General features: G+C 67.0%; 230 protein-coding genes, 5 tRNA genes and 1 pseudogene (2 of these 236 running past the window's edge). 129 read left to right on the top strand and 107 right to left on the bottom strand.

The annotated features are described in order from the left end of the window. The 7 genes from AACL56_RS24745 to AACL56_RS24715 form a co-directional block, all read left to right on the top strand. Positions 1–3,013: the 3' portion of a hypothetical protein gene (locus AACL56_RS24745; protein WP_339092438.1), read on the top strand. It extends 821 nt beyond the left edge of the window; the window shows 3,013 of its 3,834 coding nt (coding positions 822–3,834); its start codon lies off the left edge, out of view; its stop codon occupies positions 3,011–3,013. Positions 3,014–3,092: 79 nt separating this feature from the next. After that, positions 3,093–3,596 (top strand): peptidoglycan-associated lipoprotein Pal, encoded by a 504-nt coding sequence (gene pal, locus AACL56_RS24740; protein ID WP_339092437.1) that lies wholly within the window; start codon positions 3,093–3,095, stop codon positions 3,594–3,596. Positions 3,597–3,703: 107 nt separating this feature from the next. Next, a complete protein-coding gene (locus AACL56_RS24735; RefSeq protein ID WP_339092436.1) occupies positions 3,704–6,883 on the top strand; it encodes a glutamate ligase domain-containing protein in 3,180 nt (1,059 codons plus the stop codon). Then, positions 6,880–7,200 carry a hypothetical protein gene (locus AACL56_RS24730; RefSeq protein ID WP_339092435.1) on the top strand — a complete coding sequence of 107 codons (321 nt, stop codon included), beginning with the start codon at positions 6,880–6,882 and terminating at the stop codon, positions 7,198–7,200. Before AACL56_RS24735 ends, AACL56_RS24730 begins: the two co-directional genes overlap by 4 nt. Positions 7,201–7,275: 75 nt before the next feature. Continuing rightward, positions 7,276–9,093 (top strand): peptidase domain-containing ABC transporter, encoded by a 1,818-nt coding sequence (locus AACL56_RS24725; protein ID WP_339092434.1) that lies wholly within the window; start codon positions 7,276–7,278, stop codon positions 9,091–9,093. Between the two features lie 36 nt (positions 9,094–9,129). After that, a complete protein-coding gene (locus tag AACL56_RS24720) occupies positions 9,130–10,446 on the top strand; it encodes an HlyD family type I secretion periplasmic adaptor subunit (protein ID WP_339092433.1) in 1,317 nt (438 codons plus the stop codon). Further along, a complete protein-coding gene (locus tag AACL56_RS24715) occupies positions 10,443–12,044 on the top strand; it encodes a TolC family protein (RefSeq protein WP_339092432.1) in 1,602 nt (533 codons plus the stop codon). The genes AACL56_RS24720 and AACL56_RS24715 overlap by 4 nt, the downstream gene beginning before the upstream one ends. Positions 12,045–12,297: 253 nt before the next feature. Here the strand turns inward: AACL56_RS24715 and AACL56_RS24710 are convergent, their stop codons facing one another. The 17 genes and pseudogenes from AACL56_RS24710 to AACL56_RS24630 form a co-directional block, all read right to left on the bottom strand. Next, on the bottom strand, positions 12,298–13,722 hold the full coding sequence (locus AACL56_RS24710; RefSeq protein ID WP_339092431.1) for a sigma 54-interacting transcriptional regulator: 1,425 nt from the start codon (positions 13,720–13,722) through the stop codon (positions 12,298–12,300). A gap of 16 nt (positions 13,723–13,738) precedes the next feature. Further along, complete coding sequence (locus AACL56_RS24705) at positions 13,739–15,802, bottom strand: TadG family pilus assembly protein (RefSeq protein ID WP_339092430.1); 2,064 nt, start codon at positions 15,800–15,802, stop codon at positions 13,739–13,741. A gap of 14 nt (positions 15,803–15,816) precedes the next feature. Further along, the gene (locus tag AACL56_RS24700) at positions 15,817–16,281 is read right to left on the bottom strand and encodes a TadE/TadG family type IV pilus assembly protein (RefSeq protein ID WP_339092429.1); all 465 of its coding nucleotides are present in this window, start codon (positions 16,279–16,281) and stop codon (positions 15,817–15,819) included. After that, positions 16,278–16,751, bottom strand: a complete 474-nt coding sequence (locus tag AACL56_RS24695) for a TadE/TadG family type IV pilus assembly protein (RefSeq protein WP_339092428.1) — start codon at positions 16,749–16,751, stop codon at positions 16,278–16,280. The genes AACL56_RS24700 and AACL56_RS24695 overlap by 4 nt, the downstream gene beginning before the upstream one ends. A gap of 31 nt (positions 16,752–16,782) precedes the next feature. Next, positions 16,783–17,253 (bottom strand): DUF3613 domain-containing protein, encoded by a 471-nt coding sequence (locus AACL56_RS24690; RefSeq protein WP_339092427.1) that lies wholly within the window; start codon positions 17,251–17,253, stop codon positions 16,783–16,785. Further along, entirely contained in the window at positions 17,250–18,188 is a 939-nt protein-coding gene (locus AACL56_RS24685; RefSeq protein ID WP_339092426.1) for a hypothetical protein, read from the bottom strand. The genes AACL56_RS24690 and AACL56_RS24685 overlap by 4 nt, the downstream gene beginning before the upstream one ends. Then, positions 18,185–19,150 carry a type II secretion system F family protein gene (locus tag AACL56_RS24680; protein ID WP_339092425.1) on the bottom strand — a complete coding sequence of 322 codons (966 nt, stop codon included), beginning with the start codon at positions 19,148–19,150 and terminating at the stop codon, positions 18,185–18,187. Before AACL56_RS24680 ends, AACL56_RS24685 begins: the two co-directional genes overlap by 4 nt. Then, positions 19,147–20,145 (bottom strand): type II secretion system F family protein, encoded by a 999-nt coding sequence (locus tag AACL56_RS24675; protein ID WP_339092424.1) that lies wholly within the window; start codon positions 20,143–20,145, stop codon positions 19,147–19,149. The genes AACL56_RS24680 and AACL56_RS24675 overlap by 4 nt, the downstream gene beginning before the upstream one ends. Continuing rightward, on the bottom strand, positions 20,138–21,454 hold the full coding sequence (locus AACL56_RS24670) for a CpaF family protein (RefSeq protein ID WP_339092423.1): 1,317 nt from the start codon (positions 21,452–21,454) through the stop codon (positions 20,138–20,140). The genes AACL56_RS24675 and AACL56_RS24670 overlap by 8 nt, the downstream gene beginning before the upstream one ends. Before the next feature lie 4 nt (positions 21,455–21,458). Continuing rightward, positions 21,459–22,742: an AAA family ATPase gene (locus AACL56_RS24665; protein WP_339092422.1), complete on the bottom strand. Its 1,284-nt coding sequence runs from the start codon at positions 22,740–22,742 to the stop codon at positions 21,459–21,461. 17 nt (positions 22,743–22,759) lie between these two features. Then, complete coding sequence (locus AACL56_RS24660) at positions 22,760–24,151, bottom strand: type II and III secretion system protein family protein (RefSeq protein ID WP_339092421.1); 1,392 nt, start codon at positions 24,149–24,151, stop codon at positions 22,760–22,762. A gap of 40 nt (positions 24,152–24,191) precedes the next feature. After that, positions 24,192–25,202: a Flp pilus assembly protein CpaB gene (gene cpaB / locus AACL56_RS24655; protein ID WP_339092420.1), complete on the bottom strand. Its 1,011-nt coding sequence runs from the start codon at positions 25,200–25,202 to the stop codon at positions 24,192–24,194. Positions 25,203–25,282: 80 nt separating this feature from the next. Next, a complete protein-coding gene (locus tag AACL56_RS24650) occupies positions 25,283–25,765 on the bottom strand; it encodes an A24 family peptidase (protein WP_339092419.1) in 483 nt (160 codons plus the stop codon). Positions 25,766–25,797: 32 nt separating this feature from the next. Then, positions 25,798–25,983, bottom strand: coding sequence for a Flp family type IVb pilin (locus AACL56_RS24645; protein WP_339092418.1), 186 nt, complete (start codon positions 25,981–25,983; stop codon positions 25,798–25,800). 413 nt (positions 25,984–26,396) lie between these two features. Then, on the bottom strand, positions 26,397–27,884 hold the full coding sequence (locus tag AACL56_RS34350) for a L,D-transpeptidase family protein (protein WP_425337077.1): 1,488 nt from the start codon (positions 27,882–27,884) through the stop codon (positions 26,397–26,399). Next, positions 27,851–28,129, bottom strand: coding sequence for a L,D-transpeptidase Cds6 family protein (locus tag AACL56_RS24635; RefSeq protein ID WP_339092941.1), 279 nt, complete (start codon positions 28,127–28,129; stop codon positions 27,851–27,853). Before AACL56_RS24635 ends, AACL56_RS34350 begins: the two co-directional genes overlap by 34 nt. Before the next feature lie 436 nt (positions 28,130–28,565). Next, positions 28,566–28,823: pseudogene (locus AACL56_RS24630) on the bottom strand (tetratricopeptide repeat protein); the annotation flags it as partial. A 303-nt stretch (positions 28,824–29,126) separates the two neighbouring features. On the opposite strand from AACL56_RS24630, the gene AACL56_RS24625 reads away from it, so the two are divergent. From AACL56_RS24625 to AACL56_RS24580, 10 genes are all read left to right on the top strand, one after another. Next, a complete protein-coding gene (locus tag AACL56_RS24625; RefSeq protein WP_339092417.1) occupies positions 29,127–30,089 on the top strand; it encodes a LysR family transcriptional regulator in 963 nt (320 codons plus the stop codon). Between the two features lie 138 nt (positions 30,090–30,227). Beyond that, positions 30,228–30,740, top strand: coding sequence for a hydroxyquinol 1,2-dioxygenase (locus AACL56_RS24620; RefSeq protein WP_339092416.1), 513 nt, complete (start codon positions 30,228–30,230; stop codon positions 30,738–30,740). A gap of 142 nt (positions 30,741–30,882) precedes the next feature. Then, positions 30,883–31,890 (top strand): hydroxyquinol 1,2-dioxygenase, encoded by a 1,008-nt coding sequence (locus AACL56_RS24615; RefSeq protein WP_339092415.1) that lies wholly within the window; start codon positions 30,883–30,885, stop codon positions 31,888–31,890. Between the two features lie 128 nt (positions 31,891–32,018). After that, a complete protein-coding gene (locus AACL56_RS24610; RefSeq protein WP_339092940.1) occupies positions 32,019–33,482 on the top strand; it encodes an aldehyde dehydrogenase family protein in 1,464 nt (487 codons plus the stop codon). A gap of 44 nt (positions 33,483–33,526) precedes the next feature. Further along, positions 33,527–34,780: an ABC transporter substrate-binding protein gene (locus AACL56_RS24605; protein ID WP_339092414.1), complete on the top strand. Its 1,254-nt coding sequence runs from the start codon at positions 33,527–33,529 to the stop codon at positions 34,778–34,780. 9 nt (positions 34,781–34,789) lie between these two features. Next, positions 34,790–35,509 carry an ABC transporter ATP-binding protein gene (locus AACL56_RS24600; protein ID WP_339092413.1) on the top strand — a complete coding sequence of 240 codons (720 nt, stop codon included), beginning with the start codon at positions 34,790–34,792 and terminating at the stop codon, positions 35,507–35,509. Positions 35,510–35,675: 166 nt separating this feature from the next. After that, the gene (locus AACL56_RS24595) at positions 35,676–36,398 is read left to right on the top strand and encodes an ABC transporter ATP-binding protein (protein ID WP_339092412.1); all 723 of its coding nucleotides are present in this window, start codon (positions 35,676–35,678) and stop codon (positions 36,396–36,398) included. After that, the gene (locus tag AACL56_RS24590; protein WP_339092411.1) at positions 36,391–37,260 is read left to right on the top strand and encodes a branched-chain amino acid ABC transporter permease; all 870 of its coding nucleotides are present in this window, start codon (positions 36,391–36,393) and stop codon (positions 37,258–37,260) included. Before AACL56_RS24595 ends, AACL56_RS24590 begins: the two co-directional genes overlap by 8 nt. A gap of 5 nt (positions 37,261–37,265) precedes the next feature. After that, complete coding sequence (locus tag AACL56_RS24585) at positions 37,266–38,348, top strand: branched-chain amino acid ABC transporter permease (protein WP_339092410.1); 1,083 nt, start codon at positions 37,266–37,268, stop codon at positions 38,346–38,348. Positions 38,349–38,483: 135 nt separating this feature from the next. Then, positions 38,484–39,494 carry a Bug family tripartite tricarboxylate transporter substrate binding protein gene (locus AACL56_RS24580; protein ID WP_339092409.1) on the top strand — a complete coding sequence of 337 codons (1,011 nt, stop codon included), beginning with the start codon at positions 38,484–38,486 and terminating at the stop codon, positions 39,492–39,494. Positions 39,495–39,792: 298 nt separating this feature from the next. Here the strand turns inward: AACL56_RS24580 and AACL56_RS24575 are convergent, their stop codons facing one another. Then, positions 39,793–40,590, bottom strand: coding sequence for an IclR family transcriptional regulator domain-containing protein (locus AACL56_RS24575; protein WP_339092408.1), 798 nt, complete (start codon positions 40,588–40,590; stop codon positions 39,793–39,795). Between the two features lie 144 nt (positions 40,591–40,734). Here AACL56_RS24575 and AACL56_RS24570 point away from each other — a divergent pair, with 144 nt between their 5' ends. The 7 genes from AACL56_RS24570 (at position 40,735) to AACL56_RS24540 (ending at position 46,682) form a co-directional block, all read left to right on the top strand. Further along, a complete protein-coding gene (locus AACL56_RS24570) occupies positions 40,735–41,436 on the top strand; it encodes a 3-oxoacid CoA-transferase subunit A (RefSeq protein ID WP_339092407.1) in 702 nt (233 codons plus the stop codon). Then, positions 41,433–42,089: a 3-oxoacid CoA-transferase subunit B gene (locus AACL56_RS24565; protein ID WP_339092405.1), complete on the top strand. Its 657-nt coding sequence runs from the start codon at positions 41,433–41,435 to the stop codon at positions 42,087–42,089. Before AACL56_RS24570 ends, AACL56_RS24565 begins: the two co-directional genes overlap by 4 nt. A gap of 31 nt (positions 42,090–42,120) precedes the next feature. After that, the gene (gene pcaF, locus AACL56_RS24560; protein ID WP_339092404.1) at positions 42,121–43,326 is read left to right on the top strand and encodes a 3-oxoadipyl-CoA thiolase; all 1,206 of its coding nucleotides are present in this window, start codon (positions 42,121–42,123) and stop codon (positions 43,324–43,326) included. A gap of 10 nt (positions 43,327–43,336) precedes the next feature. Next, a complete protein-coding gene (locus AACL56_RS24555) occupies positions 43,337–44,353 on the top strand; it encodes a Bug family tripartite tricarboxylate transporter substrate binding protein (protein ID WP_425337043.1) in 1,017 nt (338 codons plus the stop codon). A gap of 90 nt (positions 44,354–44,443) precedes the next feature. Next, on the top strand, positions 44,444–45,445 hold the full coding sequence (locus AACL56_RS24550; RefSeq protein WP_339092403.1) for a Bug family tripartite tricarboxylate transporter substrate binding protein: 1,002 nt from the start codon (positions 44,444–44,446) through the stop codon (positions 45,443–45,445). 58 nt (positions 45,446–45,503) lie between these two features. Then, the gene (locus AACL56_RS24545) at positions 45,504–46,235 is read left to right on the top strand and encodes a hypothetical protein (protein WP_339092402.1); all 732 of its coding nucleotides are present in this window, start codon (positions 45,504–45,506) and stop codon (positions 46,233–46,235) included. Between the two features lie 81 nt (positions 46,236–46,316). Then, positions 46,317–46,682 (top strand): immunity protein Imm33 domain-containing protein, encoded by a 366-nt coding sequence (locus AACL56_RS24540; RefSeq protein WP_339092401.1) that lies wholly within the window; start codon positions 46,317–46,319, stop codon positions 46,680–46,682. 5 nt (positions 46,683–46,687) lie between these two features. On the opposite strand, the gene AACL56_RS24535 is transcribed toward AACL56_RS24540, so the two are convergent. The 4 genes from AACL56_RS24535 to AACL56_RS24520 form a co-directional block, all read right to left on the bottom strand. Continuing rightward, complete coding sequence (locus AACL56_RS24535) at positions 46,688–47,113, bottom strand: ribbon-helix-helix domain-containing protein (protein ID WP_339092400.1); 426 nt, start codon at positions 47,111–47,113, stop codon at positions 46,688–46,690. Between the two features lie 62 nt (positions 47,114–47,175). After that, positions 47,176–47,754, bottom strand: a complete 579-nt coding sequence (locus AACL56_RS24530) for a DJ-1/PfpI family protein (protein WP_339092399.1) — start codon at positions 47,752–47,754, stop codon at positions 47,176–47,178. 118 nt (positions 47,755–47,872) lie between these two features. Next, positions 47,873–48,331, bottom strand: coding sequence for a hypothetical protein (locus AACL56_RS24525; RefSeq protein WP_339092398.1), 459 nt, complete (start codon positions 48,329–48,331; stop codon positions 47,873–47,875). A gap of 2 nt (positions 48,332–48,333) precedes the next feature. Further along, positions 48,334–48,774, bottom strand: coding sequence for a JAB domain-containing protein (locus AACL56_RS24520; protein WP_339092396.1), 441 nt, complete (start codon positions 48,772–48,774; stop codon positions 48,334–48,336). 267 nt (positions 48,775–49,041) lie between these two features. On the opposite strand from AACL56_RS24520, the gene AACL56_RS24515 reads away from it, so the two are divergent. After that, a complete protein-coding gene (locus AACL56_RS24515; RefSeq protein ID WP_339092395.1) occupies positions 49,042–49,458 on the top strand; it encodes a hypothetical protein in 417 nt (138 codons plus the stop codon). A gap of 85 nt (positions 49,459–49,543) precedes the next feature. After that, positions 49,544–50,272 carry a class I SAM-dependent methyltransferase gene (locus AACL56_RS24510; RefSeq protein ID WP_339092394.1) on the top strand — a complete coding sequence of 243 codons (729 nt, stop codon included), beginning with the start codon at positions 49,544–49,546 and terminating at the stop codon, positions 50,270–50,272. Positions 50,273–50,316: 44 nt separating this feature from the next. Here the strand turns inward: AACL56_RS24510 and AACL56_RS24505 are convergent, their stop codons facing one another. The 11 genes from AACL56_RS24505 to rtcR form a co-directional block, all read right to left on the bottom strand. Then, entirely contained in the window at positions 50,317–50,547 is a 231-nt protein-coding gene (locus AACL56_RS24505) for a hypothetical protein (protein WP_339092393.1), read from the bottom strand. A gap of 132 nt (positions 50,548–50,679) precedes the next feature. After that, positions 50,680–50,949 (bottom strand): hypothetical protein, encoded by a 270-nt coding sequence (locus AACL56_RS24500; RefSeq protein ID WP_339092392.1) that lies wholly within the window; start codon positions 50,947–50,949, stop codon positions 50,680–50,682. A gap of 230 nt (positions 50,950–51,179) precedes the next feature. Continuing rightward, entirely contained in the window at positions 51,180–51,383 is a 204-nt protein-coding gene (locus AACL56_RS24495) for a hypothetical protein (protein ID WP_339092391.1), read from the bottom strand. A 412-nt stretch (positions 51,384–51,795) separates the two neighbouring features. Beyond that, positions 51,796–52,770, bottom strand: coding sequence for an ornithine cyclodeaminase family protein (locus AACL56_RS24490; RefSeq protein ID WP_339092390.1), 975 nt, complete (start codon positions 52,768–52,770; stop codon positions 51,796–51,798). Positions 52,771–52,798: 28 nt separating this feature from the next. Further along, entirely contained in the window at positions 52,799–53,659 is an 861-nt protein-coding gene (locus AACL56_RS24485; RefSeq protein WP_339092389.1) for an alpha/beta hydrolase, read from the bottom strand. Further along, entirely contained in the window at positions 53,656–54,240 is a 585-nt protein-coding gene (locus AACL56_RS24480) for an exonuclease (protein ID WP_339092938.1), read from the bottom strand. The genes AACL56_RS24485 and AACL56_RS24480 overlap by 4 nt, the downstream gene beginning before the upstream one ends. A gap of 56 nt (positions 54,241–54,296) precedes the next feature. Next, a complete protein-coding gene (locus tag AACL56_RS24475) occupies positions 54,297–55,586 on the bottom strand; it encodes an SMI1/KNR4 family protein (protein WP_339092388.1) in 1,290 nt (429 codons plus the stop codon). A gap of 24 nt (positions 55,587–55,610) precedes the next feature. Beyond that, positions 55,611–55,940, bottom strand: a complete 330-nt coding sequence (locus tag AACL56_RS24470; protein ID WP_339092387.1) for a low molecular weight protein tyrosine phosphatase family protein — start codon at positions 55,938–55,940, stop codon at positions 55,611–55,613. A 3-nt stretch (positions 55,941–55,943) separates the two neighbouring features. Continuing rightward, on the bottom strand, positions 55,944–56,471 hold the full coding sequence (locus tag AACL56_RS24465; RefSeq protein ID WP_339092386.1) for a 2'-5' RNA ligase family protein: 528 nt from the start codon (positions 56,469–56,471) through the stop codon (positions 55,944–55,946). A 23-nt stretch (positions 56,472–56,494) separates the two neighbouring features. Continuing rightward, positions 56,495–57,097, bottom strand: a complete 603-nt coding sequence (locus tag AACL56_RS24460) for a hypothetical protein (RefSeq protein ID WP_339092385.1) — start codon at positions 57,095–57,097, stop codon at positions 56,495–56,497. A 47-nt stretch (positions 57,098–57,144) separates the two neighbouring features. Further along, entirely contained in the window at positions 57,145–58,749 is a 1,605-nt protein-coding gene (gene rtcR, locus AACL56_RS24455; RefSeq protein ID WP_339092384.1) for an RNA repair transcriptional activator RtcR, read from the bottom strand. Positions 58,750–58,965: 216 nt separating this feature from the next. On the opposite strand from rtcR, the gene AACL56_RS24450 reads away from it, so the two are divergent. The 9 genes from AACL56_RS24450 to rtcA all read left to right on the top strand — a co-directional run bounded on the left by AACL56_RS24450 (position 58,966) and on the right by rtcA (position 69,241). Beyond that, positions 58,966–60,555, top strand: coding sequence for a vWA domain-containing protein (locus AACL56_RS24450; RefSeq protein ID WP_339092383.1), 1,590 nt, complete (start codon positions 58,966–58,968; stop codon positions 60,553–60,555). 785 nt (positions 60,556–61,340) lie between these two features. Continuing rightward, positions 61,341–61,844 carry a hypothetical protein gene (locus AACL56_RS24445; protein ID WP_339092382.1) on the top strand — a complete coding sequence of 168 codons (504 nt, stop codon included), beginning with the start codon at positions 61,341–61,343 and terminating at the stop codon, positions 61,842–61,844. A gap of 47 nt (positions 61,845–61,891) precedes the next feature. Next, a complete protein-coding gene (locus AACL56_RS24440; RefSeq protein WP_339092381.1) occupies positions 61,892–63,109 on the top strand; it encodes an RtcB family protein in 1,218 nt (405 codons plus the stop codon). A 2-nt stretch (positions 63,110–63,111) separates the two neighbouring features. After that, positions 63,112–63,399, top strand: coding sequence for a hypothetical protein (locus AACL56_RS24435; RefSeq protein ID WP_339092380.1), 288 nt, complete (start codon positions 63,112–63,114; stop codon positions 63,397–63,399). Between the two features lie 57 nt (positions 63,400–63,456). Beyond that, positions 63,457–64,098, top strand: coding sequence for a zinc-ribbon domain containing protein (locus tag AACL56_RS24430; RefSeq protein ID WP_339092379.1), 642 nt, complete (start codon positions 63,457–63,459; stop codon positions 64,096–64,098). Between the two features lie 11 nt (positions 64,099–64,109). Further along, positions 64,110–65,072, top strand: a complete 963-nt coding sequence (locus AACL56_RS24425) for a ribonuclease Z (protein ID WP_339092377.1) — start codon at positions 64,110–64,112, stop codon at positions 65,070–65,072. A 23-nt stretch (positions 65,073–65,095) separates the two neighbouring features. Next, on the top strand, positions 65,096–65,959 hold the full coding sequence (locus AACL56_RS24420; RefSeq protein ID WP_339092376.1) for a nucleotidyltransferase domain-containing protein: 864 nt from the start codon (positions 65,096–65,098) through the stop codon (positions 65,957–65,959). A gap of 118 nt (positions 65,960–66,077) precedes the next feature. Further along, positions 66,078–68,153, top strand: a complete 2,076-nt coding sequence (locus AACL56_RS24415) for a TerD family protein (RefSeq protein ID WP_339092375.1) — start codon at positions 66,078–66,080, stop codon at positions 68,151–68,153. 32 nt (positions 68,154–68,185) lie between these two features. Next, positions 68,186–69,241: an RNA 3'-terminal phosphate cyclase gene (rtcA, locus tag AACL56_RS24410; RefSeq protein ID WP_339092374.1), complete on the top strand. Its 1,056-nt coding sequence runs from the start codon at positions 68,186–68,188 to the stop codon at positions 69,239–69,241. 30 nt (positions 69,242–69,271) lie between these two features. On the opposite strand, the gene AACL56_RS24405 is transcribed toward rtcA, so the two are convergent. Then, positions 69,272–69,721, bottom strand: a complete 450-nt coding sequence (locus AACL56_RS24405) for a MarR family winged helix-turn-helix transcriptional regulator (protein ID WP_339092373.1) — start codon at positions 69,719–69,721, stop codon at positions 69,272–69,274. Positions 69,722–69,954: 233 nt separating this feature from the next. On the opposite strand from AACL56_RS24405, the gene AACL56_RS24400 reads away from it, so the two are divergent. The 6 genes from AACL56_RS24400 (at position 69,955) to AACL56_RS24375 (ending at position 76,129) form a co-directional block, all read left to right on the top strand. Further along, complete coding sequence (locus tag AACL56_RS24400) at positions 69,955–70,791, top strand: tripartite tricarboxylate transporter substrate binding protein (protein ID WP_339092372.1); 837 nt, start codon at positions 69,955–69,957, stop codon at positions 70,789–70,791. 8 nt (positions 70,792–70,799) lie between these two features. Further along, positions 70,800–71,771 (top strand): amidohydrolase family protein, encoded by a 972-nt coding sequence (locus AACL56_RS24395; protein ID WP_339092371.1) that lies wholly within the window; start codon positions 70,800–70,802, stop codon positions 71,769–71,771. Positions 71,772–71,904: 133 nt separating this feature from the next. Continuing rightward, complete coding sequence (locus AACL56_RS24390; RefSeq protein WP_339092370.1) at positions 71,905–73,116, top strand: 3-hydroxybenzoate 6-monooxygenase; 1,212 nt, start codon at positions 71,905–71,907, stop codon at positions 73,114–73,116. 2 nt (positions 73,117–73,118) lie between these two features. Beyond that, the gene (locus tag AACL56_RS24385) at positions 73,119–74,516 is read left to right on the top strand and encodes an MFS transporter (RefSeq protein ID WP_339092937.1); all 1,398 of its coding nucleotides are present in this window, start codon (positions 73,119–73,121) and stop codon (positions 74,514–74,516) included. Beyond that, positions 74,513–74,914 carry a DoxX family protein gene (locus tag AACL56_RS24380; protein ID WP_339092369.1) on the top strand — a complete coding sequence of 134 codons (402 nt, stop codon included), beginning with the start codon at positions 74,513–74,515 and terminating at the stop codon, positions 74,912–74,914. The genes AACL56_RS24385 and AACL56_RS24380 overlap by 4 nt, the downstream gene beginning before the upstream one ends. 150 nt (positions 74,915–75,064) lie before the next feature. After that, positions 75,065–76,129 carry a maleylacetate reductase gene (locus AACL56_RS24375; protein ID WP_339092368.1) on the top strand — a complete coding sequence of 355 codons (1,065 nt, stop codon included), beginning with the start codon at positions 75,065–75,067 and terminating at the stop codon, positions 76,127–76,129. A 43-nt stretch (positions 76,130–76,172) separates the two neighbouring features. Here the strand turns inward: AACL56_RS24375 and AACL56_RS24370 are convergent, their stop codons facing one another. Then, on the bottom strand, positions 76,173–76,559 hold the full coding sequence (locus AACL56_RS24370; RefSeq protein WP_339092367.1) for a helicase SNF2: 387 nt from the start codon (positions 76,557–76,559) through the stop codon (positions 76,173–76,175). Positions 76,560–76,672: 113 nt separating this feature from the next. After that, complete coding sequence (locus tag AACL56_RS24365) at positions 76,673–78,346, bottom strand: adenylate/guanylate cyclase domain-containing protein (protein WP_339092366.1); 1,674 nt, start codon at positions 78,344–78,346, stop codon at positions 76,673–76,675. 67 nt (positions 78,347–78,413) lie between these two features. On the opposite strand from AACL56_RS24365, the gene AACL56_RS24360 reads away from it, so the two are divergent. Next, positions 78,414–79,142, top strand: coding sequence for a Crp/Fnr family transcriptional regulator (locus AACL56_RS24360; RefSeq protein WP_339092365.1), 729 nt, complete (start codon positions 78,414–78,416; stop codon positions 79,140–79,142). Between the two features lie 20 nt (positions 79,143–79,162). On the opposite strand, the gene AACL56_RS24355 is transcribed toward AACL56_RS24360, so the two are convergent. Next, the gene (locus AACL56_RS24355; RefSeq protein ID WP_339092364.1) at positions 79,163–79,636 is read right to left on the bottom strand and encodes a DoxX family protein; all 474 of its coding nucleotides are present in this window, start codon (positions 79,634–79,636) and stop codon (positions 79,163–79,165) included. A 525-nt stretch (positions 79,637–80,161) separates the two neighbouring features. Next, positions 80,162–81,082: a LysR family transcriptional regulator gene (locus AACL56_RS24350; protein WP_339092363.1), complete on the bottom strand. Its 921-nt coding sequence runs from the start codon at positions 81,080–81,082 to the stop codon at positions 80,162–80,164. A gap of 174 nt (positions 81,083–81,256) precedes the next feature. On the opposite strand from AACL56_RS24350, the gene AACL56_RS24345 reads away from it, so the two are divergent. After that, entirely contained in the window at positions 81,257–82,108 is an 852-nt protein-coding gene (locus tag AACL56_RS24345) for an intradiol ring-cleavage dioxygenase (protein WP_339092362.1), read from the top strand. A gap of 96 nt (positions 82,109–82,204) precedes the next feature. Then, positions 82,205–82,963 (top strand): sulfite exporter TauE/SafE family protein, encoded by a 759-nt coding sequence (locus AACL56_RS24340; protein ID WP_339092361.1) that lies wholly within the window; start codon positions 82,205–82,207, stop codon positions 82,961–82,963. A 102-nt stretch (positions 82,964–83,065) separates the two neighbouring features. Here the strand turns inward: AACL56_RS24340 and AACL56_RS24335 are convergent, their stop codons facing one another. From AACL56_RS24335 to AACL56_RS24315, 5 genes are all read right to left on the bottom strand, one after another. Continuing rightward, the gene (locus tag AACL56_RS24335) at positions 83,066–83,425 is read right to left on the bottom strand and encodes a DUF1428 domain-containing protein (RefSeq protein ID WP_339092360.1); all 360 of its coding nucleotides are present in this window, start codon (positions 83,423–83,425) and stop codon (positions 83,066–83,068) included. Positions 83,426–83,492: 67 nt separating this feature from the next. Next, positions 83,493–84,953, bottom strand: coding sequence for a DHA2 family efflux MFS transporter permease subunit (locus AACL56_RS24330; RefSeq protein WP_339092359.1), 1,461 nt, complete (start codon positions 84,951–84,953; stop codon positions 83,493–83,495). Between the two features lie 5 nt (positions 84,954–84,958). After that, entirely contained in the window at positions 84,959–85,378 is a 420-nt protein-coding gene (locus tag AACL56_RS24325) for a VOC family protein (RefSeq protein WP_339092358.1), read from the bottom strand. Between the two features lie 13 nt (positions 85,379–85,391). After that, positions 85,392–85,919 (bottom strand): SRPBCC family protein, encoded by a 528-nt coding sequence (locus AACL56_RS24320; protein ID WP_339092357.1) that lies wholly within the window; start codon positions 85,917–85,919, stop codon positions 85,392–85,394. Positions 85,920–85,956: 37 nt separating this feature from the next. Continuing rightward, a complete protein-coding gene (locus tag AACL56_RS24315; protein WP_339092356.1) occupies positions 85,957–86,394 on the bottom strand; it encodes a VOC family protein in 438 nt (145 codons plus the stop codon). A gap of 132 nt (positions 86,395–86,526) precedes the next feature. On the opposite strand from AACL56_RS24315, the gene AACL56_RS24310 reads away from it, so the two are divergent. Next, positions 86,527–87,183, top strand: a complete 657-nt coding sequence (locus AACL56_RS24310; protein ID WP_339092355.1) for a TetR/AcrR family transcriptional regulator — start codon at positions 86,527–86,529, stop codon at positions 87,181–87,183. Positions 87,184–87,186: 3 nt separating this feature from the next. On the opposite strand, the gene AACL56_RS24305 is transcribed toward AACL56_RS24310, so the two are convergent. From AACL56_RS24305 to AACL56_RS24260, 10 genes are all read right to left on the bottom strand, one after another. After that, positions 87,187–87,654, bottom strand: a complete 468-nt coding sequence (locus AACL56_RS24305) for a MarR family winged helix-turn-helix transcriptional regulator (RefSeq protein ID WP_339092354.1) — start codon at positions 87,652–87,654, stop codon at positions 87,187–87,189. Between the two features lie 36 nt (positions 87,655–87,690). After that, positions 87,691–89,436, bottom strand: coding sequence for an acyl-CoA dehydrogenase family protein (locus AACL56_RS24300; protein WP_339092353.1), 1,746 nt, complete (start codon positions 89,434–89,436; stop codon positions 87,691–87,693). 20 nt (positions 89,437–89,456) lie between these two features. Then, positions 89,457–91,193, bottom strand: coding sequence for a tannase/feruloyl esterase family alpha/beta hydrolase (locus AACL56_RS24295; protein WP_339092352.1), 1,737 nt, complete (start codon positions 91,191–91,193; stop codon positions 89,457–89,459). Positions 91,194–91,230: 37 nt separating this feature from the next. Continuing rightward, complete coding sequence (locus AACL56_RS24290; protein WP_339092351.1) at positions 91,231–91,974, bottom strand: ABC transporter ATP-binding protein; 744 nt, start codon at positions 91,972–91,974, stop codon at positions 91,231–91,233. A 1-nt stretch (position 91,975) separates the two neighbouring features. After that, a complete protein-coding gene (locus tag AACL56_RS24285) occupies positions 91,976–93,784 on the bottom strand; it encodes an ABC transporter permease subunit (RefSeq protein ID WP_339092350.1) in 1,809 nt (602 codons plus the stop codon). Positions 93,785–93,945: 161 nt separating this feature from the next. Further along, positions 93,946–94,986, bottom strand: coding sequence for a branched-chain amino acid ABC transporter permease (locus AACL56_RS24280; protein ID WP_339092349.1), 1,041 nt, complete (start codon positions 94,984–94,986; stop codon positions 93,946–93,948). Between the two features lie 28 nt (positions 94,987–95,014). Continuing rightward, entirely contained in the window at positions 95,015–96,151 is a 1,137-nt protein-coding gene (locus tag AACL56_RS24275) for an ABC transporter substrate-binding protein (protein WP_339092348.1), read from the bottom strand. Between the two features lie 44 nt (positions 96,152–96,195). Further along, the gene (locus tag AACL56_RS24270; RefSeq protein ID WP_339092347.1) at positions 96,196–96,960 is read right to left on the bottom strand and encodes an SDR family NAD(P)-dependent oxidoreductase; all 765 of its coding nucleotides are present in this window, start codon (positions 96,958–96,960) and stop codon (positions 96,196–96,198) included. Between the two features lie 21 nt (positions 96,961–96,981). Beyond that, positions 96,982–98,853, bottom strand: coding sequence for a feruloyl-CoA synthase (locus tag AACL56_RS24265; protein ID WP_339092346.1), 1,872 nt, complete (start codon positions 98,851–98,853; stop codon positions 96,982–96,984). Further along, complete coding sequence (locus tag AACL56_RS24260; RefSeq protein ID WP_339092345.1) at positions 98,850–99,623, bottom strand: crotonase/enoyl-CoA hydratase family protein; 774 nt, start codon at positions 99,621–99,623, stop codon at positions 98,850–98,852. Before AACL56_RS24260 ends, AACL56_RS24265 begins: the two co-directional genes overlap by 4 nt. 104 nt (positions 99,624–99,727) lie before the next feature. On the opposite strand from AACL56_RS24260, the gene AACL56_RS24255 reads away from it, so the two are divergent. After that, positions 99,728–100,636 (top strand): amidohydrolase family protein, encoded by a 909-nt coding sequence (locus AACL56_RS24255; protein WP_339092344.1) that lies wholly within the window; start codon positions 99,728–99,730, stop codon positions 100,634–100,636. On the opposite strand, the gene AACL56_RS24250 is transcribed toward AACL56_RS24255, so the two are convergent. Next, complete coding sequence (locus AACL56_RS24250; RefSeq protein WP_339092343.1) at positions 100,625–101,524, bottom strand: MurR/RpiR family transcriptional regulator; 900 nt, start codon at positions 101,522–101,524, stop codon at positions 100,625–100,627. The genes AACL56_RS24255 and AACL56_RS24250 overlap by 12 nt on opposite strands. 123 nt (positions 101,525–101,647) lie before the next feature. On the opposite strand from AACL56_RS24250, the gene AACL56_RS24245 reads away from it, so the two are divergent. Further along, positions 101,648–102,643 (top strand): Bug family tripartite tricarboxylate transporter substrate binding protein, encoded by a 996-nt coding sequence (locus tag AACL56_RS24245; RefSeq protein ID WP_339092342.1) that lies wholly within the window; start codon positions 101,648–101,650, stop codon positions 102,641–102,643. Positions 102,644–102,647: 4 nt separating this feature from the next. After that, positions 102,648–103,601 (top strand): succinylglutamate desuccinylase/aspartoacylase domain-containing protein, encoded by a 954-nt coding sequence (locus tag AACL56_RS24240; protein ID WP_339092341.1) that lies wholly within the window; start codon positions 102,648–102,650, stop codon positions 103,599–103,601. 19 nt (positions 103,602–103,620) lie between these two features. Here the strand turns inward: AACL56_RS24240 and kefC are convergent, their stop codons facing one another. Together kefC and AACL56_RS24230 are read right to left on the bottom strand one after the other, a co-directional pair. Then, on the bottom strand, positions 103,621–105,513 hold the full coding sequence (kefC, locus tag AACL56_RS24235) for a glutathione-regulated potassium-efflux system protein KefC (protein ID WP_339092340.1): 1,893 nt from the start codon (positions 105,511–105,513) through the stop codon (positions 103,621–103,623). Positions 105,514–105,515: 2 nt separating this feature from the next. Beyond that, complete coding sequence (locus AACL56_RS24230) at positions 105,516–106,241, bottom strand: NAD(P)H-dependent oxidoreductase (protein ID WP_339092339.1); 726 nt, start codon at positions 106,239–106,241, stop codon at positions 105,516–105,518. 93 nt (positions 106,242–106,334) lie between these two features. Between AACL56_RS24230 and AACL56_RS24225 the strand changes: the two genes are divergently transcribed. After that, positions 106,335–106,955 (top strand): ParA family protein, encoded by a 621-nt coding sequence (locus AACL56_RS24225; protein ID WP_339092338.1) that lies wholly within the window; start codon positions 106,335–106,337, stop codon positions 106,953–106,955. 78 nt (positions 106,956–107,033) lie between these two features. Beyond that, a complete protein-coding gene (locus AACL56_RS24220; protein ID WP_339092337.1) occupies positions 107,034–107,504 on the top strand; it encodes a MaoC family dehydratase in 471 nt (156 codons plus the stop codon). Positions 107,505–107,542: 38 nt separating this feature from the next. On the opposite strand, the gene AACL56_RS24215 is transcribed toward AACL56_RS24220, so the two are convergent. The 3 genes from AACL56_RS24215 to AACL56_RS24205 form a co-directional block, all read right to left on the bottom strand. Continuing rightward, positions 107,543–107,836, bottom strand: coding sequence for a DUF4148 domain-containing protein (locus tag AACL56_RS24215; protein WP_339092336.1), 294 nt, complete (start codon positions 107,834–107,836; stop codon positions 107,543–107,545). A gap of 138 nt (positions 107,837–107,974) precedes the next feature. Then, entirely contained in the window at positions 107,975–108,436 is a 462-nt protein-coding gene (gene trmL / locus AACL56_RS24210) for a tRNA (uridine(34)/cytosine(34)/5-carboxymethylaminomethyluridine(34)-2'-O)-methyltransferase TrmL (protein WP_339092335.1), read from the bottom strand. 31 nt (positions 108,437–108,467) lie between these two features. Further along, positions 108,468–109,202, bottom strand: coding sequence for a ComF family protein (locus AACL56_RS24205; protein WP_339092334.1), 735 nt, complete (start codon positions 109,200–109,202; stop codon positions 108,468–108,470). Between the two features lie 22 nt (positions 109,203–109,224). On the opposite strand from AACL56_RS24205, the gene AACL56_RS24200 reads away from it, so the two are divergent. The 8 genes from AACL56_RS24200 (at position 109,225) to AACL56_RS24165 (ending at position 115,733) form a co-directional block, all read left to right on the top strand. Next, positions 109,225–110,139, top strand: coding sequence for a methyltransferase domain-containing protein (locus AACL56_RS24200; RefSeq protein WP_339092333.1), 915 nt, complete (start codon positions 109,225–109,227; stop codon positions 110,137–110,139). 224 nt (positions 110,140–110,363) lie between these two features. Next, positions 110,364–110,840: a DUF2244 domain-containing protein gene (locus AACL56_RS24195; protein WP_339092332.1), complete on the top strand. Its 477-nt coding sequence runs from the start codon at positions 110,364–110,366 to the stop codon at positions 110,838–110,840. A 62-nt stretch (positions 110,841–110,902) separates the two neighbouring features. Next, positions 110,903–112,081, top strand: a complete 1,179-nt coding sequence (gene coxB, locus AACL56_RS24190; RefSeq protein ID WP_339092331.1) for a cytochrome c oxidase subunit II — start codon at positions 110,903–110,905, stop codon at positions 112,079–112,081. 43 nt (positions 112,082–112,124) lie between these two features. After that, positions 112,125–113,765 (top strand): cytochrome c oxidase subunit I, encoded by a 1,641-nt coding sequence (gene ctaD / locus AACL56_RS24185; RefSeq protein ID WP_339092330.1) that lies wholly within the window; start codon positions 112,125–112,127, stop codon positions 113,763–113,765. Between the two features lie 23 nt (positions 113,766–113,788). Next, positions 113,789–113,902 (top strand): cytochrome oxidase small assembly protein, encoded by a 114-nt coding sequence (locus AACL56_RS24180; protein WP_019656111.1) that lies wholly within the window; start codon positions 113,789–113,791, stop codon positions 113,900–113,902. A gap of 33 nt (positions 113,903–113,935) precedes the next feature. Continuing rightward, complete coding sequence (locus AACL56_RS24175; RefSeq protein WP_339092328.1) at positions 113,936–114,562, top strand: cytochrome c oxidase assembly protein; 627 nt, start codon at positions 113,936–113,938, stop codon at positions 114,560–114,562. Next, entirely contained in the window at positions 114,559–114,771 is a 213-nt protein-coding gene (locus tag AACL56_RS24170) for a DUF2970 domain-containing protein (protein WP_339092327.1), read from the top strand. The genes AACL56_RS24175 and AACL56_RS24170 overlap by 4 nt, the downstream gene beginning before the upstream one ends. A gap of 80 nt (positions 114,772–114,851) precedes the next feature. Next, positions 114,852–115,733, top strand: a complete 882-nt coding sequence (locus AACL56_RS24165) for a cytochrome c oxidase subunit 3 (protein ID WP_339092326.1) — start codon at positions 114,852–114,854, stop codon at positions 115,731–115,733. Between the two features lie 74 nt (positions 115,734–115,807). Here AACL56_RS24165 and AACL56_RS24160 read toward each other — a convergent pair whose 3' ends face one another. After that, the gene (locus tag AACL56_RS24160; protein ID WP_339092325.1) at positions 115,808–116,038 is read right to left on the bottom strand and encodes a twin transmembrane helix small protein; all 231 of its coding nucleotides are present in this window, start codon (positions 116,036–116,038) and stop codon (positions 115,808–115,810) included. Positions 116,039–116,065: 27 nt separating this feature from the next. On the opposite strand from AACL56_RS24160, the gene AACL56_RS24155 reads away from it, so the two are divergent. From AACL56_RS24155 to AACL56_RS24130, 6 genes are read left to right on the top strand one after another with little or no spacing between them, the layout of a single operon-like run. Further along, positions 116,066–116,926 (top strand): SURF1 family protein, encoded by an 861-nt coding sequence (locus AACL56_RS24155; protein ID WP_339092324.1) that lies wholly within the window; start codon positions 116,066–116,068, stop codon positions 116,924–116,926. Continuing rightward, the gene (locus tag AACL56_RS24150; protein ID WP_339092323.1) at positions 116,913–117,593 is read left to right on the top strand and encodes a hypothetical protein; all 681 of its coding nucleotides are present in this window, start codon (positions 116,913–116,915) and stop codon (positions 117,591–117,593) included. The genes AACL56_RS24155 and AACL56_RS24150 overlap by 14 nt, the downstream gene beginning before the upstream one ends. Before the next feature lie 10 nt (positions 117,594–117,603). After that, on the top strand, positions 117,604–118,830 hold the full coding sequence (locus AACL56_RS24145) for a COX15/CtaA family protein (protein ID WP_339092322.1): 1,227 nt from the start codon (positions 117,604–117,606) through the stop codon (positions 118,828–118,830). Positions 118,831–118,859: 29 nt separating this feature from the next. Continuing rightward, positions 118,860–119,765 carry a heme o synthase gene (cyoE, locus tag AACL56_RS24140; RefSeq protein WP_339092321.1) on the top strand — a complete coding sequence of 302 codons (906 nt, stop codon included), beginning with the start codon at positions 118,860–118,862 and terminating at the stop codon, positions 119,763–119,765. A 10-nt stretch (positions 119,766–119,775) separates the two neighbouring features. Continuing rightward, positions 119,776–120,387, top strand: coding sequence for an SCO family protein (locus tag AACL56_RS24135; protein WP_339092320.1), 612 nt, complete (start codon positions 119,776–119,778; stop codon positions 120,385–120,387). Positions 120,388–120,401: 14 nt separating this feature from the next. Next, positions 120,402–121,238, top strand: a complete 837-nt coding sequence (locus AACL56_RS24130) for a DNA alkylation repair protein (RefSeq protein ID WP_339092936.1) — start codon at positions 120,402–120,404, stop codon at positions 121,236–121,238. Between the two features lie 46 nt (positions 121,239–121,284). Here the strand turns inward: AACL56_RS24130 and rpoH are convergent, their stop codons facing one another. Together rpoH and AACL56_RS24120 are read right to left on the bottom strand one after the other, a co-directional pair. Then, the gene (rpoH, locus tag AACL56_RS24125; protein WP_339092319.1) at positions 121,285–122,226 is read right to left on the bottom strand and encodes an RNA polymerase sigma factor RpoH; all 942 of its coding nucleotides are present in this window, start codon (positions 122,224–122,226) and stop codon (positions 121,285–121,287) included. Positions 122,227–122,324: 98 nt separating this feature from the next. Continuing rightward, a complete protein-coding gene (locus AACL56_RS24120; protein WP_339092318.1) occupies positions 122,325–122,789 on the bottom strand; it encodes a DUF962 domain-containing protein in 465 nt (154 codons plus the stop codon). 185 nt (positions 122,790–122,974) lie between these two features. On the opposite strand from AACL56_RS24120, the gene AACL56_RS24115 reads away from it, so the two are divergent. From AACL56_RS24115 to AACL56_RS24105, 3 genes are all read left to right on the top strand, one after another. Further along, positions 122,975–123,691 carry a response regulator transcription factor gene (locus AACL56_RS24115; protein ID WP_425337076.1) on the top strand — a complete coding sequence of 239 codons (717 nt, stop codon included), beginning with the start codon at positions 122,975–122,977 and terminating at the stop codon, positions 123,689–123,691. An 8-nt stretch (positions 123,692–123,699) separates the two neighbouring features. Then, positions 123,700–125,493 carry an ATP-binding response regulator gene (locus AACL56_RS24110; protein WP_339092317.1) on the top strand — a complete coding sequence of 598 codons (1,794 nt, stop codon included), beginning with the start codon at positions 123,700–123,702 and terminating at the stop codon, positions 125,491–125,493. A gap of 477 nt (positions 125,494–125,970) precedes the next feature. Further along, positions 125,971–126,708, top strand: coding sequence for a hypothetical protein (locus AACL56_RS24105; RefSeq protein WP_339092316.1), 738 nt, complete (start codon positions 125,971–125,973; stop codon positions 126,706–126,708). A 158-nt stretch (positions 126,709–126,866) separates the two neighbouring features. Here the strand turns inward: AACL56_RS24105 and ftsY are convergent, their stop codons facing one another. Beyond that, a complete protein-coding gene (gene ftsY, locus AACL56_RS24100) occupies positions 126,867–128,129 on the bottom strand; it encodes a signal recognition particle-docking protein FtsY (protein WP_339092315.1) in 1,263 nt (420 codons plus the stop codon). A 130-nt stretch (positions 128,130–128,259) separates the two neighbouring features. On the opposite strand from ftsY, the gene AACL56_RS24095 reads away from it, so the two are divergent. Together AACL56_RS24095 and AACL56_RS24090 are read left to right on the top strand one after the other, a co-directional pair. Further along, the gene (locus AACL56_RS24095) at positions 128,260–129,708 is read left to right on the top strand and encodes a M16 family metallopeptidase (protein ID WP_425337042.1); all 1,449 of its coding nucleotides are present in this window, start codon (positions 128,260–128,262) and stop codon (positions 129,706–129,708) included. A gap of 14 nt (positions 129,709–129,722) precedes the next feature. Continuing rightward, positions 129,723–131,105, top strand: a complete 1,383-nt coding sequence (locus AACL56_RS24090; RefSeq protein WP_339092314.1) for a M16 family metallopeptidase — start codon at positions 129,723–129,725, stop codon at positions 131,103–131,105. A 16-nt stretch (positions 131,106–131,121) separates the two neighbouring features. Here AACL56_RS24090 and AACL56_RS24085 read toward each other — a convergent pair whose 3' ends face one another. Further along, positions 131,122–132,033: a LysR family transcriptional regulator ArgP gene (locus AACL56_RS24085; RefSeq protein ID WP_339092313.1), complete on the bottom strand. Its 912-nt coding sequence runs from the start codon at positions 132,031–132,033 to the stop codon at positions 131,122–131,124. A gap of 75 nt (positions 132,034–132,108) precedes the next feature. On the opposite strand from AACL56_RS24085, the gene AACL56_RS24080 reads away from it, so the two are divergent. From AACL56_RS24080 to pcp, 7 genes are all read left to right on the top strand, one after another. Then, positions 132,109–132,753, top strand: a complete 645-nt coding sequence (locus tag AACL56_RS24080) for a LysE/ArgO family amino acid transporter (RefSeq protein ID WP_339092312.1) — start codon at positions 132,109–132,111, stop codon at positions 132,751–132,753. 34 nt (positions 132,754–132,787) lie between these two features. Further along, positions 132,788–133,441 (top strand): RsmD family RNA methyltransferase, encoded by a 654-nt coding sequence (locus tag AACL56_RS24075; RefSeq protein ID WP_339092311.1) that lies wholly within the window; start codon positions 132,788–132,790, stop codon positions 133,439–133,441. Positions 133,442–133,484: 43 nt separating this feature from the next. Beyond that, complete coding sequence (gene coaD / locus AACL56_RS24070; RefSeq protein WP_339092310.1) at positions 133,485–133,988, top strand: pantetheine-phosphate adenylyltransferase; 504 nt, start codon at positions 133,485–133,487, stop codon at positions 133,986–133,988. 147 nt (positions 133,989–134,135) lie between these two features. Next, on the top strand, positions 134,136–134,783 hold the full coding sequence (pxpB, locus tag AACL56_RS24065) for a 5-oxoprolinase subunit PxpB (protein WP_339092309.1): 648 nt from the start codon (positions 134,136–134,138) through the stop codon (positions 134,781–134,783). Continuing rightward, positions 134,780–135,778, top strand: a complete 999-nt coding sequence (locus AACL56_RS24060) for a biotin-dependent carboxyltransferase family protein (RefSeq protein WP_339092308.1) — start codon at positions 134,780–134,782, stop codon at positions 135,776–135,778. Before pxpB ends, AACL56_RS24060 begins: the two co-directional genes overlap by 4 nt. A gap of 35 nt (positions 135,779–135,813) precedes the next feature. Then, positions 135,814–136,554, top strand: a complete 741-nt coding sequence (gene pxpA / locus AACL56_RS24055) for a 5-oxoprolinase subunit PxpA (RefSeq protein WP_339092307.1) — start codon at positions 135,814–135,816, stop codon at positions 136,552–136,554. A gap of 40 nt (positions 136,555–136,594) precedes the next feature. Continuing rightward, entirely contained in the window at positions 136,595–137,263 is a 669-nt protein-coding gene (gene pcp, locus AACL56_RS24050; protein ID WP_339092306.1) for a pyroglutamyl-peptidase I, read from the top strand. Positions 137,264–137,284: 21 nt separating this feature from the next. On the opposite strand, the gene AACL56_RS24045 is transcribed toward pcp, so the two are convergent. Beyond that, the gene (locus AACL56_RS24045) at positions 137,285–137,995 is read right to left on the bottom strand and encodes an alpha/beta fold hydrolase (RefSeq protein WP_339092305.1); all 711 of its coding nucleotides are present in this window, start codon (positions 137,993–137,995) and stop codon (positions 137,285–137,287) included. 181 nt (positions 137,996–138,176) lie between these two features. Between AACL56_RS24045 and AACL56_RS24040 the strand changes: the two genes are divergently transcribed. Together AACL56_RS24040 and AACL56_RS24035 are read left to right on the top strand one after the other, a co-directional pair. After that, a complete protein-coding gene (locus tag AACL56_RS24040; protein WP_339092304.1) occupies positions 138,177–138,818 on the top strand; it encodes a Yip1 family protein in 642 nt (213 codons plus the stop codon). A 31-nt stretch (positions 138,819–138,849) separates the two neighbouring features. Further along, complete coding sequence (locus AACL56_RS24035) at positions 138,850–139,542, top strand: histidine phosphatase family protein (protein ID WP_339092303.1); 693 nt, start codon at positions 138,850–138,852, stop codon at positions 139,540–139,542. A gap of 13 nt (positions 139,543–139,555) precedes the next feature. Here AACL56_RS24035 and AACL56_RS24030 read toward each other — a convergent pair whose 3' ends face one another. The 3 genes from AACL56_RS24030 to AACL56_RS24020 form a co-directional block, all read right to left on the bottom strand. After that, complete coding sequence (locus AACL56_RS24030) at positions 139,556–141,151, bottom strand: N-acyl-D-amino-acid deacylase family protein (protein ID WP_339092302.1); 1,596 nt, start codon at positions 141,149–141,151, stop codon at positions 139,556–139,558. Positions 141,152–141,285: 134 nt separating this feature from the next. Further along, positions 141,286–142,656, bottom strand: a complete 1,371-nt coding sequence (locus AACL56_RS24025; protein WP_339092301.1) for a tetratricopeptide repeat protein — start codon at positions 142,654–142,656, stop codon at positions 141,286–141,288. Positions 142,657–142,984: 328 nt separating this feature from the next. Continuing rightward, positions 142,985–143,383 carry a tautomerase family protein gene (locus AACL56_RS24020; protein ID WP_339092300.1) on the bottom strand — a complete coding sequence of 133 codons (399 nt, stop codon included), beginning with the start codon at positions 143,381–143,383 and terminating at the stop codon, positions 142,985–142,987. Positions 143,384–143,494: 111 nt separating this feature from the next. Between AACL56_RS24020 and AACL56_RS24015 the strand changes: the two genes are divergently transcribed. Continuing rightward, positions 143,495–144,358, top strand: coding sequence for a LysR substrate-binding domain-containing protein (locus AACL56_RS24015; protein WP_339092299.1), 864 nt, complete (start codon positions 143,495–143,497; stop codon positions 144,356–144,358). Between the two features lie 51 nt (positions 144,359–144,409). After that, complete coding sequence (locus AACL56_RS24010; RefSeq protein WP_339092298.1) at positions 144,410–145,036, top strand: YitT family protein; 627 nt, start codon at positions 144,410–144,412, stop codon at positions 145,034–145,036. Positions 145,037–145,103: 67 nt separating this feature from the next. Here the strand turns inward: AACL56_RS24010 and AACL56_RS24005 are convergent, their stop codons facing one another. From AACL56_RS24005 to AACL56_RS23975, 7 genes are all read right to left on the bottom strand, one after another. Continuing rightward, the gene (locus tag AACL56_RS24005) at positions 145,104–146,516 is read right to left on the bottom strand and encodes an amidase (protein WP_339092297.1); all 1,413 of its coding nucleotides are present in this window, start codon (positions 146,514–146,516) and stop codon (positions 145,104–145,106) included. A 153-nt stretch (positions 146,517–146,669) separates the two neighbouring features. Continuing rightward, positions 146,670–148,157 carry an ABC transporter substrate-binding protein gene (locus AACL56_RS24000; RefSeq protein ID WP_339092296.1) on the bottom strand — a complete coding sequence of 496 codons (1,488 nt, stop codon included), beginning with the start codon at positions 148,155–148,157 and terminating at the stop codon, positions 146,670–146,672. 219 nt (positions 148,158–148,376) lie between these two features. After that, positions 148,377–149,870 (bottom strand): ABC transporter substrate-binding protein, encoded by a 1,494-nt coding sequence (locus AACL56_RS23995; protein WP_339092295.1) that lies wholly within the window; start codon positions 149,868–149,870, stop codon positions 148,377–148,379. Between the two features lie 119 nt (positions 149,871–149,989). After that, positions 149,990–150,820, bottom strand: a complete 831-nt coding sequence (locus AACL56_RS23990) for an ATP-binding cassette domain-containing protein (protein ID WP_339092294.1) — start codon at positions 150,818–150,820, stop codon at positions 149,990–149,992. Beyond that, positions 150,817–151,806: an ABC transporter ATP-binding protein gene (locus AACL56_RS23985; RefSeq protein WP_339092293.1), complete on the bottom strand. Its 990-nt coding sequence runs from the start codon at positions 151,804–151,806 to the stop codon at positions 150,817–150,819. The genes AACL56_RS23990 and AACL56_RS23985 overlap by 4 nt, the downstream gene beginning before the upstream one ends. A gap of 19 nt (positions 151,807–151,825) precedes the next feature. Next, on the bottom strand, positions 151,826–152,701 hold the full coding sequence (locus AACL56_RS23980) for an ABC transporter permease (protein ID WP_339092292.1): 876 nt from the start codon (positions 152,699–152,701) through the stop codon (positions 151,826–151,828). Next, positions 152,698–153,648, bottom strand: a complete 951-nt coding sequence (locus AACL56_RS23975) for an ABC transporter permease (protein ID WP_339092291.1) — start codon at positions 153,646–153,648, stop codon at positions 152,698–152,700. Before AACL56_RS23975 ends, AACL56_RS23980 begins: the two co-directional genes overlap by 4 nt. A gap of 104 nt (positions 153,649–153,752) precedes the next feature. On the opposite strand from AACL56_RS23975, the gene AACL56_RS23970 reads away from it, so the two are divergent. Next, entirely contained in the window at positions 153,753–154,016 is a 264-nt protein-coding gene (locus AACL56_RS23970; protein ID WP_339092290.1) for a YfhL family 4Fe-4S dicluster ferredoxin, read from the top strand. Between the two features lie 33 nt (positions 154,017–154,049). Here the strand turns inward: AACL56_RS23970 and AACL56_RS23965 are convergent, their stop codons facing one another. From AACL56_RS23965 to AACL56_RS23930, 8 genes are all read right to left on the bottom strand, one after another. Continuing rightward, positions 154,050–154,382, bottom strand: a complete 333-nt coding sequence (locus AACL56_RS23965; protein WP_339092289.1) for a hypothetical protein — start codon at positions 154,380–154,382, stop codon at positions 154,050–154,052. A 207-nt stretch (positions 154,383–154,589) separates the two neighbouring features. Then, positions 154,590–155,222 (bottom strand): aminoacyl-tRNA hydrolase, encoded by a 633-nt coding sequence (gene pth, locus AACL56_RS23960; protein ID WP_339092287.1) that lies wholly within the window; start codon positions 155,220–155,222, stop codon positions 154,590–154,592. 79 nt (positions 155,223–155,301) lie between these two features. Beyond that, positions 155,302–155,982, bottom strand: a complete 681-nt coding sequence (locus AACL56_RS23955; RefSeq protein WP_339092286.1) for a 50S ribosomal protein L25/general stress protein Ctc — start codon at positions 155,980–155,982, stop codon at positions 155,302–155,304. 90 nt (positions 155,983–156,072) lie between these two features. Beyond that, positions 156,073–157,047, bottom strand: coding sequence for a ribose-phosphate pyrophosphokinase (locus AACL56_RS23950; RefSeq protein WP_339092285.1), 975 nt, complete (start codon positions 157,045–157,047; stop codon positions 156,073–156,075). Positions 157,048–157,188: 141 nt separating this feature from the next. Continuing rightward, positions 157,189–157,265: transfer RNA gene (locus tag AACL56_RS23945), tRNA-Gln, on the bottom strand. 70 nt (positions 157,266–157,335) lie between these two features. Next, positions 157,336–158,232: a 4-(cytidine 5'-diphospho)-2-C-methyl-D-erythritol kinase gene (gene ispE, locus AACL56_RS23940; RefSeq protein WP_339092284.1), complete on the bottom strand. Its 897-nt coding sequence runs from the start codon at positions 158,230–158,232 to the stop codon at positions 157,336–157,338. Then, on the bottom strand, positions 158,229–158,606 hold the full coding sequence (locus tag AACL56_RS23935; protein WP_339092283.1) for a lipoprotein insertase outer membrane protein LolB: 378 nt from the start codon (positions 158,604–158,606) through the stop codon (positions 158,229–158,231). Before AACL56_RS23935 ends, ispE begins: the two co-directional genes overlap by 4 nt. Before the next feature lie 136 nt (positions 158,607–158,742). Beyond that, complete coding sequence (locus tag AACL56_RS23930; RefSeq protein ID WP_339092282.1) at positions 158,743–160,596, bottom strand: tetratricopeptide repeat protein; 1,854 nt, start codon at positions 160,594–160,596, stop codon at positions 158,743–158,745. 82 nt (positions 160,597–160,678) lie between these two features. On the opposite strand from AACL56_RS23930, the gene mutM reads away from it, so the two are divergent. The 3 genes from mutM (at position 160,679) to mutY (ending at position 164,621) form a co-directional block, all read left to right on the top strand. Next, a complete protein-coding gene (gene mutM / locus AACL56_RS23925) occupies positions 160,679–161,491 on the top strand; it encodes a bifunctional DNA-formamidopyrimidine glycosylase/DNA-(apurinic or apyrimidinic site) lyase (protein WP_339092933.1) in 813 nt (270 codons plus the stop codon). Positions 161,492–161,590: 99 nt separating this feature from the next. Continuing rightward, positions 161,591–163,552 (top strand): dynamin family protein, encoded by a 1,962-nt coding sequence (locus tag AACL56_RS23920; protein ID WP_339092281.1) that lies wholly within the window; start codon positions 161,591–161,593, stop codon positions 163,550–163,552. 34 nt (positions 163,553–163,586) lie between these two features. After that, on the top strand, positions 163,587–164,621 hold the full coding sequence (mutY, locus tag AACL56_RS23915) for an A/G-specific adenine glycosylase (protein ID WP_339092932.1): 1,035 nt from the start codon (positions 163,587–163,589) through the stop codon (positions 164,619–164,621). Between the two features lie 40 nt (positions 164,622–164,661). Here mutY and rapZ read toward each other — a convergent pair whose 3' ends face one another. The 3 genes from rapZ to AACL56_RS23900 all read right to left on the bottom strand — a co-directional run bounded on the left by rapZ (position 164,662) and on the right by AACL56_RS23900 (position 168,291). Next, positions 164,662–165,540: an RNase adapter RapZ gene (rapZ, locus tag AACL56_RS23910; protein WP_339092280.1), complete on the bottom strand. Its 879-nt coding sequence runs from the start codon at positions 165,538–165,540 to the stop codon at positions 164,662–164,664. Further along, positions 165,537–167,216, bottom strand: a complete 1,680-nt coding sequence (gene recN, locus AACL56_RS23905) for a DNA repair protein RecN (protein ID WP_339092279.1) — start codon at positions 167,214–167,216, stop codon at positions 165,537–165,539. Before recN ends, rapZ begins: the two co-directional genes overlap by 4 nt. 163 nt (positions 167,217–167,379) lie before the next feature. Continuing rightward, positions 167,380–168,291 (bottom strand): NAD kinase, encoded by a 912-nt coding sequence (locus AACL56_RS23900; protein ID WP_339092278.1) that lies wholly within the window; start codon positions 168,289–168,291, stop codon positions 167,380–167,382. A gap of 31 nt (positions 168,292–168,322) precedes the next feature. Between AACL56_RS23900 and hrcA the strand changes: the two genes are divergently transcribed. From hrcA to greB, 5 genes are all read left to right on the top strand, one after another. Continuing rightward, entirely contained in the window at positions 168,323–169,330 is a 1,008-nt protein-coding gene (hrcA, locus tag AACL56_RS23895; RefSeq protein ID WP_339092277.1) for a heat-inducible transcriptional repressor HrcA, read from the top strand. 33 nt (positions 169,331–169,363) lie between these two features. Continuing rightward, positions 169,364–169,440: transfer RNA gene (locus AACL56_RS23890), tRNA-Ile, on the top strand. A gap of 80 nt (positions 169,441–169,520) precedes the next feature. Next, positions 169,521–169,597 (top strand) — tRNA-Arg (locus AACL56_RS23885). Positions 169,598–169,711: 114 nt separating this feature from the next. Further along, positions 169,712–169,788 (top strand) — tRNA-Arg (locus AACL56_RS23880). Positions 169,789–169,844: 56 nt separating this feature from the next. Next, complete coding sequence (greB, locus tag AACL56_RS23875) at positions 169,845–170,423, top strand: transcription elongation factor GreB (protein ID WP_339092276.1); 579 nt, start codon at positions 169,845–169,847, stop codon at positions 170,421–170,423. A gap of 10 nt (positions 170,424–170,433) precedes the next feature. Here greB and AACL56_RS23870 read toward each other — a convergent pair whose 3' ends face one another. The 4 genes from AACL56_RS23870 to AACL56_RS23855 all read right to left on the bottom strand — a co-directional run bounded on the left by AACL56_RS23870 (position 170,434) and on the right by AACL56_RS23855 (position 174,591). Then, complete coding sequence (locus AACL56_RS23870; RefSeq protein ID WP_339092275.1) at positions 170,434–172,689, bottom strand: RelA/SpoT family protein; 2,256 nt, start codon at positions 172,687–172,689, stop codon at positions 170,434–170,436. A gap of 93 nt (positions 172,690–172,782) precedes the next feature. Further along, positions 172,783–172,986, bottom strand: a complete 204-nt coding sequence (gene rpoZ / locus AACL56_RS23865) for a DNA-directed RNA polymerase subunit omega (RefSeq protein WP_007835875.1) — start codon at positions 172,984–172,986, stop codon at positions 172,783–172,785. A 49-nt stretch (positions 172,987–173,035) separates the two neighbouring features. Further along, positions 173,036–173,656 (bottom strand): guanylate kinase, encoded by a 621-nt coding sequence (gene gmk, locus AACL56_RS23860; protein WP_339092274.1) that lies wholly within the window; start codon positions 173,654–173,656, stop codon positions 173,036–173,038. An 11-nt stretch (positions 173,657–173,667) separates the two neighbouring features. Beyond that, a complete protein-coding gene (locus AACL56_RS23855) occupies positions 173,668–174,591 on the bottom strand; it encodes a YicC/YloC family endoribonuclease (RefSeq protein ID WP_339092273.1) in 924 nt (307 codons plus the stop codon). Positions 174,592–174,682: 91 nt separating this feature from the next. Between AACL56_RS23855 and AACL56_RS23850 the strand changes: the two genes are divergently transcribed. The 7 genes from AACL56_RS23850 (at position 174,683) to AACL56_RS23820 (ending at position 180,835) form a co-directional block, all read left to right on the top strand. Beyond that, positions 174,683–175,690, top strand: coding sequence for a serine/threonine-protein kinase (locus AACL56_RS23850; RefSeq protein ID WP_339092272.1), 1,008 nt, complete (start codon positions 174,683–174,685; stop codon positions 175,688–175,690). A gap of 4 nt (positions 175,691–175,694) precedes the next feature. Then, positions 175,695–176,600 (top strand): PP2C family protein-serine/threonine phosphatase, encoded by a 906-nt coding sequence (locus AACL56_RS23845; RefSeq protein ID WP_339092271.1) that lies wholly within the window; start codon positions 175,695–175,697, stop codon positions 176,598–176,600. Positions 176,601–176,757: 157 nt separating this feature from the next. After that, positions 176,758–177,489, top strand: a complete 732-nt coding sequence (rph, locus tag AACL56_RS23840; RefSeq protein WP_339092270.1) for a ribonuclease PH — start codon at positions 176,758–176,760, stop codon at positions 177,487–177,489. 49 nt (positions 177,490–177,538) lie between these two features. After that, positions 177,539–178,138: an RdgB/HAM1 family non-canonical purine NTP pyrophosphatase gene (rdgB, locus tag AACL56_RS23835; RefSeq protein WP_339092269.1), complete on the top strand. Its 600-nt coding sequence runs from the start codon at positions 177,539–177,541 to the stop codon at positions 178,136–178,138. 2 nt (positions 178,139–178,140) lie between these two features. Then, positions 178,141–179,403 carry a radical SAM family heme chaperone HemW gene (hemW, locus tag AACL56_RS23830; protein WP_339092268.1) on the top strand — a complete coding sequence of 421 codons (1,263 nt, stop codon included), beginning with the start codon at positions 178,141–178,143 and terminating at the stop codon, positions 179,401–179,403. A gap of 42 nt (positions 179,404–179,445) precedes the next feature. Further along, positions 179,446–179,533: transfer RNA gene (locus AACL56_RS23825), tRNA-Ser, on the top strand. A 159-nt stretch (positions 179,534–179,692) separates the two neighbouring features. Then, entirely contained in the window at positions 179,693–180,835 is a 1,143-nt protein-coding gene (locus AACL56_RS23820; RefSeq protein WP_339092267.1) for a tyrosine-type recombinase/integrase, read from the top strand. Between the two features lie 7 nt (positions 180,836–180,842). Here the strand turns inward: AACL56_RS23820 and AACL56_RS23815 are convergent, their stop codons facing one another. The 8 genes from AACL56_RS23815 to AACL56_RS23780 all read right to left on the bottom strand — a co-directional run bounded on the left by AACL56_RS23815 (position 180,843) and on the right by AACL56_RS23780 (position 185,324). Further along, complete coding sequence (locus AACL56_RS23815) at positions 180,843–182,963, bottom strand: P-loop ATPase, Sll1717 family (RefSeq protein WP_339092266.1); 2,121 nt, start codon at positions 182,961–182,963, stop codon at positions 180,843–180,845. A gap of 231 nt (positions 182,964–183,194) precedes the next feature. Next, positions 183,195–183,455, bottom strand: coding sequence for a hypothetical protein (locus AACL56_RS23810; RefSeq protein ID WP_339092265.1), 261 nt, complete (start codon positions 183,453–183,455; stop codon positions 183,195–183,197). A gap of 64 nt (positions 183,456–183,519) precedes the next feature. Further along, entirely contained in the window at positions 183,520–184,158 is a 639-nt protein-coding gene (locus AACL56_RS23805) for an HD domain-containing protein (protein WP_339092264.1), read from the bottom strand. After that, complete coding sequence (locus AACL56_RS23800; protein WP_339092262.1) at positions 184,155–184,352, bottom strand: hypothetical protein; 198 nt, start codon at positions 184,350–184,352, stop codon at positions 184,155–184,157. Before AACL56_RS23800 ends, AACL56_RS23805 begins: the two co-directional genes overlap by 4 nt. A gap of 22 nt (positions 184,353–184,374) precedes the next feature. Beyond that, positions 184,375–184,716 carry a hypothetical protein gene (locus AACL56_RS23795; protein WP_339092260.1) on the bottom strand — a complete coding sequence of 114 codons (342 nt, stop codon included), beginning with the start codon at positions 184,714–184,716 and terminating at the stop codon, positions 184,375–184,377. Further along, positions 184,713–184,883 carry a hypothetical protein gene (locus tag AACL56_RS23790; protein ID WP_339092259.1) on the bottom strand — a complete coding sequence of 57 codons (171 nt, stop codon included), beginning with the start codon at positions 184,881–184,883 and terminating at the stop codon, positions 184,713–184,715. The genes AACL56_RS23795 and AACL56_RS23790 overlap by 4 nt, the downstream gene beginning before the upstream one ends. Then, positions 184,880–185,002: a hypothetical protein gene (locus AACL56_RS23785; RefSeq protein WP_339092258.1), complete on the bottom strand. Its 123-nt coding sequence runs from the start codon at positions 185,000–185,002 to the stop codon at positions 184,880–184,882. Before AACL56_RS23785 ends, AACL56_RS23790 begins: the two co-directional genes overlap by 4 nt. A gap of 49 nt (positions 185,003–185,051) precedes the next feature. Beyond that, the gene (locus tag AACL56_RS23780) at positions 185,052–185,324 is read right to left on the bottom strand and encodes a hypothetical protein (RefSeq protein WP_339092256.1); all 273 of its coding nucleotides are present in this window, start codon (positions 185,322–185,324) and stop codon (positions 185,052–185,054) included. Positions 185,325–185,392: 68 nt separating this feature from the next. Here AACL56_RS23780 and AACL56_RS23775 point away from each other — a divergent pair, with 68 nt between their 5' ends. Continuing rightward, the gene (locus AACL56_RS23775) at positions 185,393–185,701 is read left to right on the top strand and encodes a hypothetical protein (protein ID WP_339092255.1); all 309 of its coding nucleotides are present in this window, start codon (positions 185,393–185,395) and stop codon (positions 185,699–185,701) included. 62 nt (positions 185,702–185,763) lie between these two features. Here the strand turns inward: AACL56_RS23775 and AACL56_RS23770 are convergent, their stop codons facing one another. The 5 genes from AACL56_RS23770 to AACL56_RS23750 form a co-directional block, all read right to left on the bottom strand. Continuing rightward, positions 185,764–185,958: a hypothetical protein gene (locus AACL56_RS23770; RefSeq protein WP_339092254.1), complete on the bottom strand. Its 195-nt coding sequence runs from the start codon at positions 185,956–185,958 to the stop codon at positions 185,764–185,766. Then, positions 185,955–186,305: a hypothetical protein gene (locus AACL56_RS23765; protein ID WP_339092253.1), complete on the bottom strand. Its 351-nt coding sequence runs from the start codon at positions 186,303–186,305 to the stop codon at positions 185,955–185,957. Before AACL56_RS23765 ends, AACL56_RS23770 begins: the two co-directional genes overlap by 4 nt. A gap of 3 nt (positions 186,306–186,308) precedes the next feature. Then, on the bottom strand, positions 186,309–186,563 hold the full coding sequence (locus AACL56_RS23760) for a hypothetical protein (protein WP_339092252.1): 255 nt from the start codon (positions 186,561–186,563) through the stop codon (positions 186,309–186,311). 171 nt (positions 186,564–186,734) lie between these two features. Further along, complete coding sequence (locus tag AACL56_RS23755; RefSeq protein ID WP_339092251.1) at positions 186,735–187,439, bottom strand: HNH endonuclease signature motif containing protein; 705 nt, start codon at positions 187,437–187,439, stop codon at positions 186,735–186,737. 19 nt (positions 187,440–187,458) lie between these two features. Then, entirely contained in the window at positions 187,459–188,178 is a 720-nt protein-coding gene (locus AACL56_RS23750) for an XRE family transcriptional regulator (protein WP_339092250.1), read from the bottom strand. Between the two features lie 82 nt (positions 188,179–188,260). On the opposite strand from AACL56_RS23750, the gene AACL56_RS23745 reads away from it, so the two are divergent. Next, complete coding sequence (locus AACL56_RS23745) at positions 188,261–188,500, top strand: helix-turn-helix transcriptional regulator (RefSeq protein WP_339092249.1); 240 nt, start codon at positions 188,261–188,263, stop codon at positions 188,498–188,500. Positions 188,501–188,523: 23 nt separating this feature from the next. Here AACL56_RS23745 and AACL56_RS23740 read toward each other — a convergent pair whose 3' ends face one another. Beyond that, the gene (locus tag AACL56_RS23740) at positions 188,524–188,817 is read right to left on the bottom strand and encodes a hypothetical protein (protein ID WP_339092248.1); all 294 of its coding nucleotides are present in this window, start codon (positions 188,815–188,817) and stop codon (positions 188,524–188,526) included. Between AACL56_RS23740 and AACL56_RS23735 the strand changes: the two genes are divergently transcribed. The 8 genes from AACL56_RS23735 (at position 188,816) to AACL56_RS23700 (ending at position 196,188) form a co-directional block, all read left to right on the top strand. Then, positions 188,816–189,346, top strand: a complete 531-nt coding sequence (locus AACL56_RS23735; RefSeq protein ID WP_339092247.1) for a phage regulatory CII family protein — start codon at positions 188,816–188,818, stop codon at positions 189,344–189,346. The two genes, AACL56_RS23740 and AACL56_RS23735, sit on opposite strands and share 2 nt — an antisense overlap. Positions 189,347–189,386: 40 nt before the next feature. Further along, on the top strand, positions 189,387–190,304 hold the full coding sequence (locus AACL56_RS23730) for a helix-turn-helix domain-containing protein (protein WP_339092245.1): 918 nt from the start codon (positions 189,387–189,389) through the stop codon (positions 190,302–190,304). Continuing rightward, positions 190,295–191,080: a hypothetical protein gene (locus AACL56_RS23725; protein ID WP_425337041.1), complete on the top strand. Its 786-nt coding sequence runs from the start codon at positions 190,295–190,297 to the stop codon at positions 191,078–191,080. Before AACL56_RS23730 ends, AACL56_RS23725 begins: the two co-directional genes overlap by 10 nt. Before the next feature lie 417 nt (positions 191,081–191,497). Continuing rightward, on the top strand, positions 191,498–192,061 hold the full coding sequence (locus AACL56_RS23720; protein WP_339092243.1) for a hypothetical protein: 564 nt from the start codon (positions 191,498–191,500) through the stop codon (positions 192,059–192,061). Further along, positions 192,061–194,136, top strand: coding sequence for a phage terminase large subunit family protein (locus AACL56_RS23715; RefSeq protein WP_339092242.1), 2,076 nt, complete (start codon positions 192,061–192,063; stop codon positions 194,134–194,136). Before AACL56_RS23720 ends, AACL56_RS23715 begins: the two co-directional genes overlap by 1 nt. Before the next feature lie 4 nt (positions 194,137–194,140). After that, on the top strand, positions 194,141–194,452 hold the full coding sequence (locus tag AACL56_RS23710) for a helix-turn-helix domain-containing protein (protein WP_339092241.1): 312 nt from the start codon (positions 194,141–194,143) through the stop codon (positions 194,450–194,452). A 77-nt stretch (positions 194,453–194,529) separates the two neighbouring features. After that, positions 194,530–194,751, top strand: a complete 222-nt coding sequence (locus AACL56_RS23705; RefSeq protein ID WP_339092240.1) for a phage head-tail joining protein — start codon at positions 194,530–194,532, stop codon at positions 194,749–194,751. Between the two features lie 3 nt (positions 194,752–194,754). Further along, positions 194,755–196,188, top strand: a complete 1,434-nt coding sequence (locus AACL56_RS23700) for a phage portal protein (protein WP_339092239.1) — start codon at positions 194,755–194,757, stop codon at positions 196,186–196,188. A gap of 5 nt (positions 196,189–196,193) precedes the next feature. On the opposite strand, the gene AACL56_RS23695 is transcribed toward AACL56_RS23700, so the two are convergent. After that, the gene (locus AACL56_RS23695) at positions 196,194–197,084 is read right to left on the bottom strand and encodes a hypothetical protein (protein ID WP_339092238.1); all 891 of its coding nucleotides are present in this window, start codon (positions 197,082–197,084) and stop codon (positions 196,194–196,196) included. Positions 197,085–197,108: 24 nt separating this feature from the next. Beyond that, positions 197,109–197,732, bottom strand: coding sequence for an ADP-ribosyltransferase (locus AACL56_RS23690; RefSeq protein WP_339092237.1), 624 nt, complete (start codon positions 197,730–197,732; stop codon positions 197,109–197,111). A gap of 127 nt (positions 197,733–197,859) precedes the next feature. Between AACL56_RS23690 and AACL56_RS23685 the strand changes: the two genes are divergently transcribed. From AACL56_RS23685 to AACL56_RS23575, 23 genes are all read left to right on the top strand, one after another. Continuing rightward, entirely contained in the window at positions 197,860–199,974 is a 2,115-nt protein-coding gene (locus AACL56_RS23685) for a prohead protease/major capsid protein fusion protein (RefSeq protein ID WP_339092236.1), read from the top strand. 65 nt (positions 199,975–200,039) lie between these two features. Then, positions 200,040–200,384, top strand: a complete 345-nt coding sequence (locus AACL56_RS23680; RefSeq protein WP_339092235.1) for a DUF2190 family protein — start codon at positions 200,040–200,042, stop codon at positions 200,382–200,384. A gap of 19 nt (positions 200,385–200,403) precedes the next feature. Then, complete coding sequence (locus AACL56_RS23675) at positions 200,404–200,706, top strand: head-tail joining protein (RefSeq protein ID WP_339092234.1); 303 nt, start codon at positions 200,404–200,406, stop codon at positions 200,704–200,706. A gap of 2 nt (positions 200,707–200,708) precedes the next feature. Beyond that, entirely contained in the window at positions 200,709–201,122 is a 414-nt protein-coding gene (locus AACL56_RS23670) for a hypothetical protein (protein ID WP_339092233.1), read from the top strand. A gap of 38 nt (positions 201,123–201,160) precedes the next feature. Beyond that, on the top strand, positions 201,161–201,919 hold the full coding sequence (locus AACL56_RS23665) for a hypothetical protein (RefSeq protein WP_339092232.1): 759 nt from the start codon (positions 201,161–201,163) through the stop codon (positions 201,917–201,919). Between the two features lie 101 nt (positions 201,920–202,020). Beyond that, positions 202,021–204,735 carry a phage tail tape measure protein gene (locus AACL56_RS23660; protein ID WP_339092231.1) on the top strand — a complete coding sequence of 905 codons (2,715 nt, stop codon included), beginning with the start codon at positions 202,021–202,023 and terminating at the stop codon, positions 204,733–204,735. After that, positions 204,732–205,133 carry a hypothetical protein gene (locus AACL56_RS23655; RefSeq protein ID WP_339091612.1) on the top strand — a complete coding sequence of 134 codons (402 nt, stop codon included), beginning with the start codon at positions 204,732–204,734 and terminating at the stop codon, positions 205,131–205,133. Before AACL56_RS23660 ends, AACL56_RS23655 begins: the two co-directional genes overlap by 4 nt. 1,582 nt (positions 205,134–206,715) lie before the next feature. Continuing rightward, a complete protein-coding gene (locus AACL56_RS23650; RefSeq protein ID WP_339091611.1) occupies positions 206,716–208,725 on the top strand; it encodes a hypothetical protein in 2,010 nt (669 codons plus the stop codon). Between the two features lie 28 nt (positions 208,726–208,753). Next, positions 208,754–209,968 carry a hypothetical protein gene (locus AACL56_RS23645; protein WP_339092230.1) on the top strand — a complete coding sequence of 405 codons (1,215 nt, stop codon included), beginning with the start codon at positions 208,754–208,756 and terminating at the stop codon, positions 209,966–209,968. Positions 209,969–209,971: 3 nt separating this feature from the next. Continuing rightward, positions 209,972–211,339, top strand: a complete 1,368-nt coding sequence (locus AACL56_RS23640; protein WP_339092229.1) for an SPRY domain-containing protein — start codon at positions 209,972–209,974, stop codon at positions 211,337–211,339. Continuing rightward, positions 211,336–211,740, top strand: a complete 405-nt coding sequence (locus tag AACL56_RS23635; protein WP_339092228.1) for a hypothetical protein — start codon at positions 211,336–211,338, stop codon at positions 211,738–211,740. Before AACL56_RS23640 ends, AACL56_RS23635 begins: the two co-directional genes overlap by 4 nt. 49 nt (positions 211,741–211,789) lie before the next feature. Then, positions 211,790–213,628, top strand: a complete 1,839-nt coding sequence (locus tag AACL56_RS23630; RefSeq protein WP_339092227.1) for a hypothetical protein — start codon at positions 211,790–211,792, stop codon at positions 213,626–213,628. Position 213,629: 1 nt separating this feature from the next. Beyond that, complete coding sequence (locus tag AACL56_RS23625) at positions 213,630–213,854, top strand: hypothetical protein (RefSeq protein ID WP_339092226.1); 225 nt, start codon at positions 213,630–213,632, stop codon at positions 213,852–213,854. Between the two features lie 36 nt (positions 213,855–213,890). Further along, positions 213,891–214,253, top strand: coding sequence for a hypothetical protein (locus tag AACL56_RS23620; protein ID WP_339092225.1), 363 nt, complete (start codon positions 213,891–213,893; stop codon positions 214,251–214,253). After that, positions 214,243–214,659: a hypothetical protein gene (locus tag AACL56_RS23615; RefSeq protein WP_339092224.1), complete on the top strand. Its 417-nt coding sequence runs from the start codon at positions 214,243–214,245 to the stop codon at positions 214,657–214,659. The genes AACL56_RS23620 and AACL56_RS23615 overlap by 11 nt, the downstream gene beginning before the upstream one ends. Further along, entirely contained in the window at positions 214,656–215,240 is a 585-nt protein-coding gene (locus AACL56_RS23610) for a glycoside hydrolase family 19 protein (RefSeq protein WP_339092223.1), read from the top strand. The genes AACL56_RS23615 and AACL56_RS23610 overlap by 4 nt, the downstream gene beginning before the upstream one ends. Next, positions 215,237–215,590, top strand: coding sequence for a hypothetical protein (locus AACL56_RS23605; RefSeq protein WP_339092222.1), 354 nt, complete (start codon positions 215,237–215,239; stop codon positions 215,588–215,590). The genes AACL56_RS23610 and AACL56_RS23605 overlap by 4 nt, the downstream gene beginning before the upstream one ends. Further along, a complete protein-coding gene (locus AACL56_RS23600; protein WP_339092221.1) occupies positions 215,587–215,874 on the top strand; it encodes a hypothetical protein in 288 nt (95 codons plus the stop codon). The genes AACL56_RS23605 and AACL56_RS23600 overlap by 4 nt, the downstream gene beginning before the upstream one ends. 271 nt (positions 215,875–216,145) lie before the next feature. Continuing rightward, entirely contained in the window at positions 216,146–217,159 is a 1,014-nt protein-coding gene (locus AACL56_RS23595; RefSeq protein ID WP_339092220.1) for a hypothetical protein, read from the top strand. Between the two features lie 10 nt (positions 217,160–217,169). Then, positions 217,170–217,505, top strand: a complete 336-nt coding sequence (locus AACL56_RS23590; protein WP_339092219.1) for a hypothetical protein — start codon at positions 217,170–217,172, stop codon at positions 217,503–217,505. Further along, on the top strand, positions 217,505–218,368 hold the full coding sequence (locus tag AACL56_RS23585; protein ID WP_339092218.1) for a hypothetical protein: 864 nt from the start codon (positions 217,505–217,507) through the stop codon (positions 218,366–218,368). The genes AACL56_RS23590 and AACL56_RS23585 overlap by 1 nt, the downstream gene beginning before the upstream one ends. Before the next feature lie 182 nt (positions 218,369–218,550). Further along, the gene (locus tag AACL56_RS23580) at positions 218,551–219,663 is read left to right on the top strand and encodes a hypothetical protein (RefSeq protein WP_339092217.1); all 1,113 of its coding nucleotides are present in this window, start codon (positions 218,551–218,553) and stop codon (positions 219,661–219,663) included. A gap of 729 nt (positions 219,664–220,392) precedes the next feature. Continuing rightward, positions 220,393–220,752 (top strand): FlxA-like family protein, encoded by a 360-nt coding sequence (locus AACL56_RS23575; RefSeq protein ID WP_339092216.1) that lies wholly within the window; start codon positions 220,393–220,395, stop codon positions 220,750–220,752. A 29-nt stretch (positions 220,753–220,781) separates the two neighbouring features. Here AACL56_RS23575 and AACL56_RS23570 read toward each other — a convergent pair whose 3' ends face one another. Beyond that, positions 220,782–221,316: the 3' portion of a MarR family winged helix-turn-helix transcriptional regulator gene (locus tag AACL56_RS23570; protein WP_339092215.1), read on the bottom strand. 17 nt of this gene lie beyond the right edge of the window; only the last 535 of its 552 coding nucleotides appear in the window; the start codon falls outside the window, past its right edge — the gene reads right to left on this strand; the stop codon is at positions 220,782–220,784.

Here is a 221,316-nt window from a genome sequence, read left to right as displayed (position 1 = left end):
CGCAGACGCGGATGCCGACGCAGACCACCTCCTCGATCCGGGCGACGGCCTCGTCGGCCATGTCATCGGCGACGCCAGCGACGCGCTCGGCCTCGGCGGCGTCCTCACGCCGGTCAACCAGGTGGTGGACGGCGTCACCGACGTGCTCGACGACGTGCTCGCTCCGCTGCTCGGCGACGAATTCAACGCCAACAACCCCAACCAGTTCGACCCGGTCGACACCGCCGTCGAGAACGTCACGCACCAGCTCGGCGGCGCGCTGAGCCCCGCGCTCGACCCGCTGCTGGGCGCCGGCGCCACCGCGGCGATCCTGGACTCGCTGGCCCACCAGGTCGACTACCTGACGGACGCGCTCGACAACGGCCTGACCAACCTGATCGGTGACCACGGCATCGTCAGCGGCCTGACCGACGCCCTCGGCCTCGGCGCCGTCACCGACCAGCTGGTGGGCGACGACGGCCTGCTGGGCAGCCTGCTCGGCAACCTGCTGGCCGAAGACGGTCTCGTGGGCGGCCTGCTCGGTGAAGACGGCATCGTCGGTGGCCTGCTGGCCGAGGACGGCGCGCTGGGCGGCCTGCTGGGCAACGTGCTCGGCGACGAAGGCATCGTCGGCGGCCTGCTGGGCGACGACGGCGCACTGGGCGGCCTGCTCGGCGGCGCGCTGGGCGAAGGCGGCCTGCTGGGTGGCCTGCTCGGCGACGACAGCGCCCTGGGCGGTGTGCTGGGTGACGACGGCCTGGTGGGCGGCCTGCTCGGCGGCGACGGCGCCCTCTCGGGCCTGCTCGGCAGCGGCGGCCTCACCGGCGAACTGCTGGGCCACGGCGGCCTGGTCGACAGCCTGCTCGGCCAGGACGGCGCGATCTCCGGGATCATTGCCGGCAGCCCGCTGGGCGGCCTGCTCGGCGGCGACGACGGCCTGCTGGGTGGTGCGGTCGGTGGCCTTCTCGGCGACGAAGGCGTGGTCGGCGGCCTGCTGGGCGACGACGGCATCGTGGGTGGCCTGCTCGGCGGCGATGGCCTCCTCGGCGGCGTGCTGGGTGGCGACGGCCTGCTGGGCGGTGTGCTCGGCGACGACGGCCTGCTCGGCGATGACGGCATCGTCGGAGGCGTGCTCGGCAACGATGGCCTGCTGGGCGGCGTGCTCGGCGACGACGGCCTGGTCGGCGGCCTGCTGGGCAGCGACGGCATTGCCGGTGGCCTGCTGGGCGACAACGGCCTGCTCGGCGGCCTTCTGGGCGGCGACGGCCCGCTGGGCAGCGTGATCGGCGGCGACGGCCTCGGCGGCGGCCTGCTCGGACCGGATGGCCTGGTGGGTGGCCTGCTGGGCAACGAAGGCCCGGTCGGCGGCCTGCTGGGCGACGACGGCCTGCTGGGCGGCGTGCTCGGCGGCGTCCTCGGCGGCATCGGCGGTGGGGGCACCCCGGGCACCGGCGCGGCACTGCTCGACCCGGTCGACAACATCGCCGGCAACCTGGTCGACGGCCTGAACCAGGGCGTGCTGGGCGGCCTGGGCGTGGGCAACGTGCTCGGCCCGGTCGTGGGCCTGGTCGACAGCGCCACCGACACGGTCGACGGCCTGCTCGGCCCGGTGCTCGGCACCAGCTTCACAGAGAACAATCCCAACGTGCTCGACCCGGTCGACGGCGTGGTGGGCCAGGTGACGGGCGCCGCGAGCGGTCTGCTGAGCCCGCTGACCGACCAGCTGCTGGGCAACGGCACCACGAACGCACTGCTGAACGGCGTGGCGCAACAGGTCGACTACCTGACCGACGGCGTTGCCAACCTGGTGGCCGGTGACGGCCTGCTGGGCGGCGTCCTCGGCGGCGACGGTGGCCTGCTCGGTGGTGTGTTGGGCGACGACGGCCTGCTGGGCGGCGTGCTCGGCGGCGACGGTGGCCTGCTCGGTGGCGTGCTGGGCGACGACGGCCTGCTGGGCGGCGTGCTCGGCGGTGACGGTGGCCTGCTCGGTGGCGTGCTGGGCGACGACGGCGTGCTGGGCGGCGTGCTCGGCGGCGACGGCGGCCTGCTCGGCGGTGTGCTGGGTGACGACGGCCTGCTGGGCGGTGTGCTCGGCGGCGACGGTGGCCTGCTCGGCGGTGTGCTGGGCGACGACGGCCTGTTGGGCGGCGTCCTCGGTGGCCTGACCGGCGGCAACGCGGGCGGCCTGCTCGATGGCGTGCTGGGCGACGACGGTCTGTTGGGCGGCGTCCTCGGTGGCCTGACCGGCGGCGGCGCCGGCGGCCTGCTCGACGGTGTCATCGGCGACCACGGCCTGCTGGGCGGCGTCCTCGGCGGCGTGACCGGCGGCGGCACTGGCGGCCTGCTCGACGGTGTCATCGGCGACGACGGCCTGCTGGGCGGTGTCCTCGGTGGCGTGACCGGCGGCGGCGCTGGCGGCTTGCTCGACGGCGTCATCGGCGACCACGGCCTGCTGGGCGGCGTCCTCGGCGGCGTGACCGGCGGCGACGCAGGCGGCTTGCTCGATGGCGTGCTGGGCGACGACGGCCTGCTGGGTGGCGTCCTTGGTGGCGTGACCGGTGGCGGCGCTGGCGGCTTGCTCGACGGCGTCATCGGCGACCACGGCCTGCTGGGCGGTGTCCTCGGCGGCGTGACCGGCGGCGGCGCAGGTGGCCTGCTCGACGGCGTGCTCGGCAACGACGGTCTCGTCGGCAGCCTGCTTGGCCATGACGGCCTCGTGGGCAGCCTGCTCGGCGGCCTGTCCGGCAGCAGCAGCCCGGTGGCCAACATCCTCGAGCCGGTCACCAGCGTGGTGAGCGGCGCCGCGGACGCGGTCAGCCCGGTCGTGTCCAGCGTGCTCGCACCGGTCACCGACATCCTGGCGGGTGCCTCGGGTTCTTCCTCGCCGGTCGGCGACGTGCTGGGCGGCGTCACGCATGCCGTCACGCCGCTGGTGACCGACGTGGTGACCCCGATCACCAGCCTGGTCGAGCACAGCCCGGTCGGCGGTGCGCTGGCACCCGTGACCAACATCCTGCACGGCCTGCTGGGTTGATCCGGAACAACGAAGGAGGGGCGAGGGAGTCGCAGCTCAGGGACAGGCCACCACCGGCCTGTCCCTCGAAAGGATCGATATGAACAAGAAATTCCAGACACTGACCATCGTCGCCCTCGGCGCAGCCCTCGTGGGCTGCGCGGCCCCCAAGACGGGCCGCGACGACGCGACTTACTACTACTCGAACAAGGCCGTGACCGCGGTGCCGAAGGTGGAACCGGCGCCGGCACCGCCGGTGCAGAACGGGCCGGTCGGCGTGCCGAAGATCGTCTACTTCGACTTCGACAAATACAACATCCGCCCGCAGGACCGCCAGATCGTGGAGGCGCATGCCAGCTACATGCGCAACCGGTCGTCGAGCCGCGTGGTGATCGAGGGCAACACCGACCAGCGCGGTGGGCGCGAATACAACCTCGCGCTCGGGCAGCGCCGTGCCGAGTCGGTGCAGCGCGCGCTCACGCAGCTGGGCGTGCCGGCCGAGCGCATCGAGGCCATCAGCTGGGGCACGGAAAAACCCGCGTCCCTCGAGCTCACCGAGGAGGGCTATCAGCTCAATCGCCGGGCCGAATTCAGCTACCGCTGAACCGGACCCCGCGATGATCTCGAAGCCAGTCTCCGGTCCGTGCACACGTCGTCCAGGCCAGGGCCGATGACGGGCGCACCCGGTCTCCCGCACCCGATCGGGGCCGAATGATGTCCTTCAAAGACCAGCTTCACGCCTGCCACGAACGCCTGGCGTCGGTGTGCGCTGCGCTGCCGGCGCCGTACCCGGCGTTCACGCTGTTCTTCTCGGTCAGCGACGGCTCGCAGCGCGCACATGTCGTGCACGCGCGCGCCGCCGGGTTCGAGGCCGCCTGGCGCGAAGGCGCGGGGCAGGTCGAGCAGTGGGTGCACGACCGCGGCATCGTCTCGCCGTGGCTGCGCATCGACTGGGTCGAGGGCGCGAGCCCGATGGACTGGGCGCAGTTCAATACCCAGCTCACCGCCGTCAAGCGCAACTACTTCCGCCTGGGCCTGGCCTTCGACCAGGACTTCGCGCTCGCATTCACGGAGCAGGAACTCAACGCCAACGCGATGCTGTGCGGCGACTCGACCATTCCGCACTCGGTGGTCAATCCGCGCAACTTCGAGGTCTACGGCCAGGCGCGCTTCCGGCAGCTGCCGCCGCTCGACATGCCGGCGGACCGGCCCGTGTACCTGCTGGCCACGGTGGGCGTGTTCTGCCAGCCCGACGGCGTGGTGCACAAGCTCGTGGGCACGGGGCTCGACGCTGGGCGCCGGCAGCTGCCCGCGCTCAACCCGCAGTCGGTGCACGACCTCGTGCGCAGCGGCTCGTCGTACCTGGCGCGCCAGGTGCAGAGCGACGGCCTCTTCGTGTACGGCTATTTCCCGTGCTTCGACCGCCGCATCCCGACCTACGACGCGATGCGCCATGCGAGCGCGCTCTACGCCATGCTCGAGGCCTGGGAGCTCACGCGCGACGAGACGCTGCGCTTCGCCATCGACCGCGCGCTCGACCACCTCGCCGGCGCGCTGATCCGCGACTACACGCTGGCCGACGGGCGCGCGGTGGCGTTCCTTGTGGACACCGGCGGCGAGATCAGGCTCGGCGGCAATGCGGCCTGCGTGCGCACGCTGGTGAAGTACTGCGAGCTGATGGACACGCGCCACTGGCTGCCGCTGCTCGAGAAGCTCGCACTGGGCATCGTGTCGCTGCAGGACCCCGCCAGCGGCCGCTTCAACCATGTGCTGCATGCCGCGGACCTCACCGTCAAGCAGGCTTCGCGCACCATCTACTACGACGGCGAAGCGGCCTTCTCCCTCATGCGCCTGTACGGTCTCGTGCGCGACCCGCAATGGCTGGCCGCGGTCGAGAAGGCCTTCGACCATTTCATCGCCAGCCAGCACTGGCAGGCGCACGACCACTGGCTCAGCTGCTGCGTCAACGAGCTCACGCACTGGAGCCCGCAGGAGAAGTACTTCCGCTTCGGCCTGCAGAACGTGGCGGGCTATCTCGACTTCGTGCTCGACCGGAAGACCACCTTCCCGACGCTGCTCGAGCTGATGCTGGCGGCGCAGCAGATGCTCCAGCGGCTCGAAGGCATGCCTGCGATGCGGCACCTGCTCGACGAGCTCGACACCGAGAAGTTCTACCGCGCGCTCGACTACCGCGCGCACTACCTGCTCAACGGCTTCTTCTGGCCCGAGATGGCGATGTACTTCCGCCGGCCGTCGAGCGTCGCCGGTTCGTTCTTCGTGCGCCATCACTCGTTCCGCGTGCGCATCGACGACGTCGAGCAGTACGTGTCCGGCTTTGCCGCCTACCACCGCTTCCTGCTTGAGCGCCGCGCGGCCCCGGGCCTGGCCGCCGGCGGCGTGGCCGGCGTCAACAGCGGCGGCACTGCCGGCAGCGGTGCGGGGCGCGACGACGGCGCCGCATGGACCGCCAGCGAGATGGCGCGTGTCACCGGCGGCGAATGGGTGGTGCGGCCGGACGACGGCTGGCGCGCCACCGGCGTGGCGCAGCGCTCTTACATGCGCAAGGGCCGCGTGGTTTTCGACCACCAGGCGCGGCCGTCGAAGACGCCGCTGGCGGCGGTCACGCTCAAGGGCGTGCTGCAGCCGGCCGCCGCGGTGCTGTGCACCGACCCCAAGCCGCACCTCGACAAGCGCGTGCCCGTGCTCAAGGTCTCGAACGTGCTGCAGGCCGTGCTCGAACTGGGCGACCACGCGCGTGCCGAGTTCACGGGCCATGTGTGCGGCGTGCTTGGCAGCGGTGCGACCGCAGGCGCGGGTGCAGGCGCAGGTGCCGGTGGCGCCACGGCGGCGGGCGGCGGCGCTTCGAGCGCGACCGTGGCCGCCATGCTGGCCGGCGCGCTCACCGTGTGGGGCGAAGTCGCGCAGCCGGAAGGCAGCGTGAGCCTGCCGTCGGGCATCGCCTGGAACATGACCTGCATGCCGCGCCACGCGGCCTACTGGGTGCTCGAGATGGGCACCTCGCAGATGCCTGCTTCGGCGCAGCTCGTGCGTCCCTCGCTGCTGGTGGTGACCGGCCTGTCGGCCGCATCGCAGAAGCACCGCGGGCCTTCGGAGGCCGCGGCACGCATGGACAGCCGCATCTTCCAGGCCATGGCCGCGGGCGACAGCGTGGTGCTCAACCGCGACATGCCCGAGTTCGCGATATTTGCCGAAGCCGCGATGGCGCAGCAGCTGCAGGTGCTGAGCTACGGCGAGCACCGCGATGCCGACGTGCGCCTGCTGGCCTTCGACCACGGCGAAGTGCAGGCGCTGGTGGCGGGCGAGCCCTTCCAGCTGCGGCTCAATGCGCCGGGGCGCCACATGGGCGCGAGTGCCGTGGCGGCGCTGGCGGCGCTGCAGGCGCTGCGCCTGCCGCTGGGCGCGGCGGTCGAGCCCTTCGCGCACTTCGAGCCGCCGGGCGGGCGCGGTGCGCTGCACACCATCCACATCGGCGGCGGCAGCTTCAAGCTGATCGACGAGACCTACGACGCCAACCCGAGCTCGATGCGCGCCGCGCTGGAGCTGCTGTCGCAGGCGCCCTGCGAGCCTTCGCGGCGCGTGGCGATCCTCGGCGACATGCAGGAGCTCGGCCCCGCCGCGCAGCGCCATCACCTCGACCTCGAGGCCGGCCTGCTCGCCTCCCAACCCGATCGCGTGCTGCTGTGCGGTCCGATGATGCGCGCGCTGCACGCCCGCATCCGCACCAAGGTCCGCTCGCACTGGTTCGTCGATGTGTCGGACCTGTCGACCGCGCTCGGCAGCCTGCTGCAGCCCGGCGATTGGGTTCTTGCCAAGAGTTCGGCCGGTGTCGGCCTGTCCCGGCTCGCCCGGGTTTTGAAAGCACTTCCATGAGAACGAACGTCACGATGCCGATGCCCTTCGACTGCGAGGCGGCCGCTTGCACGCGCCAGCCCGCAAGGCGCTGGTGGCTGGGCTGGATGCAGCTGCTGTGTGCATGGGTGCTGTGCATGCTGTTGTGCGCCAACATCGCATTGGTGCTCGCACAGGGTTTGCCCGAGGGGGCACGCGATCAAACCAGGGAGAAGGTGTCAGGGAAGCCGGTCGGTTGCGCGGTCACGGGAAGCCCCGCGCAACACGGACCGGTGCAAGTGGAACGGGCCGGTCCGATGAAGGAGTCCATGACGTCCTGCCGAGTGATCGGCGGATGAATTTTTGCCTTGTAACAACACGGTAACAGTTGATAATGAGGCAGGCGTCATTGCCCGACGGATCGGCCCTTTTCCATGATCAAGTTCCTCTTGCCCAGCCAGTTGGTCGCCGACACGCCCGAAGAGCCCGGAGCCAGCCCGTACGCGGGTGCGCTGAACGAGGCGTTTCGTGCGGCCTACCCGCTCGTGAAGAGCGCGGCGTGGCGTTCGTTGCCCATCAGCCTGTTCGGGCTGCTGCCGTCGATCTTCCTGCTGCAGGTGTATGACCGCGTGCTGTCGCGCAGCGGCTTCTCCACGCTGGCCGCACTGGTGAGCGGCATCCTGTTCTTCCTGTGCCTCGAGTTCTGGCTGCGCACGCGCCGCTCGCGCCTGCTGCGCAATGCCGGCGCGATCATCGACCACGGCGTGTCGGGCGCCTTGCTCAACTCGATGCTCTCGCGTCCGCTGCGCGCCCTCGAGTCGCGCCCCGCGTCGTCGTGGCAGATGTACTTCCGCGACGTGGGCTCGGTGCGAGGCACCGTCACCGGCGGCCTCGCTCAATCGATCTTCGACCTGCCGATGGCCATCTTCGCGCTCATCGTGATCGGCATCGTCGCGCTGCCGGTGCTGCCCGTGGTGGCGCTGTTCCTGGCCATCATGTCGTTCCTGGCCTGGTGGTGGGCCGACGAAGTGCGTTCCGGCCGCGTGGAGGAAGTGCAGCGCGGGCGCGGCCTCGACCGCATGACCTCGGAGATCTGCCACGCACGCGAGACGCTCAAGACGCAGGCCAACGACGGCCCCACCATCGAGATGTGGCGCCAGACCTACAACGCCTGGCTCACCGAGAGCTTCACCAAGAACGGCCAGATCGAGACCACGCGCGACGGCACCACCGTGCTGCTGACGGTGTTCTCGGTGGTGGTGGTCAGCGTGGGCGCCATCTCCGTCATGGAGCAATGGATGACGGTGGGCGGCCTCGTGGCTTCGAACATGCTGGCGCTCAAGGCGCTGCAGCCGGTGGCCGGGCTGGTGTCGAACTGGCGCGCGCTCGCCACCGCGAAGGAGGCCGCCGGGCGGCTCGAGAACGTGCTGCGCGAGCCGGTCGAGAAGCCGCCCACGGGCATGACGCTGCCGCAGCCGCTCGGCCGCATCACCTTCAACGACGTCAGCTTCGGCTTCACCGACAGCGCGCAGCAGCCGGTGCTGGAAAACGTCGACCTCGACATCGGCCCCGGCGGCCTGCACGTGATCGTCGGGCGCAACGGCGCCGGCAAGTCCACGCTCGTGAAGCTGCTGTCGGGCCTGTACACGCCCACGCGCGGGATCATCAGCATCGGCGAGTACGACCTGTCGCAGTTCGGCCGCGAAGAACTCTCGCGCTGGATCAGCTACCTCTCGCAGGAGGTCTACTGGTTCGGCGGCTCCCTGATCGACGTGATGCGCCGCGGCGCGCCGGGCCAGAGCGACGAGCAGATCGTGGCCGCCTGCAAGCTCTCGGGCGCGCACGACTTCATCTCGCGGCTGCCCGACGGCTACCGCACCATGATCGGCGAAGGCGGCACCGGCGTGTCGGTGGGCGAGCGCCGCAAGCTCGCACTGGCCATGAGCTTCCTGCGCAAGCCCTCGGTGCTGGTGCTCGACGAGCCCAGCAACGACCTCGACTTCCAGAGCGAGCGCAACCTGCTCGCCACGCTGCTCGCCGTGGCCAAGGTGCGCACCGTCGTGGTGGTCACGCATTCGCTGCGCATCGTCTCCGCCGCCAGCGTGGTCTACCACGTCACCGGCCAGGGCAACGTGGAGCAGGGCACGGCCGCGGTGATGGTGCCGAAGCTGTTCGGCGTGAAGAAGCCGCTGGTGGCCGTGGGCGACCAGGACGACGGCGCCGCAGCCGCGGCTTCGCGCTCGATCGCGTGACGCCGCTTGTCAATGAAGAGTGACGGAGGACGAGACTTGAAATCAGACCTGCCGCAGATCCTCCAGGAAGAAAACGAGAGGCGCGCAGCCCGGAACTCGCCGCAGGGGCGGCGGCGGCAGTGGATCATCGGCGGCGCGGTGGCCGTGCTCGCGCTGATCGGCCTCGGCTTTCCGATGGAGACCGTCGTCGTCGCGCCGGGCCGCGTGATTCCCTCCGACCGCGTCAAGTCGATCCAGCATCTGGAAGGCGGCATCGTCAGCAACGTCCTCGTGAAGGAAGGCGAGAAGGTCAAGCAGGGCCAGTCGCTGGTCGAGATCGACCTCGGCGGCAGCGGCCTCAACCTCGAGGAACTCACCGCCCGCTACGCCGCCACGCAGGCCACCCGCGTGCGCCTCGTCGCCGAAAGCCGTGGCCAGCCGCTCAGGCGCGAAGCGTTCGCTGCCGACATCGACGAGGCCGTGTTCGAGGGCGAGACCGGTGCCTACCAGGCGCGCGCGCTCGAGCAGCGCGGCGTGATGGCCGGCGCGGTGTCGGGCCTGGAGCAGGCGCGCAGCAAGAAGCTCGAGCAGGAAGCCAAGGTCAAGGGCCTGGGCGACCGCCTCGCGCTGATGCAGAAGGAGCTCGAGATCTCCGAACAGCTGCTCAGCGAGAAACTGGTGGGCCAGGTCGAGGTGCTCGAGAAGCGCCGCCAGGCCGAGGGCGTGCGCAGCGAACTCGCGGTGGCGCGCCAGGGCGTCGTCTCGGCCAATGCGTCCATCACCGAGGCGCAGGCCAAGATGGCCGAGGCCGAAGGGCGCTTCCGCCGCCGCGCATCGGACGAGCTGGCCACCGTCGAGCGCCAGTTCGCGAGCCTGAGCGAAGACCTCGCGCGCGCACGCACGCAGCGCTCGCGCACGGTGGTGAAGGCGCCGGCGGACGGCATCGTCAAGGGCCTGCGCAACTCCAGCCCCGGCTGGGTGGTGAAGCCCGGCGAGGCCATCCTCGAAGTGGTGCCGGACGAGGACGAGATCATGGTCGAGGCGCGGCTCAACCCGAACGACCGCGGCTTCATCGAGGTGGGCCAGGACGCTCGCGTGAAGATCACGGCCTACGACTACCTGCGCTACGGCGCGGTCGACGGCAAGGTGCGGCTGGTGGCCGCCGACGCCGACCGGGATCCCGCCATCTCGAGCGGCGCCCCGTATTACCGCCTGCTCATCAGCATGTCGCAGTCGCATGTGGGCCGCACCGAGAACCGCATCACCGCCGGCATGGAGTCGGAGGTGGACCTGCGCGTGGGCACCGATCCGTTCATCTGGTACATCCTGCGGCCGGTGCTCAAGCTGCGGCGCGAAGCCTTCCGCGAACCATGAAGCAACGCACCTCGATCGACCGGCGCCGCATGGGCCCCGGCGTGGTCTGCGCAGCACTGTGCGCGAGCTTCGCGCTGGCGCCAACCGCTTTCGCGCAATCCCGAACGGACGCGCAGGACGCTTCGCCGGCCCAGCAGGCTTCGCAGGAAGCGTCCGGCCCGTTGACGCTCGCGCGCCGGCTGACCCCGCTGTCGCTGGGCACGGCCAGCTACACCGCGCAGGTCAAGCAGTCGCTCATCGTGCTGTCGCAGGACTACCCCGAGGTGCAGACCGCGCAGGCCGCGGCCAGCACCAGCAGCTTTGGCGTCGACGCCGCCCGGCAGGCGCGCTACCCGCGTTTCAAGATCGGCACCTCCTCGGGCAACTACAACAGCGGCGAGAAGGGCGCGAGGACGCAGAGCTACACCGTGCTCACCGCCGAGGCACGCATGAGCCTGCTCGACGGCGGCGCGCTCGACGCCGCGCAGCGCGCCGCCGAGGCCGCCAACCAGGCCGATGACGAAGCCGTGGTCACGACCTCGCAGAAGGTCGTGCTGGACGCGCTCACCGCCTACCTCCAGGTGCAGCGCTTCGACCTGAAGAAGCAGATCGCGCACAGGGCCACCGAGGTGGTCGCCGAACTCTCGAAGGCCGAGGCGCGCCGCGTGGCGCTGGGCGTGACCGGCGACAACGACCTGAACATGGCCGCCTCGCGCCGCGCGCTGGTGGCCGCGCGCGAGTCCGACTTCGCCGCGCAGCGCGACGAAGCCATTGCCAAGTTCCGCAACTACTTCAAGTTCACGCCCAACGCCGAGTCGCTGCCCGTGCTCGCGGCGCCGCCGCAGTGGCGCATCTCCTCGCAGGACGAGGCGCTGCGCCGTGCCGAGGCGCGCAGCACCGAGATCGCCGAGGCGCAGGGCCGCATCGAGCGCGCCCGCGCACTGGCCGACCAGCAGGACGCGAGCCTCTACCCGACGCTGGACGCCGTGGTCGTGAAGAGCAAGGACCCGCGCGGCGTCTCGCCGCAGGACCCCACGCGCGCCGCGCTCGAGCTCAACTGGAACTTCGGCAACGGTTTCGACCGGCAGCTGAGGCTGAAGTCCGCGCTGGCCGAAGTCGCCAACCAGGAGGCCAAGCTCGAAGGCGTGAAGCTCAACCTGTTCGAGCTCACCTCGGCCTCGTGGTCGCGCACCGTTGCCGGCCGCGAGCGCGAGCGGCAGCTCATGGAGGCCGTTAGCACCGCGGGCCAGGCCTTCCGCGGCCGCCGCCGCCTCATGGAGTTCGGCCGCGAGACCCTGCCCAAGGTGCTCGACGCCCAGCTCGACTACTACACCCTGCTGTTCGACTACATCGACGGCGTCTTCGACCTGCGCATCTCCGAGCTGCGGCTGGCCCGCACCACCGGCGAACTGCGCATCGACCCCGCCGGCACCAACGCCTGGATCGACCGCCTCTTCGGCGCCCCCAGCCGCCAGGTCCTCACCGAGGACGGCCTCCTCGCCGCGCTCTGCATCTCCAGCAACACCGCATGCGCCAGCGAACCCGTGACCGAGCGCAGCCTCGGTCCCGCCGGTTCCGCCCCCGCACTGCGCAGGACCCCCCGTCTCTCACCACCCTGACGCGCGCGTCCAGGCCAAGCGGAGCAAGCCACTTCGTGACCACCGCGGCCCGGCTTTGCCGGGCCTCAGGTGTTGCCCCCGGTAGGGGGAAGGAGAAGCGGACACGAAGTGCCGCGCATCCTGGGGGCGAGCCGTGAACACCGAGGAACCGGCTTTGCCGGGCCTCAGGTGTTGCCTCCGGTAGGGGGAAGGAGAAGCGGACACGAAGTGCCGCGCATCCTGGGGGCGAGCCAGGTACTGCCTGGGGGCGAGCCTATTGTTCTTCGGGAATGCCAGGCTCGCCGTCGAGGATCTGGTACTTGCGCATCTTTTCCCAAAGCACCTTGCGGCTGATGCCCAGGTGCTGCGCGGTGTCCTGGCGCTTCCAGTCGTTGATCTCGAGCGCCGCGATGATGCGGTTGCGCTCGCCGCTGTTCCAGCCCTTGCGGTCGCCGCTGCCGTCGAGCGACGCGCCACCGCTGCCGTTCATGCCGCCGCCAGCGCCCGAGGGCGAAGGCGTCGGCGTGCCGCGTGTGAGTGCGATGGCGCGCTGGATCAGGTTCTGGTCCCAGCAGTGCAGCTGCCGAGCGATCACTCCGACGCGCTCCGCGAGGTTGCGCAGCTGCCGCACGTTGCCGGGGAAGTAGGTCTCGGCCACCGCGTCGCTCAGCCAGTGCGGCGTTTCGCCGAGCACCTCGAGCTCGTCGCCGAGCACGTTGGTCAGCAGCGCCTTGAAGATCGCGATCTTGTCGACTTCGCCGCGCTCCTCGAGGCTCGGGATGTGCAGCTCGATCACCGCGAGCCGGTAGAACAGGTCGGCGCGGAAGTCCCCGCTTGCCACCATCTCGCGCAGGTTGCGGTTGGTGGCCGCCACCAGGCGGAAGTCGACGCGGATCGGCGACGTCGCGCCCAGCCGCGTCACCGCGCTGTCCTCGAGCACGCGCAGCAGCTTCACCTGCTGGTAGCGCGGCAGGTCGCCGATCTCGTCGAGGAACAGCGTGCCGCCGGTGGCCTGCTCGAAGTAGCCGCGGTGCGCGTGCACCGCGCCGGTGAACGAGCCCTTGGTGTGGCCGAAGAACAGCGACTCGAAGAGCCCGTCGGGAATCGCGCCGCAGTTCACCGCCACGAACGCGCCCTTGCCGTAGTGCTGGTGCCCGAGGTGCAGCTGCTGCGCGATGCGCTCCTTGCCCACGCCGGTCTCGCCGCGCACCAGCACGCTGTGGTCGCAATCGGCGAAGGCATTCACTTCGGCCAGCAGCGCCTTCATCGCGTCGGAGTGCGCCACCAGCACGTCGGGCGCCTGCGGCGCCACTTCGCGCGCGCGCAGTTGCCGCACCAGCTTCGCGACCATCGTGCGCAGCTCGGCGCAGGTGAAGTCGTAGGGCAGCACATGCAGGTACTCGGGCGGGTAGGTGCGCGAGTCGCGCTCGCGCGAGCCTGCCGCCACCCAGATCACCGGCATGCCTTGCAGCCGCTCGGTGGCCTGCGCCAGCCCGCCGCCGTCGATCACCGTGACACTGATCACCGCCACCGAGGGCCGCGTCGCCACCCCGCGCTCCGGCTCCGGCGTGGCCAGTCCGTCGGCCCGGATCACCTCCACGTCGAAGCTCGCCATGCACCGCGCGATGCGGTCGAGGATGTCGGCTTTGCCTTCCCAGACAAAGAGGTCGAGTTCGTCGAAGTTGGCGGGAGAGCTCATGTCGGAAGAACGGATTTCAGTAGACCAGCTCGGCGCCACGGTTGCATGAAAGGCGGGCGCCGATCTCCGCTTTCGCGAGATCGATGCCCAGCAGGTCGAGCAATGCGTTGACCGTCGGATCGAGCAGCGGGCCCAGCGCGTTGTTGATCATCGTCTGCAGCGTGCTCAGCAGATTGCTGATGAGGGAGAGGGTGCCGTTGAGAAGCCCGCCGAGGATGCCGCTGCTGTCGCTCGAATACGGCCGGATCTGGATGCCGCCGAGCGTGCTTCCCAGGCTCTTGACGATCGAGGATGCGCTGATCGCCTTGAACGAGGGGTCCGGCCCGACGCCGTCATAGGGCGCCGCATCGATCTCGGGGAGGTTCGCCGCCGAGGGCGAGATGTAGGTCAGCGCCGTGCCGCTCACGCTGCCGCCGATGTCCGAATTGACGACAAGGCCCAATCCCGAGATCACCGTTTTCTTGGCGTTGGCGATGTTCTCCACGAACGTTCCGCTCGCCGTCTTCCATTTCTTCGGACTGCAGATGAGCGAGAGAACACAGCTGTCGAACTTGGCCTCGCGGTAGCCGATTTCGACGATCCTCACCGGTGCGGCGGTCGCGGGCTGCGAGGACGAGAAGATGTTCGAGACGGTGCCTACATTGAGGCGCGCCACGCTGGTGTTGGCCAGTACGTTCAGCGACTTGCTGTCCGCGGCGTTGCACGCGTGGCCGGTCACGAGCGCCGAACCGTTGCCCGAACTGATGCCGATATCGATGGGGGCAGGAAGCGCCTCGGCGTAGATGACCTGCGTGACCTGGCAGGCGGGGAAGATGCCGCCGCACGCCACCGTTGCGACCAGGTCGGAAAGGATGGTTCCGAGATTCAGCGTCAGAACGCTGTTGAGGAAGTTGATGATGGGCGAGAGCGCGGCCGTCACCGTGGACAGCACGTTCGACAGCACGCCCGTGATCTTGCTGAGGTCCACCGACAGCAGCACGCGCACCTGCGCCGTGCGCACGTAGATCCTGTTGGGGTCGCCGACGCCGAGGCTGGCGTTGATGAGCGCCGGGTTGCCCACGGCGGAGACCTGCGGCGGCTCGACCACGCGAACCTTCGTGGTGATGTTCGCGATGCCGGGCACGGTGACCGGCACGTCCGCGGCCAGGCCGTTCTTTCCGTTCGCGACCTGGATCATGCCCTGCACGAGCTGGAACAACTGGAGCTCGGTGCTCAACCCGGCCGCGTCCGTGCCGCTGGCCACGCCAAGGAGGTCGGCGAGCTTGAGCGTGAAGGGCGCGGCTTGCACCGACACCAGCAAGCTCTTGAGCGCCTGGACAGAGGCCGTCGCGGTGGCACCGCTGCGCTCCATCACCGTGATCATGGCCTGCAGCAGCACGCCGGCATCGACATTGGTTGCCAGCACCTGGTCGTAGTTCGCCGCGCTGATGTTCAGGTCGAGCTTGAGCTGGTCTAGGAAGCTGAGCAGCTTGACGTTCGTGTCGAGCAACCCCTGCCAACCGGCCGCGGTGACGGTCAGCGAACCGCCGAGCAGGCCGCCGAGGAGTGCGTTGAGCAAGTCCGACTGTTTGCTGTCGACGGTCAGCAGCGTACTGCGGATGCTCAGCGAGGCCAGCGGCTGCCTTTGCGCCGCCAGGGCCTGCACGGTGAGCGTGAATGGCTGGCCGCCCGAGATGCTCGGCAGCAGCAGCGCCGGCGTGCGCGACAGCTGCACGCGCACCGCGTTGAAGAACTGGCCGGTATCGGGCGCGCCGAAATGCTGGGGACCCTCGCGCTTGTCCGGATCCCAGTTGCCGCACTCGACATCCGCAGCGGCCAGCGGCGGCAGCAGCGGCGGCATGTTCTGCACCGCGTTCGTCACCGCGGCACTCTTGGCGTCGGTGCAACTGAACGGCTGCAGCGATTGCGCCCCCGACAGCGCCGCCAGGTCGGCCGTCTTCTGGAGTTCGCGCTTCACGAGCATCAGGTAGCCGATCTGCGTCCCGAGCAGCGTGATGACGATGAGGCTGAGTGCGATCGCGGTGGTGACCAGCACCGAGCCGCGCGACCGGCGCGAAGACATCCGGCAGGAGACGTTCATGGCGATGACTCTCCTCATGATCGAATCGCGATGGTCGAACGGCTCAGCAACCGGTCGGGCATCCATTGACTGGTGTCGAGCAGCGGCATGGTCGGCAGCAGGCGATTGGCGCTGTACGGATAGCTCACGGTGACGACGAAGCTGGCGCCGGTGCCGGCTCCGCTCGCGGCCGCGGTGACATCGACGTTGGAAACGATCCAGCTTCGCCTGGTGGCGACGCTGGTGTTGGCGGAGACCGGCACGACCAACGACTGGGCCAGCGAATCGTAGACAGCGTCTTTCACGCGCGGGTCGCCGGTGACCGGTGCGGTGATGAGACCGGCCGCGCGCGCGCCTTCTTCCGCCGCACGGGTCACCGTCTGCTGCGTGTAGAGCACGGCGCCGAAGGTGGCCAGCGCGTACACCACGCTGAACAGGATCACGAAGACGAGCGCGAACTCGACCGCTGCCACGCCGCGCTGGCGATGCGCGGCGCTCATGGTGCCCTCCCGTCGAGCAGCATGCTCGCCTGGCCGACGATCTCGTCCGGCATGGCGAAATCCGGCAATGGTGGCAGGAGGCCGCGCATGTTGGTCGCCGTGATGGTCACGACCATCTGGCATCGCGCGTCCCATTCCGGACCGCAAGCCGGGGTGTTGCACACATTGCCGGCGACGCGGCAGACCGTGGCCTGAGCACTGCGTGTCACCGTGACCGGCAGCCAGCTCACGCTCTGCTCCGCGACGGTCCTGGCCCGGTCCTGCCTTGCCTGCAGTGTCGGCTGATAACGCAATGCCGCCCGCGCGCCTTCCTCGGCCGCGTTCTGCATGCCCATCCGGAACGCGAACAGCAGCCCATAGCAGATGATCCCGTACAGCACGCCGAAGAAGATGAGGAACACCAGGGCGAACTCGATGGCATACGCGCCGCGCTGGCGGCGCGCCGTGGCGCGAGTGGGGGGTGTCCTCATGGCGATGCCGTGGGCGGATGGGCGCGGGGCCTTATCTGGGGGCGGCTGAACTGCTGCCCGATCCGCTGCCCGAGCCGCCGGAGGTCTTCACGGTCGAATTCATGCGCTCGGGAATCGGAAACTCGAAGCTCTTCAGGTAGCGCTCGTAGCTGCGGTTCGCCACGTTGCCGGCGATGGGGCGCGGCGTGGGCGAGGCGATCTCGCCGCTGCGCTGCCATGCGAGCAGGTCCTGCGTCGCGTCGCCCACCTGCACGCGCTCGTACTCGTACAGCACCTCCGGCTCGCCGGCCATCGCTTCTTCGTTCTGTGCCGGCGCGGCAACGGGAGCGGGCACGGCCACGGACGCCTGCGGCTGTGCCTGTGCGCTCGCAGGCGCAGGCGCGGCCGGCCTGGCAGCTGCAGGTTCCTGCGCCAGCGCGGCCGTGGCGAAGGCCATCGACAGGACCGACAGCCCGACGGTGGAAGACAGTGCTGCAAGGCGGACGACGTTGGGTTTCTTCATGGGGTACCTCGAGAGCTCGCGCTCGGTGACAGCGACAACGCGGGGTCCGCGACGGACGGATTCAGCTGGCTGGCGGTGCGGACGCCGCCGGTGCCGGCCCAGCGCGATGCCTTGAGCATCAGGGGCGGCGGCGGTGTGCCCGCATCGCCGCGTGGAGCGCTCACCGCGCTGCCGACGTTCAGCGGCGCCTCGCGCCCGGCGCGCAGCTGCATCGCGGCCTCGCGGACCGCGGCACGCGTGGCCGGGGACATGCGGTTGGTTTCCATCAGCCGGTCCGCCTGTTCGCGCTGGCCGGTGGCCTCCAGGTACAGCGCGAGGTTGGTCTGTGCCTGCGTGCTGTCGGGGCGCAGCTGCAGCGCCTGCATGAGCGGCAACCGGGCCTCCTCGACCTGGCCCGCGCGCAGGCTGGCGTAGCCCAGGTCGCTCAGCAGCAGGGCGTCCGTCGGGGCCTGGCGCTGCGCCTGCCGAAGCAACTGCGCGGCTTCCGCGTAGCTGCCGCGCGCGCCGGCAAGCAGGCCGAGCCCGCGATAGCCGGCCCCTTCGAGCGGCGTTCCCATCAGCCGCTTGTAGGCCTCCGCGCTGGCCGCGGCCTGGTCGGTCTGGCGCAGTGCGTCGGCACGCATGCGCGTGGATTCCGGCGACACGCCCCAGCGCTGCTCCAGCGCATCGATGTGCGCGAGCGATGCGAACCACAGGCCTTCCTTCTGCATCTGTTCGACGAGCTTGAGGTAGGTGGCCCTGGTGTCGACGGTGGCGCCGGCCCTGGTTTCGGCGGCGGATTCGGCGGCCGCGCGCTGCTGGGCGTCGGCGCTGGCGGCGTACTGGTCCTTGAGCGCGCCGCAGGCGGTGAGCGCCATGGCCGCGGCCGCGGTCGCGGCCATGGCCAGCAGGCGTGCGGCGCGGTGCGCACGCACCGGTGACTCGATGGTTTTCATTTGCCGATGGCCCCCAGTGAACGGAATATCGCGATGAACCCAGGCCCCGCGGTGACGATGACCAGCGCCGGCAGCAGCGTGGTCACCATGACGCCGGTCATCTTCACGGTGATCTTCCCGATGCGTCCCTTCAGCTCCGAGCGGCGGCTTTCGCGCAACCGGTCGCTGAAGACGCGAAGCGGTTCCTGCACCGCACCGCCGTGCCGGTCGACCTGCACCAGCAGCGAGACCAGGCCGCGCATGTCTTCGCTCCTGTGCAGCGTGGCGAGGCGATGCAGCGAATGTTCGCGGGTGCGGCCGCGGCTGTACTGGTTGTTGGCCAGCGTCAGCTCGTAGCCGAGCACGTGCAGAACGTGCGAGAAGTCGGTCGCCATGATCTGAAGGCTCTGGTCGAGGCTCAGGCCCACGCCTTGCAGCAGCCGCAACAGGTCGATGAACAGCGGCAGCTCCTGCGCGGCGCGTTCGCGCCTGCGCGCGGCGAGCCGGCCGAGCAGCCACTTGGGTCCCATGAAGCCGATCGCGAAAGAGGCCGCCAGCACGGTCACGACGGTACGTTGCGCATGCCCGTCGCTCCACACCACGTAGACCACAAAGGGCAGCAGCACCGCGAGCAGCACGCGGGTGACCAGGAACACCAGCTGCGTGCGCTTCGAGGGCAGGCCGCACTGGTCGATGAGGTTGCGATCCTCGTCCGCCACCAGCGCGCGGCCGAGCCTGGAGTCGAGCCAGTGGAACGGCAGCTCGACGTCGGACGGCACCGGTGCGTCGGCGTCCGTGGCGGGCGCCGCGGCCGGCGCGAGGTCCGCCGGCACTGCACCGGCCTGCCGGATGGCGCGGCCGATGACCTGCCCGCTGCGCGTGCGGCGCAGCTCGCCGGCAATGAGCGCGCCTGCGCCGGCCAGCAGGCCCAGGGCGAGCAGCGCGAGGCTGATGACGGCGAGTCGATCGGGTGTGAGCGTCATGCGAGCCTCGCCAGTCGGTAGAGCAGCGCCGCGCCCGTCAGCTGCAGCGCGACCGCCGAAAAGATCAGCATGCGGCCGGTGCCGTCATTCCACATGCTCATGAAGTAGCCGGGGTTGGTGAGGATGAGGAACGCGCTCACGCCCACCGGCAGCAGGCCGAGGATCCAGGCCGACAGGCGCGTCTCGGCCGACATGGCCACCAGTTCCTGCTCGGCCTGCTCGCGGTCGCGCATGAAGTTGCCCACGCGCTCGAGCAGCAGGTCGGCGCGGCCGCCGTAGCGCACGCCCAGGCCCAGGATGGACGCCAGCAGGAACATCTCTTCGACGCGCACGCTGGTGGCCGTCTGGTGCAGCGCGCGGTCGAGGTCCATGCCCGCGCGCACCAGCGCGGCGGAGCGCTCGAGGTGGCCGCGCAGGGGCGCCTGCGTCGTCGCGATGGCCAGCTGGAAGGCCGCCTGCGTCGAATTGCCGATGGTGATGAGCCGCACCATCGCGTCGATGTAGGAGGGCAACTGGGTCACCAGCTTGCGGCGGAACTTCTGCAGCCGCAGCCAGACGGTGAAGCTTGCGGCGAGCGCCAGCACGAACAGGGTGCCCAAGGCGGCCCAGATGCCGCCGAACACGCCGGCCAGCAGGCACAGCGCGAGGCCCACGGCCAGCACCAGTGCGGCGATGCGCGGATCGATCACGCCCACGAGCCAGTCCGGCAGCGCGCGCTCGAGCAGGTTCACCGGCCTGGCAGGCGCAGCGGCGGCGGATTCGGCGTCGAGCCAGGGGTCGGTCAGCCCTGCGGTCAGGCCCTCGTTCGGCAGGTCGCGCAGCGGCATCGGCACCGGTGTCGACATCACGGCGGCCGTGGCCAGGATCTGCTGGTTCAGGTGCCGCTCGGTCGCCTGGCGCGCCTGGCGCCGCCTGGCCCATTGCCACAGCAGCAGTCCGCCGGCCGCCAGCAGCAGCGCGACGCAGCCGATGCCGAGCAGCACGCCTTCACGCACGGCTGTCTCCGTGCTGTGCGCGCGCCATCGACTGGCGGAAACGCGTGATCTTGGGCGAGTGCGGCGCAATGCCCAGCGACACCCAGCGGTCGCGTTCCTCGCCGTCCGGCGCGGTCACCGGCTCGTAGCGGTAGAGCTCCTGCATGGCCACCACGTTGTCGTTGACGCCGGTGACTTCGCTCAGCGAGATGATGCGGCGCTGCCCGTTCGACAGGCGCCCGATCTGCACGATGAAATCGATGGCATTGGCGATCTGGCGGCGCAGGCTCACTTCGCTGCCCTGGTAGCCCGCGAAGCCCGCGAGCATCTCCAGCCGGTAGAGGCATTCGCGCGGCGAGCTGGCGTGGATCGTCCCCATCGAGCCTTCGTGGCCGGTGTTCATGGCCTGCATCATCTCGATGACTTCGGCGCCGCGCACCTCGCCCACGATGATGCGGTCGGGCCGCATGCGCAGGCTGTTGCGCAGCAGGTCGCGGATCGACACCACGCCCTGGCCGTCGAAGCCGCCCGGTCGGCTCTCGAGACGCACCACGTGGCTGGTGCCGAGCGACAGCTCCGCCGTGTCCTCGATGGTGATGACGCGTTCGCGCGCCGGAATGAAGCTCGCGAGCGCGTTCAGCAGCGAGGTCTTGCCGGAGCTCGTGCCACCGCTCACCAGCACGTTGCAGCGCGCGCGCACCGCGATCTCCAGCAGCTGCGCCATGCCCGCGTCGAAGGTGCCGAGCTTGACCAGGTCGGCCGGCGTGAGCGGCTCCTTGCGGAACTTGCGGATCGACACCGAGAGGCCGTCGATCGCGAGCGGCTCGATGATCACGTTGATGCGGCCGCCGTCCGGCAGGCGCGCATCGACCATCGGATTCGATTCGTCCAGGCGCCGGCCCAGCGGCGCGAGGATGCGGCGAACGATGCGCATCACGTGCTCGGAGTCGGCGAAACGCACCGTCTCGCGCTCGAGCACGCCGTGGCGCGACACGTACACGTTCTGGTAGCCGTTGATCAGGATGTCCTCGACGGCCGGGTCGTTCAGCAGGTCTTCCAGCGGCCCGAAGCCCGCGAGCTCCTTGGTCAGCGCGTCGGAGATGAGCTGCATCTCGCGGTCGTTGATCGGCACGCGGCGAAGGCGCACGAAGCTGTCGACCTCGAGCTCCACGAACTGCTGGATCGATGCGCGCGACCAGCGGCCGAACTCCGCGCCCAGCTCCTCGATGCGGCTCAGGAGGTGGTCGTGCGTCCAGCTCTTGATGTCCTGGAACTGCTGCGAGTTGATGAACGCCTGGTCGTCGTCGGCGAATTCGATATCGGTGGACATGGGCTCAACCTTCGTGTGAACTCTTCCAGAGGCCGGTCACTTGCGACATGAGCGCAACCCAGCGTGGATCCTTGGCCGGTGGCTGGCCCGTGGCTGACATGTATTCCTGGCGCACGCTGCGGGCGAGGCCCGAGACGGCCTGCGCGTACGGATCGCTGCGCGCGGTGCGCACCAGCATCTCGCCGCGGCTGGCCGCCGACAGCAGCTGCGCGCTGCGTGCGGGCAGCACGTGGCGCAGCGGCAGTTCGAGCCGCTCGGCGATGTCCTTGGCGGATAGGCCGACGTGGCTGTCGAACTTGTTCACCACGAGCGACAGGCGTTCGGTCTCGACGCCGCGCGTGCGCAGTTCCTTGAGCATGTTGGCCGTCGAGACGATGCCGCCGATGCTCTGGTCGCAGACCACCCAGCCCTGCTGGGCCTCGCGCACCGTCTGCGCGATGAAGTCGATGGTCGAGAAGCCTCCGAGGTCGGCGATCTGGAAGTCGAAGAAATCGCCCAGTCGCTTGATGAGCGCGACGGAGTCCGCATGCGAGATCTCGCGCACCTGCGCGAGGCTTGCGGGCAGCGGCAGCACCGCCACGCCGCTGGTGTGATGCGCGAGCGCGGTGTGCAGCAGCGTCTGGTCGAGGCGGCGCAGGTTGCGCACGCCGTCCACGAAGCTGAAGCCGCTCTGCGTGTCGAGATACAGCAGGCCGTCGCGCGCCGGCAGGCCCAGGTCGAGCAGCGCCACGCCATGGCGCGGCGTGCGGCCCGGCGGACGTGCCGGCGTCTGCGCGAGCTGGTCGTTGAGCGAGAGCGCCAGGCTGGTGGCCAGCGTGGTCACGCCGAGGCCGGCGCGCGCGCCGAGCAGCGCGAGCGTGGTGCCGCGCGTGCCGCCCTGCATGCTGCTGCGCCGCTCCAGCAGCGTGCGCAGCGTGGTCACGGCTTCGGCGGGCGAGGCGGCCATGTCGACGAAGTCGTCCACGCCCGCGCGCAACGCGGCGAGCATGGCGGCCGGCTCGGCCGACACGCCGGCCGCGAGCACGGGCAGCGTCGGCCAGTCGCGCTTCAGGCGCTGGTGCAGCTCGGCGGCAGCGGCGCACTGGCTGGACGAGAAGTCGATGAACACCGCCACCGGCCCGAGCAGGGCGATGCGTTCGTCGATGGACTTCGTGTCCGGCGCCAGCACGACGACCGAGCCGAGTGCGCCGAGCGCATCGGTCAGCCACGTGATGTGGCTGCCGTTGCTCGACGCGAAGAGGTAGGTCTCGCTGCCGGTTTCGGGAATGCGGTCGCGTGGAGCGTTCATCAGGCCTGCCTGCGATCTCAGCGCGAGAAGCCGGGGACGGGCGTGTCGACGTAGCCGCCCAGGAAGTGGGCGCGCCACACGGCGCCGTCGCGCTGCTCGGAACTGGTGCCGGGAAGGTAGGGCGCGAGGTCGGTGCCGCGCGCGATGGGCTTCACCAGGTGCGGAGTGACGAGGATCGCCAGCTCCTTTTCCTTCATCTGGTAGTTGTTCTTCTTGAAGAAGGTGCCCAGGATCGGCAGGTCGCCGAGCACCGGCACCTTGTCGGCGTTCGATGTGGTGGTGCGGCTCACGAGGCCGCCGATGATGAAGCTCTCGCCGTCGCCCAGCTCCACTGTGGTGTCGGCACGGCGCGTGGTGATCGCGGGCACCGCGACGCCGTTGATGCTCAGCGAGTTGGTGTAGTCGAGGTCGCTGGCCTCGGGTGCGACCTTGAGCACGATGCGCTCGTTCGACAGCACCGTGGGCGTCAGCGTCAGGCCGATGCCGAAGGGCTTGTATTCGATGCTGGTCGTGCCCAGGCCCTGCGGCACCGGAATGGGCAGTTCGCCGCCGGCCAGGAAGCTGGCGCTCTGGCCCGACAGCGCCACCAGCGTGGGCTCGGCCAGCACGCGCGCCATGCCGTTGCCTTCGAGGAAGCCGACGTTCAGGCCGATGCCGGCCTTGCCGAAGTTGAACAGCAGACTGAAGGCCTGTGCGAGCGGGTTGTTGTATTCGCCGCCGATGCTGCCGTCCGAAGCGAAGGTCGTCGACTGGAGCGACGAGGGCGAGAACACGCCGAAGCTGAAGCCGTTCGAATTGGCGCGCGTGCTGAAGAGATTGAGGCCGGCCTGCTTGAGCACGCTGCGGTTGAACTCCACCACCTTCACCTCGACCTGCACGGTGCTGCTGCGCACGTTGACGCTGGAGCGATCGATCAGCTCGGCCTTGTCCGGCGTGCCGGCCAGCGCGGTGTCGCGCGCCTGCTGGTGCGCGGTCATGCTGTCCATCGAGCCGGCGAGCAGGCCGGTGCGGCGGCGCACTTCGACGATGTACGTCGTCGCGGCGGCATTGCCCTTTTCCCAGACCATGAGCGAGGTGCGCCCGGCGGCCTTGCCGGTCACGATCAGCCGCGCTGCCGGCGAGTTCTGCGTCTTGCGCGTGATGGTGACGGCGGCCACGGCCTCGTCGCCGATGGCCATGCGGTCGATGCCCTTGTCGATCACCAGTTCCTGCTGCGTGCCGGCAGTCAGCACCAGCGGGCGCTGCACCAGCGGGCGCGCCGCCGGCGCATCCGCTGCGGCCGTGGCCAGCGGCCACACGGCCTGCGTCGTTGCGCACAGGGCGATCAGGGACGGGCGCAGCAGCCGCAATGCGAACCTGCTGGAGCTGCGAGCGGCGCGGGTCGACTGCTCGCGAGGCGTGTGGTGCATGTGTCTTTTTCCTGGGTGACAGAGACGCCTGGCTGCGCGCTCAGTAGTTCACGGTTTCGCTGCGTTCGCCGCGAATGACTTCGACCTGGAGGCCGCTCCTTGCAGGGCCCGCCGAGCCGGCGGCGCGCGGCGCGCTCACCGCACGGACCTCGGTGGCGGGCGGGCGCACGCCGGGGCCCTTGCCGCCGGTGACGAGGTCGGCGGCGGTCAGGCCGGCCTGCGCGCGGTCGAGGCCTTCGAGCGGCGCGCGGCGCGCTTCGCCGGGCCTGGCCTGCACGGGCAGCAGCGCGGTCGGCAGGTCGGCGAACAGCTTGGGATCGGGTTCGGACATGTCGCTCGGGTTGCGCAGCGCGAGCAGCAGCCGGCCGCTGGTGTCGGCGATGGTCAGGCGGTTCACGTCGTCGACCGGCACGGCGAGCACGGCGGTGCGCGCGGCTTCCGCGCGCTGGGCCTGCTGCTGTTGCTGCACGGCCTTGTCGGTCGACCTGGACGGCAGGCCATCGACCGAGGCGCTGCCGAAAGCCAGCACGCGCTTGCGCGAGAGCAGCAGGCGGGCCTGGCTGCGATCGATGTCCTTGCCGTCGGACTTGAGCATCACGAAGACATCGACGAAGTCGCCCGGCTGGATCTTGTTGCCGACGCCCATGACTTCGTCGGCCTTGACCGCCACGGCGCGCTCGCCTTCGCCGATGCGCAGCGCCAGGCCGGACACCAGCTGGTTCTCCATCACCGGGGTGCCCTCGGCGAGGTCGAGCACCGGCACGCGGCCTGCAGCGACGGTCGCGTCCTGGAAGGCGCCGGCGGGGTTGATCGTGAGGCGCTCCACGCGCAGCGCGTCGGCGGGAATCGCCACGCCTGCGGGCAGCGGCTTTGCGGCCACCACGACGGGGTGCGTCGCGGCCTCGGGCGCCCTGGCGGGCGCGTCCGTCGGGGCAGCGGCGGTCGCAGGCGGGGCCTTGGGAGCCTGCCGGCCCAGCATCCAGGCATATCCGCCGAGTGCGATGGCCAGGAGCACCAGGATGGCTGCGAGGACTTTGGTGAGATTGATCATGGTCGGCGGGCGGAGGTGGGAGGGCGGGCGATCATGGAAGGGCGGAATGAATGGCCTGCTGCGGCAGAGGCAGACGGCTGCTAGCTCTGTCGCCCCCAGAACATCCAGGCCACCGTGGCCAGCGCGAGATAGGCCGCGTAGGGAATGAAGCGGGCCCGGCCGGATGGTGTTGCGCCGGTGATTGGCGCGGGCGACGCCGACAGGAAGATCGCGAGCCGCGGAGCGAGGGGCCAGCGCCGCAGCGCGAGGCAGGCCAGGGCATGGAGTCCAGCCAGCAGGCTGGCGGCGATCCAGATGGAAGCCAGGGGAGAAAGTCCGGTCCAGAGTCCGAGCGCACCCGCGAATTTCACGTCGCCTGCTCCCATGAGACCGAGAACGTAGAACAGCAGCAGGAAGCCGAAGCCGATGCCTGCTCCGAGGAATGCGGAAGTCCAGCCGACTTCGAACGGCTGGACCCCGAAGGCGAGTGCTGCCAGGGCCACAGCGGCTCCGGCGAGCACAAGCCAGTTGGGAACGCGGCGTTGTCGGAAGTCATGGACGGTGACGAAAAGCAGCCAGAGCAAGCAAGCCGATGTCATTGCTTGCAGTCGATGCTTTACGACTTGTCGATCACCAGCTTGGTATTGATTGTTTCGAAGACGTCCTTGAGCTTCGCACCCAAGCCGTCAGTGCCCGACAACACCGAAACGATCGCAATGGAAATAAGGCCCGCAATAATTCCGTATTCAATTGCGGTTGCACCTTCTTCATCGCGCCAAAAACGAGCAATAGAGCTGAGCATGATTTCCCCTTTCGAGAAGTGTTAACAAAAGCTGACGATGGGAATGTTATACAGCGTAACTCTGTGTATCAACAAGAGAAACTACCGAGTGGGTGCCTTCGACCGTGCTAGCCGGGAGGGATAAGCAGGATGGTTGCCAGCCTGCCGGCAGCTGGTCCTGTCGAGTACCAGGACAGCTGCGCGATTCGTTCAGGACGATTTTTTCCCTCTGTGAGCGGCGTGTCACCTCCCATGAAGATGGGAGGGCGCGTTACGTCACACGGAACGTGCGGGAACGGGGTGTTACGGGCGAAAACCGGTTACACGTTACGTAGCACGGGGCCACAAACGATCAGATGTAACACCGAAGAAAGCGCAGATGCGTGAGCAAAAAGTCACGACTTTGCGGGTGTGCCCCGGTCAGGCACAGGGGTTCAGCCGAGGATTTCCTCGTGGAAGAGCTTCCACTCGCTGCCCTGGCGCAGCCAGTACTGGCGCCGTGAGCGCCCGCTCTTCTCCCCTTCGAATACCTCGCCGAAGGTAACCACCATGGTGTCGTCGCTGTCGCGCCAGTGCAGGTAGGACAGGTCCTTGAACTGCACGCGCTTGCCCTGGGCGTATTTGATTTCGTCCTCGACGGCCGAAATACCGTCGGTGGATTTCTTGCTGACGCGCTGGAAATCGGGCAAATAGAATTTCTTCAATTGCAATTCATTTCCAGCCGCCCGCATATCTTTCCAGCCATTGATGGCCGAGGAAAACGTTTGCGCTTCCTTATCTGCCTGCGGCTGGGTAATCCATTGCAGGCTGCGCGCGGTCACCACCGGGGTGGCGCCGATCTGCACCTTGCGCAAAAGCTGCTTCAGGTCGGGGTTGGCCATGACCACGCAGCCGTCGCTCGCCAGCGGCGCCCGCGCAAACTGCTGCGGCGGCGTGCCGTGCAGCCAGATGCCGCCGCCGGTGCGGCCGCGCCGCACGTCGTACGGGTTGGGGTAATTGATGGGCAGGGCGCCCGCGCCGTAGAAGTCCTTCAGCGACTTCGGGTCGAGGCTGCTGGTGATGTAGTACACGCCCAGCGGGGTGCGCGCGTCGCCTTCGGTGAGCTTGTCGGTGCCCGATTTGCCGACGGAGATGTAGTAGTCGGCTGCGAGCTTCAGGCCCTTGTCGCTGTTCTCGAAGAGGTACAGCCGCGAACGCGAGGCATCGACGGCAATGGCATAGCGGCTGCGCGTGGAAAGCGCGAGGAACTGCGAGGGCACGGCATTGGCCGGGGGCCGGTCGCGCAGTGCCTGCAGGCGGCGCTTCGACTCCTCGTGCAGCTCGGCCATGGCCGGATTGCCGCGCATCTTCGCGATGCTGGCGGTGTCGGGCAGGGCGTTGGTGGGCGGCACCTGCGCCGCGAGCAGGTCGCCGTAGACGAGCTGCGCGAGCTGGAAGTTCGGATGGTCGCGCACGAGGTCGCGCGCCTTGGCCAGCGCGGGGCGGGTCTGGCCGCGCCCGAACATCTCGTACACCGCGATGAGGCGGGCCTCGGCGTTGCTGGCTTCCTGGATCGGCGCGCCGGCGCGGCGCGCGGGCCTGGCTGCGGCGGTCTTCGCCTCGGGTGCCGCGCCTTTGCGGCCCCTGGCTTGCGTCTGGGGCTTGCCCTGGCGCGCGGGCGCAGCGCTGGCGTGGCTTGCGGAGGGCTTGCCGGCGAGCGGCCTGGCCTTGGCAGCATTCCCGTTCTTCGCGGGGGCGGCCGGCTTGTGGCCGGTGTTCGATGCGCGCGCGGCGCCCGGGACGGCGGCAAGCACCAGTGCCGATGCGGTCACCAGCGCTGCGAGCAGCGGTGCGCTGCACGGACGGAACGGGGGAGTCTGGAGCCGGACGGGCCGGACGATGTCTGCCACTAGCCGCCGACGCTTTCCTTGCGAATGTGCCATTGGGTGCCGGAGCGCTGCATTTCCAGCGTCTTGCGGCTCGATATGTTGAGGTTGTCGGCGCGGTAGATCTGGCGGAATTTCGCGGTGGCGGAATCGCCGTCCACCTTGATCGCCAGGTTCTCGATGTTCACGCTGATGCTGCTCTTGCCGACGATGCGCGCACGGCGGTCCTGCTCCCAGCTCTTGCGGCTCTGGCCGCCGCCGGGGTTGAAGTCGTTGCCGTAGGCCGCGAGATAGCGGTCCATGTCCTGGCTGGCCCAGGCCGCAGCCCAGGCGCGCACGGCGGATTCGATCTCGGCATTGGACGCGGTGCTGCTCGCTGCAGGGGCAGAGGCCGGTGCGGGAGCCGGCGAGGGCGCAGGCGGAGCGGCCTCGGGGGCCTTCGGTGCCGCGGCCACCGGCGCAGGCGCCGCCGCGACCTTCGCGGGTGCAGGCGCAGGTGCCGCTGGCGGGGCTGCGGGCACGGGGCGGCGCGGGCGCCTTGGCCACGGGAGCCGGTGCTGGTGCAGGCGCACTCGCAGCCGCGACCAGCGTCGCCGGCTTGCCGCCCTGCGGCGTGGGGTTGAAGAGCGTGCGGATCACGGCCAGCTTGGGCTGCACGGCGGTGTTGCCCTGGTCGAGCTGCAGCGCCTTGCTGTAGGCCTGGCTGGCCAGCCGTGCATACACGTCGCCGAGGTTTTCCTGGGCGGTGGCGTAGCTGGGGTTGGTGCGGATCGCGCTCTCGAGCGCGGTGCGCGCCTTGTCGAACTGGTTCTGGCTCGCGTAGATCACCGCGAGGTTGTTGTACGGCTCGGGCAGCTCGGGAGCGTCCTGCGTGAGCTGCGTGAAGGCCGCGATGGCCTCGTTGCGCTTGCCGGTGTCGAGCTGGATCACGCCCTTCAGGAAGCGCATCTGCGGGTCGCGCGGCTTGTCCTTCAGGAAAGCGTCGGCCTTGGTCATCGCCTCGTCGAGCTTGCCGGCCTGCATGAGCTTGTCGACTTCCTCGTGCTCGAGGGCCGCCAGGGCAGGGAGCGCCACGCCGCAGGCCGCAGCGGCCAGGAACAGGGCTCGCACGGTGGGGGAAAGGCTGAAACGGGCGCGCGGCCAGGGGCTCTTGGGCATTGCGGACAAGACCTCGTAGGGGGTGGGAGATGCGGCAGGCATTGTAAGTGGGGCAGTTAACCTTCAGACACAGGGATGACAGTGTTTCGGCGTGCCCGCAACGCGCACCCGCAAGGCTCGCGTGCGCAGTACAGTGCCGCCGTGGATCGACTCCAAAGCATTGAAACTTTCGTTCGTGTGGCGCAGACCCAGAGCTTCGCGGAAGCCGCGCGGCAGTTGCGCGTGGCCAACTCGGTGGTGACCACGCGGGTCAAGCAGCTCGAGGAGTTCCTGGGGGCGCCGCTGTTCCATCGCAGCACGCGCGTGGTGCGCCTGAGCGACATGGGCCAGGCCTTCCTGCGCGACTGCACCGAACTGGTCGGCCGCGCCAACGACATCGTCGACCAGATGCGCGACGCGCGCGGAACGCCCTCGGGCACGCTGCGGGTGCATGCGCTCACGGGCATGGTGCTGGGCCGTTTCGCCTCGCTGCTGCGCGAGTTCCAGACCACCTACCCCGACATCCACCTGGAGCTGATCGTGAGCGATGCGGTGGCCGATCCGGTGAAGGCCGGCGTCGACTGCGCGCTGCAGATCTTCCCGGCGGCCTCGCAGGAGCTGGTGTCGCGCCACCTTTTCCCGGTGCGGCGCGTGCTGTGCGCCACCCCGGCCTACCTCGAGGCGCACGGTGCGCCCGCCTCGCCGCGCGAGCTGCACCGCCACAAGCTGGGCCTGTACTCGGGCTATCCCACGCGGGACCGCTGGACCTTCCACCACCAGGGCGAGCAGATCACCATCTACCTGGCTGCCACACTGCTGACCAACAGCGTGCACCTGCTGCGCGAATACGCACTGGAGCACGCAGGCATCGTCTGCCTGCCCACGCTGGTGGCCGGCGATGCCATCGCGCGCGGCGAACTGTGCGTGGTGCTGCCGGATCACCAGCTGTCGTCGTTCTCGCTGAGCGCGGTGTATGCGGGCACCTCGCGCAATGCGCTCAAGCTGCGGCTTTTCATCGAGCACATCGCCACGCGCTTCACGCGCGTGCCGCCCTGGGACGCCACGTTGATCGAGCGCGGAATGATCCCTGCGGAACTCATCGAGTTCAGCCGCTCCTCCGGCTAGGCGGTCGCGGCCCGAACAGGGGTAAACCCGGCCGATTGTTCGGAACCTCCGAATAATCCTCTTCCAAACTGGTCCCTACCGGCTGCGGCGCCCGGCTCCTAGAGTTCGCTCATTCGAGAACGCAAGGAGACACGCCACATGACAGCCGCCGCCTACCAGACCCGCTTCGGGTCGCTGAAGCACTTCGAGAAGGGCCACGTCGAGCCGATCGACGACGACGTGCGCCACTACGCTTTCTCCAACTGCTTCGAGATCGCCAGCATCAGCAAGCCCTACGAGAAGGTTGTGTTCGGCCAGAACCAGATCTATGTGCTCGAGACGCTGCGCGCCGAAGGCACCTCGCCCTGGTTCACCTGCGCGCACGACGAGTTCGCGCTGGTGATGGACGGCGATGTCGAAGTGCACCTCGTGCAACTCGATGCCGCGCAGACGGTGGCCGACAAGGAGAAGAACGGCGCCGTGCTCGTGAAGGGCGAACCCAATGGCAGGAAGATGGGCTGGATGAAGCTCTCGCGCGGCCACCAGGGGCTGCTGCCCAAGAACACCGCCTACCAGTTCCGCACCGCCGGCGCGCCCGGTGTGATCGTCCTTCAAAGCTGCAAGGGCGATCTCTCGGTCGAGAAGTGGGCCGACATCTGCCAGGCCCATTGACTCGCCCCCAGGCTTCGCGCACTTCGTGTCGCTTCGCCCACCCCCTACCGGGGGCAACACCAGCGGCCCGGCAAAGCCGGTTCCGCGGTGTTCCACGAAAGACACGGCACTTGAACATTCAAGACCAGATGAGGACAGCACCATGAACGCCCCCGCAGAACTCGCCCGCGTGATCGCGTCGCAGCCCGACGCGACGCTCGGCTACAAGGACTTTTCGCTCGGCAGCTTCCGCTTTCGCCGCGACGAATACTTCGTGCACATCGGCTGGAAGACCCGCGACGGCCGGCCCATGAGCCACACGATGGACGCGGGCAGCTACCTGCGTGCGCTGATGCGCGACGTGGCCTGGGGCTTCTTCTACGGCTGGGTCAACTTCGACGACGTGTTCGGCACGGTCAACCACTACGAGTCGGTCGACCTGTATGCCGGCAGCTTCAACGGCACGATGAAGGAAGCGGGCATCGACCTGCTCGAGAACTTCCCGACGGCGCAGATCCGCGCCACCTTCGAAGCCATGCTCGACGACTGGACCAACGAGAGCTTCGACCCCTTCGCCGCGCCGCAGGAAACCGGCTCGCCCTACGGCCGCAAGAACGGCAGCAACACCGCCAAGATCACGAGGGCGCGCGAACTCGCCAAGCGCTGCGTGGGCCTGAAGGGCGACCTCGACCTGCGCAGCGACGCACGCGGCGCACCGGTGAACCGCGCCTTCGCCGACGTGCCGCAGGCCGAGCCCGAGCTGCACCCCGAGCCGGGCTTCGAGAACGAGGTGCACGCCTTCAATCTCTTCGGCTTCCTGAGCCGCTCGCAGGTCACGTGGAACCCGAGCTTCACCTCGGTGGTGAAGCACAGCTACATGTGCCCGACGACCGAGGAGCACATCCTGCCGATCATCCACGGCAACGACCGCGTGGAGTGGTTCTTCCAGATGACCGACGAGATCCACTGGGACTGCGGCGACAAAAACACCGGCAAGCCCATGGCCCGCGTGATCATGAAGGCCGGTGACATGGCCGCCATGCCTGCGTACTGCCGCCACCAGGGCTTCAGCCCCAAGCGCTCGATGCTGCTGGTGTGGGAGAACGGCTCGCCGAGCCTGGTGTACGAGATCCAGAAGGGCGAGTCGCCCGAGATCCCGGTGCAGTTCTGAACTGACTTTCTCCCTCCCTGCTGGGGAGGGCCGGGGTGGGGCTCTCCAGCCTGCGCCCTCCTTGAAGATGCCCCACCCCAACCCTCCCGCAAAGGGGAGGGAGAGGAACGCCCATGCCTGCTCCATCCATCCGCCACCAGCTCTTCATCGACGGCCGCTTTGTCGACGCCGAGTCCGGCGAGACCCTCGCCACGCTCAACCCGCACGACAACACGCCCATCGTCGACGTCGCGCTCGCCGGCAAGGCCGACGTCGACAAGGCCGTGGCCGCGGCAAAGCGCGCGTTTCCGAAATGGAGCCGCATGGCCGCCGCCGACAGGGGCCGCATCCTGCTGAAGCTGGCCGACCTGATCGAAGCCAACGCAGAAGAGCTTGCGCGCCTCGAGTCGCTCGACACCGGCCACCCGATCCGCGACTCGCGCCGGCTCGACGTGCCGCGCACCGCAGGGTGTTTCCGCTATTTCGGCGGCATGGCGGACAAGTTCCAGGGCGAGACCATCCCGGTGGAGGAAGGCTTTCTCAACTACACGCTGCGCGAGCCTGTCGGCATCGTCGGCCAGGTGGTGCCGTGGAACTTCCCGCTGATGTTCACCAGCTGGAAGATGGCGCCTGCGCTGGCGGCCGGCAACTGCATCGTGATGAAGCCGGCCGAGATCACGCCGCTGTCATCGCTGCGCATCGCCGAGCTGATGGCCGAGGCGGGCCTGCCGCCCGGCGTGGTCAACATGCTTCCGGGACTGGGCAGCGTGGCCGGGCAGTACATCGCGGAGCATCCGGAGATCGCCAAGATCGCGTTCACTGGCAGCACCGCCACCGGCCGGCGCATCGTGCAGGCCAGCGCGGGCAACCTGAAGAAGGTGCAGCTCGAGCTCGGCGGCAAGGGACCCAACATCGTCTTCGAGGACGCCAACCTGCAGGCAGCAGTCAACGGCAGCGCCTGGGCCATCTTCCACAACCAGGGGCAGGCCTGCATCGCGGGCTCGCGGCTCATGCTGCACGAGAAGATCGCCGATGCGTTTCTCGAGCAATTCATTCCGCTCGCGAAGTCGATTCGCCTGGGCAACCCGCTCGACGAGAACACCGAGATGGGCCCGCTCACCAGCGCGCAGCACCGCGAGCGCGTGCTGCGCTATGTCGAGGTTGCGCAAGGCGAGGGCGGCGAACTGCTCGCGGGCGGCAAGTCGCCCGGCGGCGATCTCGCCAAGGGCTGCTATGTCGAGCCCACCGTGATGCGCGCGAAGTCGTACAAGGACCGCGTCGCGCAGGAAGAAGTGTTCGGCCCCTTCGTCACCGTGCTCACTTTCAAGAGCGACGAAGAGGCGATGCAGATCGCCAACGGCACCGACTACGGCTTGGGCAGCGGCCTCTGGACCCGCGACCTTCAACGCGCCCACAAGGTCGCGCGCGACCTGCACGCCGGCATGGTGTGGATCAACAGCTACAAGCGCGTGAACCCCGGCTCGCCCTTCGGCGGCGTCGGCCAGAGCGGCTACGGCCGCGAGATGGGGTTCGACGCGATGCGCGAATACACGCAGGTCAAGAGCGTGTGGGTGAACGTCGACGCGCAGATACCGCCGCACTTCGCGCGCTGACCCCGGACCGGGCGGCTTCCAGAACACAAGAGACGGAGACAACCATGTCATTCAATCGCAGGCAATTCACGCAGGCCACCGCCGCACTCGTGGCCTCGGGCGCGGCACCGCTGGTGTTCGCGGCCGACACGCTGAAGATCGGCTACGTGTCGCCGCAGACCGGCCCGCTCGCGCCTTTCGGCGAGGCCGACAAGTGGGTCATCGAGCAGATGAAGACGGCCTTCAAGGACGGCATCGCCGTCGGCGGCAAGAAGTACGCGGTGCAGATCGTGCTGAAGGACAGCCAGTCGAATCCCAACCGCGCGGGCGAGGTGGCGAACGACCTGATCCTGAAGGACAAGGTCGCGCTGGTGCTCACGGCAGGCACGCCCGAGACCGCGAACCCCGTGAGCGACGCCTGCGAGCTCAACGAGGTGCCCTGCATTTCCAGCGTGGTGCCGTGGCAGCCGTGGTTCTTCGGCCGCAAGGGCGATCCGGCCAAGGGCTTCAACTGGACGTACCACATGTTCTGGGGGCTCGAGGACGTCATCGCCAACTACACCAACGGCTGGAAGACGCTCGCCACCAACAAGAAGGTCGGCGGCCTGTTTCCGAACGATGGCGACGGCAACGCTTGGGGCGACAAGGAGCTGGGTTTCCCGAAGCCGCTCGCGGCGATGGGCTTCACGCTCACCGACCCGGGCCGCTTCCAGAACGGCACGCAGGACTTCAGCGCGCAGATCGCGGCTTTCAAGAGCGCGGGCGTGGAGATCGTCACCGGCGTCGTGATTCCGCCCGACGCCAAGACCTTTCTCACGCAGGCGCGGCAGCAGGGCTTCAGGCCGAAGGTCATCACGTTGGGCAAGGCGCTGCTGTTCCCCGGTGCCATCGAGGCGCTCGGCGACCTGGGCGAGGGTCTGTCGACCGAGGTGTGGTGGAGCCCGTCGCATCCGTTCACCTCGAGCCTCACGCAGCAGAGCGCGAAGGCGCTGGCCGATGCCTACGAAGCCGGTGCGAAGAAGCAGTGGACGCAACCGATCGGCTTTGCGCATGCGCTGTTCGAGGTGGCGGCGAATGCGCTGGGCCGTGCCAGGTCGCTGAAGGCTTCGGACGTTCGCGACGCCGTGGCGTCGACGTCGATCAATTCCGTGGTCGGCCCGGTGAAGTGGGGCGGGCAGGGTCCGTTCAAGAACGTCAGCAAGACGCCGCTGGTGCTCGGCCAATGGGGCAAGGGCCAGAAGTACAAGGTGGAGCTGACCATCGTGAACAACGAGGCGGCGACGAACATTCCCACCGGCGGCACGCTGCGGTTGCTCTGAGGACGCGCGATGGCACTGCTGGCACTGCATGGCGTGAGCAAGTCGTACGGCGCGCTCAAGGTCACGGACGGCATCACGCTGTCGGTGAGCGAGGGCGAGACGCTGGGCATCCTCGGGCCGAACGGCGCGGGCAAGACGACGCTGTTCAACCTGATTTCGGGCGATGCGCGCGCCGATGCGGGGCGCGTCGAGTACGCAGGCCGCGACGTGACGCGACTCAAGCCGCACCAGCGCTGCCACGCGGGCATCGGCCGCAGCTACCAGGTGCCGCAGCCGTTCGGCAACATGAGCGTGTTCGAGAACCTCGTGACCGCCGCGTGCTTCGGCGGGCAGCAGGCCGAGCGCGAGGCCTGGAACACGGCCCATGAGGTTCTGGCGCAGACGGGCCTGATGGCGCACGCCAACAAGCCGGCGGGCGGGCTGACCCTGCTCGACCGCAAGCGGCTGGAGCTGGCGCGCGCGCTGGCCACGCGGCCGCGGCTGCTGCTGCTCGACGAGATCGCGGGCGGGCTCACGGAGCCCGAGGCCGCGGTGCTGGTCGGCGAGCTCCAGCGCATCAAGGCGCGCGGCGTGACGATGATCTGGATCGAACACGTGGTGCATGCGCTGCTGTCGCTGGCGGACCGGCTGTTCGTCATCAACTTCGGGCAGAAGCTCGCCGAGGGCGCGCCGCGCGCGGTGATGAACGACTCCGAGGTGCGGCGCGTGTACATGGGGATGGAAGCATGAGCGCGTTCGCCCGTCTTCGGACTTGTTCCCTCTCCCGCTTGCGGGAGAGGGTCAGGGTGAGGGCCGCTGCGTTCGAGTCGTCGCGCGCCTTGCAACTGTCGCCGGCCCTCACCCCAACCCTCTCCCGCACGCGGGAGAGGGGGCAGGAGCAAGGGGAGCAAAGACCATGACAGCTCTGCTCACGACCCACGGCCTTCAGGCCTTCTACGGCGACGCCCAGGCCCTCTTCGGCATCGACTTCTCCCTTTCCGCCGGCGAAATCGTCGCCATCATCGGCGCCAACGGCGCGGGCAAGTCGACCTTTCTCAAGAGCCTCACGGGGCTGGTGCGTGCGCCGCTCGACGCGATCCGCTTCAAGGGCGAGCCCATCGGCGGGCTGCCGCCGGGCAACATCGTGCGCCGTGGCCTTGCCATGGTCCCCGAAGGCCGCAGGCTGTTCCCCAGCCTCAGCGTGGAAGAGAACCTGCTCATGGGCGCCACACCGGCGCGCAAGGGGCCGTGGAACCTGCAGCGGCTGTACGCGCTGTTCCCCATCCTCGCGGAGAAGCGCCGCCAGCCGGGCACGTCGCTGTCGGGCGGGCAGCAGCAGATGGTCGCGCTCGGCCGCGCGCTCATGGGCAACCCCGAGGTGCTGCTGTGCGACGAGCTCTCGCTGGGCCTCGCGCCCATCGTGATCCGCGAGATCTACGCGGCCATGCCGGCCATCACCGGCGAGGGCATGACGGTGGTCATCGTCGAGCAGGATGTGACGATAGCGCGGCAGGTGTCGCAGCGCATCTACTGCTTCCAGGAAGGCCGCGTGTCGCTCGAGGGCCGTTCGGGCGAGCTCACGCGCGAACAGGTCTCGCAGGCCTACTTCGGCATCGGCACGGAGGCGGCCCATGCTTGAGACCCTCGTGCAAGGCGTGCTGCTCGGCGGCCTCTACACGCTGTTCGCGCTCGGCCAGTCGCTGATGTTCGGCGTGATGCGGCTCACCAACACGGCGCAGGGCGACTTCATCATCCTCGGCGCGTTCGCGGTGGTCGCGGGGGTGTCGGTGCTGGGCAATGCGCCATGGGCGGTGGCGCTGGTTGCGCTCGCGGTGCTGCCGGTGGCCTTCGGCTTCGGCTGGCTGCTGCAGCGCCACGTGCTCAACGGCACGCTCGGCAAGGACCCGCTGCCGTCGCTGGTCGTCACCTTCGGCCTGTCGATCGTGATCCAGAACCTGCTGCTCGAAACGTTCTCGGCCGATCCGCGCGCCATCGAGACCGGCGGCCTCGCCACCCGCGGCATCGCGCTGGGCGAAGGCTTCTCGGTCGGCGTGCTGCCGCTGGTGGTGCTGGCGATCGCGCTGGCAGCCACCGGGGCGCTGCAGTGGCTGTTTGCGCGCACCGCGCTCGGTCGCTCGTTCCGCGCGGTCTCCGACGACCGCGAGATCGCCGAGCTCATGGGGCTCGACGCGAAGAAGGTCTACGCCTTCGCGACCGCGCTGGCCTTCGTGCTGATCGCGGTGGCCGGCACGCTGCAGGGCATGCGCACGACGGTGTCTCCCTCGGACGGCCCGCTGCTGCTGCTGTTCGCCTTCGAGGCCGTGATCATCGGCGGCATGGGCTCGTTCTGGGGCACGCTGGCCGGCGCCATGATCCTCGGCATCGCGCAGCAGGTGGGCTTCCGGCTCGACCCGGGCTGGGGCATCTGGTTCGGGCACATCGTGTTCCTCGCGGTGCTCGTGTTCCGGCCGCAGGGCCTGTTTCCGAAGACGCGGGGATGACGCGCATGAACACCGCATTGAAATCCGCGCCGGCCCTGGGCCTCGTTGGTTCCGGCAACGCGCCGCTTGCAGCGCCCTTCGAGGTCGAGCGCGCCACCGCCGCGAGCCGCGCCGCGCTGTGCATCGGCGTGGCCCTGGTGCTGGTCGCCGCCAGCCTGCCCTTCTGGGGCGAGTCGAGCTGGATGCGCGAGTTCGTCGAGATCGCCTGCTACTTCATCTTCGCGATGATGTGGAACCTGCTCGCGGGCTACGGCGGCATGGTGAGCATCGGGCAGCAGGCCTTCTTCGGCTTCGGCGGCTACGCGATGCTGATGCTCGGCAACTTCGCGGGCGTCAACCCGTTCGTGGCGATCCCGCTGGGGGCGCTCGCCGCAGGGCTGGTCGCGATCCCGGTGTCGTTCGTGGCCTTCAGGCTCTCTGGCGGCTACTTCGCCATAGGCACGTGGGTCATCGCCGAGGTGTTCCGGCTGAGCTTCGCCAACATGTCGGCGGTGGGCGGCGGCTCGGGCACCACGCTCACTGCGCTGCGCGGCATCGACAAGGCCACGCGCGAGAGCACCACCTACTGGATGGCGCTGGCCTGCGTGGTGGCTGCCGTCGCGCTGGTGTACCTGTTCCTGCGCAGCAAGCGCGGCCTGGCGCTGCTGGCCATCCGCGACAACGAAGTGGCCGCCGAGTCGCAGGGCATTCCGGTCGCGCGCATGAAGCTGGCGGTCTACGTGGTCGCGGCCTTCGGTGCGGGCCTCGCGGGCGCGCTGTACTTCGTGGGCAACCTGCGCATCAGTCCCGACGCGGCCTTCAGCGTCAACTGGACGGCCTTCGCCATCTTCATGGTGGTGATCGGCGGCATCGGCCGCATCGAGGGGCCGCTGGTGGGCGCGCTCATCTTCTGGGCGCTCAACAGGTTCCTGAGCGACTACGGCACCTGGTACCTGATGGGGCTCGGGTTGCTGGCGATCGTCGTCACGCTGTTCTTCAAGCAGGGGCTGTGGGGCTTCGCGCAGCAGCGCTGGGGCTGGTCGTTGTTTCCCACGCAGCGCAAGCTGTTGCATGCGGCCACCAGACCGCCGTCGATGGACGGCCGTTGACGTTGAAAGCCATGCGCAAATGACCTTTCGGACTTGCGCAAGAGTGGCTCATCATGTAACGTGTTGTAAGTGCGGCGTCAGCTCGCGTTCAGCCATCGCCCCGCATTTCCCGGTCTTTCACTCTCTGGAGTCAACTTGACGATCACCAAACGCCGCTTGCTCGAAGGCGGCGCAGCAGCCGTTGCCGCTTCTGTCCTCGCGAAGGCTTCGTGGGCCCAACGTACCGCTCCCGCAGCAAGCGAAGCCGCCTGGCCGACCAAGCCCGTGCGCATCCTCGTGGGCTTTCCGGCGGGCGCCTCGCCCGACCTCGCGACCCGCGCGATCGCCGAACCGCTGTCGAAGATCCTGCGCCAGCCGGTGGTGGTCGAGAACAAGCCCGGCGCCAGCGGCAACACCGTGGCCGACCTGGTGGCCAAGGCCACCGACGACCACACGATCGGTGCGCTGATCAACGGCAACCTCACCATCGCCAAGCTGCTCAACCCCGCGCTGCCCTTCGATCCCGAGAAGGACTTCGCGCCCGTCGGCCTCATCGGCACCGCGCCGCTGGTGTTCGCGGTGTCGGGCAACGCCACCGGCAAGACCTCGGCCGACCAGCTGCTGTGGGTGCGCAACCTCGGGAGCGGCGGAAAGTACGGCACGCCGGGCGTGGGCACGGTGGGCCATCTGGGCATGGAACTCATCAAGAGCCGCGCGGCCATCACCGCGCAGCACAAGCCCTACACGGGCAACCCGCAGGTCATCGCGGGCCTGCTAGCCAACGAGATCCAGCTGGCACTGCTGCCACCGGGCCTTGCGCTGCCGCACATCAAGTCGGGGAAGATCAAGGCCATCGGCGTGACCTCGCCCGAGCGCAGCCCGTTGGCCGGCGAACTGCCCACCATCCGCGACGCCGACGTGCGCGGCGCCGACCTCGAGATCTGGACCGCGCTGGCCGCGCCCGCCGGCATGAAGCCCGCGGCCATCGCCAGGCTCAATGCCGCGCTGGTGGAAGTGATCAGCACGCCCGATGTCGCGCAGGCTCTGCTCAAGACCGGCTGGCAGGCGCAGCCCGGTTCGCCCGACACGCTGGCCAAGCGCATGCGCGCTGACACCACGCGCCTGGGCGGCGTGATCATCATGAAGGGCATCCACTCCGAAGGGTAGGCTCGCCCCCAGGCTTCGCGCACTTCGTGTCGCTTCTCCTTCCCCCTACCGGGGGAAAGACCTGCGGCCCGGTGTTTCTTGGCTCGCCCCCAGGCTTCGCGCACTTCGTGTCGCTTCTCCTTCCCCCCTACCGGGGGCAACACCGGAGGCCCGGCAGAGCCGGTTCCTCGGTGTTTCTGGACTTGCCCCCAGGCTTCGCGGCAGTTCGTGTCCGCTTCTCCTTCCCCTTCTCCCTAACGGGGGCAACACCGGAGGCCCGGCAAAGCCGGGTCCGCGGTGCTCCTGGCCAGGGCTGGGCCTAGAGCAGCTGCGACACCCGCTGCGCCGCGCTCACCAGTGCGGGCAGCATGGTCTCCTGCATCACCTTCGCGCTGGTGCGGTTGGCCTGGCCGCTGATGTTGAGCGCGGCCACCATGCGGCCCTGCTTGTTGACGATGGGCGCGGCCACGGAGATGAGGCCTTCTTCGAGTTCCTGGTTCACCAGGCACCACTGCTGCTTGCGCGCCTGCGCGACCTTGGCCATGAGGGCGTCGACGTCGGTCACGGTGTGCTTGGTCATGGCCTCGATGTTCGAGGCCTCGAGCCGCGCGCGCACTTCGTCGTCGTCGAGGTCGGCCAGCAGCAGCCGGCCCAGCGAGGTGCAATACGCCGGCAGGCGAGAGCCCACGCCCAGGCTCATGCGCATGATCTTCTGAGTGGGCACGCGCAGCACGTAGACGATGTCGGTCGCGTCCAGCACGGCGGCCGAGCATGACTCCTGCACCTGCTGCACCAGCGCCTCCATCACCGGCTCGGCACGGTTCCAGATGGGCATGGACGAGAGGTACGCAAAGCCCAGGTCGAGGATGCGCGGCGTGAGCGTGAAGAGCTTGCCGTCGGTCACCACGTAACCCAGCGTCTGCAGCGTGAGCAGGATGCGGCGCGCGCCGGCGCGCGTGAGCCCGCTGCCGGCGGCCACCTCGCTGAGCGTCTGGTGCGGCGCGTTGGCGCTGAACGAACGGATCACCTGCAGGCCGCGCGCGAACGACTGCACGTAGCTGTCGCCGGGCGCGGGGGAAGGGGTGGATGTATCGGGTTGTGCCGAGTGGGTTGCCATGGTGAGCGATCCTCTTTAGAATTCATTATACGAACAAATGTTCTTTAGACGAACAATTTGGCGATTCGCAGAATCGGTCGGATCGCAGGTCGGGTTGTTCTTCTTCCGCGGCTTCCTTTTCCCTCTCACCCGGAGACAAGCTTCATGATCAACAAGATCGCGCGCTCGGTCGCGGATGCACTTTCAGGCATCCAGGACGGCGCCACGGTTCTCATCGGCGGCTTCGGCACCGCCGGCATTCCCAACGAACTCATCGACGGCCTCGTCGAGCAGGGCGCCAAGGACCTCACCGTCGTCAACAACAACGCAGGCAACGGCGAGACCGGCCTCGCGGCGCTGCTGAAGGCGGGCCGTGTGCGCAAGATCATCTGCAGCTTTCCGCGCCAGGCCGACAGCCAGGTGTTCGACGGGCTCTACCGCAGCGGCAAGCTCGAGCTCGAACTGGTGCCGCAGGGCAACCTCGCCGAGCGCATCCGCGCCGCCGGCGCCGGCATCGGCGCCTTCTTCTGCCCCACGGGCTACGGCACGCAGCTGGCCGGCAACCGCGAAACGCGCGAGATCGACGGCAAGCAGTACGTGCTGGAGTACCCCATCCACGGCGACGTGGCGCTCATCAAGGCCGAGCGCGGCGACCGCTGGGGCAACCTGGTCTACCGCAAGGCCGCGCGCAACTTCGGCCCGGTGATGGCCATGGCCGCGAAGAAGACGGTGGCCACCGTGCACGACATCGCCGAGCTCGGCACCCTCGACCCCGAGACCATCGTGACCCCGGGCATCTTCGTGCACCAGGTGGTGCGCATCGAACGCGTCGCCACGCAGGCCGGCGGTTTCAAGAAGGCAGCATGACCATGAGCACCACCTACACACGTCGCACCAAGGACCAGCTCGCCGCCCGCGTCGCGCAGGACATCTTCGACGGCGCCGTCGTCAACCTCGGCATCGGCCAGCCCACGCTGGTGGCCAACCACCTACCCAAGGGTCGCGAGGTGATCCTGCAGAGCGAGAACGGCATCCTCGGCATGGGTCCTGCGCCCGAGGCCGGTGAGGAAGACTACGACCTCATCAACGCCGGCAAGCAGCCCGTCACGCTGCTGCCGGGCGGCTCGTTCTTCCACCACTCCGACAGCTTCGCGATGATGCGCGGCGGCCACCTCGACATCTGCGTGCTCGGCGCGTTCCAGGTGTCGGCCACCGGCGACCTCGCCAACTGGCACACCGGCGAGAAGGACGCCATTCCCGCCGTCGGCGGTGCCATGGACCTCGCCATCGGCGCCAAGCAGACCTGGGTCATGATGGACCTGCTGACCAAGCAGGGCGTGAGCAAGCTGGTGAAGGAATGCACGTACCCGCTGACCGGCATCGCCTGCGTCAAGCGCGTGTACTCCGACCTCGCCACCATCGAATGCACGCCGCAGGGCCTGAAGCTCGTCGACCTGGTCGACGGCCTGAGCCGCGAAGAACTCGAGAAGCTGGTCGGCCTGCCGATCGCTGCTGCCTGACCCCGTTCCATCGAACCGAGAGACACCACACATGACCAACCAAGCCTTCATCTGCGACGCCGTTCGCACCCCCTTCGGCCGCTACGGCGGCTCGCTCAGCAGCGTGCGCACCGACGACCTGGGTGCCGTGCCGCTGCGCGCGCTGATGGAACGCAACAAGAACGTCGACTGGCAGGCCGTGAGCGACGTGCTCTACGGCTGCGCCAACCAGGCCGGCGAAGACAACCGCAACGTGGCGCGCATGTCCGCGCTGCTGGCCGGCCTGCCGATCGAGTTGGGCGGCGCCACCATCAACCGCCTGTGCGGCTCGGGCCTGGACGCCGTGGGCACCGCCGCACGCGCCATCCGTGCCGGTGAAGCCGGCCTCATGATCGCCGGCGGCGTCGAGAGCATGAGCCGCGCGCCTTTCGTCATGCCCAAGGCGGAGAGCGCCTTCAGCCGCAACAACGCGGTGTACGACACCACCATCGGCTGGCGCTTCGTCAACAAGCTGATGAAGGCGCAGTACGGCGTCGACTCCATGCCCGAGACGGCAGAGAACGTGGCCACCGACTACAAGATCGAGCGCGAGGCGCAGGACCTGATGGCCCTCAACTCGCAACTGCGCGCCGTGGCCTCGCAGAAGTCGGGCTTCTTCGACACCGAGATCGTGCCCGTGACCGTGCCGCAGAAGAAGGGCGACGCGATCATCGTCAACAAGGATGAGCATCCGCGCGAAACCAGCCTCGAATCGCTCGCCAGGCTCAAGGGCGTGGTGCGTCCCGACGGCACCGTCACCGCCGGCAATGCCAGCGGCGTGAACGACGGCGCCTGCGCGCTGCTGCTGGCCGACGAAGCCAGCGCCGCGAAGCACGGCCTCACGCCGCGCGCCCGCGTCGTCGGCATGGCCACCGCCGGCGTCGCGCCGCGCGTGATGGGCATCGGCCCCGCACCGGCCACGCAGAAGGTGCTCGCGCTCACCGGCCTGAAGCTCGACCAGATCGACGTCATCGAGCTGAACGAAGCCTTCGCCGCCCAAGGCCTCGCCGTGCTGCGCATGCTGGGCCTGAAGGACGACGACGCCCGCGTGAACATCAACGGCGGCGCCATTGCGCTGGGCCATCCGCTGGGTGCCAGCGGTGCGCGCCTGGCCACCACCGCCGTCAACCAACTGCACAAGGGCGGCGGCCGCTATGCGCTGTGCACCATGTGCATCGGCGTGGGCCAGGGCATCGCGGTGATCCTGGAACGCGTCTGACACGCAGGTCATGACTTCCACCTCGCGCCGAGTCGTTGCTCCTTCAACCACCCGGCGCGAGATGCTGCTGGGCCTGCTGTCCGCAGCGGCCCTGCCGGCCTTTGCGCAGGTGCCGCAAGGGGATGCCTCCAGACCCATCCGTATCGTCGTTCCCTTCGCTCCCGGCGGCGGCAACGACGTCTTCGCGCGCCAGATGGCCAAGGGCCTCGGCGAGCTTCGCAAGCAGGCCGTCGTCGTCGACAACAAGCCCGGTGCCGGCGGCAACCTGGGCACCGGCGAAGTGGTGCGCACCCCCGCCGACGGCAGCACCTTGCTGCTGGGCCACACCGGCACCGTGTCGATCAACCCTGCGCTCTACAAGGGCCTGAAGTTCGATCCCCGCAAGGACCTCGCGCCCGTGGCCATGTTCGCGTCGTCGGCGCTGGTGCTGGTGGTGCCCGCGGGTTCGAAGGTCCGGACCATCGCCGATCTGGTGAGCGAGGCCAGGTCACGCCCCGGCGCCATCGACTACGCATCGAGCGGAAGCGGCACCGGCGGCCACCTGAGCGGCGAGTTCTTCGCCGAGCGCACCGGCACCAGGCTCACGCACATTCCCTACAAGGGCACCAATCCCGCGCTGACCGACCTTGCCGGAGGCCAGGTGCAGATGATGTTCAGCGTCATTCCGCCCGCGCTCGCCCTGGTGAAAGGCGGCCGGCTGCGCGCCATTGCCGTCACCAGCGCGAAGCGCCTGCCTTCACTGCCCGACGTGCCGACCGTGATGGAGTCGGGCCTGCCCGCGCTCGCCGATTTCGAGAGCACGCTCACCTACGGCATCCTCGCGCCGCGCGGCACGCCCGCTGCGTTCGTCAACGAGCTCGCGGCGCAGATGCTGAAGGTGGCGGGCGAGAAGGAATTCCAGTCGCGCCTGGACGTCGAGGGCGCCGTGCCCCTGCTGGGCGGGCCGGCCGAATATGCCGCACTCATTTCGCGGGAGAGCGCGAAGTGGGCGGCGATCGTGAAGAGTTCCGGCGCGGTGGTGGAGTAGCCGCGACATCCGCCGAAGAGGTGCCAGAGAGCACGTCGCGCGGACCGGGAGAGTTCGAGAACCCAAGAACCGAAAGAAGAGGATCAGAGGATGAACAAGACGAAAGCAACGCGCCGCGGCGTCGGCCTGGCCGCGCTCGCACTGGCCACCGCCGCGCTGGTGCCCGCCACCGCATCGGCACAGGCGCAGGCCTTCCCGACCAAGCCCGTGCGCATCATCACGCCGTTCCCCGTGGGCGGCGGCCCCGACGGCGTGGCGCGCCTCGTGGCCGACAAGCTCTCGCGCGCCTGGGGCCAGCCCGTGGTGGTCGAGAACCGTCCGGGCGGCAACGGCTTCATCGCCATCGACGCCTTCAAGCGCGGCGCCAGGGACGGCCACGACATCATCGTGCTCGACAACGTGCACCTGGCCGCCTATCCCGCGCTGTTCAAGAAGCTGCCCTACGACACGGCCAAGGACTTCGACGCGCTGCTGCCGCTCTTCAAGACCTACTTCTTCTTCACCGTCGCGACCAACAGCAAGTACAAGACGGTGGGCGACCTGATCGCCGACGCCAAGGCCAACCCCGGCAAGCTCGACTACGGTTCGTGGTCGGTCGGCAACCCGGTGCACCTGGGCTCCGAGCTCTTCGAGTCGGCCACCGGCACGCAGATGGAGCACGTGATCTACAAGGAAACCACGCAGCTCTACACCTCGGTGGCCACCGGCGAACTCGCCTTTGCACTGGGCAGCAGCGCCACGGCCGGCCCGCTGCAGCGCGCGAACAAGCTGCGCTTCCTCGCCGCGGCCGCACCGCAGCGCGTGGCGGCGTTCCCCGACGTGCCCACCGTGTCCGAATCGGGTGGCCCGAAGGGCTTCGAGGTCATCGGCTGGAACGCCATCGCCGTGCCCAAGGGCCTGCCCGCATCGGTCACCGACAAGATCAAGCGCGACATCGAGAAGGGCCTTTCCGAGCCCGACGTGCTGGAGAAGTTCAAGAGCTTCGGCTACGAGCCGTTCCCCACCACCCGCCCGCAGTTCGACCAGTTCGTGGCGAGCGAGACCGCGCGGTTCACCGATGTGATCCGCAAGGCGAACGTGTCGCTGGATTGATGGCGGGGCGATCGAGAGACGGCGCGTTGCAGGGCGCGCTGCACGGCGCGTTGTTCGAATGAACCTCAACGCACTGGCCCGCAAGGCGGCGAAGGGCCCGGCGCCCCCAGCCTATGGCGGATCGATGAACGTCGAGGACATGATCCGCTTCGTCCGGGTCCATGGCGCAGCGGGCGCCGACGAGATCGATCGTCTCTGCGCGCAGCATGGATGGTTGGCCAATGGGCTGTTGCCAGACGGCACGCGCGTCGCGCCGTTTGCTTCGTGGGCGCGGGCCTGCGCGGCTTTCGGGCGTCGTGGCGTCAGCGGGCTGCGTCCACTGTTGGTCGACCCGGAGCTGTCGGGCTTCGCCATCGCCGTCCTGCAAGAAGAGAAGACGCTCGAGAGCGTTCAGGCACTCCTCGGCTTCTGCGCATCTGCTGCCTGGCAATCATCCGATGCGATGCATCCGGATTGGCGGGCCCTCTCGGCGCTGAACTTGCTGCTGAGCTTCGATGACGGCGTAAAGGTCGAGCAGTCAGTGATGGACGACTTGCTGTGCATCGTCGTCGCTGCCTTCGACGCTGCGCCCCAGCCTTTTCTGAGCAGCCTTTGCCTCTGGACGGCTCGCGGTGCGCCGACCGCCAAGGCGCTGGCATGGCTGCAGGCGCTCGAAGTGACCGGCGCCGATGTCGATGCCGCGCGAACCGCCGCCATCAAATCCGTCAGGCGCCGCCTGGCGCCGGACTACAGGGCGCCGGACGCAAAGGCCGCGCGGCAGATCCGGCGCGCGCGGGCGGCAGACGTCTAGCACCGCGGCCTTGCCAGGCGCGAGCACACAAGGCAGATTCGGTACCCGGGAGGGTGCCTTTTTCGTCGGCACGCGTGCGCCATGTGGCCATTCAACAGGAAGAAAACCGAAGAAAAGAAGAGCGAACCGTGGGAGGACAAGTTCGCCGCGCTCGCTCCGCTGGTGCTCGCGTCCGACCAGGTCATGGGACCGCAGCGCCTGCCCGTGTGCTTCGCCTACCGGGTGAAGCCGAACAACCCGTACGACTCCGGCTGGATCTTCTCCAGCGGCAAGGAGAGCCAGCAGCATCTCGACGACAACCCTCCGAAGATCTGCCCGCTGAACTCGTTCCTGAAGATGGACCCGACGCTGGCCGAGATCACCGGGCATGCCGTCGGGTCGGCATGGGAGCGCGACGGCGCCGGCGCATCGTGGAAGGAAGTGCCCGGCTTCAGGCCGCCGCGCTGACGCACTCAGGCGTGCCGGCGAGCCGCCACGTGCAGCGTGCGAACCTGGGCCTGCGCCTTGGCGGACTGCTGCGCAGGGGATGCGCCCCAGCCCTGCGGCAACGCGTGCAGCACGGCCTTGGCATCGAGCGAGCGGATCGCCACCGAGGTGTCCGCCGGAATGCGTCCCTGCGCCAGCATCGCCTCGTAGCGCAGCGCGCTCACGCGCAGGAACGACGCGAAGTTGCCGACCTCGCCGCGCGCGGCCACCAGCTCGTCGTAGAGCCGCTCGATCAGCTGCACCACGACCATGCCGTCGCGCTGCGCGATTTCCTCGAGCACCTGCCAGAACAGGTTCTCGAGCCGGATGCTGGTGACCACGCCGTGCAGCCGCACGGAGCGCGTGCGCGCGTCGTAGCTCTGCGGGTCGGCGCTGATGAAGACTTCGCACATGGGCCGTCTCCTTTCGGGTTGGGTGGCGGGCGACGCCTGCACTGTAGCGCCGCCCAATCGCATCAGTGTTCGATGCGCGTGCCCAGCACCGCCAGGAACTGCGAGAGCCACGCCGGGTGCGCGGGCCAGGCGGGCGCGGTGACCAGGTTGCGGTCGGTCACGGCCTGGTCCACGGGAATGCCCATGTACTCGGCGCCGGCGAGTTCCACCTCGACCTGGCAGGCCGGGTACGCCGAAACTTTGCGGCCCTTGAGCAGGCCCGTTGCGGCGAGCAGCTGCGCGCCGTGGCACACGGACGCCACCGGCTTGTCGGTGGCCAGGAAGTGCTTCGCGATCTCGACCACGCGGCCGTGCATGCGCAGGTACTCGGGCGCGCGGCCGCCGGGAATGACGAGTGCGTCGTAGGCCTCGGGCTTCACGTCGGCGAAGTTGGCGTTCAGCGTGAAGCGGTGGCCCGGCTTCTCGCTGTAGGTCTGCGCGCCCTCGAAGTCGTGGATGGCGGTGTGCACCCAGTCGCCGGCCTTCTTGTCTGGCGCCACCGCGTGCACCGTGTGGCCGACGGCCAGCAGCGTCTGGAAGGGCACCATGGTTTCGTAGTCTTCGGCGTAGTCGCCGCAGAGCATGAGGATCTTGCGAGCCATCTGTCTTGTCTCCTTCGAACGAGGTTGGAATCCGGTGCACGGCGGTGCGTGCGGCCGTCGCCGGATTATTCGAAGGAGCGGGGCGCAGCGGGTAGCAGCCGGCTGCTACCTGCGGGCGTCAGACCAGCGTGGCGCTCGTGCCGCGCGCCACTGTGGGGCCGATGCCGGCGTAGAAGAAGCCCAGGTCGTCCTCGGGGCCGTTCACTGCGCGCCCGCGCACCTTGCCCATCACGCAGACGCCCACCTGCGCGTCGCCCTGGCCGATGACGAGCACGAAGGGGTTGTCTTCGTCGCCACGCAGGTAGCGCCCGCCGAACTCGCGGCGCGCCACCTCGAACACATAGGCGGAGGCGAGAAAGTGCAGGTCGTCCGGCAGAGGGGCCTGCTGCTTGAAGAAGTCGTCGAGCACGCGGTCGACCAGGGCCAGCGAGGCCTCGGTGTAGTCCAGCTTGTGGCCGTCGATGGGCGCGCCGGGCTGGGAGAACGCATGGACGAAGTCGTTGGCCTGCGAGGCCATGCCTTCTTCGAGCGTGGCCGGCATGGCGGGCTTCTTTTTCAGGAAGTCGAACAGTCCCATGATTACCTGAACCTCCCGTCTTCCTGAAAGCTGCTGTAGGCGTCGTCGCCGATGATGATGAAGTCCTGCAGCGGCATGCCATGGATGACACCAAGCTCATGCAGCCGCATGGCGATGCCGATGTCTGCTTGCGAAGGCTTGCACGTGCCGGAAGGGTGGTTGTGCACCACGATCAGGGAGCTTGCCCGCGCGAGTATCGCGTTGCGGTAGAGCTCCACGGGTTCCATCAGCGTTGCCTTGGCGGAACCGATGGAGGCCACTTCATACGACAGGATCTCGAGCTGCGGGTTCAGGTGCAGAACGACGACCTTTTCCTTCGTTTCGTTATGCATGTCCTTGAAGAGCGCGTAGACCTGCTCGGGGCTTTCCACCGGCCTGTTGAGAAGGTCGTCGTCCACGCGCTTGCGCGTGAACGTGACCTTGAGTTCCTTGAGATAAGCCATTGCATTTCCTCCATCGGGCGATGCCCGTCGTTTGGTTGTGCGCGGCATTGTCCGGCACCGTGCGCCGGGCAGCGAGCGACGCGATGGCTGCCGGGGCGCATTCGGGAAATCCGTACCAGAAGACCGCGCAACGCGTCGCCGCCCCGAATGACAACCCCGCCGCCGCCCGGGGCCGTCACGGATCTGCCTTTTGCGGGCAATAGCCTTGGGCAGGGTTTTCCCGTATCCCCGGGCCGCCCCGTTCAAAACAACTCGCAGAGAAACACCATGAAGACCACCCAACTCGCCCTCGTTGCCGCATTCGCCGTGATGGCCGTCGCATCCGCCAGCGCCCAGCAGCGCACGCGCGAAGCCGTCGAAGCCGAAGCCGTCGCCGCCGCCCACGCGCCGAACCAGAACGTCACGCGCGGCTCGCGCGGTGCCGATCCGTTCACGTCGACCGCCGATCCGGAAGCCATGTACAAGCAGGCCGTGGACACGGCCCATGCGCCGAACCAGAACGTGACCCGCGGCTCGCGCGGTGCCGATCCGTTCACCTCGCAGCGCGACCCCGCGCAGGTCTACCGCGAAGCCATGGCCACGGCCGCGGCCCCCGACCAGAACGTGACCAGCGGCTCGCGCGTGAACAGCAAGGTCATCTCGACGATGCAGAACCCGGTTCTGCAATCCGCACAAGGCAAGTAAGCGACCGACGCACGGTGCCGGCCTGCTGGCCGGTGCCCGGTGCTGTCGAAATAATGGAGTCTTCCGATCCGCAGAGGACTCCGCCATGGCCCAGAACATCTACGACACGCCAGCCTTCTTCGAGGGCTACCAGCAGTTGCCGCGCTCGTTGCACGGCCTCGACGGCGCGCCCGAATGGCCCGCGCTCCGCGCGATGGTGCCGCCGCTGCAGGGGTTGCGCGTGGTCGACCTGGGCTGCGGCCTCGGATGGTTCTGCCGATGGGCGCGCCTGCAGGGTGCGCAATCCGTGCTGGGACTGGATGTGTCCCGGCGCATGCTCGCGAAGGCCGAGGCGTTCGGCGCCGACATCGGCATCTCCTACGAGCGCGCCGACCTCGACACGCTGGTGCTGCCGCCGCAGTCGTTCGACTTCGCCTACAGCTCGCTCGCCTTCCACTACATCGAGGACCTCTCGCGGCTGCTGGCCTCGGTGCACGGCGCACTGGTGCCGGGCGGGCGCCTGGTGTTTTCCATCGAGCATCCGGTCTTCATGGCGCCGCGCGAACCGGGCTGGCACGTCGATGCGCAGGGGCGCAAGTCCTGGCCGCTCGACAGCTACCAGATGGAGGGCCCGCGCACCACGAACTGGCTGGCCGAAGGCGTCGTCAAGCAGCACCGCACCATGGGGACCTTGTTGAACACGCTCCTGAGGACGGGCTTTCGCATCGAGCACGTGCAGGAGTGGGGGCCGAGCGACGAGCAGATCGCCGCATTGCCGGCGCTGGCCGAAGAGCGGGAGCGACCGATGATGCTGCTGGTTGCGGCCGACCGGTAGCCGAGCGCCCGAGCGAGCCGCTCAGGGCTCGTCAGGCTCAGGACTCAGGCGTAGGCCTTGGCGGAGCGGCTTTGAAGCATGGCCAGCATGCGGGCCTCTTCGGCATCGCGCAGGCTCTTGGCGGCGCGGCTGGCCGAGTACGACACGTAGAGCGTATCGATCGCCTTGCTCCAGCACTGGGCCGTCTGGTAGATGCTGTCGGCGGTGCCCGGCTGTGCCGGCACGGTGTACCCCGCCTTGCGCAGGATGTTGGCTTTGTGTTCGGTGTTGAGCATGGCGGGCCTCCGTCGGTGGTGCAACTCCACGGTATCTGTGGTGTTCAAGTCACGCTATTGGCCACAAGACGTATCTCCTTGTAGGCCAAACGCTTTCAACGTTGCATCCACAGCGGCGGAACTGCCACTTTTTCACGCGCAGACGCGTGCGGACAGGCGCTGCAGCATGGCGGTCTGGCGCACGTCCTCGGCGTCGCGAAGGCTCTTGGCGGCGCGGGCCGCGGCATAGGCGACGTACAGCGTCTCGATGGCCTTGGCCCAGTCGTGGGCCTTCTGCGAAATGCCTTCCGGCTTCACCGGGAAGCCCGTGACCGCATGGGTCGACAGGTCGTCGTCCGGACGGGGCGGCACGTCGAAGCCCACCTTGCTGAGGATGTTGGCTTTCTGGAGGATGGTGAGCATCGCTGTTCTCTCTCAATCTCTTGCGGTTCGTCGCACCGGCATGTTCGAGGCTGCCGGCGCGCGGCGCCATGCGCCGGATGACGTATGCGCCTCTTCGGACGGCTGCCGCGGAACCTCCGCGGCTCGCTTGTAGATCGGCATGGGGGACATGGCCGGCGATTGGGGCTTACCCTGAAGCCGCGGCAATCAGGGTATGCGGCAACGATGACAGCCAATGGTCAGTCGGGCGCTCAGGCCTGGGCGCCGCGCATCGCCGAAGCGCGCCGTGCCTCTTCGGCCTCCCGGAGGCTTCGGGCCGCGCGGGCCGTCACGTAGTCGGCGTAGAGGGCGTCGATCACCGGGAGCATGTCGTGCGTATCCAGGCTCGCCGGGATCGTGGGCAGGTCGTATCCGGCCTTGCGAAGGATGTCGGCTTTGTGGACAGTGCTGAGCATGCGGAGTGCCTCCGGTTTGGACGAAGGGGACGATAGCGATGGCCCGCCCGACCCGCCATCCGCTGCATGGCGTGCCGGCTTGTAGGCGGAAGCCGATGCGGGCGTTCGCGCTGCAGCAACCCTGGGTCGGACTAGTTCGTAAGTACTAGGGCGTGTTCCCACTATTTCTGGCGTCGCGAAGGCCTGTCACGGCGGGCCGATCAAGGCGCGCGACGCCGCATGTGCGTATGCCCATGCAAGGAGCGCAACGCCGAGTGGCCCGCCGTGACAGGCCTTCCCTTCGGGTTGGCCGGCAAAGCGGCCGTCTGCGGCGTTGCCCGCGCTTGCAAGGCATCAGCCTTGCTGCGCACGCGCGCCTTGCAGCCAGCCCCTTTGCCGGCCAACGCGACGCAAGAAATAGTGTGAACACGCCCTAGATCGCGTCCTGCCACACCAGCGTGGCGGCCGTGAGGTCTTCGATCGCGCTGCCCACGGCCTTGAAGACGGTGCGCTGCGCCTCGTCCGAGCGGCCTGCGCACTCGCCGCGGCACAGCGCCGCCAGCGTGCCCCGCACCTCGTGCGCCTTCAAGGTGCCGGCGGCCATCGCGTCGAGCAGGTCGCCCGACTTCTGGAGTGCCTCGTCGGTGTCGACGAAAGTGCCTGCGCCCGCGAAGCACTGCACGTCGGCCTCGCGCATGGCCGGCGTGAAGCTGCCGATCAGGTCGAGGTGGGAGCCCGGCGCCAGCCACTCGCCGCGCACCAGCGGCGCGGTGGCCAGCGTGGCGCAGCTCACGATGTCGGCCTGCCGCACGGCGGCCTGCAGGTCGGTGACGGCGTGCGCGTTCCAGCCTTCGGCGCGCCATTGCGCGGCCAGCGCCTCGGCGCCTTCGGGGCGGTGGTTCCACACCCGCACCTCGTCGATGGGCCGCACGCTGGCATGGGCGGCCGGCAGCATGCGCGCGATGCGTCCGGTGCCCAGCACCAGCAGCCGCCGTGCATCGGCGCGAGCCAGGAACGAGGCGCCCAGCGCCGAGGCCGCTGCCGTTCGGCGCGCGGTGATCTCGTTGCCGTCCATCATCGCCAGCGGCACGCCTGTGCGCGCGTCGTACAGCACGTAGGTCGCGTGCAGGCCGGGCAGGCCGCGCGCGCTGTTGCCCGGGAAGATGTTGATGGTCTTGATGCCCAGGAAGCCCGCGTCGCTCCACGCCGGCATGATCAGCACGGTGCCCTTGTCGCTGCTGCTGCCGCTGCTGCCGGCGCTGTCGGCCGTGCTGCCTGGCGCGGTCTCGACGGCGTGCACATGGCGCGGCGGCACCTGGGCGCCCGCCGCGAAGGCGGCGCGCAATGCCGGCACCAGCCGCTCGAAGGCCAGGGGCTTGCGTGTGGCGGCTTCGTCGAAGTGCTTCATGGTGGAATCGTGTGGATGGCGGCCGTCGTCACTGCTGCAGCGGATGCTGCGCGGCCTCGAAGAATTCGGTGAGTGCCTTGCGGTAGGCGTGGCCGAAGCGCAGCGCCGTCATCGGCTCGAGGTGGCCGGCACCCGGCACCTCGACCAGCCGCCGGGGCTCGCGCGCATCGGCCATCAGGCGCTTCGAATGCGCGAGCGGAATCACCTGATCGGCCGTGCCGTGGATGAACAGCAGCGGAATGGGCGACACGGCCGCCACGTACTTCGACGCCGCGTAGTCGTCGCTCACCAGCAGCCCTGCGCCCCGGAGCTTGTCGTTTGCGATGGCCGAGTACGAATAGAACGTCGATTCGATGGCCGCGGCCTTCACGCCCGCCCGGTTGCCCGCGCCCACCACCGCGATCGCATTGGTGCCGCCCAGGCTCTGGCCGAAGACGAAGAGCCGCGTGGGGTCGACGTCGCTGCGCGAGCGCACATGGTTCAGCGCCGCGTTGGAATCCTCGAACACGCCCTTGGGTTCGGGCTTGCCTTCCGACTGGCCGTAGCCGCGGTAGTCGAACACGAACACGTTGTAGTCCTGCTTCGGCAGCCAGGCCACGAAGCGCCAGTGCGCGCTCATGTTCTGCGCGTTGCCGTGGAAGTGCACCACCGTGCCCTTGGCTTCCTTCGGATCGGCGCGGCTCTCCGCGGGCAGGAACCAGCCGCTCAGGCGCGTGCCGTCGGCGCTCTCGAACTGGACGTTCTCGTAGCGCAGGCCCAGCACGTCAGGCGTTTCGTAGCGCACGCTGTCGGGGTAATAGAACATCGACTGCACGCACCCCGCGAGCATCAGCGGCAGCGTGCACAGCACGAGCCTGCCGCACCTTCGGACAACGTTGCCCAGCGTCATGGCTTCTCGCGCCGTGCGGCCGCGCGGTTCTCCGCCAGCATGTTGCAGAAGAGTGCGCCCTGCTCGATGGCGTCGTCCAGCGCCACGTGCGTGTGCGGCAGCTTGTCGAACCAGCGGCGCGGCATCGCGCGCTTGGTGCTGTCGCGGTAGTCGAGCCCGAGCATCGCCATGGCGAACGTCTTCACGTCGAGCGCCGAATGGCTGAATGGGCTTTCGCCCGCGAAGCGCATCAGGTACCAGTAGACGAACAGGAAGTCGAAGCCCGCCGGATACGCCACGAACACCGGCCGCGCAGGCAGGCCCTTGAGCCAGCCCACGTAGTTCTTCATGGCATGCGCCGGGTCCTGCAGGTCGGTGCGGCAGGCAGCCCAGGCCTCGGGCTGCGTTTTCCACCACGCGGCGGTATCGGGGTGGGCCTCGGCGCCGGGCAGCGTGTGCAGGTTGGCGCTGAACGTGGACAGGAGTTGCTTGTCGGCCGTGTAGGCGGCCGAGCCGAAGCTGAGCATCGAATGCGGGCCGGGGATAGGGCCGTCGGATTCGACGTCGGTACTGATGTAGATCTCTGACATGGGCTGATTCATTTCCTTGCTGGCTGCGGCTTTCTGCATGCCGCCTGGTTCGTGTTCGGCCTGTCTTTTCAGTTGGATGCCGCAGCGGCCCAGCGCTTCCACCATGGCTGCTTTGCCGGCGCATCGGTTTCGGGCGGACGTCCGGGCAGGAACGCCGCGCAGGCCTTCGCGCGATCTCTCTGGCGTTCGACGGTGGCTGCGGTCGCCCATTCGGACGGCTCGCCTTCGAGTTGGTCGAGTGCCCATTGCAGCTCGGCTTCCGCGGCACTCGGCAGGGGCTCGGCTGCCATCGCGCCCTGGACGGCAGACAGCAGCTGCTGCGGGCTGCCCTTGTCGAACCCGAATGCCAGAGCGGCGATGTACGTGTAAAGCGCAGCCTTCATGCCTGCGTCGTCAGGCACAGGCTTTTGCCCTGTCGACGACAGGTGCATGGCCAGGTCGTGCTTGATGCCAAGCATGCTGTCCACCATCTCGTGGCATTCACCCGGCAGCTCGAACCGCTGTTGCAGCAGCCCAGCCCACAGCATTTCATCCAGCCGGTCCTGCAGCACGAACTGCTTGTCGAAGCCGATGGCCGTCGCGTAGGCCTCGAGGTTGGGGTAGAGCGCCTGCGCGCAGAAGATCGCGAAGGCCGCAGCCTTGGGGTTGGAAAGCTTCGACAACCTCGACGAGAAGATTTCGGCCAACCGACTGCCCGCGTGCGACGCTTCGACCTGCTGCGTGTACTGCGCGATCCATTGCAGGTACCAGTCGTTGAAGCCCATGCGGCTTCCGTCCTTGTTCAGCAAGGGCTGGATGCCGCCGTAGTCGGCGCGCAGGTCTCGCCAGACGGTGCCAGCCAGCGGCCCGGTGACCACGAGCCAGTTGCGCAGTGCGCAGCCTTCGTGAGAGATGGGGATGGCACCGTCGGTAATGCCGGTTGCGTAGTACTGAACCTCCAGTTTCTTCTCCCACTCCTCGTTCATTCGATCTTCTTCTTCGAGGGTCGTTGCTTCCGTGGGATCCGGTTGCTGGGCCCAGAAGTCGTCGGGAAGGTTCCACGTGTCGCGCAACGGGAATGGTTTCGACAGGTCCCCGACGAGCGAATAGCCGTCTTCCCAGCGGCCGACATCGCGCATGTTGTCTTGCATGCCGAGCGGAAACACGCCATACGCCGGGCCGGCGCCTCCGTTGCCGAGTTCGGTGATGAACCTGCGGTATTCGTCGGGAAAGCGGCACCCGTGCTTCTCCTCCATCCGCGCGACCTCTTCCTCCGGAACGGGAGGGTTCAGGTCGTACCCGTGTGATCTGGCTGCGAAGCAGGCGCAGTCCAGGTCGAGCCGCTTGAGCGTTTGAAGGCGAGGCAGGATGTCGGTCACGACGGGTTCGTTCCTTTCTGCAGATCACTCGATGCCAAGAATCGATGGCACCGACCGTTCGAGTTCCTCGATCAGCGCGGGGTCCATGTACTTGTAGTCATCCGGAATGTCGAGCACGTGGATCGGTTTGTGCGCCAGCATGCGCGTGAACTCCGCCACCAGCCGCGACTTGTGTTTTTCCTCCATCACGAGGATCACGTCGGCCCATTCGATGTCGTCGACGGAGACCTTGTGCCGCGCGTTCGGGCTGGTGCCCGCGGAGCGGGCCGAGACCAGGGGATGCCGCCGCCAGAGCTGCTCTGCGGTCGGGCTGCGCCATTGGTTGCGGCTGCAGATGAAGAGAACGTTGCGCATGGGTCAGGTGGCAGCAGGAGGCAGCGGAAAGGCATGCATGTCATGCCAGCGGCCGGACGAGTTTTCGATCAGGGCGACTTCGGTGCATGTTGCGTTCACGGCGCCCGACATGGCGAGGCGCGCGTGCAGTTCGCCGGCCGCCTGCTCCGTATGATGTGCATCGCCATGTGCGACGCTGAGGTGCGGAACGACGCCTTCGTGCTCGCCGCCGTAAGGCAGGAATCCGGGGAAGGCTTCCACCAGTGCCAGGGTCATGCCGATGAACGGCGAGGCCGGTTCCGGCGCGAGGTACGCGGTCTCGGGGAAGCGTCCGACCGAGCTCAAGAGGAAGTCGAAGGAGGGCGTGCGTTGCAGCACGCGCTGCGCGCGTTCGAGCACTTCGCGCGTGACCAGCGCCGGGTCCATGAACGGCACCAGCACGGTGATGTGCGCCGGGACACCGAGCGCCGCGTTGGCGTCGTAGCGCCGACGCAGGTCGCGCGCGATTCCTTCGGCAGTCGGGACTTTCACGACGAACGCGGAGATGGCCATCGGGCGGAGGATAGCTCGCAGGTCTATGGCGCGGCGATGGCCTTGGCGTCCTTCGCCGCGATCCAGCCGTGCAGCACGCGGCCCTGCGTGTTCACGAAGTCGACCTCGAGCAAGCCTGCCTTCTCGGACACGACGCCCAGCACGTCGCCGCGCACGACGTAGGCGCGCCCCGCGTCGCCGGGCGACTTCTGCAGCGCCGTCCTGTCGGCGGACACGCTGACCAGCCGGATCCAGCCGGCCTTGTGCGTGAGGTCGAGGTCCAGGCCGTTGTCGATCAGCGGCGGCAGCACGTTTCCGCAGCCCGGCAGTTGATGTCCGCCCGGCAGGGCGAGGCTCACGGTACGGCTGTCGGCGCCGGCGGACAGCCGTCCCTCGATGGACGGTGCCGGGCCTTCGACGATCGTGCGGACCACGGCCGCGCTCTGCGAGCTGGCGCGGCCCGCGATCCTGAAGCTGCAGCTGCCCTGCTGCGCGAAGCTGCCGCTGACGGCACCACCGCCATCGACCGCCAGCATCAGGCCTTCGTACAGGCCGGGCCGCAGCACGCCAGCCTGCGCACCCGTGGCGACCAGCAGCACCACGGCTGCTGTGCACAAGGCGCCCGTCATTCCACGCTTGTTCTTCATCTCCTCGCTCCTCCTCGGCAATCCCGGTTGTCTGGCCGTCGAATCTATCAGCGGACGATGTCGTTCCATTCGAGTCCGTGCTTGCCCAGGTACTTGCGCAGCCTGTCCGCATCGTTCACCACGCTGCGCTGCGCGCGCGAAGCCTGAAACAGCTGGCGGCCCGCGTCGGAGAGTGTGCGCGACTGCCGGCACACGCGTACCACCGCCTCGAGCTGCAGCCTGTCGAACAGGTCGAGCGATGCGGCACGTTCCTCGCCGAGCAGCGCGTCGAGGTCGATGTCGCCGGGTGCGGCAGGCATTGCGCCTGCGTGCTTCCACAGCCACCGCAGCCGTGCGATCTCCGCCTCCACCAGCGCCACCGGAATGCGTCCGCCATCGGCCAGCGTGGCCAGCCGCGTCACGCTGGCCGACAGGTCGCGGAAGTTGCCGCTCCACGGCGCCTCCGCGCTCTGCGCGAACCGGAGGTAGGCCGCGCGCGCTTCGGCGTTGAAGCGCACCACGCGATGGTTCTCCGCGGCATGGATGGCCAGCAGATGGTCGACGTTGGGCTCGATGTCCTCGGGCCGTTGCGCCAGGCCGGGCAGGTCGTAGGTCCAGAGGTTGATGCGCGCGAACAGGTCTTCGCGGAAGCGCCCCTGCGCCACGTCGCTGCGCAGGTCGCGGTTGGTGCCTGCGATCAGCTGGAAGTCGCTCTCCACTTCCTTGTCGGCGCCCACGGGGAAGAAGCGCTTCTCCTCGATGGCCTTCAGCAGCATCGCCTGCTCGTCGAGACCGAGTTCGCCGATCTCGTCGAGGAAGAGGGCGCCCTGGTGCGCCGTGCGCAGCAAGCCCGCGCGATCGGCCGCTGCGCCGGTGAACGCGCCCTTCCGGTGGCCGAAGAGCGTGGAGGCGGCACCGTCGCCGCGCAGCGTGGCGCAGTTCACTTCCACGAACGGCCCCGTCATCTGGTGGCGCGCCTGCTTCAGCTCGAACATGCGCCGCGCCAGGAACGACTTGCCCGCGCCCGTCGGACCCACCAGCAGGATGGGCGCGCGCGAGCGCACGGCCACGCGCTCGATCTCGTCGATGAGCGCATTGAAGCGCGCATTGCGCGTGGCGATGCCGCTCTTGAGGAACGCGACCGCGTCGCGCTGCTCCGCGTCGAAGCGCCGGGCGATCACGTCGTAGCGCGACAGGTCGAGGTCGATCAGCGTGCACTTGCCGGCCTCGCCTTCGCGCTGCTTCCGGGGCGGCGATGTCTGCGCCAGCACGCCGGGCACCACGCGCGATTCCGACAGCAGGAACATGCAGATCTGCGCGACGTGCGTGCCGGTGGTGATGTGCGTCCAGTACTGCTCGTGCTCGGTGTCGAAGGTGTAGGCGCGCGCCCAGTCGTACAGCCGCGTGTAGACCTCGCCGAAATCCCAGGGGTCGGCGAGGTCGAGCGGCACGAGGTTGACGGTGGTTTCGGGCGACACGGTGGCGATGTCGGCCTTGACCACCTCGGCCAGCGCCTTGTGCCGCAGCGTGTAGAGCAGCTCCATGCGCGAAACGACCATGTCCTCGTGCTGCGCGAGCGAGACCGTGGGGCGCCACTTGTTCCAGCGGCCCGCGCCCTGGCCGGCGTCGAGCTGCGTGCCGAGGAAGCCGATGACGACGATGGGTTTCTTCATTTTCTGGATAAAAGACTATCCAAAATTATAAGAACTGCCGGATATTTTTTCGGTTGACTGAGGCTTGCGGATGGTGGATCGACAAAAAGTCGAGCGAAATCAACGACTTGAGTGGTTCTTCGGCCAAAACCGGCCCGATCTGGCACACCCGTTGCAATAAAGATTGCAACCCAAGAAAACAAGACGAACAAAAAGAACCGAACAAGGAGAAGTCATATGGCCAACCTTCAACTCTTCCAGACCACGCGCGGTGCCCTGCAACCCGCGGCCGACGTGCGCAACAAAGCCGGTGGCGCTGCCTATGCACTGTCGCCCAAGCACCAGCTGGCGCAGCTCGCAGCCACCGGTTGTCTGAACAACACCTTCTATGCGCAGGCCCAGGACCAGCTCGACGCCGTGCTGGCCCTGGCCCGCGAAGTCGATCCGCTGTTCGTCGCCAGGACGGCCGTGTACGCACGCCGCGCCGGCCACATGAAGGACATGCCGGCGCTGCTGGCGGCCACGCTGGCGATGCGCGACGTGTCGCTGCTCGCCAAGGTGTTTCCCCGCGTGGTCGACAACGGCAAGATGCTGCGCAACTTCGTGCAGATGCTGCGTTCCGGCGCGGTGGGCCGCAAGTCGCTCGGTACGCGTCCGAAGAAGCTCGTGCAGCAATGGCTGCTCGAGGCGACCGAGGCGCAGCTGCTGAATGCCGCCGTGGGCAGCACGCCCTCGCTGGCCGACGTGGTGAAGATGGTTCACCCGAAGCCCGCCGAAGCCTGGCGCGCCGCGTGGTTCGCATGGCTGATCGATCGGCCGTATGCGCTGGAGGCGCTGCCTCCGGTGACGCAGGCTTTCGAACGCTTCAAGCGCGATCGCGCCGAGCGCCGCGCCGGTCCGCCCCAGGCAAGCGAGGCCACGGATGTGCCCGACGTGCCGTTCCAGATGCTGACAGCGCTGGAGCTGGACACGCAAGCCTGGGCGCAGATCGCGCAGCGCGGTTCGTGGCAGATGGTGCGTCAGAACCTGAACACCTTTGCGCGCCACGGCGTGTTCGAACTGCCCGGCCTCGCGGAGGCGGTGGCCGCCAAGCTGCGTGACCCGCAGTCGGTGGCCAAGGCCCGGGTGCTGCCGTACCAGCTGATGGCTGCTTTCACTGCGGCCGGCGCCGAGGTGCCGCACGTGGTGAAGGAAGCGCTGCAGGACGCGATGGAGCTCGCGCTGGCCAACGTGCCTCGGTTCGAGGGCCGCGTGGTGGTGTGCCCCGACGTGTCGGGCTCGATGAGCTCGCCCGTCACCGGCCACCGAGGCTCGGCGACCACCGCGGTGCGCTGCATCGACGTGGCCGCGCTGGTGGCTGCCGCCGTGCTTCGCCGCAATGCGGACGCCCGTGTGCTGCCCTTCGAGACGAAGGTGGTGCCGCTGCAACTGAATCCGCGTGATTCGGTGATGACCAACGCGGCCAGGCTGGCCGCGGTGGGCGGTGGCGGTACGTCATGCAGCGCGCCGCTGGCGCTCCTGAACAAGGAGCAGGCGCATGCCGAGCTGGTGGTGCTGGTGTCGGACAACGAATCGTGGGCCGATCGCGCACGGGGCCGCGGCACCGCGACCATGCAGGAATGGGCGGCGTTCAAGAAGCGCAACCCGGCGGCGCGGCTGGTGTGCATCGACATCCAGCCTTATGCGACCACCCAGGCGCAGGAGCAGGACGATGTGCTGAACATCGGCGGCTTCAGCGACGAAGTGTTCAAGCTGCTGGCGGTGTATGCCGCAGGTGGCCTGGGCGCGGACCACTGGGTGGGTGTGATCGAGGAAACCTCGGTCTGAAGAGAAAGGCAAAGAGAGGGCGCCATGGGTTTCGGCCCACGGCACCCGATCCGAAGAATGAGCGTCGTCGTTCGGCGAATGCAGGTGTGACTACATCACCAAACCAAGTCACACCGACCGTTTGTCGCCGGACGGGGATGAAGGTTGTTGTGCGAATGCCGGCAGGACTACATGGATGACCGGGGGTTCGAATCCCCAGCCTCTGCGGCTCGGTCGATGTCCTGCCACTCTTGTCGCACTGTTTTTTGCAGCGAATGCTGACGGAACTACAGACTCTTAATCTCGTGGTCGCGGGTTCGAATCCCGCCGGTCGAAAAGCCGTAGCTCAGTGGTAGAGCACGACGTTTCGTCGATTCTTGTCGCTGCTTTTTTTGTTTCGAGATGAATGCAGGCTGGTCTACAGGTAGAGCGTCATGGTCTTGGCCATGAAGGTCCCGGGTCCGAACCCCGGTCTGCTTCGGCAGGTAGCTCAGTCAACGACCTGTCGTTACTCGTCACCTCATTTTTGTTTTCGGGCACGCAGGCACAGAAGGGAGCGCCACTGCCAAAAATGTTGATGTTGCCGGCAGTCCGGGTAGCACCGGATGCGGCGGGCAAGTCGGTCGGCGAGCAAGGTTGAGGATGCAGGTGCTGGCTCCGATGACGGGTCTGTCACTGGCGCGCGTTTCCAATCGCCGACTGGGCCGCTGGATTGAAACACCACGGTCGCCGTATTGATGCGGGTTCGAATCCCGCCGTGTCCACCAGTCATGAAATCGACGCTGTCGTCGAAGAGCGGAAAGAAGATGACCGAAGAAGAAGTTTGCAACGAAGACCTGATCGGCTACGACCTGCATCGTGCGGGATGGGCCTCGCTGAGCTTTCGCGTCGGCAAGGAACGGCCGAGCTTTGCCGTGTCCTACCTGCACGACTCGCTGGGCGACCTGGCACGCATGGGCTTGTCGTTGCACCAGGGCGCGATGGCGGCCGAGGTGGTGTTCATGGACGAGCCCGGCGAGGTGATCCTGGCGGTGAGCGCGGGCAACGGTGCCACGGACGTGTTGCAGTTCGAACTGCGCGAATACCGCGACTGGGCGAGTTGGGGAATGGTGTCCGTGGATGACCACCGGGTGGTGGCACGCGGCGAGATCGCGCGCACGGAGCTGGTCCGCAACGTTCATGCGATCCTGGGGCGCATCCATCTCGAGGTGGGCGTGGCGCGATACCGCGAGCTGTGGGTCGAGCACGATTTCCCGCTGCAGGACTACGAACGGCTGTCGGTCTCGCTCCACAAGCGGGCGATGATCTGAAGAAGAAACAACGAGTCGATACAAAGCGACAGACAGAGAGAGAAAAGATGAACTACAAACTGCATGAAGTGGCCAACGGCGTTCCCGTGAAGATGTGGACGAACGGCGTGCCCGTGGAAGACGAAGCGCAGGCGCAGCTCGAGAACGCCGCGCGCCTGCCCATCGTGTTCAAGCACATCGCGGCCATGCCCGACGTGCACTACGGCATCGGCGCGACCGTGGGTTCGGTGATCCCGACCTTCAAGGCCATCATCCCCGCCGCGGTGGGCGTGGACATCGGTTGCGGAATGATGGCGTGCAAGACCACGCTGAACGCCCGCGACCTGCCCGACAACCTGGGCCCGCTGCGCTCGGCGATCGAGAAGGCGGTGCCGCACGGCTCCAACCCCAAGCGCATGGGCCGTGACAAGGGTTCGTGGGAAACGCCGCCGAACGAGACCGACGTGGCCTGGGGTGCGCTGAAGGACGAGTTCGACGCGATCTGCGAAGACTACCCGCGCCTGAAGAACACCAACAACCACAAACACCTGGGAACGCTGGGTACGGGCAATCACTTCATCGAGGTGTGCCTGGACGAGGCGGGTGCGGTGTGGTTCATGCTGCACTCGGGTTCGCGCGGCGTGGGCAATGCCATCGGCACGCACTTCATCGAACTGGCGAAGAAGGACGCCGAGCTGCACCAGCGCAACCTGCCCGACCAGGACCTGGCGTACTTCGATGAAGGCGCCCGGTACTTCGGCGACTACGTGCGCGCGGTGGGATGGGCGCAGAAGTTCGCTCGAGCGAATCGCGAGGTGATGATGCAGCGCGTGGTCGCAGCCGCGCGCAAGGTGATCGCCAAGCCTTTCGAGGCGCACGTGGAAGCGGTGAACTGCCACCACAACTACGTGAGCCGCGAAAAACACTTCGGCGAGGACGTGCTCGTGACCCGCAAGGGCGCGGTGAGCGCAAAAGCCGGAGAGCTCGGGATCATCCCGGGCAGCATGGGCGCCAAGAGCTACATCGTGCGCGGAAAGGGCAACCCCGAGAGCTTCATGAGCTGCAGCCACGGCGCCGGTCGGAAGATGAGCCGCACCAAGGCGAAGAAGCTCTTCACGATCGCCGACCAGATCGCCGCGACCGAAGGCGTGGAATGCCGCAAGGATGTCGACGTGATCGACGAGATTCCGATGGCCTACAAGGACATCGATGCGGTGATGGAAGCGCAGAAGGACCTGGTGGAGGTGGTCTACACGCTCAAGCAGGTCGTTTGCGTGAAGGGGTGAGCATGGGCGTGGACTACCGCGTCAAGGCCGCGTTGCCATCGCGTGCGGTGGCGGAAGGCTTCTGCAGGAAGGCTGCCATCGGCTGCCACCTGCAGGTGGACGGCGAGCGTGCGGATTTCTATCCCGCGCCGCCGTCCGCGCCAACCGAATGGCCGCACGCCTCGGTGAGCATCGCGGCCGATGGCTTCGTTGTCTGCCTGCTGGCGAACAGCGATCTTGCGCGGCAGGTGCTGGGCTGCATCGTCCAGCTCGCCGCCGGCGAAGGCGTGGTGACAGTGGAAGAGCTGTAGAAGGGCGTCGGCACATCGACCGGCCTTCGCAGCACCGTATGGCGAAGGTTGGAAGAAATGAAAAGCAACAAGCAACGCCGTGCCGAAATCAAGGCGCGGCGCCTCGACCGTGCTGCCGCATCGGCCGCACGCCTCCGGTCGCCGGATGTCCGCCGGCCGCAGCCCGATGTCGCGTTTGCGCTCGGCTGCGAGCCTGCGGATCGATCCGTCCTCGATCGGTACAACAACACCTATGGCGTGCTGCCTGCTTTCTATGCAGCGCGCCCCTTCACTTGCCGCGACTGCGGCGCCGAGGAAGTGTGGACGGCCAGGCAGCAGAAGTGGTGGTACGAGGTGGTGCACGGCCATATCGACAGCCGCGCCGTGCGATGCCTGGCTTGCCGCCGCGCACGACGCGAACGTCTGCGGAATGCGGCGCCGGGTGCGAACCTGCTTCGCGAGCGGACGGATCGCCTGCGTGCCCTGGGTTCGGCAAAGCCGACCGCGCGAGCCGTCGCCGAAGTGGAGGCCGCGCTCGAGGGCAAGTGGTGGAGCCTGCGTGTCGTGGCGATCCAGACCCTGGCGCGATGGGGCGGCGAAGCGAACATCGCAAAGCTCCATGAGCTGATGGCGGCGCGTCCGGAAGGCGGTCGCCGATACTTCGGTTGGGAGCGCGTCGCCGCCGACGCCGCAAGAAGCGCATTGATGCGCCGGGAGTGATCGAAGCAATGATGAAGCTGACTTTTCTGGGGACCTCGTCCGGCACCCCGACGCGCCACCGCAATGTCTCCGGACTTGCGGTGCAGACCGTGCCTAGCGCCGACTGGTTCCTGGTCGACTGCGGCGAAGGCACGCAGCACCGCCTGCTGCAGACCCCGCTCTCGCTGCACGACATGGCTGCGGTCTGCATCACGCACGTGCATGGCGACCATTGCTACGGCTTGCCGGGCCTGCTCGCGAGCGCGGGCATGGGCAAGCGGACGAAGCCGCTGACGCTCATCGCGCCGCTGCCCGTGTGGGAGTGGTTCGAAACCACGCGCCGGTTGACCGATCTGCACCTGCCGTACGAGGTCACGCATGTGGATGTCGACACCCAGGCGCTGGTGTACGACGCGCCCGGCGTTCGCATCGAGCGCCATGTGTTGCGGCACCGCGTGCCGAGCCATGCCTACCGGGTGCAGGTCGAGACGCGGCGCACACGGCTGAAGGCCGATGCGCTGCGGTCCGTCGGCCTGCCGCCGGGCCCGGCATGGCGCGCACTGCAGACCGGCGAGGACGTGCCTTTCAACGGCGCGGTGCTGCGCAGTGCCGACTACGCGGAAACGCAGGTCGACACCGCGAGCGCCGTTCTGGGCGGCGACAACGCAGAGCCCGCAATGCTTCGCGACGCATGCCGGGGGGCGCAGTTGCTGGTGCACGAGGCCACCTACACGCAGGACGTGCTCGACAAGGTCGGCCCCGGGCCGATGCACAGTTCCGCGCGCCTGCTGGCGGAGTTCGCGCAGGCCGTCGACGTGCCAAACCTGATCCTCACGCATTTCAGCGCGCGCCACCAGAACGAGGAAGGCATGTCCGCACTGATGGCCGAGACGCAGGCGCACTACCGTGGCCATGCGTTCCTTGCGAACGACCTGGATGTCTACGAACTCGGCAGTGACGGCAGGGTGGCCGTGACCCGGGCCGACCGAACCTGACCGACAAGACGGGAGAAGAACCCATGAGCAACGAAGAAGAATTCCTGCGCTCCGCCCATCCGATCGAGCCCGCCATGCGTGCGCAGATCATGGACGGCCTGCGCGACATCGAGGCGAAGCACGACGTCACCGTGCTGTTCGCCTGCGAATCCGGCAGCCGCGGCTGGGGCTTCGCGTCGCCCGACAGCGACTACGACGTGCGCTTCATCTACGTGAATCGCCTGCCGTGGTACCTCACGGTGCAGCCGCGCCGCGACGTGATCGAGCTGCCGATCAGCGGCGACCTCGACATCAACGGCTGGGACCTGCGCAAGGCGCTGGGCCTGATGCGCGAGTCGAACCCGACGCTGCTCGAATGGCTGCGCTCGCCCATCGTGTACCGCGAGGACGCGCAGGCGATGCCGCGCTTTCGCGCGCTGTCGGAGGCGGTGTTCTCCAATGCGCGCGGCTGGCACCACTACGCCTCGATGGCGAAGAAGAACTTCCGCGAGCACCTGCAGGCCGATGAGGTGCGCTACAAGAAATACCTTTACGTGCTGCGTCCGCTGCTGGCCGCGCGCTGGATCCGCACGCAGACCGGCGTGCCGCCGATGCGCTTCGCCGACCTGGCGCAGCGCACGCTCGACCCGGTGCGCGATGCTGCGCTCATCGCGGAGATCAACGCGCTGCTCGAGGTGAAGATGCGCGCCGGCGAAGCCGCGACCAGCCCGCGCTGGCCCGGCATCCACGCGTTCATCGAGTCCGAACTGGCGGCCAACGCGGCCGAGCCGGTGACGCCGCTGCCTTCGTCCGACGGCGCCGGCCTGGACGCGTTCCTGTGCGAGACGGTGCTGCGAATGGACAACGGCGCGGCGGGTGTTGCTCGCGCCGCGGTGGGGGCCGTATGATGTTCGAGAGCGGCTATGTGGGTCCTTCCTTCTCTCACATCTGGAAACTAGGGTCTGCGCTTTCCGCTCCTTTTCATGGGCACCGGGCTTTTGCGCGGGCCTGCCGAGGTGACGCACGATGAACAGCCGGCTGTATCTGCGTCGCCGCTGGCGCGTGGTGGCCCAGCCGTCAAACGGCGCCCTGCCGCCCGCCTACCTCGCGACGCTTCACCAGGAGCTCGGCGCGATGGGCTGCACGCTGTCGCCGACGCTCGACGCCTGCCTGAGCACCTGGAACGCCGAGCCCTTCGTCGAGTTCCATCGCACGCTGCTGCGCGACGTGCGTGCGCTGAAGGGCGCGCACCGCGAATGGAAGCCGCTGTACCCCAACTTCCCCGACCAGGTGGCAAGTGCGAGCGCGACCACGCTCTTCCTGAACGCGGTCCGCCACTATGCGAGCTTCGGCCGCCAGCGGCCCGAAGAGGGCGCGTTGCCACGTGCCGCCCTGGCGGAGGCGGAGCGCCGAGCCGGCCTGCGCGAGATCGAACTGGGCACGCAGGAAGACTTCGAGCGGGTCTTCACGCAACTGGCGGGCGCGCGCAGTTCACTGTCGGCACAGGATCGGGAAGACCTGGCGTGGTTCGTGCGCTTCTACCGCGGCAAGGTGCATGCGTGGATGCCCGAGCGCTTCATCTCGAAGGAGAACCTGGCCGTGCTCGGCGGCATGCTGCTGCAGGTGGAGGACCCGGGCGCGCAAGCGTTCCTTGAGACGCACCTGCAGACCGCGACCGACGTGCTGCGGCTGGCCGTGGCACTGGGCGACGGCGACGTGTCGCTGGCCGCGCCTGCGAAGTTCCCGCGCATGAAGCGCCCGTTGCGTCGCTGGCTCCTGGCGATGATGGACCGCAGCGCCAGCGTCGCCGAAGACATGGCGCGCCGGCCCGAGGTGTTCAAGCGCCTGGGCGAGGTGCTGCATCCCGGCGAGTACGCGAAGCGCTTTCCGGCCGTGGCGGCCGCGTTCGACGGTGTACGCAACGGCGTTCGGCCGCAGGGCTTCAACCATCACGTCGAGCGGCAGCTGGAAGCGCGCGCCATCGACGACGCATTGGCCCTGCTGCCGACGCGCCCGGGCGAGTTCGCGCGTCGCCTCGACCACGTGCTGCGCATCGCGCCCGAGCCGGATGCCGTGCTGGCGCGCTTTCGCGAGGTGGCGGACACGGCCTCCACCGCAGTGCTGCTGCAGGCGATGGTGCATTTCCGGCGCCGTGGCGAGCACGCCCTGCGCAGCTTCTTCCCCAAGGGAGAGACTGCCAAGGTCTTCGCCATCAAGGACACGCGCGCGCCTTTGCAGGAGGGCATTGCCGAGGCCGCCGCGCTCGCCTGCGAGACCGCATTGCTGTCGCGCTTCGCCGGGTTGCCGCCGCTGGGTCGCTGCCATGTCGACCCCGCGCTGCGCAAGTACCTCGTGCCTTTCTCGCAGCGCTCGGCGTCGAAGGCGTTGCGCACGCTGGTGCGCGGCAGCCGTCTGCCGATGCCGGACGCGAACATCGTGCGCCTCTTCCTCTGGTGGAAGAACGGACGCGCGCGCACCGACATCGACCTGTCGGCCGCGCTCTTCAACGCGCAGTACAAGTACATCGACGTGTTGGCCTACTACAACCTGAAGGGCTATGGCGGCGTGCACAGCGGGGACGTCGTCGATGCGCCGCAGGGCGCCGCCGAGTTCATCGACCTCGACGTGGCGCTGCTGCGCGAGAAGGGCGTGCGCTACGTGGTGAGCTCGATCAACAGCTTCACCTCGCAGGCCTTCTGCGACCTGCCCGAGTGCTTTGCGGGATGGATGTCGCGCGAGGCCGCAGGTTCGGGCGAGATCTTCGAGCCCGCCACGGTGATCGACCGGGTCGACGTGGCGGCCGACACCACGATCTGCCTGCCCGCGATCTTCGACCTCGACGCGCGCGAGGTGATCTGGGCGGACGTTGCGTTGAAGCAGTACCCGCTCTGGAACAACGTGCAGAGCAATCTTGCGGGCGTGTCGCTGATGCTGCGTTCGCTGGTGGAAATGTCCAGGCCGGACCTGCACACGCTGTTCACGCTGCACGCAACGGCGCGGGGGACCGTGGTCGAGGAGGCCGGGGAGGCCGACACCGTGTTCGGCGTGCACGAGGGGATCACGCCTTTCGACATGGACCGCATTCGCGCCGACTTCATGTAGCTGGCGCATGCATTGAATAGAAGAAAAAGATGATGAAGACAGAACGGAAGACGATCGAACTCGACGGTTCGCAAGGCGAGGGCGGCGGCCAGATCCTGCGGACCAGCCTTGCGCTGTCGATGGTCACCGGCCAGCCGATGGCCATTGAAAAGATCCGCGCGGGCCGCGCCAAGCCGGGCCTGATGCGCCAGCATCTTGCGTGCGTGAATGCCGCGGCGGAGATCAGCGGCGCGGAAGTCGGTGGTGCGGAGCTCGGTTCGCAGTCGCTGCGCTTTGCGCCCGGCACCGTGCGCGCGGGCGACTACCGCTTCGCGATCGCCAGCGCGGGCAGCTGCATGCTGGTGCTGCAGACCGTGCTGCCGCCCTTGCTGCTGGCCGGCACCGCCAGCCGCGTGCATCTGAGCGGCGGCACGCACAACCCGATGGCGCCGCCGTTTCACTTTCTGGAGCGCGCCTTCGCGCCGCTGGTGCGCCGCCTGGGCGCGGACCTTCAGCTGACGCTGCGCCGATGCGGCTTCTACCCGGCGGGCGGCGGCGAGGTCGAAGCGGAGATCGTGCCTGCGGCCGGCGTGCTGCAGCCTTTCGACCTGATGGCGCGCGGCGATGCGCAGACGGGCTATGCCGAGTGCCTCGCGCCCGGCCTGCCGCGCCATGTGTCGACGCGCGAGCTCGACACGCTCGGCGGTGCGATGGGGTGGTCCGGCGAGCAGCTGCGCCATGGCAACGCACGCCAGAACGAAGGCCCCGGCAACGCATTGCTGGCCACGCTGGCTTACGACCACGTCACCGAGGTGTTCACCGCCTTCGGCGAGAAGTCGCTGAGCGCGGAGCAGGTGGCGCACGGCCTGGTGAAGGAACTGCGCGCGTTCCAGAAGAGCGAGGCTGCGGTCGGCCCGCACCTGGCGGACCAGCTGGCGCTGCTGCTCGCACTGGCCGCATGGCAGGGACAGAAGGCCTGTGCCTTCACCTGCAGCGAAGTGACGGAACACACGCGCACCAACTGCGCGGTGATCGAGCGCTTTCTGCCGGTGCGCTTCACGATCGCCGAGAGCCGACAGGCCTGCACGGTGCGGGTTTCGCCCGACTGAGCGGGCCGGCGCTGGCGAGACCTCGCCCGCTCAGGCGAGCGGCGTCGCGTTGGCGTACAGGCGCAGCAGCATCGCGCGCAGCGTCTTCACCTCCGCAGCGCTGAAGTCCGAGGTCGCCACGGCCTCGTAGTGCTGGGCGAGCGGGATCAGCTCCAGCGTCAGCGCCAGGCCGCGTTCGGTGAGCGCGATGCGCACCGCGCGCTTGTCGGTGTCGCACTTCTCGCGCGCCACCAGCTCATGTGCCGCCAGCCGGTCGACGATGCGCGACAGCGCCGACAGGTCGGTCGACGCGTGCGTGGCGAGTTCCGACAGGGTCTGCTTCGGCGTGTGCTGGAGCGATGCGCACACGCGCCACTCGCTCAGGGCGAGTCCGTACGGTTTCAGCGCCTTCGCAAAGGCGTTGCCCATGCGCGCGCCGGCGCGCGCCAGAAGGAAGGGAATGGCCTTCTCGAGGTCGTGATCTTGGGGCAGGGTTTTCATCTAGACATGCTTGAACAATCAAGTATATAGTCCGCCGCAATTGCTTGAATAATCAAGCAAATACGGAGACGAGCATGACCCTGGAGCCTTCCCGCAGAACGGTTGTTTCACACGCGCTTGCATTCGCGTTCATGTGCGGCGTGCCATTGGCGCAAGCCCAGGGCCCTGTCGCCAGGTGGCCGCAGCAGGCCGTGCGCTTCGTGGTGCCTTTTCCCGCTGGATCAGCGCCCGACGTGCTGATCCGTCATGTGGGCGCCAAGCTGGGCGAGAAGTGGGGCCAGGGCGTGATCGTCGACAACAAGCCCGGCGGCAGCGGCGTGATCGGCATGAACGCGATCCTGTCCGCGCCCACCGACGGCTACACCTTCGGCTTCGTGCAGGGCTCGGCGATCTCGGTGGCGCCCAGCACCATCAAGGGCGTGAGCTACGACTTCAACCGCGACTTCGTTCCGGTGACGCTCGCGGCCGTCGCGCCTTTCATGCTCGCGGTTCCGGCCAGTTCGCCCTACAAGACCCTGGCCGATTTCATCGCCGCCGCGCGCGCCAAGCCGCAGGGCGTCGAGGTCGCCGACAACGGCCGCGGCACCGCGCCTCACCTGGCTTCCGCGCTGCTGGGCCTGCAGTCGGGCGCGCAGTTCCTCGAAGTGCACTACCCCGGCGGCGCGCAGGCCATGCAGGCGACGCTGGGCGGACAGACGCAGATGATGGTCGAAACCTACAACGTGGTTGCGGGCAATGTGCAGGGCGGGCGCATGCGCGTGCTCGCGAGCATGGGCGATCGCGTCGAGGCCGGACTCGAATCCTTCCCGCTCGCGAGCAAGACCGTGCCCGGCGCGGTGGCACACGGCTGGTTCGCAGTCATCGCGAAGAAGGGTGTCGACCCGCTGGTGCTCGCGAAGCTCAACAAGGACATGAACGAAGCGCTGCTGCTGCCCGACGTGGTGGCGAAGTCGCGCGAACTCGGCACCTATCCGCGGCCGGGAACCCCTGAACAGCTGGCGCGCTACATCGCCGACGACCGCAAGACTTGGCAGGACGTGCTGGACAAGCTCAACATCAAACCGGAGTGATTTTTCCCATGAAGAACAAGATTGCGCTCGAAGAGCATTTCGCGATCGACCTCACGATCGCCGACTCGCAGGTGTACGCCCGCCCCGAAGTGTGGCAAGGCCTGAAGAGCAACCTGCTCGACTTCGAGCAGCAGCGCCTCGAGAAGATGGACGAGTGGGGCACGGAGCTGTCGATCCTGTCGCTCAATTCGCCCGCGGTGCAGGGCATCCCCGATGCGAAGCGGGCCATCGAGGTGGCGCGGCGGGCCAACGACGTGCTGGCCGAGCAGATCCGGCGCCACCCCGCGCGCTTCGGCGGTTTCGCGGCGTTGCCCATGCAGGACCCCGAGGCGGCCGCGCGCGAACTGGAGCGCTGCGTGCAGCAGCTGGGCTTCCACGGCTTCCTGGTCAACGGCTTCTCGCAGGTGGGCGACGAGAACACCGTCGTGTACTACGACGACGCGCGCTTCAACGATTTCTGGACGGCCGCGGCCACGTTGAAGAAACCCTTCTACATGCACCCGCGCGACCCGCTGCTGGGCCGCGAGCCGATCTACGAAGGCGCGCACTGGCTCACCGGACCGACCTGGGCTTTCGCGATGGAAACGGCGATCCATGCGCTGCGCCTGATGTCCAGCGGCATGTTCGACCGTCACCCCGCGTTGCAGATGATCCTCGGCCACTTCGGCGAAGGCATTCCGTTCAACATCTGGCGCGTGGACCACATCCTGCGCAAGGGCCGCCGCGGCATGCCTTGCGACAGGGAGATCGGCGACTACCTGCGCAGCAACGTGCACATCACCACCAGCGGCAACTTCCGCACGCCCACGCTGCTGTCGACCATGCTCGAGGTGGGATCGGACCGCATCATGTATTCGGTGGACTACCCGTTCGAGAAGCACGAGGACGCCGCGCGCTGGTTCGACGCCTGCGAGATCAGCGAGAACGACCGGCAGAAGATCGGCCGCGACAACGCCCGCAGGCTGTTCGGATTGGCATGAGCTCACCTCCAGTCTTCGCGCACTTCGTGTCGCTACGCCAACCCCCTTTCAGGGGGCAACACCAACGGCCCGGCGAAGCCGGTTCCGTGGTGTTCCTGGAAGGAACTCCCGCGCAGAGCCTTGAGGAAGATCGATGAACAAATCAATAGACACCCGCCCCGTGCTGGTGGCCGGCGGCGGCATCGGCGGCCTCGCCGCCGCGCTGGCCCTGGTGCGCGAGGGCTACCGCGTGAAGGTGATCGAGCAGGCCGGCCAGATCGGCGAGATCGGCGCGGGCATCCAGCTGAGCCCGAACGCTTTCGCGGCCTGCGACGCGCTGGGCGTGGGCGAGCATCTGCGGGCCAAGGCGGTCTACACCGAGGAGATGGTGATGTTCGACGCCATCGACGCGAAGCGCGTGGCGGGCATCTCGCTGTCCGAGCGGTTCCGCGAACGCTTCGGCAACCCCTATGCGGTCATCCACCGCGCCGACATCCACGGCGCGCTGCTCGAAGGCGTGAAGCAGACGACCGACGGCATCGAGTTCCTCACGTCGACCAAGGTGGTGCACATCGAGCAGGACGAGCACGGAGTGACGCTCATCGACGCGCAGGGCGGCCGGCACGAAGGCCAGGCGGTGATCGGCTGCGACGGCGTGCGCTCCGCGGTGCGCCAGCAGTACGTGGGCGACAGCATCCGCGTGTCGGGGCACGTGGTGTTCCGCGCGGTGGTCGACACGGCGGACTTTCCCCAGGCGCTGCGCTTCACCGCGCCATGCATCTGGGTGGGACCCAACTGCCACCTGGTGCACTACCCGCTGAAGGGCGGCGACAAGTTCAACATCGCCGTCACCTTCCACAGCGACCAGCCCGAGGAATGGGGTTCGATGGAGGGCGATCCGGCCGAGGTGCAGCGCTACTTTCGCCCGACCTGCGAGCAGGTGCAGCAGCTGCTGCGAATCCCGAAGGCGTGGAAGCGCTATTCCACGGCCGACCGCAACCCCATCGAGCAATGGACTTTCGGCCGTGCCACGCTGCTGGGCGACGCGGCGCACCCGATGGTGCAGTACCTCGCGCAGGGCGCCTGCACGGCCTGCGAGGACGCGGTAACGCTGGGCTTCGCGCTGCGGCGCGAAGGTGGCGACTGGCCGCGCGCGCTGGCGCTGTACGAACGCTCCCGGGTGGCGCGCACGGCACGCGTGGTGCTGTCGGCGCGCGAGATGGGCCGCATCTACCACGCAAAGGGCGTCGAGCGGCTGGTGCGCAACAGCATGTGGACCGGCAGGCCGCAGGAGCGCTTCTACGACGCACTCGAATGGCTCTACGGCTGGACGGCCGCGAACTGCCTCGACGAGGTCGCCGCATGAGGATGACGCCGCAATCGCTGGAGGCTGCCGGCGGCGGCGCCTCCGCATCGGCCGACGCCATCGACATACCCGCGCTGATCGACAGCCAGCCCGTCAGCGCGTTCCAGAAATGGATCCTGCTGCTGGTCGGCTGCGCGGTGGTGATGGACGGCTTCGACGTCCAGGCCATGGGCTTCGTCGCGCCCGCCATCGTGCAGGCTTGGGGCATCGAGAAAGGCGCGCTCGGACCGGTGTTCGGCGCGGGGCTGTTCGGGATGCTGGTCGGCTCGCTGGTGCTCAGCATCTGCGCCGACCGCATCGGCCGGCGGCCGGTGCTGCTGGGGGCCACGGTGTTCTTCGCGCTGTGCATGCTCGCCACGGCCTTCGCGCACACGCTCGACCAGTTGCTGGCACTGCGCTTCATCACCGGCATCGGGCTGGGCGGCATCATGGCCAACGCCAGCGCGCTGGCCAGCGAGTACAGCCCGCAGCGCCGTCGGGTCACGCTGATGATGTGGGTGTCGTGCGGCTTCACTGGCGGCGCAGTGCTGGGCGGCCTGATCTCGGCCGTGCTCATTCCCTGGGGTGGGTGGCAGGCGGTGTTCATCTTCGGCGGCGTGGTGCCGCTGGCGATCGCCGCGCTCATGGCGCGCCACATGCCGGAGTCGATGCAGTTCCTGGTGCTTCGCGGCCGCAGGCTCGACCGCGTGGAGCAGTGGCTCGGCCGCATCGCGCCCGGGGTGCGTGCCGGCCCCGACACGCGCTACGTGGTGCACGAGGCGAAGCAGGACGGCGCGCCGGTGGTCGAGCTGTTCCGCGCGGGGCGCGGGCCGGCCACGCTGCTGTTGTGGGGCATCAACTTCATGAACCTGCTGAACCTGTTCTTTCTTGCGAACTGGCTCCCCACCATCGCGGCCGAGTCCGGCTACAGCGGGCGCACCGCCGTGCTGGTGGGCACGCTGCTGCAGGTGGGCGGCGTGATCGGCACCGTGGCCATGGGCCCGCTGATCGACCGCGTCGGCTTCTACCGCGTGCTGGTACCGGTCTTCGCCGTGGCCGTGGCGGCCATCGCGGTCATCGGGCAGCCGGCGCTGCCGCTGGCCCTGCTGCTCGCGGTGGTCATGGTGAGCGGCTTCTGCGTGGTGGGCGCGCAGCCGGCGCTCATCGCGCTGGCATCGAGCGTTTACCCGACCACGGTGCGCGCCACCGGCATGGGCTGGAGCCTGGGCATCGGCCGCGCCGGCTCCATCGTGGGACCGGTGCTGGCGGGCTGGCTCATCGGACTGCACTGGACGAACAGTGCGCTGTTCATCGCGGCGGCCGTGCCGGCGCTGCTGTCGTGCGCCATGGTGCTGTGCATGGGGCGCCTCAAATTCACCGGCGCCACGGCGGCGCCTTCACATCCTGGAGACGAGCAATGACGACGAACGAATCGCGCGGCTGGACCATCGCTGCGCGCGCATTGATGGCGGTGATCTTCCTGGTGGCCGGCGTGCGCAAGCTCATGACCTACGGCGCCACGCTCGGCTACTTCGCCAAGCTGGGCATTCCGCTGCCGGACGTGGTGCTGCCGCTGACCATCGCCCTCGAGGTGGGCGGCGGGCTGCTGCTGGTCGCCGGCTGGCGCGTGCGGTGGGTGGCATCGGCGCTGGCGATCTTCACGCTCGCCACGGCTTTCACCGCGCATGCGTTCTGGTCCGCCGACGCGGCGCAGTTCGCCGGGCAGCTCAACAACTTCCTGAAGAACGTGGCGATGGTCGGCGGCTTCCTGCTGCTGATCGCCCACGCGGCGGCCAGCGAGCGCAAGGCTGGGCCCTGAGCGGAAAACTGCTTTCCGTTCCTGTCGTTGAAGCGTGCGCGCGCCGGCCGGACACTCACCGGCCGTGCCACCGGCCGCCCGCGGAAGTATGGTGGATGCCCGGCATCGGCCGCTCTTCATGAACACCCGGAAAAGACAGACAGGAACGCCATGACCTCCACACCCTCGTTCGTCTACAACAGCGTGCCCCAGCGGGTGGTGTTCGGCGCCGGTTCGCTGCAGCACCTGGCGCGCGAGATCGACACGCTCGGCGCGCGCCGCGCGCTGGTGCTCTCCACGCCCGAGCAGCGCCCGCAGGCCGAGCGCGTGGCCGACATGCTCGGCGCCCATGCCGCGGGCGTGTTCGACCGCGCCGTGATGCACGTCCCCATCGAGACCGCACGCGAAGCGCGCGAGGTGGCCCGCCGCCTGGGCGCCGATTGCGCGGTGGCCATCGGCGGCGGCTCGACCACCGGGCTGGGCAAGGCGATCGCACTCGACTCGGGCCTGCCGATCCTGGCCATTCCCACCACCTACGCGGGCTCCGAGATGACGCCGATCTACGGCATCACCGAAGCCGGCATGAAGAAGACGGGGAAGGATTTCAAGGTGCTGCCGCGCACGGTGATTTACGACCCGGAGCTGTCGCTGAGCCTGCCCGTGGGCATGAGCGTGACCAGCGGCATCAACGCCATCGCGCATGCGGCCGAAGGACTCTACGCGGTCGATTCGAACCCGGTCATGGACCTGATGGCGCAGGAAGGCATTGCCGCGCTGGGCCGCGCGCTGCCGGCGCTTCGCACGGCGCCGCGGGACCTGGGCGCGCGCAGCGATGCGCTCTACGGGGCATGGTTGTGCGGCACGGTGCTCGGCAGCGTCGGCATGGCGCTGCACCACAAGCTGTGCCACACGCTCGGCGGCAGCTTCAACCTGCCGCACGCCGAGACCCACACCATCGTGCTGCCGCATGCGCTCGCCTACAACGCCGAAGCGGCGCCGCAGGCCATGGCGCGCATCGCGAAGGCGTTGGGTGGAAGCAGCGCCGCGCAAACGGTGTTCGACCTCGCACGCGACAACGGCGCGCCGGTGGCGTTGCGCGACATCGGCATGAAAGAGTCCGACCTGGACCTGGCCTGCGCGCACGCGCTCACGAACCAGTATCCCAATCCGCGCCCGCTGGAGCGGGACGCGATCCGCGCCCTGTTGCAGAACGCGTGGGAAGGCACGCGGCCCTGAACCCGGAAGGCTGCAGCGGGGCCGCGCGCGCTGCCTGCCGCGATTACAGCGGTAGTGCGTCGCCCCTGGCCGCGGCGCGGGCTGCGGCGCGCACAGTCGCGCGGTCGATCGTGCTGGCCAGCACCGGGGCGGTGCCGGACGCAGCGCCTTCGGCGTAGGGGTTGTCGCTGTGCGCGGCCGCAACGGCTTCGGCACGGACCGCGGCGCGGCTGACCGACGAAGCGATCACCGCAGCGGGGCCGGCGCCGGCGCCCTCGGCATAGGGGTTGTCGCTGTGCGCGGCAGCCACGGCTGCGGCGCGCACATCGTTGCGGCTGGCGGACGAGGCGACCGGATGCACGCCGTCGTAGGTTTCGGCGCGTGCTGCGCCTGCGGCGCCCAGCATGGCGAATGCGAGGGCGGAAAGAGCGATGCGTTGCGTGGAGTTCATGGTGCGAGTCCCTTCGGTTGTCTGTGTGGGCGGCGGACATTCGTCGTTGCCACGCAGGCAGTGTGAAACTTCACCGTGCGGCGCGCTGTGCGTTTGCGCACCGCTTTTGCCGATCAGCGCGGCGCTGCGGCGTGCGGCACGTGGAGCACCGCAAGAGGTTCGGAGCGGCCGCGCACCGCGAGCGTCTCGGGCGCGCCCATCGTGTCCGCCACGCCGGCCTGTTCCGCTGCGAAGAGCGAGACCACGAGGCGCGATGCCGCGGTCTTCGAGTGATCCTGCAGTCGGCTTGCCGTGTTCACCACCTCGCCGATGGCCGTGAAGGTGGTGGTCTCCAGGTAGCCCACTTCGCCCACCGCCGCGCGCCCCGCGTGCAGGCCCATGCCGAACTCCAGCCGCTGGCCGAACTGCGCCTCGAAGCCTTCGCTCCAGGCATCCATGCGCTGGCCGATGAGCGTGGTCGCGCGCAGGGCCTGCCTGCACGCGGTGGGCAGGTCGCCCTCGAGCCCGAAGATGGCCATCACACTGTCGCCGATGAACTGGTTGGGCACGCCGCCGCTCTCTCGCACGGCCGCGCCCACGGTGGCGAAATAGCGGTCGAGCACGTAGGCCAGGTCGAACGGCCACTGCCGCTCCGACAGGCCCGACCAGCGCCGCAGGTCGACGAAGAGGATCGCCACGTCGCGCTCGCGCCCGAAGCTGCCGACCGGCGCGGGCCGGCCTTCGTTGGGCAGCGGCGCGAACAGCGGCGTGACCTCGATGTCGCCATGCGGGCGCAGCTGGCACGCCAGGCGCACGTCGGCCGGCGCGCGCACCCGCTCCAGCGTGCGCTGCTCGTCGCGGCCCGGCTCGCCGATGTGCCCGGCCGCGCCGGCCACGCGCACGCGGCAGGTCGAGCAGCGCGCGCGTCCGCCGCAGATGGACACATGGTCGATGCCGTGGGAGCGGCTGGCCTCCAGCACGCTCCAGCCGCGCGGCACCTGCACCGTGCGGCCGGGGTAGCGCAGCGTGACCGACGGCTCGCGCGACCAGCGCGCCATGCTGCCGCGGGCCCAGCGCGCCGCCAGCAGCGCGGCCAGTGCGAGCCCGTAGGCCCACTTGATGCCGCTTTCGGCCGCGCCCAGCGCCTTGCCCTGCTCGGCCGTGGGCAGCGTGACGGGCGGCACGCCGTTCCACTGGAACTCGCGCCCCATCGACACGAACCCCATTGCCGCCGCCAGCGGCAGCACCACCGCGACGGCCAGCAGCAGGTGCGAGAACCGCCGGTACGCCGGCTGCGCGCGCAGCGCGAAGTGCAGGCCGAGGCAGCCATGGGTCCACGCGGCCAGCATCATCAGCAGCTGCGCGCCCGCGCCCCGCCAGTCCCACAGCCCCCAGACCACGCGCACGTACGAGCCCTCGATGCCGTAGGCCAGGTAGGCGCCGCGCATGGCGGCGAGGTGGGCGGCCAGCAGCAGCGGCAGCGCGAAGCCCAGCAGCACGCGCAGGGCCTCCAGCGGTGGCATGCGCAGGGTGCGGCGCTCCCACAGCGCGACCACCGCCAGCGCGAGGTGCGTGACGGCCGCGCCATACAGCAGCACCGTGCCCGGCAGGCTGTGCCAGAACTTCTGCACCCCGCGCAGCACCGTCTCGGCAAGGGCGAACGAGTAGATGCCCAGCGCATGGTTCAGCAGGTGGAAGCTGATGTACGCCATCAGCACCAGCCCGCTGGTCCAGCGCAGGTTGCGCCGGGTCGGCGTTCTCAGCGGAAAAAGCGAGGCCGGAGCCGGGCGGGGGGAACGTCTGTCCATGAACGGGTTCGAAGCGGCACCCGAGCATAATCCGCGCGCTCATACCCCTTGACCATCGATCCCCGGCATGGCCAGCCCTGAAACCACTTCCCGTTCCAGCCTCGCGCTGCGCCAGATCGCGCTGCTCGAAGGCCTCTCCGACCAGCGCCTGGCATTGCTGGCGCAGCAGTGCCTGTGGCACAGCGTGGAGGCCGGCAAGCCGCTGCTGCTGCGTGCCGAGCAGCAGGGCGAGGTGTTCCTGCTGGTGTCCGGCCGCGTGCGGGTGACGACCTACTCAGCCAACGGCCGGCAGGTGACCTTCCGCGATTCGGAGGCCGGCGAGCATTTCGGAGACATCGCGGCCATCGACGGCGGGCCGCGTTCCGCCGATGTGGTCACCCTGGCGCCGAGCGTGGTGGCCAGCCTGGACCGCGCGGCCTTCATCGCGCTGCTGCGCGACGAGCCCGTCGTGGCAGAACGGGTGATGCAGCGGCTGGCGGGGCTGGTGCGCCAGCTGTCGGAGCGCGTGATCGACCTGAGCACCCTCGGCGTGCAGAACCGGCTGCATGCCGAACTGCTGCGCCTGGCCCGCGCGGCAGGCGCCCATGACGGTGACGACAACCAGTCCCGGCTCGATCCCGCCCCCCGGCACGCCGCGCTGGCCAGCCAGATCAGCACCAACCGCGAGCAGGTGACCCGCGAACTCAACGTGCTGGTGCGCAGCGGCGTGCTGCGCAAGGACGACAAGGCCCTGGTCGTGACCGACCTGGCCCGGCTGGCATCGATGGTCTCGCAGGTGCGGGGTGACGCCGGCTGAGCCGGAAGGCCTTCGGTATCTCAGTTCCAGCGGCCCTTGAGGCCCCCCACGCTGAAGCGCCCCGCGCCCAGCAGCACCACCGTCAGCGCGCCGAACAGGTACAGGCCCTGCAGTTCCAGCGCCCAGCCGCCTTGCTTGGTCAGCGCGAACATGTCGGCCATGTGTACCAGGCCGAAGGCCACCAGCATGTTGATGACCACCACGGCGGCCGCGGCGCGGGTGAAGACGCCCGCGATCATCAGCAGCGGCGCGACGATCTCGCCCACGTACACCAGATAGGCCAGTCCGCCCGGCAGGCCGGCCTTGGCCAGCATGCCGCCGATGAAGCCCACCCCGGCCGACAGCTTGAAGATGCCGTGCAGCAGCACCAGGAAACCGATCGTCACGCGCAGCAGCAGCTTGCCGGCATCGTCCGTGCCGGCTGGGGAAACGGTGGACAGCGGCGCTTCGATCGGCGCACGCGTGGTGTTGGCGGCTACGGCCTGGGTGTTCATGGCAGATCCTTGGAAATCGGAGGGTCCGCCGCGGAATGCGGCGGTTGCGGTTCCAGTGTGCGGGGCTGCGGACATACGGAATGTGCGTTTACGCACATGTTTCGAGCATTCGCTGCCGTGCCGTCTTCCCGTGGAACACCGCGGAACCGGCTTTGCGGGGCCTTAGGTGTTGCCCCCGGTAGGGGGAAGGCGAAGCGGACACGAAGTGCCGCGCAGCCTGGGGGCGAGCCAGGAACACCGCGGAACCGGCTTTGCCGGGCCGCAGGTGTTGCCCCCGGTAGGGGGAAGGAGAAGCGGACACGAAGTGCCGCGCAGCCTGGGGGCGAGCCAGGAACACCGCGGAACCGGCTTTGCCGGGCCGCAGGTGTTGCCCCCCGGTAGGGGGAAGGAGAAGCGGACACGAAGTGCCGCGCAGCTTGGGGGCGAGCCAAGAACACCAAGGAACCGGCTTTGCCGGGCCTTAGGTGTTGCCCCCGGTAGGGGGAAGGCGAAGCGACACGAAGTGCGCGCAGCCTGGGGGCGAGCCTAGAACCTTCCGGTCCACTTGCGCTCGTAGTCCATCTTGTGGAAATGCGCCGCCATGAAGTCGATGAAGCTGCGCACCTTCGCCGACAGGTGCTTGCGGCTCGGATATGCCAGGTTGATGGTCAGGTGCGGCAGGTCCCAGTCGTCCAGCGTGGGCACCAGCCGGCCGGCGACGATGTCGTCGTAGACGATGTAGGTCGGCTGCACCAGGATGCCCATGCCGTCGAGGGCGGCGGCGCGCAGCACCTGGCCGTCGTTCGACTCCAGCAGCCCGGTGACCGACACCGTCCGCGTCTCGTCGCCGCGGCGAAAGCGCAGCTCGTTCGGGTTGTTCGCGTGGGTGTAGATCAGCAGCTTGTGCTGCGCCAGGTCGTCCAGCGTCTTCGGCAAGCCGTGCTGCGCGAAATAGCGCGGCGAGGCCGCAAGAATGCGCCGCGTCTCGCCGAGCCGACGGATGGTGACGTTCGAATCGGGCTCGTACTCGCGCGTGCGGATCGCCACGTCGATGTTGTTGTCGATCAGGTCGAAGTAGCGATTGGCCGCCTCCACATGCACCTTCACGCCCGGATAGCGCTGGGTGTACTCGCGCAGCAGCGGCGCGATGTGGTGGATCGAGAACGACAGCGAAGCCGTCACGCGCAGCGTGCCGGTCGGGTTCAGCGCGGTGGCGTTCACCGTCGATTCGGCGTCCGACAGGTCGGCCAGGATGGTGCGCGCGCGGCCGCAGAACTCGCGGCCGGTGTCGGTCAGGTACAGGCGGCGCGTGTTGCGCTCGACCAGCCGCGCGCCCAGCCGGGCTTCGAGCGCGCTCAGGTGGCGGCTCGCCGCGGCGTTCGACAGGCCCAGCGCCTCGGCCGCGCGGCTCAGGCTGCCGGCATCGGCGATCTGCACGAGCAGTGCGATTTCGGTCCAGCGGTCCATGGGCGTGCGTCTCCGGGAGCTTGTCTTTTGTCGGGCCGGGCGATTTTGGCGCAGCAAGGGGTGCGACCGTTCCGCTGGGCGGAAAAATCATTTGCGTCCCCGGTGCTTTCATGGGAACGGCGCGCGGCCTACAGTGCCCCGTTCGCCCGACAGAGACAACACGGAGACGCCACGATGCGCAACCTCAACCAGGACAACATCACGCAGGCCGTGCTTGCACGCTTCGCAGACACGCCCGATCCGCGGCTGCGCGAGATCATGACCAGCCTCGTGCAGCACCTGCACGCCTTCGCGCGCGAGGTGAAGCTCACGGAAGAAGAGTGGTTCCAGGGCATCCAGTACCTCACGGCCACCGGCCAGAAGTGCGACGACAAGCGCCAGGAGTTCATCCTGCTGTCGGACGTGCTGGGCCTGTCGATGCTGACCATCGCGATGAACAACGACAAGCCCGCGGGCTGCACCGAGGCCACGGTGTTCGGCCCGTTCTACTTCGAGGGCGCCCCCGAGTACGAGCAGGGTGCCGACGTGGCCAACGGCGCTGCTGGCGCGCCCTGCGATGTGCATGCCACGGTGCATGGCCTCGGCGGCGAGCCGGTGGCCGGCGCGGTGGTCGATGTGTGGCAGGCCGACGAAGGCGGCCACTACGACGTGCAGCACGAGGGACTGGACCACTCCGAGAACCGCGGCCGGCTGCGCACCGCTGCCGACGGCTCGCTGCATTTCCGCAGCGTGCTGGCCGAGGCCTATCCGATCCCGGTCGACGGGCCGGTGGGCGACCTGCTGCGCGCCACCCGGCGCCACCCGTGGCGGCCTGCCCACCTGCACTTCAAGATCGAGGCGCCGGGCTACGAGCCGCTCATCACCCATGTGTTCCGTGAAGGCGACCAGTGGCTCGACTCCGACGCGGTGTTCGCCGTGCGCCAGTCGCTGGTGGCGCCGTGGACGCAGCAGGCCGACGGCCGCTGGCGGCTGGACTTCGACTTCGTGCTGAACCCGCTGGCGCAGCCCGCCGCTCTCGCCGCCTGAGCGGCGCGTCCTGCCTGCCCGGCAGGCTCCGCCTCATCCTGCTACGCTCGCCCAGCCTGCCGTCCGGCGGGCTTTTTTCTGCGCTGGCGTCTTCCCATGGCCTTTCCTCTCATCACCGACCCGTACTTCTACGCGGTCGCCATTCCCGCCGTGCTGCTGCTCGGCATCAGCAAGAGCGGCTTCGGCGCCGGCTTCGGTTCGCTCGCGGTGCCTCTGATGGCGCTGGCCGTCACCGTGCCGCAGGCCGCCGCCATCCTGATGCCGCTGCTGCTGCTGATGGACCTGCTGGGACTGGCCGCGTTCCGGCGCGACTTCGACCGTTCGCTGCTCAAGTTCCTGATTCCGTTCGGCCTGCTGGGCACGGTGGTCGGCACGCTGCTGTTCCGCGTGCTGTCGGCGCACACGGTGGCGGGCATCGTGGGCGTGTTCACCCTGCTGTTCCTGGCGCAGCGCGTGCTGTTCCCGCCCAAGCCGAACGACCCGCTGCCCTCGCGCGGCGTGGGCGCGGTGCTGACCACCGTGTCCGGCTTCACCAGCTTCATCGCGCACGCGGGCGGCCCGCCGATCAACGCCTACGTGATTCCGCTGCGGCTCAAGCCGGTGATCTTCACCGCCACCATGGCCTACTTCTTTTTCGTGGTGAACCTGAGCAAGTGGATTCCGTACGCCTGGCTCGGCCTGCTCGACTTCCGAACCCTGTCCACCTCGCTCGTGCTGATGCCGATCGCGCCGCTGGGCGTGTGGGTCGGCATCCGCATCGCTCGGCGCATCGACGCGACGTGGTTCTATCGCTTCGTGTACCTCGGGATGCTGCTCACGGGCCTGAAGCTCGTCTATGACGGGTTCATCGGCTAACCCCCAGCCTTCGCGCACTTCGTGTCGCTGCGCCAACCCCCTTGCAGGGGGCAACACCAGCGGCCCGGCAAAGCCGGTTCCGCGGTGTTTCCGGGGAAAAAATCAGAGCTCGACGAGGCCCTTGAAGCCGCCAAAGATCATCCGCTTCGCATCGAAGGGCATGGTCTTGGGGTCCATGGCCGCGATGCGCGGGTCGGCCATGACCTTCGCGTTCACGGTGTCGCGGTGCTTGCGCGACTTGTAGGTGATCCACGAGAACGCCACCGTCTCGTCGGGCTTCTGCTTCACGCTCTGCGGGAACGAGGTGAGCTTGCCGGGCTTCACGTCGTCGGCGATGCACTCCACGTATTCGAGCGCGCCGTATTCCATCCAGACCTTGCCGGCCTTGCGCGCCAGCTTGCGATAGGCCTCCACGTTGGCGGTGGGGATGGCGACGATGAAGCCGTCTACATAACGAGCCATGGTGCTTCTCCTGAACAAAGAGTGGAAACGTTGAAGAAAGAAAACCGGCGGCTGCATGGCGCGAGGTTCACGATGCCGCCGTTTCACGGGGTGCCGCTTCGTCGTTGTTCTGTATCTGCCCCGGCATGGCGGAGCGAAGCAGCAGGGCCCCGATGAGACCCGCCGCCGCCGCGAACACGGCGCCGACGAGAAACGCAAGGTTGTAGCCGCCGGTGAGCGCCAGCGGCAGCTGCGCGCCGGCGGCTTCCATCGACGCGGTGCGCGCGGCGGCTGCGCTGGCCAGCACGGCCAGGCCGAGCGCGCCGCCCATCATGAAGGCGGTGTTGACCACCCCCGAGGCCAGGCCCGAGTCGGCGGGGCTCACCTCGCTCATGGCCGCCAGCAGCACCGGGTTGAAGGCCATGCCCGCGCCCAGGCCCAGCAGCATCATGCCGGGCAGCACGTCGATCACGAAGCTTCCGTCGACCGGCGCCCGCGCGAACAGCGCCAACCCGATGGCCGCGAGCCAGAGCCCGGCCGCCAGCGGCTTGCGGATGCCGAAGCGCATCACGATCTTCGCGGACAGCCCGAGCGAGAACACCGCCATGATGATGTTGGCCGGAAGGAAGGCCAGGCCGATCTGCATCGGCGTGTAGTTCAGCACCAGCTGCATGTACAGCGCCGAGATGAAGAACCATGCGAACATGGCCGCGGCCCACAGCACGCCCACCACGTTGGCCACCGACACGCTGCGCAGCCTGAACAGGCCCAGCGGCATGAGCGGATGCTGCACGCGCGATTCGATGGCGATGAACGCCGCCAGCAGCACCACGGCCGCGCCGAGCAGGCCGAGCGTCTGCGCGGAGGTCCAGCCGGCCTCGTTGCCGTTGACCACGCCGTACACCGCCAGCATCAGCGACAGCGTCACGGTGACGGCACCGGCCACGTCCAGCTTCTCGCCGTGCGCATGGCCGCGTGCCGCGGGCAGCAGCGCCACGCACAGCGCGTACACGGCCACGCCGATCGGCAGGTTCACCAGGAAGATCCAGTGCCAGCTCAGCGTGCTCGTGAGCAAGCCGCCCAGCAGCACGCCGATGCTGCCGCCGCCGGCGCACACGAAGCCGTACACGCCCATGGCCTTGGCCCGGTCGGCCGGCTCGGTGAACAGGTTCATGATGAGCGAGAGCGACACGGCAGACACCACCGCGCCGCCCAGGCCCTGCACCGCGCGCGCGGCCACCAGCAGGCCCTGCGAGGTCGAGACCCCGCAGGCCAGCGAGGCCAGCGTGAACAGCACCAGGCCCGCGAGGAACACGCGGCGGTGGCCGTACAGGTCGCCCAGCCGCCCGCCCAGCAGCAGGAAGCCGCCGAAAGTGAGCATGTAGGCGTTGACCACCCACACCAGCGAGGTCTCGGTGAAGCCGAGGTCGGTGCGGATCGAAGGCAGCGCCACGTTCACGATGGTGGTGTCGAGCACGATCATCAGGACGCCCAGGCACAGCACCATCAAGGCGAGCCAGCGCTTGCGGTTGTCGAGTGTGCCGGTCATGCGCGTCACACCAGGGGCTTGCCGCCGTTGATCAGCCACGGCGTGCCGAAGCGGTCGGTCACCATGCCGAAGCCCTCGACCCAGAAGGTCTTCGCGAAGGGCATGGAGACGGTGCCGCCCTCGGCGAAGGCATCGAACACGCGCCGGCCCTCGGCCACGGTGTCCAGCGTGAGCGCGACGCCGAATCCCTTCATGCCTTCGTAGGCCTGGCCGAGCATGCTGTCGGAGGCCATGAGCATGCCGTCGCCGTAGGCCAGCGAGGCATGCATGATGCGGTTCCTGGCCTCGGGCGGGAACTGCTCGCTGCCGGGCGCTTCGCCGACGGTCATCATCATCTGCATGGTGCCGCCGAGCGTCTTCTCGTAGAAGCGCATGGCCTCGGCGGCGTTGCCGTCGAACGTGAGATAGGCGTGGATGGGAGACATGAGGTTTCCTCGGTTACTTTTCGGTTGCCGCCTTCAGATTGGCCAGGCCTGCTTCGAAGTCCTTGCCGATCATCCGGTCCATGTTGAAGAAGATGCCCATGAGCCTGGCCACGTAGGGGCTCGGGCCGTGCATGGCCCAGGTGACCTGCGTGGCGCCGCCCTGGGGCTGCAGCGTGAACTCGGCCATGTTGTGGCCTTCGAAGGGCTCGATGAAGTCGAGTTGTATCGCAACCTTCGACGAGGGCGCCGACTCGACGATTTCCATGCGTCCCGCGCCCGCCTGGCCGTTGCCCTGCCAAGCGTAGGTCGCGCCCTTGCCGCTGGCCGAGCCGCCGAAGCTGCGCTTCATGCCGGGGTCGAGCTTCTCGTAGGGCGACCATGCGCCCCAGCGGTGGAAGTCGTCGATCAGCGGAAAGATCTTCTCGGCCGGCGCCTCGATGCGCGCGGTGCGTTCCACGCGGAAGGTATCGGGGCGGGTGGCTGCGAAGACGAGCAGCACGGCGATCGCGAGGACGACGACGAGGGCGATTTTCCTGAGCATGGCGGGACCCTGTGGAGCGATGAGGGATCGGAGGGAATCAGCTGGCCAGGTGCACCACCAGCAGCCAGCTCACGCCGAAGCGGTCGTTCAGCATGCCGAAGCTCGAGGTGAAGAAGGTCTTCATCAGCGGCTGCATCACCTGGCCACCGTCGGCCAGCGCGTCGAACCACTGACGCGCCTCGGCGTCGGTGCTGGCGGTGAGCGCGAGCATCACGCCCTTGAATTCGGGCTGGCCCGAGCAGCGGCCGTCGGAGGCCATCAGTTCGGTCTCGCCGATGCGGACCACCGCGTGCATCACCTTGTCGGGGCTGGGCATCGCACCGCCGCAGCTGGCGTCTGCGTTGTCGGAGGGCTCCGGTGCCGGCGCCTCGGAGTACCGCATCAGCTGGACCACTTCGGCGCCGAGCGCCTTCTTGTAGAAGCCGAGCGCTTCGTCGCAGCGGCCTTCGAACGAGAGGTAAGACTGGACTTTCATGTCGATTCCTTTGGATTCGAGGATGTCTGGTGCAACCCCCCGGTGTCCTGGGCCGCAAACCATCGGATTACTTTGTGTACACCGTCCACAAAGAATAGCAGGGATAATGGACAGTGTCCACATGGAATTGCAATGAAGCTCAACAACGTTCCCGAAAGCCTGCCGCCCGCCCGCAGCACCTACCGCCACGGCGACCTGCGCCGGGCGTTGCTGGACGCGGGTGTGGAACTGGCGCGCGACGGCGGTCCGGACGCCGTGGTTCTGCGCGAGGCCACGCGTCGCGCGGGCGTGGTGCCCAACGCGGCCTATCGCCACTTCGGCAGCCGGCAGGAACTGCTGCTGGCCGTCCGCGAGGCGGCGCTGGCCGCCGCGGCGGGTGCGATGGAAAAGGAACTGGCCGTGCTGCCCTGCGACCAGCCGCCCGCCGACTTCGCGCGCGCGCAGGTGCGCGCCATCGGCACGGCCTACCTGCGGTTCGCGCAGGCCGAGCCGGGCCTGTTCCGCACGGCGTTCGTGATTTCCGACGAGGGCCGCGGCGAGCTCGGCCCGGGCAAGGGCGGCGCGTCCAGCGGGCTCGACCCGTTCGAGCTGCTGGGCAAGGCGATCGACCGGCTGGTGGACGCCGGCGTGCTCGACGCGGCGCGGCGTCCCGATGCCGAATACCTCGCGTGGTCGGCGGTGCACGGGCTGGCGCTGCTCATCATCGACGGCCCGCTGCGCGGCACCGATGCCGCGGCGATTCACTCCCTGGGCCAGCGCCTCATCGACATGGTCGAGCGGGGCCTCTGAAGGCTACAGGTAGATCTTCTGCAGGAGCTTGATCAGCGTCTCGCGCTCGCGGGCGCTGAGCCGGGCGCTCGCATCCGACTCGAGCTGCACCACCGCCTGCTCGGCCTCTCGGATCAGCGATTCGCCATCGGGCGTGAGGTGCAGGCCCACGGCACGGCCGTCGTGCGGATGCGGCCGGCGCTCGATGAGTCCGCGGCTGTCGAGCGTGGCCACCAGGCTCACCAGGTTCGGCGGCAGGATGTCCAGCGTGTTGCACAGCTGCCGCGACGTGGCGCCCGGGTTGTGCGCCAGCAGCGATAGCACCGAGAAGTCGATCTGCTTGAGGCCGTAGGGCGCCATGCGTTCCGCGAACAGGTCGCTGACGATCAGCCACGCGCGGCGCGCGTTGTAGCCCACCAGCGCTTCGAGCATGCGCGCGTCGAGCCGGTCCGGCTGAACCTTGGCGGGAGCAGTTTTCGCGGAGGAGGGCATGGCGTGAGCGTAACCCGCGGCAGGCGGCGCCAGTGGCTACTTCGCCACACCGGCGGGTGCCGCCGCATGGGTCAGCGCCACGGTCTCGCAGGCCTTCTTGACGATGCCCAGACGCATTTCGAATTCGGGCAGCACCCAGCGCCGGAAGGCTGCGGCCGCGCGGGCCCTGGCTGCATCCTGCGGCGCGGCGGTCTCGATGCGCGCCCAGGCCCAGGCCATCAGCGTGAGCATGGTCACGCGCAGGTAGTCGTCAGCCACCTCATACGGCAGCACCGGGTTGGCATGCGCCGCCATGGCGACCGTGGTGCCCAGGTAGCGCAACTGCGCGAGGCGGCGCTGCACGTCGGCATCGGCATCGCGCGACGCATCGAGCGTGTCGCGCAGCTCAAGCAGCACCGCCGACATGCCCGCGCCGCCATCGGGCAGCACCTTGCGCACCAGCAGGTCGATGGCCTGGATCTCGTTGGTGCCCTCGTAGATCATCGTCACGCGCGCGTCGCGCACCACCTGCTCGATGCCCCACTCGCGCACGTAGCCATGGCCGCCGAACACCTGCAGGCATTCGCTCGCGCCGTGGAAGGCCTGGTGCGTGCACGCAGCCTTGAGCACGGGCGTGACGAACGAGCACCAGCGCTGCGCGCGTTCGCGCGCCTTCGGATCGGCGTCGTGCGCGGCCACGTCGAGCATGAGCGCGCTGCGGTAGGCGATGGTGCGCGCGCCTTCGATCCAGGCGCGCTGTGTGTCGAGGATTCGGCGAACCGCCGGATGCTCCGCGATCAGGTCGGCGCTCTCGCTGCCTCGGCTCGCGGGCACGGGGCCCGGTGCGCGCATCTGCCGGCGTTCCGCGGCATAGGCGTCGGCCTTCTGCCACGCGGCGTCGAGCAGGCCGATGCCCTGCAGCGCCACGTGCAGGCGCGCCGAGTTCATCATCACGAACATCGCGGCCAGCCCGCGGCCGGGCTCGCCGACCAGCCAGCCGGTGGCGTCGTCGAAGCGCATCGTGCAGGTGGGGCTGCCGTGCAGGCCCATCTTTTCCTCGATGCGTTCGCAGTGCACCGCGTTGCGCTCGCCGCCGGGCAGCAGCTTGGGCACCAGCGCCAGCGACAGGCCCTTGGAGCCGGCCGGCGCATCGGGCAGGCGGCACAGCACCAGGTGCACGATGTTCGGCGTCAGGTCGTGCTCGCCGCCGGAGATGAAGATCTTGCCGCCGTTCACCCGCAGGCTGCCATCGGGCTGCGGCACCGCGCGCGTGCGAACTTGCCCGAGGTCGCTGCCGGCGTGCGCCTCGGTGAGGCACATGGTCGCGAGCCATTCGCCGGTGGCGATCTTCGACAGGTAGCGCTGCTTCAGCTCGTCGCTGCCGTGGTGCTTGAGACAGGCATAGGCGCCGTGCAGCAGGCCTGGCGCCATCGTGAGGCCGTGGTTGGCGGCGGACAGCCATTCGTAGAGCACGGCCTCGAGCACCGCGGGCAGGCCCTGGCCGCCGTCCTCGGTGGCGGCGGACAGCGCGGGCCAGCCGCCATCGACGAAGGCCCGGTAGGCCTCGCGAAAGCCCGGCGGCGAGACGACCTCGCCGCTGTCGAATCGGCACCCGACCTCGTCGCCGCCGCGGTTGAGGGGCGCGACCACCTCGCCGACGAAGCGCGCCGCTTCCTCCAGCACCTGCGACTGCAGTGTCTCGTCGACCTCCGCGAAGGGGGCGAGCGCGCCCAGGCGCGCCGGTGCATCGAGCACGGCGTTCAGCAGGAAGCGGATGTCGTCGGGGCGGGGCTGATAGTCCATCAGGGGCTCGGGTTCGGAATTCAGGGGGCCTTGCACGCGAAGCTGCTCGCGCGCTCGGTGTCGCCGCCGGTGTAGGTGGCGACCTGGGGATAGGGGCACAGCGGGCGCGTGCGTTGCGCGGACCAGCCGGGCGGCACTTCGGCATTGGGCACCGGCGTGCCCGCACCGCGGGCGCTCGCCGTGACCGACGCGGGCGCCTTGCCCTGTTCGACCCAGTCGACCAGCGCCCCCAGCATGTCGAACTGGTCGGTGGCCGGGCCGCCCGAACAGTGGTTCATGCCGGGCACCGGGAAGTAGCGCGCGAACGAGGAGGCATCGCCGCCATTGGCGGCCTGCACGCGCTCGTACCAGGCGGCGGTGTCGTCCGACGAGAACACCGGGTCGCTGGTGCCGTGATAGACGATCATGCGGCCGCCCCTGTCGCGCAGAGCGCCGAGGTTGGCGGCATCGGGCGGCGTCATGAACGACAGCGCCGATTCGCGGAACACGCCCTCGGTGGCCGCGATGCGCGGCGCGTCGCGGTCCATGTCGAAGCCCAGCGCGAAGGGCAGGCCCTGCGGCCGGTCGGCCAGCGGCGGCGTGCTGAAGATGAAGGCCACGGCACCGGCGTCGCGTGTGGGCGGGCTGGCGAACTTCCATTCGCGCCAGTTGGCGCCGCTCACGCCCGCGTCGAACGGGAAGCTGCTGTAGACCGGCTGGCCCGCACCGTTGCGCGCGCCATTGAACACATTCGCCAGCGCGGTCTTCTGCGCGGCGGTCAGGCACATGCCGTCGCGTGCATTCGTTGCGCCGGCGGCGCAGGTGGGCACCGCGGCCTGGAGGTCGAACGCCGCGCGGCAGGCCTGCAGGTTCGACACGATGCCGTCGGCCAGGCCGTCGAGCGCGTCGCAGCGCTGCAGCACCTTGTCGGCCACCAGCTTCATCTCGGCCGGGGTGAAGGCGCTCTGCAGCTCGGGCTGGCCCGCGGCGTTCTTCGCCGTGGCGACTGCTGCGTACTGCTGCGCGCCGTAGAGCTGCGCGACGGCCGCCTTCGGCAGGTTGAAGCCGGGGTCGCCCGCGAGGATGCCGTCGTACTGGCCGGCCGAGCGCACGGCGGCCACCATCGCGTGGCGTCCGCCATTGGAGCAGCCGCCGAAGTACGAGCGGTCGGGGCCGCGGCCGTAGGCCTTGGCGATGAGGTTCTTCGCCATCGGCGTGAGCTGCGCGACGGCGTTGTAGCCGTAGTCGAGCCGCGCCTGCGGATCGAGCCCGAAGCGCGGCCCCATCGCGCCCGCATGGCCGGCGTCGGAACTGATGACGGCAAAGCCCATCTGCAGCGCGCTGCTGCGCGGGCCGCCGCCTCCGATGCCGCCGAGCGCCGGCAGCACCACGCCGTCAAGCCCGCCGTTGGCCTGGTAGAAGAAGCGGCCGTTCCACGCCACGGGCAGGCGCATCTCGAAACCGATGGCGTAGCGCTGGCCGTCGACGGGGCTGGTGCGTTCGTTCATCCGGCCCTGCACCAGGCAGTGCGCCGGCGCGGCCATCGGGACGCCACTCACGGTGACAGTGCCGGCCGGCACGTCGGTGACCGAGGTGTAGATGGTGCCCGGCAACGCGGCGCGCGCGGCCAGGTCGGTGCAGGCCTGCAGCGTGCCGGGGCGCGCGGCGGCCAGCGGTGCGTGCGGCGCTGGGGCACGGCTGGCACACGCCGTGAGCAATGCGACGACGCCAAGCGCGGTCGCGCACAGGCCAAGGGGAAGGTGGCGCTGCAGTGTCATGTCGTCTCCTTGCCGCGAACGCTGCGGCGTCTTGGTGTCAGGCCGCCTTCTTGGCTGCGCCCAGATAGGTGTCGATCACGCGCGAATCCACGGCCAGCTGCTTCGCCTCGCCCTCCAGGCTCACGCTGCCCATCTCGAGCACGTAGCCGCTGTCGGCCACCTCGAGCGCGGCACGCGCGTTCTGCTCCACCAGCAGGATGGTCACGCCGGTGGCGCGCAGCGCGTCGACGGTGCGGAAGATCTCCTGCACCACCAACGGCGCCAGCCCCAGGCTGGGCTCGTCGAGCATCAGCAGCGTGGGGCGCGACATCAGCGCGCGGCCCACCGCCAGCATCTGCCGCTCGCCGCCCGAGAGCGTGCCGGCCAGCTGCGCGCGGCGCTCTTTCAGGCGCGGGAACAGGGTGTAGACCTCGTCGATGCGATCGCGCCACTGCCTGTTTCGCAGCCGCACCTGGCGGAACCCGCCGAGCACCAGGTTGTCTTCCACCGGCATGGTGGCGAACAGCTCGCGCTTCTCGGGCACCAGCGCGATGCCGAGCATCACGCGCTCTTCCAGCGTCATCGCCGAGATGGGCTGGCCCTTGAACTCGATGACGCCCCTGGCGGGCAGCACGCCCATCAGCGCGTTGAGCAGCGTGGACTTGCCCGCGCCGTTCGGGCCGATCACGGTGACCACGCTGCCCTGGCCGGCCTGCAGGTCGATGCCGTGCAGCACCTCGGCGCGGCCATAGCCGGCGTGCAGGTCGCGGATGCGCAGTAAAGGCGTGTGGGTGTTCGTCATCTCAGTGCTCCGTGCCCAGGTATGCCGCGCGCACCTTGTCGCTGTTCTGCACTTCGGCGGGCGTGCCCTCCATCAGGTGCGTGCCGAACTCCATCACCACGATGTGGTCGCAGATGTCCATCACCAGTCCCATGTCGTGCTCGACCAGCAGGATGCTCATGCCCTCGTCACACAGCTGCTTCAGCACCTTGCCCAGCGCTTCCTTCTCCTTGTGGCGCAGGCCGGCGGCAGGTTCGTCCAGCAGCAGCAATGCCGGGTCGGCGCACAGGGCGCGCGCGATTTCCAGCAGGCGCTGCTGGCCCATGGCCAAGTTGCCCGCGAGCTCGTGCAGGTGCTCGCCCATGCCCACGCGCTGCAGCTGGCGCTCGGCCTCGCGGAACAGCGCGCGCTCCTCGGCGCGGTCGATGCGCAGCATGGCCGCGATGGCGCCCTTGTGCCCGCGCAGGTGCGCGCCCAGCGCCACGTTCTCCAGCACCGTCATGTCGGCCACCATCTTCACGTGCTGGAAGGTGCGCGACACGCCGCGCTGCGCGATCTGCCGCGCGCCCAGCCCGCCGATGGGCTCGCCGCGGAAGCGCACCGCGCCGCTGGTGAGGCCGAGCACGCCCGTCACCAGGTTGAAGGTGGTGGACTTGCCCGCGCCGTTCGGGCCGATCAGGCCGACGATCTGGCCGGCGCGCGTCTGGAAGCTGATGTCGTTCACCGCCACCAGCCCGCCGAAGGTCTTGCGGATGGCCTGCACGTCGAGCACCACCTCGCCCGCGGCGGGCCTGGCGCGCGCCGGCAGGTCGCTCGCACCGTGCCAGTCGACGGCGCGGCGCGGGCGCGGCAGCCGGCGGTCGATGAAGGCCCAGAGGCCGTCGGGCAGGTACTTCAGCACCAGCACGATCATGATGCCGAACACGATCAGCTCGTAGCTGCCGGCCGTGCCGATGAGCCTGGGCAGCAGCACCTGCAGCTGGTCTTCGAGCAGCTTGACGATGCCCGCGCCGGCGATGGCGCCCCATACGTGCGCGGCGCCGCCGAGCACGGCCATGAAGAGGTACTCGATGCCCATCTTCAGCCCGAAGGGCGAGGGGTTCACGGTGCGCTGGAAGTGCGCGAACAGCCAGCCCGAGATGGAGGCCAGCATGGCCGCGAGCACGAAGATGCCGATCTTGAAGCGCAGCGTGTTCACGCCCATGGCCTCGGCCATCTGCGAGCCGCCGGCCAGCGAGCGGATGGCGCGACCGCTGCGCGAGTCGAGCAGGCGGATCACCGCGAACGCGGCAAGAATCGCGAACAGCCAGACCACGCCGTAGAACAGCCGCTGTTGTCCGAACTCGAAGCCGAACAGCGACAGCCCCTTCACGCCCAGGATGCCGTCGTACTTGCCCAGCGCGTCGAGGTTGCCCATGAGGTAGTACAGCGACAGCGCCCAGGCGATGGTGGCCAGCGGCAGGTAGTGGCCCGACATGCGCAGCGTGATGGCGCCGATGATCGCCGCGCTCAGGCCGGTGAGCGCCAGGCCGATGAACAGCGTGACCCAGGGCGACAGGCCGGTGTTCACCGTGAGGTAGGCGGTGGTGTACGCGCCGATGCCCACGAACGCGGCCTGCCCGAAGGAGGTGAGGCCGCCCACGCCGGTGAGCAGCACCAGGCCCAGCACCGGCAGCGTGTAGATGCCGATGTAGTTGAGCTGGATGATCCAGAAGTCGGGCAGCGGCAGGAAGGGCAGCACGACGAGCGCCAGGATCAGCGCGAGCGGGCCCCAGGTGCGCAGGGCGCTCCTGTCGGGCGCCGGTGCCGAAGGATTCAGGAGTGCTTCCATTTCAGATGCCCGTCGCGGTGCAGGTTGCACGCAGTTCGCCAGCGCGGCACGGCCTGGACGGAGAACACCGCGGAACCGGCTTTGCCGGGCCGCAGGTGTTGCCCCCGGCGAGGGGGGTGGCGAAGCGACACGAAGTGCGCGGAGCCTGGGGGAGTCTCATTTCAATGCTCCTCGTCCGAATGCCCGCTCTTGAGCGAACGCCACAGCAGCACCGGCAGGATGATGGTGAACACGATCACTTCCTTGAACGAGCTGGCCCAGAAGGAACCGAAGGCCTCGATCACGCCGACCGCCAGCGCGCCCAGCAGGGCGCCCGGGTAGCTCGCGAGGCCGCCGATGACGCCGGCCACGAAGCCTTTCAGGCCGATGAGAAAACCGGAGTCGTAGAAGATGGTGGTGGTCGGCCCGATCAGCAGGCCCGACAGCGCGCCGATGAGCGCGGCCATGGCGAAGGTGAGCTGCCCGGCGGCCTGCGTGGAGATGCCCATGAGCCGCGCGCCCAGCCGGTTCACCGCCGTGGCGCGCAGCGCCTTGCCGTACAGGCTGCGCTCGAAGAACAGGTACAGCAGCACGATCAACGCCGCCGACATCGCGAAGATGATGAGCGCCTGCCCGCTCACGTTGAGCGGGCCGAGCGCCATGCGTTCGTCCCAGAAAGGCGGATTGCGAAAGCCCTCCGCGCCGAAGAACAGCAGGCCCAGGCCCGTCATCGCGAAATGCACGCCGACCGACACGATCAGCAGCACCAGCGAGCTCGCGCCCGCCAGCGACTGGTAGGCCACGCGGTACACCAGCGGCCCGAAGGCCGTGACGATCAGCACCGTGAGCAGCGCCTGCACGCCGATCGGCAGGCTGCGCGGTCCGGCCCAGGCCGACACCGCGCAGATGACGGCCGGCAGCACGAAGGTGCGCAGTGCCGCCTTCAGGCCGCGGGCCGCGCTGCCGCTGTGGCGCCAGGTGGTGACCAGGTCCATCAGCGCGGCAACGCCGGCCAGGATGAGCAGCAGCCACACCGTGCCCGGCGTCTTGCCGGTCTGGAAGATCGCCAGCGTCAGCGCGCCGTACGCCACGAATTCGCCCTGCGGGATGAAGATGACGCGGGTCACCGTGAAGACGAGCACGATGCCCATGCCCAGCAGGGCATAGATCGCGCCGTTGGTGAGGCCGTCCAGCGTCAGGATGCTGGCGATCGAGAAATCCATGGCGTGAGGCGCTTGCTGTGCAAAGGGTTTACTGCTCGACCTTGAAGGCGCCGTTCACCACCTTGAGCATCACGCCGGTCTCGGTCGTGTAGCCCCAATGGTCCTGCGCCGTCCAGTTCAGCACGCCGTGCGCGAGGACGGTGCGGCCCATGCCTTCGAGCGCGTCGCGCAGCGCGGCGCGGAACTCCGGCGTGCCGGGCTTGGCCTTCTTCAGCGCGACGGGCACGGCCTTCTCGAGCACCGTGAGCGCGTCGGCCGCGTGGCCGGCGAACTGGTTGCGCGAGCCCGGACCGTAGGCCTTCTCGTAGCCCTGCACGAAGGCCACGGCGGCGGCCTTCGAGGGATGGCTGTCGGGCAGCTGCTCGGCCACGGTTGCCGGGCCCGACACCACGAAGGTGCCTTCGGCATCCTTGCCGGCGGTGCGCATCAGGTCCTGCGTGGCCGCGGCGTGCGTCTGGTAGACCTTGCCCTTGTAGCCGCGCTCCATCACCGCTTTCTGCGGCATGCCGGCGCCGCTGCCCGAGGCCACGATCAGGATCGCGTCGGGGTTGGCCGAGGTGAGCTTGAGCACCTGGCCCGTCACGCTGGTGTCGGCGCGCGCGAAGCGCTCGGTGGCCACGATCTTGATGCCGTTCTTCGCGGCCTCGGCGGTCAGCGCCTTGAGCCACAGCTCGCCGTAGGCATCGGTGTAGCCGAGGAAGCCGACCGTCTTCACGTTCTGCTTCTTCATGTGCGCGACCACCGCGTAGGCCATCACGTCGTTCGACTGTGGCAGGCGGAAGAACCACTTGTCCTTGCCCGGTGGCAGGCCGGCCGGCGCGGTCGACAGCTGCGGCGTGCCGGCCTCGGCCGTCACGTCGGCCATGGGAATGGCGACCGGCGTGGCGCTGGAGCCGATGATGACGTCGGCCTTGTCTTCCGTCACCAGGCGCTGCGCGTCCTTCACGCCGGTGGTGGGGTCGGTGGCGTCGTCGAGCACCACCACCTTGAGCGTCTCGCCCGCGATGGCTTTCGGCCAGATCGCGATGCCGTTCTTCACCGGGATGCCCAGGCCCGAGGCCGGGCCGGTGAGCGGCTGCACCACGCCGATGGTGATGTCGGCATGGGCGAAGCCCATGCTCATGAGCGCCAGCACGGCGGCGAGGGTGGTCTTCCGGAAGGTCATCGATGTCTCCTGATAGGTCTGCGAAGCGGGAGGGGGCAAAGGGTTCAGCGCGGCGCCATGCGCAGCGCGCCGTCGAGGCGAATGACTTCGCCGTTGAGGTGGCCGTTGGTGACGATGTGGCAGGCCAGCTCGGCGAACTCCGACGGCTTGCCCAGGCGCGGCGGGAACGGAATGGACGCGGCCAGCGAGTGCTGCACCGGCTCGGGCAGCTCCAGCAGCAGCGGCGTGGCGAAGAGGCCGGGTGCCACGGTGCACACGCGGATGGCATGCTGCGCCAGGTCGCGCGCCATCGGAAGCGTCATGCCCACCAGGCCGCCCTTGGAGGCGCTGTAGGCCTGCTGGCCCACCTGGCCGTCGAAGGCCGCGACCGAGGCGGTGAAGAGCATCACGCCCTTCTCGCCGTTGTCCAGCGCGGCGAGCTTCGCGCAGCGTGCCGCGAACAGGCGCGCCATGTTGTAGCCGCCGATCAGGTTGATGTTGACCACGCGCACGAAGTCCTCGAGCGGCGCGGGGTTGCCGTCCTTGCCGACGATGCGCTTGGCGCTGCCGATGCCGGCCACGTTCATCAGGATGCGTGCGGGGCCGTGCGCGGCCTCGGCCTTGTCGAGCGCGGCGTTCACGCTGTCGGTGTCGGTGATGTCGCAGACGCAGGCGATGCCGCCGATCTCGGCGGCCACTTTTTCGGCCAGTTCGGCGTTGCGGTCGAGCACGGCGACCTTGGCGCCCAGGCGCGCGAGCTCTCGTGCGGTGGCTTCGCCCAGGCCCGATGCGCCGCCGGTGACGAGCGCGGCTTGTCCTTCGATCTTCATCTGTCCTGTCTCCTGGAGTGCTTAACGTGGCTTGAGGGTGAAGGGCAGCGTGCCGGCGTGCATCGCATCGGCCAGCGCGGCGCGGTGCTTGAGCACGGCGCGCTGGTTGATGGAACCCTTGTCGGTCACCTCGCCCTTGTCGATGGACGGCGGCTCGGCCATCAGGTGCAGCCGCGCGATGCGGTTGGCGCTGCCGGTGGCGGCCGCGGCCAGCGTGTCGATCACCTGCTGGAAGTGGGCCTGCACGGGTGCGCTCTCGAGCACCTGCTGCATGGAGGCGTTAGCGTCGAGGCCGGCGAGCTGGCGCACCTTCTGCGTCGGGAAGATCAGCGCGCCGACTTCCTTCAGGTTGATGCCGGTGAGCACCGCGTCCTGCACATACGGCGCACCGGCCGCGATGATCTTCGCGCGCAGCGGGCCCACGCTCACGAAGGTGCCGGTGGCGAGCTTGAAGTCTTCGGCGATGCGGCCGTCGAAGCGCAGGCCGCGGTGGATGTTGTCGCCGTCAATCCACTGCACTGCGTCGCCGGTGGAGAAGAAGCCCTCGTCGTCGAAGGCCTCGGCCGTGGCCTCGGGCGCGCGCCAGTAGCCGGGCGTGATGTTGGGGCCGCGGTAGCGCACCTCGGTCTTGCCGTCGACGTCGATCAGTTTCAGTTCGATGCCGGGCGCGGGCAGGCCCACGTCGCCCGACTTCACGTCGGGGCCGGTGACGTACAGCGCGAACGGGCCCGACTCGGTCATGCCCAGACCCGTGCCCATGACGATGCGCTCGCCCACCTCCGACTCCTGCGTGCGGTGCAGGCTGTCCCACACCGGCTGCGAGAGCGCTGCGCCCGAGTAGAAGAACATCTTCACGCGCGACAGCAGGTTGCGCCGCAGCACCGCGTCGGTTTCCATCGCCTGCGCGATGGCCTCGAAGCCTGTGGGCACGTTGAAGTAGATGGTGGGTGCGATCTCGCGCAGGTTGCGCAGCGTCTCGGCCATGCCGGCGGGCGTGGGCTTGCCGTCGTCCACGTAGAGCGTGCCGCCGTTGTCCAGCACGATGCCCACGTTGTGGTTGCCGCCGAAGGTGTGGTTCCACGGCAGCCAGTCGACCAGCACGGGCGGCTCGTCGCCCAGCGCGGGAATCGACTGGCGCAGCTGCTGCTGGTTGGCGCACCACATGCGGTGCGTGTTGATGACCGCCTTGGGCATCTTGGTGGAGCCCGAGGTGAACAGGAACTTGGTGATGGTGTCGGGGCCTGTCGCGCGCATCGCGGCGTCGATGGCGGGCGTGGCGGGTGTCGAGGCCAGCGCGTCGAAGGAGGTGACGGCGCGGCCTTCGAGCGTGCCTTCGGCGATGACGACCTCGGTGTCCGCAGGAACGACCGCGGCGATGGCGCGGCCGTAGCGCGCGGCGTCGCTTGCGAACACCAGGCCGGGCGTGAGCGTGTCCAGCACGTGGCGCAGCTTCTCGAAGTCCTGGCTCACGAGCGAGTAGGGCGGCGACACGGGGCAGTAGGGCACGCCGGCGTAGAGGCAGCCGAGTGCCAGCAGCGCGTGCTCGATGCCGTTCTCGCTGAGGATCGCGACCGGGCGGTCCGCGCTCAGGCCGCGATCGAGCAGGGCCTGCCCGATGTTGCGTGCTTCTTCCAGCGCCTGCGCGTAGCTCACGCGCAGCCAGTCGCCGGTGCTGCCGTCGGCCAGCCGTTCGCGGCGCGCGATGAAGGTGCGCTCGGGTGCCCGTTCGGCCCACCAGGCGAGGCGGTCGGTCATCCGCTCGCGATACGGCTCGAGCTGCGTCTCGGCGCTGAGGTACTGCGTGCCCGGTTCGCCGTCGCGCAGCACGGCGCGCGTGACGCCGAAAGCCAGCGGGCGATAGCGAACGGCGGGAGCGGCGCGGTCGGCGTTCATCCCTTGCTCACCTTGGCGCCGCGGCCTTCGAGGAAGTCGCGCACGCGCTGCTTGGCTTCGGGCGCGGCCTGCACGATGCCGGACATCAGGGCTTCGGTGAAGAAGCCGTGATCGGCCGACTGCTCGGCGATGCGCGGCAGCGCGTGCATGAGCGCGTAGTTGGTCAGCGGCGCGTTGGTGGCGATGCGCCTGGCGAGCTCCAGGGCCTTGTCGAAGGCGGTGCCTTCGTCGACGAGGTACTGCGCGAAGTTGGCGCGCTCGCCTTCCTCTGCGTTGTAGACGCGGCCGGTCATCATCATGTCGGTCATGCGCGCCACGCCGATCAGCTTGGGAATGCGCACAGAGCCGCCGCCGCCCACGAAGATGCCGCGCGAGCCTTCGGGCAGTGCGTAGAAGGTGCTCCGGTCGGCCACGCGGATGTGGCAGGCGCTGGCCAGTTCGAGCCCGCCGCCGACCACTGCGCCGTGCAATGCGGCGACAACCGGCACCGGGCCGTGCTGGATCAGGTCGAGCGCCGCATGCCACATGCGCGAATGCTGCAGGCCCTGGCCGGCATCGCGCTCCTTCAGCTCGCTCAGGTCGAGCCCGGCGCAGAAGTGCGGGCCTTCGCCGTCGAGCACTGCGGCACGCACTGTGGAGGGCAGTTGCTCGAAGGTGTCGCGCAGCGCCAGGATCAGGCCGTCGGACAGTGCGTTGCGCTTGCTGCCGCGCGCGAGGCGGACGATGGCGACTTCGTCGCGGATCTCGATGTGAAGGTCTGGATGGGTCATGGTGATGTCCGGGGTTGCATCGAATTATGGTTATGGGAAATAATCAATTCAAGGCATTCGAGGCCCGCCGAACCTAGGGACTTACCCGCACCGGAGACAACGACATGGACCACCAGAACCTGATCGCGATCGACATCCACACCCACGCCGAAGTGAGCTGCTGGAACCCGTTCGACAACTACGGAGAGGAATACGACCGCGCCGCCGACAAGTACTTCGGCTCGAGCGGGCGCCCCACCATCGCCGAGAGCGTGGCGTACTACCGTGAAAGAAAGATCGGGCTGGTGATGTTCATGGTCGACGCGGAGTCGAACATGGGGCGGCGCCGCATCCCGAACGAGGAGATCGCGGAGCACGCGCAGAAGAACAGCGACATGATGATCGCCTTCGCGAGCATCGATCCGCACAAGGGAAAGATGGGCGCGCGCGAGGCGCGTCGGCTCATCGAGGAATACGGCGTGAAGGGCTTCAAGTTCCATCCCACCGTGCAGGGCTACCACCCCTACGACCGGATGGCCTGGCCCATCTACGAGGTGATCGCCGAATACGGCCTGCCGGCGATCTTCCACACCGGCCACAGCGGCATCGGCTCGGGCATGCGCTGCGGCGGCGGCCTGCGCCTGGAATACAGCAACCCGATGCACCTGGACGACGTGGCCATCGACTTCCCCGACATGCAGATCGTCATGGCCCACCCCAGCTTTCCCTGGCAGGACGAGGCGCTGAGCGTGGCCACGCACAAACCCAACGTGTGGATCGACCTCTCAGGCTGGAGCCCGAAGTACTTTCCGAAGCAGCTCGTGCAGTACGCCAACACGCTGCTGAAGGACCGCATCCTGTTCGGCAGCGACTATCCGCTGATCACGCCCGACCGCTGGATGCGCGACTTCGAGGTGGCGGGCTTCAAGCCCGAGGTGATGCCCGGCATCCTGAAGGGCAACGCGGTGCGCCTGCTGCGGCTGGACGCGCCTTCACCTGCACCGGCGTCTGCACCCGCGCCCTCAGCCGGCTGACGACGCCTTGCGCGAACGGCGCCCGGCCTGCGCGGCCGCGTCGTTCCAGTGCTGTTCCCACAGCGCGTCGCCGCGTTCGAGCGCGGCGCCCAGCTCCCGCTTGCGCCTCTGCACGACGGCGGTGACCAGCGCGTTGCACAGCGAGAACGCCGCCGTGTACGAGTCGAAGGGCGACGCGCTGGAGGTGCGCGCGAGCATCACATGGTCGGCCGCGCCCGCCGCCGGCACCGAGGGGCCGTCGGTGATGACGATCACGTGCCCGCCCTTCTCGCGGAAGTACTTCGCCGCGCGCGCGATGGCCAGCGAATGGCGCCGGAAGGTGACGGCGAGCAGCACGTCCTGCGCGTCGATCCACAGCAACTGGTCTTCCAGCGGCAAGGGCCCCGAGGTGGCCAGCGGCCGCACGTCGGGCAGGCACATGTTCAGGTGCAGCGCGAGGTGGCTGGCCAGCGCCGCGCCGTGCCGCTGGCCGAGCACGTGCACGCGCGCCTTGCGCTGCGTGAGCAGGCGAACCGCGGATTCGAACGCGGCCACATCGAGCGACGCGAAGGTCGATGCCAGGTTGTGCTGGTCGTGCAGCAGCGCGTTGGCCAGGCAGGTGCGCGCGGAGGTGTCGTCGCCGATCACGGCGTCCGCGCGCGTGGCGGGCGACTGCAGCCGTGCGGTGACCTCGGAGCGCGCCTCCATTTGCGCCTCGGCATAGCTCGGGTAGCCCAGCTTGGCGAGCAGGCGCACCACGGTGGAGGCGCTGGTGCCCACCTTCTTTGCAAGGCTCGTTGCAGATTCGAGCAATCCCTGCGGGTAGCGCGTCTGCAGTTCCTCGATGAGCAGCTGCTCGCTTCGGGTGAGCTTGCGGTCGTATCCCGAGATGCGTTGGTTCAGGTTCATGGTCACGGGCATTCTGCATGCGCGGCAGCGTTTCCCCCAATTTTGCAATGAGCATTGCAAAAATATGATTGACTTGCAACAATGCGCGCAATTTCAATCGATCCCATCGCACGAGGACGCTTCATGAACCCCACCATCACCGCTCCCGCACTGCGCCGCCGCACGATGCTCGGCGCCGGCCTTGCCGCCATGCTGCCGCTGGCGGCACGTGCCGAGGCCTGGCCCGTGCGGCCCGTCACGCTCGTGGTGCCGTTCCCGGCGGGCGGTTCGGTGGACCTGATCGCGCGTCTCTATGCCGATCCGCTGGCCAAGGCGCTGGGCACGCCGGTGGTCATCGACAATCGCGCGGGCGCGGGCGGCTCCATCGCCAGCGCGCAGGTGGCGCGCGCCAAGCCAGACGGCTACACGCTGGTGGTGTCCTCGCAGAGTTCGCACCTGGCCAACCCGCTCACGCAGTCCAACCCGGGCTACGACCCGATCCAGGACTTCGCCTCCATCAGCCAGCTGGCGCGCTCCATCAACGTGCTGCTGGTGAACCCGGCGGTGCCCGCGAAGACCTTCAAGGAATTCGTCGCGCTGGTGAAGTCGCGTCCCGGCGAGCTCAACTTCTGCAGTGCCGGGCCGGGCAGCATGGGCCAGCTCAACGTGGAGTTGATGAAGTCGCAGTTGCAGCTCGATGCCACGCACGTGCCCTACCGCGGCGGCGGACCGCTGGTGACGGCGCTCATCTCCAACGAGGTGCAGTTCGGTCTCGACAATCTCGCGCCCTTCCTGCCGCACATCCAGTCGGGCAAGCTGCGCGCGCTGGCGGTCGCGTCGCCCACGCGCGTGGCGGCGCTGCCCGACGTTCCGACCTTCGCCGAGCTGGGCTACTCGGTGCTCAACACCACGTCGTGGATCGGCCTGGCCGCGCCCGCGAAGACGCCGCCCGAGGTCGTTGCCGCGCTGCACAAGGCGGTGCGCTCGGTGGCCGACCAGCCGGCCATGGCACAGGCGCTGCTTTCGCGCGGCGCGCTCACGCCCGAGGTGCAGTCGCCGGCGCAGTTCACGGCCATGATGGCCGAGCGCCTGGTGGTGTACGGCGAAATGGTCAAGCGTGCCGGCATCCGTGGCGAGTGAGCCGATGAGCGACACCGCTTCCTTCGTCCCCGACACCGCGCCGCTGGAGGTGCTGCCGCGCGACATCTCGGGCTACCGCAAGGGCAACACCGGCATCGACTACGTGCATCGCTTCGCATCGGGCCGGCCCGGGCCGCACGTGCTGGTGAACGCGCTCACGCACGGCAACGAGATCTGCGGCATGGTCGCGGCCACGCACCTGCTGGACCATGGCGTGCGCCCGAAGATCGGCACGCTCACCGTGAGCTTCGCAAACGTCGAGGCCTACGAGGCCTTCGACATCGGGCGGCCTTACGAGAACCGCCAGCTCGTGCACAACCTCAACCGCATCTGGTCGACCGCCATGCTCGACGGCCCGGGGCAAAGCCCCGAGCTGCGCCGCGCGCGCGAGCTGCGGCCGGTGCTGGACGCGGCCGACCATGTGCTGGACATCCATTCGACGCGTGCGCCAGTGCAGCCCTTCTGGGTGTATCCGGAGTTCGATCGCAATGCCGCGCTGGCCTCGGCCGTCGGCCATCCGCTGGTGCACCTGGCGATGCCCGCGGGCGGCGCGCCGGGCACGGGCGTGACGGCCTACGGACGCCATGGCGAACCCGGCGCGGGCGGTGGCGCGGTGGTGGTGGAGTGCGGACAGCACTTCAGCCAGTCCGCCGCCGACCTGGCCACCGACGTGACCTTGCGCTTTCTGGCTCACCTGGGCCTGGTCGACGCGGTGCCGGGCGCGCCGGCACCGGCGCCCGCGCGGCGCTTCCGCCTGCTCGGGGTGCACATGGTGAAGACCGAGGGCTTCGCCTTCGTGCGCCCCGTGGTCGGGTTCGAGACCTTTCGCAAAGGCGAGCTGATCGCACTCGACGCGGGAGAGGAAATCCGCGCGCCCTGCGACGACTGCACCATCTTCATGCCCACGCGCGCGGCGGTGGTCGGCCGCGAGGGCGTGTACCTCACGGTCGCCATCTAGGCGCGGCGCGGGCCCGGGGTCAGGGCCGCTCGGGCGCCTGTTCCACCTGGCCGGACTGTCCGGTGCGCTCGGCCTGTTCCTCGTCTTCCAGCCGGTCCCAGTCGCGCCCCGAGCGGCGCTGGCGCTCCTCGCGCTCGCGCGCGATCTGCTCCTCGAACTGCTGGCGGCCTTCCTTGTTGGCCGCGATCAGCTTGGCGCGGTCCTTGTAGTGCGGATAGATCTCGTCGGTGAGCTTCAGGTTGCGCAGGCGAAAGCGCATGGCCGATTCGCGCGCCTCGTGCGCGGGCCAGTTCAGCGCCTCGAGCACCGAGCGCGCGCTGCGCAGCGACGATTCGAACACCTCGCGCTCGACCTCGGTCACGCCCCGGTCGCGCAGCTGGAACAGGTGCGTCACGTTGCGCGCCCGCGCGATGATGCGCGCCTGCGGAAAGTTCTCCTTCACGAGGTCGACGATGTCCAGCGACTGCTCGATGTCGTCCACCGCCACCACGATCGCCTTGGCCGTGCCGGCCCCCGCGGTGCGCAGCAGGTCGAGCCGCGTGGCGTCGCCGTAGAACACCCGGAAGCCGAACTGGCGCAGGCCCTCGACCGTGTCGGCATCGTGGTCGAGCACGGTCACGCGCAGGCCCTGCGACATCAGCATGCGGCCGACGATCTGTCCATAGCGGCCGAAGCCGCAGATGAGCACCTTGGCGTCCTGCTGCTCGGAGATTTCCTCGAGCTGCGGGCCGGTGTGCCGGCTGTAGCGCGGCAGCACGAACTTGTCGAGCAGCACCAGCAGCAGCGGCGACAGCAGCATCGACAGCGCCACGCCGCCGATCAGCAGCGAGGTGATCTCCGGTGGCAGCACGTCGGGGCCCGCGGCCTGGAACACCACGAACGCGAACTCGCCGCCCTGCGCCAGCAGCAGCGTGAACACGGGGCGCTCCTGGTAGGCGATGCCCATGGCCTTGGCCAGCGCGTAGATCACCACCAGCTTGACGGCCATGAAGCCGATCACCAGCGCAGCCATGATCCACGGGCTTGCGATGAGCACGCCGAAGTTGATCGACATGCCCACGGCAATGAAGAACAGGCCCAGCAGCAGGCCCTTGAAGGGCTCGATGTCGGTCTCGAGCTCGCGCCGGTACTCGCTCTCGGCCAGCAGCACGCCGGCCAGGAAGGCGCCCAGCGCCATCGACAGGCCCACCAGCTGCATCAGCGCGGCGATGGCCACCACCAGCAGCAGCGCGGCGGCGGTGAAGATCTCGGGCGTGTCGCTGCGCGCGATCCAGCGCAGGATGGGGCGCAGCAGCAGCCGGCCGCCCAGGATGATGCCGCCGATCACGCCGATGATCTTCGCCGCCTCCAGCGCGCGTTCCATCCCGGTGATGGCCTGCTCGGCGGCGGTGGCGCCCGCCAGCAGCGGCAGCAGCGCCAGGATCGGGATCGCGGCCACGTCCTGGAACAGCAGGATCGAGAAGCCGGCCTGGCCGCTGGGCGTCTTCAGCAGGTTGCGCTCGCCGAACACCTGCAGCGCGATGGCCGTGGACGACAGCGCCAGGCCCAGCGCGGCCACCAGCGACACGCGCCACTCGGCGCCGACGGCGCAACCGACGGCGAACAGCACGGCAGCACAACTCAGGACCTGCGCCGCGCCCCAGCCGAAGATCGGCCGGCGCAGGTTCCACAGCCGCTTGGGTTCGAGTTCGAGGCCCACGAGGAACAGCATCAGCACCACGCCGAACTCGGCGAAGTGCAGCACGTCCTCCACGCTGGACACGAGGCCCAGGCCCCAGGGGCCGATGGCGATGCCGGCCACGAGGTAGCCGATGATGGAGCCGAGGCCCAGGGCCTTCGACAGCGGCACCACCAGCACGGCGGCGCTCAGGTAGATCAGGCTGTTGGTCAGCCAGGCGGGTGCGTGCTCCATGCTCAGGCCACCTTGTCCGCGGTGGCGACCGACAGGCCGCGCGTCATGGCGGCGTGGAAGGCCTTGCCCACCGTCTTGCCGATGTCGTCGGGGTCCGCCGGCCGGTCGCTCTCGGGCACCGGGCAGGCCACGCAGGCTTCGATCTCGTCCATCTCGGGCCAGTCGGGGTAGCTGCCCAGGCGCTGGGCGAAGGTCTCGACGTGAGAGGCCACGTCGGCCTCGGAGGCGCTGCGCGCGCCGTGGAAGATCAGCGGTGGCAGGAAGCGCATGCCGCACAGCGCGGCGGTCTGCTCGTAGGGCGGCAGGAAGGCGTCAAAGAAGTAGCGGTGGTAGCCCTGCGGGTGGTAGCTCGATTCGGGGCTCCCGGTGGTCGCGGCGAGCCAGAGGTCCTTGCCCTGCAGCGCGGTGCCGCCGGGCCCGTAGGCCCAGCCGTAGGCGAGCACGTCGTCGAGCCAGAGTTTCTGCAGCGCGGGCATCGAATACCACTGGATCGGGTGCACCAGCACCACCAGGCTGGCCCGGCGCAGCCTTTCCTGCTCGGCCTCGACATCGATGGCGAAGTCGGGATAGCTGCCGTAGAGGTCGTTCACGTCGACGCCCGGCACGCCGCGCGCCGCGGCCAGCATCCGGCGGTTCACTCGGGAATCCCGCCAGTGCGGGTGCGCGGCGAGCACATAGACGCCGCGCCCCTCGACAACGGGAAATTCCGGGGATGTTGTTGTAGTCATCCCTTGAACATAGCGCAGTCGCGGCGGGTTTGCCCGGCAAAAGCGGGCCACCCACTACCATGGAGCCCGTTCCTGTTCTGGAGGAGATCGCTCATGCCGGTGGTTCTGGTCGCCAACCCGAAGGGTGGCGTTGGCAAATCGACGATCGCGACCAACGTCGCAGGCTACTTTGCGAGCCGCGGACACGCCGTCATGCTGGGCGACGTGGACCGCCAGCAGTCCTCGCGGCTCTGGCTGGGCCTTCGCCCGCCGCAGGCGCACCCCATCGCCACCTGGGAGGCCACGGGAGACAGCACCGTGGTGCGGCCGCCGCGCGGCACCACGCACGCGGTGCTCGACACGCCCGCCGGCCTGCACGGCTGGCGCTTCAAGGAGGTGCTGGCCCTGGCCGACCGCGTGATCGTGCCGCTGCAGCCGAGCATCTTCGACATCTACGCCACGCGCGACTTTCTCGACCGGCTGCTGGAAAACCGCCGTGCCGAGAAGACGAAGGTCGGGCTGGTCGGCATGCGGGTGAACGCACGCACGCTGGCGGCCGACCGGTTGCACGAGTTCATCGCGGGCCTCGGCGTGCCGGTGATCGGCGAATTGCGCGACACGCAGAACTACGTGCAGCTTGCCGCGCGCGGGCTCACGCTGTTCGACATCGCGCCGGGCCGCGTGCAGCGCGACCTGGAACAGTGGCAGCCGATCCGCGAATGGCTTGATGCCTGAGCGTCCGGCGCGCTCCCGGTTTTCCCTGAGCCCGGTTGTCGCGAGCCCGACAGCCGGCCCGACATCCCAGACGCCAGAATGCCCCGCATGACGAAAAAGACATTCCAGACCCTTCAGGATCTCGCCGACTGCGTCGGCCAGGAAGTCGCGGTGAGCGACTGGATCGCCATCACGCAGGCGCAGGTCAACCAGTTCGCCGAGGCGACGGGCGACCACCAGTGGATCCACGTCGATGTCGAGCGGGCCAAGGCCGGCCCCTTCGGCGCGCCGATCGCGCACGGCTTCCTGACGCTGTCGCTGCTGCCGCGCTTCTTCGAGGAATCGATCGAGGTGACGGAGTCGCGCATGGGCGTGAACTACGGCCTGAACCGGGTTCGCTTCATGTCGCCGGTGCCGGTAGGCCAGCGCCTGCGCGCCCGCATGAAGCTGCTGAGTTCGGAGCCGATCGCCAACGACGGCTTCCAGATGACCTGGGAAGTCACCATCGAACTCGAAGGCGCCGCCAAGCCGGCCTGCGTGGCCGAGTCGGTGGCACGCCGCTACCGCTGAGGCGGCGGCGCCCGCCTTCCTTCCTCCGCTTTCCCTTGCTACATCCGCCGGTCGGTCACCTCGCCGTAGGTGGCTGCGCCTTGACGGCTGATCGCCCGTGCGCTCGCGCGCACCGCATCGCGGTCGATGTTGCCGCTGGTCGGCCGTGCCACGCCGGTGCCGCCGTTGGAAATACGGTAGGGCTGCGCGGCCTGCGCCTGGACTTCGGCACGCGACAGCGTCGACTGGAAAGGCGCGGGCGGCAGCGGGTTCTGCTCGCCCTGGAAGGCGTGGGCGCCGCCGGCGAAGGCGAGCGTGGCGAAGGCTGCGAAGGCAATCGACCTGGTGTTCATGGCAAGGCTCCTTGAGATTGATGCGTCGGATGGACCGGGATGCCAGGCCGCTTGCAGCCTGCATGTTGTTCATACGGCGCGCCCCGCCGTTCGGATGCGGTCTTGCGGCGTCGGTGCGGATGACTTTGTGTCGAGGTGTCAGCTGAAGCCGTTCTGGCGCCAGGCCTCGAACACCGTGACGGCGACCGCGTTCGACAGGTTCAGGCTGCGCTGGCCTTCTCGCATCGGCAACCGCAGTCGCTGTGCTTCGGCGAAGCTGTCCCGGATCGCGGGCGGCAGGCCGCTGGTCTCCGAGCCGAACACCAGCCAGTCGCCTGGCTGGAAACGCACGTCGTGCACGGCGCGCGTGCCGCGCGTGGTCAATGCGAACATGCGCTCGGCCGCGGGCTGCTCGGCGGCAACGAGCGCTGGCCAGTCGGCATGGCGCTTGACCTCGGCGTATTCGTGGTAATCGAGCCCGGCGCGGCGAAGCAGGCGGTCGTCCATCGAAAAGCCCAGCGGCTCGACCAGGTGCAGCGTGCAGCCGGTGTTGGCCGCGAGGCGGATCACGTTGCCGGTGTTCGGCGGAATCTCGGGGTGGACCAGGACGATATGGAACATGCCCCGATTGTCGGCGGGCTGCGCGCGCGATTCAGCGCGGCGGCTCGGTGCGGGCCAGCACCACCGCCGTGATATGGGCCGCGCCCGCCAGCCTCAGCACGTCGGCCGCCGTGAAAAGCGAGGCACCGCTGGTCATGACGTCGTCGACCAGCACCACGCGACGGCCGCGCACGGCATCCGCACGCAGCGGTTCCAGCGCGAAGGCGCCCCGCAGGTTGCGCAGCCGCTCGGCGCGCGAAAGACCGCTCTGGGCGGGCGTGTCGCGGGTGCGCAGCAGCAGTGCCGGGTCGGTCCTTGCCGGTGCGAGCCGGCGCGCGATCTCATGGGCCTGGTTGAAGCCGCGCTCGCGCAGCCGTCCGGGCGCCAGCGGCATCGGCAGCACGATGTCGCACTGCTCCAGCGCCGGTTCGACCCAGGGCGTGCTGCGCAGCAGCGTCGCGAGCGGACCGGCCCAGCCGGCGTCACCGCGAAACTTGAAGCCGGCGATGCAGTCGGCCCACGGCCAGGCGTAGGGGAAGGCGGCGAAGCAGGCATCCAGCGGCGGCGGGTGCTTCACGCATTCGCCGCAGCGCTCCACGCCGTCCGGCACCGGCACCGCACAGCCGCCGCAGCGCGAGGCGGGCGGCGCAAAGCGCGCCACGCAGGCATCGCAGACCCGGCGCGACGGCCAGGCGCGGCAGACGGCGCACTGGCTGGGCAACCCGGCGAGCAGGGAAGTGAAGGGCTTGGAAGTTGATAAAGGCCACAGGGCCCGATGGCTCGGCATGTCTCAATATACTCACGGCCCCATGGCCACCGACCCCACAAGACGACCGCCGACCATCGATGCCACGGCGGCCGACCGCTGGCGCCGGCTCGCGCCTGACGACGGGTCGCCCTGGCTGCACGAGGAGATCGGTCGCCGCATGGAAGACCGGCTGCAATGGATCAAGGCGCAGCCCCGCACCTGGGCAGACTGGGCGCCGTTGCGCGGCGGCCTCGAGGCGCACGAACTTGTCGCCCGTCGCTACAAGGATGCCGCGGCCTTCGTGATCGAGCCTGAAGCCGCGCTCGCGGAAGCCACCGGCCAGGCCTTGAGCGCGCCGTGGTGGAGCGCGCGCCGCTGGCAGGGCGGCAAGGCGCGCTTCGACGCCCCGCCCGAAGATGGTGTCGACCTGCTCTGGGCCAACATGTCGTTGCACATGGCGGCCGATCCCGAAGCGTTGATCTCGCACTGGCACAAGCTGGTGGCGACCGACGGCTTCCTGATGTTCTCCTGCCTCGGCCCCGACACCGTGCGCGAGCTGCGCGCGCTCCATGCCCGCATGGGGTGGCCTGCCGCAGGGCACGAGTTCACCGACATGCACGACTGGGGCGACATGCTGGTGCATGCCGGCTTCGCCGAGCCCGTGATGGACATGGAGCGCATCGTGCTGACCTGGGCGACGCCCGAGGCGGCACTCGCCGAACTCCGCACGCTGGGGCGCAACCTGAATCCGGCGCGCTTCGCGGCGTTGCGCGGCAGGGGCTGGCACCGGTCGCTGAAGAAGGCGCTGCCCGAACTCGCGCCGGCCGAAGAGGGCGGTGGGCGCATCGCGTTGACCTTCGAGGTGATCTACGGCCATGCCTTCAAGCCGACGCCGCGCGTGTCGCTGGCGGCCGAAAGCGCGGTCTCGCTGCGCGAGATGCGCTCGATGCTGCAACGGGGTCGTCCGGGCGCCTGAGCACGTTCGATTCGCCGGATGAAAACGCCTGACGCACAGCGCGTTTTCTGCCTACTAGTAGTGACCCGTAGGGGTCCCACAGGGCACTCGGCCGCTGGTATCTACCCGCTACAATCCGCCGTTGCGTGAAACTCGCGGGTATGTTCCCGCGATCGAGGGGTGTCCAATCCTGTTTGTACGAGGGGTTTGGCGACCGTCGACGTACCGATTTGCTGAACTCGCCCGTGTCGAATTCCGTGTTTCGATTTGCCACTGTTTCAGGCCAGAACATCCACTGGTTCCTGAAGCGGAACTGCTCGGTGACGCCGAGCCAGCTGGGCTGGCTCTACGCCTCGCTGTGCGTGGTATCGCTCGGCACCGGCACCCTGTTCTGGCTTCACGGTGCGCCGCTGGTCCTGCCTTTTGCCTGGCTCGAACTGGCCGCTGTCGGATTCGCTTTCATGGTCTACGCGCGGCACGCGACCGATGGCGAAAGGATCGCGTTGCAGGAGGGGCGCCTTGTCGTCGAGCTCGAGAACGGCGGGCACTACGAGCGCACTGAATTTCTTCCGCACCAGGTGCGGATCGAACCGCAGGCCGGCGATCGCTCGCTGATCGAGGTCTCGGGGCAGGGTCGATCGGTCAGGGTGGGGCGCTATGTACGCCCGGAGTTGCGTGCCGCCCTGGCGCGCGAGATTCGCATGGCGTTACGCGGCGCCTGAGGGGGCTCGCGCAGTGCTGCACGGTGTTGGGTTTGTCGAAAAATTGAAGAAACGTGAACACGATGAAGAGCATTTGGCGCAATAAGTACAGGCCGGCGAATCTGTTGCTGGCGGCCGGCGCGGCTTTCAGCAGCGCGGCGCACGCAGTCAACGATCTGCCCGGCGGCCCTTCGGTGCGCCAGCTGAATCTTCCGGTCGGTGTGACCAAGATCGCGCAGGAGCAGCATCTGCTCCACACGATCATGATGATCCTGTGCACGGTCATCTTCGTCGCCGTGTTCGCGGTCATGTTCTATTCGATCTGGAAGCACCGCAAGTCGGTGGGCCACAAGGCCGCCAACTTCCATGAATCGGTGGTGGTTGAGGTCATCTGGACCATCGTGCCCTTCCTCATCGTGATCCTCATGGCGCTGCCCGCGACCAAGGTGCTCGTGGCCCAGAAGGACACCACCAATGCCGACCTCACCATCAAGACCACGGGCTACCAGTGGAAGTGGGGCTACGACTACCTCAACGGCGAAGGCGAGGGCCTGGCCTTCATCTCCACGCTCGACAGCTCGCAGCGCGCCATGTCCGACGCCGGCGCCAAGGGCGCGGTGCCCGACGACTACCTGCTCAAGGTCGACAACCCGCTGGTCGTGCCGGTGCAGAAGAAGATCCGCATCATCACCACCGCGAACGACGTGATCCACGCCTTCGCCGTGCCGCAGCTGGGCCTCAAGCAGGATGCCATTCCCGGCTTCGTGCGCGACACCTGGTTCCGTGCCGAGACGGTGGGCGACTACTACGGCCAGTGCCAGGAACTGTGCGGCAAGGAACACGCCTACATGCCGATCCACGTGAAGGTGCTCTCGGCCGCCGACTACACGACCTGGGTGGCCGCCAAGCGCAAGGAAGCCGCCGCCAAGCTCGACGACCCGAGCAAGGTCTGGACGCTGCCCGACATGCTGGTTCGCGGCGAGAAGGTCTACGCCGCCAACTGCGCCGCCTGCCACCAGGCCAACGGCAAGGGCGCCGGCCCGATCAAGGCGCTCGACGGCGATCCGAAGGTGCTCGACGCCGATCACAAGGTCCAGTTGATGGTGCTGCTCAACGGCCAGAACAACGGCGCGATGCCGTCGTGGAAGCAACTGAGCGATACCGATCTCGCGGCGGTGGCCACGTACACCAAGAACAGCTGGTCCAACAAGACCGGCCAACTGGTGCAGCCGGCCGAGGTGCTGGCCCTGCGCGGCAAGTGATCGGGCAGCGCCCCGCGACGAAGAAATTGCAAGGAACAACGACATGAGCGCAGTCCTCGACCCCCACGGTCACGCAGCCCACGGCGACCACGCACACGACGAGCATCACGACCACCACGCGCCCACCGGCTGGCGCCGCTGGGTGTTCGCCACCAACCACAAGGACATCGGCACGCTCTACCTGCTGTTCAGCTTCACGATGCTGATGGTGGGCGGCGTGCTTGCGCTGCTGATCCGCGCCGAGCTGTTCCAGCCCGGCCTGCAGCTGGTGAATCCCGAACTGTTCAACCAGTTCACGACCATGCACGGCCTCATCATGGTGTTCGGCGCCATCATGCCGGCCTTCGTGGGCTTCGCGAACTGGATGATCCCGCTGCAGGTGGGCGCGTCCGACATGGCCTTCGCGCGCATGAACAACTTCAGCTTCTGGCTGCTGATTCCCGCGGCGCTGATGCTGGTGGGTTCGTTCTTCATGCCCGGCGGCGCACCCGCTGCCGGCTGGACGCTGTACGCGCCGCTCACGCTGCAGATGGGTCCCTCGATGGACGCCGGCATCTTCGCGATGCACATCATGGGCGCCTCGTCGATCATGGGCTCGATCAACATCATCGTCACCATCCTCAACATGCGCGCCCCCGGCATGACGCTGATGAAGATGCCGATGTTCTGCTGGACCTGGCTCATCACCGCCTACCTGCTGATCGCCGTGATGCCCGTGCTCGCAGGCGCCATCACGATGACGCTGACCGACCGCCACTTCGGCACCAGCTTCTTCAATCCCGCCGGCGGCGGCGACCCGGTGATGTACCAGCACATCTTCTGGTTCTTCGGCCACCCCGAGGTCTACATCATGATCCTGCCGGCCTTCGGCATCATCAGCCAGGTGGTGCCGGCGTTCGCCCGCAAGCGCCTGTTCGGCTACGCCTCGATGGTGTACGCCACCTCGTCGATCGCCATCCTGTCGTTCATCGTGTGGGCGCACCACATGTTCACGACCGGCATGCCGCTGACGGGCCAGCTGTTCTTCATGTACGCCACGATGCTGATCGCGGTGCCCACTGCGGTGAAGATCTTCAACTGGATCGCCACCATGTGGCAGGGCTCGATGACCTTCGAGACACCCATGCTGTTTGCGGTCGGATTCATCTTCGTGTTCACGATGGGCGGCTTCACGGGCCTGATCCTGGCCGTCGCACCGATCGACACGCAGCTGCAGGACACCTATTACGTGGTGGCGCATTTCCACTACGTGCTGGTGGCCGGCTCGCTGTTCGCGATGTTCTCGGGCTTCTATTACTGGGTGCCCAAGTGGACCGGCGTCATGTACAACGAGACGCGCGGCAAGGTGCACTTCTGGTGGTCGCTGATCTCGTTCAACGTGACCTTCTTCCCGATGCACTTCCTGGGCCTGGCCGGCATGCCGCGCCGCTATGCCGACTACCCGATGCAGTTCGCCGACTTCAATGCCGTCGCGTCGGTCGGTGCGTTCTTCTTCGGCTTCGCCCAGCTCTACTTCTTCCTGTTCGTCGTGCTGCCCACCATGCGCGGCAAGGGCGAGAAGGCTGTGCAGAAGCCGTGGGAAGGCGCCGAGGGCCTCGAGTGGGAAGTGCCGTCGCCGGCTCCGTTCCATACCTTCGAGAACCCGCCCAAGCTCGACGCGACCGCCACCAAGGTGATCGGTTGAACGTCTTCGCCGGCTGACGCTCGATGACCCCCGAACAGAAAAGGAACAACCGCCGCATGGGGCTCACGCTGGCCTCGATCGCGGTGGTGTTCTTCATCGGCTTCATCGTCCGCATGGTCTGGTTCAGCGGCCGCTGAACCGCCACCCTCGCAACGAACGGGAGCAGCAGCATGAGCCTCGGTCAACGCATCCGGCGCGCCAATGTCCGCATGGTCGGCAAGCTGGCCGTCGTGGCCTGCGGCATGTTCGCCTTCGGCTATGCACTGGTGCCGATGTACCGCGCGATCTGCGAGATGACCGGCATCAACATCCTCGCGCTCTCCGAGCTCGAGGTGCCCGGCGGTGCGAGCGGAGGCAAGAATGTGCGCGTGCCCGACAACACGCAGGTCGACATGACCCGCACCATCACCGTCGAGTTCGACTCCAACGTGCGTGGCGGCCTGTGGGACTTCAAGCCGGCGGAGCGGACCATCCAGGTGCACCCGGGCCAGCTCAACACGGTGATGTACGAGTTCCAGAACGTGCAGAACCGCCGCATGGCTGCACAGGCCATCCCGAGCTACGCGCCGCAGCAGGCCGCGCCGTACTTCAACAAGCTCGAGTGCTTCTGCTTCAACCAGTACACCCTCGATCCGGGCGAGAAGAAGCAGTGGCCGGTCGCGTTCGTGATCGATCCCAAGATTTCCAAGGACGTGAAGACCATCACGCTCTCGTACACCTTCTTCGAGGTGGGGGGCAAGACACCCGCGGCACCCGTGGCCGCCGTTTCGGGCACTGCCGATGAGCCGCGCTCGTGAACGGTTCGCCGAACCGGCCGAAGGCTTCGCTGTGGGACACGGTGAAGGCGGTGGCGTGGTCGTTCTTCGGCGTGCGCAAGAACAGCGCCTACCAAGAAGACCTGGGCAAGCTGAATCCGCTGCACATCATCGCGGTGGCGTTCGTGGCCGTGATCGTCTTCGTGGTCGGGCTGGTTCTCCTGGTGCGCCATGTGGCAGCATCGGCCTGACGAGGCAGTAGGCAGCAGTAAGCAATCCACGACAAGCAGAATTCACTGAATCGAAAGAAGAAAGAATGCCAGGAGCTGATATGAGTTCAACCACCCACGGCACCACGCCCTATTACTTCGTGCCCGGACCGTCGGCCTATCCGGTCTCGGCCGCGATCGGCCTGTTCTTCGTCATCCTGGGCGCCGCGCAGTGGATCAATGGCCATCAATGGGGCGCATGGTCCTTGCTGGTGGGCATGGTGATCTGGCTCGGCACGCTTTTCGTGTGGTTCCGCGCCGCCATCGGCGAGAGCGAAAGCGGCCAGTACGGCCACAAGATCGACCTCTCGTTCCGCTGGAGCATGAGCTGGTTCATCTTCTCGGAAGTGATGTTCTTCGGCGCGTTCTTCACTGCGCTGTGGTGGGCCCGCACCCATGCACTGCCCACGCTCGGCAGCCTCGACAACGCGATCCTCTGGCCCGACTTCAAGGCCGTCTGGCCCAGCGTCGCGGCGGGCGTCACGGGTTCGCCGGCCGGCATCGTCGAGCCGTTCCAGACGGTCGGACCGTTCTGGCTGCCGACCATCAACACCGCGCTGCTGCTGAGCTCCGGCGTGACGCTCACCATCGCCCACCATGCACTGCGCGCGGGCCATCGTGCGCAGACGATCCGCTTCATGTGGCTCACCGTGCTGCTGGGCGTGATCTTCCTGGGCGTGCAAGGCTACGAGTACCACCACCTCTACACTGAACTGAACCTCAAGCTCAGCTCCGGCACCTACGGTTCGACCTTCTTCATGCTGACCGGCTTCCACGGCCTGCATGTGTTCATCGGCATGCTCATGCTGCTGTTCATCACGCTGCGGCTGCGCAAGGGCCATTTCACGCCGGAGCGCCACTTCGGCTTCGAGGGCGCGGCCTGGTATTGGCACTTCGTCGACGTGGTCTGGCTCGGCCTCTATCTGCTGGTTTACTGGCTTTGAGCGAACCCCACGGCATTCCACAAAAAAGGCGCCGGAAGGCGCCTTTTTCATGGTTCTCGTGGAACGAGCACCATCTACTTGCCGAGCGGGAGCCCGGTTGGCTGGATGTACCCGAGTTTCCAGGCGAGCAGCATGCAGAGGAACAAAAACACCGAGAGGCCGATCCGAACGGTGAGGGCGCGCGCCATGCCGCCGCTCTTGGCGCGCCCGTTGCGCCCGTCCTTCAGCATGAAGTACAGGGCAAACGCGAGGCTCGCGAAGATGCCCACGAACACCAGGGCGACGAAGTATTTCATGACCCGCATTATCGGCCGCCGGCCTCGCCCACTCCAGTGATTCCCGAACCCCTGTACCCCGAAGAACGCCGCCGTCCGGGCCGCTTCTGGGTGATCACCCTTGCTGCCGTGCTGACGGTGGCCGGCACCGTATCGCTTGGCCGCTGGCAGCTTTCGCGCGCTGCGCAAAAAGAGGCGCTGCAGGCCAGCATCGACGCCGAAAAGCTCAAGCCGCCGCTGACGCAGGCCGAGTTCCTCGCGCTGGGCAAGGCCTCCGACGCCATGCATCGCCCGGTGCGCCTGCGCGGACTCTGGCTCACGCCTCAAACCGTGTACCTCGACAATCGCCAGATGCACGGCACGCCCGGCTTCTACGTGCTGACGCCGTTCGCGCTCGAGGGTACCGAGCAGACGGTGATGGTGCAGCGCGGCTGGATACAACGGAACTTCGTCGACCGCACGCAACTGGGCGCGGTCGAGACGCCCGCGGGCATCGTGGAGGTCACTGCGCTGATCGAGCCGCCGCCGAGTCACCTGCTTGAACTGGGCAGCGCCGCGACCGCGCCGGCACAGGCTGCTTCCGCGGCCGCGCCTCCGGCACCAGCCGCCTCCGCGCCGACGGGGCCGACACCGGCCGTCGAAGGGTATTCGCCCATCCGGCAAAATCTCGACCTGGAGGCCTTCCGCGCCGAGACCAAGCTGCCGCTGCGCACGGACGTGTCGCTGCAGCAGAACGGCGCGGCCTCCGAGGGCCTGCAGCGCGATTGGCCGGCCCCAGCGCTCGGGCTGGAGAGGCACTACGGTTACGCATTCCAGTGGTTTGGCCTGTCGGCCCTCGTCGTCATCCTCTATGTCTGGTTCCAATTCATCACACCCTTCCGCCGCGCGAGGCGCCGCGCACGCGATGGCCGCTTCTGACGAGCCGGTGGGCCTGACGGTGCATTCGATGCCGTCGCCCAACCAGGCGCTCGACGGCGCGGAGGGCCGACGCACGGTCGTCGGTCGCTGGAAGATGATCGCCGTGATGCTGATGTGCGCGGCGCCGGTCATTGCCTCTTACTTCACCTACTACGTGATCCGGCCCGAGGGCCGCAGCGTCTATGGCGAGTTGATCGATCCGCAGCGCGAGCTGCCGAAGCTGACCGCGACCGACCGCAATGGCGCGCCGGTCGACATCGCCACGCTGAAGGGCCAATGGCTGCTGGTCGCGGTGGCTGACGCGGCCTGCGACGCGCTGTGCGAGCAGCAGCTGTACCTTCAGCGCCAGCTGCGCGAAAGTCTGGGCCGCGAGAAGGATCGCATGGACCGCGTCTGGCTCGTGAGCGACGCCGCGCCCGTTCCCGAGCGCCTGAACAACGGCCTGCACGGAGCGACCGTGCTGCGCGTGCCGGCCGACCAACTGGCCAGGTGGCTCGCGCCCGTGCAGGGCCACACGCTGGCGGAGCACCTGTACGTGGTCGACCCGATGGGCAACTGGATGATGCGCTTCCCTGCGCGCATGGACGCCGCCGGCGCCAGCCGCGCCAAGCGCGACCTCGATCGACTGCTGCGCGCTTCGGCGTCGTGGGACGAGCCGGGCCGCTGAGACCGACCGCATGGACGCATCGAGCTCGCTCTACGATCTGACGCCCATCGCCTGGCTCATGGCCGCAGGTGTGCTGATCGCGCTCGGCCCGCTGGTGTGGGTGTGGCGCCGCAATGCGGGCGCTGGCCCGGCGCGGCGGCTGCACGCGCTGACCGTGCTTACGCTTTTCCTCACCTTCGACCTGACGCTGTTCGGCGCCTTCACGCGCCTCACCGATTCGGGCCTTGGCTGCCCCGACTGGCCCGGCTGCTACGGCAACGCCAGCCCGGCTGGGGCACGCCATGAGATCGCGATGGCGCAAGCGGCCCAGCCGACCGGGCCGGTGACGCACAGCAAGGCGTGGGTCGAGATGGTCCACCGCTACCTGGCGACGGGCGTCGGCGTGCTGATCCTCACGCTCGCCGGTGCCACCTGGATCGTTCGACGCCGCCAGCGTCGCGCGCCGCCGCCTTCGAACAATGGCGAGCACCACGCCACGCTGAGTGCCTGGTGGCCAGCGGCCACACTGGTGTGGGTGTGCCTGCAGGGCGCATTCGGCGCCCTCACGGTCACCTGGAAGCTCTTTCCCGCGATCGTCACGCTTCACCTGCTCGGCGCCATCGTGCTGCTCGCGCTGCTGTGTATCCAGGCCGTTCACTATCGCCAGGCCGCCGCAGATCGCCTCCCGACGCCCGTGTCGCCCGCGTTGCGCAACGGCCTCATCGCGACCACCGTGCTGCTGGTGCTGCAGATCGCGCTGGGCGGCTGGGTCAGCACAAACTACGCGGTGCTGGCGTGCACCCAGTTCCCGACCTGCCAGGACAGCTGGTGGCCCGCGATGAACTTCGCGCAGGGCTTCGAGATCTGGCGCCACCTCGGCGTGACCGGCGAAGGCCAGCCGCTCGATTTTTCCGCCCTCACTGCCATTCACTACACGCACCGGCTCATGGCCTACGCGGTGTTCGTAGCTCTCGGCGCGCTGGCATGGCGCCTGCGCCGCATCGAAGCGCTGCGCCCGCAAGCCCGCTGGCTCGCGGGCCTGGCGCTGCTGCAGCTGGCCACGGGCCTGGGCAACGTGCTGCTGGGCTGGCCGCTGGCCGCTGCGGTGCTCCACACCGGCGGTGCTGCAGCGCTGGCCGTGGTGCTCACCTGGTCTCTCTGCGAGAGCCGCCGCGGCATGGCGGTACGACACGCGGTGCATGCCGATCCCGATCCTGCCGGCCACGACAACAACAATCCACGAAAGGCCGCTGCGTGAGCCGCAATGCGCAGCGCGAAGGTTTCTCAATGAGCACCCCGATTTCCGTTCAGCAAGGCAGCACCGCGAACGTGCTGCGCCAGTTCTACGCGCTGACCAAGCCGCGTGTGGTGCAGCTGATCGTGTTCTGCGCGCTCATCGGCATGGTGCTGGCCGTGCCCGGCCTGCCTTCGTGGGCCGACGTGCAGCGCGCCGTGCTGGCCTGCATCGGCATCTGGCTCGTGGCGGGCGCGGCGGCGGCGTTCAACTGCCTGGTCGAGAAGGGCATCGACGCCAAGATGAAGCGTACCGCCTGGCGGCCCACGGCGCGCGGCGAGCTCAGCGACCTGCAGGCGTTGCTGTTCTCGGCCCTGCTGTGCGCCATCGGGTCGGCACTGCTGTGGTTCACTGTCAACCCGCTCACCATGTGGCTCACCTTTGCCACCTTCGTGGGCTATGCGGTGATCTACACGGTCATCCTCAAGCCGCTCACGCCGCAGAACATCGTGATCGGCGGGGCCTCGGGTGCCATGCCGCCGGTGCTGGGCTGGGCCGCGATGACGGGCGACGTGGGCCCCGAGGCGCTGATTCTTTTCCTCATCATCTTCCTGTGGACCCCGCCGCACTTCTGGGCGCTGGCGCTGTACCGCGTGGAGGACTACCGCAAGGCCGGCCTGCCGATGCTGCCGGTGACGCACGGCAACGAGTTCACGCGACTGCAGGTGCTGCTCTACACCTTCATTCTTTTCGCGGCCTGCCTGATGCCGTTCATCTACGGCATGAGCGGCTGGCTGTATCTGGCGGTGGCGGTGGCGGTGAGCGTCGGCTTCACCGGCTATGCGTTCGCCCTGTGGCGCAGCTACTCGGACACGCTGGCCCGCAAGACCTTCCGTTTTTCGTTGATCCACCTCAGCGTGCTTTTTCTCGCGCTGCTGGTCGATCACTACCTTCACTGATCACGTCTTCATGAACAAGCGCAACGCTCTTCGATGGATGGCCGCGGGTGCCGGCTGGCTGGGCATGACCGCGACGCTGGGCCTCGCGGGCTGCGGCGAAAGCAAGCAGAACTTCAATGCCGTCGACATCACCGGTGCCGACTATGCCAAGGACTTCTCGCTGAAGGATGCCGATGGCAAGGTCCGCACCATGGCCGACTTCAAGGGCAAGGCGGTGGTGCTGTTCTTCGGCTACGCACAGTGCCCCGACGTCTGCCCGACCACCATGACGGAGATGGCGCAGGTCAAGCAGCAGCTCGGAAAGGACGGCGACAGGCTGCAGGTGCTGTTCATCACGGTCGATCCGGCGCGCGACACGGCCGAGGTACTGAAGGCCTACATGGGTGCGTTCGACCCGAGCTTCGTCGCGCTGATCCCGACAGCGGACGAACTGGCCACCGTCGCCAAGGACTACAAGGTCTACTACAAGAAGGTCGATGGCAAGACGCCCACGAGTTACTCGATGGACCACTCGGCGGCCAGCTACGTCTACGACACGCAGGGCCGGCTGCGGCTCTATGCGCGCTACGGCGCGGGCGTGGCGCCGATGGTGGCGGACCTGAAGACGCTGCTCGCTTCCTGAGGCGCGGGCACGTGATGGATGCAGTGGTGATGGTCGCCGGCTCGGTCGAGCACCTGAAAGGGCGCAAGGGCGCCTTCCGTGTCGCACTGATTCCGCCGGAGGTGATGCAGGCCCTCAACGACGGACTGCTCGAGACCGTGAACCTCAACGAGTTCCTGGCGCTGGAACTGCCTCGGCTGGCGCGCAGCGTGGCGGGGCACATCGGCCTCGATGCCCAGAGCGAACGGCTCGCCGACACGCTGGCGATGCTCGCCGCGTTCAAGCCGATGCAACGCCACGGCCACATTGCACGTGCGCTCTACGACCTGACCGCGCTGCACGGCGAGCGCGATGCGGTGGCCCACAAGCTGGCCACGCACGCGAGCGATGTTGCGCGTTGCTGGGCGGCGCAGTGGGTCACGCTGTCGGGGCTGCCGTTGCCCGCGCAACTCGAAGCGGTGCGGCGCTTTGCCGCCGATCCGCATTTCGGCGTGCGCGAGATCGCATGGATGGCAGTGCGCGATGCGGTGATCGCGTCGCTCGAGCGGGCCCTGGCGCTGCTTCGGCCGTGGGTGGTCGATGCCGACCCGAACATCCGCCGCTTCGCCAGCGAACTCACTCGCCCGCGCGGCGTGTGGTGCGCGCAGATCGAGGCGCTCAAGAACGAGCCGTGGCGCGCGTTGCCGCTGCTCGAGCCGCTGCGCGCCGACCCCAGCCGCTACGTCCAGAACTCGGTGGCCAACTGGCTCAACGACGCCAGCAAGACACGCCCCGAATGGGTCGACACGCTGTGTGGCCGGTGGCTGGCCGAATCGGACGCGCCCGAGACCCGGTACATCGTGAAGCGCGCGCTGCGCACGCTGTCCAAATGAAAAAGCCCGGCATTGCCGGGCTTCCTGCTTTCGGGTCGACGAAGGGTTACGCGTAGTCGGCCAGGGCCTTCTTCATCTTCTTCATGGCGGCGACCTCGATCTGGCGAATGCGCTCGGCGCTTACGCCGTACACGTCGGCCAGGTCGTGCAGCGTCATGCCGCCCGAACCGTCGTCGTTCACCTTGAGCCAGCGCTCTTCCACGATGCGACGGCTGCGGTCGTCAAGCGCTTCGAGCGCGGTGGCGATGCCATCGCTCGACAGGCGGTCGCGTTGCTGCGATTCGAGCAGCGCGGTCGGCTCCTGCGTGGCGTCGGCCAGGTAGGCGATGGGGCCGAAGGCCTCGTCGCCGTCGTCGGTCGGGCCCGGATCGAGCATGACATCACCGCCCGACAGGCGGGTTTCCATCTCGAGCACTTCCTCGGGCTTGACGTTGAGCCGGGTCGCCATCTGTGACACCTCGTCGGGGCTCAACGTTTCGCGGTGCGTGCCGTTGTCGGCCGCGGCCGAGTCGGCCTTGAAGCCCTGCTTCATCGAGCGCAGGTTGAAGAACAGCTTGCGCTGAGCCTTGGTCGTCGCGACCTTGACCATGCGCCAGTTCTTCAGGATGTACTCGTGAATCTCGGCCTTGATCCAATGCATCGCATAGCTCACGAGCCGCACGCCCTGGTCCGGGTCGAAGCGTTTCACAGCCTTCATGAGACCGACGTTGCCTTCCTGGATCAGGTCGCCGTGCGGCAGCCCGTAGCCCAGGTACTGGCGGGAAATGGAAACCACGAGGCGCAGGTGCGACAGCACCAGCGCGCCGGCGGATTCGAGGTCGTTGTGGTCGCGCAGCTTGCGTGCGAAGCCCTGCTCTTCTTCGAGCGTGAGCATCGGCAGGCGGTTGGCGACCGAAATGTAGGCATCCAGGTTGCCCAGCGGGGGAACCATCGACCATGGATTGGCGACGGCCAGCTGGTTGGCAGAGACTCCAGACAGCGTTGTCATCAGGGGAAACTCCTTTGTGTTGGCCATATTAGCACTCGGTTAGAAGGAGTGCTAAGCCCGGGGTTCCCTTGAAATCCTATCGCCTGGATAGCCGAAAGCTACCAGCGTATGCCAAGTCTTAGGAAGAGCTTGGACAGCACGAACAGCGGGCCGACCCACAGGTACTGAATGTCTTCGAAAAAGGAAGGCTTCTTGCCCTCGACCTTGTGGCCCACGAACTGGAAGATCCAGGCCATTACAAAGATAGCGGCTGAAACCGGCAATACAAGTCTGCCCATTGCATGCACCAAAGCCAGGGCCAAGGCTGTCAGCAGCACCATGGTCAGCAGGAAGACGGGCGAGCGCAGCAGCGCGTAATAGATCAGGCTGGCAGCCACGAACCCGTAGGCAACCCATGGGTGGATGGCGAACAGCAGCCCTACGATGCTCAGCATGATGGCCGGGATGGCCACGAAGTGAATCAGCTCGTTGGTCGGATTGCGGTGGCTCTCCTCGTAATGGGCGAGCAGGCGGTCGACCTTGCGGCTGCTGGTTTCCAGCGGGGCAGCGGCGGTGTGGGCCATTCGAAGTCTCCTGAGGTGCCGTTCGATGCGGCGATGCTTTCATGGTGCCCACAGAAAAGCGCGATGGCAAGGGTGCATTCCATGTGAAATTGCTATCAATAAACTAGCAATAAGCACTACAACCACCGCGCATCCCATGACTTTCAGCACTGTCAAAAAATGTGACCGCCGCTAAGATCGTGCACGTGGTACCTACAGACACCCCAGCCACCTCCCTGCGGACGACCGAAGAGGCCGGCGCCGCTCCCCGCGCCCCCACGGCGATCCTGGTCGTCGACGACCACGACCTGCTGCGCCTCGGTGTCTGCGCGCTGGTGCAGGCGCAGGCCACGTCCTCCGGCGCGACCATCGACGTGTTCGAGGCCGGCAATGTCGCCGATGCCCTGGCGCTGTACGAAACCCACCAGGCGGCGATCGGGCTGGTGCTGCTCGACCTGGCGCTGCCCGACACGCACGGCCTGAGCGGCCTGGCAGAGTTCCGGCTGCGGTTTCCCGGTGCGCGCATCGTGGTGCTCTCGGGCACCGGCAACAATGCGCTGGCGCAGGGGGTGCTCGCGCTGGGCGCGGCCGCCTTCCTGCCGAAATCGGCCGACCTGAAGGAAGTGGTGAGCTTCATCCGCGCTTGCGGCCTGCTCGATCCTGCTGCCGGTGCGGCCGAGTTGCCGCCCCCGCCCGTGTCCAAGTCGCTCGCCGGCTATGCCGAGTTCGCCCATGCCAGCGCCTGGCAGGAACTCACGCCGCGCCAGATGCAGGTGCTCCAGTGGGTGCTCGAGGGCAAGGCCAACAAGGAAATCGCGCAGCTCGCGAACCTGAGCGAAGGCACGGTGAAGAACCACGTATCGACCATCCTGCTGCTGTTCGGCATGCGTTCGCGCGCCCAGTTGATCAGCATGCTGCACTGATCCAGCGCGTGCCAGCCGCGGCGCCGAGCGATCCCCCAGCCGACCACGACCTTGCGCAGCGGGTGCTGCGCGAGAACATCGCGTCGGTCTACAGCACCTACATCGCCTCCACGCTGACCCACATGGTCTTCGTGATCGTGTTCGGCGCCATCATCTATTCGCAGCTGAAGGACCCGAGCCTGCTGTTCTGGCTGGGCGCACTGCTCACGGCCGACATCTACGTGCTGTTCACGCCGCGCTGGACGCCCGATCGGCCGGCGCGCGAAAGCGCCTACTGGGCGCGCAAGATCTCGCGCATGGTGACGCTCGTGAGCATGGTCACGGCCGTGGTGCCCTGGCTCATCGTGCCGCACAACAACCTGCCGATGACCTCGCTGCTGATGACCGTGATCGTCGGCAGCTGCGCGCGGGCGGCGCAGTCGCTCTGGCCGCTGAAGCCCGCGCTGTTCGGCTACACCATGCCGATGTCGCTGGGCATGATCACCGCGCTGGCCTGGCAGGGCGACGGGCTTCACCTGTTCCTGGCGGCCGCCGGTGCGGCCTATCTGCTCCTCACGCTGCACGCCGGCACGGGCCAGCACAAGCTGCTGACAGAGTCGCTCAAGCTGCGTTTCGAGAACGAGGCGCTGGCCGTGCGGCTCGGCGAGCAGATCGCCGCCACCGAGCGCGCCAGCGAGGAAAAGACCCGCTTCCTTGGTACGGCCAGCCACGACCTGCGACAGCCGCTGCACGCGATCGCGCTGTTCGGTGCGGCGCTCGAGAACGAGTTGCGCCATCGCCCCGAGGGGCGCAACGCCGAGCGGCTGATGCGGGCGGTGAATGCGCTGGGCGCCTCGCTGGACACCATGCTCGACGTCTCGCGCCTCGACGCAGGCGTGATCACGTCCGCGCCGCAGCCGGTGCAGCTCGATGCGCTGTTCCTGCCGCTCAACCACACCTTCTCCGCGCGCGCCGAGCAGAAGCAGTTGCAGCTGCGCGTGCGCGCCAGCGGTCTGTGGGTCCACAGCGACCCGCAACTGCTGCACCGCATGCTGTCCAACCTGATGGACAACGCGCTGAAGTACACGGCGCGCGGCGGCGTGACCGTCGCCGCCCGCGCGCGCGGCGACGCGGTATGGATCGAGGTGCGCGACAGCGGCATCGGCATCGCCCCGGAGCAGTCGGGCCGCATCTTCGAGGAGTTCTACCAGGTCAACAACCCAGGCCGCGACCGCTCGCGAGGGCTCGGCATCGGGCTGTCGATCGTGCAGCGTCTGTCGCGCCTGCTCGGCCATCCGGTCCGGATGCATTCGCGCCCCGGCCGTGGCACTTTCTTCCGCGTGGTGGTTCCGGCTGTCGGAACACCGGATGGCAGGCTGTCGGCCGTGCCGAGTGTGGCGGACGCGCCCGCCGGCTTCCGCCAGCCACCCACAGCGCTTCCCGGGCGCGTGCTGCTGCTCGACGACGAACAGGAGATCCGCGAAGCCATGACCGGCCTGCTGCGCTCTCATGCTGTCGACGCCCATGCCGTCGACAGCGAGGAAGCCGCCGCCGCGGCGCTGCGCCGGGCCGCTGCCGAGGGGCGGCCCTTCGACCTGTTGCTGTGCGACTACCGCCTGGCCGACGGCGCCGACGGGCTCGACGCGGGCCTGCGGCTGAGCCAGGGCGACGAAACCGGCGCCGCCACGCCACTTCTGCTCATCACCGGCGAGACCTCGCCCGAGCGGCTGCAGCGCGTGCGAGAGTCGTGCGTGCCCGTGCTGTTCAAGCCGGTGGCCGCGGAATCGTTGCTGCGCGCCATGACCGAGGCGGGCGCCAGATGATGTCCTGCCCTTCAGGAATTTGAATTCGTTTGTATTAACTTGATGCCTGATGAAAGCCATAGCCGTCAGTTGAAGTGACTTTCGGCACTGGCGAACGTTTTCTTCTGCATTTACCTTCGCTGGGCGCTGGCAGCCGGAGCACTTCCGGATGCCTTCGGCGCGACCAGAACATATCGATCCCGGAGGTTTTTTCCCAATGAATTTCAAGCTCGCGGCCGTGGCCGCTGCAGTGGCTGCCACGCTCGCCCTCGCGGCATGCGGCGGTGGTGGCGACAACGGCGCTTCGTTCGCGCCCATCGGCAACATCGTCCCGCCGGCGCCCCCGCTCCGCCCGCTCCTCCGCCGCCGGCCGAACCGCCTGCGCCCGCGCCCGCCCCGGCGCCGGCCACGAACACTTTCCTGTACGAGAAACTGCCGAACCCTGCCGACGCCGCAGGCCTGCTGAGCGACCTGAACGCCGAAGGCGCGAAGGGATACATGTTCCTGAGCCCGCTGGCTTCGGGTGGGAGCTCCGCATACGTCTACGTGAAGACCGGCGACGCCACCTATGTCTACGAGACGAAGACGCCTGTCGCGAGCGCCGCCGACTTCCTGTCGCAGGCCAACGAAGCGGGCAGCCGTGGCTTCCGCTGGGTCGGCGCGTTGAGCACCGGCGGCGCAAGCACGGTGATGGTGTACCGCAAGGACAGCGATGCCGCCGGCGCCACCTACACCTACCACACCGAGGCAGCGGCCAGCGACAAGGACAGCTTCCTTGCGCAGGTCAACGCCCAGGGCGCGGCTGGCTACTTCAACACGGCCGCGGCGTACGGTTTCGGCGGCGACATCGTCGCGGTGTTCGAGAAGAGTTCGGCCGGCAATTCCACCTACGCCTACGAAGTGGGTGCCGACGCGGCGGACACCATCGGGGCCCTGGCGCAGTTCGACGAGAAGGGCGCTCGCGGATTCCGCTACCGCTACCCGTACCTCCTCGGCGGCTTCAGCGGCAGCGTCTTCGTGAAGGATCTGTCGCAGTCCAGCACCTTCACCTACCAGGCGCTGACCGAGGGCGCCACGCTGGACGCCGACATCGCCCAGTCCAACGCCGTGGGCGCGGACGGGTACGGTTTTGTCGGCCCGCTGATCGTCGGCTCCGAAAGCCGCAACTACTACTACAAGCCCAGCAACTGCACCGGCATCGTCATTTGCAAGCCGACGAACCCGTTCGGTCTCTGATCCAAGGCATGAGAGAAGCGGACGGCTCGCCGTCCGCAAGATAGAAGAAGGCCCGCCAGACCGGGCCGGAGGTCAGGGAGACAGGGAGAGAAGAAGAAAAACGAAAAACGGCCCCAGCGCGAGCGGGGGTCGTTTTTTCATGGGCGCGGCCGACAGCTTCAGCCCAGCAGGGCCTGCGCGAACTCGCGCGCGTTGAAGGTCTCGAGGTCTTCGAGCTTCTCGCCCACGCCGATGAAATACACCGGAACCGGCCGCTCGCGCGCGATGGCGCACAGCACGCCGCCCTTGGCCGTGCCGTCGAGCTTGGTCACGATCAGCCCCGTGAGGCCGAGCGTCTCGTCGAAGGCCTTGACCTGCGCCAGCGCGTTCTGGCCGGTGTTGCCGTCGATCACCAGCAGCACCTCGTGCGGCGCCGTGGCATCGGCCTTGGTGACCACGCGCTTGATCTTCTTGAGTTCGTCCATCAGGTGCAGCTGCGTCGGCAGGCGGCCTGCCGTATCCACCAGCACCACGTCCTTGCCGCGCGCCTTGCCGGCATTCACCGCGTCGAAGCTCACCGCCGAGGGGTCGCCGCCTTCGTTGCTCACGATCTCGACCGTGTTGCGGTCGGCCCAGACCAGCAGCTGCTCGCGCGCCGCCGCACGGAAGGTGTCGGCCGCCGCCAGCAGCACCGAGGCGCCTTCGTTGGCCAGGTGCTTGGTCAGCTTGCCGATGGAGGTGGTCTTGCCCGCGCCGTTGACGCCGGCCACCATGATCACCGTGGGCGTGAACTCGCCGATGACCAGCGGCTTCTCGAGCGGCTTGAGCAGGTCGGCCACGGCCTCGGCCAGCAGGCGCTTGACCTGCGAGGCGTCGGTGGCCATCTGGCGCTTGACGCGTCCGCGCAGGTCGTCGAGCAGGAACTCGGTGGCCTTCACGCCGGTGTCGGCCATCAGCAGCGCGGATTCGAGTTCTTCATAGAGCGCGTCGTCGATCTGCGCATTGACGAACACCGCCTGGATGCCGGTGCCGGTCTTGCGCAAGCCGGTCTTGAGCTTGTCGAACCAGCTTTTGCGTTCAGGTTCGACGGCGGGCGCGGTAACGGTTGGTGCCGGTGCAGGCACGCGTGCCGCAACGGGAGCCGGAGCCGGAGCCGGCGCTGGCGCGGGGGCGCAACGAATGCCGGCGCCGGAGCGGGGGATGGGGCAGGCACAGGGGCCGGCACGACCGGCGGAGCCGCGACAGGGCCGGAGCCGGCGTGACGACGGGGGCCGGCGCGGGCGCGGGAGCCGGTGCCGCCGGAGGAGGGAAGGAGCGGGGAAAGGAGCGGGGAAAGGAGCGGGAGAAGGAGGGGGAGGAGGAGGCGGTGCGGAGGGCGCAGGTGCCGCGGGCGTTTCTTCCACTGCCGGCTTCGAGCCGAACCAGCTCGAAGGCGAAAACACCGAGCGCGCGGGCGCGGGTTCCGCGGCAGGCGCGGCCGGAGGAGGGGGCGCCGGCGTATCGGGGGCCTCGGCGGGCGGTTTTTCTTGAAGAAACTGAACATCAGGAGCTTTTTACAATCCGACCCATTCTATGAAACACCTCCCGCCACGCCGTGCTGCGTCTGGTGCGGTGCTGGCGATGGCGCTCTTCGCGCCGTGGGCCATGCCTGCGCAGGCCCAATCCACACCGGCTTCCACGCCGCCTTCCGCCGCTGCAGCCGCGGCGCCCGGACCCCAGCAATTCACATTGGCAAACGGCATGACGCTGATCGTGCAGCCCGACCGGCGCTCGCCGACCGCGGTGCAGATGGTCTGGGTCCGCGTCGGGTCCATGGACGAGGTCGACGGCACGTCCGGTGTGGCACATGCGCTCGAACACATGATGTTCAAGGGCACCAAGGACATCAAGCCCGGCGAGTTCTCGCGACGCGTGGCCGCCCTCGGCGGCCAGGAAAACGCCTTCACCACGCGCGACTACACCGGCTACTACCAGCAGATTCCGGTCGGCAGCCTCGAGCAGGTGATGAAGCTGGAGTCCGACCGCTTCGCCAACAACCAGTGGCCCGACGACGAGTTCAGGCGCGAGATCGAGGTGGTCAAGGAAGAGCGCCGCCTGCGCACCGAGGACCAGCCGCGCGCGTTGCTCGGCGAGCAGCAGAACGCGGCCGTCTTCACTGCGTCGCCCTACCACCGCCCCGTGGTCGGCTGGATGAGCGACCTCGACGCCATGACGCCGGAGGACGTGCGCGACTTCCACAGGCGCTGGTACGTGCCCGCCAACGCCGTCCTGGTGGTGGCCGGCGACGTCGACGTGGCGCAGGTGCGCGCCATGGCCGAGAAGTACTACGGGCGAATTCCATCGCGCGCGGTGCCGGTGCGCAAGCCGCGCGTCGAGCCCGCGCAGCGCGGCATCCGGCGCCTCGAATTCAAGGCGCCGGCTGAGCAGGCCTACGTGTCGCTCGCCTACCGCGTGCCGCAACTGGCCGGCATCGACGACACGAACAGCGACGCCTGGGCGCTGGTGGTGCTGTCGGCGGTGCTCGACGGGTACGCCGGGGCGAGGCTCGACCGCGCGCTCACGCAGGGTCCCGACCGCGTCGCCGATTCGGCCGGCGCCTACTCGGGCTTCGTCGGCCGCGGCCCGCAGCTCTTCGTGCTCGACGGCGTGCCGGCGGCCGGCAAGAGCGCCGAAGCGGTCGAGGCGGCCCTGCGCGCCCAGGTGACGCGCATCGCCAGGGACGGCGTGGGCGAAGCCGAACTGGCCCGTGTCAAGACCCAGTGGGTGGCCAGCGAAACCTACAAGCGCGACTCTGTGATGGCGCAGGCGCGCGAACTGGGCAGCAACTGGATCCAGGGCCTGCCGCTGGACGCCAGCGAGCGCATCGTCGCCCGGCTGCAGGCCGTCACGGCCGCGCAGGTGCAGGCCGTGGCCGCCAGGTACTTCGGCGACGACCAGCTCACGGTCGCCACGCTGCGGCCCCTGCCGCCCGAGCCCAGGCGCGGCCGCGGCTTCGCGGCGCCCGCGGGCGAACTGCGCTGAAAGGTACGGATTCCATGTTCACTCTCAAGAAAATCGCGCGCTGCGCGGTGCTGGCAGGCGGCACCGCCGTGTTCGGCCTGATCGGCATGACCGGCGCGCAGGCCGCGCTGCCCATCCAGCACTGGACGCTGGCCAACGGCGCCAAGATCTATCTCGTGGCGACCAACGCGTTGCCGATCGTCGACATGCAGGTCGACTTCGACGCCGGCAGCCGGCGCGATCCGGCCGCGCAGGCCGGCCTGGCGAGCACCACCTCGGCCATGGTCGAGAAGGGCGTGCGTGCCGGCAGGAACGGCGAGCCTGCGCTCGACCAGAATGCCCTGGGCGAGGCCTGGGCCGATCTCGGTGCCAGCTTCGACGTGAGCGCCGGCACCGACCGCACCAGCTACTCGCTGCGGTCGCTGTCCGACCCGGCGCTGCTGAACAAGGCGGTCGCGCTGGCTTCGCGCGAGATCGGCGAGCCTTCGTTCCCCGACGACGTCTGGCAGCGCGAGCGCGAGCGCATCAACGCCGCCATCAAGGAAGCCAACACCAAGCCCGCGACCGTCGCCGGCCGCGCCTTCGCGCAGGCGGTGTATGGCGTGCATCCGTACGGCCAGGAGGTGACCGAGGAGACCCTGGCGCGCATCGACACTGCCGCCATGCGCCAGCGCTACGAGCAGCTCATCGTGCCGTGCCGCGCCAAGCTCAGCATCGTGGGCGCCGTGACGCGCGCCGAGGCCGAGACGCTGGCGACTTCGCTGCTGTCGCGCCTGCCGGCCACGCAGGGTTGTGCCCCGCTGCCCGCCATCGCGCCCGTGGCCGCGCTGGCCGCGCCGAAGGACGAGCGCATTCCGTTCGACTCGGCGCAGGCGCATGTCTTCATCGGCCAGCCCGGCTATCCGCGCAAGGACCCCGACCACTTCGCGCTCACCCTGGGCAATTACGTGCTCGGCGGTGGCGGCTTCGTGTCGCGCCTCACGAACGAGGTGCGCGAGAAGCGCGGGCTCACCTACAGCATCTACAGCGGCTTTGCGCCGGGGCTCGAGGCGGGCGCGTTCCGCATCGGCTTCCAGACCCGGCCGGACCAGGCCGAGGATGCGGTGAAGATGTCGCGCGAAGTGCTCGCGAGGTTCGTGGCCGAAGGACCGACCGCCAGCGAGCTGAAGGCAGCCAAGGACAACGTGATCGGTGGCTTCCCGCTGCTTCTGGACAGCAACCGCAAGCTCATCGGCAACGTTGCCAACATCGCGTGGCACGACCTGCCGCTGGACTACCTCGACACCTGGACCGCGCGCATGAACGCGGTCACAGCGGCCGACATCAAGGCCGCGTTCCAGCGCAAGCTGCAGCCCGAGCGCATGGTGACGGTGGTGGTGGGCGGCAAGGACGCGAAGCCCGCCGCCAAGGCGCCCTGACCTGCGGCGTCCGGTTTCAGGCCAGGGCGTGCGTGCCCTGGCTGGCGGCCGCGCGCACAGCGGCTCCCAGTTGTTCCAGCAGTCGCGGCGCGGCGCGCGCCTGCTGCCAGTAGAGCGGTACCGGCAGCGTCGAGCCGGGCACCAGCTCGACCAGCCTCCCCCCGCGAATCGCTTCGGCCACCATGCTGGCCGGATGCATGCCCCAACCCATGCCCCGGCATGCCGCCTCGACGAAGGCATTGGGCGATGGAATCCAGTGGCGCGGCGTCTCGACGTTGCGGTGGCAGATGCGGCGCACCCAGCGCGCCTGCAGCCGGTCCTTGCGGTCGAACACCAGGCTCGGCGCCGCGGCGAGCGTGCGCGCGCCGACACCCTTTGCGAAGTGGTCGCGCACGAAGGCCGGACTCGCAGCCGCCACGTAGTGCATCGTGCCGAGCGCCTCGCTGTTGCAGCCCGCCACAGGCTGCGCCAGCGCGGTGACGGCGGCCAGCACCGCGCCGCTGCGCAGCCGCTCCGCCGTGTGGTCCTGGTCGTCCACCGTGAGATCGAGCAGCGCGGCCGGTGCCTGCGCCGCGAAGGCCGCGGCGGCGCCGACGAACCAGGTCGCCAGGCTGTCGGCATTCACCGCCACCCGCACCGTGACGCGCTCGCCGGCTTCGCCGCTGCCCATGCCGAGCGCGGGCAGGGCGTCGCGCAGCTCATGCTCGAGCATGCCGACGCGCTCCACGTGCCGGCACAGCTGCAGGCCCGCCTCGGTGGCCACGCATGGCTGCCCGCGCACCAGCAACGCGCCGCCGGTGCGCTCCTCCAGTTGCCTGATGCGCTGCGACACCGCCGAGGGCGTGACGTGCAGCGCGCGCGCGGCGCGTTCGAAGCTGCCTTCGCGTACCACGGCGGCGAGGGCATTCAAGGCGGCGTAGTCGAGCATGTAGATGAAGTAAAACTGAATCTGGTTAAGAAAGTTTAGTTTGAATTAACCGCTTGCAGGCGGCATCCTCGAACGATGCAAGCCGAAAACGTCGCCCACGTCACCACCGCCTTCGCCAACGGGCTCTTCATGAGCCTGGTTCTGATCGTCGCGATCGGCGCGCAGAACGCCTATGTGCTGCGCCAGGGTTTGCGCCGCGAGCATGTGGGCGCGGTGGTGCTCTTCTGCGCGGCCAGCGATGCAGTGCTGATCGGTGCCGGCGTGGCCGGCATGGCGCAGGCGCTGCAGGGACGTCCGGTGCTGGCGACCGTGCTCGCGGGGCTTGGCGCGGCCTTTCTCTGCGGCTACGGACTGAAGGCGCTGTGGCGCTCGCGCCAGCCTGCTGCGCTGCAGGCCGCTGCGCAGGGCGCGTCGCTGTCGCGCGCGGCCGTGGTGGTGCAGGCAGCCGGTTTCACGCTGCTGAACCCGCACGTCTATCTCGACACCGTGCTGCTGGTGGGCAGCGCGGGCGCGCAGCACGCAGGCCTGCTCAAGCTGTGGTTCGTGGCGGGCGCGACCACGGCCAGCGCGCTGTGGTTCACCTCGCTGGGCTTTGGCGCGCGTCTGCTGGCGCCGGTGTTCGCACGGGCGCGCGCCTGGCAGATGCTCGATGCGCTGATCGGAGGCACCATGCTCGTGCTGGCCGCGCTGCTCGCCCAGCGTGCGCTGGCCGGTCTCTGACGTGACCCGCGCGTCGCGGCGTTAAGCTCGCCGCATGCCCCAGAAAGCCGCCCCCGCCAAACGACCGTCCGCACCCGCAGCGCCCAGGCGCCCGTCGAAGCCCAGCGAAGTGCGCATCATCGGCGGCGAGTGGAAGCGCACCCGCCTCGCCGTGGCCGACAAGCCCGGCCTGCGTCCCACGCCCGATCGCGTGCGCGAAACCCTCTTCAACTGGCTCGCGAGCCTGGCCGGTGCCGGCGGCGGAGAGCTGCCTGGCTGGCACTGCGTCGACGCGTTCGCGGGCACCGGTGCGCTCGGCCTCGAAGCCGCCTCGCGCGGCGCGGCGCAGGTGCTGCTGTGCGAGCAGGACGCCGCGCTGGTGGCGCAGTTGCAGGCCGCCAGGGAGAAGCTGAAAGCCGAGGCCGTGCGCGTGGAGCGCGGCAACGGCGTCACCGCGCTCGAGCGCGTGCCCGCGGGCAGCCTCGACGCCGTCTTTCTCGATCCGCCCTTCGACAGCACCGCGCTCTACGAGCCGGCTTTGCGCGCCGCCGCCCGCGCGTTGCGCGCGGGAGGCTCGGTGTACCTCGAGGCGCCGCGCCGCTGGAGCGACGGCGAACTGGCCGCCTTCGGCCTCGTCGGCTTCCGCTACCTGAAGGCCGGCGCCGTTCACGCCCATCTGCTGCGTGCCGCAGCGGATGGGACTGCATAATCCGCCGGACAAGCCGCACCGGCAGCATGAGGAAGAAGCAACCATGGCCAGCAACGTGATCGCGGTTTACCCCGGCACTTTCGACCCCATCACCCTCGGACACGAGGACGTGGTGCGGCGTGCAACCCAGCTCTTCTCCAAGGTGATCGTCGCCGTTGCGGCGGGCCATCACAAGAAGGCGCTCTTCACGCTCTCCGAACGCATGGAGATGGCCCGCGAGGCCGTGAAGCCCTACAGCGACCAGGTCACCGTCGAGAGCTTCTCCGGCCTGCTGCGCGACTTCGTCGTGGCGCGCGGCGGCAAGGCCATGGTGCGCGGCCTGCGCGCCGTGACCGACTTCGACTACGAGTTCCAGCTCGCCGGCATGAACCGCTCGCTCATGCCCGATGTCGAGACCGTGTTCCTGACACCGAGCGACAAGTACCAGTTCATCTCGAGCACCTTCGTGCGCGAGATCGCCATGCTCGGGGGCGAGGTCCACAAGTTCGTCTCTCCGAACGTGGAGCAGCAACTGGCGGCCAAGGTCCGCAGCCTCGGGCGTGAATAGGTACTCCCCCAGGCTGCGCGTACTTCGTGTCGCTTCTCCTTCCCCCTCGCCAGGGGCAACACCTGCGGCCCGGCGAAGCCGGTTCCGCGGTGTTTCGCGAAAACCCCGGCTCTCATTGCGGGCCGACGTGACGTGAGCGACATTCCCTTGCCCCGCCTGCATCTGCTGGGCGACGCCGCATTGCTGTGCGAACTGCCTGCGCCGGCCACGCTGGCGCAGCAGCAGCGCATCTGGGCACTCGCCGAGCATGCGCGGCAATGGCCGGGTGTCGGCGAGACGCTGCCGGGCATGAACAACCTGACGCTCACCTTCGATCCGACCGCGATCGATCTCGACACGCTCACAGCCAATGTGCTCGAAGCATGGCCAGGGCTGGCCGCCGGTGCCGTCTCGGGCAGGCTGGTCGAGATCCCCGTGGCCTATGGCGGCGAGCATGGGCCGGACCTGGCCGACGTGGCGGCCCACACCGGCCTCACGCCGGCCGAGGTGGTGCGGCGCCACAGCGGCGGCGAATACATCGTGTACCTGCTGGGCTTCCTGCCCGGCTTCGCCTTCATGGGCGGGCTGCCGCCCGAACTCGCCACGCCGCGTCGCGCGGAGCCGCGCACCGCAGTGCCCGCGCGCTCGGTCGGCATCGGCGGCGAGCAGACCGGCATCTACCCGCTGGTGTCCCCGGGCGGCTGGCAGCTCATCGGGCGGACATCGCTCGAGTTGTTCGATCCCGCGGCCGAGCCGCCCACCTTGCTTCGCCCCGGCGACCGCGTGCGCTTCGTCGCGGAAAGCGTGCAGGCATGATCGCCGTCCGCAAGCCCGGCGTGCTCGCCTCGGTTCAGGACCTGGGCCGCCACGGCCATCGCCAGCTCGGCATCTGTCCCGGCGGCGCGCTCGACGTGCTCTCGCTGACGCTGGCCAACCGGCTCGTGGGCAATGCCGACGGCGCCGCGGGACTCGAGCTCACGATGGGCGGCTGCGAACTGCAGTTCGAGACCGACACCCGCATCGCGCTCACCGGCGACGACTTTTCAGCGAGCCTCGACGGCGTGCCGCTGTGGCCGTGCTGGAGCGTACCGGTCGCGGCCGGCCAGACGCTCAGGCTTGCCGGCGCGAACGCGGCCGGCACGAAGAAGGCAGGCCTGCGCAGCTGGCTCGCCGTGGCAGGCGGCATCGACGTGCCGGTGGTGCTCGGCTCGCGCAGCACCGACCTCAAGGCCGGCTTCGGCGGTCTGGAGGGTCGCGCGCTGCGCAAGGGCGACCGTCTGGCGCTGGGCGCCTCGCGCCTCGATGCCGCCCGGCGCGTGCGCCGCGCCTTCGGCGTTCGCGGTCCTGACTGGGGCGTGCCGGAGGACGACGGCGCGATCGCGCTGCGCGTGCTGCCCGGTCCCGAGTTCGAGCTGTTCACCCTGTCCGCCTGCGATCAGCTCTGGAGCGAACGCTGGCGCATCACGCCGCAGAGCAACCGCATGGGCAGCCGGCTCTCCGGGCCCGAACTCAAGCGGAAGCGCGCGGGCGACATGCTCTCTTCGGGCGTGATCCCCGGCACGATCCAGGTGCCGCCTTCGGGCCAGCCGATCATCCTGATGGGCGACGCGCAGACGACCGGCGGCTATCCGCGCATCGGCGTGGTCATCCGGGCCGACCTGTGGAAGCTGGCGCAGGCGCCGCTCAACGGCAAGCTTCGGCTGGTGCAGGTCGAATCGGCACAGGCGCTCGACGCCTGGGCGGCCCAGCAACGCTACCTGGCGCAGGTGGCACAAGGCCTGGCTGCTGCAGGATGGGCGGACGCGGCATAGACTTTGCAAAAGGACCTTCGAGAAGGACATTCCTCATGCAGATCGACCTCAATGCAGACCTCGGCGAAGGCGCCGGCAGCGACGAAGCCCTGCTCGCGCTGGTGAGCTCCGCCAACATCGCCTGCGGCTGGCATGCCGGCGACGCCAAGACCATGCAGCAGTGCGTGCGCTGGGCCCTCCAGAACGGCGTGGCCATCGGCGCGCACCCGAGCTTTCCCGACCGCGAGAACTTCGGCCGCAGCACCATGCACCTGCCGCCGGACGAGATCGTGGCCAACGTGCTCTACCAGGTGGGCGCGCTGGCGGCCATCGTGAAGGCCGAGGGCGGCAAGCTCTCGCACGTGAAGGCGCACGGCCAGCTCTACAACCAGGCCGTGAAGGAGCCCGAGCTCGCCGAGGCGCTGTGCGAGGCGGTGCGCCGCTTCGACCCCTCGCTCAGGTTCTTCGGCCTCGCGGGCAGCCACATGATCGACGCTGCCCGCCGCGCCGGCCTGGTGCCGGTGGAGGAGGTGTTCGCCGACCGCGGCTACATGCCCGATGGCAGCCTGGTGCCGCGCAGCCAGCCGGGTGCGCTGATCGAGACCGAGGAACAGTCGATCGCGCAGACCCTTTCGCTGGTGCGCGACCACCGCGTGACCGCCATCGACGGCAGCACCGTGCCGGTCAATGCGCAGACGGTGTGCCTGCACGGCGACGGCGCGCACGCGCTGGCGTTCGCGCGGCGCATCCGCGAGCGGTTGCAGCAGGAAGGCATTGCCGTGCGGGCAATGGCCTGAACACGCGGACGGTGTGGTGGCCTCCAGGCCGGTCAAAACGGTGAAGTCGGTCAAGGTCCTGCTGACCGGCTTCGAGCCCTTCGAGAAGGAAGCGCTCAACCCCTCGTGGGAAGCGGTGCGCGCGCTCGACGGCTGGAAGACCGGCGCTGCGACGGTGCACGCGCGCCTGGTGCCCTGCGTCTTCGGCGACGCCATCGACGTGCTGAACCGGGCGATGGATGAACTGCAGCCGCAGTTGGTGCTGTGCATCGGCCAGGCCGGTGGCCGTGCGGAGTTCACGCCGGAGCGCATCGCGATCAATGTCGACGACGCGCGCGTACCCGACAACAACGACCGCCAGCCCATCGACGTGCCCGTGGTGCCGGGGGCGCCTGCCGCCTACTTCTCGACGCTGCCCGTCAAGGCCATCGTGCGCGCACTGCGCGCGGCCGGCGTGCCGGCCTCGGTGTCGAACAGCGCGGGCACCTTCGTGTGCAACCACATCTTCTACGGACTGATGCACCGCATCGCGACGCACGCGACGGCGGCGGACGGCGGCGAGGTGCGCGGCGGCTTCATCCACATCCCCTACCTGCCCGCACAGGCGGCGCGCTTTCCGGGCGCACCGAGCATGTCGCTCGAGACGCTGGTGGCTGCCTTGCGCATCGCCGTGGCCACTGCGCTTGCGGTGCGGCACGACGTGGCCGAAACCGGCGGCCAGCTGCACTGAGGCCGGGCCGGGGCCCGCGAGTCAGGCCGAAGGAAACTGCCTGCCGAGCCACGCGTTCAGCGCGGCGTTGACCTGTCCGGGTTTTTCCATGGTCAGCATGTGGCCGCATTCGGCCACCCACACCGTCTCCGACTGCGGCAGCAGCGCCGCCATTTCCCGCGTGCATTCGGGTGGCGCAAGGCGGTCGCTGTCGCCGCACATCAGCAGCACCGGTGCGCGCAGCAATGGCAGGTGCTGGCGCGCGTCGGGCCTGCGCATCACCGCGCGATTCTGGCGGATGAGCTGCTCGGCGCCCGCACCGAGCACGATGTCGAGGTAGCGCTCCACCATCGCCGGGTCGGCCGACTGCGTGGGGTGGAACGCGAAGTAGACGTTCGGCTCGATCACGTCGCGTACCTCTCCGCGCTCGAAGTACTCGATGGCACCTTCGCGCAGCGTGAACATGTCGGGCGTCTCGGGCCGCGCGCTGGTGCCGAGCAATGCGAGGCCGGCGATGCGGCCGGGCGCCTGGCGGGCGGCCTCCATCGCGACCATGCCGCCCATCGATGCGCCGCACAGCACCAGCGGTCCGTCGTTGTCGCGCAGCACGGCGGCGGCCATGCCTTCGATGGAGTCGTTGTGCAGTTGGGCATCGCTCACGCGTGCATTGAACGCGGAGGGAAGGGCGGGGAGCTGGGCTTGCCAGATGCGCTCGTCGCAGGCGAGGCCGGGCAGCAGGACTAGGTTGGGCATGGATCGGATTCTGCGCGAATGCGGTGACCGGCGTAACGTTATAGACAAGACACAGGAAAGGCATAGGCTTCCTGGCCAGCACCGATCGCAGCGTGTCCACTTCATACTCTGCGGCGCCGCGCGACGCACGGTGCGCGCGCTTTCCTACGTCTTTCGTTTGCGACCTGTCGAGGATTTTCCAATGAACCTGGTTGAACGCGTCCAGTCCATCCTGCTCAAGCCCAAGGCCACCTGGCCGGCCATCGATGCCGAGCCAGCCGATGCGGCCTCGCTCTACAAGAACTACGTGATGATCCTCGCGCTCATCCCGGCGGTGGCGAGCTTCATCGGACTGTCGCTCGTCGGCATCGGCGCGTTCGGCATGAGCTTCCGCGTGCCGGTCGTCTCGGGGTTGGTGAACATGATCGTGGGCTACGTGCTGTCGCTGGTGATGGTGTTCGTGCTTGCTCTCATCATCGATGCGATGGCGCCGACCTTCGAGGGCACCAAGAGCCAGATCGGCGCGCTCAAGCTGTCGGCCTATGCGAGCACCGCGGCCTTCGTCGGCGGCATCTTCAGCCTGGTGCCGGCGCTGTCGGCCATCGGCGCGCTGGCTGCGCTGTACGGCGTGTACCTGCTCTACACCGGCCTGCCGGTGCTCATGAAGTGCCCGCCCGACAAGGCCATCGCGTACACCGCGGTGGTGGTGGTCTGCGCCATCGTCGGCGGCTTCGTCATCGCCTGGGTGCTCTCGCTGCTCACGCCTTTGCCGGCACGCATCGGGGCGCTGGCGCCGGCCGACGCGGTGGCGGTCCTGCAACAGCAGTGGGCCGCTAGAACCTGAGCTTCACGCACAGGGTGGAAAATGGGCGCCAATGCCGACGCCCAAACCCGAATCCACCACCGACCTGATCCTCATCCGCCATGGCGAAACCGCCTGGAACCGCGAGCTTCGCTTCCAGGGCCACGCCGATGTCCCGCTCAACGACATCGGCCACGAACAGGCGCGCCGCCTCGGCCTGCGGCTGGCCGGCGAGACGGTGCAGCACATCCTGAGCAGCGACCTGATGCGCGCGCAGCAGACCGCCGCGCCCGCCGCGCAGCAGCTGTCGCTGCCGGTGGTCACGTCGGCGGGCCTGCGCGAACAGTTCTTCGGCGTGGTCGAGGGCATGCGCTCCGACGAGATCCAGAACCTGCATCCGCGTGCCTGGGAAGAGTGGCTGGAGTTCCGCGAGGACCACGCCATGCCCGAAGGCGAGACCGCGCGCGAGTTCCACACGCGCATCATCGCGGCGCTGGGCACCATCGCCACCGCGCACCGGGGGCAGCGCCTGATCGTGGTCACCCACGGCGGCGTGCTCGACATGGTGTGGCGCACCGCGCAGGGACTGAGCCTGAGCGGCCCGCGCCGCAGCGACATTCCCAATGCAGGCTTCAACCGCATCCGCATCGCCGATCCGGCCCGGCCGGACCACATCGAGATCGTCGAATGGGCCGACACGCGCCATCTGGCCGACCTGCCGCCGCAGCCCACCTACGACCAGACGCGGCACCTGAAGAAGGACTGAGGCCCGCGTTGCCTCAGCTGCAGCTGCCCGCCTTCGGCGTGCGCAGCAGCGGCTGCCCCGCGCCCACGCCGGTGGGCTTGCCGGCGTCGACCGCCAGCTGCCCGTTCACCAGCACCGTGACCACGCCTTCCGACAGCAGCGCCGGCTGCGTGTAGGTCGCCCGGGCCGCATAGCGCGCCGGATCGAACACCACCACGTCGGCGTAGTAGCCGGGGCGCAGGTGGCCGCGTTGTTTCAGGCCGAGCGTGTCGGCGGTGAGCGACGAGCTGCTGCGGATGAACTGCGCCAGCGAAATGGTGTGCTCCTTCACCACGTACTGGTCGTACTTGCGCGCGAAGGTGCCGTAGGCACGCGGATGGCCCTGCGACGAGTCGGAAGACGTCATGACCCATGGCCGCTTCATGAAGGCGCGCACGTCGTCGTCGCTCTGGTTGAACGAGGCGATCAGCAGGTCGCCGTCGCGCAGCACCGCCAGCGCGGCGTCGATCGGATCGGCGTTCGACGCCTTCGCCACGTCGGCCAGCGTCCTGCCCACGTACTTCGTGCTGCCGGCCGAGAACAGGATCGCCTCGGGGCCGCCGCGCAGCCGCAGGTTCTCGCGCATGTCCCTGCGAAGGCGCTCCTGCACGGCCGCATCGTCGAAGCGCTGCAGCATCGCGGTGCGCCCGCCCTCGTTGGCCCACGGCGGCAGCAGCGCGGCCGAGAAGCGCGTGCTCGAGGCGGTCCACGGGTAGTGGTCGGCCGTGATGTCGAGGCCGCCCGCGCGCTCCTTCTCGATGCGCCGGATGATGTCGCCGCTCTGCCCCTGCACGTCGACGCCCAGCGCCTTGATGTGCGCGACATGCACCGGCAGCTTCGCCTCGTGGCCGATGCGGATCACCTCGTCGATCGAACCCTTGAGGCCGATGTTGTACATCGACTCGTCGCGGATGTGGCTGTCGTACAGCCCGCCGTGGCGCGCGGCCACCTTCGCCAGCTCGATCACCTCCTCGGTCTTCGAGAAGTTCTGCGGCGTGTAGAAGAGCCCGGTCGACAGGCCCAGTGCGCCTTCGCACATGCCCTGGCTCACGCGCCGCTTCATCGCACCGAGCTGTTCGGCGGACGGTGCGCGGTTGGCCTCGCCCAGCTCGCTCATCCGCACCGGGCCGAAGCCCACGTACATGGCCACGTTGGTGCCCACCGGCGCGGCGCGCAGCTTCTGCGCCTGCGCTGCGATGTCGAAGCCGCCGAAGCCGTCGTTGCCGATCACCGCAGTGGTCACGCCCTGCGTGATGAACGGAATGTTCAGCCGCTTCTTCGGATCGTTCGAGTGCACGTCGGCATCGGCGTGCGTGTGCGCGTCGATGAAGCCGGGTGCGACCACCATGCCGGCGGCATCGATCACGCGCCTCGCACTGAACTGCGCCGGCGCCGTCCTGCCCGCGAACACGATGCGGTCGCCTGCGATGCCCACGTCGCCGACTTCGGGGGTGTCCGAATCGCCCGTGTAGACGGTGCCGCCGCGCAGCAGCAGGTCGAGCACCACAGGTGCGTCGCCGGCGGCGTGCAGGGCGCAGGAGAAGGGCGCGAGGGCCGCAAGAACGGCCAGCGAGACGAGGGACTTGTGCATGGGAAGGAAGGCCCGTGTAGGCGTCGTGTCGGAGGGAGCGGCCAGTTTAGGAGCCGCTTCCGGACCATCGCCAATTCCTTTTGCGCCATGTCCCATGACCTGGAGGCATGGACCGCACTGCCGGGCAGCCAGCCTCAGCCGCGTGTCGCGGTGCCTCCGGCAAGCTGGCCGAGGCCGAGCCGCGCATAGACCGCTGCGGCCTGCCGTCGCAGGCGCAGCGACTCCGGCTGGCCGTTGAGCTGCTGCTGCAGGATGCCTTGCGCGCCCGTCAGCGAAGCCTCGGTGCCGATGCACACGAGCGCGTCGAGATACACCTGCTCGAACAGGTCGCGCTGCGCATGGCTGCCGCCGATCTCGATCATCCGCGGCAGCACCGTGCCCAGCCCTTCGACGGCCGCCGCGAGATCGCCGCGCGCATGCGCCACCAGACCGTGCGCGGCGGGCACGCACACGCGCTGCCATGCGGCGCGCGTCGATGCGGGCGCTCCCGGCGCAAAGGCCTCGATGTTGCGCAGCAGGACGTCGGCCTCGGGCCGGCCGGCGCGCGCCAGGCCGTAGAGGTACTGCAGGTCGAGAAAGGGAAGCACGTGGTCGGCCTGGCGCTGCAGCAGGTACTGCGCCACGTCGTCCCAGCGGCGGCCCACGTCGATGCCGGCAAGCTCGAGGCGCGCGAGCAGCGACACCGCGCCGATCTGGTCCTGCGAGTAGTCCTTCACCACGCCCCACGCATGCTCGTCGTACACCGCGAGTGCTTCGGCATCGCGGCCCAGGTCGATCAGGAACAGCGCCACGTGCCACCAGTTGTGCGTGACCATGAACGAGTTGAGTCCGGTCCAGGTGTCGCTGACGCTTTCCATGAACGCCAGCCCTTCGGCGAGCCGCCCTTCGGTGAGCATCACGTGCGCAAGCGCGTGGTGCGCCCACGGCTCCTTGCGGCACATGGCGATCGCGCAGCGCGCGCTGGCCTCGGCCTCGCGCATCAGGTGGCACTGCTCGTAGCCGAAGGCGGCCATGCCGTGCACGTAGGGCACGTCGGCCGCATGAGGCAGCGCTGCCAGTGCCAGCCTGAGCATGCCGGGGCAGTCGCCCGTGTTGAAGCAGTGGTACTGGCCGAGCTTGACCGACACCAGGTCGCGCGGATGCTCTCGCGCCTGTTCGGCGTGCAGCTCGATGGCGGCCGCGATGTCGCCGTCGGCCCATGCCTCGATGGCCGCGATGTAGCGCTGCTCGCGCGGTGTGCAGCGTGATGCGCCGGCGCGGGTCTTTTCGAGGAACGGCCGCGCGTTGGCCACCGCCTCGCGCGATTCCGCAAACAGGTGCAGCGTGGCGCAGTAGGCCTGCACGATGGGGCTCGCATCGGTCGCCGCCACGGCCAGCAGGTTGACCGCGCGGGCCTCGGTCGAGATGAAGCCCATGACGAAGTCGTCGACCAGCGGCAGGCTGGCAGGATCGTCGAGGGTGAGGGAATTGCCGAGGCTGTCGGCGAGCGATGTTCCGTGGCGCATGGCGGCATCGTGCCACGCCCCGGAGAATTCAGGGCCTCCCGGCCTTTCACTGGCTGATCCCCGCTTCGCAATGCATGCGATTCCCCGTCGAAGCCAGGGACACCGAGCCCCCGCTCTGCAGGGCCGAGCCAGAAACACCGAGGAACCGGCTCTGCCGGGCCTCCGGTGTTGCCCCCGGTAGGGGGAAGGAGGAGCGACACGAAGTGCGCGCATCCTGGGGGCGAGCCGTGAACACCGAGGAACCGGCTCTGCCGGGCCTCCGGTGTTGCCCCCGGTAGGGGGAAGGAGGAGCGACACGAAGTGCGCGCATCCTGGGGGCGAGCCAAATCTACACACCGGCCTGCTGATGCCGGTACTCCTGGGTCTTGCCGCCATAGCCATAGGCCGCGCCGCGTGCATCGATGACGTGGATGTACGACACCTCGTGCAGGTCGGGCCGCAGCCTGGCCATGGCCGCGTGAACCTCGCGCAGGTAGCGCGCCTTCTCGGCCTTGGTGTTGGTCTCGTCGGTGATGCTGATGTCGAGGTGGAACGCAGACTTGCCGAGCGCCGCGAGCGACTGCCCGCCGATGAACCAGGCGTCGGCGGCGATGTACTGCACGGTGACGGCGATGACCGGCAGCTGCTTTCCGAGCACGCTCTGCGTGAGCTCGGCGACCGTGTCGACAGTCTTGCGGGTGAGGGCGGCGTCGGGTTGGCCGGAGAGGTGGACTACGATGTGTGGCATGGCTGGCTCCTGCATGAATGAGTGGTCGATGGGGTGATTGTGGGAATCACTTCATCATCGGAAAAGCGGGAAGATATGATGGATTCCATCGGATTAACGGATGGATGAGCCATGCAGGGTTTCGATCTGGAGCAACTTCGCACGCTGGCTGCGGTGGTCGACGCAGGCAGCCTCACGGCCGCCGCGCCACGCGTGTTCCTGTCGCAGTCTTCGGTGAGCGAGCAGGTCCGCAAGCTCGAGGAGCGCGCCGGTCAGTCGCTGCTCACGCGCAGCAAGGCAGGCGTTGCGCCCACCGAGGCGGGCCTGCGGCTGCTGGGCTATGCGCGGCGCATCCTGGCGCTGAGCGACGAGGCGTTCCGCGACCTGCACGGAGAAACGCTCGAAGGCGAGCTGCGCCTGGCGGTCACCGACTACTTCCGGCCCGGCGATCTCACGCAACTGCTGGCGCGGCTTGGCGAGAGTTATCCGCAGGTGCGGCTGCACGTGAGCATCCTGAAGAGCGATGCGATGCGCGCGGCCTATGCGCAGGGCGAGTTCGACGTGGGGTTGGCGATGAACGTCGCCGGCGTGTCAGCTGCCGATGCCCGGCCGGGCGCGGTGATCCGCCGCGAGTCGCTGGCCTGGCTCGGCGCGAGCGGCATGCGCGTCGTGCGCGGGGAGCCGGTGCGCCTGCTCGTGCTGCCCGAGACGTGTTCGCTGCACCAGTTCACGGTGGCGCTGCTGCGGCGGCGGCGCGTGCCTTATGTGCTGGCGCACGTGGCGTCGGGCGTGGCGGGGCTGCAATCGGCGTTGGCCGCCGGGCTCGGCGTGGCCTGCCTCAACGAGTCGGCCATCAGCGACGGCGTGGCGCGGCTCGCTGCGCCGCACGGCTTGCCGGCCTTGCCGCGGGTGGCGTTCCAGTTCATGCCGGGGCGCCGCGGCGAGACCGCGTTCGTCGCGCGGGCGCGCGAAATGCTGGCCACGCACCTCGTCTGACAAGCGCGCGCGCCGGCAGGGTGGCGCGGGATTTGCGTAAGACCATGCGCCATGAACGCGCCACCTCCCACGACCCCGCCGAGCCTGCTGCGCCATTCGCACCTCGACGACGCGCAGGCGATCTTCTCGGGCACGCTTTTCGTGGCCGTTGCCATGATGCTGTTCGGCCAGGCGGGCCTGCTCACGGGGGGCACGGCGGGCATCGCCTTCCTGCTGCACTACGCCACGGGTGCGAGCTTCGGCAAGCTGTTCTTCCTGGTCAACCTGCCGTTCTACGGATTCGCCTGGCACCGTATGGGGCGCGCATTCACCCTCAAGACCTTCTGCGCGATCGCGCTGCTGTCGTTGATGACAGACTGGGCCCCGCGCTACCTCTCGATCGGCCTGCTGCACCCGGCTTTCGCGGCCGTGCTCGGCGGCCTGATGCTAGGCACGGGCTGCCTGTTTCTTGCGCGCCACCGCGCCAGTCTGGGCGGCGCGACCGTGCTGACGCTCTACCTGCAGGACAGGCGCGGCTGGCCGGCGGGCAAGGTGCAGATCGGGATCGACTGCACGGTGGTGCTGCTGGCGCTGTTCGTGATTCCGCCCCAGCGCGTGGGGTGGTCGGTGATGGCGGCGGTGGTGATGGGGCTCTTTCTCTGGATCAACCACAAGCCGGGGCGCTACGCGGCGACCTGACCCGATGCCGTGCACCGAGGCGTGTGCACGGACGGGGCAGTGCGGTCGCGCCCGGTCAACCCGGGTTCTAGCGCCCGGGTGGCACGGGCCAGGGCCGTTGCGGCTCCCAGATCAGCTCGAAGGCCCGCGCCACGCGCAGCACGCCGAGGTCGTCGAAACGCTGGCCTGCAATCTGCAGACCGATCGGCAAGCCCGACGCCGAGTACCCGCAGTTCACCGAAGCGGCGGGCTGCTCGGACATGTTGAACGGCACGGTGAACCCGATGTGCTCCAGCGGGCGCAGCGGATCGTTGGTCGGCGAGGGCGCCTCCGCGGCGGCTGGCATGTTCGGCGACACGGGCGAGATCACGTAGTCATACCGCGCGCAGGCGGCCACGGTGGTCACGCGCGTGGTGTGGAACTGGCTGAAGCTGCGGAACACCTGCTCGCCGCTGAACTCCGCCGCGCTCTCCGCCCATGCGCGGATGTACGGCAGTACCTTGGCGCGCTGGTCGGCGCGCAGGCCCTTCATGTCCACCAGCGAGCGCGTGCGCCAGAAGTGGTCCATGCCGTCGAGCATGGCCTGCGACATGAAAGGCTGCATCGGCTCGATCACCGCGCCGGCTTTTTCGAGCAGGCGCGCTGCTTCTTCCACTGCCGCCTGGATCCCGGGTTCGACCGCCAAGCCGCAGCCGGCGTCGAGCAGCAGGCCGATGCGAAGCCCGCGCAGATGATCGGGCGAGACGTCGAAGCCGGCCCATTCGATGTCCTGCGGCGGCAGGCTCATGCTGTCGCGCGCGTCGGGCTTCGACAGGGCCTGCATCAGCAGTGCCGCGTCACCCACGGTGCGCGTCATCGGGCCGGCGGCGCGGCCCATGTAGGGCGGATCGATCGGGATGCGCCCGAGGCTCGGCTTCAGCGTGAACACGCCGCACCAGCTCGCGGGCAGGCGCAGCGAGCCGCCGATGTCCGTGCCCAGGTGCAGCGGGCCGTAGCCCGCCGCTGCCGCCGCGCCGGCGCCTGCGCTGGAACCGCCAGGGGTCAGCCTCAGGTCCCACGGATTGCGCGCCAGCGTGTGAAAGCTGGAGAGACCCGACGACAGCATGCCGTAGTCGGGCATGGTGGTCTTGCTCACGATCACCACGCCGGCTTCCTTCAGGCGCGCCGCGGGCGGCGCATCGGTAGGGGCGGGTTTCAAGTCGACGGCGGCGGTGCCCGCAGGCATCGGATCGCCGCGCGTCGCGATGTTCTCCTTGATGGTCGCCGGCACGCCGTCGAGCGGGCCGAGCGCATCGCCGCGCTGCCAGCGCGCTTCCGATGCCCGCGCCTGCTCGAGTGCAGCCTCGGGCCTGAAGAGCCAGGTGGCCTGCAGATGAGGCTCCCAGCGCTCCACCTGCGCGATCACCGCCTGCGTGACCTCCACCGGCGAGAGCTTGCGGTCGCGGTACGCGGCGGCGAGTTCCTGCGCGGAAAGCCCGATAAGCATGGCGGCATCGGACATCGGGTCACTCACTCAAGTCGTCGCACGACGCACGAGACCCGAAGGCCCGTTCGCGAAACACCGTGGAACCGGCTCCGCCGGACCACAGGTGTTGCTTCCGGTAGGCGGAAGGCGTAGCGACACGGAGCGTGCGAAGCCTGCGGGCGGGCTCGATCACCCCCACGACAGGGCGGAGAGGTCGTTCACGAAGATCGGGTTTTCCTTCCAGATGCCCTTGACGTTCTTCTTGGCGACGGTCGGGAACTGCGGCTGGTACAGGAAGCCGTTGGCCGCATCGGTGGCCAGCATCTTCTGCGCGTCGCCGAGCAGCTTGTTGCGCTCCGTGGCATTGGCCGTGGTCTTGATCTTGTCGAACAGCGCGTCGAAGGCCTTCGACTGGTAGCCCCAGTAGTAGTCCGACTTGGCGTAGTTGCCGAGGTCGAAGGGCTCGACGTGCGACACGATCGACAGGTCGTAGTCCTTGTTGCCGTAGGTGCCGCTGAGCCATTGCGCCCACTCGACGTTCTGCACCTTCACCACGATGCCGATCTTGGCGAGCTCGGCCACGATCACCTCGCCGCCCTGGCGCGCGTAAGGCGGCGGAGGCAGCGTCATCTTGAGTTCGAGCGGCGTCTTCACGCCGGCCTCGGCCAGCAGCTTCTTGGCCTTTTCGACGTCGAACGGGTTGATGCCGGTGGTGTCGACATAGCCCGCCGCGCCCGGCACGTAGTGGCTGCCGATGGGAACGCCGAACCCGTCGGCCGCGCCTTCGATCACGGCCTTGCGGTCGATGGCCGCGAGGATGGCGCGGCGCACGCGCACGTCGTCCAGCGGCTTCTTGCGGTTGTTGATCGACAGGATGGTCTTGGCGCGCGAACCGGCCAGGATGGTCTGGAACTGCGGGTTCATCTTGAACTGCGGCACCACGCGCGTGCCGATGCGCGGGAACACGTCGACGTCGCCCGACAGCATGGCCGCGGCCTGCGCGGCCGTGTCGGAGATGAAGCGGAAGGTGACCTTGTTGATCTTGGCCGTGGCCGGGCTGCGGAACCCGTCCCACTTGCTCAGCGTGAGCGACGAGCCCTTGGCCCAGTTGTCGAGCTTGTAGGGGCCGGTGCCCACCGGCTTGGTGGCGTTGCCCTCGGCGCTCTTGGGCTCGACGATCACGGCCGTGGCCTGGCCCAGCACGAAGGGCAGGTCGGGATCGATCTCCTTGTTGATCACGACCACCGTGTAGTCGTCCACCACCTGCGTGCTCAGGTTGGCGAAGGTGCGCTTGTCCTTGTTGGTGCTCTTCTCGCCGCCGGCGCGGTCGAACGAGAACTTGACGGCAGCGGCGTTGAACGGCTCGCCGTTCTGGTACTTCACGCCGCGCTTGAGCTTGAAGGTGTAGGTCTTCAGGTCGGGCGAGACTTCCCAGCTCTCGGCCAGCAGCGGCGTGACGCTGCCGTCGGCGTTGATCTTGGTGAGCGTCTCGAGGATGTTGTACTGCACCACCTCGGCGATGGCGGCGGCGGCGCCCGAGGTCGGGTCCAGGCCCGGCGGTTCGAGCGCCATGCCGATCACGATGGCGTCCTTCCTGCCCTGCGCCATGCCGGCGAGCGGGGTGGCCAGCGCAACGGTGGCGCCAGCGGTGGTGAGGAGGGTGCGGCGGTTCAACATACGTGTGATCTCCGGAAAAACAGGCCAGGTTCGAAAGACTGCTTCGGCGCGCGCCGTGCCCCGAAGGAAGGCGCCACGCCACGAAAGACACGACACGCAGCACGAAAGATGCCACGTGCGCAGCCGGTCATTCTCTCGCAGCGCACCCGCCGCCGTGCGGCCCGCGCGCCGGTTTTTCCTCGGGGGCTTCCCGTAGGCGCGCGCCCTGCGGCGCGCGCTTCAGGCCCAGGAAAGAGCCGCGATGTCGTTCACGAAGATCGGCGCGTCCTTCCACAGACCGCGCAGGTTGCGCGCCGCCACCGTGATGAACTGCGGCTGGAACAGGAACACGTTGGCCGAGTCCTCCGCCAGCAGCCGCTGCGCGTCGCCCAGGTAGCGCAGCCGGTCGGCGGGGCGTGCGGCGTTGCGCGCCTTGTCGAACACCTCGTTGAACTTCGCGGACTGGTAGCCCCAGTAGTACTCGGGCTTGGTGTAGTTCACGAGGTCGAACGGCTCGACGTGCAGGATCAGCGAGAGGTCGTAGTTCTTGTTGCCGTAGGTGCCGCTGATCCATTGCGCCCATTCGACGTTCTGGATCTTCGCGACGATGCCGATCTTGGCCAGCTGCGCGGCGATGAGCTCGCCGCCCTGTCGCGCGTAGGGTGGCGGGGGCAGCACCAGGTCGAGTTCGAGCGGCGTCTTCACGCCGGCCTCGGCCAGCAGCTTCTTCGCCTTCTCGACGTCGAACGGGTTGATGCCGGTGGTGTCCACGTAGCCGGGCGCGCCGGGCGCGTAGTGGCTGCCGATGGGAATGCCGCGGCCGTCTGCGGCGGCGTCGATCACGGCCTTGCGGTCGATGGCCGCGGCGATGGCGCGGCGCACGCGCACGTCGTCCAGCGGCTTGCGCTTGTTGTTGATGGCCAGGATGGTCTTGCCGCGCGAGGCGTTGAAGACGATCTGGAAGCGCTTGTCGTTCTGGAACTGCGACAGGCTGCGCGACACCGACGCATGCGGGAACAGGTCGACGTCGTTCGACAGCAGCGCCGCGGTCTGCGCGGCCGGCTCGGAGATGAAGCGGAAGCTCGCCTTGCGGATCTGCACCGCATCGGCGCTTCGGTAGCCGTCCCACTTGGCCAGGACGATGCCCGAGCCCTTGGCCCAGTTGTCGAGCCTGTAGGGGCCGGTGCCGACCGGCTTCGTGGCGTTGGTCTCCACGGTCTTGGGTTCGACCAGGATGGCCGAGGCCTGGCCCAGCAGGAACAGCAGGTCGGGCTCGATCTCCTTGTTGATCAGCACCACCGTGTGTTCGTCGACCACCTGCGTGGTGATGTTGGTGAAGGTGCGCTTGTCCTTGTTGGTGCTGTTGGCAGCGGCCGCGCGCTCGAAGGAGAACTTCACGCTCTGTGCGTTGAACGGCTCGCCGTTCTGGAACTTCACGCCGCGCTTGAGCCTGAAGGTGTAGGTCTTCAGGTCGGGCGAGATGTCCCAGGCTTCGGCCAGCAGCGGCGTGACGCTGCCATCGGAATTGATCTTGGTGAGTGTCTCGAAGACGGTGTAGAGCACCACCTCTGCGATCTCGGCGCCGGCCTTGGCCGTGGGGTCGAGGCCCGTGGGTTCCAGCGTGAGGCCGATGACCAGCGCGTCCTTCTTGCGCTGTGCGAGCGCAAGCGTGGGCAGTGCCAGCGGTGTGAGGGCTGCAGCGCCGGTGGCGAGCAGGGTGCGTCGTTTGAGCATGAAGCGATGTCCTCCGAACAAGGGGCAGGCATCATCCGCGACACCGGCGGCGCGCGCAACCAGATGCTTATGACCGACTCATCCTAAGCATCGTCGCATAGCGGCGCGACGCCGCGGTGTCAGGCCGGCAGCAGCGTGCCGCCGGTGGGTGTGCGCGGCACCGCTTCGAGGAGCGTTCGCGTGTACGGGTGCTGTGCATGCTGGAACAGCTCGGCAGGCCGGCCCTGCTCGACGATTTTTCCCTTCCACACCACGCAGACTTCGTCGCACAGGTGGTTGACCACCGCGAGGTCGTGGCTGATGAGCAGGTAGCTCACGCCGAACTGCTGCTGCAGGTCCTGCATGAGGTTGAGCACCTGCGCCTGCACCGACACGTCGAGTGCGCTCACCGGCTCGTCGGCCACGATGAGCTTGGGGCGCGTGATGAGCGCGCGCGCGATGGCGATGCGCTGGCGCTGGCCGCCCGAGAACTCGTGCGGATACTTGTCCATGTCGGTGGTGCGCAGGCCGACGGCGGCGAGCGCCTCGGACGCGCGCTCGCGTTGCTCGGCTCGGCTGGTCTCGGCCAGTGCCTCCAGCGGCTCGGCCACGATGCGCGCGACGGTCTGGCGCGGGTCGAGCGAGCCGTAGGGGTCCTGGAACACCATCTGGAAGTCGCGCCGCGCGGTGCGCAGCTCGGACTTCGATAGCGCATGCAGGTCGCGGCCCTCGAGCGAGACAGTGCCCGAGGTGGGCGTGTCGAGCGCCATCACGAGACGCGCGATGGTCGACTTGCCCGAGCCCGATTCGCCGACGATGCCCACGCTCTGGCCGGCCTGTACCTCGAAGCTCACGCCGTTGAGGGCCTTCACCGTCGGCGGCGGGCCGAAGAGTTTCTCTCGCGGCAATGCGTAGTGCCGCACCAGGTCGGTGACCTGCAGCAGCGGGGCGGCTGTGTCCGAAGCGCTCATGGTGCGACAGCCTCTTGCGCTGCGATCTCATCGAGCCTGATGCAGCGCACCGCATGGTCGTGCGGCAGCATCGTGGCCGGCGGCTTCGTGGTCCTGCAGGCGTCGACGGTGTAGCTGCAGCGGCCTGCGAACGGGCAACCGGGCGGCAGGTCGACCAGTTCGGGCACGCTGCCCTTGATGGTGGCCAAGCGCAGCCCGCGCGGTGCGCCGATGGCGGGGCGCGCGGCGAACAGGCCCTGGGTGTAGGGGTGCGCGCGGCGCGCGAACACCGCCTCTGTCGGGCCGCTCTCGACCACGCTGCCGCCATACATCACGAGCATCTTCGAGACCGTCTGCGCGATCACGCCGAGGTCGTGCGAGATCAGGATCAGCGCCATGCCGCGCTCGGCGACGAGGCTCTGGATGAGCTCGAGGATCTGCTTCTGGATCGTGACGTCGAGCGCGGTGGTGGGTTCGTCGGCGATCAGCAGGTCGGGACCGCAGGCGAGCGCCATCGCGATGCCGATGCGTTGGCGCTGGCCGCCGGAGAACTGGTGCGGATACGCGTCGAGCCGCGAGGCCGCGTCGGGAATGCCCACGCGCTCGAGCAGCGCGAGCACTTCCTTGCGCGCGTCGGCCTTCGACAAGCCGCGGTGCAGCCGCAGCGGCTCGCCCACCTGGCGCGCGATGGTATGCACCGGGTTCAGCGCCGTCATCGGCTCCTGGAAGATCATGCCGATGCGGTTTCCGCGGATCTGGCACATCGACTTCTCGTCGCGGCCCACCAGCTCGGTGCCGTCGAACATGATGCTGCCGGTGACCTTCGCGGTCGAGGGCAGCAGACCCATCAGCGACATCACGGTGATCGACTTGCCGCAGCCCGATTCGCCGACGATGCCCAGCGTTTCGCCGCGCTCGAGCGTGAAGTCGATGCCGCGCACCGCTTCGGCGGGGCCGCGTTGCGTCTGCAGCTGGATGTGGAGGTCCTTGACCTGGAGGAGTGGCATCTTGCTTACGTACCTCGCTTCACCTGGCGCGCGCCAGCCGTGGATCGAGCAGGTCGCGCAGGCCGTCGCCCAGCAGGTTCAGCCCGAGCACCGCGAAGGCGATGGCCATGCCGGGGAACACCGCGAGCAGCGGCGACTGGAACATCATCGTCTGCGCCTCGCTGAGCATGCGGCCCCACGAGGGTTGCGGCGGCTGCGTGCCTAGGCCAAGGTAGGAGAGGGCGGCCTCGGCCAGGATGGCGATGGCGAAGCGGATGGTGATCTGCACGATCAGCACCGCCGAGATGTTCGGCAGCACGTGCTGCATGGTGATGGCGAACGAACCCTTGCCGCAGGCGCGCGCGGCGGTCACGTACTCGCGCGACCAGATCGCATTCGCCGACGCGCGCGTGATGCGTGCGAAGGTCGGGATGTTGTAGATGCCGATGGCGATGATCGCGTTGACGATGCCGGCGCCGAACACGGCGGTCATCATGATCGCGCTGAGGATCGCGGGGAACGCCAGCGAGAAGTCGGTGAGCCGCATGATGGCTTCCTCGACCCAGCCGCGCCTGGCGGCGGCCAGCAGGCCCAGCGCGGTGCCCACCACGAGGCCGATGCCCACGGCGATCACGCCCACCAAGATCGATGCGCGCGCGCCCACGAGCAGCAGCGACGCCACGTCGCGGCCATAGGTGTCGGTGCCCAGCCAGTGCGAGCCGGTCGGCGGCTTGAGCTTGTTGGCCATGTCCATGTCGTAGGGCGACCACGGCGTCCACACCAGCGAGATGCCGGCGGCCAGCAGCAGGAGCAGCGTCAGCACGCCGCCCAGCACGAAGCTGCGGTGGTGCAGTGCGCGGCGCCAGAAGCCCGGCACCTTGAGCGCGGCCGCGCTCGGGGCGGTCACGGTGCTCATATGTCGCTGGCCTTGATGCGCGGGTCGATCACGGCATACAGCACGTCGACCACGAAGTTCACGATGACCACCATGGCCGCCAGCAGCATCACGCAGTTGCGCACCACGATCAGGTCGCGGTTGCTGATGGCCTGGAAGATGAGGCGGCCCAGCCCCGGCAGGTAGAACACGTTCTCCACCACGATGGTGCCGGCCAGCAGCTCGGAGAACTGCATGCCCATGACCGTGATGACCGGGATCATCGCGTTGCGCAGCACGTGGGTCCACAGCACCATGCGCTGCGACACGCCCTTGGCGCGCGCGGTGCGAACGAAGTCCTCGCGCATCACCTCGAGCACCGCCGAGCGCGTGATGCGCGCGAGGATCGCGGCCTGCACCACGGCCAGCGACAGGGCCGGCAGCAGCAGCGACTTGATGCCCGCGAAGACGCCGTCGCCCCAGCCCTCGAAGCCGCCGGCGGAGAACCACTGCAGCTGCACCGAGAACACCAGGATCAGAAGGATCGCGAACCAGAAGTTCGGAATGGCGATGCCGACCTGGGCCATGCCCATCAGCCCGACGTCGCCGAGCTTGTTGTGGCGCGCCGCGGCCGTCACGCCGACCAGCAGCGCGATGACGACGGTGAGCGCCATCGCCATCATGGCCAGGGGTACGGTGAGCGCGAGGCGCTCCAGGATCAGGTCGAGCACCGGGGAGCTGTAGGCGTAGCTGTCGCCGAGGTTGCCGGTGAGCAGGCCGCCGATCCAGTGCCAGTAGCGCGTCCAGGCGGGCAGGTCGAGGCCGAGCTTGGTGGCCAGCGCCGCCACGGCCTCGGGCGAGGCGTCGGGGCCCATGAGCATCTGCGCGGCATTGCCGGGCAGGATCTCCAGGACGAGGAAGACGATGACCGAGGCGCCGATCAAGGTGCCGATCAGCGTGGCAAGGCGCTTTATTAGGAACAGACTCATGGGGCGGGGCGCAGCATAACTGACTCGTGCAACAAGTGTGCCGGGAATGTGGCCTTTGTCATTCAGGCGCCACCCGGCCGTCGTGCCCCGCGATAATCGGTGGCATGGCCCTCATGATCACCGACGAATGCGTCAACTGCGATGTCTGCGAGCCCGAGTGCCCGAACGATGCGATCTACATGGGCGAGGCCTATTACGAGATCGACCCGCACAAGTGCACCGAATGCGTCGGTCATTTCGACGAGCCGCAGTGCGTGCAGATTTGTCCGGTGGCCTGCATCCCCGTGAATCCGGAGCATGTGGAAAGCCGCGAGACGCTGATGCAGAAGTACCAGCGCCTCACGGCGATCAAGGTGACCTCCGCCTAGCCGAGGCCTTCGGGCGTCTGGCCCTCGTCGGACTCATTCATCCGACTTGCGTTTCTTCTTCTCGCGTTGTGGCGCATCGCCGGCCGTGTTGTCGCGCGGCGCGCCGCTGAAGCTCATGCTCGACTTGCGCGGCTTGCGTGCGACCTTTGCGGCGCGATCGCGCTCCCTTTGCTCGGCCACAGCGAGACGCCGTTCGGCTTGCGCGGCACTCCGGGCTTCTCGGGCGGCTCGGCTGTCGCGCTCGTAGGCCGCCTTCTCCAGAGACAGGCGGCTGCGCTCCAGTTGGTCGGCGTTCGATCTGGCGCTTCGGGTGCCGGCATCGGCCGAGCGGCGGTCCTCGTCGCTGCGGTGGTCTTCCACCTTCACCGTCTTGCCGCCCTCGCATGGCCGGTCGGAATAGGTGTTGCCGCAGCGCCATGTCTGCGAGCCTTCCTGCGCTGAAGCGCCAGTGGAAAAAGCGCCTGTCGCTACAAAAAACAAAGCAACGGAGGTGATGCTGGCCTTCGTTGCTTTGCTTCTTCTACGTTCTCTCTTCATTTTTAGTTCTCTCCCTCCCTGCACTCCGGTGGCCGGCTAGGTGGCGGCAGGCGTGCCCCCGTCGCCGGGCTCCCGCCGCGGCGGCTTGGGCCGGGGCGGTTTGCTCGTGTGAATCAGCAGCGTCGCTTTTTCCATCTCGCCCGCGATCAGCGCGGGCACGGCATGGAGCGTGCGGACGACGGCGTCTTCGATCGCTTCACGTTGCTCCTTGAGCGGCTTCTTCAGCACCCAGTTGACGACCTCCGACTTCACGCCGGGGTGCCCGATGCCGAGGCGCAGGCGCCAGTAGTCGCCAGTGCCGAGCTGCGCATGGATGTCGCGCAGTCCGTTGTGGCCGGCGTGGCTGCCGCCGAACTTGAGCTTGGCCTGGCCCGGGACCACGTCGAGCTCGTCGTGCACCACGAGGATCTCCTCCGGCGCGATCTTGAAGAAGCGGGCAAGGGCGCCGACCGACTTGCCCGACAGGTTCATGAAGGTCTGCGGCTCCAGCAGCCAGATGCTCTGGCCGCCGATGCTCGCGCGCGCCGCGAGGCCGTGATAGCTGCGCTCGGGAACGAGGTTGAGTTTCCAGTCGCGCGCGAGGGCATCGATCCACCAGAAGCCCGCGTTGTGGCGCGTGGCTTCGTACTCTGGGCCCGGGTTTCCGAGGCCGACGAACAGCTTGATCATGGTTGTGGATTATCCCGTCCGCCAAAAGCAAAAGGCCCGCACGGGGCGGGCCTTGGTGTCGACGGACGCAGGAAGTTGATTACTTCTTGGCAGTCTTGGCAGCGGGGGTCTTGGCGGCCGGAGCCTTGCCACCCTTGCCGGCCGGAGCTGCCGCTGCATCGGCAGCAGCTGCGCCTTCGGCGGGCGCTTCGACTTCTTCGGCAGCCGGAGCGACGGCCGAAGCCAGCACCGGGTTCACCTTGCCGTGGCTGACCCACTTCACGCCGCGCGGCAGCTTGATGTCCTTCAGCGTGACGGTGCCGTTCTTCTTCAGGCCCGACAGGTCCACTTCGATGAACTCAGGCAGTTCGGAGGGCAGGCAGTTCACTTCCAGTTCGGTCGTGACGTGGTTGACCAGGTTGTGTTCGAGCTTGACGGCATCGGACTCTTCCTCGCCCTTGAAGTGCAGCGGCACCTTCATGGTCATGCGGGTCTTGGCATCGACACGTTGGAAGTCGATGTGTTGCACCAGCTGGCGGAACGGGTGGTATTGCACGTCACGCAGCAGAACCTTGCTGACAGCGCCGGCCAGTTCCATTTCGAGCACGGTCGAATGGAAGGCTTCCTTCTTCAGGGCGTGCCACAGTGCGTTGTGATCGATTTCGATCAGTTGCGGCTGGGTGTCGCCACCGTAGACGATGCCAGGGGTCTTGCCCGAGATGCGGAGACGGCGGCTCGCACCCGTGCCCTGCTTTGCGCGCTCAAAAGCGACGAATTTCATATCTAGCTCCTGTGAGAGTCCACCGCGACCAGTGCGACTCCGGTTCAAAAAGGCTTCCTCAGTAAGAGGAAGCCCGCTCTTCGCCTCGGGTCAGAACAGGTTGTCTTGGTCCGAGAACAAACTCATCACCGACTCGCCCTTGGCAATGCGCTGGATCGTTTCGGCGATCAGCGGTGCCACGGAGAGCTGGCGGATCTTTCCGCAGGCATTCGCGCCGTCGGAAAGGGGAATGGTGTTGGTCACGACGACTTCGTCGAGTGCCGTGCCCTTGGTGATGCGCTCGATGGCCGGTCCCGAGAAGATCGGGTGCGTGCAATAGGCGTAGACGCTCTTGGCGCCGCGTTCCTTCAGCACCTCGGCAGCCTTGACCAGGGTGCCGGCGGTGTCGATCATGTCGTCCATGATCACGCAGTTGCGGCCGTCGATCTCGCCGATCACGTTCATGACTTCGCTGACGTTGGCCTTCGGGCGGCGCTTGTCGATGATGGCGAGATCGCAATTCAGTTGCTTGGCCAGCGCGCGGGCACGGACCACGCCGCCCACGTCGGGCGAGACCACGATCAGGTCTTCGTAGTTCTTGGCGCGCAGGTCGCCGAGCAGCACGGGCGAGGCGTAGATGTTGTCGACCGGAATGTCGAAGAAGCCCTGAATCTGGTCGGCGTGCAGGTCCATCGTGAGCACGCGCTCGACGCCGACGGTTTCCAGCAGGTTGGCCACGACCTTCGCCGAGATCGGCACGCGGCTCGAACGTGGACGGCGGTCCTGGCGGGCATAGCCGAAATAGGGGATCACGGCGCTGATGCGTTCGGCCGAAGCGCGCTTGAGCGCGTCGACCATGATCAGCAGTTCCATCAGGTTTTCGTTGGTCGGCGCGCAGGTCGACTGAACAACGAACACGTCACGCGCACGCACGTTCTGGTTGATCTCGACGGTGACTTCGCCGTCGGAGAAGCGGCCGACGCGGGCGGCGCCCAGCGAGGTGCCGAGGTTCTGCGCGATTTCTGCAGCAAGGCCGGGATTGGCATTGCCGGTGAAAACCATGAAGTCAGGGTGATTAGCCTGCATGAGCGCGTCCCGGCAGTGCAAGTTGGCTTAGGAAGCCGCCAAAAGGTTTGTGATGCATAGCGACCGGTGGGCCGCCGATTATTGCAGCGGGTGGGCTGCAAATGAAGAACTGCGGCCGTTGGGCCGCAGTCTCTGAAGATTTGGCAGGGGAGAAAGGATTCGAACCTTTGCATGCTGGAATCAAAATCCAGTGCCTTAACCAGCTTGGCGACTCCCCTACACGGGTCGACGGCTTTCGCCACCAACCGATATATGTCGCATCGAACCGCATGAACGATCCGATTATCTTCAGGTTGCCCAACCGCACAGCGGATGAGTTTCCAGGTTGCTGCAATGACGAACCTGCCAGCCATCGGGGGCTTCCGGCAGTTCCGCTTCATGCGGCGCTTGCGGCAACTTCGCGAATACCGAACTTCCGGAGCCGGTCATTCGTGCCTTCAATCCCAACGCGCCGAGCCATTCGATGGCTTCGGTGACTCCGGGACAAAGTCGCTGTGCAACCGGCTGCAGGTCGTTGTGGCCGAAATCGAAAACCGAGTCACTCAAAACCGAGCTTTTCAGGTTTGTCGCTTCTAGCGATTCGCTATCTGCAGCAAAGCCTGAGATTATAGCAACAGGAGTAGCGCGTTGCAGATCCGTTGCTGAAAAAATTAGTCGGGTATCGAGTCCCTCGGGAGGTTTGACCACTGCGAAGTGCGCGGGAGGGAGTGTAACCGGCGTCAGCAGCTCTCCGACGCCTTCGACCCATGCATTTCGACCACCGAGGAAAAAAGGGACATCGGCACCCAGCTTCAGCCCGATGTGCGCGAGCCGCGAGAGCGGCAGGTTCAGTCCCCAGAGGCGATTGAGCGCGAGCAGGCATGTTGCGGCGTCCGAAGAGCCGCCGCCCATGCCTGCCTGCGAGGGGACATGCTTCGCCACGCCGATGTGTGCACCTTGCCCGGGAGCGGCGTGCGCCTGCAGTGCTCGCGCCGCGCGCAACACGAGGTCGTCCGCGGGCAATTCCGTCGTGAGGTCCTCACGGCTCAACTGGCCGTCGCGGCGCAGTTCGACGTGCAGCGTGTCGCACCAGTCGATCAGCATGAACACCGACTGCAGCAGGTGGTAGCCGTCGTCGCGCCGGCCGGTGATGTGAAGGAAGAGGTTGAGCTTGGCCGGCGCGGGAAGGTCGTAGAGCGCCTTCATGACCGCTCGAACACGATGCGCAGATCTGCGCGCGGGTTCGGCGATTCGCGCACGGCCTGCAGACGGCCATTGCCGAGCTGCGCCAGATCGGGCTTCCAGCCGGGCACAGGGTCGCTGCGGCCCGCGAGCCAGCCGAACAGCGCGCCCACCGGAATGGCCGCGCCCGTGGCAGCTTCGATCAATGCATCGACCGAATCGAAGCGGCGGGTGTGATTGCCATCCTTCAGCAACGCCTCGCCCGGCGCCCAGTGCAGTTGCGCAAGCGTGCTGCCGATGGGGGTGGTCAAGGTGAGGTCACCGGCCTCGGCCGAGCCGCGAAGCTCGAACAGCGCCGCGAAGGTCTGCACCGGTTCGCTCTCGATGCGAAGCGACATTCGCCCGCTCCAGCTGTCCGAGCGGGCGGGGGGCGCAGACGAACCGCCCGAGAACTGCGCACAGCCCGCTATCAAAAGAACAGCCGCGCCGCCCGCTGCCAGCAGCGTGCGGCGACCCTGGTCGACCCGCGTCATGTCAGGGCTTCACCCGCAGGCGCTTGAGCGTTTCCTGCAGGGTTTCGTTTTCGGCATCGCTCAGGAGCGCTTCCTTCCAGATCGTGACGGCGCGATCCTTCTGGCCGGCCGACCACAGCACCTCGCCGAAATGCGCGCCGATTTCCGGATCGGGCCGCGTCTTGTATGCGGCCTCGAGGATGCGGATGGCCTCGTCCATGTTGCCGAGCCGGAACTCCACCCAGCCCAGGCTGTCGGCAATGAACGGATCGTCGGGTGCGAGCTGCACCGCTTTCTGGATCAGCGTGCGCGCTTCGTCGAGCCGGATCTTGCGATCGGCGAACGAATAGCCGAGCGCGTTGTAGCCGTTCTGGCTCTCGGGCTTCAGCGCAATCAGCCGCCGCAGCAGCCGCTCCATGTCGTCGAGGCGGTTGAGTTTCTCGGCCACCATGGCCTGGTCGTAGACCAGGTCGGCGTCGTCCGGCGATTCCGCAGAGGCTTTCGCCAGCATGTCGTAGGCGGCCTGGTATTGCTTGGCGTCGCGCAGCAACTGAACTTCTGCCAGGAACTTCTGCTTCTTGTCTTCCGCAGTGCGCTCGGGCAGAGCGCGGATTACTTCCCGCGCCTGCGGGAGCTTGCCCTGGCGGGCCAGCAGTGCCGCGCGGCGGGTCTGCGCGGCAACCATTTCGTCTGCGCCGTCGATGCGCGAGAGCCAGCGCTCGGCAGCCGCGTAATCCTTGCGCCGTTCCGCCAGCTGCGAGAGCGCCAGGTAGGCCTGCGACACGCTGCGCTTGCGGTCGGCAGCGTCGGTGTCCTTGTTGCTCGGGCTGTTCGACAGCTCGATGAAGCGCTTGATCGAGGTCTCGGCGGCGGCGTCCTGCTTGGCCTGCATCTGCAGGCTGCCAAGCAGCAGCCAGGGCTCCGCGAGTTCGGGGCGCGACGAGGTCACGGCCTGCAGCTGCGTGGTCGCGTCGGCGTAGCGGCGGTTTTCAACCAGCACGCGGGCGTAGGCAATGCGCAGGTCGGGCGCGGCTTTAGGGTTGGTGTTCAGGTAGCGCGTGACGATCGGCTCGGCCAGCGGCTGGCCGGGGTCGATCATCTCGAGCGCCAGCGCCACGGGCGCGTCGGAGGCCGGGTCGACTTCCTGGCCCTTGCGCGCCGCCTCGAGGGCACCGGAGGCATCGCCCGCATTGAGGCGCAACCGTCCCACGGTGGCCCAGGCCAGTCCACCCATCGTGGGGCTCTTGAGTTCGTCCGACAGCGCTTGCTCGACCACCGAGGCCGCGAGCTTCTTGTCCGCAGCGCGCGAATAGTTGCGCGCGATCACCGCCATCAGCAGCGGGCGTTCGACCTGCGAGGTTGCCGCCACTTCGGCGCGCAGCGGTTCGACGGTCTCGCTGATGCGATTCAGGGCGATCAGGATCTGAAGTTCGATGCGCCGTGCATCGCGCGACGTCGGCAGGGTTTCCTGCCAGGCCCGCGCGGCGGCCAGCGCAGCGTCGCCGGAACGCGATTGCAGCGCGATCTCGACGGCGCGCTGGAACAGCTTGCCGTCGCGCAACCGGCGTGCAGCATCGAGCACCAGCGCGTAGCCTGAGCCGGGGTCGCCGGAACGCGTCGTCAGCTCGCCCATCAGGATTTCGTAGAACAGGTCGGCCGTGAGCGCGGAAGGCTGCGCGATGTCGGCCTCGCTGGCCGGCTTGGCGGCGGCCACCACGCGCGGGCGGGCCGGCGGCTTCGGCGGCGCGGAGCGTTCGATGACTGGCGCGGGGCTGGTGGGGGCTGCGGGATCGGAGGTTTGTGCGTGAATCGCACAGGCGATCAAGGCAAGAGACGCGGCCGCCGCAAGGCGGTGTCGGCGGGGCGAAAAGTTCATCTGACCATAATAATCCAGCCTTTTGAACGAGCGCCGCGTGGGGCTTCAACGCCGATGGCGTTTGCCGGAGATTTACTTTTTCATGCCTGAACTACCCGAAGTCGAAGTCACCCGACGCGGCTTTGCAGACCGCATTGCCGGTGCACGCATCGACGCGGTGCGCATCGGCAAGCCCCTGCGCTGGGCGCTCATGGTGCTGCCCGAGGCGCTGGTCGGGCGAAGGGTGCTGCAGGTGCGCCGCCGCGGCAAGTACCTGCTGATCGATCTCGATCGAGGCATCCTGTTGCTGCACCTGGGCATGTCGGGAAGCCTGCGCTTCGATGCGGCGTTGCCGCCGCCCGGCCCGCACGACCACTTCGACCTGGTGACTGACCTCGGCACGCTGCGGCTGAACGATCCGCGGCGGTTCGGCGCGGTGGTTTATGTCGATCACGAGGATTCACCCTGGGCCATCAAGCTGCTCGGCGGTCTGGGCATGGAGCCGCTGGGCGACGCGTTCGACCTCGATGCGTTTCATGCGGGTCTCAAAAAGCGCAAGACTGCGGTCAAGCAAGTGCTGCTGGCGGGCGACGTCGTGGTGGGTGTCGGCAATATCTATGCGTCGGAAGCGTTGTTTCAGGCAGGCATCCGGCCGACGCTCTCGGCCGCCCGCATCAGCCGCCCGCGTGCTGCCAGGCTGCATGCCGCGGTGCGCGAAATATTGGCCAGGGCGGTCGAGAAGGGTGGAAGCACGTTGCGGGACTTTTCGAATGTGGATGGCCAGAACGGCTATTTCCAGCTTGAGGCGACCGTCTACGGGCGGGCTGGCGAGCCATGTCGGGTTTGCGCAACGCCGATCCGGCTGCTGCGCCAGGGCCAGCGCTCCACGTATTACTGTCCGAATTGCCAGAAGTAACGATGGGCGAGTTGGCCAACATCGTGATGGAATGCACAGGAAATGGTTGCTGAACGCTTCCCGATGCTATATTTGTAAGCTCTTTCTTACATATTTCCCTTGAGCCGCTCCTTCAATCAACAACTCGATCAGCACGGTGCCTGGCGAAGCAATTTCGCGCGCCGGCTGCAGTGGCTGTCCCGCTGGCTGACCGAGAACGAGTTGCTCGACCAGGCGGTGGCCGAGCGGCTGCGCGGGCTCGAGACGCAGATCCGTACCAGCAAGGTCATGGTCGCCTTCGTTGCCGAGTTCTCGCGCGGCAAGTCGGAGCTGATCAACGCGATCTTCTTTGCCGGTTATGGCCGGCGCATCATGCCGGCGAGCGCCGGACGCACCACGATGTGCCCGACGGAGCTGGGCTACGACCCCGCGCTGGCACCCAAGCTTCGCCTGTTGCCGATCGAAACAAGGCTCGAGCCGCATTCGCTCGCTCACTGGCGCGACAAGCCGACGCGCTGGACCGAGATCGCCATCGACGTGGGCAATGCCGAGCAACTCGCACAGGCCATGGGCAAGGTGGCCGAGGTGCGCTGGGTGGCCAAGGACGAAGCGCGCACGCTGGGCTTCTGGGACGACGACACCCCCGACGACAACCCGGTGCAGGACGCCGAGGGTCGGGTCGAGATCCCGCGCTGGCGCCACGCGGTGCTGAACATGCCGCACCCGTTGCTCGAGCAGGGGCTGGTGATCCTCGACACCCCCGGGCTGAACGCGATCGGCGCCGAGCCCGAACTCACGGTGAGCCTGATTCCGCAGGCGCATGCGGTGGTTTTCATCCTGGGTGCCGAGACCGGCGTCACGCGCTCCGACCTCTCGATCTGGCGAGAGCACCTGATCACCGAAGACGAAGGCAACGACACGCGTTTCGTGGTGCTCAACAAGATCGACACGATGTGGGACACGCTGAGCACAGCCGATCACATCGAGCAGCAGATCGAACGCCAGCGCGAAGGCGCGGCGCGCCTGCTCGAAGTGCCGCTCGCGCAGGTGCTGCCGGTCTCCGCCCAGAAGGGGCTGCAGGCCAAGATCCGGCATGACGCGCAACTGCTGCAGGCCAGCCGGCTGCCGGCGCTCGAATCCCTGCTGGCCGAAGGCGTGCTCGGCAAGCGCGAGACCATGCTGCGTCTGGCGGTCGATGCGGGCATGACCGCACTTCGCGCCGAGGCCGAGCGCATCCTGAAGGTGCGCCAGCGCGACCTGTCGGAACAGGCGCTCGAGCTGCAGGGGCTGCGCGGCAAGAACGTCTCGGTTATTCGCCACATGCGCGCGCGCATCGACCAGGAGCACGCCGAGTTCGAGGGCAGCAACACGCGCATCCTCGCGCTGCGCTCGGTGCAGGGCAAGCTGCTGCGCGAGGTGTATGCCGTGCTCGGCCGCACTGCGCTGAAGGCCGACATGGTGAAGCTGTCGGCCGCGCTGAAGCGACCGGGCGTCAAGCTCAACGTGCGCAAGGTGTACGCCGAGACCTTCGATTCGCTGCGCAACAACCTGCGCGAAGTGCAGGCGACCACGGCCGAGATCCAGTCGATGCTGCATGCCACCTTCCGCCAGCTGAATGCCGAGCAGGGATTCACGCTGCAGGCACCGGCCGAGCCCGATCTCACGGGTTTCGAGCAGGAACTCAGCCAGATCGAACGCAGCCACATCCATTACCTGGGCGTGGGCAACCTGCTGAAGCTCGCCCAGGCCGACTTCTGCGACAAGCTGGTGCGTGCGCTGGCCAGCCGGCTGCGCCTCGTCAACGAGGCCGCCATGACCGAGGTCGAGCGCTGGAGCAAGGGGGCGAGCGCGCAGATCGACGCGCAGCTCAAGGAGCGGCGCCGCAACTTCACCAAGCGCATCGAGGCGATCGAGCGCATCCAGAGCGCGGCAGGCAATCTCGACGAACGGTTGCTCGAACTCGCTGCTCAAGAGCGCGACCTGGCCGAACTGCATGTGCGGTTGCGCGAGTTCACTTCGCTGATCGCGCAACCGGGCAAGCCGCCTGCCACGGCCACTGTCGGCGAGCTGCGTGCGGCCTGAGTCTTCCGCCTCCGCGGCGGCTGCGACATTGCAATTGCCTCCCGATTTCGCCGCGCAGGTGGTGGCCTGGCAGCGCAGCCACGGCCGCAGCCAGTTGCCCTGGCAGAACACGCGCGATCCGTACCGCGTGTGGCTGTCCGAGGTCATGCTGCAGCAGACGCAGGTTTCGACAGTGCTCGGCTACTTTGCGCGCTTCCTGGAGCGCTTTCCCGATGTGAAGGCACTGGCCGCCGGCACCGAGGACGAAGTGTTCGGCCTCTGGAGCGGTCTGGGCTACTACAGCCGTGCGCGCAACATGCATCGCTGTGCCCAGGAAGTCGTCGCGCGCTTCGGCGGCGAGTTTCCTCGCACCGCGGCCGAGCTGGCCACGCTGCCCGGCATCGGCCGTTCGACGGCTGCCGCCGTTGCCGCGTTCTGCTTCGGCGAGCGCGTGGCGATCCTCGACGGCAACGTCAAGCGCGTGCTGACGCGCGTGCTCGGCTTTGCGGGCGACATGTCGTCCGCGGCGCAGGAGCGTGCGCTGTGGGATCTCGCCACGCAGCTTCTGCCGCCTGCCGAACAGCGCGAAGCCATTGCGCACTACACGCAGGGCCTGATGGACCTGGGTGCGATGGTGTGCCTGCCACGCAAGCCCAGTTGCATGATCTGCCCGGTCAACAGGAGTTGCGTGGCGCGGCGCGAAGGCGCACCCGAGCGCTATCCGGTGAAGACCCGCAAGCTCAAGCGGAGTGCGCAGTCGCTCTGGGTGCTGCTGGCACGCGATGCGCAAGGGCGCGTATGGCTCGAGAAGCGGCCTGCAAAGGGCATCTGGGCGGGGCTTTATTGCCTGCCCGTGTTCGACAGTCGCGACGACCTGCTTGCCGCATTGCCCGCTGCGGCGCGAGATGGGGTGCACGACCTGTCTGCCTTCACGCACGTGCTGACCCACAAGGACCTGCACCTGCATCCCGTGCAGCTCCGAGGCGGCCAGCCGCAAGGCGAGGGCGCACGCTGGGTCGACGCGCAGGAGTGGAGCCGGCTGGGCTTGCCGGCGCCGATGCGCAAACTGCTGGAAAGCGGCGAGGCCTGAGCGGCCGTTTTCGTCGATCTTTCTTGCTGGGCTGGGCTCGTCAGGCCGCGTCGAGTTCGCGGTGCCGCTTCAGCGCACCCCACCGGGTGCCGAACGATCGCGCCAGTTGCTCGACGAGAAACACCGACCGGTGCTGCCCACCCGTGCAGCCGATGGCCACGGTGACATAGCTGCGGTGGTCGCGCGCCAGCGCGTCGAGCCAGTGCGACAGGAACTGCTCGATGTCGTCGTACATGCGCGCCACGTCGTCGTGCTCGCGCAACCATGCGATCACCGGCTCGTCGCGCCCGGTGAGCGGGCGCAGCGCGGGTACGTAGTGCGGGTTGGGCAGCATGCGCACGTCGAACACGTAGTCGGCATCCAGCGGCACGCCGCGCTTGAAGGCGAACGATTCGAACACCAGCGTCAACGCGCTCTGCGGCGCGGAGATCAGCGACTTGATGTAGCTCTGCAGCTGTGCCGGGCGGATCAGGCTGGTGTCGATCACATCGGCACCGTCGCGCAGGTCGGCCAGCAGTTCGCGCTCAAGCTCGATGGCCTGCACCAGGACGCGGTGCTGCTCGGGCACATCGGTGCGGCCTTCCTGGCGCGACAACGGATGGCGACGGCGGGTTTCCGAATACCGGCGCAGCAGGGCGTCGGTGGTGGCGTCGAGGAACAGCGAGCGCAGCGCGATGCCGCCGTCGCGCCGCAGCGCTTCGAGTTGCTGGGGAACGATCGGCAGCGACACGCCGCTGCGCACGTCCATCGCAACGGCCACGCGCGGCGTCTGCTGCTCGTGCTGCAGCGCGATGAACGACGTCAGCAGCTCGGGCGGCAGGTTGTCGACGCAGTAGTAGCCCGCGTCTTCGAGCGCATGCAGCGCAACGGACTTGCCGGAACCCGACATGCCCGTGATGAGCACGAGATCGAGGTTCATGGCGTCGTGGCCGAGACCTTGTGGCCCAGCATTTCCCGCGCGTGCGCGAGCGAGGTCTGCGAGACCTTCTCGCCGCCCAGCATGCGGGCGATTTCGTTGGCGCGGCTGTCGTCGTCCAGGCGCGAAACGCCGCTTTCGGTGCGCGGGCCTTCCTTGCCGGCGGCCGTCTGCCGCTTGGCGACCACGAGGTGGTGATCGGCACAGGCTGCAACCTGCGGCAGGTGGGTCACGGCAAGCACCTGGCGGTCGCGTCCCAGCTGTTTCATCAGGCGGCCGACAGTCTCGGCCACCGCACCGCCGACGCCGGCATCGACCTCGTCGAAGATCAGCGTCTGCGCAGTCCCGAGCTGGCTCGTGGTGACCGCGATGGCCAGTGCGATGCGCGACAGCTCGCCGCCCGATGCCACCTTGCCGATCGCGCGTGGCGTGCTGCCGGTATGGCCGGCGACCAGGAAGGCCACGTCCTCGAGGCCTGCGCGTCCGGGCTGTGCCAGCGGTTGCAGTTCGACCTCGAAGCGCCCCCCCTGCATGCCGAGCCCCTGCATGGCGTCCGTGACGGCCTGCCCCAGGCGTGGCGCTGCCTGCTTGCGGGCCTTGCCGAGCGCTTTCGCTTCCTTCATGTAGATCTGCTGGGCAGCCTGCTCGGCGCGTTCGAGGCCGTCGAGATCGCTTTGCGCATCGAGCGCCTGCAGTTCTGCCTGCCAGCCTGCCAGCAATGCCGGCAACTCGGCGGGTGGTCGCTTGTAGCGGCGCGCGAGCGACATCCAGGAGCCCATGCGCTCGTCGAGTTCGGCAAGCGTGCGCGGGTCGGTGTCGCTGTCGCGCAGGTAGCCATGGAGCGAGTGCGCCGCGTCGGAGGCCTGCGCCACGCAGGACGCCAGCACTTCACCGAGATTGCGGAACTCGGGTTCGATGTGTTCGCAGTTCTGCAGCAGCGCTGCGGCACGCGACAAGGCGGCAAGCGCGCCGTTGTCGTCGTCCTCCAGCGCCTGGCTGGCACCTTGGGCTGCGTCGATCAGCGCCTGCGCATTGGAGATGCGCGAATGGTTGGTCGACAGTTCGTCCCATTCGTCGGCGCCGGGCGCGAGCTTGGCGACTTCGGAGATCTGCCACTGCAGCCGTTCCCGCTCGCGCTGCAGCGAATCCTGTGCCGAGCGCGCATGCTCGAGCGCGGAAAGCGCCTGGCGCCAGCCTTGCCAGGCGGCGTCGAGCGCATCCGTGCGTACGCCGGCATAGGCGTCGAGCAGGCCGCGCACGGCTTCGGGGCGCGTAAGGCTCTGCCAGGCGTGCTGGCCATGGATGTCGAGCAGGCGGTCGCCAAGCTCGCGCAATTGCGTGGCGGTGGCCGGGCTGCCGTTGATCCAGCCACGGCTGCGTCCCTGCAGGTCGACGGTGCGGCGCAGCAGCAGGGCGTCGCCGGCTTCGAAGCCGCCTTCGTCGAGCCATGCGTCCAGGTCCGGATCGGCGTCGAACTCGGCGCTCACATCGAGCCGTTCGGCGCCTTCGCGCACAGCGCCGGCGTCGGCGCGGTTGCCCAGCGCCAACTGCAGCGCGTCGATCAGGATGGATTTGCCCGCGCCGGTTTCACCGGTCAACACCGTGAAACCTCCGGACAGGTCGAGTTCGAGTGATCGCACGATCACGAAGTCGCGCAGTGCGATGCGTCGCAATGCCATCTCAGTTGTTCCTCCAGGTTCCGGGCAGGGGCTGCTGTGCGAAGTCGCAGGGGGCAAGCCATGAAACACCGCGAAGCTGGCCTTGCCGGGCCGCTGGTGTTGTCCCCCGCAAGGGGGTTGGCGGCGCGGAGCGAAATGCGCGCAGCCTGGGGGTGTGCTTCATTCAGGAGCCCCCTTCGTTCCAGTGAAGTTTCTTGCGTAGCGTGTCGAAGTAGCTCCAGCCGCGCGGATGCAGGAAGCGCACGCGGAAATCGGAGCGGCGCACCAGGACGCGGTCGCCGATCACGAGCGAGGCCAGCGACTGCATGTCGAAATTGGCGCTGGCGTCGCGTCCACCGACCAGTTCGATGACGATCTCATCGGCATCCGGCAGCAGCACAGGGCGGTTCGACAGCGTGTGGGGCGCGATCGGCACCAGCACCCAGCCCGGCACTGCCGGATGGAGCAGGGGGCCGCCGGCGGACAGCGCATAGGCGGTCGAGCCGGTTGGCGTTGCGATGATCAGGCCATCGGCGCGCTGATTCGCCACGAAGTGGCGGCCCACCGACACGCGCAGCTCGACCATGCCGGAGGTGGCGCCGCGATTGACCACCACGTCGTTCATGGCGAGCGCGTCGAACACGAGCGCGCCGTCGCGCATGACCTGCGCATGCATCAGGCTGCGGTGATCTTCCTCGTACTCGCCGGCCAGCATCGGAATCAGCGTGGCCTGGTAGTTGTCGAGCGGGATGTCGGTGATGAAGCCGAGGCGGCCGCGGTTGATGCCGATCAGCGGAATGCCGTAGCTGGCGAGTTGCCGGCCGATGCCGAGCATCGTGCCGTCGCCGCCGACCACCAGGCCGAGGTCGCAGCGTTGGCCGATTTCCTCGACCGAGAGGGCCTCATAGCGCGGGTGGGCGGGGGCGGTAGCGTTGGCCTCCGCGCAGGTCGAGCGTTCGACGAAAACCTCGCAGCCCTGCGATTCCAGGAAGGCACCGATGCTTTCCATCACGCCGTCGCGCGCATCAGCCTGCGCTCGGGCGCCGGAGGCCTGGTATTTGCCGATCAGGGCGACGTGGCGGAAGCGAGAGGTCATATCTCACAAATTACAACACTAAAATCTTGCAATGCTGGACGACAGAGCCAAGTTGCTCCTCAAGACGCTTGTTGAGCGCTACATCGCCGACGGGCAACCCGTTGGATCGCGCACGCTGTCGCGTTCGTCGGGGCTGGACCTGTCGCCCGCGACGATCCGCAATGTCATGTCCGATCTCGAGGCGCTGGGATTGATTGCCAGTCCGCACACCTCGGCTGGGCGCATCCCGACGCACCGCGGCTATCGTCTCTTTGTCGACACGATGCTGACCGCGCAACGGGAGCAGATGAGTGCGCCGAGCCTCGCGCCCGACCAGCCGCAGAAGGTGATCGCCAACGCCGCGCACTTGCTGTCGAACATGTCGCAGTTCGTGGGGGTCGTGATGGCGCCGCGGCGCGCGTCGGTGTTCAAGCAGATCGAGTTTCTGCGCCTGTCGGAAAAACGCCTGCTGGTGATCATCGTGTCGCCCGATGGCGACGTGCAGAATCGTGTGATCTTTCCCGAGGCAGACTATTCGCAGTCGCAACTGGTCGAGGCCTCGAACTACATCAACGCGAACTACGCAGGGCTGACGATCGAGCAGGTGCGCGACAAGCTCCAGTCCGAGATCGAAAAGCTGCGCGGCGAGATCGCCGCGCTGATGCAGGCTGCAGTGCAGGTCAGCTCCGAGGTGCTGACGGAGGCACAGGAAGACGACGTCGTGATTTCGGGTGAGCGGAACCTGCTGGCGGTGAGCGACTTTTCCAGCGACATGGGTCAACTGCGTCGCGCCTTCGAACTTTTCGAGCAGAAGGCGCAACTCATGCGGCTGCTCGACGTGTCGAGCAAGGCGGAGGGAGTACGCATCTTCATCGGCGGTGAAAGCCAGGTTGTGCCGTTCGAGGAACTCTCGATCGTCAGCGCCAATTACGAGGTGGATGGACAAGTGGTCGGCACGCTCGGCGTGATCGGGCCGACGCGGATGCCGTACGAGCGGATGATCCAGATCGTCGACATCACATCGCGGCTGGTGAGCAACGCGCTGAGCCATCGCAAGTAGCTTGCGGCGGCCCGCTTAGAATCCGTGCCGCGTGGGCCGTTAGCTCAGTTGGTTAGAGCAGCGGACTCATAATCCGTTGGTCGATGGTTCAAGCCCATCACGGCCTACCACTGCTTGTTTTGCCGACTTCAGGCAATGTTTGAATGTCATTCGAAAGATGATCCGAAAACGGGCTATAATCGAGGGCTCAGCGGCTGTAGCTCAGTTGGATAGAGTACTTGGCTACGAACCAAGGGGTCGTGGGTTCAATTCCTGCCAGCCGCACCAAAAATAAAAAGCCCGAAGGATTCGTCTTTCGGGCTTTTTTCTTTGCCGAGTATTCGTGGTTTGATCTTGAAGGCCGGAAAGACCGCAGAAATGCAGGCTATAATTGCAAGCTGTGCGGCTGTAGCTCAGTTGGATAGAGTACTTGGCTACGAACCAAGGGGTCGTGGGTTCAATTCCTGCCAGCCGCACCACCATATAAAAGCCCGCAACGAAAGTTGCGGGCTTTTTTCTTTTTGGAGGATTTTGCGTGAGCAAGGCATTCACCAAGGAAACTGATTCCGATGGGGACGAGGATGGCGCCGATGTCGCGCTGCCTCCGTTGCCTGCCGGTGGCAAGAACTACATCACTCCAGTCGGCTACGCGCGCTTGCGGGATGAGTTGCTGCACCTGATGGACGAGGAGCGGCCGAAAATCGTGGAAACGGTGCACTGGGCCGCCAAGAATGGGGATCGCTCCGAGAATGGCGACTACCTCTATGGCAAGAAGCGGCTGCGCGAGATCGATCGTCGCATTCGCTTCCTGACCAAACGCCTCGAGATCGCGGAGGTCACCGACCCGTCCGTACACCATGGCCGAGACCAGATCTTCTTCGGTGCAACGGTGCTCTATGCCGACGAGGCAGGTGACGAGCGCACTGTCACCATCCTTGGCATCGACGAGGCGGAGAGCGCCAAGTCACAGGTCAGCTGGATCTCGCCGATCGCGCGGGCGCTGCTCAAGGCGCGCGAGGGCGACGTCGTGAAGCTCGTGACGCCGGGCGGCGCGCACGAGGTCGAGATCCTTTCGGTGAGCTACCCCGCGCCTGGCGGCGCCCAACTGCCGTAACGAGCTGCTGTCAGAGTGCTGGAACCGTTCGCGAGGCGGTCAGCACCGATGCGGTTCGTCGCGCGGCTCGCAGCACCGCGTCGAGGTGGGCGCGATCGCGCACAGCGATCACGAAGCGCAGGTCGGTCGAGTCCTGCGGTGTCTCATCGGCCATTTCCACGTGCGTGATGTCTGCTTCGGCATCGGCCAGCGTCGCAGCGACTCGCGCCAGCACGCCCTTGTCGTTGCGCACGGTGATGACGACACCGGTTTCGAAGGTGCGTGTGGGTTCGTCCGCCCATTCGACCGCGAAGAAGCGCTCGCTGTCCTTGTGCCGCAGCCGCTGGCCGACGCCGCAATCTTCCGTGTGCACCACCAGACCTTCGCCGTGGCCGAGGTAGCCGACGATCTGGTCGCCCGGAATGGGGCGGCAGCAAAGGGCAAAGCGCACCGACGAGTTTTCGCTGCCATCGAGGGTGACCGCGCCTTGCGACACGGTCTCGTTCGAGATGAAACGTTCCCTGCTCAACAGCAGCGCATCGGGCCGCTCACCAAGTTCCGACAGCATGGACACGAGCCGCTTCGCCACGATGCTGGCGATGCGTTTGCCCAAGCCAATGTCTGTCAGCAGTTCGGAGCGGGTGCGGTTGCCGGTAAAACGCAGCAATTTCTCCCAGAGCGGCTGGTGTTCCTCGTCGTTTTCCGGAAGCTTGCCGAGACCCTCGGCGCGCAGTGCCTGCGCCAGCAGCTTTTCGCCCAGTCCTTCGGATTCCGCATGGGCCAAAGTCTTGAGGTAGTGGCGGATCTTGGAGCGTGCCCGGCCGGTTCGAACGAACCCCAGCCAGGCGGGATTGGGCGTGGACACCGGCGCCGTGATCACTTCGACCACGTCGCCGTTCTTAAGCTCGGTGCGCAGCGGCACCTGGTCGCCGTTGATCCGGGCAGCCGAGGTGTGATCGCCGATGTTGCTGTGGATTGCGTAGGCAAAGTCGACCACGGTGGCGCCGCGCGGCAGCGCCATGATCTGGCTCTTCGGCGTGAAGACGTAAACGGCATCCGGAAACAGATCGACCTTGACGTGGTCCCAAAACTCCGCGGCGTCGCGAGTCTCGTCCTGGATGTCGAGGAGTGATTGAAGCCACTTGGTGCCCAGTCGGTCGTTGCTTGCAGCGTTTGGCTCGGCCGCCTTGTACAGCCAGTGCGCCGCCACCCCCGATTCGGCCACCACATGCATCGCCTCGGTTCGCAGCTGGAACTCCACGCTCACGCCGGCCGGCCCGACCAACGTGGTGTGCAGCGACTGGTAGCCGTTGAGCTTTGCGATGGCGATGTGGTCCTTGAACTTGCCGGGCAGGGGTTTGTACATCTGGTGCAGGATGCCGAGCCCGGTGTAGCACGCGATCACGTTCGGCACGATCAGGCGGAAGCCGTAGATGTCCGTCACCTGCGCGAAGCTCAGGTGCTTTTCTTCCATCTTTCGGTAGATCGAATACAGCGTCTTCTCGCGACCCGCGATGCGCAGCGTCATGCCCGCGGCCGAGAAAGCAGTCTCGACTTCTTTCTGCACCTTCTGAATCAGGTCGCGCCGACGGCCCCGCGCCTTCGCCACGGCTTTCGACAGCGTGGCATATCGCCACGGCTTCAGGTGCCGGAACGACAACTCCTGGAGTTCGCGGTATGTCTGGTTGAGCCCTAGCCTGTGCGCGATGGGTGCGTAAATGTCGAGCGTCTCGCGCGAGATGCGGGCCCACTTTTCGCGCGGCGCATCGGCCAGCGTACGCATGTTGTGGGTGCGGTCTGCCAGCTTGACCAGGATGACGCGAACGTCGCGCGCCATCGCCAGCAGCATCTTGCGGAACGACTCGGCCTGATTCTCTTCGCGGGTGTTGAACTGCAGCTTGTCGAGCTTAGTGAGGCCGTCGACCAATTCGGCAACCGGGGCGCCGAAGCGCTCGATGAGCTCTGGCTTGGTGACGCCGCAGTCCTCGATGGCATCGTGGAGCAGGGCGGCCATCAACGCCTGCGCGTCGAGCTTCCATTCGGCGCATTGCGCCGCCACGGCAATCGGGTGAGTGATGTAGGGCTCGCCGCTGTTGCGCAACTGGCCGAGGTGGGCCTCATCGGCGAACCGGTAGGCACGCCGCACCAGTTCGGTGTCTTCGGGGCTCAGGTAATCGAGGCGCGCGGTCAATGCGGCGAAGCTTGCGGCGGCCGCATTCAGCGCGGCCGGGCTCGGTTTCGGCGCGCCTTTGGGGGCATGGGACTGGGATTTGGCTACCGCGCTCATGTCTACCACTTTAGCGTGACCGCTGTATGGACGTGTCCGGACATAAAAAAAGCACCGCCTCGCGGTGCTTTTTCGTTGCAGGGCTGCGTCAGATCAGCCCGGCACCTTCTTGAGCATTTCCAGGCCGATCTTGCCTTCCGCGATTTCGCGCAGTGCAGTCACGGCGGGCTTGTTCTTGCTCTCGATCTTCGGTGCGTGACCTTGGCTCAGCATGCGCGCGCGGTAGGTCGCAGCCAGCACGAGCTGGAAACGGTTCGGGATGTTGACGAGACAATCTTCGACGGTGATGCGGGCCATGATGAGAATCTTTCAGTCTGTGACGATCTGTGAGCGGTGAACTCGGGAATCAAGGGATGTTCAGTGCGGCGAATGTGTCGGCTCGCGCCCGGCGTTGCGCGGAATACCGGAGCCGCTGAGCGTGGACGATCGCCTTGAGATCGAAAAGCGCGCGCTCAAATACCTCGTTGATTATAACGAAGTCAAATTCTCCTGCCCGCGCCATCTCATCGGCCGCATTCTTCAGGCGCAACTCGATCACCGAAGCACTGTCCTCGCCGCGCCGCTCGAGTCGCGATCGAAGCTCTTCCCAGCTGGGCGGCAAGATGAAGATCATCACGGCGTTGGCAAACGTCTTGCGAATCTGCAGCGCACCCTGGAAGTCGATCTCGAGGATCACGTCCGCCCCCTGGGCGATCCGCTCCTCGACGGCCTTTTTCGAGGTGCCGTAGCGGTGGCCGTGCACATGAGCCCATTCCACGAAACCGTCGGCCGCGATCATGGCCTCGAACTCTGAAGGAGAGGCAAAGAAGTACTCGCGACCGTGCTTTTCCTGCCCGCGTGGCGATCGCGTCGTGTGCGAAACCGAAGGCTGCACGGCAGAGTCGAGCTCCATCAGCGCCTTGACCAGGCTTGATTTACCGGCGCCACTGGGCGCCGCGACCACAAAGATGTTGCCGGGGTAATCCATTCTTTCGCTCGTCATTCGATGTTCTGCACCTGCTCGCGCATCTGCTCGATCAGCACCTTCATGTCCACGCCAATGCGCGTGAGTTCCAGAGCAGCCGACTTCGAGCCAAGCGTATTGGCCTCCCGATGCAGTTCCTGGATGAGGAAGTCGAGGCGCTTGCCGATCTCGCCGCCCTTCTTGAGCAGTCGTTCGATCTCGTCCAGATGCGAATTCAGTCGGGTGAGTTCCTCGGCCACATCGATGCGGATCGCGAAAGCGGTCGCTTCGGTGAGGGCGCGGTCCTGGGCGGCTTCGGGCAGGGTGCCGCCGGTGCCTGCAGTCAAGCCCATGGCTTCCTGCCACCGTTCCAGAAAACGGGTGCGCTGCTGCTCGACCAGCTGCGGAACCAGCGGGCCGGCCTGCTGAACCAGGGTTCGCAGTTGTCCCAGATGGGCTTCGAGCATCTTGGCCAGCCGCGCGCCCTCACGCTGCCGGGCCGAAATCAGGCCGTCGAGCGCCTTGCCAGCGACATCGAGCAGGTCGGGCCCCCAGTCACCGCGGGCGGCGCTGTCGCCTCCGGCCAGACGCAGCACATCGGCCACGCTGAGCTCCCGGGCGCTGGGCAGCCAGGCCTTGATGCTGTCCTGCACCCCGTTCAGCCGCTGCAGCAGCTTGACGGAGGGCTCGACGACGCCGGCTTGGGGCGTGGTCTCGATCGCGGCCCGAACCTCGACCTTGCCTCGCTTGAGCTTGCCCGTCAGCAGCTCGCGCAGCGCGGTCTCATGCTGGCGCAGCTCCTCCGGCAACTTGAAGGTCAGGTCGAGGAAGCGGCTGTTGACCGAGCGGATTTCGACCCCGAGTCGGCCCGCGGCGGAAGGCCGTGCTTCGGCTTCGGAGTGGCTGCCTGCGGACCCGTTCTGGCCGCTGGCGTAGCCGGTCATGCTGTAAACTGGCATTGCGCCTCACTGTGGTTTTGCTTGCATGCACCGAGGCGTCGGCACGGCGTTCGCTTGCCGCACCATCGCCTTCGGGCGAAACTCCCGGATTATGTCAAAGGTCAAGCCTACGCCCCTGCTGCCCGATACGGTCATTGGCGGATACCGCGTCATACGCCGGCTTTCGGCGGGTGGCTTCGGCGTCGTGTACCTCGCGATCGACTCCAACGGGCAGCAAGTCGCCATCAAGGAATATCTCCCCTCGTCGCTCGCCACGCGAGGGCCTGGCGAGCTCGCGCCCCAGGTGCCGCCCGAGAAGCTCTCGCTCTACCGGCTCGGGCTGAAGAGTTTCTTCGAGGAAGGCCGCTCGCTCGCCCAGATCTCGCATGCCTCGGTGGTCAGCGTGCTCAATTTCTTCCGCGAGAACGAGACCGTCTACATGGTCATGAACTACCTGGAAGGTGCGACCCTCCAGGATTTCGTGGTCACGGCGCGCGACCTCAAGAAGCAGAAGGTGTTCCGCGAATCGACCATCCGCTCGCTGTTCGACGAAATCCTGCGCGGCCTGCGCATCGTCCACCAGTACAAGATGCTGCACCTGGACATCAAGCCGGCCAACATCTTCGTCACCGACGACGACCGCGCAGTTCTGATCGACTTCGGTGCCGCGCGCGAAGTGCTCAGCAAGGAGGGCATCTTCATCCGTCCGATGTACACGCCCGGCTTCGCCGCCCCCGAGATGTACCGGCGCGATTCGTCGATGGGCCCCTGGACCGACATCTACGCCATCGGCGCCTGCATCTACGCCTGCATGCAGGGCTATCCGCCCAACGACGCACCGCGGCGCATCGAGAAGGACCGCCTCAGCCTGTCGCTGTCGCGGCTGCGCGGCGTGTACTCCGACAACCTCATCGAGGTGGTCGAGTGGTGCATGTCGCTCGATCCGCTCTCGCGTCCGCAATCGGTCTTCGCGCTGCAGAAGGAACTCAGCCGCGAAGGCGAGCGCCGCTACACCAAGCTCACGGTGGGCGAGAAGGTGCGCCTGTCGCTCGACAACATCCGCTCTTTCGACAAGAAGAGCCTGCCCAAGGCTGCTGCGCCCACCACGCGCCCTGCATGACATCATGAAATTCTCCGTCTTCCAGGTCAGCCGCAAGGGCGGTCGCGTCAAGAACGAAGACCGCATGGGCTATTGCTACACGCGGGAGTCGGGGCTGTTCGTGCTGGCGGACGGCATGGGCGGACACCCGGAGGGCGAAGTCGCCGCGCAGCTCGCGCTGCAGACCATCGCTGCGCTCTACCAGCGCGAGGCGCGCCCGACCGTGAAGGACGTGAAGTCGTTCCTGGCCGAATCGGCGATGGCCGCGCACCAGCAGATCATGCGGTACGCCAGCCACAAGGCCATGCTCGACACCCCGCGCACCACCGTGGTCGCGGCCGTGCTGCAGAACACCACCGCCACCTGGATGCACTGCGGCGACTCGCGGTTGTACGTCGTACGCGACGGCCGCCTGCTCGTGCGCACGCGCGACCATTCGCATGCCGAGCGCCCCAAGCCCACGGCTTCCGACGCGCCCGTCAACCGCAACCTGCTGCTCACCTGCCTGGGTTCGCCCACCACGCCGCTGTTCGACGTGTCGGCCCCCATGCCGCTTCAGCGCGGCGACCGCATCATGCTGTGCTCCGACGGCGTCTGGGGCGTTCTCGACGAGGAAACCATCGTCCACACGCTTTCCTCGGGCAAGCCCGTGTCCGATGCCGCCCCCGACCTCGCCGAGATGGCACTGCGAAAGGGCGGTAGCCACAGCGACAACGTCACGCTCATCGCGCTCGAATGGGAAATGCCCGACAGCGCCGACGACCGCAGCGGCGTGTCCACCGAGACCATCGAAGACGGCGTGTTCGCCTCGACCATCCAGGCCGGCATGCCCTCCGACAGCGAGATCGACGACCTCGACGAAGATGCGATCGAGCGTTCGATCGCCGAGATCAACGAAGCCATCCGCCGTTCGGCCGCACGCAAGAGCTAGATGACCTCCAGTCTGCGCGCACCTCGCACATTCCGCGTCGCTGCGCCAACCCTCTTCCAGGGCAAGGCGTCAACGATCCGGCAAAGCCGGTTCCGTGGCGCTTCCCGACCAGACCGCTGAGAAGCGGCAAGCCTTTTTTCTTTCTTGGGTTTCAACAATGACTGCTTTCACACGAAGCGGCGGCCGCGCCGCTGACCAGTTGCGTCCGGTGCGCATCACCCGCGGCTTCACCATCCATGCCGAGGGCTCGGTGCTCATCGAGTTCGGCCAGACCCGCGTGCTGTGCACCGCGTCGATCGAAGAAAAGGTGCCGCCGCACAAGAAGGGCAGCGGCGAAGGCTGGGTGACCGCCGAATACGGCATGCTGCCGCGCGCCACCCACACCCGCAGCAGCCGCGAGGCCGCCAAGGGCAAGCAGACCGGGCGCACGCAGGAAATCCAGCGCCTCATCGGCCGCTCGATGCGTGCGGTGTTCGACCTGGCCGCACTGGGCGAACGCACCATCCATCTCGACTGCGACGTGCTGCAGGCCGACGGCGGCACGCGCACCGCGGCCATCACCGGCGCATTCGTGGCCGCGCAGGACGCCGTCAACAAGCTGCTGGCTGCCGGCACCCTGAAGGCGTCGCCCATCAAGGGCCACGTCGCCGCCATCTCGGTGGGCATCGTCGGCGGCACGCCGCTGCTCGACCTCGAGTACACCGAAGACTCCGCCTGCGACACCGACATGAACGTCGTCATGACCGGCGCCGGCCATTTCGTCGAAGTGCAGGGCACGGCCGAAGGAGTTGCGTTCACGCGCGACGAAATGAACATCCTGCTCGGCTTGGCCGAGAAGGGCATCGGCGAACTCGTCACCCTGCAGCAGCAGGCCTTGCTATCGAACTAACAGCTACTGGCGCCCGTCGAACGGGCGTCGCAGCCACTTTTGACTGTCTATGAAACTGGTTCTGGCTTCCAACAACGCGGGCAAGCTCGCCGAGCTCCAGCAACTGTTCGCCGAGCTGGCCGTCACCCTGGTGCCGCAGTCGGCGCTGGGTGTGGGCGAGGCTGAGGAACCCTTCCGCACCTTCGTGGAAAACGCGCTGACCAAGGCGCGTCATGCCAGCGCCGCCACCGGCCTGCCGGCCATGGCCGACGACGCCGGCCTGTGCGTCGACGCTTTCGGCGGCCTCCCGGGCGTCGACACGGCTTACTACGCCACGCAGTTCGGCTATGCCAAGGGCGATGCCAACAACGTGAGGGCGCTGCTCGAGCAGCTGCAGGGCGTGGTCAATCGCCGCGCCGCGCTCGTGAGCACGCTGGTGGCGCTGCGCAGCCACGACGATCCCGAGCCGCTCATCGCCGTCGGCCGCGTGGTCGGCGAGATCGCATCCGAGCCGATTGGCGACAACGGCTTCGGCTTCGACCCCGTCATGTACCTGCCGAGCTTCGGCAAGACCTTTGCCCAACTGTCGCCCGAAGTGAAGAACGCCAACAGCCACCGCGGCCGCGCTGCGCAGGCCATGCTGGCGTTGATGCGCGATCGCTGGTTGTAGCCATGGCCACCGTGTTCCCGATCCAGCCGGCGCAACCCACGGGGGCGCCGCTGGCCAACGACGTGCTGCACTGGATGCGGCCCGGCCCGCTGCAACTGTCGGCGCTGCCGCCGCTGTCGCTGTACATCCACCTGCCGTGGTGCCTGCGCAAGTGCCCTTATTGCGACTTCAATTCGCACGAATGGCGCGCTGCCAGCGAGGCCGACATCGACGGCATCCCCGAGCAGGCCTACATCGATGCGCTGGTGGCCGACCTCGACGCCGCGCTGCCGCTCATCTGGGGCCGCAGCGTGCACACCATCTTCATCGGCGGCGGCACGCCCAGCCTGTTCTCGCCGCAGGCCATCGATCGCCTGCTCGGTGATGTGCGCGCGCGCCTCAAGCTCACGCCCGACTGCGAAATCACCCTCGAGGCCAACCCCGGCACCTTCGAACGCAACCGCTTCCGCGCCTATCGTGCGGCCGGTGTCACGCGCCTGTCGGTGGGCGTGCAGAGCTTCAACGACGAGCACCTGAAGGCGCTGGGCCGCGTGCACGACCGCGCGCAGGCCATTGCTGCGCTCGAGGAGGCCGCGAGCACCTTCGACACCTTCAACCTCGACCTGATGTATGCGCTGCCCGGCCAGACCATGGAAGGCCTCGACGCCGACCTGACCCAGGCCCTGGCGCTCGCGCCGCCGCACATCTCGATCTACCACCTGACCATCGAACCCAACACCTGGTTCGCCAAGTTCCCGCCCGCTCTGCCCGAGGACGACATCGCCTACGCCATGCTCGATCGCATCACCGAGCGCACCGGCGGCGCCGGCATGTCGCGCTACGAGGTCTCGGCCTATGCGCGCGAAGGGCACCAGTGCGCGCACAACCTCAACTACTGGCAGTTCGGCGACTACCTGGGCATCGGTGCCGGCGCCCACAGCAAACTGAGCTTTGCGCATCGCATCGTGCGCCAGGTTCGCTACCGCGAGCCGAGGCTCTACATGGACAACGCACGCGCGGGCGCCGCAGTGTCACAGAGCGACGAGGTGGCACTGGCCGACCTGCCCTTCGAGTTCATGCTCAATGCGCTGAGGCTGAAGCAGGGCTTCACGTTGCCGCAGTTCAGCGAACGCACCGGCTTGGCGATGACGTCCATCCAGCGTGGCCTGGAGGAGGCCGAGCGCAAGGGGCTCGTGGCGCGCGATCTGTTCCGCGTGTGGCCGACCGAACGCGGGCTGGATTTCTTGAGCGATCTGCAGGCGATGTTCCTGCCTGACGACGACTGACATCGATGCGGTTCGGCGAGGCGGCTTAGAATCGCCGGCTCCGGAGAGTTGGGTGAGTGGTTTAAACCAGCAGTCTTGAAAACTGCCGACGTGAAAGCGTCCGTGAGTTCGAATCTCACACTCTCCGCCAGAATCGATCCCTGGCAGTTTTCAAAAGTCCCGCGCAGCCCCTGCGACGGGACTTTTTCATTGGGGGAAGCGTCTTTTTCGGTCTCGAAAGGTCCGATAGGAATCCTCGCCAGCCGGCTTCCGAACATGGCATCAATCATGGTATTTTCTTGTCGATACCATGACACTCACCGTTAAAGCTGTTGATGCGGCCAAGCCGCGCGAGAAGGCGTACAAATTGGCGGATGCCCACGGCCTCTACCTCTATGTTTCGCCCAAGGGTGCAAAGAGCTGGCGAGCCAATTACGCGGAAGCCGGAAAGCAGAAGACGAGGACGTACGGCCTCTACCCTGGGGTGAGCCTGGCCGAGGCGAGAAAGGCCCATTCGGCGGGGCGTGAAGAGGTTCCAGCGCCAAAGCTGGCGCCGACGTTCGAGACGGTCATGCGCGATTGGCTGAAGGCGAAGCTGCCGACGCTTTCGAACGGCAAGCATCAGATTCAGGTCGCGAACACCTTGGAGCGCTATGCGCTGCCGTTTCTCGGCAAGCTTCCTATCAACGCCGTTCCGCGGTCAGAGCTGGTGAAGGTGGTCCGCGCAGCTCAGGAGGGCGGAAAGATCGAAACGGGGCACCGCGTCGCGAGCCGTATTTCGGCAGTTTTCGACCACGCGCAGGACATCGGACTGATAGAGCAGCACGGTGCGGCCGGCCTCACGCGCGTGCTCGTTGCGCGCAAAACGAAGAAACCGATGGCAAGCATTCCACCGGAAGAGGCCGGAGCGCTGATGCGCGCCATCGATGGGTATGACGACTCGGTAACCCGGCTCGGGTTGCTACTGCTCGCGCACACCTTTGTCCGCGTTGGCGAGTTGCGAGGGATGCTTTGGGGGGAGCTGAAAGAAAGCGGTGCGGTTTGGGTCGTGCCTGAGACGCGCATGAAGATGCGCATGCCGCATGTCGTGCCTCTCTCGCGACAGGCACAGTCGATCCTTGCAAAGCTGCGCGAGATGAGCGGCGATGGTGCGCTCGTGCTCGATTCGCCCATTCATCCGGGGCACCCGCTTTCTGAGAACACCTTTCTCTTTGCGCTGTATCGGCTCGGCTACCGTGGGCGAATGACGGCCCATGGGTTTCGCGCCTTGGCTTCGACGGTGCTCAATGAGCGATCGGGTTTCCCTCATGACGTGATAGAGCGGCAGTTGGCGCACAAGGAAACAGACGCCGTTCGTGCTGCTTACAACCGTGCCGAATACTTGGTGCAACGCAGAGAACTGATGCAGTGGTGGTCAAATTGGCTTGAGACGGCTGCGGTGTCGCAGCTCTAATCTGCTATCAGCGCCTTCGCCCTGGCGGACGGCCCTTGCTTCGTGCGCGACTCGATGGTTGGCTGAAATAGAGGCGCTCGTAGTCGTCAAGCAACGAAAACAGGGCTCTGTCTCCGGCATCGTGCTTCTGTGGATTTCGCAGTTTCCCCAAAATGTCGGAAATGAACTTCCCTGAGAGACGCACAATCACCTTTTTGTGTTCGTAATAGATTGATCTAACCCAGGTCAGGTCTCTATCTTTTTCTAAGTTTGCGTTCCAATCTCGGGAAATGATGAAACCTAAATTGCCGTATGGACCAGATAGATATGACAACGTTTGTCGATAGTCTTCTAAAGTCGGTCCTTCGTAATTTTTTATCTCGAAGATTACTTGGCGCGTTGAGTAATCGCTCTGAATTCGGTTCCAAAATCCGGTCTGTGCTAAATTTGTCCCAACAATGTCGCGACGATTTACTGAGTCCTTATTTGGATGAAGTGCGATATTGTCGAGACGGCCAGCAAAACAGATTTTTAGCGCGTCTAGACACCACTGTTCGAATTCGACAGCTCCATCAGTCCCAGCGGGAATGTTGCTGTACTCCGTAATGAGGCGGCCTAATCTTTGATTTCTCAGTTCTGGCGTGACGGATGCGACCTTAATTTCATACTCATCATTGATATCTGTCGCTTCGTCAGGGTTCAGCGTGCTGCGTGTTAGATTTAGGGCCATCCAATAACAGGGATGAATGAGCAGTTTTTGTCCCGGCTGAAATTCGGTTTCGGGCCTGCGACCGTCGTGAGAGAACACGTAAGATCCTGATCCGGCGTCGAACATTCCGAAAAATCCAATTCCATATAGCGCACGAATTAGGTCTTCGGGTTGTGAAAATATTGCGAGTTCTGTCGAGCTTTCGAGTGACTTAGGATTGCCCAATACTTCCATAAGAAGTTCGCAAGCTTCAGCTAGGGGCACTTCGGGACTGCGATTTGCAAACACGGAAATCGAGGAGTCGATTGATGGGAATATGTGGCGATATTCTTTGTGAAGATCGTCCAATCGGTTCGTCGAGATAGTTTTGGCCGACTTCTCAAGATCTTCTAGTGAAATAGTAGTGACCGCGGCGGACAAATCTCGCTTGCTCGCGTTTTCAAAGGCCGAATTTAAAAGTATTAATATGTCGCGCGGTCGATATAGCGTGAATTTCAGGCACTGGCGAAACCCGTCGTCGCCTTGCAGATCGTGGGCCGTGTAGCGACTCCATAGGCGCTTATTGTTTTGGGTGGTATCGGCGAATGCCGACCTTATTCGATTGCATACGAGGTAAAACAGATTGGTCGCGTCCCAATGCAGTCTAAGCGTCTGACCCTCGATATTCCTCGTGAAATCTTGATCGTAGTGCGCAACGGCTCTAAAGATATTGTCGCGCAGGAAGACGAGCGGTTTTATTGCGCCTTTGAAGGCCGTGCTGACATCGATGGCGGCGTTCAGAGCGCCATCGATAAAAGCAACGTTGGAATTGTCGGGGTCAAATCCTTCGTCCAGACGATCAACCAGGACGTGAACCTTGTAGGTTGCGTTGTTCAGGATGCTTTTAAGTTCGCGTTCAATCGCTTTTTCCTCTAATGCATCGACCAAAATCCCAATTGCCTCGTCGGGCGTCACTGCGGGAGTGATTAGCCGTTTTAGAAGTGAACGAATCTTTTCGAAGAAAGATAGATCAGCCCGTCCCCAATCCTTGAGGTGCTTTGCGAGGATTTCGGATTGAGTGATTGATTCTTTTGTCTTGTATCTGGACGATAGTTTCTGAGCGATTTCCAGCATCAGCCCGTAGCGCCAGATTAGCCGGCAGGAGCCCCGAATCGAAAGGAATCGTGACCCGGTGCGGGCTATCAGCGGCGCCAACGCCAGAGTGTGATGTTCCTCTGGTTCAACGAGGATAAGGACCGAGGCCTTCGGGTCTGACCACTGCTTCTGTAGCCTATAGGTTAGGGCGCTCTTGCCTGTGCCGCGCCTTCCAACAACCACGACTTTGTCGTCGGATTCGAGCAAAGATAAATAGTCTGGCGTCTCGTAAAAGGCCCGCGACAACATTGCGTGATCGGCTTCTGCACGAATGTCACCGAGCGGGTTCGTCAGCGTCTTGGCCATTGCGTCCTCGAAAGTTCGCATGATCATAGTTGCCGCGGCCCTGACTTCATGCGGCCGCTGAGGTCGTGGCGAGCTTCGCCGCGTGGGACTCGAACTTGGTGGTGCTTTGCTCGTGCTGCTGTCAAGGCGGGGAATCGAAGGCAACGCGCTTATGGGCCTTGATCGCTCTGCAGCGCGTTTCGAACCTTGATAGCGCCCACTCCCTCCAGTCCGCATCGATTCCGCCGGTGTTTAGACTGGCGTGTCGCGGTGTGAACCGACGTTGACGAACGTGCGTAGATCTGAAACACGCCAGCGAGTGATTCCCGCAATCTTCACCGGTTGGGGAAGCTGCTTCAGCTTAACTTTGTTCCAGAATGTCGAGCGGCCCATGGATAACATCTTCGCCGCCTCTACTGCAGGGACGAGAAGTTTTTCGTTCATTTGAATTTCCTGATTTTTGGTTGCGTAGATCGTGGGAATGTCATCGTTGCGATGATTCGGCGTGTTCATAGGGTTCGCTTGCTTGCGAGGGGTGTGCGGTGATGTCAAACGGCTGTGTCCGTAGTGACCGTCGCTAGTCACCAGAGAACGCCCGCAATTTGCGAAAGCGATTGCAAAAGCGCTCGCGCCAATCCTTCCACGTTGCGGCCTCGCGCTCGGGCGCGTCAAGGCGAACCCAGTCGGCCGGCGCGACCGGCTGCAGCGTGTTGTCGCCGAGCACGGGCCACGGCATATGCCGCGATGCGTCGTAGGGCGTCAGGTCGCGGCGGGCGGTGGCGAGTGCCTGCAGGTCAATGGAGCGCAAAAACTCGCGATGCCCGGCGAACACTGACAGAAGCTTGAAGTGCTCGCGCACGCCCTTGGCATGTTCGGCTTCGAAGGCGTGCCATGCGCTGACGCCGAAGGCCATGCTGTAGCTGTTCACGGCCTGCTTGGCCGGGCTGATGAGGTCGTTTGTGTAAGCCTCGTGCGCGTCGTGCAGCAAGGCTGCCATCTGCACGAACACCGAGGCGCCGGCGCGCTCCGCGATGTCGCAGCATAGGAGGCTGTGCTCGGCCACGCTGTAGGGGCGCGATGTGGCCCCGTTGAACTGGGCGACGATAGCGAGATGATGCGCCACGTCGTTGATGTCCACGGGGCGGCCGCATGCGCCGTAGGCGGTGGGGCCGGCGAGGTGGTACTCGGCGCCACTGGCGGTCAGCATCCACGTCATCGCGTGCTCTCCGACTGCTGTTGCAGGCTGCGGTCGAGCAGGGCGGCGCGGCGGTCATTGAACACCTTTTTGAAGTGCTGCCCCGAGCGTTCGTCGAAGGGATAGCTGCAAGCGAAGTTGAGCGAGTGGCCGGCCTCGGCCGCCTCCTTCGCTTCGCGCTCGATCTTGTCGAGCGACACGATGGGAAAGTCCATGAAGTCTCCGAGGAATGAGTGGTTACGCGGCGTGGGCCGGCGCGGGGGCGCGTGCGGGCAGCAGCTCGCACGAGGTGATGGCGGCGTGGATTTCGGGGGCGTGGGCACCTGGCATCGAGCGGGGGTTCGTGAGCACCAGGCGCAGGGCGTCGCCGGCCTTCAGGCTGCGATGCTTCGAGCGCCATACTTCTGCCTCGGGGCCGGTCCAGCGCACGACGTAGACCTCGACTGCTCGGGGGCCTTGGTTGTCTACGACGCGCATCTTCAGGACGAAGGCGCCGTCGTTGTTCGTGTGCTCGCTGACGGCGGGCCGCGTGGGGTGGTCTTTGCCCACAAAGAAGAGCCCTGTCGTGGTGGTCGTCATTGCTGCGGACCTCGCTGCATCTCGGCGCGGATACGCTTGAAGGTTTTGCGGATGTCGGTGGCGACGGCCGGCGTGTATTGAAAGCGGCCATCGGCGAGGCCGCCGACCGGGCCGGTGCGCTGCGACTGCTTGGGCCGACGCGGGCGAGGGGAGGTAATCACGATCATGGAGTGCTCCAGCCGTAGACGCACATCGCGGCGAGCACGATGGGCAGGACGATGAAGACCGCCAGCGCTGCAGCGGTCGCGATGAAGCCCGGAGCGGGCGCGACAGGCGATGTCCTCATGAGGCCATCGCCGGTATCGTGGAGAGAGGTCGAGCGCATGGCCGGCCTTTCAGAAGGGGCAGGCCGCAAGGGCGCGGCCCGGGGTGGTGAGGGCGATTTCGAGCGCGATTTCGAACACCTCTTCGTCGGAGGCGCCGTGCCGGCTCGCGAGCAAGGCCGCGCTCTTCGGATTGCGCTCGCAGTACGGCGAGCCCGGGCGGTGCTCGTAGTGGTATCCGCCGCACCGGCAGAGCCGATGTCCGGTCGCGCGCAAGTGCTGCGTGAACAGGCCGTAGCTGCGGCGCCGCGTGCGGCACTCGGGGCAGCGATAGAGGAACGTCATGCAGCGCCCTTTCCGGCCTGTGGGGCTGGGTGCGATAAAGTCTCGTCCGCAGCTACTGGAGCCGTTTCATGCAAGTGCAGATCGTTGGATTCCCTTGGTTCACGCGCGAGACATTCCCCGTCCTTCGCGCCATGTGCGAGGACGGCAACAAACTCCATCGGACCTACGATGAGTGGCTGCGCGCAGCCGAAACCGGCAGCAAATCGTTCGAGGCAAAAGGATGCAAGGTCTTCCGCGTAAACCTTGACCCTGAGCAGTTCCCCAAGTGGTGCAAAGCCCAAGGGCTGAAGCTCGACTCCAACGGCCGAAGCCGCTATGCGAGCTTCGTCGCTGCCCAGTTGGCGACCGGGGGCGGTCTGAGCTCCACCGTGCAGTAGGGTGCAGCCGTGGATGGCGCATCGCACGCCACACGCAAACGCCGCTGTGTTCTCGGCCGTGCTCACGATTTCACCTGGCGCAGCGAAAAGTTGACGTTCGCCAGCGCGTCGTGGAGCGGGGTTGTCACGAGCGAGCCATAGCCGGCTTCCTGATAGCTGGCGATTGCCTCCGCGATGGCCTTCGCTGCTAGGGCTGCTGCAAGCTGCGCCTTCAGTTCGGCAACGCTTGCGACGGTGACCTGACGCGGGGCGCTCACGCGTCACCTCGCGCGATGAGATTCAGGGCGTTGATTTCGCTGTTGAGTGCGCGAGCGCGCTCGGCGAATTCGGCCGCGGCCGGGTGGGCGGGCTCGCCCTCGGTGTAGGCCGTGACGGTCGCATCGGCAATGCCCGGAAGGCTGATGCTGCCGAGCTTCAGCGCCTTGTTGGCGAGCGGCACGCCGATGGCTTGCCAATTCGCAACGCCGGCGGCGCTGCAGCGGTAGAACGCCTGGCGCCGGCCGCGGATAGTTCGAACCCAGATGTCCACGCGCGCCGCATTGACGGCTGCGTGACGGGCTGCGGCGCGGCTGTCGCTCGCGTGGTTGATCTGTGCGCGTGCCACGCTTCAGCCCTCGATGCGGATCGCTTCGATCACCGGGCAACCGGTGACTTTCTGCGCGAGCTCGACGGCCTGCTCGGCATTCGCCGCACGGAACTGCACGAAAGGTGCGGCGCCGGTGTCCGAGGGATTCAGGTGGCCGAAAGTATCGCGTGGCGTGTAGCTGCAGCGATAACGACGGGAGCTGTCAGCCGTTGCACCTGATGCAAGCGCGGGGCGGTGCGCAGCTCGCTGAGGGTGATTGCGTCCAGTGAGATACATGTCCATCTCCAAGTTGGGATGAACAAATAGTAGCGTTGCTGCTTTTAAAGATCAATAGCAATGCTGCTGGCGTTACAAAATAAAGTAGCAGGGCTGCTTTTTTGAGGTCTGTCTCTTCAGCCCAGCCGGTCATGTGCGCCTTGATATCAACCTATCGGGCGCACGCGATGACTACTCGCGCTTGAATTCCTCTGCCCGATGGTGCGCCATGTATTTCTCGTGCTCGGGCTTCAGCGCGATCTTCATCGCAGGCGTGATCCCAAGCTTGGCGGCCTCGGTAAGGAGGGGGGAGAGACGAATAGATCCACTCGTCTCAAACGTGATGAAGCCCTTGTCGAACGCCTTGTCCAGGTTCGGCGACAGCAGCAGGCCGTTCCATTGATCCAGTCGCTCACTGTTCGTCGATTTTTTCCATGGCTTGATGTGAGACGCAACGAGGAGGCAGGTGTCGCTGAAACCCGTCACTGCACAGCAGGTCCAGTGCAACAGCACTTTGTCTCGGAATGTGCCCTGGCCGATCCGCGACTTGATCAAAGCAGTCTTCTCGGTCGTCGTCGTGGTCGGATCGCTGATGATCTGTTCGAGGTCAGCCTGCACGTCGTCGCTTCCATTGCTCGCAAGGTATGCGGCGAACTGCGACAGCGTGGCGCTGTACATGTGATGCCCACGCGCGTTTCGCTCTTTGAAGACGGGCAGTTCTTGGATGCTTGGGGAAAGGGCGCCGAGGGCCGACGAACTGGTCAATGCGGTCAAAGGACCTGAGATCAGGCCGCCATCCATCGCCCATTCAGACAGTGAGCCACGGAGTGCTCCGTCGTAGCTCCTCGCTGAGGATTTCGACAGCCCTTTGTGAATCATCCAATCGTAAAAGTTCATGTGAAAGCAATGTGGCTGGCTACAGCTTTGCGCCCATCCAAACGGCTCGACCGATGATGTGAACGTGGTGGCTGTTGTCGATGGGAATGTCAGGGTTCCCGTCCGGATTGTCAGAGCGAGCAACCCATCCGGATGTCGATTGGACAAGTCGCTTGACGATCAGATCGTCACCGTACGACATCGCAAAGATAGAACCGGTGCGAGGTTCACGGTTGCGGGTGTTCACCAGCAACACTGCGCCGTCCACGATGGTTGGCTCCATGCTCGTGCCTGTGACGTGAACGATACGAGCTGAATCCTTTGAGGCGCCGAACGATGAAAGAAAGTCGCGACGAAATTGAAGCGAACCTTCAACTTCGGCGACGACTGCTGCAGCGCCTGGGCCGGCCGAGAGGCGAACCGTCAAACGTTGAACTGGCACGAATTCCGAATCCACATCTGACGCCGGGTGTGGCCCTATAGCCTGAGCTGCACCGGCGATTTGAGCGGCAATGGTTGGGCTGAACCGGTCGATGGGTACGTTCAGCCCGCGAGAGAAATTTGTGGCTTGCTCGATGTTGAGCGGGCGACGGCCGTGCAAGTAATGCCCGAGGTTGGCTTGAGAGCGAAGCCCGAACTTCGCTGCGAAATCGTCTTGCTTCAGCCCTCCCGCAGCCCGGTAAGCCTTGTAGAGGGCGAGCAGGCGCGCTGCGTCTTCGCGCTGCCAGCTTTCGAGAGAGTTGGTGTCATCAGTGTTCACCGGGAAAACTGTAGCGACGCTATTTATGTTGACAAACAGCATCGCTATTAAGCTAACATAGCAGCAAAGCTACTATTCCCATATGCACCACCTGAAACCCATTCGCGAGCGTCTCGGTGTGACGCAACAAGTGCTGGCCGATGGCATCGGATGCACTCAAGGCAACGTCGGTCATTACGAGCGAGGACAGACGCTCCCTCCAGAGATGGCGGCGCGAGTAATTGCGTTTGCTTCTGGGCGCGGTTTGCGCATCGGATACGACCATATTTATGGCGACGTTCCGCTACCGCGCGTGCAGATCCCGGAGCGCGTTGATGGGTAAGGGCTTGCATGGTGTTGGGCTGCTCACGAAAGCCATCCGCTCGACGGCCGTAGCACGTCTACGGCGGGCGAAAGCACGCGCTCGCACAGTTGCTCCATCGCGGCACGCTCACGCGCGGATTGCATGCCATGAGCGGTGGCGCTCTTGTTGGTTATTTCTATCCATGCTGCAACTGTCTCGCGGTTCAGGTCCGGCTCAACCTCCAGCAGCAGTACGAGCTGCTGCAGGAATTGCTCGATGGCGTCGATGCGCTCCGCCAGCGTCGGAGCAGGACTCGCATTCGCGAGGCGTTGACTGTTTTTCTCTGATGTCTGCATGAGAGCGACTATCTCAATCGATGAAGCGCACGGCTATGGCGCTGATGAGCCTGTGCCCGACAAGGTGCGCGGCCACGATGCCGCCGTTGCGGCCTACGACACGGCGCACGGGTACGAAGGCGGCATCGCCTCGCTTGCCAAGCGCATGGGCCAGAACCCCAATACGTTGACCCACAAGGTCAATCTCCAGAACACCACGCATCACCTCACGCTGCGCGATGCCATCGAGCTGCAGTGGCAGAGCCGTGATTTCCGCATCCTGCATGCGATGGCCGATGAGCTGGACCATGTGTGCATCCGCTCGACGCCAGCCCACTCGGAGGGAGACCCGCTCGATACCCTGATGCGCCTGCAGATGGGCTTTGCCGACTACGTGCAGGCGCTGGGCGAGGCGTTGACCCGCCGGCAGGGCGGTGTCTCGCGCAATCAGATGCGCAAGGCCGAGCACCATGCGGCCGAGATCGTCGCGAGCGTGGGACACGCGCTGGCGATGCTGCGCGGCCTGATGCGGGAGGAACCGAAGGCATGAGTGCAGCGATTCCACCTGGCGGGAGAGGGCGCGCGTCTCCATGAGCATCAAGGTTATGTCGATGGTCTTCGACCGCTACCCCTCGGGCGGTATGGAGCGATTGCTCGCGCTCGCGATGGCCGACCATGCCAGCGACGACGGGCGGCGCATCTGGCCGTCCGTGGATGAACTGGCGCGCAAGACGATGCAGAGCCGCAGCAGCGTGCAGCGGCAGATTCGCCGGATGGTCGCGACAGGGTGGCTGATTCAGGTCAAGACGGCGACCGGCCGGCCTGGCGTCACCAACGAATACCGCATCTGCCCCGAGTGGATCGAGGGCGGCGAAGTGCCCGCACCGGAGACGGGTGTCAATTTGACACCCCTCGGCGATGAGCCCCCAGCGGAAGTTATCCACACGGGTGTCAATCTGACACCCCTCGAAAAGCCCGAGAGGGGTGTCACCACAGCCGAGAGGGGTGTCACCAGAGACGAGAGGGGTGTCACAGCTATGACACCCGAATCTTCAGAACCATCAATGAACCATACCCCCCTACCCCCCGGCGGGGGGACGACCGGGTTCGATGAGCTTTTCTCGATCTACCCGAACCACGACAACCGGATGAAGGCGCAACGCCGATACCTCCGGCTCGCGCCGACCACCGCGCTGCAGCAGACCATGCGCTCGGCCATCGAGGCCCAAAGGCTTAGCAAGAGGTGGACGAAGGATGGCGGTGAGTTCGTGCCCGAGTTCGCCACCTGGCTGCGCAACGAGCGTTGGCGGGATGAGCCTCGCGCGGTGGCCCCAGCAGCAGGGCCGTGGCATGAGACCCGGCGTGGCATCGATGCGAAGGCGCGTGAGCTGGGCATCGCGGCATGGGACGAAGCGGCCTTCAACCTCGGGGGCGGCCCGAGCTATCCGGCCTTCACCGAACGGGTGCGCCGTGCAGCGGCAGCAGCAGGGGAGGCGGTATGCGCGTGACGGTGGGTTTCAGCGGCAGCGGTCTCGCCAGCGTGCAGCAGCAGCTCGCGAAGCTGTCCGGTCAGCAGGCGAAGCAAGCTTATGCCGAAGGGCTGAGCGATGGTGGCTTCCGCACGCGGCGGGAGTGGCAGCGCGAAATGCGCGAGCAGTTCGACCGCCCAACGCCGTACATCCTCAAGAGCGTCTACGTGCGCAAGGCCACGCCCGAGCGGCTGAGCGTGGAGATTGAACCGACGTACTTCGGCGGCAAGGGCGTGGACCCGCAGAAGATTCTGCAGGCGCAAGAGTTCGGCGGTGCGCGCAGGGACAAGCGCAGCGAGGCGGCGCTGCGGCGCGTGGGCATCCTGCCCGCCGGCTACCAGACGGCCATTCCTTCGACGCCATTCCCGGGCAGCGATGACGGCCGCGGCAATGTGCGGGGTGGCTTCCTTGTGCGTCTGCTGTCCTACTTCCAAGCGATGGGAGAGCAGGGCTACACGGCCAACATGACGGACAAGCGCAAGGCCCGCTTGCACAAGGGCACCAAGGACCGGGAGGGCGTGCGCTTCTTTGTGTCGTACGGGCGCTTGCGCAGTGGCCCGACACAGCACCTTGCACTTGGCATATGGGCGGCCACGGGCACGCAGGGCGGCGTGGTGCGGCCTGTGCTCATGTTCGTGCGCGATGGCAGCTACGACGCGCGCATCAGCAGCGAGCGTGTGGCCGAGCGTGCAGACCTGCAGGCGTACATCGAGCGACGCATTCGCTACCGCATTCGCAAGCTGGCGGATGAATGAAATCCATCTCACATCTCACTGCATTGCCTATGTCTACACCTACAGTCGTCGAGCTTGTGGAAGTGATCTTCGTCAGCACGTCACGCGGGGACGGCACGCCCACGAATCCAATGCGGTCCGTGTGTCAGTACTGGTCGAAAGACGGGCGCTTGCTTGCTGACACAGATGCGCTCTTCCATTGCCCTGAGTCGGCTTCTTACATGGCGGCCGAGCGCCTCTTTCAACTGCGGCAAGCGGTGACGCCTGAGGCAACCGCAGAGGGGAAGGCATCGTGAGGCTCGCTGACCGTTGCGCTGGCCTCGATGCGCCGTCATGGGGCGCCGCCCAAAAACTCGCGGGTCCTTCCGCAGAGGCAGTGGCTACGGGTAATTCGAACCGCGTTCTCGGACTGTTCCGCGACCTCGCTAAGGGGGTTAAGTGAAGGTGGTTGAAGCATTGGCGGGGACGGTGACGCAAGCGGAGTTTGCAGCGCTCATCGGAGTGAGCGAAGCAAAGGCGAGCCAGCTCGCGAGCGAGGGCGTGATTCTGCGCGGCGCCTCCGGGCACGCATGGCTGCTCGCTTACTGCGAGCGTCTGCGTGAAGTTGCGGCGGGCCGTGCGTCCGTGGACGGTGGCGGCCTTGACCTCGTGCAAGAGCGCGCGGCGCTCGCACGCAGCCAGCGCGAAGCGCAGGACATCAAGAACGCCGTCTCCCGCGGCGAATATGCGCCCATCGGCCTGCTCGCCGATGTGCTGGGCCTTGCGTCCAGTTCCGTAGTGGATCGCTTCGAGCAGTTGGAGGGCGCGCTACAGAAGGCCTGCCCGGACCTGCCAGACGAGGCGAAAGCGACGGTGCAGCAGGTCATCGCAAACGCTCGCAATGAGTGGATTCGTTCGACCGCCAAGCTCGTGGCCGATTACCTCGATGGGTTGGAGCAGTCACTCGACGACGACGAAGAGGGCGACGATTCGGCCTTCGATGATGCAGGGGCGGCGGACTGATGGCGATGCACGTTTCGCGTGAAACATTCCGCTCGATCCGCAAATCGGTTGCTCTTGGGCTCGGCAGTTTGCGCGCCGAACTTTTCCAGACCTTGAGCGAATGGGCCGCGGAGCACTTCAAGCTCGCAGGCGAAAGCTCGCACCAAAAAGGCGGATGGGTCGCTTGGTCGTTTCAGATCGGAATCCTCGACTTCATGAGCGATGATCGCATCGAAGAGCTGGATGTTGAGAAGTCAAAGCGCGTCGGCTACACGAAGATGATTACCGCCTTCGTCGCCTACAACATCGCGCATCGCCGCCGCAAACAGGCACTGTGGCAACCCACTGACGACGACCGCGATAGCTACGTCAAAAGCGAAATCGACCCGATCCTCGACGAGCGCGATGGCGTGCCCGCAGTGAAGGCGGCACGCAAGCAGGGTCGCAGCAATGACGACACCATCAAGATGAAGAAGTTTCGCGACAGCGTGCTTCATCTGTTGGGAGGCAAGGCCAAGCGGGCCTATCGACGCATCACGGTGGCGGTCGCGATCCTCGACGAGTGGTCAGCGTTCGATCAGACCATCGAGAAGTCGGGCGACCCCGGCGGCCTCGCAAAAGGGCGACTCGAAGGCGCGCCGTATCCGAAGTTCATCGGTGGCTCCACGCCTGGCGTGAAGGGCATGTGCCACGTCGAGCGGGCGGCAAGCAACGCCGAAGGTTTCGTTCGCTTCCACATCGACTGCCCGCACTGTGGCCTTGAGCACCCGCTGATGTGGGGTGGTCGCGAGAAGCTGTTCGGCTTCAAGTGGGACCGTGGTCAACCCTCGACCGTGCGTCACGTCTGCCCGCACTGCCGTGAGCCGTTCCGCCAAAGCGACTATCTGCGGGGTGGGGTGCCGATGCCGGGCGTGTGGGTCTGCGAGAAGACCGCCAAGCGTTTCGGGCCAGATCGCGTCTGGCGTGATGCCGCCGGCATGCCCACCAGGCCGCCGAAGTCGCTTGGTGTGCATGTGTGGGCCGCCTACAGCCCGCAGCGCACTTGGGAAAGCATCGTGAAGGAATTCGAGGAAGCGCTCGACGCCTTGCAACGGGGCGACAGCGGTCCTATGCAGCTCTTCGTGAATGAGACCCTTGGCGAGACGTGGGAGGTTGTGGGCGAGCGCACGGAAGAGAACGAGCTGCAGAATCGCGCCGAACCATTTCCGCTGCGCACGGTTCCCATCGGCGGTTTGATCCTGACAGCGGGTGTTGACGTGCAGCGCGACCGCTGGGAAATCGTCGTATGGGCATGGGCGCGCGGCCTCGAATCGTGGATCGTCGATAGCCATGTGATCGAAGGCAATCCCGCATCGGAAGCCGATTGGGCGCCCGTGACGGAATATCTCAGCAGGCGCTACCCGCAGGCCTGGCACGGCGGCTCCATGGGGCTGAGCGCCATCTCCATCGACTCCAGCGACCAGACGCACGCCGTCTACAACTGGGTTCGCAAGGTTCAACACCAATTGCCGAAGCTGCGCGCTGTGAAAGGGCGCGGCGAGGAAAACATCCCCGTCCTCGGTCCGAGCAGTGCGCAGGAAGTGAAGTGGAATGGCAAGCGTTGGCCGAATGGCATCAAGCTGTGGAATGTCGGCGTCGATACCGCCAAAGACCTTCTGCTCGGCCAACTGTCGATCACCGAACCGGGGCCGGGCTACGTTCACTTCAGTGCCGAGCTCACGCTTGAGTGGTACGAACAACTGACGGCCGAGCAGCGGATTCTCGTGAAGGTCGGCGGGCGCGAAACGTTTCGCTGGGTCAAGCGTCGGCCACGGAATGAACAGCTCGACTGCCGCAACTATGCGTTGCACGCCGCATTCGGGCTGGGCCTGCACAACTACACGGACAAGCGTTGGGGTGAGCTGGAAGCGTCGGTGCAGCCGCCTCTCGATCTGTTCTCGGCGCCACTGGCGCCCGAAGTTCCGGTGCTTCCCAAGCCAACAGCCGCCGCGGAGCCCGCGCCGCGCGCGGCGTCCACACCTGAACCTGCTTCAGCTCAACCCTACACCCCCGCGCCCCGACCGCGCGCGCCGGCCTCTTTCGGCCGGGATTGGTAAACGAATGACAGAACCTTCACCCACGCCCGTACTCACCTCGCTGCTGCAGGCCGAGCCGGACCTTGTTGACCGCATCTTCGATTACTTGATCGAGGCTCACCCCGAGATTGCCGGGCTCAAGCTCGATGAAGCGCGCCGTGCAGTGCGCAGCCACCTGGCGGGAAGTCGCTACTACGTTGCCAGTCGAAAGCGCGACGATGTTGCAAGCCGTGTGCTGTCGCTCTTCAATGGCCGCAACGCGACAGAGGTCGCGCGCAAGCTGGGCATCAGCCGCGCGACGGTGTATCGCTGCCTCAAGCAGCCGCGGCGCGAGTGATCGCGTCTCAGTTTTTGGCTTGAAATGAGACAGGGCGGGGAATAGCTTCAATGCCTCTGCCGACTTCTATCTCTCCAATGCCCCAACCCTCCTATACCCCCGATGACCTGGCCGCAGTGCGGCGGGCAATCTCCAGCGGCGAGCTGTCTGTGATGCACAACGGCCGCCGCGTCGAGTACCGAAGCATCGACGATCTGCTCAAGGCCGAGGCCCGTATCGAGGGCGAACTGCGCGCTGCGGTCGGTCGCCCTCGCGGCGGTGTACGCCGTTTCACCTTCACCACTTACCGGGGCGAATAAAGAATGGCCAATCTCTTGGATCGGCTTATCGGCGTCATCAGCCCCGATCAAGGGCTGCGGCGGCATCGCAGCCGCGAGTTGCTGAAGCGAGCGTATGAGGGCGCCAGCGCGCGCGACGGCTGGCGTCCGAAACGAGCGGGGGCAAGCGCCAATGCCGACCATGCCGCAGACGCGCGCACTCTGCGTGTGCGCAGTCGGTCGCTGGAGCAGAACGTTCCCTACATAGCACAGGGCATCCGCGCGCACAGCGCGAACATTGTCGGAACAGGCATCATCCCGCGTTGGAAAGACAGCAAAGAGCACGCTGCAGCCTGGCAGGAATGGGCGCCCTTTGCGGACGCGGATGGCGGGCTTGATGTTTACGGGCTGATGCTGCTAGCGCACCAGACGGCGCAGCGAGATGGTGAAGTGTTGGTGCGAATCCGCAATCGCCGACCCTCAGACGGCCTGCCTGTCCCGATTCAATTCCAACTGCTCGAAATCGATTGGCTGGACGATAGTCGCATGGGGCGCATCGATGGCTACAACGTCATCGAAGGCATTGCGTACAACGCAATCGGCAAGGTCGCGGGCTACTACGTCTTCGATCAGCATCCCGGCGAACCGATCATCTTCGGCGGCCGGCGTGCGACCAGCAAGCTTGTGCCGGCCGCCAGCATCATTCATTACTTCGCGCCTAGCCGTCCCGGGCAGGGGCGAGGATTTCCGCGTGTGGCGCCGATCATTGCGCGCACCCGCGACCTGATGCTGTACGAAGACGCCGAGCAACACCGCAAGAACCTAGAAACGCGGTTGGCGGTCATCGGGTCGGGTGATGTGGATGGCATGGCCGATGGCGAGAGCGAGACCGTCAAGGAGAGCCGGAGCATGGGCGAACTGCCGAGCGGCGGGATGATGCAAGTCCCGTCCGGCACAAACCTCACCGTCGTGCAGCCCAATGCGGCGCCCGGGTACGTCGAGTACCTGAAGATGCAGCTCCACCTCATTGCCGCCGGCGCTGGGTGGACCTACGAGATGATGACGGGCGATGTGCGTGAGGTGAGCTACACCAGCGCTCGTATCCGCAGGCTTGACTATCGCCGCGAGGCTGAGCAAGAGCAGTGGCTGCATGTCATACCAAAGTTGATCGCGCCGATGGTCCGTGCGTTCTCGAATGCGTGCGAGCTAGCGGGCCGCGTGAAGAAGGCCGACTACAACCTCCGCTATGCGACGCCGAAGTGGGAATACACCAACCCGAAGGACGACGTGGCTTCGGATCTGGATGAAATCGCGGGTGGCCTGAGCAGCTTCAGCGAGAAGCTGCGCGGCCGCGGATATGAGCCTGACGAAGTGTTCGAAGAGCTAGCCGGAGACATCGAGAAGCTGCGAAAGCTGGGCATCTTGGATGTCATCGTAATGATGCGTAAGGGCAAGCAGTTTGGCGACAGCGCCGAGTGAATCGGTTATGCCGCGCCGTCCGAATAGCGAAGCTGATACCTGAAGCGAAGTTCCGCATTGTTCGCAATGAGCCCGGTTCTCTTTTTGATGACCCTGATTATCTGTATGAGGGCATAGCCCATCTCATTTCGAAATATGATGATCTGTCCTTCTCGTGCCGTTTTGGTGTAGTACGAGTCTTCGAACCATCTGGCCGGATCGTCGATTTGCTCAAAACTAGTGCAGTTCTTCGCAATCGCGACATTGAAGCGATAGTCCAACCCATGGATCGATCCGTCGCCGCACTCAAACCACTTGGTTTCAAACTCTCGTCCGCTTGGTCCAAGCGTACGAGTGTGGTTGTTGCTTTCATAGTCAAAGGAAGCTTCACCTGACTCTCTCACTGAGAAGTGAAACTTGCGAAAGAACGGGTCGTTGTCTCGACGCGCTTCGTTCCTAAGCTCAGGCGGAAAGTCACAAACTTCGATGCCCGCCGCATGAAACGTGCGCCATGCGAGGCCGCCGACATCAGGGTTTGGATCGCAGTTTCCAATGTACACGCGTGAAATTCCGGCTTGGACTAGAAGATCCGCACAGCACAAACCATCGCCCCTCTTCTTTGTGCACGGTTCAAGAGTAACGTACGCGACGACGCCCCTGAGGTCGAGTCCATCGAGCTTCTCCAGGAGCGCTTGCTCGGCGTGCGCGCTCGGCTTTGCTTCGAAGTTCACCATTGCGTCGCCGTCGAAGAATTGACCGCCGAAGCTCTTGGCATACCACCCTAGAAGTTGAGAGTCTCGCGCAAGGACGACCCCAACGCGGGGTGGCGGGTTTGTGACTGCAATTCTGCTCAAGCAAAGCTTCGCCTTGTCTACAGCTAGCCTCGAAAACTGATAGTGGACGTCTTCAGGTGACATGGTGTTTGGCGCGCTTAAAGCTGATTAAAGCGAGCTTTCAAGGGAGACAAGATTTGCCAGGTCCACATATGCTGGGCTTTCGACGACCTTAAGTTGTAGCAAGTCCAAAGACTGCCTGTCGTACATCGGAATATGGCCCGAGATTTCATTCGCGTTGAGCTCCCTAGGACCACTCTTCACTTCAAACGTTGTTCCGCAACCCAGCAAGATTTCGTCTTCCTCTGTGCCGGCAAAGAGATCGAAGGGGGCAAGAGCGATTCCAGCCGGACACTCAATTTCTAGAAGAAGCGGGCGACCGCCACTTTGCTTGAAGCTGTTCAACTTGGTCGGCGAGTCTGCTGTGGACATGAATGCTTGGTACGGGAACCGGCCGTTGAGAACTCGCGCAGCAGGAGCCGAAAACTCTAGATCCGATGTAAGGCGGTAGAGGGTCATGGGCTGCGTAAAAGTTGCGCGGATCGCGCTACGAAGCAGCAAGAAATCGTTTAGGTAATGGTCCATCGCCAGTCCGCCCTTGAGTCGCCCGTTGACATGGGACGCGAAGTTGTCCTCGTTGGTCTTGTACTTCCGGCATGCCTCAATAACTTCGCCAGCGTTGGCGATGCCTTTGAGGTGGGCAAGAAATTCAGCGTGGTAGTTTGTAAGCATCTTCGATGGCGTTCCCATTGGCGAAAAAGGCGAGCTGGTGGATTGGGAGATGAGGCTCCGCCGCGAAGTCTAAATCGTCTCAGTTTTTGCCTCGAAATGAGACAGCGTGCCGGGCACAGTGCTCGGCATGCCTCAAGCACAAGACACCACAACACGCCGCGACGATCTTCCGCTGGCCGGTCGCTCGATGGAACTACGCGGCTTCACGCGGGCATCGGACGAGGGCGCTGCGGAAGCTGAATCTTCGCTCGCTACCGCGCAGCTCGTCTTTGCCGCCGGCGCTTCCGTACGGCGGTATGACTGGTATCGAGAGCGCAGCTATCTCGAACAGCTCGTTGTCGAAGAAGGCTCCATTCGTCTCGACCGCCTGACGCGCGGCGCACCACTGCTCAACACGCATAACGCGTGGAGCCTGGAGGCGCAGCTCGGCGTGGTCGAAAACCCAAGCATTGCATCGGGCGAAGGTGTGTGCGACGTGACCTTCTCGCGTCGCGATTCTGTCGCGGGCTATGTGCAGGACGTGGCAGACGGAATCATCCGCAATGTGTCGGTGGGCTACGTGCGCCACCGCGTCGAGATGGTTCCCCCTGCGGCCGATGACGGCGAATGGCTGTATCGCGTCATCGACTGGGAGCCCTACGAGGTTTCGCTCGTCCCCATTCCTGCCGACATGGATTGCCAAGTCCGCGGCACTGAAGCGCAAGCGCCTGCCGGCGTCGAAGTCGCGCAACGCACCTTTCCCTGCGAATTCATCGAAATCCGCAGTCAACCCGCATCGCCCACGGTGGGCGCCTCCGCCGCAATCTCAATCCTTAAGGAACCTTCCATGCCTCAAGCCTCCGCCGGCGGTGCCGCCGCGACGACCGATCAACAGCGCGCCGCACCTGCCGGGGTCGCCGCAGCGCCTGCCGCTGCGCCGGCCGCATCCGGCAATGCCGTTGCCGACGCCACTGCGGCGGCCGGCCAGCGCGCAGCCGACATCAGCGAGGTGTGCGCACGTCACAACGTCGCGCATCTGGCCGCTGGCCTCATTCGCGGCGGCCAGTCCGTCGAACATGCTCGCGCCGCCGTGCTCGAAGAGCTGGCACTGCGCGATGCGGCGAGCGGCGGCCATCGCAACGTGCGTATCGAAACCGTAACCGACGAAATGGCGACGCGTCTCGCGGGTCTGGAGCAGGCCATTACCCACCGTGTAGCACCTGGCACGGCGCTCGACGACAACGGTCGTCAGTACCGCGGCATGTCCCTGCTGGAGATGGGCCGCGATCTGCTCGAAGCGCACGGTGTGAAGACGCGCGGCATGGAGCGAATGCAGCTCGCTTCGGCCATCCTCACCTTCCGCTCGGGCGGCATGAACACGACCAGCGACTTTGCATCGCTCTTCGCGAACGTGGCGAACAAGCGCCTGCGCAACGTGTACGACGAGAACCCCGGCACCTACGCACTTTGGGCGCGCCGTGCGCCCAACGCGCCGGACTTCAAAAACATCAGCGTGGTGCAGCTCTCCGGCGCGCCCGAACTGCTGCGCACGAACGAGCACGGCGAATTCAAGTACGGCACCATGAATGACGGCGCGGAGACGTACGGCATCGTGACGCACGGCCGCATCGTTTCGCTCTCGCGCCAAGCGGTGGTGAACGACGACCTGCGCGCTTTCGACCGCATGGTGACCGGTTTCGGCGCTTCGGCGCGCCGCCTCGAAAACCGCCTCGTCTACTCGCAGTTGACGGGCAACCCGACGATGAGCGACGCGGAACAGCTCTTCAGCGACGCGCACAAGAACGTCGCCACCGGCGCGCCCTCGGCACTGCAGTTCTCGGCGCTGTCCGCTGGCCGGACTGCGATGCGTCTGCAGCGCGGCCTTCAAGGCGAAGAGCTGAACCTCGCGCCCGGCTATCTCATTGTGCCGGCCGCGTTGGAGCAGACCGCGTACCAGCTCACCAGCTCCAACTACACGCCGGCCAAGCAGGCGGACGTGAACGAATTCCGCGCCGGTGGCCGTACCTCGGTCGAGCCCATCGTCGAGCCGATCCTCGATGCGGTGAGCGCGTCGGCGTGGTATCTGGCGGCCTCGAATTCGCAAGTCGATACGGTCGAGTACACGTTCCTCGACGGCGCCGAAGGCCCCGTCATCGAGTCCGAAATCGGCTTCGAAATCGACGGCGTTTCCTACAAGTGCCGTCACGACTTCGCCGCCAAGGCGGTGGATCACCGCGGCCTTTTCCGCGCCAACGGCAGCTAACGCGCGCCACGCCAGCGCCCGATTCTGGGCTGCTGGCGCCTCCCTCACTTTACCCAAGGAATCACATGAAGAACTACCGCCAAGCGGGTAGCGTGCTCACGCTGACCCCCTCTATCGCTGTCGCGTCGGGCGTCGGCTTTCTCTTCGGCGCCGCGCTGTTCGGCGTCGCCACCACCGATGTGCCGGCCAACACCCCGGGCGAGTTCAAGACCGATGGCGTGATCGACCTCGGCAAGACCGCTGGCCTTTCGGTCAACGTCGGAGACCGGCTGTTTTGGGACGCGACGAACAAGGTCGTCAACAAGACGAGTGCGGCGCAAGAGTGCATCGGTGTGGCGACCGAAGCGGCTGCAGGCGGCGCGGCTTTCGTGTCCGTGAAGCTGGGCGCGAGCTTGCCGGCCGCCACCTGATTTGCCGCTCGCGTTCGCCATGCCCGCACCCTTTGTCGCTCTTCAAGACCGCGTGAACCGCGCGCTCGATCTGCACCTGACCAACGCGCTCGCGGAAGTTAATGGCGTGGCCGACCCGGTTCCCGTGGAATTTGACGACCCCTATGCGGCGCTGTTTGATGACCAGGCGGACACGGCTGCTCCGGAGTGCTGGGGGCCTGTGGCTGCGCTTGGCGGGTTGGTGCGTGGCGATGCGCTTCGGATCGACGGCAAGTCCTTCGAGGTCGTCCGTTCGAAACCCGATGGGACAGGCCGCGTGCATCTCATTTTGCGGAGCGCCTGACCATGTTTGCGCTCGAGCCTGCAATCGTTACCCGGCTGCGCGGAGAGCTGCCGCAGGCGTGGGCCGTCAAGGGTGTCTTCACCGACAGCGGCAAGCGCGATCCTGACCTGCTCGCTTCGGTGCTCTTCATCGATGCCAGTGTGCCGGCCAGTGATGTGCCTGGCGCGTTGGTGCGGCCTTTCTGGGCCGTCACGCTCATGGCGAAGCGCAGCGATGCCGAGGCCCTTGCGCATCTCGACGGCGCTTTCGCGCTTGTCGTTGAGGCGTTGCAGGGGTGGACGCCGGGGCGCGTTGCAGGGCGGAACTGGGAGCGCCTTCAGCTCGCGAGCGTGAAACCGCCGCCGTACCCCGAGAACGGCCTTGTCGGCATCGAGCTTGTTTTCTCCACATCCGCCCGTTTCGACGGGCAACCCTGAAAGGAATTCTTGTGCCCATCGTGCATACCAAAACCGAATTGTCGGCCCCTCGTGGCCGCCTTCGCCTCGACATCTTCAACGCGCTCGAAGAGCTGACGGGCGAGGAAGAAATGGGCAACTGCCCGAGCTTCGTCCTCACCATCGACTCGGAGAAGGCCGAGGAATTCTCGGCAGAGACCGCTGGCAGCGAGCTCATCGGCACGCTCACCGGCAAGGTGAAGCGAACTGCAAAGATCACCTGCAACAACATGAGCATGGCGACCTATCAGCGCTTCCTCGCTGCAACGAGCGAGGTCGTGGTGCAGTCGGCGGTCGCCGTGACGGGTGAACTGCGCACTGTCACGCCGGGCAAGATTTACCAGCTCGGCCAGACCGCGGCGAACCCCATCGGCGTGCGCAACGTCACGGCGGTGACCGTCAAAACCGAGGACGGCACCACGCCCTATGTCGCAGGCGAAGACTTCAATGTCGATCCGGAGACGGGCGCCGTGCAGATCATCGCCGGCGGCGGCATCACCGCCGGAGTGGTGCAGTTCGGATACACGCCCGTCGCAGGCTCGTACACCCGGCTGAAGACCGGCGGCAACACGTCGTTTCTTGCGGCCGTGCGTGTGGTCGCCGACAACGCCTCGGGCAGTAACAAGGACTGGTACATGCCCCGCGTGAGCATGACCCCTTCGGGCGACCTGCCCATCGTGTCGAACGAAGTCGAGTTCGTGAAAGTCGAGTTCGATGTCGATGTCCTGAAGTCCGCCAACGCGGAAGCGGTCTACGTGGGAGGCCGTCCGGTCGCCTGACGACCTTCTGCCTGGCCTTGCATCGCAGGGCCGGGCGGTGACGCATGCGGCTTCGCGCAGAGGCTGCATGCGCCTCCCTTCATCCCTTCCCTCGATTCCCCGTGGCAAAGCCGATTCAGATTCTCATCAATGCCAAGGATGATGCGTCCAAGGTGTTCGACCGCCTGCAGCAGCGCGTGATTGCGTTCGCTGCCCTTGTGGCGGGCTACTTCGGCATTCAGCTCTTTGCCGGCTGGGTCAAGGGTGGTGCCGACTTCGAGCAGGCCATGAGCCGCGTGCAGGCGGCCACCGGCGCCAGCGCGGCAGAGATGCGCTCGCTGCGCAAGGCGGCGCAGGATGCCGCTGCGGATGTCCGCTATGGGTTCACCGAGCTGCAGGCGGCCGGCGCGCTGGAGAACCTGGCGAAAGCCGGTCTCAACGTGAGCGACGCCATCGAAACCCTGCCGGCCGCGATGCAGCTCGCACGCGCCGGAGACGTGGAGCTTGCGACCTCGGCGGAATACCTGACGAAGATCGTCAACGGCCTGGGCCTGGCGTTCACGGACTCGGGCCGTGTCGCCGACGTGCTCGCCAAGGGTGCCAACGCCACGAACACCAGCGTGTCGGGTCTGGCGCAGGCGTTGAGCTACGCCGCGCCGCTGGCGAACACGCTCGGCCTGAGCCTCGAAGGCGCGGTCGCCATCATCGGCAAGTTCGCAGACGCTGGCATCGATGCGAGCCGTGCCGGTACGGCGTTGAACAGCATCCTCGCGCAGTTCTCCGACCCGGCCAGCAAGTTCCGCACGGAGCTGGCGGCGGCGGGCATCACGACGGGCAATTTCGAAACGATGCTGCACGAGCTGGCTGCTGCCGGCCCAGCCGGGCAGCGCGCCATCGCTGCAGTGGGGCAGGAAGCCGGCCCGGCGTTGCGCGCACTGCTCAATCAGGGCGTGGACAAGCTCGATGAGCTGAAGAAGGCCTTGCAGGGCGCCAGCGGCAGCGCGGCCGAGACTGCCGCTGTCATGCAGGCGAATCTCAATGGTGCGCTCGCTGGCCTGCGCACCGCATGGGATTCGACCATCAACGCGCTCACCACGCCGATCCTTCCGGTGCTGAAGCAGGGTGTTGAGCAGTTGTCCGGTGCGCTGCGCGCGGCGGTGGCCGATGGCACGGTCGGGCGCTTCGGGGCCGCGCTGGCGACCGCCTTTCAGAACGGCATCAAGTGGGTGCAGGCCTTCGTCGCCAGCGTCGATGTGCCGGCCCTCGTGGCGAAGGCGCAGAGCCTGGCCGACCGCGTGGGCGCACTGCTCGACAGCTTCGGGCAGAAGGCGCAGAGCACGGGCAACATCGTGCAGACCGTCTGGGGCGTGGCGAGCGCGGGTGCGAACACGCTGATTGCAACCGTCTTCCGTGTCGCCGAGGCCTTCGCCGGCGTCTCGCGCGACATCCTGAGCGGCACGGCAACCATCATCGAAGGCCTGTCGAAGATCAGCTTCGGCAGCGTGTCGGCAGCGTTCAAGCAGGCCGCGGCCGAGGTGCGCGAGTCGGCGGCCGGCATGGAAGGTGTGACGGATGCGTTCGGGGAGAAGGCGGCCGAGGCCTTCGACCGCGCCACGGTGGGCGCGGAACAGGCGCGCGCCGGCTGGGCCGGCCTGACGGGTGCTGCCGAGAGCACGACCGCGGCAGCGGCCAGCGGCGCCGCGGCGTTCAACAAAATGGCGGCAGAAATGAAAGCCGCTGGCGACGGGGCGCAGGATGCGGGCCAGAAGGTCGCCAGCGCGGCCGAAGCGCAGAAGGTGAAGGCGGAGGAAGCGCGGGAGGCCGTCAAGCGCCTGCACGCCGAATACGACCAGGCCATCGCCACCAAGAATCTGGAGTTGGCAGCGCAGAAGCTCGATGAGCTGAAGAAGGCCAATCTCGCCGCGGCCGATGCAGCCGGGACCAACAAGAAGGCGCAGGCCGACGCGGCGGCAGAGATTGACGCGGCCTTCCAGCGTGCCGGCGTGCAGACGAAGGCGCAGCTCGACACCATGGCGAAGACCGCGCTTCGCGACTTCGAGCTGATTCGCGACAGCGGGCAGGCCACCGCCATCGGATTGGGCGAGGCGTGGAAGCGTGCGGCCGATGCCGCCATCGCCGCGGGCAACGGCGTGGCGCCGGGCTGGGTGCAGGCGCAGGCGGCCATGCGCGGCTTTGAGGTCGTGCTCGACAGTGCAGGCCGCTCGACGCTGAAGCTCAAGGAAGTGCAGGGCGACGCCACGCAGGCTGCCTACGGCCTGGCCGGCGCGCTGCGCGAGGTCACCAGCGCGCGAGAGCGGGACATCGAGGCCCGTGAGAAGGCCATTCAGTTGCAAGAGCGCGAAATTGCGCTGGAGAACAAGCGCCTCGGCCGCGATGCCGCCGGCTTCTCCACCGACAAGACCGGCAAGACGGTGAACGCCGGTAGCGACCTGGGCACCCTCACGGGCATCGCCGCGTTCCTGAAAAACGCCGGCGTCAAGGACGATGAGACGGCGCGGCGCATCGCGCGCGAGTTCGCCGATGAGAAGGGCAATGTCCAGTTCTTCAACAACCCGGGCCAGAAGAAGTACGGCGGCGACACCCTGAGTTACGCGCTGCTCAAGGCGGCCGAGAAGGTGACCTTCTTCGGCGACGGTGGCACGCCCACCAGTATCCCGAAGCCCGAGTCAAACCGCACCGTCAATCTGCAGCTCAACCTCAACGGTCGCGATTACGGGCGCGTCAGCACGGACGCCGCCGGCGCCGATGCCATCGAGGGGCTGCTCGCGCAGCTCGGCGCCGCACGCGGCACGTCTTCCATTCGTCCGGGGGCATGAGCGTGGCGACACCCAAGTTTCACGCGCTCGGCGCGCTGCAGATTCCCCGCGGCATGGTCTGGGCCGATGAGTTCGGATGGAACCCGGTCGAGAAGAGCCTCGACTACTCGGTGACGGGCGCCGCCCTCATCGATGCCGCCGTGCGCCTGGCAGGCCGGCCGATCACGCTGCAGGGCGAGGCCGATGCCGGATGGATCGCGCGCGGCGGGCTCTTGGCTCTGCAGGCGCTCAACGCGGCCGACGCAGTGGGCGAGCACGTCCTTGTGCTGGCCGATGGCCGCTCGTTCGCTGTGCAGTTCGCCCCTGGCTTGGCTGTCGAGGCCCGGCCTGTCGCTCGGCCCGAGCTGCCCGTCGAGAAACACCCCTACGTCGCGACCGTGCGACTCATCACCGTTTGACCCTTCCGCCTCATGACCATCCTCGAGTCCGATATCAAGTTTGTTACCACACAGGTCATGGATGACGTGCCCGAAGGCGGCGGCGCACCGACCGCGAACGTCATCGCTGACGGCGCGAGCAATGCCGTGTTCAAGGACGTGTCCGCCGTGGACCGCGCGCGCGGCGACGTGTCGATCATGAAGATCGCGGCCACCATCCAGACCCTGAACACCGACACCGCCCTCGGCGGCCTCGTCATCATTTCGCGCGCGCCGGCGGACCCGAACGTGAGCCCGGCGCTGTTCTACACCGGCGACTTCTTCGACCGGCGCGCGAGCATCCAGAACCGGATCGAGGCCTACACCTCGCCCGGTGAAGAGTTCAACGGCTACATGCTGTCCAACCACGTGCAGGGACAGCGCTCGCTGCAGATCTTCCAGCGCCCCGGCGCCACGCCGCCGACCGTGAACGGCACCCTGCAGATCAGCGGCGGCGGCAAGACGGAGTACGTGCGCGTGTCCGATGTTTCCATCGAGCAGCGCACCTACAGCTACAGCAACGGCGGTGCCTTCGTGGACTATGCCGCGCAGGTCTGCGTGTGCGAGCTGGTGGACGGCCTGAAGAACGACTACACCGGCACGCCGGCGAATCGCCTCTTCGAGCGTTCCTCGACCGCGGCGGCGGTGAACAAGATGCTTGTCGCGAACGCCTCGAAGTTCTACGGAATCGCCAAGCTCGTGGCGCCCGTGAGCACGGGCGACCTGTCGGCGCAGGTCAACACGATCAATACCCAGCTCGTGCCGAGCGCGACCACGGAAATCCCGCTCACGGACATGTCGGCGGCCGGTTCCTCGACCACGCTCGTTGCGTCCGGCTCGGGCACGGTCTCACTGACCACGGGCGTTGCCTTCGGGCCGAATGCCATCATCGGCTTCGGCAACCCGGCCTATCCTGGCTCGCTGTCGGTGGCGACCTCGGCGGGCACGCTGACCGACGACGGCGGGCGCTTGAAGCTGGGCGCACTGACCATCGGCGCCGTCAACTACGCCGGCGGCTCGATGACGTTCGCCAGCGATGCGCCCGCCATCGGCGGAAACAAGACGATCACCTTCCGGCCGGCCGGCGCGCCCATCGAGCTGGCCGATTCGGCCTCCATCGCGGTGACCGTCGAAAGCCGGCGGATCAACTACCCGCTGACCATCCTTCCGCCGCCGGCGCCCGGCTCGCTGCGCGTGGCCTACCGCGCCGGCGGCAACTGGTATGAACTGGCCGACGACGGAGGCGGGCGCCTGTCGGGCACCAGTTCCAGCATCGGCAGCGGGACGGTGGATTTCGTGACGGGGACCGCGCTGCCCACGCTTGGCACGCTGCCCGATGTCGGCAGCGAAATCATCTTCACCTGGGCGGCGAAGTCGAACTACAAGGACCGCAGCGGCACGCTCACCGCCGCGGTATCCATCATGCTCGCCCTCGACAACCAGGCGGCGCAGTCGGGCACGGTGTCGGTGGACTGGAACGACGGCACGGCGCGCCACGCGAGCGACAACGGCAGCGGCGCTCACGGGCGACGCCACCGGCCCGGTGTCCTATACGGCGAGCACCATGGAGGTGAGGCCCAACGTGCTGCCGGCCTCGGCCGTGGCCTTCACGGTGGGCTACAGCCACGGCGAGCCGTCCTCGAAGGCCTTCCCGGCGCCGGCGCGCGATGTCGATGGTGCGATCACCCTCAACCTCGGCAAGACCAACATTGCGCCGCGGTCGCTCTCGCTCGACTGGAACCTCGTGCTGGAGTCCACCGGAGGCGTGCCGGCCGACCAGTGGGTGCCGCAGAACTTCGCGGCCACCAAGACGGTGACCGACAACGGCGCAGGCAAGCTGGTGGACGGGCTCAATGTGGAGTTCGGCACCATCGACTACACCACCGGCGTGGCGAAGCTGTTTCCTGAGGCCGTCGTCAGCGTGGCCGTGCCGCAGTGGGCCGTGAACCCGCTCGGCGTGCTCGGCACCGTGCTGTCGCCGAACCTGCCGGGCTTCTACCGCAACACGGTCACGGGCTACACCTATGCGGTGCTCGCGGCCTCGCTGCCCACCGACGCGACGGCGCTCGTGAATGCCAATTTCCGGGTGGTGGGCGCCGGCACGACGAAGAGCCAGACTTTCAATCAGCCCAAGCTCTCCATCAAGCTGCTGCCCAGCTTCAGCGAGGCCGGTGTGCCTGGCTCGGTCAACTTCACGATGGGCGGCAAGACCTACTTCGACCGCGCCGGCAGTCTCTACACCGACCTCGACCCGGCCACCGGCGCGGCCACGCTGGCGGGCACCTACGACTACGCCACCAACGTGGCGGCGCTCACGACCTGGCCGGCCGCGGCCTCGACCTCGGTTGTCGTCAGCAGCCTGTTGACCTCGCTCGACGGCCAGCCGGTGGAGTACGTCGTCTTCCGCACGCCCGTGGCGCCGGTCAGCCCGGGGACGCTGCAGCTTCTCGCAACGAAACTCAACGGCGGCACGGTCAACGTCACCGCGGACGGCTCGGGCCTCATCAACGGAGCGAACGTGCATGGCACCTTCGACGCGGCGACGGGTGTCGGCAAGGTGCGCTTCGGCGACTGGGTGACCGCGGCGGGCAACGAGGGCGCCATCTGGTATTCGGCCGACGCCGTGGGCAGCGACGGCAAGATCTGGAAGCCGGTCCCGGTGTTCGCCAGCACCATCCGGTACAACGCCGTGGCCTACACGACGTTGCCCGTCGATGCCACGCTGCTGGGTCTCGATCCGGTGCGCCTGCCGTCTGATGGCCGCGTGCCGATTTTCCGCAAGGGTGAACTCGTCGTCATCCACAACACGAAGCGTCTGCCGGCGGCCGTGGTCTCCAACGGCCAGACGCTCGACACCGGCCGCGTGCGGCTCTCGCGTGTGCGGATCGTGGGCGCTAACGGCCAGACCATCGAGACCGGCTATACCCGCAACCTCGATGCGGGCACCGTCACGTTCTCGGACGTGTCGAGCTACGCGCAGCCGGTCGTGGTCGAGCATCGCATCGAGGACTTGCTGACGGTCTCCGATGTGGGTATCGATGGCCGCCTCGCATTTGCGGGCCGCGTCACGCACGACTACACCGCGGGCGACACCTGCGTGAGCAGCGCGCTCCCTATGGGTGATGTGAAGGCACGCGTGTCGCTGCTGTTCGATCAGCAGACTTGGAGCGGTGTGTGGTCGGACAGCCTCATCGGCAACGCCGCGGACCCGACGTTCAACGACATCGACTATCCGATCACGGTCACGAACAAGGGCGCAGTCACCGAGCGGTGGCGCATCCAGATCAACGCAGGCGGCACCTCCTACAACCTCATCGGCGAGCACGTCGGGCAGATCGTGACGGGGCAGAGCCTCACGGCGGATTGCTCGCCCCTCGGCCCGTCTGGCGTGCCGTACATGACCATCCGCGCCGCTGGCTTCGGCTCGGGCTGGGCCGCGGGCCAGCTCATCCGCTTCAACACCGTGGCGGCGACGTTCCCCTTCGTGCCGATTCGCACCGTGCAAATGGGTGCTGAGACGGTGCTTGACGACAGCTTCGAAATCTCGGTCCTCATCGGCGTGGACCGTCCCTGAACACAGCGCAACAGAGAGCCAAAAGCACATGACTTCCGTAGTCGATACCAGCGTCAAATATTTTTCGAGCCTCATGCCTGGCGCACCCGCGCTGAGCGGCACCGTGGGCGCGCTCATCAACCTGCTCGATGCGTGTCTGAAGGATGGCTTCGACCTCAAGTCGCTCACCTCGCTCACCGTGGCGGGCGGCGTCGCGACAGCGGCATTCACGGGCACGCATTCGGCGCAGGTCGATGCCGTTGTGCTGATTGCCGGTGTGACCGGCGGCCCCAGCGGGTGGGCGGGTCTCAACGGCGAACAGAAGGTCACGGGCAAACCGGGCGCCACGTCCGTGACGTTTGCCACCAGCCTGCCGGACGGCAGCTACACCGGCGCCATCACCATGAAGATGGCGCCGCTGGGCTTCGCGAAGATTTTCAGCGGGACGAACCTGGCGGCCTACCAGTCGACGGACCCGCAGAGCACGAAGATGATTCTCAGGGTGGACGACACCGGTGCGACCACCGCGCGTGTCGTCGGGTGCGAACAGATGAGCGACATCAGCACCTACTCGGGTCTGTTTCCTTCGGCTGCGCAAATTGCCGGCGGCGGCTACTGGACCAAGAGTGGCAGCGCGAACAGCACGGCCGTGCAGTGGCTGCTCGTGGGCGATTCGCGGGGGTTCTACATCCATGTATGCGGGGGGTATGCCGTAAGCACGCTATTCACGCACGGCTTCACGAAAGGTTTTGGTGACGTTGTCGTGTTCAAGCCGGGCGGCGACGGCTATGCATGCAGCCTGGCCTATTCGACGAGCTCGACCGCTTCGTCGCAGGTCGATGGCAGCCTCGAATATGCGCAGCAGGCACAGCACGCGTTTCCGCGGTCATACACGGGGTTGGGCACGTCGCAATTGAGCTACTGCCTGCCGTACATCGGAACGGCAACCGCGATGTCGGGCGTCGACACGAACTTCGGCAGCTTCCCGAATCCGGTCGATGGATCGCTGCGCATGTCCAAGCGTTACTACGCGACAGCGACGACAGGCAACGCGCCGCGCGGGGAGGCTACCGGTATCTTCTCGGTGCCGCACTCGCTGGTGTCGGACTACTTCAAGTTCAATGACCGTGTGGCAGGCAGCGGACCGCTCGCGGGGAAGAACTTCATTGCGGTGAATCCGAGCAATACGAACACGACCGGCGCACCCACAACCTCGAATGCGGGTGTGGCGTTCTTCGACATCACTGGTCCTTGGACGCGCTGAGCGATGGCTGCACATCGCTACTGGCGGGCCATCGGGTTGGAGAGCTACGGCGAAGCGCTGGAGCTGACCGAGTTTCATCTGCTCGGTGCTGGCGTGCGCATCGATGCTCCGGCGGTGCTCACGTCGAGCATTGCGCCGGCGGCCGGGTCATTGGCGAACCTCAGGGACGACAACCTCTCGACGGGCGCCGCGTGGACGGGCGCGAGCGTGCCGGCGCTGGTGCTGTCGTGGGACTTCGGCGCCGGCGGCTCTGCGGACGTGACCGACATTCGCCTCGGTTCGGCAGTGGATGCGGCGAAGTTTCTGCTCGCGGGCAAGATGCAGTATTCCGACGACGCGACGACGTGGGTTGATGCATGGGCACCGTTCGCCGGCGTGGCATGGCCGGGGCCGAGGACGAAGACGACTTCGGAGGCCATCGGCGGTTGGCTGCGGGGATTCAAGAATGATGTGGACCTGAGCGCGGGTGGCAGCATCGCGACGCTGAAAACAGCCAGTGGCCTGAGCCCTCGCGTCGTGACGGCTGGACGGATGGCCGGCGTGCTGCAGGTTGAGTTCGAGTGGATCAACGTGTCGCTTGCCGGCACCACGGCAGCAGTCGGCGTCATGGATGCGGCCTTCTTGCCGACGCCCAGTTCGATCCTTGGCAATACGCCCAACTCATGGACCTACACCAACAGCGGATCAAAGCGAAGCAGTTCTAGCTCGGTGGCCTACGGCGCGAGTTACACCCTGGCCGATGTGATCGGGATGGTGGTCGATTTCTCGGCCGGATCGATCACCTTTTACAAAAACGGTGTGAGCCAAGGCGTCGCGTACTCGGGCCTGTCGTTCGCGGAGCTGTTCGCGGCGGCGCAGATGTACAACTTCAACTCCTACTGGCAAGTACGTGTCCGCACCAAGGGCTTTACATACCCGGTGGCCGGCGCGACGCCGTGGGAAGAGCGCGACTCGGCGATCACACAGAACGCCTTTAGAGGGAAGACCAGAGCTGCGGCGGTGGCGGTGGCGCCCACGCCAACGACGGTGCCGGTGATCTTCGGGAATATGCGGCTCTCTCCGGTCTACCAGGCGCGAGGGGACTACCTCACCGGCGTGATCGGCCGCGGCACGGGTCGCGTGCGCGGCTTCACGCTCGACTACGTGAACCCGCTGAACAAGCCTTACCGCTGCCGCGTGCGGCTGGTGCGGGAGTCGGATGGCCTGCAGTTGCGCGAGGCGTGGAGTGCGGCAGATGGCAGCTACGACTTCCAGTATGTCGATGAGCTGCAGAGCTACACCGTCATTGCCTACTATGAGGCGCACGGCAAGCGTGCCGTCGTGACCGATGGCCTGACCCTCGCCAATGGCAAGGTGGAGCTGATGGCATGAACGTGCTCGCCATCAACGCCATGCTGGGCGGCCTCGTGAGCTACCTGGGCGCCGGCGCGCGGCTGCTCGTGTACGGCGGTGTGCAGCCTGGCGAGGGCGGCGCTGGCACCACGCTGCTGGCCGCGGCCGTGCTCGCGCTGCCGGCGGGTGAGGTGACGAACGGGCAGCTCTCGCTCGTGCAGGCGGACACGGCCGGCGACCTGGCTGTCGCAACCGGCATCGCCACATGGGGCCGGCTGGAGGTCGCCGGCGGCCCGTGGGTCGCCGACTTCAGCATGAGCGGTCCCTCGGGCGCCGGGCAGGTCAAGCTCGTGGTGCAGAACCCGCCCGAGGGCGACCCTGAGGCGAAGCTGTATCAGGGCGGAACCTTCTTCATCGGCGAGGTGGTCATCGGTGGTTGACGATCTTCTCTTTCGTCAGCCGCCGCTTGACGGACCGCCGAACGTCCTCGTGTTCGGAGAGCCTGAAGGGCCCGCCAGCGGCGCGGCCTATGCGCTCGGCCGCATCCCGCTGCCGCTGTTCGGGGTGTCGGGTGCAGCGATGGTCACCATGCCGCCGCTCGCTTGGGCCATTGGCGCCATCGCGCTGCCGGCCTTCATGCTGCGCGGCGCGACACGGTATGCGAGCGCGGTCTCTCGGCCGCTCATGGGCAAGACCTCGGCCGCCTGGCAGCTCGCCGCGAAGCTCGAAGGCGGCGCTGCCATGAAGCATCAGAGCGCGCTTCCCGCGCGTGTAGGCCGCGTGACGGCGTGGCAGAAGGCCGCACCGCGGGCCGGCGCTGCATCCGTGGTTTGGCAAGACGTGATGGCCTCGCGCGCCGCGGCGGCGCTGCGCCACCAGGCCGCGCGCGAGCTGCAGCAGGGCACCGGCGTGGCCTATCAGGACGCAACCCGTGCGCGCACGGTCGCTGCACTGTGCTGGCAGGAAGCGCAGCGCCTGGCGCCCGGCCCGGTGGGTGTGCGGTATCAGGAAGCCGAGCGCATGCGCCGCATGGTGCGCGCGCGGTGGCAGGAAGCGGCACGCGCGCAGGCGCTGCACCGCGATGGCTTCGGCGCTGCACAGCAGCTCGACCTCGGCATGGTGTCGCGCTGGCAAGCGGCCATGTACCCGCTGCCCGGCCGCTCGGTCATCGGGCCGCCCAGTGGCGAGAACCCTTGCTACACGCCTTCGACAACGCTCGTCTTCCGCGAGCGGCAGCAGCACAGCACCACGCTGATTTTTGTTTGCGAGCGGCAGCAACTGCCGCCGGGCACCGGCGAAACCGTCGTCGTGCCGACTCTGGAGGTCTACACCGTGCAGAACAGCATCAGCCTCGTGCGCCTCGACAGCGGCGAGCCCTTGGAGGCGCTGGCCTTCTCCATGAGTCTCGATGCGGACTCGTGGACATGGCGATGGAACGCGACGCTGCCGGGCGCGGCGTGGCCCGTCATCCGCCGCGGCATCAGCGCGGCGCCCGTGGAGCTGCTGGCGACGGTCAACGGCGTGCCGTACCGCCTGAGCGCGACCGACTGCAGCCGCGACCGGCGTTTCGCCGATGGGAAGGTGCAGGTTCAGGGCAAGGGGCGTGCGGCGATGCTTGATGCGCCCTATGCGCCGACGCTCAACCATGCGGCGCCGGCGGATCGCAGCATCGCGCAGTTGCTCGACCTGGCGCTGACGTACAACGGCGTCAACGTCGGATGGGGCATCGACTTCGGCCTGACCGATTGGGCCGTGCCTGGCGGGACGTGGGCGTTTCAGGGGAGCTACATCGGCGCGGTGCTCGACATCGCGAGCGCGGCTGGCGCCATCGTGCAGCCGCACGCCACCGATGCCACGCTGCGCATCTTGCCGAGGTATCCGGCCGCGCCCTGGCACTGGGCCTCGATGGCGCCCGACTTCGTGCTGCCCGCCGCGGCGGTGGCGGTTGAGGGTATCCAGTTGAAGACGAGGCCCGACTACAACCGCGCGTTTGTCGCCGGCACGACGGCCGCTGGCGTGCTGGGGCAGATCACGCGCAGCGGTACTGCCGGCGACAGCGTGGCAACGATGGTGACGCACCCCCTCATCACGCACAGCGATGCGGTGCTGCAGCGCGGCCTTCCGATCCTCTCCGACACCGGCGCGCAGGCCGATGTGACGCTGAGCCTTCAGGTGCGCCCGGAAACCGGCGTGATCGTGCCGGGTTCGCTCGTGCAGTACGAGGAAGGCGCCGAGACATTTCTCGGCCTCGTGCGCAGCGTGGCGGTGAACTGGCAGCGGCCCGTGTTGCGCCAGTCGATCACCCTCGAAACCCACGCGGAGGCCTGAGGTGTCCACGAACATTTTTACCGCCTTCGTCGCGCTGCTGCCGAGCTATCCGCTGCAGCTCGCAACCATCACCGCCATCGAGGGCGAAGTCGCGCAGCTCGTGCTGCCTGGCGGTGGCGTGCTCACGGCGCGCGGCGCCGGTGCCGTGGGCGATCAGGTCTTTGTGCGCGATGGGGTGATCGAGGCACAGGCGCCCGACATGCCCTTCGTGCAGGTCGAAATCTAACCAGACAACGAAAGAGAGAAGGGGCACTTCATGGACATGGGCGACATCGCCGGCAATCCGATCGCACAGCTTGCGTTTCTGGTTCTGTCGGCGGCCGGTGGATACAAGGTCTGGCGCGCGCAGCAGCCGACCGAAGCAAAGGAGCGCGCGGACAGCTCGGGCCAGATCGCGGCGCTTGCGACGTGGAAGGAACTGCTCGAAGGCGAGCGGGCCGCGCGCGTGAAGGCCGAGGAGCGCGCAGACAAGTTCGCGGCCGAGCGCAACGAAGCGCTTGAACAGGTCTGGGAAATGAAGGGCCAGCTCAAGGCCATGAACGAGAACCTTGCCACGCACATGGCCGAGCTGGGCTCGCTGCGCGATCAGGTTCGCCAACTTCAGGAGCAAATCCATGCGCAATGACACGCACATCGAGTCGCCAACCCACATCGATATGGACACAGACAGTGCGCCGCTCGATGAGCAGCCGCGCATGCGCGTCCCGCGCCAGTGGCGCCGCCTCTTCGAAACCGTGGGCGTCGTCGGGAGCCTCTTCCTCGGCGGCTTCGGCTCGGGCTACTTCTGGGCCACACGCAGCGCGGAAGCGCAGTTCACGCGCCAGCGTGACGACCACCTCGCGGAAATCGACCGGCTGCGCGATGCGTTCGGCGACCGCCTCAGTTCCCTCGCCGGCCGCGTCAACGAAGCGGCCGGCACCGCGGCGGGTGCTGCGCAGGCAGCGGGCGAAGCCGCCAGCACTGCGCAGACCGCCGCACAGACCGCCAATCAGGCCGCGAAGACCGCGGCAAAGGAGTTCAAGAAGCCATGATCGACACACAGACCCTCATCGACTGTACGGGCGCCACGCGCGCCGACGCCGAACGCTACGTCCTGCACCTGGCGGACGGCATGAACCGCTTCGGAATCCATTCGGACAACGCCGTCGCGGCCTTTCTCGGGCAGCTCACCATCGAGTCGGATGCGCTCGCGAAGGTGGAGGAAGGGCTCTACTACACAACGCCGGCGCGCCTGCGCGAGGTCTTCCCGAGCCTGTTCGTGCAGGGTGGCTATCGGGCCGAGGACTACGTGCGCAACCCGAAGGGCTTGAGCATGCTGCGCTACGAGGGCTTCCATGGCCGCGGCCTGATTCAGTTGACCTGGGAGGATGCCTACATCGCAGCGGGGCGGGCCATCGGCGTGAACTACCGCGACAACCCTGAGCTGCTGCTTCAGCCGCAGCATGCCGCGCTGTCGGCGTGCTGGTTCTTCGCAGACTTCAAGGGCTGTCTGGCGGCGGCTGAGCGGGGCAATGTCTACGACATCACCGGGCGCGTCAATGGTCCGAAGCGCCTCAAGCTGGCCGAGCGCAAGGCGGCCACGGCGCGCGCGTACAAGGTGCTGACGAAATGAGCCTCATGCAAGCGCTGTTGGCCGTGCTCGGCATCAGCCTGGCCGCGAATGCCGGCCTCGGGTGGGCATGGGTTGGTTCGCGCGAGAAGGCGGCTACCTCTATCCTTCAGCGGGACGATGCGAGGGCGGCGGCTTCCGCGTGCAGCGATGCGACCGACGACCTTCGCACGCTGGCCGACAAGCGGGCCGCGGAAGCGAAGAAGGCGCAGGCCGCAGCGCGCGATGCCGCAACCGGGCGGCAGCAGACCGCGCACGCGATCCTAAGTACGCCATCGGCGGTGCCCGGTAATGCCTGCGCGAGCGCACAGGTGCGCGTCGATGCGTGGCTGAAGGGGAGGGTGCAGCCATGAAACGTTGCGTGCGTATGGCGGGTGTTCTGGCCCACGCCGGGTCGCTTGCGGCATGCGGGCTTGCACCTGTGCTTGAGGTGAAGGTGCCGATCCCGGTGGAGTGCCGTATAGAAACGCCTGCCCGGCCGGCCATGCCGACGGAAGCGCTTGCCGCTGGCGTGGACCTCGACCGCTTCAGCGCATCGGCGCTGGCCGAGATAGAACTGCGGGAGGGCTACGAGGGTGAGCTACGGGCGGCGCTTGAAGGGTGTAGAGCCACACCTGTGATAGCCGCTAAAGTGTAGAACCGGCTGTAAGAAAACATCCGCTCCGGGTCTGCCTTGCGGGTCGCTGCTACCGAGCTTTGTGTGGGAGACGCCTGATCTGCCGGCTTAACTGAGCATCACGCTGTTCCTACTTGGCGCAGACATGTCGCGAACTCGGAGGTCAGTGGCACAAGGAAATCATTCCCCACCAAGTGGTCGCAGCGAGTGATGCTGCGGGCAAGCCCCAGCTTCGCTGTTGGCAAGGTCTGACACAATTGGTTTCTCTCTGGTGTTCGCATACAAGAACGAAATGTCCAAAAGCGCTACTTTGCCTTTGATCTTTGATCTCATCTCGCGTGCGACTAGCATCGCTGTGGTAAGCGAGTTTTTAAAGGCGCGAGGGCTCACTTCGTCTGCTGGCAGCTGGGCCGACATGTTCACCCAACGTATCGAGCCGGCCCTTGCTAGCAGCCAACTGTCGATGAAGGATCTGATTGACCTTCTTCGGTCTGTGGAGGAGTATGGGCGTCAACACATCTTTGTGTTTCGCGCGCCTGACAAAGGTGCCGCGGAGGCGCTTATTGATAAGGTACGAATCGGTCAGATTCTTAAGACGCTTGATCTGATGGATTTGCTGGCCGAGCCTCGGCAATTTGATATGCCCGCTAAGCCCGCGTTTGTAGACATCCGCTGGGCTGGGAATCCAGTCGGCTCAGAATTAATTATTAAAGAAGTTTTAACGCGAGAAACGCTTGAATTCCGTGGCATCACAAAGAATGGAACAACGATTCAACGGAATTATGAGACCATAAAAGAGCGCGTTGTAAATGTAATTCGCTTGACTAGTAAAGGGGATTTGGAAATTAGGCTAGCGAGCAGGCGCGGCTCATCGCGTTATTCCGATGACTTGAAAGATATTGCTGTTAGGCTCCAGCCATTTTTGACACTCCACGACTTTAAAATAGTTTCCTTTGCGAAAGCCAAAGCTAAGCTATGGTCGGATCGCTCGGCACTTGCGCAAAAAATTAGGTTTTCCGATTTGACTGTGAGCAACGATGAAGATGTGTCGTTGAAAGCTTTTGGAAAGGTGCTTACAACCAATGTTGCAGGAAGTGCCGCAGCCGTTGGCAGCGTAGATAGTTTTTTGGCGAGCGACGGATATTGCGATAGCAGCAATATTTGGTTCTTGAAGGGTTCGCCGGTACCTGCTAGAGACATTCATGTGGTTTTATCCGGCGAGGAAAATGAGATAGCCGTGCCAGCAAACTGCTCAGAAGTGGACTATGAATACGTCCTTTCAGAACTCAAAGCCCTCAACGTCTGAGGGAAGTTCGATGTTTGACGCGTATGAGCGGCTGCTCGGCTTTGTCGCGTCTGAAATAAAAAAGGACAACGCCGAGGCTAAGGTGTTCAGCACTAATAGGCTCGTACAGGCAGCTGGTGCGGTGTCGCCAGCAACCTTAGCATATGTACTTAGCAAACTGGTGCAAGAAGGTTGGCTAGAGCAGTTTCTGCGGGTCGAGACGCTTTCAGGTAGAGGGATTGAAGATTTTTCTTCTCTCGCCGATGTGCCTGAGGAAGTGTATGACTGGCCTGAGACGCACGAAAATATTCGAGTAACGCCCAATAATCTCCGCGTCTATTACAAGCTGCAGAATCCGGCTCACTAATGGACGTTGAAGATTTACATGCACGACTAGCTGCCGCAATAGAGTTGGTCGCCGCGGATGATCGCCCGGCATTCGTTCGTGGCTGGATTGCCAACCTTCCAAAAAATGAACAAACCGCAGTAGTTGCTTTAATGGGGATCTTAAGCTTTAACAGCCAGCTTCCTACCAAACATATCGTAGTGTTGTTGCACGGTATACGTACGGCCGGGGTCTGGCAGGATGCGGTGAAGCGAATGTTTGAGGGTACAAACGTGACCGTAGTTCCTCTTGGATATGGTTACTTTGATGCATTGCGTTTTGCTATTCCATGGGGGCGAAGCGGAGCTATCTCGTTAGTCAGTCGAGAATTGCAAGCTTTAAAAAGAGACTACCCGTCATCTGATATATCGGTTATTGCACATAGCTTTGGAACCTACATTATTACCAAAGTGCTTGCGCCAGACCAAGGCATTCGTTTGAAGCGTCTACTACTCTGCGGTTCGATTGTTCCAACTGATTTTGCGTGGGAGAACGTCAAAGGAAAGCCGCCTCGCGATTCAATAGTTAATGATGTTGGCACGCGTGATATCTGGCCTGTTTTGGCGAGAACGCTAACTTGGGGCTACGGAACGAGCGGAACCTATGGCTTCAAACAGACTGCTGTTACAGACCGATATCACGACTTAGCACATAGTGATTTTTTCTCAGAGTTGTGGGTGAGAAAGTTCTGGCTCCCGTTTATATCTGACGGCACTATCCATCCTTCGGACTGGGAGAAGGTTCGACCGACGCCGCCGACTTATCTTGCGCTATTAGGCGTAATTCAACTGAAATATATAGTCATGCTGCTATTGGCTTCGGGGGGCTGGTGGTTGTGGCGTTAGCGGATAGAGTCTCGAAGGAATTTGAAAGGTCCCACGCATTAGTGCGTCGGGACTTTTTCATTTAGGCATTAAAATTTGCTGCTCTTATTGATTGTTGTGCCGGATATTAAAAAACTATAAATGTTATTTATTATGTCGGCGGTGAATATAAATTCACACATGATTTCCTAACACGTCGACATGTGACAGATATTTTTACTGTAAGAAGTGAGGACGGGGGTGCTGTGGCAAATCAAGAATTTGAAGATACGCAGGAGTTTGATTTGGAGCAGTTGGCCAATTTTGAACAACTGCTTGCAAGAGACTCAGAAATTAAGCGACGCTCACGACGTAGAAAGGTATTTGCAAGAGTTTTCCTGTCAGCATTGCTCATACTCGGGCTTGCACTAGCACTTTCCGTTGTTTTTGACTATGTACGTCAGGGCTCGTCATCGGCGCTTCCAAGCGGAGTTGAATTCTTAAAATTCCCACTCACGGTCATAACAATGACTGGAGTGGCGGCTGGGCTACTTGGCTCAATATTAAAATATCTCGAACCCGTCTCAAAAAATCGCTCGGCTGCTAAAGACTTGGAAATGCGTTTAATGCGCAAAGAATTGGCAGAATTGACGCAAGCTTTTGAAAATGGTCATGGCGGCCTCGCTCTAGATGAAGTAGCCACTACCGATTTAGTAGCAATGCTTACGGAAAGGGTGAGGACAGAAGCGGCTGAAGCGCTGCTGCCGCATCTCCAAGCACGCCTTGAACATAAATTCCGGAGCCTTACCCTAGAGCGGAAATTCGGTCAAATGACCGGACGTTTGCAGAGAGAAACGGTAGATCTTGCTCGGAGAGGAAACCTAAATTTAGGATTGGGGATGCTGACCACAATGATGGGTTTATCTGTGCTCGGGTGGGCGGTGTTTCAAACCCCGGCCACATCAGACCCCAAAACATTGATCGCCTATTTCTTGCCGCGACTGAGCTTGGTTATCTTAATTGAAGTATTTGCTTATTTTTTCTTGAGATTGTATAAAGAGAGTCTGTCGGGAATTAAATATTTCCAGAATGAATTGACTAACGTGGAGAGTAGGCAGATTGCCCTCGACGCAGCACTGCAAAGCAGCTCTCCGGAATTGCAAAGCTACATAGTTCAAGCACTTAGCAATACCGAGCGTAATATTATCCTAAATAAGGACCAAACGACCGTTGAGCTTGAACGCGAAAAAATGAACAGAGATATGTCAATTGGTTTTGCAGAGCAACTCAGAAAAATATTGAAGCGGGACGAGAAATTTGTTGAGTCGAATAATTGATCGTTGTGATGATGGGCGAAATGAGCGGGGAGCGGCACACGCCGAACCAGTCTCGTTCTTGTGGTGAAGAGCGCGAGTGCGTCTTCAGCGAGCTAGCACCGCACAGTCGAGGCGATATCATGGCACTGATCGTGGTATCGATTGGCTAAGTCACTGTCCTTTCAAAGAATTTTGCTCTCACACTCTCCGCCAGAGTCAATCCTTGGCAGTTTTTGGAAGTCCCGCGCAGCCTCTGCGATGGGACTTTTTCATTCAGTTGTCCTGCTGGAGAAGCGAGCCGCACAAGCGAGGCCGCTGCTCCTAGGCATACGGAATCTGCTACCGCCAGACAATCCAAGATCCCAGGGCGGCTACTCCCACGAAGCACACCGCAGCCGATCTGCGCCTGTCAGCTTTCCACAGGCGCCACGACAGCACCGTGCCTCCCACGATAAACATCGTGAGGATGATTTCCACCAGCTTTCGTTGATCCATAACCCAAGTTCCTCCAACAGTAGCGCATGCGTGTTCCGTGGCGCTTCACCTCGCCGCCCGGCATCGCATCTTTGCCGCCGCCGCCACACCCCGCGAGCACTGCTCCATCGGCCGTCGTGCCGGCCTTTCAGTGTAGGGACAGCTTTTGGTCAAACAGGTCGCGATGGAAAAAGCGAGGGCGCTTCAACCCCAAACACTCAACTTTCTCTCCGCCTTGCCGATAGCCTCCAAATCACTCCACAAAAAAGGACTCACATGCTGAAGGCCATCGGTGCTTCGGGCACTTCCTCGACCGGGAACAGCACCGCTGCAGAAGTCGCGAAGATCATGCGGCAGATCACCGCGACGCAGAAGCAGATCACGGCCACGCAGAAGACGCTGGTCGAGACGCCCGAGGGCGATGCGCGCAAGGCGGTGCAGCAGCAGCTGCAATCGCTCATGAGCCAGCTTGCGATGCTTCAGGCGCAGTTGAAGGCGGTGCAGGCCGCGGCGCTGCAGAAAAGCGCAGACGCGAAGGAAGTCGAGGCGGTGCAGAAGGGCGCTGCGCCCTCGAGCGCGTTCCGCACCAACGCCGGTGGCGTGCCGATCGGCGGCACGCTCGACGTCGAAGCCTGAACCGCGCGCGCCCTCGGGCGCCAAGGCCGTTAGCTGCGTTCGGGCCAGCGGTGTCGGGTGCCGCCCGAGCGACGGTCGGCCTTCTCCGCGACTGCGCCCTGCGCGATCAACTCATCGCCGCGCTGCTCCAGCCTGCGCAGGCACTGCAGGAAGATCTCGAGATGGGCCGGCTCGATGCCTTCGAGCAGGCCGGTGTTCAGGCCCGCGATGCGCGGGAACAGCTGGCCGAAGAGCTGCAGGCCCGAGTCGCTCAGGCGCACGTGCACCTCGCGCCGGTCCTCGGCGTCCTGGCGCCGTTCCACCAGCTTCTTGTCGACGAGGCTGCGCAGTCCGCGCGATGTGCGCACGCGGTCGAGGTTGAGGTGCGACGCGAGCGTGGACGACATCATCTCGCCCTCCTGCGCGAGCGTGGCGATCATTCCCCATTCGCGGCGCGTGATGCCGAAACCGCCTTCGACCAGGCGCGTGGCCATGCCGCTGCCCGCGCGCATGGCACGCGCGAGGCGGTAGAGAAGCAGGTCCTCCAGTGAACGTGGCGCGCGCAACGCGGCGGCGTCGGGGAAA

The organism is Variovorax paradoxus, from assembly GCF_902712855.1.
Taxonomy (GTDB): domain Bacteria; phylum Pseudomonadota; class Gammaproteobacteria; order Burkholderiales; family Burkholderiaceae_C; genus Variovorax; species Variovorax paradoxus_Q.
The sequence above is the reverse complement of the archived record's forward strand: the minus strand, read 5'-3'. Positions and strand labels throughout refer to the sequence as shown.

Excerpts from the sequence above, each read along its gene's own strand:
- pcaF (WP_339092404.1), top strand. The coding sequence starts at position 42,121 with ATGACCAACCAAGCCTTCATCTGCGACGCCGTTCGCACCCCCTTCGGC.
- AACL56_RS23620 (WP_339092225.1), top strand. The coding sequence starts at position 213,891 with ATGGGCGACATCGCCGGCAATCCGATCGCACAGCTTGCGTTTCTGGTT.
- AACL56_RS24295 (WP_339092352.1), bottom strand. The coding sequence starts at position 91,193 with ATGACACTGCAGCGCCACCTTCCCCTTGGCCTGTGCGCGACCGCGCTT.
- AACL56_RS24670 (WP_339092423.1), bottom strand. The coding sequence starts at position 21,454 with ATGTCCACCGATATCGAATTCGCCGACGACGACCAGGCGTTCATCAAC.
- AACL56_RS23650 (WP_339091611.1), top strand. The coding sequence starts at position 206,716 with ATGGAGGTGAGGCCCAACGTGCTGCCGGCCTCGGCCGTGGCCTTCACG.
- AACL56_RS24250 (WP_339092343.1), bottom strand. The coding sequence starts at position 101,524 with ATGAACCTGAACCAACGCATCTCGGGATACGACCGCAAGCTCACCCGA.
- AACL56_RS23790 (WP_339092259.1), bottom strand. The coding sequence starts at position 184,883 with ATGATCGTGATTACCTCCCCTCGCCCGCGTCGGCCCAAGCAGTCGCAG.
- AACL56_RS23695 (WP_339092238.1), bottom strand. The coding sequence starts at position 197,084 with ATGTCACCTGAAGACGTCCACTATCAGTTTTCGAGGCTAGCTGTAGAC.
- AACL56_RS23950 (WP_339092285.1), bottom strand. The coding sequence starts at position 157,047 with ATGCAGGCTAATCACCCTGACTTCATGGTTTTCACCGGCAATGCCAAT.
- AACL56_RS23935 (WP_339092283.1), bottom strand. The coding sequence starts at position 158,606 with ATGTCGCTTCGCATCGAGAGCGAACCGGTGCAGACCTTCGCGGCGCTG.
- AACL56_RS24040 (WP_339092304.1), top strand. The coding sequence starts at position 138,177 with ATGAACCTGGTTGAACGCGTCCAGTCCATCCTGCTCAAGCCCAAGGCC.
- AACL56_RS24150 (WP_339092323.1), top strand. The coding sequence starts at position 116,913 with ATGGCCGCTTCTGACGAGCCGGTGGGCCTGACGGTGCATTCGATGCCG.
- AACL56_RS24435 (WP_339092380.1), top strand. The coding sequence starts at position 63,112 with ATGGGCGTGGACTACCGCGTCAAGGCCGCGTTGCCATCGCGTGCGGTG.
- AACL56_RS24500 (WP_339092392.1), bottom strand. The coding sequence starts at position 50,949 with ATGCTCACCATCCTCCAGAAAGCCAACATCCTCAGCAAGGTGGGCTTC.
- AACL56_RS24710 (WP_339092431.1), bottom strand. The coding sequence starts at position 13,722 with ATGAGCTCTCCCGCCAACTTCGACGAACTCGACCTCTTTGTCTGGGAA.
- AACL56_RS24145 (WP_339092322.1), top strand. The coding sequence starts at position 117,604 with ATGGACGCATCGAGCTCGCTCTACGATCTGACGCCCATCGCCTGGCTC.
- AACL56_RS23670 (WP_339092233.1), top strand. The coding sequence starts at position 200,709 with ATGTTTGCGCTCGAGCCTGCAATCGTTACCCGGCTGCGCGGAGAGCTG.
- AACL56_RS23900 (WP_339092278.1), bottom strand. The coding sequence starts at position 168,291 with ATGACCTCTCGCTTCCGCCACGTCGCCCTGATCGGCAAATACCAGGCC.
- AACL56_RS24685 (WP_339092426.1), bottom strand. The coding sequence starts at position 18,188 with ATGAAAACCATCGAGTCACCGGTGCGTGCGCACCGCGCCGCACGCCTG.
- AACL56_RS24575 (WP_339092408.1), bottom strand. The coding sequence starts at position 40,590 with ATGGCAACCCACTCGGCACAACCCGATACATCCACCCCTTCCCCCGCG.
- AACL56_RS23975 (WP_339092291.1), bottom strand. The coding sequence starts at position 153,648 with ATGAGTCTGTTCCTAATAAAGCGCCTTGCCACGCTGATCGGCACCTTG.
- AACL56_RS23930 (WP_339092282.1), bottom strand. The coding sequence starts at position 160,596 with ATGAACTTTTCGCCCCGCCGACACCGCCTTGCGGCGGCCGCGTCTCTT.
- AACL56_RS24645 (WP_339092418.1), bottom strand. The coding sequence starts at position 25,983 with ATGCTCAGCTCTATTGCTCGTTTTTGGCGCGATGAAGAAGGTGCAACC.
- AACL56_RS34350 (WP_425337077.1), bottom strand. The coding sequence starts at position 27,884 with ATGGCACATTCGCAAGGAAAGCGTCGGCGGCTAGTGGCAGACATCGTC.
- AACL56_RS24565 (WP_339092405.1), top strand. The coding sequence starts at position 41,433 with ATGACCATGAGCACCACCTACACACGTCGCACCAAGGACCAGCTCGCC.
- AACL56_RS24395 (WP_339092371.1), top strand. The coding sequence starts at position 70,800 with ATGAAGAACAAGATTGCGCTCGAAGAGCATTTCGCGATCGACCTCACG.
- AACL56_RS24130 (WP_339092936.1), top strand. The coding sequence starts at position 120,402 with ATGGATGCAGTGGTGATGGTCGCCGGCTCGGTCGAGCACCTGAAAGGG.
- AACL56_RS23815 (WP_339092266.1), bottom strand. The coding sequence starts at position 182,963 with ATGGCCAAGACGCTGACGAACCCGCTCGGTGACATTCGTGCAGAAGCC.
- ctaD (WP_339092330.1), top strand. The coding sequence starts at position 112,125 with ATGAGCGCAGTCCTCGACCCCCACGGTCACGCAGCCCACGGCGACCAC.
- AACL56_RS24515 (WP_339092395.1), top strand. The coding sequence starts at position 49,042 with ATGAAGACCACCCAACTCGCCCTCGTTGCCGCATTCGCCGTGATGGCC.
- AACL56_RS24290 (WP_339092351.1), bottom strand. The coding sequence starts at position 91,974 with ATGACGAACACCCACACGCCTTTACTGCGCATCCGCGACCTGCACGCC.
- AACL56_RS24665 (WP_339092422.1), bottom strand. The coding sequence starts at position 22,742 with ATGAACGCTCCACGCGACCGCATTCCCGAAACCGGCAGCGAGACCTAC.
- AACL56_RS24160 (WP_339092325.1), bottom strand. The coding sequence starts at position 116,038 with ATGCGGGTCATGAAATACTTCGTCGCCCTGGTGTTCGTGGGCATCTTC.
- AACL56_RS24365 (WP_339092366.1), bottom strand. The coding sequence starts at position 78,346 with ATGGACAGACGTTCCCCCCGCCCGGCTCCGGCCTCGCTTTTTCCGCTG.
- AACL56_RS23785 (WP_339092258.1), bottom strand. The coding sequence starts at position 185,002 with ATGAGGACATCGCCTGTCGCGCCCGCTCCGGGCTTCATCGCGACCGCT.
- AACL56_RS24075 (WP_339092311.1), top strand. The coding sequence starts at position 132,788 with ATGCCCCAGAAAGCCGCCCCCGCCAAACGACCGTCCGCACCCGCAGCG.
- AACL56_RS24705 (WP_339092430.1), bottom strand. The coding sequence starts at position 15,802 with ATGAACGTCTCCTGCCGGATGTCTTCGCGCCGGTCGCGCGGCTCGGTG.
- AACL56_RS23795 (WP_339092260.1), bottom strand. The coding sequence starts at position 184,716 with ATGACGACCACCACGACAGGGCTCTTCTTTGTGGGCAAAGACCACCCC.
- AACL56_RS24035 (WP_339092303.1), top strand. The coding sequence starts at position 138,850 with ATGCCGACGCCCAAACCCGAATCCACCACCGACCTGATCCTCATCCGC.
- AACL56_RS24280 (WP_339092349.1), bottom strand. The coding sequence starts at position 94,986 with ATGGATTTCTCGATCGCCAGCATCCTGACGCTGGACGGCCTCACCAAC.
- AACL56_RS24030 (WP_339092302.1), bottom strand. The coding sequence starts at position 141,151 with ATGCACAAGTCCCTCGTCTCGCTGGCCGTTCTTGCGGCCCTCGCGCCC.
- AACL56_RS24535 (WP_339092400.1), bottom strand. The coding sequence starts at position 47,113 with ATGTGCGAAGTCTTCATCAGCGCCGACCCGCAGAGCTACGACGCGCGC.
- AACL56_RS24375 (WP_339092368.1), top strand. The coding sequence starts at position 75,065 with ATGACCTCCACACCCTCGTTCGTCTACAACAGCGTGCCCCAGCGGGTG.
- AACL56_RS23845 (WP_339092271.1), top strand. The coding sequence starts at position 175,695 with ATGAAATTCTCCGTCTTCCAGGTCAGCCGCAAGGGCGGTCGCGTCAAG.
- rpoH (WP_339092319.1), bottom strand. The coding sequence starts at position 122,226 with ATGACAACGCTGTCTGGAGTCTCTGCCAACCAGCTGGCCGTCGCCAAT.
- AACL56_RS24300 (WP_339092353.1), bottom strand. The coding sequence starts at position 89,436 with ATGGACTATCAGCCCCGCCCCGACGACATCCGCTTCCTGCTGAACGCC.
- cyoE (WP_339092321.1), top strand. The coding sequence starts at position 118,860 with ATGAGCACCCCGATTTCCGTTCAGCAAGGCAGCACCGCGAACGTGCTG.
- AACL56_RS23725 (WP_425337041.1), top strand. The coding sequence starts at position 190,295 with ATGCGCGTGACGGTGGGTTTCAGCGGCAGCGGTCTCGCCAGCGTGCAG.
- AACL56_RS24585 (WP_339092410.1), top strand. The coding sequence starts at position 37,266 with ATGAACACCGCATTGAAATCCGCGCCGGCCCTGGGCCTCGTTGGTTCC.
- AACL56_RS23955 (WP_339092286.1), bottom strand. The coding sequence starts at position 155,982 with ATGAAATTCGTCGCTTTTGAGCGCGCAAAGCAGGGCACGGGTGCGAGC.
- AACL56_RS23640 (WP_339092229.1), top strand. The coding sequence starts at position 209,972 with ATGGCTGCACATCGCTACTGGCGGGCCATCGGGTTGGAGAGCTACGGC.
- AACL56_RS23600 (WP_339092221.1), top strand. The coding sequence starts at position 215,587 with ATGAAACGTTGCGTGCGTATGGCGGGTGTTCTGGCCCACGCCGGGTCG.
- AACL56_RS24430 (WP_339092379.1), top strand. The coding sequence starts at position 63,457 with ATGAAAAGCAACAAGCAACGCCGTGCCGAAATCAAGGCGCGGCGCCTC.
- AACL56_RS23760 (WP_339092252.1), bottom strand. The coding sequence starts at position 186,563 with ATGTATCTCACTGGACGCAATCACCCTCAGCGAGCTGCGCACCGCCCC.
- AACL56_RS24010 (WP_339092298.1), top strand. The coding sequence starts at position 144,410 with ATGAACGCGCCACCTCCCACGACCCCGCCGAGCCTGCTGCGCCATTCG.
- rpoZ (WP_007835875.1), bottom strand. The coding sequence starts at position 172,986 with ATGGCCCGCATCACCGTCGAAGATTGTCTCGTCAACATCCCGAACCGT.
- AACL56_RS24240 (WP_339092341.1), top strand. The coding sequence starts at position 102,648 with ATGAGCGACACCGCTTCCTTCGTCCCCGACACCGCGCCGCTGGAGGTG.
- AACL56_RS23850 (WP_339092272.1), top strand. The coding sequence starts at position 174,683 with ATGTCAAAGGTCAAGCCTACGCCCCTGCTGCCCGATACGGTCATTGGC.
- AACL56_RS24200 (WP_339092333.1), top strand. The coding sequence starts at position 109,225 with ATGGCCACCGACCCCACAAGACGACCGCCGACCATCGATGCCACGGCG.
- AACL56_RS24695 (WP_339092428.1), bottom strand. The coding sequence starts at position 16,751 with ATGAGGACACCCCCCACTCGCGCCACGGCGCGCCGCCAGCGCGGCGCG.
- AACL56_RS24325 (WP_339092358.1), bottom strand. The coding sequence starts at position 85,378 with ATGTCTCCCATCCACGCCTATCTCACGTTCGACGGCAACGCCGCCGAG.
- AACL56_RS24730 (WP_339092435.1), top strand. The coding sequence starts at position 6,880 with ATGAGAACGAACGTCACGATGCCGATGCCCTTCGACTGCGAGGCGGCC.
- AACL56_RS24620 (WP_339092416.1), top strand. The coding sequence starts at position 30,228 with ATGACAGCCGCCGCCTACCAGACCCGCTTCGGGTCGCTGAAGCACTTC.
- AACL56_RS24465 (WP_339092386.1), bottom strand. The coding sequence starts at position 56,471 with ATGGCCATCTCCGCGTTCGTCGTGAAAGTCCCGACTGCCGAAGGAATC.
- AACL56_RS24595 (WP_339092412.1), top strand. The coding sequence starts at position 35,676 with ATGACAGCTCTGCTCACGACCCACGGCCTTCAGGCCTTCTACGGCGAC.
- AACL56_RS24525 (WP_339092398.1), bottom strand. The coding sequence starts at position 48,331 with ATGGGACTGTTCGACTTCCTGAAAAAGAAGCCCGCCATGCCGGCCACG.
- AACL56_RS24330 (WP_339092359.1), bottom strand. The coding sequence starts at position 84,953 with ATGACCGGCACACTCGACAACCGCAAGCGCTGGCTCGCCTTGATGGTG.
- AACL56_RS24370 (WP_339092367.1), bottom strand. The coding sequence starts at position 76,559 with ATGAACTCCACGCAACGCATCGCTCTTTCCGCCCTCGCATTCGCCATG.
- AACL56_RS23635 (WP_339092228.1), top strand. The coding sequence starts at position 211,336 with ATGAACGTGCTCGCCATCAACGCCATGCTGGGCGGCCTCGTGAGCTAC.
- AACL56_RS24470 (WP_339092387.1), bottom strand. The coding sequence starts at position 55,940 with ATGCGCAACGTTCTCTTCATCTGCAGCCGCAACCAATGGCGCAGCCCG.
- hemW (WP_339092268.1), top strand. The coding sequence starts at position 178,141 with ATGGCCACCGTGTTCCCGATCCAGCCGGCGCAACCCACGGGGGCGCCG.
- AACL56_RS23710 (WP_339092241.1), top strand. The coding sequence starts at position 194,141 with ATGACAGAACCTTCACCCACGCCCGTACTCACCTCGCTGCTGCAGGCC.
- pth (WP_339092287.1), bottom strand. The coding sequence starts at position 155,222 with ATGATCAAGCTGTTCGTCGGCCTCGGAAACCCGGGCCCAGAGTACGAA.
- AACL56_RS24080 (WP_339092312.1), top strand. The coding sequence starts at position 132,109 with ATGCAAGCCGAAAACGTCGCCCACGTCACCACCGCCTTCGCCAACGGG.
- AACL56_RS24405 (WP_339092373.1), bottom strand. The coding sequence starts at position 69,721 with ATGAAAACCCTGCCCCAAGATCACGACCTCGAGAAGGCCATTCCCTTC.
- gmk (WP_339092274.1), bottom strand. The coding sequence starts at position 173,656 with ATGGATTACCCCGGCAACATCTTTGTGGTCGCGGCGCCCAGTGGCGCC.
- AACL56_RS24505 (WP_339092393.1), bottom strand. The coding sequence starts at position 50,547 with ATGCTCAACACCGAACACAAAGCCAACATCCTGCGCAAGGCGGGGTAC.
- AACL56_RS23715 (WP_339092242.1), top strand. The coding sequence starts at position 192,061 with ATGGCGATGCACGTTTCGCGTGAAACATTCCGCTCGATCCGCAAATCG.
- AACL56_RS23645 (WP_339092230.1), top strand. The coding sequence starts at position 208,754 with ATGACTTCCGTAGTCGATACCAGCGTCAAATATTTTTCGAGCCTCATG.
- AACL56_RS24495 (WP_339092391.1), bottom strand. The coding sequence starts at position 51,383 with ATGCTCAGCACTGTCCACAAAGCCGACATCCTTCGCAAGGCCGGATAC.
- AACL56_RS23605 (WP_339092222.1), top strand. The coding sequence starts at position 215,237 with ATGAGCCTCATGCAAGCGCTGTTGGCCGTGCTCGGCATCAGCCTGGCC.
- AACL56_RS23805 (WP_339092264.1), bottom strand. The coding sequence starts at position 184,158 with ATGACGTGGATGCTGACCGCCAGTGGCGCCGAGTACCACCTCGCCGGC.
- AACL56_RS23810 (WP_339092265.1), bottom strand. The coding sequence starts at position 183,455 with ATGAACACGCCGAATCATCGCAACGATGACATTCCCACGATCTACGCA.
- AACL56_RS24265 (WP_339092346.1), bottom strand. The coding sequence starts at position 98,853 with ATGAACGCCGACCGCGCCGCTCCCGCCGTTCGCTATCGCCCGCTGGCT.
- AACL56_RS24450 (WP_339092383.1), top strand. The coding sequence starts at position 58,966 with ATGGCCAACCTTCAACTCTTCCAGACCACGCGCGGTGCCCTGCAACCC.
- pxpA (WP_339092307.1), top strand. The coding sequence starts at position 135,814 with ATGCAGATCGACCTCAATGCAGACCTCGGCGAAGGCGCCGGCAGCGAC.
- AACL56_RS24060 (WP_339092308.1), top strand. The coding sequence starts at position 134,780 with ATGATCGCCGTCCGCAAGCCCGGCGTGCTCGCCTCGGTTCAGGACCTG.
- AACL56_RS24590 (WP_339092411.1), top strand. The coding sequence starts at position 36,391 with ATGCTTGAGACCCTCGTGCAAGGCGTGCTGCTCGGCGGCCTCTACACG.
- AACL56_RS23995 (WP_339092295.1), bottom strand. The coding sequence starts at position 149,870 with ATGCTCAAACGACGCACCCTGCTCGCCACCGGCGCTGCAGCCCTCACA.
- AACL56_RS23870 (WP_339092275.1), bottom strand. The coding sequence starts at position 172,689 with ATGAGCGCGGTAGCCAAATCCCAGTCCCATGCCCCCAAAGGCGCGCCG.
- AACL56_RS23705 (WP_339092240.1), top strand. The coding sequence starts at position 194,530 with ATGCCCCAACCCTCCTATACCCCCGATGACCTGGCCGCAGTGCGGCGG.
- AACL56_RS24420 (WP_339092376.1), top strand. The coding sequence starts at position 65,096 with ATGAGCAACGAAGAAGAATTCCTGCGCTCCGCCCATCCGATCGAGCCC.
- AACL56_RS24425 (WP_339092377.1), top strand. The coding sequence starts at position 64,110 with ATGAAGCTGACTTTTCTGGGGACCTCGTCCGGCACCCCGACGCGCCAC.
- AACL56_RS23610 (WP_339092223.1), top strand. The coding sequence starts at position 214,656 with ATGATCGACACACAGACCCTCATCGACTGTACGGGCGCCACGCGCGCC.
- AACL56_RS24555 (WP_425337043.1), top strand. The coding sequence starts at position 43,337 with ATGACTTCCACCTCGCGCCGAGTCGTTGCTCCTTCAACCACCCGGCGC.
- AACL56_RS24045 (WP_339092305.1), bottom strand. The coding sequence starts at position 137,995 with ATGCCCAACCTAGTCCTGCTGCCCGGCCTCGCCTGCGACGAGCGCATC.
- AACL56_RS23615 (WP_339092224.1), top strand. The coding sequence starts at position 214,243 with ATGCGCAATGACACGCACATCGAGTCGCCAACCCACATCGATATGGAC.
- AACL56_RS24385 (WP_339092937.1), top strand. The coding sequence starts at position 73,119 with ATGACGCCGCAATCGCTGGAGGCTGCCGGCGGCGGCGCCTCCGCATCG.
- AACL56_RS24445 (WP_339092382.1), top strand. The coding sequence starts at position 61,341 with ATGACCGAAGAAGAAGTTTGCAACGAAGACCTGATCGGCTACGACCTG.
- AACL56_RS24415 (WP_339092375.1), top strand. The coding sequence starts at position 66,078 with ATGAACAGCCGGCTGTATCTGCGTCGCCGCTGGCGCGTGGTGGCCCAG.
- AACL56_RS24345 (WP_339092362.1), top strand. The coding sequence starts at position 81,257 with ATGCGCAACCTCAACCAGGACAACATCACGCAGGCCGTGCTTGCACGC.
- AACL56_RS24360 (WP_339092365.1), top strand. The coding sequence starts at position 78,414 with ATGGCCAGCCCTGAAACCACTTCCCGTTCCAGCCTCGCGCTGCGCCAG.
- AACL56_RS24305 (WP_339092354.1), bottom strand. The coding sequence starts at position 87,654 with ATGCCCTCCTCCGCGAAAACTGCTCCCGCCAAGGTTCAGCCGGACCGG.
- AACL56_RS24660 (WP_339092421.1), bottom strand. The coding sequence starts at position 24,151 with ATGCACCACACGCCTCGCGAGCAGTCGACCCGCGCCGCTCGCAGCTCC.
- AACL56_RS23855 (WP_339092273.1), bottom strand. The coding sequence starts at position 174,591 with ATGCCAGTTTACAGCATGACCGGCTACGCCAGCGGCCAGAACGGGTCC.
- AACL56_RS23740 (WP_339092248.1), bottom strand. The coding sequence starts at position 188,817 with ATGCAGACATCAGAGAAAAACAGTCAACGCCTCGCGAATGCGAGTCCT.
- AACL56_RS24340 (WP_339092361.1), top strand. The coding sequence starts at position 82,205 with ATGGCCTTTCCTCTCATCACCGACCCGTACTTCTACGCGGTCGCCATT.
- pal (WP_339092437.1), top strand. The coding sequence starts at position 3,093 with ATGAACAAGAAATTCCAGACACTGACCATCGTCGCCCTCGGCGCAGCC.
- AACL56_RS24275 (WP_339092348.1), bottom strand. The coding sequence starts at position 96,151 with ATGACCTTCCGGAAGACCACCCTCGCCGCCGTGCTGGCGCTCATGAGC.
- AACL56_RS24095 (WP_425337042.1), top strand. The coding sequence starts at position 128,260 with ATGAAACACCTCCCGCCACGCCGTGCTGCGTCTGGTGCGGTGCTGGCG.
- AACL56_RS24735 (WP_339092436.1), top strand. The coding sequence starts at position 3,704 with ATGATGTCCTTCAAAGACCAGCTTCACGCCTGCCACGAACGCCTGGCG.
- kefC (WP_339092340.1), bottom strand. The coding sequence starts at position 105,513 with ATGGAGCACGCACCCGCCTGGCTGACCAACAGCCTGATCTACCTGAGC.
- AACL56_RS24230 (WP_339092339.1), bottom strand. The coding sequence starts at position 106,241 with ATGACTACAACAACATCCCCGGAATTTCCCGTTGTCGAGGGGCGCGGC.
- AACL56_RS24320 (WP_339092357.1), bottom strand. The coding sequence starts at position 85,919 with ATGCTCAGGAAAATCGCCCTCGTCGTCGTCCTCGCGATCGCCGTGCTG.
- AACL56_RS24215 (WP_339092336.1), bottom strand. The coding sequence starts at position 107,836 with ATGAACACCAGGTCGATTGCCTTCGCAGCCTTCGCCACGCTCGCCTTC.
- AACL56_RS24220 (WP_339092337.1), top strand. The coding sequence starts at position 107,034 with ATGCCCCGCATGACGAAAAAGACATTCCAGACCCTTCAGGATCTCGCC.
- AACL56_RS23755 (WP_339092251.1), bottom strand. The coding sequence starts at position 187,439 with ATGAACTTTTACGATTGGATGATTCACAAAGGGCTGTCGAAATCCTCA.
- AACL56_RS24570 (WP_339092407.1), top strand. The coding sequence starts at position 40,735 with ATGATCAACAAGATCGCGCGCTCGGTCGCGGATGCACTTTCAGGCATC.
- AACL56_RS24270 (WP_339092347.1), bottom strand. The coding sequence starts at position 96,960 with ATGAAGATCGAAGGACAAGCCGCGCTCGTCACCGGCGGCGCATCGGGC.
- coxB (WP_339092331.1), top strand. The coding sequence starts at position 110,903 with ATGAAGAGCATTTGGCGCAATAAGTACAGGCCGGCGAATCTGTTGCTG.
- AACL56_RS24135 (WP_339092320.1), top strand. The coding sequence starts at position 119,776 with ATGAACAAGCGCAACGCTCTTCGATGGATGGCCGCGGGTGCCGGCTGG.
- AACL56_RS24540 (WP_339092401.1), top strand. The coding sequence starts at position 46,317 with ATGTGGCCATTCAACAGGAAGAAAACCGAAGAAAAGAAGAGCGAACCG.
- AACL56_RS24255 (WP_339092344.1), top strand. The coding sequence starts at position 99,728 with ATGGACCACCAGAACCTGATCGCGATCGACATCCACACCCACGCCGAA.
- AACL56_RS24180 (WP_019656111.1), top strand. The coding sequence starts at position 113,789 with ATGACCCCCGAACAGAAAAGGAACAACCGCCGCATGGGGCTCACGCTG.
- AACL56_RS24490 (WP_339092390.1), bottom strand. The coding sequence starts at position 52,770 with ATGAAGCACTTCGACGAAGCCGCCACACGCAAGCCCCTGGCCTTCGAG.
- AACL56_RS24615 (WP_339092415.1), top strand. The coding sequence starts at position 30,883 with ATGAACGCCCCCGCAGAACTCGCCCGCGTGATCGCGTCGCAGCCCGAC.
- rtcA (WP_339092374.1), top strand. The coding sequence starts at position 68,186 with ATGAAGACAGAACGGAAGACGATCGAACTCGACGGTTCGCAAGGCGAG.
- AACL56_RS24380 (WP_339092369.1), top strand. The coding sequence starts at position 74,513 with ATGACGACGAACGAATCGCGCGGCTGGACCATCGCTGCGCGCGCATTG.
- AACL56_RS24550 (WP_339092403.1), top strand. The coding sequence starts at position 44,444 with ATGAACAAGACGAAAGCAACGCGCCGCGGCGTCGGCCTGGCCGCGCTC.
- AACL56_RS23745 (WP_339092249.1), top strand. The coding sequence starts at position 188,261 with ATGCACCACCTGAAACCCATTCGCGAGCGTCTCGGTGTGACGCAACAA.
- AACL56_RS23575 (WP_339092216.1), top strand. The coding sequence starts at position 220,393 with ATGCTGAAGGCCATCGGTGCTTCGGGCACTTCCTCGACCGGGAACAGC.
- AACL56_RS23655 (WP_339091612.1), top strand. The coding sequence starts at position 204,732 with ATGAGCGTGGCGACACCCAAGTTTCACGCGCTCGGCGCGCTGCAGATT.
- AACL56_RS24355 (WP_339092364.1), bottom strand. The coding sequence starts at position 79,636 with ATGAACACCCAGGCCGTAGCCGCCAACACCACGCGTGCGCCGATCGAA.
- AACL56_RS23730 (WP_339092245.1), top strand. The coding sequence starts at position 189,387 with ATGAGCATCAAGGTTATGTCGATGGTCTTCGACCGCTACCCCTCGGGC.
- rdgB (WP_339092269.1), top strand. The coding sequence starts at position 177,539 with ATGAAACTGGTTCTGGCTTCCAACAACGCGGGCAAGCTCGCCGAGCTC.
- AACL56_RS24175 (WP_339092328.1), top strand. The coding sequence starts at position 113,936 with ATGAGCCTCGGTCAACGCATCCGGCGCGCCAATGTCCGCATGGTCGGC.
- AACL56_RS24000 (WP_339092296.1), bottom strand. The coding sequence starts at position 148,157 with ATGTTGAACCGCCGCACCCTCCTCACCACCGCTGGCGCCACCGTTGCG.
- AACL56_RS23985 (WP_339092293.1), bottom strand. The coding sequence starts at position 151,806 with ATGCCACTCCTCCAGGTCAAGGACCTCCACATCCAGCTGCAGACGCAA.
- AACL56_RS23685 (WP_339092236.1), top strand. The coding sequence starts at position 197,860 with ATGCCTCAAGCACAAGACACCACAACACGCCGCGACGATCTTCCGCTG.
- AACL56_RS24225 (WP_339092338.1), top strand. The coding sequence starts at position 106,335 with ATGCCGGTGGTTCTGGTCGCCAACCCGAAGGGTGGCGTTGGCAAATCG.
- AACL56_RS23700 (WP_339092239.1), top strand. The coding sequence starts at position 194,755 with ATGGCCAATCTCTTGGATCGGCTTATCGGCGTCATCAGCCCCGATCAA.
- AACL56_RS24285 (WP_339092350.1), bottom strand. The coding sequence starts at position 93,784 with ATGGAAGCACTCCTGAATCCTTCGGCACCGGCGCCCGACAGGAGCGCC.
- cpaB (WP_339092420.1), bottom strand. The coding sequence starts at position 25,202 with ATGATCAATCTCACCAAAGTCCTCGCAGCCATCCTGGTGCTCCTGGCC.
- AACL56_RS24485 (WP_339092389.1), bottom strand. The coding sequence starts at position 53,659 with ATGACGCTGGGCAACGTTGTCCGAAGGTGCGGCAGGCTCGTGCTGTGC.
- AACL56_RS24165 (WP_339092326.1), top strand. The coding sequence starts at position 114,852 with ATGAGTTCAACCACCCACGGCACCACGCCCTATTACTTCGTGCCCGGA.
- AACL56_RS24020 (WP_339092300.1), bottom strand. The coding sequence starts at position 143,383 with ATGCCACACATCGTAGTCCACCTCTCCGGCCAACCCGACGCCGCCCTC.
- AACL56_RS23690 (WP_339092237.1), bottom strand. The coding sequence starts at position 197,732 with ATGCTTACAAACTACCACGCTGAATTTCTTGCCCACCTCAAAGGCATC.
- AACL56_RS24245 (WP_339092342.1), top strand. The coding sequence starts at position 101,648 with ATGAACCCCACCATCACCGCTCCCGCACTGCGCCGCCGCACGATGCTC.
- AACL56_RS24460 (WP_339092385.1), bottom strand. The coding sequence starts at position 57,097 with ATGAAGAACAAGCGTGGAATGACGGGCGCCTTGTGCACAGCAGCCGTG.
- hrcA (WP_339092277.1), top strand. The coding sequence starts at position 168,323 with ATGCTGGACGACAGAGCCAAGTTGCTCCTCAAGACGCTTGTTGAGCGC.
- AACL56_RS24335 (WP_339092360.1), bottom strand. The coding sequence starts at position 83,425 with ATGGCTCGTTATGTAGACGGCTTCATCGTCGCCATCCCCACCGCCAAC.
- AACL56_RS24315 (WP_339092356.1), bottom strand. The coding sequence starts at position 86,394 with ATGAAAGTCCAGTCTTACCTCTCGTTCGAAGGCCGCTGCGACGAAGCG.
- AACL56_RS24440 (WP_339092381.1), top strand. The coding sequence starts at position 61,892 with ATGAACTACAAACTGCATGAAGTGGCCAACGGCGTTCCCGTGAAGATG.
- AACL56_RS24085 (WP_339092313.1), bottom strand. The coding sequence starts at position 132,033 with ATGCTCGACTACGCCGCCTTGAATGCCCTCGCCGCCGTGGTACGCGAA.
- AACL56_RS24605 (WP_339092414.1), top strand. The coding sequence starts at position 33,527 with ATGTCATTCAATCGCAGGCAATTCACGCAGGCCACCGCCGCACTCGTG.
- coaD (WP_339092310.1), top strand. The coding sequence starts at position 133,485 with ATGGCCAGCAACGTGATCGCGGTTTACCCCGGCACTTTCGACCCCATC.
- AACL56_RS24700 (WP_339092429.1), bottom strand. The coding sequence starts at position 16,281 with ATGAGCGCCGCGCATCGCCAGCGCGGCGTGGCAGCGGTCGAGTTCGCG.
- AACL56_RS24510 (WP_339092394.1), top strand. The coding sequence starts at position 49,544 with ATGGCCCAGAACATCTACGACACGCCAGCCTTCTTCGAGGGCTACCAG.
- AACL56_RS23800 (WP_339092262.1), bottom strand. The coding sequence starts at position 184,352 with ATGGACTTTCCCATCGTGTCGCTCGACAAGATCGAGCGCGAAGCGAAG.
- AACL56_RS24120 (WP_339092318.1), bottom strand. The coding sequence starts at position 122,789 with ATGGCCCACACCGCCGCTGCCCCGCTGGAAACCAGCAGCCGCAAGGTC.
- rapZ (WP_339092280.1), bottom strand. The coding sequence starts at position 165,540 with ATGAACCTCGATCTCGTGCTCATCACGGGCATGTCGGGTTCCGGCAAG.
- AACL56_RS23780 (WP_339092256.1), bottom strand. The coding sequence starts at position 185,324 with ATGACGTTCCTCTATCGCTGCCCCGAGTGCCGCACGCGGCGCCGCAGC.
- recN (WP_339092279.1), bottom strand. The coding sequence starts at position 167,216 with ATGGCATTGCGACGCATCGCACTGCGCGACTTCGTGATCGTGCGATCA.
- trmL (WP_339092335.1), bottom strand. The coding sequence starts at position 108,436 with ATGTTCCATATCGTCCTGGTCCACCCCGAGATTCCGCCGAACACCGGC.
- AACL56_RS24350 (WP_339092363.1), bottom strand. The coding sequence starts at position 81,082 with ATGGACCGCTGGACCGAAATCGCACTGCTCGTGCAGATCGCCGATGCC.
- AACL56_RS24390 (WP_339092370.1), top strand. The coding sequence starts at position 71,905 with ATGAACAAATCAATAGACACCCGCCCCGTGCTGGTGGCCGGCGGCGGC.
- AACL56_RS24690 (WP_339092427.1), bottom strand. The coding sequence starts at position 17,253 with ATGAAGAAACCCAACGTCGTCCGCCTTGCAGCACTGTCTTCCACCGTC.
- AACL56_RS24725 (WP_339092434.1), top strand. The coding sequence starts at position 7,276 with ATGATCAAGTTCCTCTTGCCCAGCCAGTTGGTCGCCGACACGCCCGAA.
- AACL56_RS24205 (WP_339092334.1), bottom strand. The coding sequence starts at position 109,202 with ATGCCGAGCCATCGGGCCCTGTGGCCTTTATCAACTTCCAAGCCCTTC.
- AACL56_RS24260 (WP_339092345.1), bottom strand. The coding sequence starts at position 99,623 with ATGACCCATCCAGACCTTCACATCGAGATCCGCGACGAAGTCGCCATC.
- AACL56_RS24530 (WP_339092399.1), bottom strand. The coding sequence starts at position 47,754 with ATGGCTCGCAAGATCCTCATGCTCTGCGGCGACTACGCCGAAGACTAC.
- rph (WP_339092270.1), top strand. The coding sequence starts at position 176,758 with ATGACTGCTTTCACACGAAGCGGCGGCCGCGCCGCTGACCAGTTGCGT.
- AACL56_RS24105 (WP_339092316.1), top strand. The coding sequence starts at position 125,971 with ATGTTCCTGAGCCCGCTGGCTTCGGGTGGGAGCTCCGCATACGTCTAC.
- AACL56_RS24005 (WP_339092297.1), bottom strand. The coding sequence starts at position 146,516 with ATGTCCGATGCCGCCATGCTTATCGGGCTTTCCGCGCAGGAACTCGCC.
- AACL56_RS24015 (WP_339092299.1), top strand. The coding sequence starts at position 143,495 with ATGCAGGGTTTCGATCTGGAGCAACTTCGCACGCTGGCTGCGGTGGTC.
- AACL56_RS23585 (WP_339092218.1), top strand. The coding sequence starts at position 217,505 with ATGGACGTTGAAGATTTACATGCACGACTAGCTGCCGCAATAGAGTTG.
- AACL56_RS24545 (WP_339092402.1), top strand. The coding sequence starts at position 45,504 with ATGAACCTCAACGCACTGGCCCGCAAGGCGGCGAAGGGCCCGGCGCCC.
- AACL56_RS24025 (WP_339092301.1), bottom strand. The coding sequence starts at position 142,656 with ATGCGCCACGGAACATCGCTCGCCGACAGCCTCGGCAATTCCCTCACC.
- AACL56_RS23735 (WP_339092247.1), top strand. The coding sequence starts at position 188,816 with ATGAGAGCGACTATCTCAATCGATGAAGCGCACGGCTATGGCGCTGAT.
- AACL56_RS23590 (WP_339092219.1), top strand. The coding sequence starts at position 217,170 with ATGTTTGACGCGTATGAGCGGCTGCTCGGCTTTGTCGCGTCTGAAATA.
- AACL56_RS23820 (WP_339092267.1), top strand. The coding sequence starts at position 179,693 with ATGACACTCACCGTTAAAGCTGTTGATGCGGCCAAGCCGCGCGAGAAG.
- AACL56_RS24600 (WP_339092413.1), top strand. The coding sequence starts at position 34,790 with ATGGCACTGCTGGCACTGCATGGCGTGAGCAAGTCGTACGGCGCGCTC.
- AACL56_RS24090 (WP_339092314.1), top strand. The coding sequence starts at position 129,723 with ATGTTCACTCTCAAGAAAATCGCGCGCTGCGCGGTGCTGGCAGGCGGC.
- AACL56_RS24680 (WP_339092425.1), bottom strand. The coding sequence starts at position 19,150 with ATGACGCTCACACCCGATCGACTCGCCGTCATCAGCCTCGCGCTGCTC.
- ispE (WP_339092284.1), bottom strand. The coding sequence starts at position 158,232 with ATGAAGGCGCTCTACGACCTTCCCGCGCCGGCCAAGCTCAACCTCTTC.
- AACL56_RS23990 (WP_339092294.1), bottom strand. The coding sequence starts at position 150,820 with ATGAGCGCTTCGGACACAGCCGCCCCGCTGCTGCAGGTCACCGACCTG.
- AACL56_RS23980 (WP_339092292.1), bottom strand. The coding sequence starts at position 152,701 with ATGAGCACCGTGACCGCCCCGAGCGCGGCCGCGCTCAAGGTGCCGGGC.
- AACL56_RS24480 (WP_339092938.1), bottom strand. The coding sequence starts at position 54,240 with ATGAATCAGCCCATGTCAGAGATCTACATCAGTACCGACGTCGAATCC.
- AACL56_RS24715 (WP_339092432.1), top strand. The coding sequence starts at position 10,443 with ATGAAGCAACGCACCTCGATCGACCGGCGCCGCATGGGCCCCGGCGTG.
- mutM (WP_339092933.1), top strand. The coding sequence starts at position 160,679 with ATGCCTGAACTACCCGAAGTCGAAGTCACCCGACGCGGCTTTGCAGAC.
- AACL56_RS23675 (WP_339092234.1), top strand. The coding sequence starts at position 200,404 with ATGCCCGCACCCTTTGTCGCTCTTCAAGACCGCGTGAACCGCGCGCTC.
- AACL56_RS23680 (WP_339092235.1), top strand. The coding sequence starts at position 200,040 with ATGAAGAACTACCGCCAAGCGGGTAGCGTGCTCACGCTGACCCCCTCT.
- AACL56_RS24635 (WP_339092941.1), bottom strand. The coding sequence starts at position 28,129 with ATGGACCGCTATCTCGCGGCCTACGGCAACGACTTCAACCCCGGCGGC.
- AACL56_RS23970 (WP_339092290.1), top strand. The coding sequence starts at position 153,753 with ATGGCCCTCATGATCACCGACGAATGCGTCAACTGCGATGTCTGCGAG.
- AACL56_RS24310 (WP_339092355.1), top strand. The coding sequence starts at position 86,527 with ATGAAGCTCAACAACGTTCCCGAAAGCCTGCCGCCCGCCCGCAGCACC.
- AACL56_RS23775 (WP_339092255.1), top strand. The coding sequence starts at position 185,393 with ATGCAAGTGCAGATCGTTGGATTCCCTTGGTTCACGCGCGAGACATTC.
- rtcR (WP_339092384.1), bottom strand. The coding sequence starts at position 58,749 with ATGAAGAAACCCATCGTCGTCATCGGCTTCCTCGGCACGCAGCTCGAC.
- AACL56_RS24520 (WP_339092396.1), bottom strand. The coding sequence starts at position 48,774 with ATGGCTTATCTCAAGGAACTCAAGGTCACGTTCACGCGCAAGCGCGTG.
- AACL56_RS23595 (WP_339092220.1), top strand. The coding sequence starts at position 216,146 with ATGTCCAAAAGCGCTACTTTGCCTTTGATCTTTGATCTCATCTCGCGT.